214 protein-coding genes, 1 tRNA gene, 1 other RNA gene, 3 pseudogenes and 3 riboswitches (2 of these 222 cut by a window edge) are annotated in these 230,686 nt (G+C 47.2%); of the genes and pseudogenes, 175 read left to right on the forward strand and 44 right to left on the reverse strand.

Features of this window, described 5'->3' with window-relative positions:
- From MHI54_RS12415 to MHI54_RS12450, 8 genes are all read left to right on the forward strand, one after another.
- Positions 1-890 carry the 3' portion of an oligosaccharide flippase family protein gene (locus MHI54_RS12415; RefSeq protein ID WP_340081628.1) on the forward strand. It extends 514 nt beyond the left edge of the window, so the window shows 890 of its 1,404 coding nt (coding positions 515-1,404); the start codon falls outside the window, past its left edge; the stop codon is at positions 888-890.
- On the forward strand, positions 887-1,909 hold the full coding sequence (locus MHI54_RS12420) for an NAD-dependent epimerase (protein ID WP_340081630.1): 1,023 nt from the start codon (positions 887-889) through the stop codon (positions 1,907-1,909). Before MHI54_RS12415 ends, MHI54_RS12420 begins: the two co-directional genes overlap by 4 nt.
- Complete coding sequence (locus MHI54_RS12425; protein ID WP_340081632.1) at positions 1,906-3,288, forward strand: sugar phosphate nucleotidyltransferase; 1,383 nt, start codon at positions 1,906-1,908, stop codon at positions 3,286-3,288. Before MHI54_RS12420 ends, MHI54_RS12425 begins: the two co-directional genes overlap by 4 nt.
- An 820-nt stretch (positions 3,289-4,108) precedes the next feature.
- Positions 4,109-5,056, forward strand: a complete 948-nt coding sequence (locus tag MHI54_RS12430; RefSeq protein WP_340081634.1) for an LCP family protein — start codon at positions 4,109-4,111, stop codon at positions 5,054-5,056.
- 90 nt (positions 5,057-5,146) lie between these two features.
- Positions 5,147-6,076 carry an LCP family protein gene (locus MHI54_RS12435; protein WP_340081636.1) on the forward strand — a complete coding sequence of 310 codons (930 nt, stop codon included), beginning with the start codon at positions 5,147-5,149 and terminating at the stop codon, positions 6,074-6,076.
- Positions 6,077-6,313: 237 nt separating this feature from the next.
- Positions 6,314-7,132 carry a phosphodiester glycosidase family protein gene (locus MHI54_RS12440; RefSeq protein WP_340081638.1) on the forward strand — a complete coding sequence of 273 codons (819 nt, stop codon included), beginning with the start codon at positions 6,314-6,316 and terminating at the stop codon, positions 7,130-7,132.
- A gap of 120 nt (positions 7,133-7,252) precedes the next feature.
- Entirely contained in the window at positions 7,253-9,277 is a 2,025-nt protein-coding gene (locus tag MHI54_RS12445; protein ID WP_340081640.1) for a CDP-glycerol glycerophosphotransferase family protein, read from the forward strand.
- Entirely contained in the window at positions 9,195-10,913 is a 1,719-nt protein-coding gene (locus tag MHI54_RS12450; RefSeq protein ID WP_340081642.1) for a DUF6270 domain-containing protein, read from the forward strand. The genes MHI54_RS12445 and MHI54_RS12450 overlap by 83 nt, the downstream gene beginning before the upstream one ends.
- A gap of 42 nt (positions 10,914-10,955) precedes the next feature.
- On the opposite strand, the gene MHI54_RS12455 is transcribed toward MHI54_RS12450, so the two are convergent.
- A complete protein-coding gene (locus tag MHI54_RS12455) occupies positions 10,956-12,608 on the reverse strand; it encodes a Na/Pi cotransporter family protein (protein ID WP_340081644.1) in 1,653 nt (550 codons plus the stop codon).
- Between the two features lie 442 nt (positions 12,609-13,050).
- Here MHI54_RS12455 and MHI54_RS12460 point away from each other — a divergent pair, with 442 nt between their 5' ends.
- Positions 13,051-14,343 carry an amino acid permease gene (locus MHI54_RS12460; RefSeq protein WP_340082948.1) on the forward strand — a complete coding sequence of 431 codons (1,293 nt, stop codon included), beginning with the start codon at positions 13,051-13,053 and terminating at the stop codon, positions 14,341-14,343.
- Here MHI54_RS12460 and MHI54_RS12465 read toward each other — a convergent pair.
- Positions 14,320-14,940, reverse strand: a complete 621-nt coding sequence (locus MHI54_RS12465) for a LysE family transporter (protein ID WP_095214082.1) — start codon at positions 14,938-14,940, stop codon at positions 14,320-14,322. The two genes, MHI54_RS12460 and MHI54_RS12465, sit on opposite strands and share 24 nt — an antisense overlap.
- A 349-nt stretch (positions 14,941-15,289) precedes the next feature.
- On the opposite strand from MHI54_RS12465, the gene MHI54_RS12470 reads away from it, so the two are divergent.
- Positions 15,290-15,808 (forward strand): sigma-70 family RNA polymerase sigma factor, encoded by a 519-nt coding sequence (locus MHI54_RS12470; RefSeq protein WP_158221428.1) that lies wholly within the window; start codon positions 15,290-15,292, stop codon positions 15,806-15,808.
- 197 nt (positions 15,809-16,005) lie between these two features.
- Positions 16,006-17,349 (forward strand): UDP-glucose/GDP-mannose dehydrogenase family protein, encoded by a 1,344-nt coding sequence (locus MHI54_RS12475; RefSeq protein WP_095214080.1) that lies wholly within the window; start codon positions 16,006-16,008, stop codon positions 17,347-17,349.
- 170 nt (positions 17,350-17,519) lie between these two features.
- On the opposite strand, the gene MHI54_RS12480 is transcribed toward MHI54_RS12475, so the two are convergent.
- The 3 genes and pseudogenes from MHI54_RS12480 to MHI54_RS12490 form a co-directional block, all read right to left on the reverse strand.
- A complete protein-coding gene (locus tag MHI54_RS12480; RefSeq protein ID WP_255374682.1) occupies positions 17,520-17,651 on the reverse strand; it encodes a hypothetical protein in 132 nt (43 codons plus the stop codon).
- Positions 17,652-17,656: 5 nt separating this feature from the next.
- Complete coding sequence (gene murF / locus MHI54_RS12485; protein WP_095214079.1) at positions 17,657-19,840, reverse strand: UDP-N-acetylmuramoyl-tripeptide--D-alanyl-D-alanine ligase; 2,184 nt, start codon at positions 19,838-19,840, stop codon at positions 17,657-17,659.
- A 116-nt stretch (positions 19,841-19,956) separates the two neighbouring features.
- Positions 19,957-20,247: pseudogene (locus tag MHI54_RS12490) on the reverse strand (hypothetical protein); the annotation flags it as partial.
- Between the two features lie 25 nt (positions 20,248-20,272).
- Between MHI54_RS12490 and MHI54_RS12495 the strand changes: the two are divergent.
- The 8 genes and pseudogenes from MHI54_RS12495 to MHI54_RS12530 form a co-directional block, all read left to right on the forward strand.
- Positions 20,273-20,662: pseudogene (locus tag MHI54_RS12495) on the forward strand (hypothetical protein); the annotation flags it as partial.
- 44 nt (positions 20,663-20,706) lie between these two features.
- Positions 20,707-21,282, forward strand: a complete 576-nt coding sequence (locus tag MHI54_RS12500) for a class D sortase (RefSeq protein WP_095214078.1) — start codon at positions 20,707-20,709, stop codon at positions 21,280-21,282.
- A gap of 260 nt (positions 21,283-21,542) precedes the next feature.
- Positions 21,543-24,080: a LuxR C-terminal-related transcriptional regulator gene (locus MHI54_RS12505; RefSeq protein WP_095214077.1), complete on the forward strand. Its 2,538-nt coding sequence runs from the start codon at positions 21,543-21,545 to the stop codon at positions 24,078-24,080.
- 90 nt (positions 24,081-24,170) lie between these two features.
- Entirely contained in the window at positions 24,171-24,566 is a 396-nt protein-coding gene (locus MHI54_RS12510; RefSeq protein ID WP_198946011.1) for a VOC family protein, read from the forward strand.
- Positions 24,563-25,273 carry a hypothetical protein gene (locus tag MHI54_RS12515; RefSeq protein ID WP_095214076.1) on the forward strand — a complete coding sequence of 237 codons (711 nt, stop codon included), beginning with the start codon at positions 24,563-24,565 and terminating at the stop codon, positions 25,271-25,273. The genes MHI54_RS12510 and MHI54_RS12515 overlap by 4 nt, the downstream gene beginning before the upstream one ends.
- 106 nt (positions 25,274-25,379) lie before the next feature.
- Positions 25,380-26,927, forward strand: a complete 1,548-nt coding sequence (gene ppx / locus MHI54_RS12520; RefSeq protein WP_340081649.1) for an exopolyphosphatase — start codon at positions 25,380-25,382, stop codon at positions 26,925-26,927.
- 87 nt (positions 26,928-27,014) lie between these two features.
- Complete coding sequence (locus tag MHI54_RS12525; RefSeq protein ID WP_095214074.1) at positions 27,015-29,135, forward strand: RNA degradosome polyphosphate kinase; 2,121 nt, start codon at positions 27,015-27,017, stop codon at positions 29,133-29,135.
- A 113-nt stretch (positions 29,136-29,248) separates the two neighbouring features.
- Positions 29,249-29,896, forward strand: coding sequence for a hypothetical protein (locus MHI54_RS12530; RefSeq protein WP_340081650.1), 648 nt, complete (start codon positions 29,249-29,251; stop codon positions 29,894-29,896).
- A 14-nt stretch (positions 29,897-29,910) separates the two neighbouring features.
- On the opposite strand, the gene MHI54_RS12535 is transcribed toward MHI54_RS12530, so the two are convergent.
- Genes MHI54_RS12535 through MHI54_RS12545 form a run of 3 tightly spaced genes read right to left on the reverse strand, consistent with a single transcriptional unit; the run spans position 29,911 to position 32,794 of the window.
- Entirely contained in the window at positions 29,911-30,945 is a 1,035-nt protein-coding gene (locus MHI54_RS12535) for a hypothetical protein (RefSeq protein ID WP_340081651.1), read from the reverse strand.
- A complete protein-coding gene (locus MHI54_RS12540) occupies positions 30,942-32,171 on the reverse strand; it encodes a glycosyltransferase (protein WP_340081653.1) in 1,230 nt (409 codons plus the stop codon). The genes MHI54_RS12535 and MHI54_RS12540 overlap by 4 nt, the downstream gene beginning before the upstream one ends.
- A complete protein-coding gene (locus MHI54_RS12545; RefSeq protein ID WP_340081654.1) occupies positions 32,168-32,794 on the reverse strand; it encodes a hypothetical protein in 627 nt (208 codons plus the stop codon). Before MHI54_RS12545 ends, MHI54_RS12540 begins: the two co-directional genes overlap by 4 nt.
- A gap of 270 nt (positions 32,795-33,064) precedes the next feature.
- Between MHI54_RS12545 and MHI54_RS12550 the strand changes: the two genes are divergently transcribed.
- The 8 genes from MHI54_RS12550 to MHI54_RS12585 all read left to right on the forward strand — a co-directional run bounded on the left by MHI54_RS12550 (position 33,065) and on the right by MHI54_RS12585 (position 42,239).
- Positions 33,065-34,000, forward strand: coding sequence for an IS30 family transposase (locus MHI54_RS12550; protein WP_340081424.1), 936 nt, complete (start codon positions 33,065-33,067; stop codon positions 33,998-34,000).
- Between the two features lie 26 nt (positions 34,001-34,026).
- Positions 34,027-34,109, reverse strand: a riboswitch (cyclic di-GMP riboswitch).
- Positions 34,110-34,491: 382 nt separating this feature from the next.
- On the forward strand, positions 34,492-35,409 hold the full coding sequence (locus tag MHI54_RS12555) for a proline dehydrogenase family protein (protein ID WP_340081655.1): 918 nt from the start codon (positions 34,492-34,494) through the stop codon (positions 35,407-35,409).
- A 19-nt stretch (positions 35,410-35,428) separates the two neighbouring features.
- The gene (pruA, locus tag MHI54_RS12560; protein WP_340081656.1) at positions 35,429-36,976 is read left to right on the forward strand and encodes an L-glutamate gamma-semialdehyde dehydrogenase; all 1,548 of its coding nucleotides are present in this window, start codon (positions 35,429-35,431) and stop codon (positions 36,974-36,976) included.
- 498 nt (positions 36,977-37,474) lie between these two features.
- Positions 37,475-38,479: a GTP-binding protein gene (locus MHI54_RS12565; RefSeq protein ID WP_233135109.1), complete on the forward strand. Its 1,005-nt coding sequence runs from the start codon at positions 37,475-37,477 to the stop codon at positions 38,477-38,479.
- A 58-nt stretch (positions 38,480-38,537) separates the two neighbouring features.
- Positions 38,538-39,743, forward strand: a complete 1,206-nt coding sequence (locus MHI54_RS12570) for a GTP-binding protein (protein WP_095216662.1) — start codon at positions 38,538-38,540, stop codon at positions 39,741-39,743.
- A gap of 17 nt (positions 39,744-39,760) precedes the next feature.
- A complete protein-coding gene (gene rpsN / locus MHI54_RS12575) occupies positions 39,761-40,030 on the forward strand; it encodes a 30S ribosomal protein S14 (protein ID WP_095216663.1) in 270 nt (89 codons plus the stop codon).
- Positions 40,031-40,033: 3 nt separating this feature from the next.
- Positions 40,034-41,206, forward strand: a complete 1,173-nt coding sequence (locus tag MHI54_RS12580) for a GTP-binding protein (protein WP_095216664.1) — start codon at positions 40,034-40,036, stop codon at positions 41,204-41,206.
- Positions 41,207-41,333: 127 nt separating this feature from the next.
- Positions 41,334-42,239 carry a quinate/shikimate dehydrogenase gene (locus tag MHI54_RS12585; protein ID WP_340081657.1) on the forward strand — a complete coding sequence of 302 codons (906 nt, stop codon included), beginning with the start codon at positions 41,334-41,336 and terminating at the stop codon, positions 42,237-42,239.
- A gap of 50 nt (positions 42,240-42,289) precedes the next feature.
- Here the strand turns inward: MHI54_RS12585 and MHI54_RS12590 are convergent, their stop codons facing one another.
- Entirely contained in the window at positions 42,290-44,293 is a 2,004-nt protein-coding gene (locus MHI54_RS12590; protein ID WP_340081658.1) for a methyl-accepting chemotaxis protein, read from the reverse strand.
- A 207-nt stretch (positions 44,294-44,500) separates the two neighbouring features.
- Between MHI54_RS12590 and MHI54_RS12595 the strand changes: the two genes are divergently transcribed.
- Entirely contained in the window at positions 44,501-45,721 is a 1,221-nt protein-coding gene (locus MHI54_RS12595; protein WP_340081659.1) for a helix-turn-helix domain-containing protein, read from the forward strand.
- A 143-nt stretch (positions 45,722-45,864) separates the two neighbouring features.
- Here MHI54_RS12595 and MHI54_RS12600 read toward each other — a convergent pair whose 3' ends face one another.
- Positions 45,865-46,926: a tetratricopeptide repeat protein gene (locus MHI54_RS12600; protein ID WP_095216668.1), complete on the reverse strand. Its 1,062-nt coding sequence runs from the start codon at positions 46,924-46,926 to the stop codon at positions 45,865-45,867.
- Between the two features lie 289 nt (positions 46,927-47,215).
- On the opposite strand from MHI54_RS12600, the gene MHI54_RS12605 reads away from it, so the two are divergent.
- The 5 genes from MHI54_RS12605 to MHI54_RS12625 all read left to right on the forward strand — a co-directional run bounded on the left by MHI54_RS12605 (position 47,216) and on the right by MHI54_RS12625 (position 51,438).
- Positions 47,216-47,530, forward strand: coding sequence for a PTS sugar transporter subunit IIB (locus MHI54_RS12605; protein ID WP_095216669.1), 315 nt, complete (start codon positions 47,216-47,218; stop codon positions 47,528-47,530).
- Positions 47,527-47,859 carry a PTS lactose/cellobiose transporter subunit IIA gene (locus MHI54_RS12610; RefSeq protein WP_095216670.1) on the forward strand — a complete coding sequence of 111 codons (333 nt, stop codon included), beginning with the start codon at positions 47,527-47,529 and terminating at the stop codon, positions 47,857-47,859. Before MHI54_RS12605 ends, MHI54_RS12610 begins: the two co-directional genes overlap by 4 nt.
- Before the next feature lie 15 nt (positions 47,860-47,874).
- Entirely contained in the window at positions 47,875-49,203 is a 1,329-nt protein-coding gene (gene celB, locus MHI54_RS12615) for a PTS cellobiose transporter subunit IIC (RefSeq protein WP_095216671.1), read from the forward strand.
- Between the two features lies 1 nt (position 49,204).
- Positions 49,205-50,620 carry a glycoside hydrolase family 1 protein gene (locus tag MHI54_RS12620; protein ID WP_340081660.1) on the forward strand — a complete coding sequence of 472 codons (1,416 nt, stop codon included), beginning with the start codon at positions 49,205-49,207 and terminating at the stop codon, positions 50,618-50,620.
- Between the two features lie 104 nt (positions 50,621-50,724).
- Positions 50,725-51,438, forward strand: coding sequence for a GntR family transcriptional regulator (locus MHI54_RS12625; protein ID WP_095216673.1), 714 nt, complete (start codon positions 50,725-50,727; stop codon positions 51,436-51,438).
- A gap of 19 nt (positions 51,439-51,457) precedes the next feature.
- Here MHI54_RS12625 and MHI54_RS12630 read toward each other — a convergent pair whose 3' ends face one another.
- Positions 51,458-52,303 carry a MurR/RpiR family transcriptional regulator gene (locus MHI54_RS12630; protein WP_233135110.1) on the reverse strand — a complete coding sequence of 282 codons (846 nt, stop codon included), beginning with the start codon at positions 52,301-52,303 and terminating at the stop codon, positions 51,458-51,460.
- Positions 52,304-52,437: 134 nt separating this feature from the next.
- On the opposite strand from MHI54_RS12630, the gene gnd reads away from it, so the two are divergent.
- From gnd to MHI54_RS12655, 5 genes are all read left to right on the forward strand, one after another.
- Positions 52,438-53,334 (forward strand): phosphogluconate dehydrogenase (NAD(+)-dependent, decarboxylating), encoded by an 897-nt coding sequence (gnd, locus tag MHI54_RS12635; protein WP_340081661.1) that lies wholly within the window; start codon positions 52,438-52,440, stop codon positions 53,332-53,334.
- Positions 53,335-53,353: 19 nt separating this feature from the next.
- Complete coding sequence (gene gntK, locus MHI54_RS12640; RefSeq protein WP_340081662.1) at positions 53,354-54,898, forward strand: gluconokinase; 1,545 nt, start codon at positions 53,354-53,356, stop codon at positions 54,896-54,898.
- A gap of 63 nt (positions 54,899-54,961) precedes the next feature.
- Positions 54,962-56,284, forward strand: a complete 1,323-nt coding sequence (locus tag MHI54_RS12645) for a gluconate:H+ symporter (protein ID WP_340081664.1) — start codon at positions 54,962-54,964, stop codon at positions 56,282-56,284.
- Between the two features lie 158 nt (positions 56,285-56,442).
- On the forward strand, positions 56,443-56,643 hold the full coding sequence (locus MHI54_RS12650; RefSeq protein WP_095216678.1) for a DUF3311 domain-containing protein: 201 nt from the start codon (positions 56,443-56,445) through the stop codon (positions 56,641-56,643).
- The gene (locus MHI54_RS12655) at positions 56,640-58,097 is read left to right on the forward strand and encodes a sodium:solute symporter (RefSeq protein ID WP_095216679.1); all 1,458 of its coding nucleotides are present in this window, start codon (positions 56,640-56,642) and stop codon (positions 58,095-58,097) included. The genes MHI54_RS12650 and MHI54_RS12655 overlap by 4 nt, the downstream gene beginning before the upstream one ends.
- Before the next feature lie 41 nt (positions 58,098-58,138).
- On the opposite strand, the gene MHI54_RS12660 is transcribed toward MHI54_RS12655, so the two are convergent.
- Positions 58,139-58,297 carry a hypothetical protein gene (locus tag MHI54_RS12660; RefSeq protein WP_340081665.1) on the reverse strand — a complete coding sequence of 53 codons (159 nt, stop codon included), beginning with the start codon at positions 58,295-58,297 and terminating at the stop codon, positions 58,139-58,141.
- Positions 58,298-58,361: 64 nt separating this feature from the next.
- Positions 58,362-61,583 (reverse strand): efflux RND transporter permease subunit, encoded by a 3,222-nt coding sequence (locus MHI54_RS12665; RefSeq protein WP_095216680.1) that lies wholly within the window; start codon positions 61,581-61,583, stop codon positions 58,362-58,364.
- A 201-nt stretch (positions 61,584-61,784) separates the two neighbouring features.
- On the opposite strand from MHI54_RS12665, the gene MHI54_RS12670 reads away from it, so the two are divergent.
- The 5 genes from MHI54_RS12670 (at position 61,785) to MHI54_RS12690 (ending at position 66,785) form a co-directional block, all read left to right on the forward strand.
- Positions 61,785-62,663, forward strand: coding sequence for a TetR/AcrR family transcriptional regulator (locus MHI54_RS12670; protein WP_158221566.1), 879 nt, complete (start codon positions 61,785-61,787; stop codon positions 62,661-62,663).
- A gap of 138 nt (positions 62,664-62,801) precedes the next feature.
- The gene (locus MHI54_RS12675; protein WP_095216682.1) at positions 62,802-63,113 is read left to right on the forward strand and encodes a PTS sugar transporter subunit IIB; all 312 of its coding nucleotides are present in this window, start codon (positions 62,802-62,804) and stop codon (positions 63,111-63,113) included.
- Positions 63,114-63,118: 5 nt separating this feature from the next.
- A complete protein-coding gene (gene celB, locus MHI54_RS12680) occupies positions 63,119-64,468 on the forward strand; it encodes a PTS cellobiose transporter subunit IIC (RefSeq protein ID WP_095216683.1) in 1,350 nt (449 codons plus the stop codon).
- Positions 64,469-64,482: 14 nt separating this feature from the next.
- Complete coding sequence (locus tag MHI54_RS12685; protein WP_095216684.1) at positions 64,483-64,815, forward strand: PTS lactose/cellobiose transporter subunit IIA; 333 nt, start codon at positions 64,483-64,485, stop codon at positions 64,813-64,815.
- Between the two features lie 62 nt (positions 64,816-64,877).
- On the forward strand, positions 64,878-66,785 hold the full coding sequence (locus MHI54_RS12690) for a BglG family transcription antiterminator (protein ID WP_340081668.1): 1,908 nt from the start codon (positions 64,878-64,880) through the stop codon (positions 66,783-66,785).
- A gap of 30 nt (positions 66,786-66,815) precedes the next feature.
- On the opposite strand, the gene MHI54_RS12695 is transcribed toward MHI54_RS12690, so the two are convergent.
- A complete protein-coding gene (locus tag MHI54_RS12695; protein WP_095216686.1) occupies positions 66,816-67,082 on the reverse strand; it encodes a hypothetical protein in 267 nt (88 codons plus the stop codon).
- A 145-nt stretch (positions 67,083-67,227) separates the two neighbouring features.
- On the opposite strand from MHI54_RS12695, the gene MHI54_RS12700 reads away from it, so the two are divergent.
- Positions 67,228-67,584, forward strand: coding sequence for a DUF4440 domain-containing protein (locus MHI54_RS12700; protein WP_095216687.1), 357 nt, complete (start codon positions 67,228-67,230; stop codon positions 67,582-67,584).
- Between the two features lie 40 nt (positions 67,585-67,624).
- Here the strand turns inward: MHI54_RS12700 and MHI54_RS12705 are convergent.
- Together MHI54_RS12705 and MHI54_RS12710 are read right to left on the reverse strand one after the other, a co-directional pair.
- Positions 67,625-68,114: pseudogene (locus MHI54_RS12705) on the reverse strand (phenolic acid decarboxylase).
- Between the two features lie 12 nt (positions 68,115-68,126).
- Positions 68,127-68,588, reverse strand: a complete 462-nt coding sequence (locus MHI54_RS12710) for a DUF3237 domain-containing protein (protein WP_340081669.1) — start codon at positions 68,586-68,588, stop codon at positions 68,127-68,129.
- A gap of 94 nt (positions 68,589-68,682) precedes the next feature.
- Here MHI54_RS12710 and MHI54_RS12715 point away from each other — a divergent pair, with 94 nt between their 5' ends.
- From MHI54_RS12715 to MHI54_RS12810, 20 genes are all read left to right on the forward strand, one after another.
- Positions 68,683-69,228, forward strand: coding sequence for a PadR family transcriptional regulator (locus MHI54_RS12715; RefSeq protein ID WP_095216690.1), 546 nt, complete (start codon positions 68,683-68,685; stop codon positions 69,226-69,228).
- A gap of 681 nt (positions 69,229-69,909) precedes the next feature.
- Entirely contained in the window at positions 69,910-70,359 is a 450-nt protein-coding gene (locus MHI54_RS12720) for a MarR family transcriptional regulator (RefSeq protein ID WP_095216692.1), read from the forward strand.
- Positions 70,356-73,007, forward strand: coding sequence for an MMPL family transporter (locus MHI54_RS12725; protein WP_095216693.1), 2,652 nt, complete (start codon positions 70,356-70,358; stop codon positions 73,005-73,007). The genes MHI54_RS12720 and MHI54_RS12725 overlap by 4 nt, the downstream gene beginning before the upstream one ends.
- 98 nt (positions 73,008-73,105) lie before the next feature.
- Positions 73,106-73,519 (forward strand): hypothetical protein, encoded by a 414-nt coding sequence (locus tag MHI54_RS12730; protein ID WP_095216694.1) that lies wholly within the window; start codon positions 73,106-73,108, stop codon positions 73,517-73,519.
- Between the two features lie 88 nt (positions 73,520-73,607).
- Positions 73,608-73,814: a hypothetical protein gene (locus MHI54_RS12735; RefSeq protein ID WP_095216695.1), complete on the forward strand. Its 207-nt coding sequence runs from the start codon at positions 73,608-73,610 to the stop codon at positions 73,812-73,814.
- Positions 73,795-73,977, forward strand: coding sequence for a hypothetical protein (locus MHI54_RS12740; RefSeq protein ID WP_095216696.1), 183 nt, complete (start codon positions 73,795-73,797; stop codon positions 73,975-73,977). The genes MHI54_RS12735 and MHI54_RS12740 overlap by 20 nt, the downstream gene beginning before the upstream one ends.
- A gap of 123 nt (positions 73,978-74,100) precedes the next feature.
- A complete protein-coding gene (locus MHI54_RS12745; protein ID WP_340081670.1) occupies positions 74,101-75,009 on the forward strand; it encodes a hypothetical protein in 909 nt (302 codons plus the stop codon).
- 191 nt (positions 75,010-75,200) lie between these two features.
- The gene (locus MHI54_RS12750; RefSeq protein WP_340081672.1) at positions 75,201-75,893 is read left to right on the forward strand and encodes an HAD family hydrolase; all 693 of its coding nucleotides are present in this window, start codon (positions 75,201-75,203) and stop codon (positions 75,891-75,893) included.
- A 24-nt stretch (positions 75,894-75,917) separates the two neighbouring features.
- Positions 75,918-76,673 carry a Cof-type HAD-IIB family hydrolase gene (locus MHI54_RS12755; protein ID WP_095216699.1) on the forward strand — a complete coding sequence of 252 codons (756 nt, stop codon included), beginning with the start codon at positions 75,918-75,920 and terminating at the stop codon, positions 76,671-76,673.
- A gap of 40 nt (positions 76,674-76,713) precedes the next feature.
- Positions 76,714-78,324 (forward strand): gamma-glutamyltransferase family protein, encoded by a 1,611-nt coding sequence (locus tag MHI54_RS12760; protein WP_340081674.1) that lies wholly within the window; start codon positions 76,714-76,716, stop codon positions 78,322-78,324.
- A 14-nt stretch (positions 78,325-78,338) separates the two neighbouring features.
- Positions 78,339-78,893, forward strand: coding sequence for a chromate transporter (locus MHI54_RS12765; protein ID WP_340081675.1), 555 nt, complete (start codon positions 78,339-78,341; stop codon positions 78,891-78,893).
- Entirely contained in the window at positions 78,890-79,420 is a 531-nt protein-coding gene (locus tag MHI54_RS12770) for a chromate transporter (RefSeq protein WP_340081676.1), read from the forward strand. Before MHI54_RS12765 ends, MHI54_RS12770 begins: the two co-directional genes overlap by 4 nt.
- Before the next feature lie 158 nt (positions 79,421-79,578).
- Positions 79,579-80,307 carry a ThuA domain-containing protein gene (locus tag MHI54_RS12775; protein ID WP_095216703.1) on the forward strand — a complete coding sequence of 243 codons (729 nt, stop codon included), beginning with the start codon at positions 79,579-79,581 and terminating at the stop codon, positions 80,305-80,307.
- Between the two features lie 77 nt (positions 80,308-80,384).
- A complete protein-coding gene (locus tag MHI54_RS12780; RefSeq protein WP_340081679.1) occupies positions 80,385-81,395 on the forward strand; it encodes a zinc-binding alcohol dehydrogenase family protein in 1,011 nt (336 codons plus the stop codon).
- 90 nt (positions 81,396-81,485) lie between these two features.
- Positions 81,486-82,451: a 6-phosphofructokinase gene (pfkA, locus tag MHI54_RS12785; RefSeq protein WP_095216705.1), complete on the forward strand. Its 966-nt coding sequence runs from the start codon at positions 81,486-81,488 to the stop codon at positions 82,449-82,451.
- 213 nt (positions 82,452-82,664) lie between these two features.
- A complete protein-coding gene (locus MHI54_RS12790) occupies positions 82,665-83,939 on the forward strand; it encodes an ABC transporter substrate-binding protein (protein ID WP_095216706.1) in 1,275 nt (424 codons plus the stop codon).
- A gap of 13 nt (positions 83,940-83,952) precedes the next feature.
- On the forward strand, positions 83,953-85,281 hold the full coding sequence (locus tag MHI54_RS12795; protein ID WP_095216707.1) for a sugar ABC transporter permease: 1,329 nt from the start codon (positions 83,953-83,955) through the stop codon (positions 85,279-85,281).
- 18 nt (positions 85,282-85,299) lie between these two features.
- Positions 85,300-86,121: a carbohydrate ABC transporter permease gene (locus MHI54_RS12800; protein ID WP_095216708.1), complete on the forward strand. Its 822-nt coding sequence runs from the start codon at positions 85,300-85,302 to the stop codon at positions 86,119-86,121.
- Between the two features lie 24 nt (positions 86,122-86,145).
- Positions 86,146-87,207 (forward strand): Gfo/Idh/MocA family oxidoreductase, encoded by a 1,062-nt coding sequence (locus tag MHI54_RS12805; RefSeq protein WP_340081683.1) that lies wholly within the window; start codon positions 86,146-86,148, stop codon positions 87,205-87,207.
- Positions 87,204-88,172, forward strand: a complete 969-nt coding sequence (locus MHI54_RS12810) for a sugar phosphate isomerase/epimerase (protein ID WP_340081684.1) — start codon at positions 87,204-87,206, stop codon at positions 88,170-88,172. The genes MHI54_RS12805 and MHI54_RS12810 overlap by 4 nt, the downstream gene beginning before the upstream one ends.
- Positions 88,173-88,217: 45 nt before the next feature.
- Here the strand turns inward: MHI54_RS12810 and MHI54_RS12815 are convergent, their stop codons facing one another.
- The 6 genes from MHI54_RS12815 to MHI54_RS12840 are packed head-to-tail and all read right to left on the reverse strand — an operon-like array spanning position 88,218 to position 91,243.
- On the reverse strand, positions 88,218-88,613 hold the full coding sequence (locus MHI54_RS12815; protein ID WP_095216711.1) for a DUF4176 domain-containing protein: 396 nt from the start codon (positions 88,611-88,613) through the stop codon (positions 88,218-88,220).
- On the reverse strand, positions 88,603-88,899 hold the full coding sequence (locus MHI54_RS12820) for a DUF4176 domain-containing protein (protein WP_095216712.1): 297 nt from the start codon (positions 88,897-88,899) through the stop codon (positions 88,603-88,605). The genes MHI54_RS12815 and MHI54_RS12820 overlap by 11 nt, the downstream gene beginning before the upstream one ends.
- Positions 88,892-89,137 carry a hypothetical protein gene (locus MHI54_RS12825; protein ID WP_340081686.1) on the reverse strand — a complete coding sequence of 82 codons (246 nt, stop codon included), beginning with the start codon at positions 89,135-89,137 and terminating at the stop codon, positions 88,892-88,894. Before MHI54_RS12825 ends, MHI54_RS12820 begins: the two co-directional genes overlap by 8 nt.
- Before the next feature lie 21 nt (positions 89,138-89,158).
- Complete coding sequence (locus MHI54_RS12830; protein ID WP_340081688.1) at positions 89,159-90,598, reverse strand: LXG domain-containing protein; 1,440 nt, start codon at positions 90,596-90,598, stop codon at positions 89,159-89,161.
- Complete coding sequence (locus MHI54_RS12835) at positions 90,595-90,879, reverse strand: DUF5344 family protein (RefSeq protein WP_095216715.1); 285 nt, start codon at positions 90,877-90,879, stop codon at positions 90,595-90,597. The genes MHI54_RS12830 and MHI54_RS12835 overlap by 4 nt, the downstream gene beginning before the upstream one ends.
- A 16-nt stretch (positions 90,880-90,895) precedes the next feature.
- Positions 90,896-91,243: a DUF5082 family protein gene (locus MHI54_RS12840; RefSeq protein ID WP_340081690.1), complete on the reverse strand. Its 348-nt coding sequence runs from the start codon at positions 91,241-91,243 to the stop codon at positions 90,896-90,898.
- 314 nt (positions 91,244-91,557) lie between these two features.
- Between MHI54_RS12840 and MHI54_RS12845 the strand changes: the two genes are divergently transcribed.
- From MHI54_RS12845 to MHI54_RS12860, 4 genes are read left to right on the forward strand one after another with little or no spacing between them, the layout of a single operon-like run.
- Positions 91,558-92,418 carry a MurR/RpiR family transcriptional regulator gene (locus MHI54_RS12845; RefSeq protein WP_340081692.1) on the forward strand — a complete coding sequence of 287 codons (861 nt, stop codon included), beginning with the start codon at positions 91,558-91,560 and terminating at the stop codon, positions 92,416-92,418.
- Positions 92,419-92,427: 9 nt separating this feature from the next.
- Positions 92,428-93,318 carry an N-acetylmuramic acid 6-phosphate etherase gene (gene murQ, locus MHI54_RS12850; protein ID WP_340081694.1) on the forward strand — a complete coding sequence of 297 codons (891 nt, stop codon included), beginning with the start codon at positions 92,428-92,430 and terminating at the stop codon, positions 93,316-93,318.
- Between the two features lie 17 nt (positions 93,319-93,335).
- Positions 93,336-94,712, forward strand: a complete 1,377-nt coding sequence (locus tag MHI54_RS12855) for a PTS transporter subunit EIIC (protein ID WP_340081696.1) — start codon at positions 93,336-93,338, stop codon at positions 94,710-94,712.
- Between the two features lie 46 nt (positions 94,713-94,758).
- The gene (locus tag MHI54_RS12860) at positions 94,759-95,811 is read left to right on the forward strand and encodes a MupG family TIM beta-alpha barrel fold protein (RefSeq protein ID WP_095216720.1); all 1,053 of its coding nucleotides are present in this window, start codon (positions 94,759-94,761) and stop codon (positions 95,809-95,811) included.
- Between the two features lie 22 nt (positions 95,812-95,833).
- Here the strand turns inward: MHI54_RS12860 and MHI54_RS12865 are convergent, their stop codons facing one another.
- Together MHI54_RS12865 and MHI54_RS12870 are read right to left on the reverse strand one after the other, a co-directional pair.
- Positions 95,834-97,111, reverse strand: a complete 1,278-nt coding sequence (locus MHI54_RS12865) for a cation:dicarboxylase symporter family transporter (protein WP_095216721.1) — start codon at positions 97,109-97,111, stop codon at positions 95,834-95,836.
- A 119-nt stretch (positions 97,112-97,230) separates the two neighbouring features.
- Entirely contained in the window at positions 97,231-98,508 is a 1,278-nt protein-coding gene (locus MHI54_RS12870; protein WP_095216722.1) for an Nramp family divalent metal transporter, read from the reverse strand.
- Positions 98,509-98,741: 233 nt separating this feature from the next.
- On the opposite strand from MHI54_RS12870, the gene MHI54_RS12875 reads away from it, so the two are divergent.
- Complete coding sequence (locus tag MHI54_RS12875) at positions 98,742-99,431, forward strand: FadR/GntR family transcriptional regulator (protein WP_095216723.1); 690 nt, start codon at positions 98,742-98,744, stop codon at positions 99,429-99,431.
- Between the two features lie 16 nt (positions 99,432-99,447).
- Complete coding sequence (gene lhgO / locus MHI54_RS12880; RefSeq protein ID WP_340081700.1) at positions 99,448-100,629, forward strand: L-2-hydroxyglutarate oxidase; 1,182 nt, start codon at positions 99,448-99,450, stop codon at positions 100,627-100,629.
- Positions 100,630-100,642: 13 nt separating this feature from the next.
- Here lhgO and MHI54_RS12885 read toward each other — a convergent pair whose 3' ends face one another.
- Positions 100,643-101,254 carry a class D sortase gene (locus MHI54_RS12885; RefSeq protein ID WP_095217226.1) on the reverse strand — a complete coding sequence of 204 codons (612 nt, stop codon included), beginning with the start codon at positions 101,252-101,254 and terminating at the stop codon, positions 100,643-100,645.
- A gap of 178 nt (positions 101,255-101,432) precedes the next feature.
- Here MHI54_RS12885 and MHI54_RS12890 point away from each other — a divergent pair, with 178 nt between their 5' ends.
- The gene (locus tag MHI54_RS12890) at positions 101,433-101,936 is read left to right on the forward strand and encodes a VanZ family protein (protein ID WP_233135180.1); all 504 of its coding nucleotides are present in this window, start codon (positions 101,433-101,435) and stop codon (positions 101,934-101,936) included.
- Between the two features lie 314 nt (positions 101,937-102,250).
- Here MHI54_RS12890 and MHI54_RS12895 read toward each other — a convergent pair whose 3' ends face one another.
- Positions 102,251-102,973 carry a GntR family transcriptional regulator gene (locus MHI54_RS12895; protein WP_340081703.1) on the reverse strand — a complete coding sequence of 241 codons (723 nt, stop codon included), beginning with the start codon at positions 102,971-102,973 and terminating at the stop codon, positions 102,251-102,253.
- A gap of 139 nt (positions 102,974-103,112) precedes the next feature.
- Between MHI54_RS12895 and nagA the strand changes: the two genes are divergently transcribed.
- Positions 103,113-104,270 carry an N-acetylglucosamine-6-phosphate deacetylase gene (gene nagA, locus MHI54_RS12900; RefSeq protein ID WP_340081705.1) on the forward strand — a complete coding sequence of 386 codons (1,158 nt, stop codon included), beginning with the start codon at positions 103,113-103,115 and terminating at the stop codon, positions 104,268-104,270.
- 5 nt (positions 104,271-104,275) lie between these two features.
- Positions 104,276-105,028 (forward strand): glucosamine-6-phosphate deaminase, encoded by a 753-nt coding sequence (gene nagB, locus MHI54_RS12905; RefSeq protein WP_340082949.1) that lies wholly within the window; start codon positions 104,276-104,278, stop codon positions 105,026-105,028.
- Positions 105,029-105,082: 54 nt separating this feature from the next.
- On the opposite strand, the gene MHI54_RS12910 is transcribed toward nagB, so the two are convergent.
- Complete coding sequence (locus MHI54_RS12910) at positions 105,083-105,715, reverse strand: YigZ family protein (RefSeq protein WP_095217222.1); 633 nt, start codon at positions 105,713-105,715, stop codon at positions 105,083-105,085.
- A 138-nt stretch (positions 105,716-105,853) separates the two neighbouring features.
- Between MHI54_RS12910 and MHI54_RS12915 the strand changes: the two genes are divergently transcribed.
- From MHI54_RS12915 to MHI54_RS13070, 32 genes are all read left to right on the forward strand, one after another.
- A complete protein-coding gene (locus MHI54_RS12915) occupies positions 105,854-106,993 on the forward strand; it encodes a sensor histidine kinase (RefSeq protein WP_095217221.1) in 1,140 nt (379 codons plus the stop codon).
- A 157-nt stretch (positions 106,994-107,150) separates the two neighbouring features.
- Positions 107,151-107,831: a response regulator transcription factor gene (locus tag MHI54_RS12920; RefSeq protein ID WP_093725495.1), complete on the forward strand. Its 681-nt coding sequence runs from the start codon at positions 107,151-107,153 to the stop codon at positions 107,829-107,831.
- Between the two features lie 206 nt (positions 107,832-108,037).
- On the forward strand, positions 108,038-108,880 hold the full coding sequence (locus MHI54_RS12925) for a DegV family protein (protein ID WP_095217220.1): 843 nt from the start codon (positions 108,038-108,040) through the stop codon (positions 108,878-108,880).
- 285 nt (positions 108,881-109,165) lie between these two features.
- Complete coding sequence (locus tag MHI54_RS12930) at positions 109,166-110,323, forward strand: DEAD/DEAH box helicase (protein ID WP_340081712.1); 1,158 nt, start codon at positions 109,166-109,168, stop codon at positions 110,321-110,323.
- Between the two features lie 140 nt (positions 110,324-110,463).
- A complete protein-coding gene (locus MHI54_RS12935) occupies positions 110,464-110,997 on the forward strand; it encodes a ComF family protein (RefSeq protein WP_095217218.1) in 534 nt (177 codons plus the stop codon).
- A 117-nt stretch (positions 110,998-111,114) separates the two neighbouring features.
- The gene (locus MHI54_RS12940) at positions 111,115-111,531 is read left to right on the forward strand and encodes a TIGR03826 family flagellar region protein (protein ID WP_095217217.1); all 417 of its coding nucleotides are present in this window, start codon (positions 111,115-111,117) and stop codon (positions 111,529-111,531) included.
- Positions 111,532-111,615: 84 nt separating this feature from the next.
- The gene (gene flgM / locus MHI54_RS12945) at positions 111,616-111,873 is read left to right on the forward strand and encodes a flagellar biosynthesis anti-sigma factor FlgM (protein ID WP_095217216.1); all 258 of its coding nucleotides are present in this window, start codon (positions 111,616-111,618) and stop codon (positions 111,871-111,873) included.
- An 18-nt stretch (positions 111,874-111,891) separates the two neighbouring features.
- Positions 111,892-112,383 (forward strand): flagellar protein FlgN, encoded by a 492-nt coding sequence (locus MHI54_RS12950; RefSeq protein ID WP_340081719.1) that lies wholly within the window; start codon positions 111,892-111,894, stop codon positions 112,381-112,383.
- A gap of 40 nt (positions 112,384-112,423) precedes the next feature.
- The gene (gene flgK, locus MHI54_RS12955; RefSeq protein ID WP_095217214.1) at positions 112,424-113,941 is read left to right on the forward strand and encodes a flagellar hook-associated protein FlgK; all 1,518 of its coding nucleotides are present in this window, start codon (positions 112,424-112,426) and stop codon (positions 113,939-113,941) included.
- A gap of 7 nt (positions 113,942-113,948) precedes the next feature.
- Positions 113,949-114,833 (forward strand): flagellar hook-associated protein FlgL, encoded by an 885-nt coding sequence (flgL, locus tag MHI54_RS12960; protein ID WP_095217213.1) that lies wholly within the window; start codon positions 113,949-113,951, stop codon positions 114,831-114,833.
- Positions 114,834-114,889: 56 nt separating this feature from the next.
- Positions 114,890-115,483 (forward strand): DUF6470 family protein, encoded by a 594-nt coding sequence (locus MHI54_RS12965; RefSeq protein WP_340081722.1) that lies wholly within the window; start codon positions 114,890-114,892, stop codon positions 115,481-115,483.
- Positions 115,484-115,494: 11 nt separating this feature from the next.
- Complete coding sequence (fliW, locus tag MHI54_RS12970; protein ID WP_095217211.1) at positions 115,495-115,932, forward strand: flagellar assembly protein FliW; 438 nt, start codon at positions 115,495-115,497, stop codon at positions 115,930-115,932.
- Positions 115,932-116,162 carry a carbon storage regulator CsrA gene (gene csrA, locus MHI54_RS12975; RefSeq protein WP_095217210.1) on the forward strand — a complete coding sequence of 77 codons (231 nt, stop codon included), beginning with the start codon at positions 115,932-115,934 and terminating at the stop codon, positions 116,160-116,162. Before fliW ends, csrA begins: the two co-directional genes overlap by 1 nt.
- A gap of 125 nt (positions 116,163-116,287) precedes the next feature.
- Positions 116,288-117,109 (forward strand): flagellin, encoded by an 822-nt coding sequence (locus MHI54_RS12980; protein WP_095217209.1) that lies wholly within the window; start codon positions 116,288-116,290, stop codon positions 117,107-117,109.
- A gap of 92 nt (positions 117,110-117,201) precedes the next feature.
- On the forward strand, positions 117,202-119,112 hold the full coding sequence (locus tag MHI54_RS12985) for a glycosyltransferase (protein WP_340081725.1): 1,911 nt from the start codon (positions 117,202-117,204) through the stop codon (positions 119,110-119,112).
- Entirely contained in the window at positions 119,113-120,156 is a 1,044-nt protein-coding gene (locus tag MHI54_RS12990; RefSeq protein WP_340081728.1) for a glycosyltransferase family 2 protein, read from the forward strand.
- Between the two features lie 58 nt (positions 120,157-120,214).
- Complete coding sequence (locus MHI54_RS12995) at positions 120,215-122,719, forward strand: CDP-glycerol glycerophosphotransferase family protein (protein WP_340081731.1); 2,505 nt, start codon at positions 120,215-120,217, stop codon at positions 122,717-122,719.
- A gap of 211 nt (positions 122,720-122,930) precedes the next feature.
- Positions 122,931-123,776, forward strand: a complete 846-nt coding sequence (locus MHI54_RS13000; RefSeq protein WP_095216131.1) for an STAS domain-containing protein — start codon at positions 122,931-122,933, stop codon at positions 123,774-123,776.
- Positions 123,777-124,037: 261 nt separating this feature from the next.
- On the forward strand, positions 124,038-124,391 hold the full coding sequence (flaG, locus tag MHI54_RS13005) for a flagellar protein FlaG (RefSeq protein ID WP_095216130.1): 354 nt from the start codon (positions 124,038-124,040) through the stop codon (positions 124,389-124,391).
- Positions 124,392-124,406: 15 nt separating this feature from the next.
- Positions 124,407-125,948 carry a flagellar hook-associated protein 2 gene (locus MHI54_RS13010; RefSeq protein ID WP_340081742.1) on the forward strand — a complete coding sequence of 514 codons (1,542 nt, stop codon included), beginning with the start codon at positions 124,407-124,409 and terminating at the stop codon, positions 125,946-125,948.
- 16 nt (positions 125,949-125,964) lie between these two features.
- Positions 125,965-126,363 carry a flagellar export chaperone FliS gene (gene fliS / locus MHI54_RS13015; protein ID WP_095216128.1) on the forward strand — a complete coding sequence of 133 codons (399 nt, stop codon included), beginning with the start codon at positions 125,965-125,967 and terminating at the stop codon, positions 126,361-126,363.
- Positions 126,363-126,716, forward strand: coding sequence for a flagellar protein FliT (locus MHI54_RS13020; protein ID WP_095216127.1), 354 nt, complete (start codon positions 126,363-126,365; stop codon positions 126,714-126,716). Before fliS ends, MHI54_RS13020 begins: the two co-directional genes overlap by 1 nt.
- Positions 126,717-126,890: 174 nt before the next feature.
- On the forward strand, positions 126,891-127,466 hold the full coding sequence (gene raiA / locus MHI54_RS13025; protein WP_095216126.1) for a ribosome-associated translation inhibitor RaiA: 576 nt from the start codon (positions 126,891-126,893) through the stop codon (positions 127,464-127,466).
- A gap of 132 nt (positions 127,467-127,598) precedes the next feature.
- A complete protein-coding gene (locus MHI54_RS13030) occupies positions 127,599-127,904 on the forward strand; it encodes a hypothetical protein (protein ID WP_340081750.1) in 306 nt (101 codons plus the stop codon).
- 283 nt (positions 127,905-128,187) lie between these two features.
- Positions 128,188-130,704 carry a preprotein translocase subunit SecA gene (secA, locus tag MHI54_RS13035; protein ID WP_340082950.1) on the forward strand — a complete coding sequence of 839 codons (2,517 nt, stop codon included), beginning with the start codon at positions 128,188-128,190 and terminating at the stop codon, positions 130,702-130,704.
- A 70-nt stretch (positions 130,705-130,774) separates the two neighbouring features.
- Positions 130,775-131,873, forward strand: a protein-coding gene (prfB, locus tag MHI54_RS13040) for a peptide chain release factor 2 (protein ID WP_143594490.1) whose coding sequence is annotated in 2 segments (ribosomal slippage) — positions 130,775-130,837 and positions 130,839-131,873 — 1,098 coding nt in all. Because the reading frame shifts where the segments join, the coding sequence is not laid out codon by codon here.
- 83 nt (positions 131,874-131,956) lie between these two features.
- Positions 131,957-132,250, forward strand: coding sequence for a cytochrome c (locus MHI54_RS13045; protein ID WP_095216136.1), 294 nt, complete (start codon positions 131,957-131,959; stop codon positions 132,248-132,250).
- Positions 132,251-132,570: 320 nt separating this feature from the next.
- Complete coding sequence (gene ftsE / locus MHI54_RS13050) at positions 132,571-133,257, forward strand: cell division ATP-binding protein FtsE (protein ID WP_095216124.1); 687 nt, start codon at positions 132,571-132,573, stop codon at positions 133,255-133,257.
- A complete protein-coding gene (gene ftsX, locus MHI54_RS13055; protein ID WP_340081755.1) occupies positions 133,247-134,134 on the forward strand; it encodes a permease-like cell division protein FtsX in 888 nt (295 codons plus the stop codon). The genes ftsE and ftsX overlap by 11 nt, the downstream gene beginning before the upstream one ends.
- Positions 134,135-134,174: 40 nt before the next feature.
- Complete coding sequence (locus MHI54_RS13060) at positions 134,175-135,602, forward strand: peptidoglycan DD-metalloendopeptidase family protein (RefSeq protein WP_340081757.1); 1,428 nt, start codon at positions 134,175-134,177, stop codon at positions 135,600-135,602.
- Between the two features lie 146 nt (positions 135,603-135,748).
- Positions 135,749-137,176, forward strand: a complete 1,428-nt coding sequence (locus MHI54_RS13065; RefSeq protein WP_340082952.1) for a S41 family peptidase — start codon at positions 135,749-135,751, stop codon at positions 137,174-137,176.
- A gap of 111 nt (positions 137,177-137,287) precedes the next feature.
- Entirely contained in the window at positions 137,288-138,481 is a 1,194-nt protein-coding gene (locus MHI54_RS13070) for a PDZ domain-containing protein (RefSeq protein ID WP_340081759.1), read from the forward strand.
- A 93-nt stretch (positions 138,482-138,574) separates the two neighbouring features.
- On the opposite strand, the gene MHI54_RS13075 is transcribed toward MHI54_RS13070, so the two are convergent.
- The 3 genes from MHI54_RS13075 to MHI54_RS13085 form a co-directional block, all read right to left on the reverse strand.
- Positions 138,575-139,498 carry a lysozyme inhibitor LprI family protein gene (locus tag MHI54_RS13075; protein WP_340081761.1) on the reverse strand — a complete coding sequence of 308 codons (924 nt, stop codon included), beginning with the start codon at positions 139,496-139,498 and terminating at the stop codon, positions 138,575-138,577.
- 177 nt (positions 139,499-139,675) lie between these two features.
- Positions 139,676-142,879 (reverse strand): DEAD/DEAH box helicase, encoded by a 3,204-nt coding sequence (locus MHI54_RS13080; protein WP_340081764.1) that lies wholly within the window; start codon positions 142,877-142,879, stop codon positions 139,676-139,678.
- Between the two features lie 114 nt (positions 142,880-142,993).
- The gene (locus MHI54_RS13085) at positions 142,994-143,488 is read right to left on the reverse strand and encodes a PTS glucose transporter subunit IIA (RefSeq protein ID WP_095216119.1); all 495 of its coding nucleotides are present in this window, start codon (positions 143,486-143,488) and stop codon (positions 142,994-142,996) included.
- A gap of 251 nt (positions 143,489-143,739) precedes the next feature.
- On the opposite strand from MHI54_RS13085, the gene MHI54_RS13090 reads away from it, so the two are divergent.
- From MHI54_RS13090 to MHI54_RS13205, 24 genes are all read left to right on the forward strand, one after another.
- Positions 143,740-145,329 carry a peptide chain release factor 3 gene (locus MHI54_RS13090; protein ID WP_340081766.1) on the forward strand — a complete coding sequence of 530 codons (1,590 nt, stop codon included), beginning with the start codon at positions 143,740-143,742 and terminating at the stop codon, positions 145,327-145,329.
- A 169-nt stretch (positions 145,330-145,498) separates the two neighbouring features.
- Positions 145,499-147,487 carry an excinuclease ABC subunit UvrB gene (uvrB, locus tag MHI54_RS13095; RefSeq protein ID WP_095216117.1) on the forward strand — a complete coding sequence of 663 codons (1,989 nt, stop codon included), beginning with the start codon at positions 145,499-145,501 and terminating at the stop codon, positions 147,485-147,487.
- 5 nt (positions 147,488-147,492) lie between these two features.
- Positions 147,493-150,372, forward strand: coding sequence for an excinuclease ABC subunit UvrA (gene uvrA, locus MHI54_RS13100; RefSeq protein WP_340081771.1), 2,880 nt, complete (start codon positions 147,493-147,495; stop codon positions 150,370-150,372).
- A gap of 131 nt (positions 150,373-150,503) precedes the next feature.
- Complete coding sequence (locus MHI54_RS13105) at positions 150,504-150,851, forward strand: YojF family protein (RefSeq protein ID WP_095216115.1); 348 nt, start codon at positions 150,504-150,506, stop codon at positions 150,849-150,851.
- Between the two features lie 15 nt (positions 150,852-150,866).
- On the forward strand, positions 150,867-151,541 hold the full coding sequence (bshB2, locus tag MHI54_RS13110) for a bacillithiol biosynthesis deacetylase BshB2 (protein ID WP_340081777.1): 675 nt from the start codon (positions 150,867-150,869) through the stop codon (positions 151,539-151,541).
- Positions 151,542-151,568: 27 nt separating this feature from the next.
- On the forward strand, positions 151,569-152,672 hold the full coding sequence (locus MHI54_RS13115) for a DUF4097 family beta strand repeat-containing protein (RefSeq protein WP_095216113.1): 1,104 nt from the start codon (positions 151,569-151,571) through the stop codon (positions 152,670-152,672).
- A 1-nt stretch (position 152,673) separates the two neighbouring features.
- The gene (locus tag MHI54_RS13120; protein ID WP_095216112.1) at positions 152,674-153,030 is read left to right on the forward strand and encodes a phage holin family protein; all 357 of its coding nucleotides are present in this window, start codon (positions 152,674-152,676) and stop codon (positions 153,028-153,030) included.
- A 107-nt stretch (positions 153,031-153,137) separates the two neighbouring features.
- Entirely contained in the window at positions 153,138-154,094 is a 957-nt protein-coding gene (gene hprK / locus MHI54_RS13125) for an HPr(Ser) kinase/phosphatase (protein ID WP_095216111.1), read from the forward strand.
- A complete protein-coding gene (gene lgt, locus MHI54_RS13130; RefSeq protein WP_340081779.1) occupies positions 154,081-154,899 on the forward strand; it encodes a prolipoprotein diacylglyceryl transferase in 819 nt (272 codons plus the stop codon). The genes hprK and lgt overlap by 14 nt, the downstream gene beginning before the upstream one ends.
- A gap of 24 nt (positions 154,900-154,923) precedes the next feature.
- Positions 154,924-155,595 (forward strand): pyrophosphatase PpaX, encoded by a 672-nt coding sequence (gene ppaX / locus MHI54_RS13135; RefSeq protein WP_095216109.1) that lies wholly within the window; start codon positions 154,924-154,926, stop codon positions 155,593-155,595.
- Positions 155,567-156,076 (forward strand): acyltransferase, encoded by a 510-nt coding sequence (locus tag MHI54_RS13140; protein ID WP_095216108.1) that lies wholly within the window; start codon positions 155,567-155,569, stop codon positions 156,074-156,076. The genes ppaX and MHI54_RS13140 overlap by 29 nt, the downstream gene beginning before the upstream one ends.
- 31 nt (positions 156,077-156,107) lie before the next feature.
- Positions 156,108-156,650, forward strand: coding sequence for a glycerol-3-phosphate responsive antiterminator (locus MHI54_RS13145; protein ID WP_095216107.1), 543 nt, complete (start codon positions 156,108-156,110; stop codon positions 156,648-156,650).
- A 275-nt stretch (positions 156,651-156,925) separates the two neighbouring features.
- On the forward strand, positions 156,926-157,768 hold the full coding sequence (locus MHI54_RS13150) for an MIP/aquaporin family protein (protein WP_340081784.1): 843 nt from the start codon (positions 156,926-156,928) through the stop codon (positions 157,766-157,768).
- Positions 157,768-159,258, forward strand: coding sequence for a glycerol kinase GlpK (gene glpK, locus MHI54_RS13155; RefSeq protein ID WP_095216105.1), 1,491 nt, complete (start codon positions 157,768-157,770; stop codon positions 159,256-159,258). Before MHI54_RS13150 ends, glpK begins: the two co-directional genes overlap by 1 nt.
- Positions 159,259-159,456: 198 nt before the next feature.
- On the forward strand, positions 159,457-161,139 hold the full coding sequence (locus tag MHI54_RS13160; protein WP_095216104.1) for an FAD-dependent oxidoreductase: 1,683 nt from the start codon (positions 159,457-159,459) through the stop codon (positions 161,137-161,139).
- Positions 161,140-161,257: 118 nt separating this feature from the next.
- Entirely contained in the window at positions 161,258-162,265 is a 1,008-nt protein-coding gene (locus MHI54_RS13165; RefSeq protein WP_095216103.1) for a tetratricopeptide repeat protein, read from the forward strand.
- 93 nt (positions 162,266-162,358) lie between these two features.
- Complete coding sequence (gene trxB, locus MHI54_RS13170) at positions 162,359-163,312, forward strand: thioredoxin-disulfide reductase (protein ID WP_340081791.1); 954 nt, start codon at positions 162,359-162,361, stop codon at positions 163,310-163,312.
- A 289-nt stretch (positions 163,313-163,601) separates the two neighbouring features.
- A complete protein-coding gene (locus tag MHI54_RS13175) occupies positions 163,602-164,069 on the forward strand; it encodes an 8-oxo-dGTP diphosphatase (RefSeq protein ID WP_095216101.1) in 468 nt (155 codons plus the stop codon).
- A gap of 14 nt (positions 164,070-164,083) precedes the next feature.
- Entirely contained in the window at positions 164,084-164,965 is an 882-nt protein-coding gene (rapZ, locus tag MHI54_RS13180) for an RNase adapter RapZ (RefSeq protein WP_095216100.1), read from the forward strand.
- The gene (locus MHI54_RS13185; protein ID WP_095216099.1) at positions 164,965-165,909 is read left to right on the forward strand and encodes a YvcK family protein; all 945 of its coding nucleotides are present in this window, start codon (positions 164,965-164,967) and stop codon (positions 165,907-165,909) included. Before rapZ ends, MHI54_RS13185 begins: the two co-directional genes overlap by 1 nt.
- Before the next feature lie 34 nt (positions 165,910-165,943).
- Positions 165,944-166,894 carry a DNA-binding protein WhiA gene (whiA, locus tag MHI54_RS13190; protein WP_340081795.1) on the forward strand — a complete coding sequence of 317 codons (951 nt, stop codon included), beginning with the start codon at positions 165,944-165,946 and terminating at the stop codon, positions 166,892-166,894.
- Positions 166,895-167,003: 109 nt separating this feature from the next.
- The gene (locus tag MHI54_RS13195; RefSeq protein ID WP_095216097.1) at positions 167,004-167,270 is read left to right on the forward strand and encodes an HPr family phosphocarrier protein; all 267 of its coding nucleotides are present in this window, start codon (positions 167,004-167,006) and stop codon (positions 167,268-167,270) included.
- A gap of 122 nt (positions 167,271-167,392) precedes the next feature.
- On the forward strand, positions 167,393-168,400 hold the full coding sequence (gene sppA, locus MHI54_RS13200; protein WP_340081798.1) for a signal peptide peptidase SppA: 1,008 nt from the start codon (positions 167,393-167,395) through the stop codon (positions 168,398-168,400).
- 11 nt (positions 168,401-168,411) lie between these two features.
- A complete protein-coding gene (locus tag MHI54_RS13205; protein ID WP_233135036.1) occupies positions 168,412-169,026 on the forward strand; it encodes an RDD family protein in 615 nt (204 codons plus the stop codon).
- A 44-nt stretch (positions 169,027-169,070) separates the two neighbouring features.
- Here the strand turns inward: MHI54_RS13205 and clpP are convergent, their stop codons facing one another.
- On the reverse strand, positions 169,071-169,658 hold the full coding sequence (gene clpP / locus MHI54_RS13210) for an ATP-dependent Clp endopeptidase proteolytic subunit ClpP (RefSeq protein WP_095216095.1): 588 nt from the start codon (positions 169,656-169,658) through the stop codon (positions 169,071-169,073).
- Between the two features lie 300 nt (positions 169,659-169,958).
- On the opposite strand from clpP, the gene MHI54_RS13215 reads away from it, so the two are divergent.
- The 3 genes from MHI54_RS13215 (at position 169,959) to MHI54_RS13225 (ending at position 171,632) form a co-directional block, all read left to right on the forward strand.
- Complete coding sequence (locus MHI54_RS13215; RefSeq protein ID WP_340081802.1) at positions 169,959-170,765, forward strand: manganese catalase family protein; 807 nt, start codon at positions 169,959-169,961, stop codon at positions 170,763-170,765.
- Between the two features lie 134 nt (positions 170,766-170,899).
- Positions 170,900-170,975, forward strand: a tRNA-Arg gene (locus tag MHI54_RS13220).
- Positions 170,976-171,251: 276 nt separating this feature from the next.
- Positions 171,252-171,632 (forward strand): hypothetical protein, encoded by a 381-nt coding sequence (locus tag MHI54_RS13225; RefSeq protein ID WP_340081804.1) that lies wholly within the window; start codon positions 171,252-171,254, stop codon positions 171,630-171,632.
- A gap of 34 nt (positions 171,633-171,666) precedes the next feature.
- Here MHI54_RS13225 and MHI54_RS13230 read toward each other — a convergent pair whose 3' ends face one another.
- Complete coding sequence (locus MHI54_RS13230) at positions 171,667-171,987, reverse strand: hypothetical protein (protein WP_340081806.1); 321 nt, start codon at positions 171,985-171,987, stop codon at positions 171,667-171,669.
- 105 nt (positions 171,988-172,092) lie between these two features.
- Between MHI54_RS13230 and MHI54_RS13235 the strand changes: the two genes are divergently transcribed.
- From MHI54_RS13235 to MHI54_RS13300, 14 genes are all read left to right on the forward strand, one after another.
- Positions 172,093-172,797 carry a GntR family transcriptional regulator gene (locus MHI54_RS13235; RefSeq protein ID WP_340081809.1) on the forward strand — a complete coding sequence of 235 codons (705 nt, stop codon included), beginning with the start codon at positions 172,093-172,095 and terminating at the stop codon, positions 172,795-172,797.
- A 58-nt stretch (positions 172,798-172,855) separates the two neighbouring features.
- Complete coding sequence (locus tag MHI54_RS13240) at positions 172,856-173,902, forward strand: Gfo/Idh/MocA family oxidoreductase (RefSeq protein ID WP_158221534.1); 1,047 nt, start codon at positions 172,856-172,858, stop codon at positions 173,900-173,902.
- A gap of 36 nt (positions 173,903-173,938) precedes the next feature.
- On the forward strand, positions 173,939-174,940 hold the full coding sequence (locus MHI54_RS13245) for a TRAP transporter substrate-binding protein (RefSeq protein WP_095216021.1): 1,002 nt from the start codon (positions 173,939-173,941) through the stop codon (positions 174,938-174,940).
- 19 nt (positions 174,941-174,959) lie between these two features.
- On the forward strand, positions 174,960-175,475 hold the full coding sequence (locus tag MHI54_RS13250; protein ID WP_095216020.1) for a TRAP transporter small permease: 516 nt from the start codon (positions 174,960-174,962) through the stop codon (positions 175,473-175,475).
- A gap of 32 nt (positions 175,476-175,507) precedes the next feature.
- Positions 175,508-176,782: a TRAP transporter large permease gene (locus MHI54_RS13255; protein ID WP_340081817.1), complete on the forward strand. Its 1,275-nt coding sequence runs from the start codon at positions 175,508-175,510 to the stop codon at positions 176,780-176,782.
- A 64-nt stretch (positions 176,783-176,846) separates the two neighbouring features.
- The gene (locus tag MHI54_RS13260; protein ID WP_095216018.1) at positions 176,847-177,677 is read left to right on the forward strand and encodes a TIM barrel protein; all 831 of its coding nucleotides are present in this window, start codon (positions 176,847-176,849) and stop codon (positions 177,675-177,677) included.
- Positions 177,678-177,702: 25 nt separating this feature from the next.
- Positions 177,703-178,530 (forward strand): citryl-CoA lyase, encoded by an 828-nt coding sequence (locus MHI54_RS13265; RefSeq protein WP_095216017.1) that lies wholly within the window; start codon positions 177,703-177,705, stop codon positions 178,528-178,530.
- Positions 178,531-178,536: 6 nt separating this feature from the next.
- Complete coding sequence (locus MHI54_RS13270) at positions 178,537-179,964, forward strand: aldehyde dehydrogenase family protein (protein ID WP_095216016.1); 1,428 nt, start codon at positions 178,537-178,539, stop codon at positions 179,962-179,964.
- 33 nt (positions 179,965-179,997) lie between these two features.
- Complete coding sequence (locus MHI54_RS13275) at positions 179,998-181,761, forward strand: thiamine pyrophosphate-binding protein (protein WP_095216015.1); 1,764 nt, start codon at positions 179,998-180,000, stop codon at positions 181,759-181,761.
- Between the two features lie 17 nt (positions 181,762-181,778).
- Positions 181,779-182,972, forward strand: a complete 1,194-nt coding sequence (locus MHI54_RS13280) for a CaiB/BaiF CoA-transferase family protein (protein ID WP_095216014.1) — start codon at positions 181,779-181,781, stop codon at positions 182,970-182,972.
- A 247-nt stretch (positions 182,973-183,219) separates the two neighbouring features.
- On the forward strand, positions 183,220-184,425 hold the full coding sequence (locus tag MHI54_RS13285; protein WP_340081829.1) for an MFS transporter: 1,206 nt from the start codon (positions 183,220-183,222) through the stop codon (positions 184,423-184,425).
- A 90-nt stretch (positions 184,426-184,515) separates the two neighbouring features.
- Entirely contained in the window at positions 184,516-185,352 is an 837-nt protein-coding gene (locus MHI54_RS13290) for a manganese catalase family protein (protein WP_095216012.1), read from the forward strand.
- Between the two features lie 127 nt (positions 185,353-185,479).
- Positions 185,480-185,740 carry a holin gene (locus MHI54_RS13295; protein ID WP_095216087.1) on the forward strand — a complete coding sequence of 87 codons (261 nt, stop codon included), beginning with the start codon at positions 185,480-185,482 and terminating at the stop codon, positions 185,738-185,740.
- Positions 185,741-185,850: 110 nt separating this feature from the next.
- Positions 185,851-185,991: a hypothetical protein gene (locus MHI54_RS13300; protein WP_158221533.1), complete on the forward strand. Its 141-nt coding sequence runs from the start codon at positions 185,851-185,853 to the stop codon at positions 185,989-185,991.
- A 127-nt stretch (positions 185,992-186,118) separates the two neighbouring features.
- Here the strand turns inward: MHI54_RS13300 and MHI54_RS13305 are convergent, their stop codons facing one another.
- On the reverse strand, positions 186,119-186,679 hold the full coding sequence (locus MHI54_RS13305; protein WP_233135032.1) for a GNAT family N-acetyltransferase: 561 nt from the start codon (positions 186,677-186,679) through the stop codon (positions 186,119-186,121).
- Between the two features lie 124 nt (positions 186,680-186,803).
- Here MHI54_RS13305 and MHI54_RS13310 point away from each other — a divergent pair, with 124 nt between their 5' ends.
- Both MHI54_RS13310 and MHI54_RS13315 read left to right on the forward strand, forming a co-directional pair.
- On the forward strand, positions 186,804-187,106 hold the full coding sequence (locus tag MHI54_RS13310) for a hypothetical protein (RefSeq protein WP_095216010.1): 303 nt from the start codon (positions 186,804-186,806) through the stop codon (positions 187,104-187,106).
- A 25-nt stretch (positions 187,107-187,131) separates the two neighbouring features.
- Positions 187,132-187,434: a hypothetical protein gene (locus MHI54_RS13315; RefSeq protein ID WP_095216009.1), complete on the forward strand. Its 303-nt coding sequence runs from the start codon at positions 187,132-187,134 to the stop codon at positions 187,432-187,434.
- A gap of 186 nt (positions 187,435-187,620) precedes the next feature.
- On the opposite strand, the gene MHI54_RS13320 is transcribed toward MHI54_RS13315, so the two are convergent.
- Both MHI54_RS13320 and MHI54_RS13325 read right to left on the reverse strand, forming a co-directional pair.
- Positions 187,621-187,971, reverse strand: coding sequence for a P-II family nitrogen regulator (locus MHI54_RS13320; protein ID WP_095216008.1), 351 nt, complete (start codon positions 187,969-187,971; stop codon positions 187,621-187,623).
- A gap of 24 nt (positions 187,972-187,995) precedes the next feature.
- Entirely contained in the window at positions 187,996-189,213 is a 1,218-nt protein-coding gene (locus tag MHI54_RS13325) for an ammonium transporter (protein ID WP_095216007.1), read from the reverse strand.
- Positions 189,214-189,862: 649 nt separating this feature from the next.
- Positions 189,863-189,975: riboswitch (SAM riboswitch) on the forward strand.
- A gap of 75 nt (positions 189,976-190,050) precedes the next feature.
- Here MHI54_RS13325 and metX point away from each other — a divergent pair.
- The 6 genes from metX (at position 190,051) to acsA (ending at position 197,282) form a co-directional block, all read left to right on the forward strand.
- Positions 190,051-191,121, forward strand: coding sequence for a homoserine O-acetyltransferase (gene metX, locus MHI54_RS13330; RefSeq protein WP_095216006.1), 1,071 nt, complete (start codon positions 190,051-190,053; stop codon positions 191,119-191,121).
- Positions 191,120-191,228, forward strand: a riboswitch (SAM riboswitch). (Overlaps the previous gene by 2 nt.)
- A gap of 72 nt (positions 191,229-191,300) precedes the next feature.
- A complete protein-coding gene (locus tag MHI54_RS13335; protein ID WP_340081838.1) occupies positions 191,301-193,091 on the forward strand; it encodes a PLP-dependent aspartate aminotransferase family protein in 1,791 nt (596 codons plus the stop codon).
- The gene (locus MHI54_RS13340) at positions 193,084-194,085 is read left to right on the forward strand and encodes an aliphatic sulfonate ABC transporter substrate-binding protein (protein ID WP_233135024.1); all 1,002 of its coding nucleotides are present in this window, start codon (positions 193,084-193,086) and stop codon (positions 194,083-194,085) included. The genes MHI54_RS13335 and MHI54_RS13340 overlap by 8 nt, the downstream gene beginning before the upstream one ends.
- A 6-nt stretch (positions 194,086-194,091) precedes the next feature.
- Entirely contained in the window at positions 194,092-194,868 is a 777-nt protein-coding gene (locus MHI54_RS13345) for an ABC transporter permease (RefSeq protein ID WP_233135023.1), read from the forward strand.
- 16 nt (positions 194,869-194,884) lie between these two features.
- Positions 194,885-195,637: an ABC transporter ATP-binding protein gene (locus MHI54_RS13350; RefSeq protein ID WP_095216004.1), complete on the forward strand. Its 753-nt coding sequence runs from the start codon at positions 194,885-194,887 to the stop codon at positions 195,635-195,637.
- Positions 195,597-197,282, forward strand: coding sequence for an acetate--CoA ligase (gene acsA, locus MHI54_RS13355; RefSeq protein WP_095216003.1), 1,686 nt, complete (start codon positions 195,597-195,599; stop codon positions 197,280-197,282). Before MHI54_RS13350 ends, acsA begins: the two co-directional genes overlap by 41 nt.
- Positions 197,283-197,379: 97 nt before the next feature.
- Here acsA and MHI54_RS13360 read toward each other — a convergent pair whose 3' ends face one another.
- Both MHI54_RS13360 and MHI54_RS13365 read right to left on the reverse strand, forming a co-directional pair.
- Entirely contained in the window at positions 197,380-198,414 is a 1,035-nt protein-coding gene (locus MHI54_RS13360; RefSeq protein ID WP_095216002.1) for a 2-keto-3-deoxygluconate permease, read from the reverse strand.
- Positions 198,415-198,630: 216 nt separating this feature from the next.
- Positions 198,631-200,364: a PrpR N-terminal domain-containing protein gene (locus MHI54_RS13365; RefSeq protein ID WP_340081845.1), complete on the reverse strand. Its 1,734-nt coding sequence runs from the start codon at positions 200,362-200,364 to the stop codon at positions 198,631-198,633.
- Between the two features lie 332 nt (positions 200,365-200,696).
- Here MHI54_RS13365 and MHI54_RS13370 point away from each other — a divergent pair, with 332 nt between their 5' ends.
- From MHI54_RS13370 to MHI54_RS13420, 11 genes are all read left to right on the forward strand, one after another.
- Positions 200,697-201,995 (forward strand): four-carbon acid sugar kinase family protein, encoded by a 1,299-nt coding sequence (locus MHI54_RS13370; protein WP_095216000.1) that lies wholly within the window; start codon positions 200,697-200,699, stop codon positions 201,993-201,995.
- The gene (pdxA, locus tag MHI54_RS13375) at positions 201,992-203,005 is read left to right on the forward strand and encodes a 4-hydroxythreonine-4-phosphate dehydrogenase PdxA (protein ID WP_095215999.1); all 1,014 of its coding nucleotides are present in this window, start codon (positions 201,992-201,994) and stop codon (positions 203,003-203,005) included. The genes MHI54_RS13370 and pdxA overlap by 4 nt, the downstream gene beginning before the upstream one ends.
- A 281-nt stretch (positions 203,006-203,286) precedes the next feature.
- Positions 203,287-204,651 carry an MATE family efflux transporter gene (locus MHI54_RS13380; RefSeq protein ID WP_340081853.1) on the forward strand — a complete coding sequence of 455 codons (1,365 nt, stop codon included), beginning with the start codon at positions 203,287-203,289 and terminating at the stop codon, positions 204,649-204,651.
- 228 nt (positions 204,652-204,879) lie between these two features.
- Positions 204,880-205,911, forward strand: a complete 1,032-nt coding sequence (locus MHI54_RS13385; RefSeq protein ID WP_095215854.1) for a sugar-binding domain-containing protein — start codon at positions 204,880-204,882, stop codon at positions 205,909-205,911.
- 30 nt (positions 205,912-205,941) lie between these two features.
- Complete coding sequence (gene gap, locus MHI54_RS13390) at positions 205,942-206,949, forward strand: type I glyceraldehyde-3-phosphate dehydrogenase (RefSeq protein ID WP_095215855.1); 1,008 nt, start codon at positions 205,942-205,944, stop codon at positions 206,947-206,949.
- A 139-nt stretch (positions 206,950-207,088) separates the two neighbouring features.
- The gene (locus MHI54_RS13395; RefSeq protein ID WP_095215856.1) at positions 207,089-208,270 is read left to right on the forward strand and encodes a phosphoglycerate kinase; all 1,182 of its coding nucleotides are present in this window, start codon (positions 207,089-207,091) and stop codon (positions 208,268-208,270) included.
- A 21-nt stretch (positions 208,271-208,291) separates the two neighbouring features.
- Positions 208,292-209,050: a triose-phosphate isomerase gene (gene tpiA / locus MHI54_RS13400; protein WP_095215857.1), complete on the forward strand. Its 759-nt coding sequence runs from the start codon at positions 208,292-208,294 to the stop codon at positions 209,048-209,050.
- Positions 209,047-210,585 carry a 2,3-bisphosphoglycerate-independent phosphoglycerate mutase gene (gene gpmI, locus MHI54_RS13405; protein ID WP_095215858.1) on the forward strand — a complete coding sequence of 513 codons (1,539 nt, stop codon included), beginning with the start codon at positions 209,047-209,049 and terminating at the stop codon, positions 210,583-210,585. The genes tpiA and gpmI overlap by 4 nt, the downstream gene beginning before the upstream one ends.
- 16 nt (positions 210,586-210,601) lie before the next feature.
- On the forward strand, positions 210,602-211,888 hold the full coding sequence (gene eno, locus MHI54_RS13410; protein WP_095215859.1) for a phosphopyruvate hydratase: 1,287 nt from the start codon (positions 210,602-210,604) through the stop codon (positions 211,886-211,888).
- Between the two features lie 171 nt (positions 211,889-212,059).
- Positions 212,060-212,803, forward strand: a complete 744-nt coding sequence (locus tag MHI54_RS13415; protein ID WP_095215860.1) for an alpha/beta fold hydrolase — start codon at positions 212,060-212,062, stop codon at positions 212,801-212,803.
- A gap of 253 nt (positions 212,804-213,056) precedes the next feature.
- Positions 213,057-213,773 (forward strand): 3-ketoacyl-ACP reductase, encoded by a 717-nt coding sequence (locus tag MHI54_RS13420; RefSeq protein WP_095215861.1) that lies wholly within the window; start codon positions 213,057-213,059, stop codon positions 213,771-213,773.
- Positions 213,774-214,115: 342 nt separating this feature from the next.
- Here the strand turns inward: MHI54_RS13420 and bla are convergent, their stop codons facing one another.
- On the reverse strand, positions 214,116-215,018 hold the full coding sequence (gene bla, locus MHI54_RS13425; RefSeq protein ID WP_095215862.1) for a class A beta-lactamase: 903 nt from the start codon (positions 215,016-215,018) through the stop codon (positions 214,116-214,118).
- 76 nt (positions 215,019-215,094) lie between these two features.
- Here bla and MHI54_RS13430 point away from each other — a divergent pair, with 76 nt between their 5' ends.
- On the forward strand, positions 215,095-216,897 hold the full coding sequence (locus MHI54_RS13430) for a BlaR1 family beta-lactam sensor/signal transducer (RefSeq protein ID WP_095215863.1): 1,803 nt from the start codon (positions 215,095-215,097) through the stop codon (positions 216,895-216,897).
- Positions 216,898-216,910: 13 nt separating this feature from the next.
- Complete coding sequence (blaI, locus tag MHI54_RS13435; protein WP_095215864.1) at positions 216,911-217,285, forward strand: penicillinase repressor BlaI; 375 nt, start codon at positions 216,911-216,913, stop codon at positions 217,283-217,285.
- A gap of 47 nt (positions 217,286-217,332) precedes the next feature.
- Here blaI and ptsP read toward each other — a convergent pair whose 3' ends face one another.
- The 5 genes from ptsP to MHI54_RS13460 form a co-directional block, all read right to left on the reverse strand.
- The gene (gene ptsP, locus MHI54_RS13440; protein ID WP_095215865.1) at positions 217,333-219,048 is read right to left on the reverse strand and encodes a phosphoenolpyruvate--protein phosphotransferase; all 1,716 of its coding nucleotides are present in this window, start codon (positions 219,046-219,048) and stop codon (positions 217,333-217,335) included.
- Between the two features lie 5 nt (positions 219,049-219,053).
- On the reverse strand, positions 219,054-219,320 hold the full coding sequence (locus MHI54_RS13445; protein WP_038564763.1) for a phosphocarrier protein HPr: 267 nt from the start codon (positions 219,318-219,320) through the stop codon (positions 219,054-219,056).
- A 77-nt stretch (positions 219,321-219,397) separates the two neighbouring features.
- Positions 219,398-221,302 carry a fructose-specific PTS transporter subunit EIIC gene (locus MHI54_RS13450; RefSeq protein WP_095215866.1) on the reverse strand — a complete coding sequence of 635 codons (1,905 nt, stop codon included), beginning with the start codon at positions 221,300-221,302 and terminating at the stop codon, positions 219,398-219,400.
- Positions 221,303-221,316: 14 nt separating this feature from the next.
- Positions 221,317-222,228 carry a 1-phosphofructokinase gene (pfkB, locus tag MHI54_RS13455; protein ID WP_095215867.1) on the reverse strand — a complete coding sequence of 304 codons (912 nt, stop codon included), beginning with the start codon at positions 222,226-222,228 and terminating at the stop codon, positions 221,317-221,319.
- Positions 222,225-222,983, reverse strand: coding sequence for a DeoR/GlpR family DNA-binding transcription regulator (locus tag MHI54_RS13460; RefSeq protein WP_340081871.1), 759 nt, complete (start codon positions 222,981-222,983; stop codon positions 222,225-222,227). The genes pfkB and MHI54_RS13460 overlap by 4 nt, the downstream gene beginning before the upstream one ends.
- 207 nt (positions 222,984-223,190) lie before the next feature.
- On the opposite strand from MHI54_RS13460, the gene secG reads away from it, so the two are divergent.
- The 3 genes from secG to rnr all read left to right on the forward strand — a co-directional run bounded on the left by secG (position 223,191) and on the right by rnr (position 226,630).
- Positions 223,191-223,424: a preprotein translocase subunit SecG gene (gene secG / locus MHI54_RS13465; RefSeq protein WP_095215868.1), complete on the forward strand. Its 234-nt coding sequence runs from the start codon at positions 223,191-223,193 to the stop codon at positions 223,422-223,424.
- A gap of 119 nt (positions 223,425-223,543) precedes the next feature.
- A complete protein-coding gene (locus MHI54_RS13470; RefSeq protein ID WP_095215869.1) occupies positions 223,544-224,299 on the forward strand; it encodes an alpha/beta fold hydrolase in 756 nt (251 codons plus the stop codon).
- 42 nt (positions 224,300-224,341) lie between these two features.
- A complete protein-coding gene (gene rnr, locus MHI54_RS13475; protein ID WP_095215870.1) occupies positions 224,342-226,630 on the forward strand; it encodes a ribonuclease R in 2,289 nt (762 codons plus the stop codon).
- A 35-nt stretch (positions 226,631-226,665) separates the two neighbouring features.
- Here the strand turns inward: rnr and MHI54_RS13480 are convergent, their stop codons facing one another.
- Complete coding sequence (locus MHI54_RS13480; protein ID WP_095215871.1) at positions 226,666-227,526, reverse strand: GNAT family N-acetyltransferase; 861 nt, start codon at positions 227,524-227,526, stop codon at positions 226,666-226,668.
- A 117-nt stretch (positions 227,527-227,643) separates the two neighbouring features.
- On the opposite strand from MHI54_RS13480, the gene smpB reads away from it, so the two are divergent.
- From smpB to MHI54_RS13505, 5 genes are all read left to right on the forward strand, one after another.
- Positions 227,644-228,108, forward strand: a complete 465-nt coding sequence (gene smpB / locus MHI54_RS13485; RefSeq protein ID WP_093725697.1) for an SsrA-binding protein SmpB — start codon at positions 227,644-227,646, stop codon at positions 228,106-228,108.
- Between the two features lie 96 nt (positions 228,109-228,204).
- Positions 228,205-228,570, forward strand: a transfer-messenger RNA (tmRNA) gene (ssrA, locus tag MHI54_RS13490).
- Between the two features lie 342 nt (positions 228,571-228,912).
- The gene (locus tag MHI54_RS13495; protein ID WP_340081879.1) at positions 228,913-229,536 is read left to right on the forward strand and encodes a nuclear transport factor 2 family protein; all 624 of its coding nucleotides are present in this window, start codon (positions 228,913-228,915) and stop codon (positions 229,534-229,536) included.
- 148 nt (positions 229,537-229,684) lie between these two features.
- On the forward strand, positions 229,685-230,626 hold the full coding sequence (gene murB / locus MHI54_RS13500; protein ID WP_095215873.1) for a UDP-N-acetylmuramate dehydrogenase: 942 nt from the start codon (positions 229,685-229,687) through the stop codon (positions 230,624-230,626).
- 42 nt (positions 230,627-230,668) lie between these two features.
- Positions 230,669-230,686, forward strand: the start of a protein-coding gene (locus tag MHI54_RS13505; RefSeq protein WP_095215981.1) for a CPCC family cysteine-rich protein. Its footprint extends 243 nt past the window's final position; only the first 18 of its 261 coding nucleotides appear in the window; the start codon lies at positions 230,669-230,671; its stop codon lies off the right edge, out of view.

The raw sequence follows: 230,686 nt of genomic DNA on the forward strand, positions 1-230,686 counted from the left end.
TAGTAGCAATAATATACCTAATTAGTCAATTTCTTTCTGCTACTTTGTCGTTAGTGTTTACATTTAGTCATTGGAAACGAATAAAAATGAAAGACATTAATAAAAACGAAATATTAAAATTTCTAAAGTTTTCAATTCCTATGTATCCTTCCACTTTAATGGTATGGGGACTTAATTCTATAACTGTTGTTTTACTGAGATTTTTTTCGACTTACAATGAGGTAGGTATTTACTCTGCTGCAACCAGAGTGACTAACATTATCAATGTTCTACAAAGTGCAGTGATGAGTTTTTGGTTACCAATTGTTTATAGGTGGGAAGGAGAAAAAAAGCCACATAAAATATTTGAACTTAGTGCAAAAATAATAATTATTAGTACAAGTTTATGTTTTATATTTGTCTTGATGTTTCGAGATTACTTTATAATTCTACTCTCTTCTTCATACATTGAAGCAATCTCTTTATTGCCAATCTTATTATTTGTTCCTTTTATGAGTTTAAATTCAGAGATTGTAGGTATAGGAATAAATATCAAAAATAAGACGTATCTGAATACAATCTTTTCATTCATAACATTACTAATTTTGATGGGACTTGGTATATTTTTCATAAATGAACTTGGTGCTCTAGGGGCAGCTTTAATTAATGGAGTAGCTTATGTCTTGTTTTATTTAATGAAACTAATTGGGTCATCTATTGTCTGGCGAAACCTAGGTAGTAATTTCTTTATATCTAACTTGTTAATTTTAATTACTTTATCTACCTTGGAATACTTATTAAATAACCTCATATCAATTATTTTTATAAGTGCTGTAGGAGTTGTCTATTTGATAATTTGTTTTATCACATTATTGAGACTTAAAACTATATTAAAAGGGGAATTTAAATGAAAATACTTGTGACTGGATCAGCTGGTTTCATTGGAATGCATGTGTCAAAGAGATTACTTGAATCAGGTTATAATGTTGTTGGGATTGACAATTTAAATGATTATTATGAAGTAACTTTAAAAGAAGCAAGAAATAGTGAATTAATGAATTACAACAATTATTCATTCTACAATATTGATTTAAAAAACAGTAAAGATGTTATGAATTGTGTTAGTCAAGAGAATATAGAAGTTGTAATTAACTTGGCTGCGCAAGCAGGTGTACGCTATAGTCTAAAGAATCCATCGGTATATATTGAATCAAATATAATGGGCTTTTTGAGTATATTAGAAGCATGTAAAGAAAATAGTATTAAACACTTAATATACGCATCATCAAGTTCAGTTTATGGTGCTAATGTAAAAATACCATTTTCTACGGAGGATAATGTAGATCATCCTGTTAGTTTATATGCCGCTACTAAGAAATCCAATGAACTTATGGCTCATACATATAGCCACTTGTACAAGTTACCGACAACTGGATTGAGGTTCTTTACTGTTTATGGCCCTTATGGACGGCCTGATATGGCTTATTACTCTTTTACTAAAAAAATTATAAATAATGAGACAATCCAAATTTACAATAATGGGGAAATGATGAGAGATTTTACCTATATTGATGATATAGTAGAAGGAATTGTCGGTTTAATAGATAAGGCACCTGAAGAGACAAAGTATAATTTGGAAAGTAATCTTAAGCCAAATACAAGCTATGCACCATATAGAATATTTAATATTGGTAATAATAAGCCAACAAAATTAATGGATTTTATAGAAGAACTTGAATCAGTATTAGGAATAGAAGCTAAAAAAGAATTCCTACCTATGCAATTAGGAGATGTCAAAAGTACATTTGCTGATATAGATGATTTGAACGAGTTAACAGGTTTTAATCCAAGAACAGATTTAAAGGAAGGTTTAAGTAAATTTGCAGACTGGTATCGTGAATTTTATATGAAGAAGGGAAGAGACAAATGAATTTAGTATTATTATCTGGTGGTTCGGGAAAAAGATTATGGCCATTATCTAATGATGCAAGATCAAAGCAATTTCTCAAACTACTAAAAAACAATGAAGATGACCAGTCAGAATCTATGTTACAGAGAGTATGGAAGCAATTACATAAAAGTGGCCTATCACGAAATGCAATAATAGCTACTAGTAAATCCCAAGAAGAGATAATGTATAATCAACTTGGTTCAGAGATTACTTTAGTTACTGAGCCATATAGAAGAGACACTTTTCCAGCCATTGCTTTAGCAGCAAGTTATTTATATTCTGAAAAAAAAATTGCAATTGACGAATCAGTAACTGTCTTACCTGTAGATCCATACGTAGATGATTTGTTTTTTGAGAAAATTCGCTCTTTAGAAGATATACTAACCGAGAGTAGAGCGGACTTAGCGTTAGTCGGCGTTAAACCAATTTTTCCTTCTCAGAAGTACGGTTACATAGTACCTGAGACCAGTGGTTATCAAAATAATATGTATGTACCAGTAAAATCCTTTAAGGAAAAACCAGATCTTGCATTAGCAAAAGAACTAATCTCAGAAGAAGCATTATGGAATTGTGGAGTCTTTTCTTTTAGGTTGTCGTTCATTCTGGATTATCTTAAAGAACTTAATATACCGACTGATTACAAGGTACTGGTTAATAATTATGATATGTTACCTAAAATCAGTTTTGATTATGAAATTGTTGAGAGAGCTAAAAACATTGTTGTAGCACCTTACAATGGATATTGGAAGGATTTAGGTACGTGGAATACTCTCACAGAGGAAATGAGTAGTAACATAGTTGGTAAGGGAGTAATAAGTGATGAATTGAAGAATTCAAATATTATTAATGAACTTCAGATACCAATTGTATTGATGGGACTTGAAAATGCGATTGTGGCAGCTAGTCCAGATGGAATACTTGTTACAGACAAGGATAGAAGTCCAGATATAAAAAAATATGCTGAAATGTTCTCAGATAGACCAATGTTTGAAGAACGACGTTGGGGATGGTATAAAGTTTTAGAACATAATAAATATGAAGAAGGGAATCAAGTACTTACTAGACGCTTATGGGTAGAATCAGGTAAAAATATAAGCTACCAAATTCACTATCAAAGGACAGAAGTTTGGACACTAATTAAAGGTGAAGGGCTACTGATATTGGAAAATAGCATTGAGCATGTTAGAGCAGGAGATACTATAAAGATTCCTTTAGGTAAGAAACATGCTTTAAAGGCTATAACTAATATGGAGATAATTGAAGTACAGGTTGGCAATAATATAACAGAAGACGATGTGACAAGAATTGCTTATGATTGGAATGAGATAATAGATAAACTCTCTATTACTGTTAAATGATGGCATGACTATTGTACACCGTATTGTGTTGGCTATATAGATTAGAATCTTGTCAGGCAAAATTTTTGTGCGGAAATTCACGCAGGAAATGATTGTACCCGATGTGGTGCATTATATTCCTCGAATAGCCATTAGTCTGGAAAAGTTTTTGAATTGTTAAAACCCAACAAGAAGTAGCCAGGTTGTTTGGTAATCAAATGCTTTCCTCGATGATAAATAACAGTTTGAATACGGTAGAAGGATTAATTGCAAGGAAGAGCTTGATAGAATTGGTCGAAGAGGAATTAAGAAGATATTTACATAAAGATAGCGATACAGCAGCTTCTGTGTCGCTTTTTTTAAATAATAAGATATTGGTAAGCTTTTGGATCGTCTTTTTTAATAACAATAGTAAATGACACGGCTTATACTATTACAGGCAGATATCGAACGAAATTGTTTAACAAGACTTCTTTAGTTATCTAGCAAGCACGTCGATACTTTTAATCACCTTATGCTGTACTACGAGTCAGATTTTTGTAGTCATCAAAGAAGCGGCGATAGGGGCTTAGTTTACTTGGAATGTAGATGATTATAAGTATTTGCATTGTTTTAATCTTCGTCATATATTTTTCTTTTCTGATCTTCGGATGGCAGGTACATAATCTAATCAATGAAAAGTAATTAAAAGTGTATTCAGCATAAAGTTAAATTAAATGGAATAGCTAATGTAAGGATTATTTCTACTGGATATTCCTTGCAAAAATTATAAAAACTATATTCCGTATAGCCATTTCATGCTATTATCTTTAGTAGGTATTTTTTAGAAAGGCGGATCAATGTGACCTTACAACGTCAAAGGCGTAAGAAAAGGAAAGTGCGAAAATTCAGGTTATTTATGATGGTATTCCTGATCGCTTTCCTGGCTATCGGTAGCTATGCTGCGTATGAATATATTTCTGCTTCGCGGGCTGCGAATGCGGATAACAATTTGAGTGATGATGTGGTATTCAATGGCTCGGATGAAAATGTCGATAATGTAAATGTTCTCGTGCTTGGGAGTGATTCCCGCGGGGGAAGCAGTGCGCGGGCGGATACGATCATGATTGCCAATTATAGTTCGGATACGAAGCAGCCGAAGCTGATATCGATCATGCGTGACACGTATGTGGATATTCCGGGTTATGGCTTTAATAAAATCAATGCTGCTTATTCCATTGGCGGACCGGAGCTGATGCGAAAGACGATAACGGAAAATTTCGGGATCGATATCAATTACTATGCGGAGATCGATTTCAAGGGCTTTGAGAAGCTTGTCGATGCAGTGGCGCCTGATGGCATCGAAGTCACGGTGACGCCGGAGATGACGACGGATCAGAAGGCATTGGGTGTGCAGCTGACGGAAGGCACGCAGAAGCTCCACGGCAAGGAGCTGCTGGCCTACAGTCGATTCCGCCATGATGCGAATGGGGATTACGGCCGGGTGCAGCGTCAGCAGGAGGTCCTTGGCAAGCTGAAAGAAGAAGTGGCCAGTGTGACGACGGTTGCCAAGCTGCCGAAAATGATCGGGATTGCCAATGGCTATGTGAGTACGAATGTCCGTAATGGCTTGCTATTGTCAATGGGCACGGATGTGCTGCGTGGGAAGACCGAGGATATCGAAACGATGCGGATCCCGATGGATGACACGTACCATGATGCCCGCTATGGTGTAGGGGCCGTGCTGGAGTTCAATGTCGGCGGGTTGGAACAGAATGCCCAGGGAGCACAAACCTTCTTGAATCAGTAAGAAAGACCTCTTCTTTTACAAATATTTTGGAAAAAGAAGAGGTCTTTCGTGATATAATATAATTTCCAGTGGCAGCAGAATAAGGGGGAAATGGTTTTGGGTAGGAAAGAAAGGCGAAAGAAGAAAAGAACCTGGCTGAAAGTTACTTTGAGTATAATTGCGGTATTGATCATTGCTGTGGCAGCGACAGGAATCTATGCTGCCAATAAAGCGAAATCGACAGTGAATACCATGCAAAAAGACACAGTTGCGATTGATAAGAAACAATCGGAAACAAAAGTGAAGGATAAGGAAAAATTGAACATCCTGCTGCTTGGCGTCGATGAGCGGGAAGATGATGCCGGCCGTTCCGATGCGCTGATGGTGATGTCACTTGATCCAGCCAATGATTCGATGAAGCTGATCAGCATTCCGCGTGACACCCGTACAGAGATCGTCGGCCATGGCACGACGGATAAAATCAACCACGCCTATGCCTTCGGCGGAGTGGATATGACGATTGATACGGTCGAGAATTTCCTTGGTACCGATATGGATTACTTCGCGGAAATGAACATGGAAGGCCTATCTGACTTTGTCGATGCCGTTGGCGGCATCACAGTCAATAACCAGCTGGACTGGATCGATGAAGGCTATTACAAAAAAGGCTATCATTATGCGCAAGGCGAGATCCAGCTCGATGGACCGCAGGCGATGGGCTATGTCCGTATGCGCCACTTGGATCCGGATGGGGACTTCGGCCGTAATGCCCGTCAGCGTCAAGTCATCCAAGCCGTCATCGATAAGGGGGCAAGCATCAACTCGGTGAGCAAAATCGATGATATTTTAAGTGCCTTGGGTGATAATGTGCAGACCAATATGGATTTCTCCACCATGACGGATCTGTTCAAAAACTACCGCAATGTACGCCAGAACTCAGAGAATTATCAGATGCAAGGATCTGGTACGACGATCGATGGCATCTATTACTATGAAATAGCACAGGATGAAATCGATAAAGTGCATGATATGATTTCTTGAACACATAGGCATGGCCTTCCCTGAAAATAGGGAAGGCCATTTCTTTTGTCCTCCTTTCAGCTGGAGGATCGTTTTAAAATAATCACAAAGTCTTGTTCCCACCCATGCTTTCTGGCCTGTTTTTGGCTGCAGGTCCCTGTTGCCCAATAGCTGTATCTCACTATTTATCCCTTGAATTTTTCATGCTAACCTAGAAACTGCTTTTGTTTTTCTAGATAAAGGGAAGGAGCACGCAGCATGGAGCGGACATTGAAAATTGGTTTGATTGGTATTTCCCTATTGGCATCCCTCATCGTCCTTCCTATGAACCTTGCCCCGGCCACCTATGATAAAACAAAGGTGGTTTTTCATTCCTACGATTACCTTGATTCACGCTATTATGTGACAAAAATCTATTATCAGAACGAGCTTGGCAAAGTGTCCCCGATTAAGAAAGCATATGCGAATGATGGCTTCGGAAAAGGAGCGGAAGAGGTTGTATCCTTTGCGGGACGCCAAAAGCCGAGTGTAGCCATCAATGCCAGCATTTTCAACCCGGACACGGGCGAGCCCTACGGTATGCAGATGAAAGACGGGGAGTTCCAAAAGGAAAGCAGTGACTTAGGCAATACCTGGCTGCTTGGGAGTGATGCATCGGGGCGGCTGTATACGTTTCAGTCAAGGTTTGCCGGACGGGAGATAAAATCGAAGGATATCAGGAATACCTGGCAGGGTTTCTTTCCTTTGATCGTGGAGGGGGAGTGGAAGAACTACTACCGTTCCTATTCGATTGCAAATATAAGAACGGATAATCCGCGGCAGATCATCATGCAGGATTATTACAACAATACATATATCTATACATTCGACGGCAGGACCGAACAAAATAGCGGCATTACCTATTCAGACTTTTATCACATCATCAAAAATAAAATCAAATACATAAGATTGGCCTATGTGCTGGATGGCGGGGGAAGTACATCGCTCGTCCTAGATGGTGAGGCGAAAAACGACTTGATTGGAACTAGTAAGGAAAAATACGGGAGGAAAGTTGCTGATTTTATCTATTTTGACTGAAAAATATCCGTACTTTCGTCGTCTTTCGCCTGGAAAAGGTTATGCCTATAATTTTAACCGAGTGTAAATATAGTTTTGTTTTTGTTAATTATTTGTAAATGAATGAGGGAAGGAGACAGCATGTTGTCTGTTTACAGCGAATTATCGAATGGCGCTCTCGTTTTTAAGGATGGGTTCCTGGACTTCAATGGTTCCGTCCATTTGATTACGAGAAAGCGAAGTTCCAATAAGAAGTACTATGTGTATGATGCAGATGGCCAGGTCATTTCGGAAGGGAATGATGCGTCTCGTGGCATCATCATTAAAGATATTGTCTATCACAAAGGGAAACAAGTCATTTTTTATCTGGATAAGCGCAGCAGGTTATCGTTCATTGTGACAAGGAAACACAAAAGCCTCACAGAGGAGCAGATTATCGAAAAAGCTGAGCTGGCGCCTTCCCAGCGCGTCTGGAGTATCCCGCTTTTCCGTATGGTCCTATTCATCGGGGTCTTGCGGTTCAGGTATACGAATATCCAGGAATACGATGTCGTCCTTGGATATGACAAGAAATACAGATATCCAATTAAATACCTGTTTTCCAAAAAGATGCGGGAAAAGCATACATTCAACACCAAGAAATGGATGCTGCTGATCCATACATTCTTTTGCATCATCCCGGCCAAGGATCTGGAAAGGATTTATGTAGACACAAGTTCGATCAATTTGCCGGTGTTCTTGCGCATACATAATGAAACAGCGAATTATTATTATCCGTTCAAGAAGAATGGCTTTGACAAGTACAGCCGCAGACACTATCTATATAACACCTTCAATTACCGGTTAAGTAAGAGCTTATCCGTATTCATCAGAAAATCAGTAACAGGACAGCTGGTGTTCGTCTATTCTAACAAGCTGCGCAAGTCGATTGTAGGCAAGGAAATGATCGCGTATGCGATTGTGAAGTTATTTGCGAGGAAAAATAATCGCATCATCCTCTTTGAGAAGTTTTGTGAGGGGGCCAGCGAGTCGGCCTATGAAATCTTCAAGTTTGCCAGACAGCAGCATGATGAGAAGGTAAGGTTCATCATCGATGCCAAATCGGACTTATATCCTGCATTGATCAAACAATTTGGAGCCAGCTATATCATCAAAAAAAATACGCTGCGAAGCTTTTATAATATCTTCAAAGCGCATGCGCTGATTTCCTCAGACCTAGCTACGCATATTCAGCGGCGGCTTTATGATAACGACCGGCTGATCAAGAAAAAAATCCTGCAAACAAAAAATAAAATATTCCTGCAGCATGGTGTGGCTTTAGCCACAAATGTTTTTGAAAGAGGCTACTTCAATAAACGCGTGCCGATTGCGCCGGATTATATCGTAACCAGTTCCCGGAAAGAAAGTCTCAATTTTTTGAAATATGCAAATTATGCAGATGAAGACATCATTCCTACCGGACTGCCGAATCTGGATTTGTACGTCAAATCCAAGGGGTCCGTCGCAAAAGAAGAGATAACGTTCTTGCTGACCTGGAGACCATGGGATCTGACGGGCGGCAAAACAGAGGGATCCTATGTGGGGAGATATATACAATTCATTCGCATGATACAGGATGATCCTTATTACGAAGGGAAAAAAATCAATGTCGTGCTGCATCCGAAAGCGAAAGTGATCCTGAGAGATCAATTCCCGGAAGTATATGAGGAAATGAAGCCGACATTATATGATGGGGATATCAAGGATATCCTGCTTAAAACGAAAGTGCTCGTCTCTGATTATTCCTCCGTTACTTTTTATGCGTTTGCCGGAGGAAGCAATGTCATTTTCTATTGGGAGGATAAAGTGAAGGCGGAGAAGGAATATGGTGCCCGGAACATCCTGCAGAAGGAAAATGCATTTGGCGATATCATTTACGAGTTCAATCAATTGAACGCTGCGATCAAAACCAATTATGAACGGGAGCAGAAGGCTGCCTTCCAATCGAAGTACAGCATGATGGTGGAGAAGACAGACGGAAACAATACCGAGGAAACATACAGGTATATACGTAATATCCTTGATTCGGAAAGGGGACAGGCTGATGCTGCATATCGAGATAAAGGGTTCCTGCGTCACGAGGGAGTCGTTCAATTATCAGGACGGGAAAAGATACAGAGTAAATAAATATATCTTTCAAAAGCCTTTGAAGGTGCTCTCTTCTCCTCCCGCTGCCCTTGCAGACGAGGCTGCCATCATCAAAGAGATAAAGCTGCAGCTGACCAATAAGGAGAGTGTCAGTGATTTTGTGCTCAAGCAAGTGGGGGATAGCTTCACGAAACAGTTTATCAAGGGAGGAGCGGATTATTTCATTTTCGATTTGATCGACGAGCGGATGCCGACACTTAGGATCGGTGATTCCTATGTCGAACGCCGTCCGGAAATACAGGAGGTTTTGGAGAGCCATGGGGTGGATTTCCTGAATGAACCGGGTAACGCAGAAGATTTGTATGGATATATCGACACCTTCCTGCAGGATTTGCAGGAGTATTATCCATTGGACCGCGTCATCCTTCATAAAGCCTTTGCACAGTTCAAGGTTTCCGATGGCGAGCAGTTCGTGCCGCTCGCTTATACCTTCCCGGATGAAGGACATCGGAAATACAGCGCCAGGAGAGCGGTTGAGACCAATTTATTCCTGAGCTCCCTCTATGGATATATCGAAGCGAAGTACCCGCAGATACATATCATCGAACTGAAGCACATGGATTACCATACCACTCATGATCATGTGTACGGCCGAGGATATTATCATTACAACGATGATTATTATCGGGATTTTCTCCATGCCCTGGATGCCATCGTGAATGGGGAGCCCATGGATGAAGAAAGGCAAAACAGCCTTGCGAATGACAATAAGCATCTTTTTAAACTGCAGCAGAGCATCCTGGATATGACATCAGGATTTGAAACGGATGAAAGATTGATGCTTACGGAGATGCCGGATCATAAGCCAAAGGATATTTTGTTCTGCAATGCTTCCGGCATGAAAATGTACAAGCTGTATTATCCCAATGCCGCTAAAAGAGGATATATGTTTTATATCCGGAATAAGATAATGGCAAAAGTGATCATCAAGGAAGGACGCAATTATATCTACACGCCGGATGAAACGGGGAAATTCTCAGCAGCAGCAGCTTGGAATGGAACGGGTTATCGATTGCTGGAAGAAGCCAAACGCTTTATCGAAAAGAACAATGAGGTATCGATCATCATCAACAAGCTGCAACGTGTCAAACTCTTGTTCAGAAAAGAGGATTTCTCTGTCTTGCTGTACAACTACAACACGTTGGTCGCAAGGTATGAGTTCCAGCACAGCTTCCTTCATACAGCCAGGGTATTCAAACCAAATGGGCAGCTCCTCGAAGTGCTGCATGCCAAAGGATACAAGCGGGCCGGAAGGATGGCATCCTCCTATACATATAATGAAGAAGGGGATTTGGAGCAGAAAACAGATTTTTATTTAGATGGAAGTATGTATACAAAGCTGGAATACAACCCGGATGGGACATATTTCAGGAAAATATTCTATAAAAACGGCCGGCCGCATCGAGCTGTGGAGTTCCGTGATAATAAACAAATAAAGCGATTCGTCTATTATCCCGATGGCTCATCCTTGCAGCAGGAGGTCGATTTCTTCGAGGATGGTACCAGAAAGAAAATCACGATCTTCGATGAAGGCGGAAATATCAAGAGAGTATTGAGCCGTGATACTCCAGATGAAAATCTGACGGAGCTGCGTGCTTCACCGCAAATGGCCTGAATGAAACAAGAGCTCCTGCCCAGCTGGGCAGGAGCTCTTATTTTAGTTGTTTACGGTATGCATATGCTTCGATTCCCCGAGCACGGCTTCTGCGATGTTCACGGCGTGGTCCCCGATACGTTCCAGGTTGCTGATGATGTCTACAAAGACAATGCCGGACTGGCCGCTGCAGGAGCCCTCCGTCAAGCGCTGGATATGCTGCTTGCGGAGCTTGCGCTCAAGTGTGTCGATTTTATTTTCTTGTTCCACCACGACTTTTGCCTGCTCTTTATCATTGTTCCGTAAGGTGAGCATGGCATCCCTCACGGTATCCGTTGTAAGCAGGAACATGTTTGTCAGATCCTCCATTGCGGAAGTGGAGATTTTGACTTTGTTCGTCTGCTGATATTCGACGAGTTCGACGATATTCTCGAAGTGGTCGCCGATTCGCTCGATATCGCTGACCGCATCAATCAAGGCGCTGTGTTCTTCTGATTCCTGTGGCGAAAGGGATTCAGAAGAAATCTGGACGAGATAGTCCGTGATTTTGCGGTCGAAGTTATTGATGGCTTCCTCGATCTGATAAGCAGTATCAGCATGTTTCACTTGCTTGGTCTGCAAGTACTGGCTTGTTTCTTCCAATCCTTGTACAGCTATATCTCCCATGCGGACAACTTCCTGCTTGGCATTGCCCAAAGCAACGGAAGGTGACTGCTGAATGACAGCCGGATCCAAGGTTTTGGCATGGAAGTCAGCCATTTTTTCTTCACCCGGGATCAATTTAGTGACGATCCAGGCAAGTAACGCGACGAACGGAAGCTGAATCAATGTGTTCGTAATATTGAATGTTCCATGCGCGAATGCAATGGTCATGCTTGGATTCAAATCCCATGCTGTCTGCATCCAGCTGACCAGTGCGGTATATGGAATCAACAGGATCAAAAAGATCACTGTCCCGATGAGGTTGAATAATACATGGGTTGCCGCTGCTCGTCTCGCTGCAATCGAAGCACCGATGGAAGCAAGCACGGCAGTGATCGTCGTTCCGATATTATCCCCGAATAGGATTGGCAAAGCTGCCTGCAGATCGACAAGGCCCTCGGTATAAAGGCCTTGCAGAATGCCGATTGTTGCACTGGAGCTTTGTACGACGACCGTGAATAGCGTCCCGGCTACGACAGCCAGGATAGGATTGTCGCTTAGCTGAACCGTAAGATCATGGAAGGATTCCAGGCTGCGGAGCGGTTTCATCGCACCGCTCATCAGTTCAAGGCCGTAGAACAGTGCACCGAAGCCGAAGAAGATTTGGCCGACGTTGTTGATTTTTTTGTTTTTAAAGAAGAATAGCATCATGGCGCCGACAGCGAGGATCGGCAGTGCATAGGCACCGACATCCAATCCGATGATGAAAGCAGTGACTGTCGTTCCAATATTGGCCCCCATGATGACGCCGATTGCCTGGCGCAATGTCATGAATCCGGCACTTACCAAGCTGACGGTGATGACCGTCGTACCAGAGCTGCTCTGAATCAGGATGGTGACGAGCATCCCGGCAAGGACACCCATCAATGGGTTGGTCGTGAATTTATCCAGAATGTCACGCAATTTATCTCCGGCCGACTTCTGGAGACCGTCCCCCATCGATTTGATACCAAAAAGGAAAATACCCAATCCCCCGATAAAGGAGAAAATCAGTTCCTGTATATTTATATCCAAGTTTTCACCCCTAAGGTTATAATCTGTCGCAAACAGGACTATTATGTCTAATTGTTAAGTCGGTGTAAAGGTTAAAATGAAAGGATTTACAAAACCTTTACAAAGGGAAGGGTATTATTTTAAAAGGTTCCATATAAAGGGAAAAAGCTATTCCTTAAGGGAACAGCTTTTAAAATCCAAGCATTTCTTTATAGCCGGTAAATACGATATAAATCGTACCGATCATCATCACTGCAAGCAGCACGAGCATGGTGTAGAAGAAAGTCTTTTTTCCTTTGGATGGCATGGTGACGCTCCTTTTGCATAAGTCAATGGTATCATCATACCATGCCTGTCTTACATAATTCCAACGTTACTCCTCATACTAACAGGACGAGGAGGGAACGGATTGAAAAAGCATCCAGGTAATAAAGGGCAAGGCAAGACATCGAATACCGGGAATATGAAGTGGTGGCAGCTTTCGCTCATCGGCATCGGCTGCACGATCGGGACGGGATATTTCCTCGGTTCCGTGATCGGAATCCATCTGACTGGGGCTTCCATTGTCATTTCCTTTGTTGCTGCCGCCATTGGTACGCTGATTGTCTTCCTATCATTGGCGAAGATGACAGCGAGTGATCCGCAGGAAGGATCATTCTGTTATTATGCAGGCAAGGCATTCGGCGGCTGGGCCGCATTCAGCTGCGGCTGGAGCTATTGGTGTTCCAATATTTTGATCATGGGAAGCCAGCTGACTGCGATTTCGCTTTTGAGCCAGTTCTGGTTCGAAAAGGTGCCCTTATGGGTGTTTTCGGCAATCTATGCCGCATTGGCCATCATCGTCGTCCTGACCGGGGCGAAGGGATTCAATAAGATGGAGAATGTATTCGCGATCGTCAAAACGGCTGCAATCACCATGTTCATAGTGTTGGCTGCCCTTGTCTTATTTGATGTCATTTCGACTGAATCGACATATAAGCCCTTCCAGGAATCTTTCCTTCACGATGGATTCAAGGGATTATGGGCTTCGCTTATCTATGCGTTTTATGCTTTTGGCGGTATCGAGGTCATCGGGATGATGGCGATGCAGCTGAAGAAGAAGGAAGAGGCTGCCAAGGCGGGGACAATCATGCTGATCGGACTTGCCATTCTTTATGTCCTTTCCTTGCTGCTGGCCATCAGCCTGGTGAAGACACATGATTTCAAAATGAATGAAAGCCCATTCGTGACAGCGCTCAAGCAGACTCCGCTTGATTTCTTTCCGCATGTGTTCAATGCAGCCGTCATCATCGCCGGCTTCTCTACATTGTGTGCGGCGCTGTTTGCCGTGACCAATCTGCTCGTCATGCTGGCCAAAGACAAGGATGCGCCGCAGCTTTTTGCCAAAAAGCTGAAATTCAAGGACCTGCCTTTGGCGAGTCTGCTGCTCGCAGCTGTGGGGCTCCTTGCCAGTATCATCACGGCGCTATTATTGCCTGGGAAAATATATGAGTACATCACGACGGCGGCAGGTCTTTTGCTTTTGTACAATTGGCTGTTCATTTTGGCTTCTGCCTGGAAAAATGAAAAATTCAAGCTGGGCAGCAAGGTGGCTGCAATCATCGGGGCCATCCTGCTGCTTGCAGGCATCAGCGGGACGGCAGTCGAAGCGGAAGTGCGTCCCGGCCTTTATGTAAGCGGCGGCTTTGCCGTCCTGATCCTGCTTATCGGCATTTGGGTGAAGCTCAAGAAATCAGAAAACACGCAGCACGCCTAAATAGCCGAAATAAATACCAAAGCCGAGCAGGGAGAGCCCGGAAACGAAAGTGATCAGCCGCAGGAGCCGATCACTCAGGAAACGGCGCAGGCTGCTTGATAAAAGGGCGATGACATTATCCCATAAAAAGACACCGATAAAGATGCTCGTCGTGTAAAGCAGCAGGTGGTCAGCCTCGCCTTGCTCGACGATTTTGGCAAGGACGGACCCATAGACACCCACCCAGAACATGATGCTGATCGGATTGACGAGCGCAAGGAAGAATCCGTAGCGAAGACCCTGCAGCGGGGCAACCGTCGTCATGCCGGCGCGTGTCAATGTCCGCGTCTTCAGAACGCTTTCCATGCCAAGATAAAGGAAGACGAAGCTCCCGAAAAAATATAAAAAAGACTGGACGATCGGGATCATGATGACATGATAAAACCCAAGATATACGAGCAGCATATAGAGGATATCCGCCAGCATGGCCCCGAAGCCGACGGATAAGCTTTGCAGGAATCCGCCGCGGATTCCTTTTTCCATTTGGGCAGCATTCACTGGTCCGACTGGAGCGGATAAGCTGACTCCCAACAAAATATAGTGCAGGATATTTCCCATGCTTGGCCTCCTTTTGACTCACTTGTACAGCCTATTCAGAGGAGGGGGAGGGTAGTCCGATTTTTTATTTTACAAAATATTAATGCATCCTTGAAAACACGCGTTTCTTAATGGAAAATGCGTGTTTTCTTTGTGCTTCAGGTTTTTGCGACAAATCCTGCAGTTAAGCTTCTGTAAAAATGGGGGCTATCCGCTTCAAGATGTCGAAAGTGGTAAATCCCCCCTTTTCTTGCAAAAACTACGATTATAAGACAGAATGGCGATGGATGAACGAAAAGTCCTAAAAAATGTTAAGGAGGGTCGGTGTTCGTAAGCTGTTCTGCCTAAAAATCAAGAGGAGTGGATGATAATGAAGGATATTCGCAATACCGATTTTCAGTTGATTCTCGATCAGTACAAGAACATGATTCATTACCATATCCATCGGATGAAGATACGGGATCCGCATGACGAGTTCCTCCAGGAAGGCATCATGGCACTGTTCCTTGCCTGTAATGGGTATGACGAAACGAAAGGGGATTTTAATGCCTATGTCAGCAGAATGATCCGCTTCCGCCTGATCGACTACCTCAGAAAAATCATCCGCGAACAAGAAAAAGTCGACCTCCTCATCAATGAAACCCACACCCTTGCCGTTATCCAGGAAGAAGAAGATTTGATGGAGAAACAGGAATTCTGGGACAAAATCAAGCAGCTCCTGACGGATAAGCAATATAAATGGGTGTACTGGAAAATCAAGCATGACTTGACGATCAAGGAAATTGCCCATATCGAGGACACAACCGAAGATGCCGTCAAAAATTGGGGAAGGGAAGCGAAAAGGAAGCTGAAGGAACAGCCGTTCATTATGGAATGCCGAGGTAAATAAGGAATGACTAAGGGTGCATCTTCATGCACCCTTTACATATACATGAAAAATGTAAAATTAATGAAAAAGTTATGTAAATAATATCCGCAAATTGGATAATTTATAGTAAACTATTATCATTATCGCAGCAGTATTCAGTTTGATTTATAGCTTGACAGAAGTGTTTATACACCTCGAAATAAGAAGGGATCGTAAAAATGAAGAAAATTGCAATTGTTGGCACAGGATATGTAGGCTTAGTGACTGGAGTGGCACTATCGGATATCGGACATGATGTAACATGCGTGGATATCGATGAAGCGAAAGTCGCCAAAATGAACCAAGGCTTATCTCCAATTTATGAGCCGGGTCTGGCAGAATTGATGACCAAAAATATCGAAAAGGGCAATCTTCATTTCACGACTGACCACAGCGTCGCTTTTAAGGATGCGGATGCCATCTATATAGCAGTAGGTACACCGGAAAGGGCGGACGGTTCTGCCAATCTTGACTTCGTGCAGCAGGTGGCAAAAGACATCGCTGCCAATGTGTCGGATAAAGGAGCCGTTGTCGTTACGAAAAGTACGGTGCCGGTCGGTACGAATAAGCTTGTGAAGCATTGGATTACCGAAGCGCTTGATCGCGATGTGCAAATCGAGGTTGTATCCAATCCGGAATTCCTTCGGGAGGGCTCGGCTGTCTACGATACATACTATGGCGACCGGATCGTGATCGGAGCGGAAAGCCCGGCTGCAGCGGATTTGATCGAAGAAATCAATAAGCCGTTTGGCGTTCCTGTATTCCGTACGGATATCGAGAGTGCCGAAATGATCAAATATGCATCCAATGCCTTCCTGGCAGCGAAAATCAGCTTCATCAATGAAATCGGTACGATTTGCGGCAAGCTAGGGGCCAATATCGAGGATGTTGCCAAGGGAATGGGCATGGACAAACGGATCGGCGACAAATTCCTGAATGCCGGCATCGGCTATGGCGGTTCCTGCTTCCCGAAAGATACGAAGGCTCTTGTTCAGATCGCCGGTGACGTGAATCATAAATTCGATTTGCTGGAATCCGTCATCAATGTAAATAACCAGCAGCAGCAAATTCCGGTTGATATCGCCCAAATGGTCGTACGCGGCGGACTGGAAGGCAAGAAAGTCGCCATGCTCGGCCTGGCGTTCAAGCCAAACACCGATGATATGCGCGAATCAGCCAGCATCGTCTTGGCACGGAAATTGACGGAGCTTGGTGCGAACATCTCCGCATTCGACCCGATCGCGATGGAAAATGCGAAGCGTCTGCTTCCGGAGACTGTGCATTATGCAGCCAGCACGGAGGAAGCATTAAAGGATGCCGATGTCGCGATCATCGTGACAGAGTGGGATGAATTCAAAGACTTGCCATTGACTGTCTTTGAAAAGCAAATGAAGCAGCCGATCGTCATCGATGGCCGCAACTGCTATCCGTTAAGCTATGTGGAAACAGCGAATATCGATTATCACAGCATTGGACGACCTTCTGTCATCCGTGCGAAGAAATCAAATCAGCCAGCAAATTAATCACATAAGATAAACGAAAGGAGGCTGCTGTCCATTGTGGGACGGCTGCCTCTTTTTCATTTTGGCGGATCCATTCAAGGGTGCAGGAAGTATCTGCCGACGATCATGAATAGATTAAACATAATGAAAAGACATAAAGCGCTGATCATGATCATGTCAAATATACGTCTCTAGTGTGTACTCGGTTTATGGTCGGCGCTCTCCTCATCCTTGTTATATGTGAGCAATTCTTCTTCTATCTCTTCATTCAGTTTTTTTAAAGCTTCCGCTTCTTCGTTTTTATTACGCTCCTGTTCCGGCATTGCGTTCACCCTTTTAAGCCAGTCTTGATCAATGATTTCTTTTCGGCCTGCTCATATAGTTCCAGAATATTCTCCACTATCTGCTGGGAAGATACTGCCCCGATGATACAGAACATGAATCCGTTCAGGAAGGCGAGGCAGCTCTTTCTTTCTGAACCAAAGATGATGCCTCTCACATCAGCTGAAGCGGGGTTCATTATTGTTGGCAATTGCTGCTCCATGCCTTTCTTTCGCATCGAGGAACCGACTAAAAATAGGTCGTTTACATCATAGGATTGCTGCTCTTTGACACGATACCGGCCTGTGATATTCAAAGATGCTGCATCTGATAGGCGGAAAGACTGAGCCAATTTCAAAATTTGTTCCATGGCAGCCTTTCGACTATTGAAATATCTGTAAGCCAGTTCAAAAATCACACTTGGATGCTGCGTCATATATAGTTCCTCCAACAGCTCTTCGTAAAGGAAAGGCTCTCCTTTCCGGAATGGCTTGCCATGGATGCTGCTGCCATTGTTGGTAGGCCAGTCACTCAGGGTTAGTTCCCCTTTTTTCAATCCTTTCTCCAGGAGTGAATACAAGAGGAGCAAGGGACCCAAACCGTCAATTGTCTGGCTCTGTGTGTTTCCTTTTTCGTAAACATTTTTATCATCCTCATCGTAAAGCCTCGCAGCGAATGAACAATCGAGCAATTCTGCCAATTCGGATGGCTCATGACTGATGGCTTGTCTGCTGGATTGTTTTAGTTGTTCCGGAAGATAATGACTCGTTAAGCGAAAGTCACTTCCCGATACAGAACCTTTAAGCAAAATGAGGGAGTCATCAGAACAATATAACGGGATTCTTCTTGCTAGATCGTGTGCGTTATTAAACCAGCCGCCTACCTTGGAAGAAGGAATTTGCTTGATCACCTGTCTCATATATTTGCCATGCCCAAACACATAGTCAAATCCTGCATCCAAAATTTTTGGGAGGAGCTTATCGTGCAGCTGCTGACTGTTTTCACCCAAGTCTGCAACCTGCCCCAAGACCAATATCTTATTGCCCTTGTAAAACTTTTGTCTGGTACGAAAAGTGTCCAAGGCGTTCTCCATTGCTGGTATGGAAGCATTATGGGAATCATCGAGAATATCGACGGATCTTTGATCGGCGGTAGTGAGTGTTTTTAATTCCATGATTCGGTCCAGTGATTTGAAATGCAATAATTTCGGAATGAAGTGCTGCAGATCATAACCATTTTCACCCAAGTATAATAATACGGCCAGGGTGTTCTCGATGGTGCCTTTTCCGGCCAATTTCATCTGGAATTCGTACTCATCCCCCCGATAGCAGACAGTGGCGGATGTGACATATTTATCACTGGCGATATGCTTGAGATAAAGGTCTGCTTCGCTGCTTGTCATGCTGTATGTCCTGATTCGATCCGTTCTCTGCTTCGCTTTATCATAAAGAATATCAAATTCCTTGGCAGCGATATCCTGGTTGATGATTGCCAAGCCATCTTTTTTCAAGCCTTCAAAGATCCTCGCTTTGAACCGTGCTATGTTCGCTGTCGAGTGAAGGGTGGATAAATGCGCCTCCCCTATGGCAGTTACGATACAAGCGTCAGGCTCGATGTTCAAGGCTTGATTCCCTCTATTATTCAAAGCATTCAAGCTTATTTCCAATATCGCAAAATCGGGATTCGTGCATAATTTCGCACCATATAACGGAACGCCGGCTTGGGTATTATGATTGCCCCTGGTGGCTACAAGGGTATGTTCCTCTTTCAGCAAATGCTCGAATAAAAGCCGGGTGGTGCTTTTGCCGACGGATCCAGTAATCCCGATTACGGGATTCGTCATTTTCTTTCGGGAAGCTTTGGCTAACTGGGAAATAGCCCGGTAGCTGTCCTTGACGATCAATTGAGGGATCGAGTCCTTCAATGCTGGAATGGCTTTTTCCGTGATGATTAAACTGCATTTCTCAGAATGGCCCAATATTCTTTTGTTTCCATCCACCCATTGTGTTTGTTTGTTTTTGTGGGCAGCTTCCCATCTTTTTTTGGAAATGGAGATAAAGCAGTTCCCTTTTACGGGCTGAAAATGTCTTGGTTCGATTTCAAAGTTAGTAATCAAGCAATCCTTGCTGCTGTCATCATTCCAATAATATCCATCCAATATTTCCTGTATCTCACGTAAACTGTATCCCATCTCCAAAATCCTTTCTATCAGCGAACTTTTGAGGGAATACCCTCTGTGCCTCCTGCTATTCCTAATCTTACATAAAAAGTCTTTTGATGTAATGGATTTCCCTGTATAAAAATGGCATACGCTGTTAATTCATTCGTGCAATAGCTGAGCCAATGATCATGATTCTTCCAGTAATCTTTCTCGATAAAGTGATCAAATGCTTTTTCCACAGCATCGATCCATTTCTGCTGCTTATCCAGCCGGTACAGTCTCATCAGGGCAAATGCTGCTTCTCCATCGTAGTAAATGATACGGAATCTCTCTTTCACTTGAAGGGATGGATAGTGAAGCACATGCATGAATTCCCCATTTTCCAGCTGCAAATTCAAAATCCCTTGCGCAAGCTTTTGGGCATGGGGTAGATAGGAAAAGTCATCAAATACTTCCGCTAAACCAGAGCGGAGATATTTTGAATTCGGATTGAAGAATGTAAGCGATAAGCTGGATTTCATCTATCATCGGAATACCACCTTCCCTACATTTTTAGAGCTGACCCTGGCAACAAGCAAAATGATCGATCGCCTGAAGGAAACAGGACACAGCGATCTGTTGGACAGCTTCGATGAGGAAAAATTGGAAAATACGATTCATAAAAGAGCGGAATATCAGCGGAACGGTCACTTTTATCCGGAATTGGCCATGTACTGCAAGAACCCTGGCCGCATACTGGGCAGCTTCTTCATCAGACACCATTCTTTCCGCGCCCGTATAGATGACATCGAGCATTATTTGTCAGGCTACTGCGCCTACTATCAGCGATATGCAGGGGCAAAGCAGTCATGACGGCAATAAGCGGATGCCATTCATCTTGATCGGGAGGTAATATCGTGAAGATAATTGGAAATGGTCTTATCCTGGCAAGTGTCATATTGCTAGCGGTCTTCGGTTATCAATATTTTACGCAAAAGCAAGAACAAAACCATTCCTTCATTGAAGCGGAAGAAAAAATAAATGAAGAAGGGAAGGCCATCGACGAGCCCTCCATCGCAGATTTTAAAGCGGAAGAAAATGAAGCCTTTGCCATTTTGGAAGTCCCTAAATTAAAAAAATCCTTACCTATCATAGAAGGAACGGATCCAGATGATTTGAATAAAGGGGTCGGACATCTGACCGATTCCGTATATCCTGGACAAAAGGAACAAATTGTTTTGTCGGGGCATCGTGATACTGTTTTCCGGAGCTTCGGCGAGTTGGAGCTGGGAGATCGATTTATCGTGAAGATGCCTTATGGTACCTACACCTATGAAATCAAAAGCACCGACATCGTACCCGAGGATGATACAACAGTGATTCGCAAAATGGGGGAGGAAGTATTGGTAGTCACTACTTGCTATCCATTTCACTACGTGGGCAGCGCACCGGAAAGGTTCATCTTTTACGCTTATCCTGTCGCCGAATCATGATCAGTCATGACAAAATTCAGCCGGCAGCGGATACTGTCGGCGTTCCTTTGCTTGGAATCAGCGCGTGATGGAAACAAAATGTCAGGAACTTTGACGGGTGGACACCTTGCTGCACTGCAGGGTGCTTTTTTTCTGTGTGGAAATGAATCTATTATACTATTAAAAATTGTAAATGCAGTTACAAAAGTGCTAGATTTCACCACAAAATTCTGCGAGTTTTGTTATAATTGAAACAACAAAGCTGGAAAAGGTTGATAGTGATGCAGGAACAACAAGCTAGTCAGAATGAAGTGACAAAATCGGCTGTAACTGTCGGTCAAATGAGAATAGAACGGATTAAGCCCGGCAGTGTCTGGACGAGGATCGAGACATGTAAGCTGACGGCGGTGACGGCTCCCTCCGGCTATGGCAAGACGACCATGCTGCAGGAGTGGGCAGCACGGACGCATTTGGACGTGGGCTGGGTCAGCTTGGAGGAAGAAGATATCCAGCGAGTCCCTTTCTGGAAGAAGCTGATCCTGCATATGCCAGGTTTGCCGGAACAGGATCGGAAAAATTTATTGGATATCATACAGTCTGCTTCCTATTCGCCGACTCATTTCATTGCAACATGGTGTGCTTGCTTGCGTAATCATCAAGTCACCGGTGCATTGATCATCGATGATTTTCATTTGATGACAAATTCCAACGAATTATATGAAATGACAACATTATTGGAAGAGATGCCGGATACATTCCACATCATCGTTTCGGGGCAGTTCTTTCCCGGCCTGTCTTTAAAACGCCTATCGCGGCAGCGTCAGGTACTGCAAATAACAAAGTGCGATCTTATCTTTACAGAAGAAGAGATCGCATCGTACATCAGGAATCATCTGCAAAAGGAGCCGACCGAAGCGGCAGTCCGGGATATCATGCAGCAGACGCAGGGCTGGGCTGCCGGTATCCAGCTGATCCACATGTACGAGCAGTTCCAGGAGGATTATTCCGAGCTGATGTTTTCGAATGTCATGGTCGCAAGGCAGCTGATACAGGAAATTGTCTATAGTCTGCATGAAAATGAGCGGAATTACTTGCTGTCCACCTCCATCTTGAATGTGATGCATGTTCGCTTATGCGATTATATTGCCGGTACAAGGCGCGGCCGCGTGGTGATGAGAAGATTAAGGGATCAAGGCTTGCTGAATGAACTGCAGGATGAGCCGGGCTGGTTCACCTATAACAAGCATCTCCGTACATATTTGAAAGAAATGCTCGATATGCAGAATATCGATGTCAAGGAATTGTATAAACGGGCCAGTATCTGGCATGAAAATGAGCAGATGCTGCTTACGGCCATTCAATATGCTTGGAAGGCTGGTGATCACACACGTGTCAGACAGCTCCTGATCAAAGCAGCTCCCCGCCTTCTCCAGGAAGGGCGCATCGATCAGCTGCAGGAATGGATCAATAAGCTGCCGCGCAAATATATTTACCAGATGGAACTTGGTATCATCTATGGCTGGGTGGAGTGCCTCCGTTATCAGCCGAAGGTGGCCCAGCGGCATGCCCATATGATAGAGGAGCAGCTGCTTCGCCGCGAATTGCAGTTCAGTGAAGAGGAAGAGAAACGGCATTTTGCTGATTTGTATACATTGAAAAGCTTCATTTCCCTATTGGAGGATGATGTGAAAAGTACGATGGATTATGCCAGCAAGGCACTGGTATACAGTAAGGATTCCAGCAGATACTTTTCACATTCCTTCGATTATAATCGGCATGACGCCACCATCCTTCATTCCCCGCTTGGAGGAGGCGGTGATTTGCGGGCGGTCCAGCGTGTCTATGAAAGTTTGGCGCACACGATTTCAGGCGAATCCGTGTTCAGCGGCTATTATCATCTGAGTCTGGCCGAGCTTGCCTATGAATGGGGAATGTCGGCCAAAGCGAAAAGTCACTTGGGAAAAGCGTTGTCCATTGCGGATTTATTCGGATTGCCAGGTCTGCTCGTCCCTGCATACATATTGAAATCCCGTCATGAATTGGAGCAGCAAGGTGATGCACAATCGGCCAAGGTGACGCTGAACAGGCTGAAGGACATGCTGACAAGGAGCAATGCTTCGGCAGATTGGTTCAAGAAAGCAGAAGCGGCAAGGATTCATATAGCGATCGATCAAGGTGATACGAAAAGGATACATAATTGGCTGACGCTGTTTTTCATGCAGGAGCCTCCGATTGAACAAAAAACCTTGTTTGAATACATGACCCTCATATGGGCTTATACAGCACTCGGTGAAGTCGAAGCAACACAGAGATATATCAAGAAGCTGCTGCCGCTTGTCAAATTCAGCAATCGGATCAGTGCAGGGATCGAATTGCATATCATCCAAGCGATACTGCTGTATCCAGCTGATAAGCAGCAAGCCCTCCTTTCCTTGAAAGAAGCACTGCGTCTCAGCGCTGATCATAAATATCTGCGCACCTTCTGGCGGGCCGGCGAGACGGTGCGCGATATGCTGCATGAACTGCTGTCATCAGGCAGTGTGGCGAAAAGGCAGCAGAAGTATGTGGAACAGATCCTGTCGTATTGGTCCGAGGAAACCGATGATCAAAAGCTGCAAAGCAGGCTGACAACCAGGGAATTGCAGCTTGTCTATCACTTGCAGCTTGGCAAACGGAACAATGAGATAGCCCAGGAGCTTGATTTATCACTCGGTACCGTCAAGGTCTATTTCCACCGGATATATGAAAAGCTTGGTGTGAAAAATCGCAAGCAAGCGAAGGAAATTGCCGCTGGTCTTGATTTCTCCGCTATTTTGTAAAGAAGCAATGATATTTGCGGATTTATGCTGAATGGAGGATTTTTTTGTAGTAGAATGGAAGAAATGGAAAATGCGGAAGGAGGCGGCACCTTGCTGCAGGCTGTGCATCATATTGCAATCATTTGTTCGGATTATGCAGAATCCAAACGCTTTTATACCGAAATATTGGGGCTGCGGATCATTCGGGAAGTGTACCGTGAGGAGCGTGATTCATATAAACTGGATCTTGCCCTCGGAGATACCTACGTCATTGAACTATTTTCCTTCCCGAATCCTCCGGAGCGGCCGAGTTATCCGGAAGCAGCGGGATTGCGCCACCTTGCATTCTCCGTGGATGACGTCGAAAAAGAAGTGGCCCGTCTTCGGGACATGGGTGTGAAGACGGAGCCAGTCCGGGTCGATCCTTTTACAGAAAAAGCATTCACATTCTTCCAGGATCCGGATGGCTTGCCGATCGAGCTGTATGAAGAGGGGGCCTCGGTGTGAAAAAGGAGACAATGCTGATTGGGACATTCATCGTTTTCCTTGGTATCGCAGTTTCTGCTTTCTTCTATGTACAGAACAAATCGGTGACGAGCAATTCCCTGAAGGCGAATGAGCAGAAAGAGCAATCCTATGCTGCCAAGGCAAAGGTGACAGAGGAGCCTAAGGAACTGAAAGCCGAGCACATCGAAGGGGAATTTGCCCTTCAGAAAGAAATGATCACAGATGAAGAAAAGGAAGCTGCCGGACCAGAACCCGAGGTACAGGAAGAGGAAGTGCTGACGACCGAAGAACCAGTCATCGCAGAAGATGACACGGAAGAAGTCGATGGCTCTGATTCCACTTACCAAGCACCTGCCCCGAGCTATACTGCACCAGTGGGCGGATCATCAGGCAGTTCCCCGAGTTATAGCGGCAGCTCTGGCAGTTCCGGCAGCTATAGCGGCGGCGGAACTTCAGGCAGCAGGGGATCATCAGGCAGCAGTTCCGGCAGCAATGGATCTTCCAAAGAGCCGGAAGAGGAAAAATCGGCAGATCCAGCGACTGCCCCTCCTGAAGAAAAGGAAGGACCAGCAGCAAAACCTGATACAACCCCGAAGCCGGCTGAGGATGAGCCGGACGAGGAAACGGTACAGGAGCAAGAGCCTGCACCAGAGCCTGAGCCCGATGTCCCTGCCGGAGACGATGAAGAAATCCAGGCAGTTGGATGATGCCGTATAGTCGCACATTTGTGCGGCTTTTCTTTTAGCGACTATGTTATGTTGGCTGCTCTATGGGTAATATGGAGAGAAAGGCTTTCACATGAGGGGAGTAGTTATGAAAACAAGGTACTATGCCATCATTGATATTGGATCCAATACAATGCGTCTTGTCGTATATTTGCGTGACAAGAACGGAAGAATCAAAGAAAAAGAGAATGTAAAGGTCGTCGCGCGTCTGCGCAATTATTTGACAGCAGAAGGAATCCTTGATGGGCAAGGGATCCGGATATTGCTTAAGACATTGCACAGCTTCCAGGAAGTGACACGCTATTATGAATTGGAAGAGACGACCTGTGTGGCGACTGCTACGGTTCGGCATGCGAAGAATCAGCAGGATATATTGGATATGGTGGCAAAAGAGACGGACTTCACCATCCGGGTCCTTTCGGATTATGAAGAAGCGTATCTAGGCTACTTGGCAGTGACGAACAGCATGCCATTCCAGGATGGGATCACGATAGATATCGGCGGCGGCAGTACCGAGCTGACATATTTCAAGGATCGGCAGCTGCAGTTCTATCATAGCTTCCCATTCGGGGCCCTGTCGCTGAAGCGGCAGTTTGTCGCCGGGGATAAGCCGACAGCAGAGGAGCTGGATCAGATTCATACGTATGTATACGGGCAGCTGCAGACCTTGGAATGGCTGGCGGACAAACAGCTGCCTGTCATCGCCATCGGCGGAAGCGCACGGAATGTGGTCCAAATACACCAGGAAAAGGTGGGCTATCCTTTAGCAGGACTGCATCAATACAAGATGAAGAAGCAGGATATCGAGGATATGGAAGCAGAGCTTGCTCCGCTGGACTTTGCGGAACTGCAGAAGGTCGATGGCCTCTCGAAGGATAGGGCTGATATCATCCTCCCGGCGATGCAAGTATTCCGCTGCCTGCTTGATATCGTAGGTACGACGGATTTCGTCCTCAGCCGCAAAGGCTTGCGGGATGGTTTGCTCTATGAGGTGCTCAGGCGCCGGGATCAGATGACATTGTTCGCCGATGTGCTGGAACGCAGCTTCGAGGAATTGGCGAAGGATTTCGAGATTGACCGTGCGCATGCGCTGGAGCGGCAGGGGACAGCCTTGCAGCTGGCGGAGCTGGTGGAGGGCCTTGGCCTTGCGGAATGGAATGCAAACGATAAGTTCCTCGTCAGGTATGCAGCTTTTGTATATAATATCGGGGCTTATATCGATACGGAATCCGGAAACCAGCATACGTTTTACCTCCTTGCCAATCGGACGATCGATGGTTTGCTGCATAAGGATCGAATCATCCTGGCGCTGCTGGCGTCCTTTAAGAACAAGTCCTTCTATAATCGGAATGCAGAAGTGTTCCGATCCTGGTTCAAGGGGGAGGAGCTGGCCCATTATCGTTTGCTGGGAGCCATCATAAAGCTTGCCAACAGCCTGCATGCGACAAAGCGGAATATCGTCGCGGGCATCGAGCTGCAGGATGAAGGGGGGGATTTGGTGCTTATCGTGACATGCAATAAGGACTGGCAGGCAGAAAAGTACCAAGTCGAAAAACAGAAGAAGCATCTCGAAAAACAGCTGCGGCGAAATATCCAGCTTGTTTTCCGGGAAGATGCACATTCCAATATAAGCTAAAAAATTACAAAAACTTCATAAAATCTCATGATTAGCTGCTGATATACTAAAATTGATAGAATATTGTCGAAAAGTGGTGCATGGAAATTGAGAACAGAGGAACAGCTTCGGGTGGATTTGAATAACCCGAATAATTACAATAACCGAGAGTTGAGCTGGCTTGCATTTAATGAACGAGTGCTGGAGGAAGCGCTTGATGAGCGCAACCCTTTGTTGGAAAGGCTAAAGTTCCTATCGATTTTCAGTTCCAATCTGGATGAGTTTTTCATGGTTCGTGTAGCAGGTTTGAAAGACCAGGTGAAGGCCGGCTTCAACCGTCCGGAAAACAAAGCGGGCATGACACCGAAACAGCAGCTCCAGAAAATCGGAGCGAAAGCGCATCGTCTCGTCGAGATGCAGAATAGTTTGTTCCAGGATATCATCATACCCGAATTGAGGGAAGAGAAGGTGGAGCTATTGGGGATGGAGCAGCTGTCGAACGCGCAACTGCTGCGCCTGGAAACATACTTCGAGGAAGAGATATTCCCTGTCCTTACACCGATGGCAATCGATGCGTATCGTCCGTTCCCGATGCTGTTGAACAAGAGTCTGAATCTTGCGGTATCTTTGCTGGATGAGCATGAAGCCGATGAGGCATCCCAGCATAAAACGGCCATCGTACAAGTGCCGGCTGTCCTGGATCGTTTCATCCAGCTGGAGGACACGGAGGAAGATGCCCTTCACTTCGTCTTATTGGAAGACGTCATCAGTCATTATATGCATAAGTTATTCCGCGGTTATCATATCAAGTCCGTCACTGTCTTCCGGATCACACGGAATGCGGATATGACCATCCATGAAGAAGGTGCCCGCGACCTGCTGAAAGTGATCGAGAAAGAACTGAAGAAGCGCAAATGGGGAGCGGCTATCCGGCTGGAAATCCCGAAACGGGAGTATGACTATAAAATGGTCACCTACCTGACGGATATATTGGATATCCACCGTAAAGATGTCTATGAAATAGATGGACCAATCGATCTGACAAGCCTGATGCAATTTTACAAAATAGTGGCTGCCAGGCGGGAGCATCTGGTCTATGAAACACTCATCCCGCAGCCGCCAGCTGAAATCGGGACCGATGAGAATCTGTTTGATGCAATCAATGACCGGGATATTTTCCTGCATCATCCGTATGAATCATTCGAACCCGTCGTTGATTTCGTTTCGAAGGCGGCGGATGATCCCGATGTGCTGGCCATCAAGCAGACGCTCTATCGGGTGAGCGGGGATTCCCCCATCATAGACGCGTTGAAGCGTGCAGCCGAGAAAGGGAAGCAGGTCACCGTTTTGTTCGAGCTGAAGGCCCGCTTTGACGAGGAGAATAATGTGCAGTGGGCAAAGGAGCTGGAAAAGTCCGGCTGTCATGTAATCTATGGGATGACGCATTTGAAGACGCATAGCAAGATCACACTTGTCGTGCGGAAAAAGCATAACCGGATCGAGCGCTTTGTCCATCTTGGAACGGGGAACTATAATGATCAGACGGCCAAGCTGTATACGGATATGGGGCTGTTTACCTCCAAACGTAAATTCGGCATCGATGCGACGAATTTCTTCAATTACTTGAGCGGCTATACCGAGAAGCCCACCTTCCATCATCTTTCGGTGGCGCCATTTGACATTCGCTCGGATATGATCGGCATGATCGATGAAGAAATACGTTTACATAAAAAGCATGGTAATGGACGTATCATCATGAAAATGAACTCCATCACCGATAAACCGATCATTCAAAAATTATATGAAGCATCGATCGCCGGTGTGAAGATCGATTTGATCATCCGGGGCATTTGCTGCCTTCGTCCCGGCATCAAGGGTATCAGTGAGAATATCAAGGTGCGGAGTATCGTCGGAAGATACTTGGAGCATACACGAATCTATTACTTCCACCATAACGGGGAGGAAAAGATCCATCTGTCTTCGGCCGATATGATGACAAGGAATATGGAGAAGCGAGTGGAGATCCTTTTCCCTATATTCAACGGATCGATCAAGCGCAGGATCCGCGGTATCCTCGCTGTGATGCTGCAGGATAACTGCAAAGCAAGGGAACAGGATGAAAACGGCGTCTATCATTATGTGAAACGCGTTGATCAGGAGGAGTTGATCGATAGCCAGCTGATTTTGTTCAATGAAGCATATCACCATGTAATGGAAGACGAGGAATGAAAATGGGACGCAGCCAGCGTCCTATTTTTGCTTTTCGACAAAAACTGCTGGGAATCATTGCTATAATATAGACTGGCACTTTTCTAACACTTCCGGCAGAGGGGAGAAAAGCAGTGAAGGCATTTTACATTACGTTACTAAGTATTGGTTTACTTGCAATAGTCGGTACTGGTGTCTACTTCTTCCTAGCACAGGAAGAAGACAATTCGGCAAGCGGGAAAGAGAGCGTGCCGCCGGTGCAATCACAGCAGCCAGAGGGAGCAAAGGATAAAGATATAAAACGAGAAGGAGCTTCCCAGCTGGAGGAACTGACTGGTGGTACGAAGGATTTCCTCTCTACGTTCTCTTATGAGGAATATGATGAACCGATTGCTTATCAGGATGAAGAGCTTGTCAAACAGATCATCAGTGATCAGCATGCCTATTTGAATGATCTGACCGGCTGGGGGCATATCGACAATGTAGACACTGCTTATCTGGCCAAATCAGATGAATGGCAAAAGCTGCAGGATGATGTGGAACGTCTGCGCACGGAAGGATTCGCTCCATCGGAAGCAGTGAATGATATGTGGAACGCCGAGGCCTTCATGCGAATCGCTGCAGACAGCGCGGATTTGAACAGCCTGCGATATGTGCACCGGATCTTTCATGACATGGATGCCGAAATCAATGGTGCCGAGGTGGATAAAATCTGGGGGGCGACGCGTGCATTCGGTGCGGAGCTGGAGACGCAGGAGCTATATGCTTATATCAAAGGATAAAAACGGAGCAGTCCTCAATGACTGCTCCGTCCTGCTTCATAAAGCCGTGCTGCATAGGAGGCATACATGTAATCAAAAAAATGAATATCCGTATAGGATGGAGACGCCTGCATCGGTGCTTGCTTCTGCAGCTTGAGGAACCATTCATCAGCCATTTCCTGATCATGTACAGCCAAGCTGTAAAGTACAGCCAGCGCATACACCGAGCTGGATTCATAGCTGGATGCTGGTGCAGCAGTAGTCCGGTTGTAGCGTCCATGAAGAACGTTATCTGCTTTCGCTTGTTTTTGCAGCCAGTCATGGAATTTCGATGGTGTTTCATTTGTGCTTTTCACATACTGCATTGCAATCAGGAATTGATCGATCATGTTTACCGTTTCTGGATCAGCCGTATGATAGCTTTTGTCCCGGGGATGATAGATTTCGATAAAAAAAGGTGTGTCTGTCTGGCCACCCCTCAGTATCCGCTTGTATTCTTCCAAATTAGGCGCCCTCATATCTTCCAATACAGTGAAATTTATATAACTGAGATGCATTTCGGAAGATTGCTGTTTCCATGATCTATCATAGAAGTCCGTGATAAGGCCATCCGTGAGCTGCGTGCGGATCATGGTATCCCAAATCTGTTCTGCCAGGTCGGTATAGGCCGCATCATGGAATTTTTCCCCGCCGGCCATCAGCACCTCTATTATCCGGAAATCATCCACGGAAGCATTGGTGGAGATGTTTTCCCCGATCTGCCACTTCAGATGGATTTCTCCCGCTTGTTCCACTGCGAAATGCTCCTGCAGCAGCTGAAATTGCTCCTCGAATCCCTTTTGATCATCGGCCAATAACAAATACTCCATATATTGACCCATACTTTCAAGGAGGATGGGGCTGCTATCACGTCGTTCATCCCCATAGCTGCTGATCAGCCTGTCGCTGTTTTGGTAGTGGCGTCCGACAGTGCGGGTCACCGATTCCGTAACGGGCAAGGCGGAGAAGTTAAGAAACAATGCCATGCAGCAAATCAACAGTATGGTCCCTTTCACAGCATAGCTGTTCATGCAGCATCATCCTTGAATCTTTCCGTCTTATCCCATTGCATGGTTTTCCTGGTCACTCGGCTCCATAGATAGGCTACGCCACTCCGCAAAAGCAGGAGCAGGAAGATCTGCGCATATGTGAAATACATTATCAATCCAATAAGGACATTGAATGGCGTGATTGTTCCTTCGAGCACCATCGCGCTGATGATTTGGGCGGTATATACCACATAGCTCATGAACCAGAACAACAGCAGCGGCGACTCGAAATCAGGCAGATCGACCCCCAGCAAGCTGAGGACAAACCATATATTGGAGAACAGCAGCAGCAGTACGAATAAAAGATACGTCATGACATGCTGCAAGCTATGGACGAATGTCCGTCCCTTCCAGTATCGCCATTCATGAAATGATTTCTCCAACAAATAAATATTGCCTGTCAGCCATCTAGTGCGCTGTCTGATAAAAATGCCTATCTTTTCAGGCTCTTGTTCCCATGTCCTGGAATGATGGACGACAGGTAATTTCCATCCAAGGGATGTCAGTCTTACCGTCAGCTCCGCATCTTCCGCTAAAGCATACACATCATAGCCGCCAGCTTCCTGAAGGACACTTCTCCTGAGCAGCATGTTCGTCCCCGCCAGGGAACCAGTTTTGAACATTTTCCATCTGCCGCTTTGCATCAAGAGCTGGAATACTTGAAATTCGATGGAGATCATCCTGGTCAGGATGTTCCGATGCGCATTGATTGTCTTGACATAACCTACTGCGCCGCCGGCCTCGGGTGTGGATTCGGCAGCATGTACAAGCTCGATCACACTGTTTTCATCAGGCTGGTTATCTGCATCGAATACGATGAAGTAATCGGATTCCGTTACCGACAGACCATAGTTCAATACCCTGGATTTTCCCTTCGGTGATCCAGGAGGAACCTTCAGATAATGGATCCGTGAAAAGGTGCTGCTGAATTTCTGGATGATGTCGGCTGTATCGTCAGTGGAGGCATCATCCAGCACATAGACATCCAGCGTCCCGGGATATTTCAGGCGAAGCATGGCATCCAAGGTTTGTTTGATCACTATCCCTTCGTTATGTGCTGGAATCAAGACAGCCACCGAAGGATAAGCAGGTAAGGTGATGCCATTTTTCTTTTGTAATCGCTGAAGGACCCCGGCGATCGTAAGGATGGAGTAATAAATGAGCAGAATCCAGAAAAAGGCAATGACTGCTATCAGAATTATCTTCATCTCACAGCTCCTTCCAACGGACGGTCCATTTCCGTCCCCTCATCCATCTCTTCTTCTTTCATGATTTCACATAAGAGCGGAGGATCGATCAAGTTGAATTGATCACGAAGCTTATTCCTCAACCTTTCCACCACGATATGGCAGCCAGCTTCATTTGTATTCTGCAGGAAAACAAGAAACTGCTCGGGATTCCTTTGGGTGACCAAATCGAATTCAGCACGGATGGAGCTTAAGATACCCTCACTTATGGTGTGGGATAGGGACGCAAGCGTTTCGGGTTTTCCGGCAGGTGTCAAAATCGAGACAAGGAGATAATGATTGCTTTCATTCCTGCGTCTGGTGCCGGTGGTGATCAGCTTCACACGGCTTTGGAATTCGGACTCTGTCAGCAGATTGGTGGAACCGGCATATTTTTCAAGTGTTTGGATCCGTTCCTTTAATGCTATATTTTCAGATTGATAGCGGGAGGTGATTCCATAGATGAGCCAGATCAAGATGATCGCCGCCGTCACGAAAATATGACGAAGCATGAAATGAATCTGATCCTGGAGAGATACATGTGTAAATAACGCATCGAACAGTAAGTAGAAGCCAAAGGCAAGACTTAGCGATAGCAGCGTCACGAACTGTCTGGTAAAGCTTCCGGCATGGAAAAGATGGCCAAAACCAAAATCAAGCCATCAACAGCAGGTATCGTGGAGGAGGTTGTATACGATAAGGCTATCAAACTCAAAAACAGACATGTCAGCAAGATACGTAGTTGCATGCAATACCTACTTTCTTTTGTATATGATGAATTGTAATATTAAGTGCGACACCTTTTGAAAATAGAAAAGCCCATGTTTCCTCGTGTAAGATGAAGTTACCATACCTAATCTTAAACGGAGGAAAACATGAGCTATTCCCATCTTACTACAATTGAACGAGGAAAACTAGAAACACTATACAAGCTTGGCTGGTCTGCACGTCGTATCGCAAAGGAGTTAGGGAGACACCATTCGACTATTTCCAGAGAATTGGAGCGTAACAGTGAGGGCAGCTATAAAGCTGACTCTGCTGACAGAATGTATCAAAAACGACGGGAATTTTGTATTCCTAAAGGTAAATGGAAAGAAGAGCTTAGAGTGGTTATTGAGGAGAAATTAAAGCTCACTTGGTCACCTGAACAAATTCAAGGAAGGCTGGGTATCATCAGCTTCAAAACCATCTATCGTTGGATGAATCAAAGACGATTCTCTGTCGATCATCAGGTCTTCCGTCAAAAAGGAAAAAGGCAAAAACCCCGGGAAACGAGAGGTCGATTCAATATTGGTACGTCGATAAAGGAGCGTCCAAAAGATGTGAAGGACCGAAAATCGGCAGGCCATTGGGAACTAGATACAGTAGTATCAAGCCGTGGAAAAAGTAAAGGATGCTTCGGAACGTTTGCCGAACGCAAAACGCGTTTCTTTCTCGCAGTTAAAATGAACGATCGAAGTGCACGCTCTATGAAGGAAGCTATCTCACAAGTGGCAGCTTCTATGCCTAAGGAAATATTTAAGACAGCGACCACAGATCGAGGGAAAGAATTTGCTTGTTATCAAGAAATCGAAAATGAAATGGATATCTCGGTTTACTTTGCCGATCCGTATGCCCCATGGCAGCGAGGAACCAATGAAAACAGTAACGGGCTGCTTCGGGAGTTCTTCCCAAAGAAAACAGACTTAGCCTCTGTTTCAGAAGATGAAATCCACCAAGCACTATACCTAATTAATCATCGCCCGCGAAAAATATTAGGATGGAAAACTCCTTACGAGGCTTTCCAGGAGGAACTGTCGCATTTAGATTGACAAACTATCATATATAAAAAAAACGCCATCAGAATGGCGGTTGCACTACTAGCTCCTCATTATCCAAGTGCCCACATGCAGATAATGAATCACAGCTTCATTTCTACTGACATAATATATCAATTTTTGTTGAAATGTCCATTGTTATATTCTGCCGTATGCCAAATTGTATAGACTTGTCCAGAATAAGCAGATCATTCCCCTGCGTTTCTGCCCGGCTGCCATCCCATCACACGGCAATTTTGAATTTCGCTCCGCCGTACTCCATTATGCTTCTTCACAAGCAACCCTTCCATATTATAGTGGAGAATGCAGATAATTATGTGCCTTATTTTCCAAGGTGCAGTCTGCTGAACTGGCCGGTGCATCATTTTGTGTATTTTACACAAAAACAACTGAATTGTTTGTTTTTTCAGCATATTGAAAGCCCTTCAATTCGATTCTACAATATTGGTATAGCACATGTGCAAGTGAATTGGGAGGTGTCACAGTTGGAAGCTTTATCTCGCAATTTTTTCTTGTATTTATCAAAGAATCAGCCATTGAACAAGCTGGCTAATTTATATGGCATACGGATGGTCAAGGGCAAGATCGTCGGAGGTATATCCTTCGATCAGGCCATCCCATTCATCAGGAAACTGAATGAGGACGGAATGAGTGTGACCGTCGATCATCTTGGTGAATATGTGGCCGATCCGCTGATTGCCGTGGAGCGGGCAGGTGAGGCTGTCGCGGCCCTTGAGATGATCAAAGAAGTGGGCCTGGATGCACAGGTTTCCCTGAAACTGACATCACTCGGACTCGATATCAGTGAAGAGCTTGTCCGATTGAATTTGCGCCGGATATTGACAGCGGCTGATCGTCTCGGTGTCATGGTGACGATCGATATGGAAGATTCCGAACGCTGTCAAAGGACATTGGATTTATTCCAGGAGCTGAAAGCGGAGTATCAAAATGTGAGTACCGTCATACAGGCTTATCTTTACCGCAGCAATGATGATTTGGATATGATGGCGCATCTGCAGCCCTTCATCCGCTTGGTCAAAGGGGCATATAAAGAGCCGAAATCCGTTGCATTCCAGGAAAAACGGGATGTGGACGGCAACTACCGTAAGCTGATTGCCAAGCAGCTCGATGCTGGCAGCTATACGGCTATCGCGACCCATGATGACCGGATGGTGTCCTTTGCCAAACATTATGCCTTGGAAAAAGGGATCGGGAAGGATAAATTCGAGTTCCAAATACTTTACGGCATGCGGCAGCAGCTGCAGCAGGAGCTCGTCAGACAGGGTTATAAGGTCCGCATTTATTTGCCTTATGGCGATGATTGGTATGGTTACTTCATGCGCAGGCTGGCAGAGCGCCCGGCGAATATCGCATTTGCCTTCAAAGGGATGACCAAAAAATAAATCAAAGGAGCGATTGATCATGACGACACCTTATACACATGAACCATTCACGGATTTCACGCAGGAGAAGGAGCGCCAGGCTTTCAGTAAAGCGCTGGAGCAGGTACAAGGGGTGATGGGGGAATCCTACCCGCTTGTGATTGACGGTGAAAGAGTGACGACCGATGGGAAAATCGTCTCCATCAACCCAGCAAATAAAGAAGAAGTGGTCGGCGAGGTATCCAAAGCATCCCGTCAGCATGCCGAACGTGCAATCGAAGCTGCAGCAGCTGCATTTGAAACATGGCGTTACACAAAGCCGGAGGAACGGGCGCATATATTGATGCGCGCGGCTGCGATTGTCCGACGCAAGAAGCATTATTTCTCGGCATTGCTTGTCAAGGAAGCCGGCAAGCCGTGGAAGGAAGCTGACGCGGATACAGCAGAAGCGATTGATTTCATGGAATATTACGCACGCCAGATGATGGAGCTTGTTCCAGGTAAGGCAGTCCAATCACGTGAAGGGGAAGCGAACCGTTATATCTACACCCCGACAGGCGTCACAGTCGTCATTTCGCCGTGGAATTTCTTGTTCGCCATCATGGCTGGGACGACTGTTGCCCCGCTGGTGACAGGGAACACCGTTGTATTGAAGCCGGCAAGTGCCACTCCTGTCATCGCCGCCCAGTTCGTGGAGGTGCTGGAGGAAGCGGGCGTTCCGAAAGGTGTCATCAACTTTGTACCGGGAAGCGGCTCGGAAGTGGGCGACTATCTCGTCGAACACCCGAAAACAAGCATCATTACATTCACAGGCTCGCGCGATGTCGGTACGCGTATTTTTGAAAAAGCTGCCAAAGTACAGCCTGGGCAGCAGCATTTGAAACGTGTCATTGCAGAAATGGGCGGGAAGGATACAGTCGTCGTCGATGAAGATGCCGATATCGAGCTGGCAGCAGATGCAATCGCCGTTTCTGCCTTTGGCTTCGCTGGTCAGAAATGTTCCGCCGGGTCCCGTGCTGTCGTCCACGAGAAGGTATACGATGCTGTATTGCAGCGCGTCATCGAAATCACGGAATCCCGGATCACAGCAGCGCCGGAAAGTGCGGATGTCTATATGGGTCCTGTCATCGATCAAGCTTCTTTTGATAAAATCACGGAGTATATCGAAGTGGGCAAACAGGAAGGCAAGCTTGTAAGCGGCGGCTCCAGCGATGACAGCAAAGGCTTCTTCATCCAGCCGACCATATTCTCCGAGCTGTCGCCGACCTCCCGCTTGATGCAGGAGGAAATCTTCGGGCCAGTCCTTGGCTTTTCGAAGGTATCCAGCTTCGAGGAAGCAATCGATGTTGCCAACAATACGGAATATGGCCTGACTGGCGCAGTCATCACCAAAAACAGGGCCCATATCGAATACGCCAAAGAACGATTCCACGTCGGCAATTTGTACTTCAATCGCAACTGCACAGGCGCCATCGTCGGCTACCACCCATTCGGCGGCTTCAAAATGTCCGGCACCGACTCCAAAGCCGGAGGACCAGACTATCTCCAGCTTCACATGCTGGCGAAGACGGTTAGTGAGATGTATTAAGAAAAGTGGAAGAAATCGATTAGAAACGGAGCGTTAAGCAAGGGCGCCCGAAGCGGGTGTATTCCCCACGCAGATTCAAACTGTGAAACCCGTCCCAAAAACGAGGAAAGCGTGCCATCGAGGCACGCTTTTTTATATGTGGAAATAAAAAAGAAGGAAGATAGAGGGAGAAGCATATCAGCTATCCGTCTCTTCTTCATTCTCTGGCTCACTCAATTTTGTCAGCCAGTCCCTGAATTCAGCATCATCTTTGCAATGGATTACCTCTGGTGTCTCGTCTAGTTTGTTGTTCATGTATAATCTCTCCTTTTCGATGATTCAACCAGATTATACCCGACCAAGGATATAATGAAACCTATTTTACAGACTCTTCATCAATCTAACAAAGACTTTGTAAACTTATCTTCCGGACAATTTTTAGGGAAGGGACTTTACAACTGGTGGAGCATCCTGTATGATTTAAATCGTAATAATTACGAATTGAATCGAGGTGTCTATATGTCCGAAGGAATGAATAAGATTCCGGTGACTATCCTGACGGGGTTTCTAGGAGCTGGGAAGACAACGCTATTGAACCGGATGCTTCGCGATGTGCGAAGCAGCAATATGGCAGTCATCATCAATGAATTCGGGGAAACAGGAATCGATGGCAAGTTTGTGGAGCAAACAAAGGAAGAAATCATCGAAATCAATAATGGCTGTATATGCTGCAATGTACGCGGGGATTTAATCAGGATACTCAAAGATATGCTCGTACGGGTCCATAAGGAAGGAACGGAACTGAAACGGGTGATCATAGAGACGACAGGATTGGCCAATCCTGCTCCTGTCATCCAGACATTCCTGATGGATGATGTGATGCGCTACTGGTTTACACTTGATTGTGTTTGTACCGTAACCGACGCTTTGCATCTGGATCGGCAATTACATGAGCATGCCGTTGCCAGGGAGCAGATTGCTTTTGCGGATAAAATCATCATCAATAAACAGGATCTTGTTTCAGAAGGGGATCTTGATCATCTGCAGGACCGCATTCAAAAGATGAATCCGGAAGCAGAGCTGTTTTTCGCTCAGGACAGTAAGGTGCCGCTGTTCAAGCTATTGGATGTATTCAGTTTCTCCCTGGATCAAAAGCTGAGTGTCCGTCCGGATATGCTTGAACATCATCATCACCATCATGACGATGTACAAGCAGTCGTACTGAAAGATGAGCGTCCGATCGATCCGGAGCGGCTGGATAGGTGGTTCTCTTATTTAGTCCAAATAAAGGGGGAGAGCTTATTCCGTTATAAAGGCATCCTTCATGTCAAAGGGCAGGATCGCCGGCTTTTATTCCAAGGTGTACATATGCTATTTGCCAGTACCGCCGACAGGAGATGGAAGCAAGACGAAAGGAAACAGAATGAACTTGTTTTCATAGGCCGGGACTTGGATGAAGAGGAATTGCGGGCTGGATTTGCCTTTTGTCTTGGCGATGAAGATGCGTTTCCTGCTGGGGCCTGAAGCGGGAAAAAAATTTAGCTTCCTTTAAATCGTAACGATTACAAATAGAGGTGAGGAAATGAAGAAGAAGAAAATACCAGTTACTGTTCTGAGTGGTTATTTGGGCGCTGGCAAGACAACGCTGCTCAATCATATTTTGCATAACAGAGAGGGCTTGAAGGTGGCAGTCATTGTCAACGACATGAGCGAAATCAATATCGATGCTGGTCTGGTGGAGAACGAGGGGACATTATCCCGGGTCGATGAGCAGCTCGTGGAGATGTCCAACGGCTGCATTTGCTGCACGCTGCGGGATGATTTATTGGTGGAAGTGGAGAAGCTCGCCAGGAATGGCAGCTTTGATTACATCTTGATCGAATCGAGCGGGATCAGTGAGCCGGTGCCTGTTGCGCAGACATTTACGTATATCGATGAGCAGCTGAATATCAACCTATCCGATTTTACAGCTTTGGATACGATGGTGACGGTGGTGGATGCCAACCGTTTCTGGCATGACTTCGGTTCCGGTGAAAGCCTGCTGGATCGGCAGCAGGAAGTGGCTGCGGATGATGAAAGGGAAATTGCGGATTTGCTGCTTGATCAAATCGAGTTTTGTAATGTGCTCATCCTGAACAAATGTGATTTGGTAGAGGAATCGGCCCTGCGCGAATTAAAGCATGTGCTGCGGCTATTGCAGCTGGAAGCGAAAATAATCGAGACAACCCATGGAAAAGTCGATCCCAAGGAGATATTATTCACGGAATCCTTCGACTTTGACAAAGTCAGCTCTTCTGCTGGCTGGCTGAAAGAGCTGGAGAATGGACCGGAAAACCATACACCGGAGACGGAGGAGTATGGGATTGGATCGTTCACCTATGTCCGGCAGCATCCATTCCATTCAGAGCGATTCATGCAATTTGTCGAGACAATGCCTGAGAATATCGTGAGATCCAAAGGCATCGCTTGGTGTGCAACGCGTAATCAATTTGCTTTACTGCTCTCCCAGGCAGGTCCGGCAGCCAATATCGAACCGGTATCTTATTGGGTGGCTGCTTTGGAGGAGGAACGACAGAAGTTCATTCGCAGGGAAAACCCGTCCATAAACAAGGAGTGGCATCCCGAATATGGAGACAGGAAGACACAGCTGGTATTCATCGGAACGGATTTGGATCAGCAAGCAATTGTAAAGGAACTGGACAGCTGTCTCCTGACAGAATCGGAACTGGCAGGCGACTGGTCACGACTGACTGATCCATTCCGCTGGAATATCCAAACAGCACAATGAATAAGGAGGAATAAAGGATGGCAAAGAAATCAAAAATCGCAAAAGAGAGAAAAAGACAGGAAATGGTGATGAAGTACGCAGAACTGCGAAGGGAATTGAAGGAAAAAGGAGATTACGAAGCGCTGCGGAAACTGCCGCGTGATTCTTCTCCGACACGATTGAAGAATCGCTGTGAAATCACGGGAAGACCCCGGGGCTATATGCGGCAGTTCGGCATGAGCCGGATTAAATTCCGTGAATATGCCCATAAGGGACAAGTGCCAGGTGTGCGGAAAGCGAGCTGGTGACTTGTGGCAGAAATACCAGTTACCGTCTTGAGCGGTTATCTCGGAGCAGGCAAGACGACACTGCTTAACCACCTGCTCCGGAATGAACAAAATATGAAAATAGGTGTTCTCGTCAATGACATGAGCGAAATAAACATTGATGCGCATTTGCTGGAGCAAGGCGGGCTCAAGCGCTCGGACGAGAAGCTGATACAGCTGGAAAATGGGTGCATCTGCTGTACACTTCGAGAAGATTTAATCATCGAAATCGACAAGCTGGCAGATTTGGATCTCGACTATATCATTGTGGAATCCACTGGTATATCCGAACCGATTCCGGTAGCACAAAGCTTTACGTATCAAGAGGAAGTGCTTGGAATCGATTTGTCTGCCAAATGCCGGCTGGATACGATGGTGACAGTGGTGGACGCCGGGAGGTTTTGGCATGACTACCAATCAGGGGAATCCCTGCTCGATCGAAAGCAGGAGGCAGTGGAAGAAGATGAGCGGGAAATTTCCGATTTGCTGCTGGATCAAATCGAATTTGCAGATGTCATCCTTCTGAATAAGACCGACCAGTTGGAAGGAGAGGCGCTGCAGCAGCTGTGCGCCTTGCTGCAAACGCTGAATCCGGAAGCGGACATCCATCAAACGGAATATGGGAAAATCGATCCGAGCCTGGTTTTGGATACAAAGAAATTTTCCTTCGACAAAGCCAGTCAATCTGCCGGCTGGATAAAAGAGCTGAACAATGAACATATCCCAGAAACAGAGGAGTATGGAATTGCATCTTTTGTCTATCGGAAAAGACAGCCATTCCATCCTGAACGATGGATGAGCTGGCTGGAGGAATGGCCCAAGGAAGTCGTGCGAGCCAAAGGTTTCTTCTGGCTCGCATCCCGCCCCGACACCAGCGGCTTATTGTCACAAGCTGGCCAGTCGCTGACTATGGAAGCAGCCGGTCCCTGGATTGCGACCTATCCACCGGATGAACAGGCAGCTCTAAGGGCGGAGGATGAAGAACTGGAGGCAAGATGGCATCCAGTATACGGCGACAGGATGACCGAATTGGTTTTCATCGGGATTGGCATGCACAAGGAAGAGATGATCAAAAGCTTGGATGCCTGTGTGCTTACAGAGGAAGAAATGAGACAGGACAGCAAAGTATTTATTGATCCGCTCCCGGCGTTTATATAGGAAACACCCGCCTTCCATATGGAGAGCGGGTGTTTTTCGATTATGGAAAGTCATCAGGAACCTCCTCCTGTAATAGGCATTAGATAGGGCTGTGTTCGTGACATTTTCAGTAAAAGGGGTTTTGACTATGTTGAGGGATAATAGAAACCTTGCCCGTAACGATGCCAAAACAAGATTGGTAGGTCTGCTAGCAACACCGATCAGGCATAGTATCACGCCTGCCATGCACAACTTGGGCTATACAATCAGCGATTTGAATTATGCCTATTTGGCATTTGACGTTGGGACAGACAAGCTGAGGGAAACGGTCGAAGGTCTGAAGGCCATGGGAGCAGCAGGATTCAATGTCTCCATGCCGAATAAAATCGATGTGATGCAGTATCTGGATGAATTGGATGACAGCGCCCGTCTGGCGGGTGCCAGTAATACGGTCGTCCATGAAGACGGGAAGCTGATTGGCTATAACACCGATGGATTGGGCTATGTGAAGAGCTTGGAGGAGCATGGCATCCAGCTTGAAGGGATGAAGGTGACTCTCGTGGGCTCGGGAGGCGTCGCAGCCCCGATAGCGATTCAGCTGGTGCAGTCCGGTATCAAGGAACTCAGTATATTCGCCAGGAATGATATTTTTTTCTCCAAGGCAGCAGCCAATGTGTCCTTCATCAATAACGAATTGAAAGGCTTTGGTGTCGGTGCCAGGATTTTTCCATTGGAGGATAAAGCAGCGTTCCGGAACGAAATTTCGGAAAGTGCCATTTTGGCGAATGCCACAAGCCTGGGGATGAAGCCATTGGATGAATGGAGTATTCTGGATGGCCTGACGGATGCCCTGCGGCCAGATCTGATTGTGACAGATGTGGTCTATAATCCGCAGAAGACGAAATTACTGGCGCAAGCGGAAGCTGCCGGTGCCAAGGCGATCAATGGATTAGGCATGGTGCTATGGCAGGGAGCATTGTCATACAAGCTATTCACAGGGGAAGAGATGCCTAGGAAGGAAATAAAGGATATCATGTTCGGGAAAGGATATTAAAACAGGAGAAGCACTGTCACCAGTGCTTCTCCTGTTAAGAATGCGAATCATCATAATTTGAATTGCTGCAGCTGCTCCTGCAGGGTGCTGGCGTCTTGTTCCAGCTTCTCGGCAAGTTCTTTCAATTGTTCCATGGAATGTGTCTGGTCTGCTACCGATGCCGTGATTTCTTCCGTTCCGGCAGCTGTCTGCTGGCTGATCGCGGCTATCTCGCCAGTATTGGTTGCCAGCGTAGCTTCCTTCTCCATCATGGACTTCATTTCTTCCTTCGTCCGAGCGGTCAATTCCATATTATGCGCAATGGCTTCGTTGATTTGGTTGAAGATGTCTTTCGTATGATTGACCGCTGTTTCCTGTCCCCGGACTGCGCTGCCGGTTTTCGAAGCGAAGGCTGCTGTATCGGCTGTTTCGGACTGGATTTCCTGGACAATGGATCCGATGTCCTGAAGCGCATGTTCTGTCTGTTCTGCCAGTTTGCGAACCTCATCCGCTACGACAGCGAAGCCTTTTCCGCTCTCGCCGGCACGTGCAGCTTCAATGGCAGCATTCAGGGCGAGCAAGTTAGTCTGTCCGGCAATATCGGTGATCGTATCAACGATACTGCTGATATTAGCTGATTTTTGCTGAAGGCTGTCCACAGCCGCTTCTATTTTGCCGGCAGCCTCGATGGCATCCCGGGATTGCTCGATCAATTGCTGCATCTGGGAACTGCCGACCTTGGCCGCTTCGGTCATTTGCAAGGCTTCTTCATATACCTGCTGGTTATGCGCATCCACCAGTTTGATATTCTCGGATAGTGCTTCTGTCGCGACAGCATTGCGTTCCATGATTTCAGCCAGGCTCGTCGTACCGGCAGAAATTTCTTCCATGGTCGCCGCTACTTCCGTCGTGGAAGCGGCATTCTCTTCTGCATTGGCGGCAAGTGTCTGGGAAGCAGACTGTACATTGGCAGAGATGGAAGTATTAGCCTGCATCATGCCATGAATGTTACCGATCATATTGTTGAAGCTGTTGGATAGCTCGCCGATTTCATCAGCAGACTTGCTATTCATCTGTACAGTCAAATCGCCATCTTCGACTTGCTTCATCTTGTCCCGCAAAGTCTTGATTGGCCGCACAACCGAGTTCACGACAAAGAAGGCGACGATAAGTGCAATCGCCAGAACGATCAATACAGTGATGGTCAGCGGTAAAATAATACCTTTTGCTTCGTCACTGAATTCCTTGGTGGGTACAACAGCAGAAATTATCCAGCCTGTGCGATCATTTGTGGTGAATGCCAAGGCACGGTTTTCATTTTGGAATTCATATTCTATTACACCTGTCGATCCTTCCTGCTGGATTTTTTTCCAATAGGTTTCCTTGGAAGCATCCGTCGCTAGAAGCTCTTTATCTGGATGTGATAGGTAATGGCCATTTTTATCAAAGACTGCAGCATACCCGGTCTTGCCGACTTTGATGTCTTGTGTCAATTCTGTAAGTCTGGAAAGGTTGAATTCAACCACAACCAAACCTTTTAATTTATTTTCCGTGTCAAAAACGGGCTTTACAGCATCAACTACAAGTTCATTGGAATCCTTGGATACATAAGGATCCGTGTATCCAGGTCTCTCTTCCAGCTCTAATCCAAGCTTATACCATGGGCGGGTGGTAGGATCAAAATCATCCCCTAAGTCCGCTTGCGGATATTGCACGATTTCCCCGCCGATTGGCTGGTAGAAGATTTTCTCTACATTCGGATTTTCTTTGGTGCTGCTTTCCAATGTGCGGGCAAGGCGCTCTGGATCATAATTCCGGATTGATTCCATCGAACTTACACTATTTACAGTCGATTGGATATTATCCAGGAATAGATTGTAAATACTGTCAAGCTGAAGGATCGTCTGATTGCGCATTGTATCGGTCTGGCTTTCCAGCATTGTCTCCCGGCTGAATTCAAAGCTGAGATATGCTGTCGCCACCCCGGATAGAATGAACATGGCGATGATGGGATAAAGAATCTTACGAAGAATCTTGCGCGTGAAGAAATTACCTCTTTTTTTAGTTTCAACCATTTACGTGTTACTCCTCTGTTCTTTTTCTCTGCCTTGCTTTTATCGGTAACAATCATGGATTATGAAGCATGATCGGAATAAATATCAGTGATAGCGTTTACTTGATTTGTTTATCAAGATGGCAGCCATAAAAAGAATCGGTAAATCACGGCTAGGAAATGTGTCTCCGCTGGAGTATGATGAAAGAAAAGCTTAGGGGAGTGGGCTATGGAGTTATTCGATCGTGTGTTATCCATCAACGATTTGGACGCTGTCATCGATTTGCTTAGCTTCGAGCTGGAACGACCTGTGATTGTGGAGGATGCCGATTATACATTGCTGGCGTATAACTCGCATTATATCCAGCATTTTGATGAAGCGAACCAGCAGACGATTTTCACGAAAAAATGGACGCTGCCAATCTATGAAACGTTCATTGAAGCAGGTGTAGTCAATAAGCTGAAGACGTATGAGCGTCCGTTCATTGTGGAGGCGATGCCGGAGATCGGCTTGAATACAAGGATTGTCGTAAGCGCAAGGCATGAGGGACGCATCATGGGATACATATGGATCCAGCAGATGGAAGAACCGCTTACGGCAGAAGGTCTCGATTTGCTTTATGATATCTCTTTCCATATCGGCAGGCTTATTTATGATATTCAGAAATCAAAGCTGAAGCAAGAGGAGAAAGAGGAACGATTTTATCAGAATATTTTTAACGGTATATACAAAACAGCACTGGATCTGGACTGGGGTGCCAAGGAATTCGGCGTACAGCTGCCAGAGCATTTTGCTGTTGCAGCTGTCGAGCTCGTGGAGAAGGATGATAAGATTTTATTCAATCTGCAGCAGGTTGCCCAGACATCCCTGCAGCTGGAGGATAAGCTCCATCATGTCCTTATCCAAGGCGATATTCTCTTCATCGTGCTTGGCGGGAAGCGGGCTGATGCACCGATCGAGGCGTTGGCCAGGGAAGTCATCCAGCGGATTCGGGACTATGCGAAAGACAAAGAAGCTGCAGTCAGGAGCGGTGTCGGCAGTATATATTCTGATCCGTTCGAGCTGCTGAAAAGCGCGAATCAGGCAAAAGAAGTCATACAGGCTGCCAAGCTGACACATCGTCCGCTCTCCCTTTATTATAAGGATTTGCATATTTGCCGCTACTTACAAGTGATCCATGATAAAAATAAAGAAATAGGCTATGAAAGCGAAGCTGTCCGAAAGATCCGCGAGCTAGATCCCAATGGCAAAAAGGAATTATTGAAAACCCTTGAAATGTATCTGCTCCATAACTGCAAGATCAAGCCGACTGCCGCAGCCCTTTTCGTCCATCCGAATACAGTCAATTATCGGATTAATCAGATCAATGAAGCGGTCGAGCTTGACTTGAACGATGTCATGCAAAAATTCCAGCTGCTGCTGGATTTGATGACAAGGGGCAAGGCATAGGGGGAGAAGGGACAGGTATGTTTTTGGCGCATATGCAGATCAACTACTTTTCCCATTGGGCGTCCTGAAGGTCCAGTAAGAAGATGAAAAGCTAGTTGAATAAGCAACCAAATGAAAAAGGCTCATCAGCTGATGAGCCTTTTTCATTGGAAGTCATTCGATAATGCCAGTCTATGATAGTAATGGAACTTTTCTATTTTCTGTGCTTTCCATAGGTATTGGGAATAGTCCTGGGAATAGTGGCGCATCAAGTAGAACAAGCCATTCTCTTTGAAATACGTGATGGCTGAGTCGTATACATAATCCATCGTTTCGGGTTCCATATATTTTGCCCATAGAATAGCGAACTGCCACCGATATTCGAGATTGTCCCGTTCTTCACAGACCTGCATACCCGTTCTGTAATATGCTTGGGCTTGTTCCGTTTTCCCAAGGATGTAGAGGGAGCGTGTCAGTGTGAACAAGGCCTGTATATATAAAGGGTGGTCGGGATGGGTGATTGCCTGGAGCAGGAATGGAATGCCTTTGTCATCTGCATTTTGCTTGTGGTACATGAGACCGATGTTGAATTCACAGGCAACGACCAGATCCTCTTGTCCAAGCTTTTGGGCTATGGAAAGGGCTTCAAGCAGGTTTGCTTCCGCCTTGCCGAATTCGCGCTGATCGATTTGGTTCAACCCTTGCAGTGATTTGCAATTCGCCACTTTCAATTCATATTGCGGATATTTGGAATAAATGGATATCGCCTTTTCCAAATGGAAACTGGATAAAGCATTGATATCCAAATAATAAAATTGCATGGCTTTATTATAATGTAAGCCGGCATGCTCTTCTTCATCATCGACCGCATGCATATGCTGCTCCGCTTTTTCCAATAGCTCAATCGCCGCAAAATACTCCTTGCGACTGTATTTCACGATTGCCAGGAAACTATAGTAGAAGAAAGACTGAAAATCATCCAAATCATCCGGATTCAATCGCTTCAGCTTTTCCTCGCAAAGCTCGACATCCCCCATCAAAAAATCAAATCGTGCATCCAGAAGCAAAAAACGATCCCATAAATCATCTGGGAATTCCCCTGCATGCAATGCATCATAAGCCTCCTTGCGCAGTTCAACGGACTGCGCCCGATCCCGCATTTTAATTGTTTTATGCCATGTATGCAGATGCGTGATGAAGTGTTCTGTGCTTTTAATGACAGCCATATACCAATACTCCTAATCAGTCAGAATAAACCGGACGGTTGTGTGGTTGGAATACCAAAGGACTGCAAAACGAAGAAAGCTGCTTTCATCAAAAGCAGCTGCACCGTCTCTTTAAAGAACAAAGCTAGTTTACCATATTTCAAGGCAGTAAGCCTATCAAAATTCCATAAAACGGTGGATTTATGATAAAAGTATAAACATTTATAATTAAATGTCTAGACAAATAAGAAATTAACTATATAATAACAAATGAAAGCGCTTTTAATAATTATCCAAGGAGTGTCATCCGATGAATAAAATTCTATTAGCGTGCAGTTCAGGTATGTCTACCAGTTTGCTTGTCACTAAAATGCAAGCGTTTGCAGAATCAGTGGGAGATGAAGCGAAGATTTGGGCGGTCGGTCAGGATCAGGCGAAGAAAGAAATGGCGGATGCCGATGTAGTGTTGATCGGTCCGCAAATGAGCTTCCTCAAAGGAGAACTCGCTGCCGAAGCGCAGAAATATGGTATCCAAGTCGAAGTGATCGACATGATGGCATATGGCATGGCCGATGGAGAGAAAGCGTACAAACAGGCACTGGGCCTGATCGGGGCAACATCATGAACGAGCTGAAATTGGAAGAACTGACAGAAGAACAGGTTTGTTTTCAGATGATCCTTCACAGCGGCAATGCCAGAAGCAAGATCCTGCAGGCGCTTCGGCTTTATCGGGAGGGGGATATGGAGAAAGTGAATGACATGCTGGCAGATGCAGAGGAAGATTTGTCACTTGTGCATAAAGTCCATTTTGAGCTGGTACAGCAGGAGGCAGCTGGCCGGCAGCAGGGACTTTCCCTTTTGTTCCTGCACGCCGAGGACCATTTCATGTCCACGTTGACAATGAAGGAAATGGTCAAAGAAATGATCCCAATTTTCCAAGGGCTGAAGAGCTAAAGGAGGAAGCAGGCAATGTTCGATAAGTTTAGCAAGTATTTGATTCCGATTGCCGGCAAGCTGAATAACAATCGTTATCTCGGTGTGCTGCGGGATGCCTTCATGCTGGCATTCCCATTGACCATTTTCGGTTCGATCATGGTGGTACTGGCCAATTTGCCATTCCTGGATAATGTGATGAGCGAATCGCTGCTTGCTGGTATCCAGGAATCGCTTGGACCAGCGCCGAATGCCACGATGAATATTGCATCTGTTTTCGTTGTCTTCGGTATTGGCTATTATCTGGCGAAAAGCTACGGAGTGGAAGCGATTTTCGGCGGAGCGGTAGCCTTGACGGCCTTCCTCCTGCTGACACCATATGTCGTTTCGACGGAAAGCGGCGAAGTGGTGAGCAATGTACTGGCTGTTGACCGCCTAGGTGCGAAGGGGATGTTCCTCGGCATGATTGTCGCGTTCCTTTCCGGGGAGATCTATCGTTATATCACGCAGAAGAAAATCGTCATCAAGATGCCGGCAGGTGTGCCGCCAGCTGTATCGCAATCATTCGCTGCCCTCATCCCGGCGGTCGTGACCCTGACGGTATTCTTGGTGATTAATATCATTGTGACACAAGGATTCGACACGAATCTGCATGATGTCATCTTCAATACAGTGCAGGCACCGCTTGTCGGATTGGGAGGAGGGCTTCCGGCTACCTTGATCGCCGTGTTCTTCATCCAGGTCCTTTGGTTCTTCGGCTTGCATGGACAGATCATCATCAACTCTGTCATGGATCCAATCTGGAATACATTGTCCCTGGAAAACCTGCAAGCTTATACAACGACGGGGGAATTACCGCATATCATCAATAAGCAGTTCATCGAGGTCTACCTTGTCGGTGCTGGGGGGACAGGGATGACACTGGCGGTCTTGGCGGCAATCCTTTTATTCATGCGAAGCAAGCAAATGAAGCAGGTGGGCAAGCTCGGAATCGGGCCGGGTATCTTCAATGTAAATGAGCCTGTGATTTTCGGACTGCCGATCGTCATGAATCCGCTGATTCTCTTGCCGTGGATCATTGCACCGATGGTCGTGACAGTCGTCAGCTATGTAGCGATGGCCATCGGGCTGGTGCCGCCGCCGACTGGGGTGACGATTCCATGGACTGTGCCGATATTCATCAGCGGATTCCTGGCAACCAACTCGATTGCTGGCTCGCTGCTGCAGCTCGTGAACGTGCTGATCGTATTCGCAATTTGGTTCCCATTCCTCAAGTTCATCGACAGGATGAATATCAAGCAGGAAAAGGATGCGGCACAGAAGGATGCAGCAGCCGACATGCAAGTACCAAAGGAGAAGATTTGATATGGAAGTGACAGAGCAAAAAAAAAAGCAAGTAAACTATCTATTCCCGAAGGATTTCTGGTGGGGGTCCTCCTCTTCGGCAACTCAGATGGAGGGTGCTGCCAATGTGGATGGGAAAGGGCAGAATATTTGGGATTACTGGTATGAGCAGGAACCGAACCGTTTCCATAACGGTATCGGTCCTGCCGATACCTCGGGTTTCTACTACCGTTACAAGGAAGACATTGCCCTGATGAAAGAAGTGGGCCATAATTCATTCCGATTTTCGATTTCCTGGTCCAGGCTGATCCCGGGAGGCACAGGAGATGTCAATGAAAAAGCGGCAGCATTTTATCAGGATGTGATCGATGAATTATTGGATAAGGATATCGAGCCATTTGTGAACCTTTTCCATTTCGATATGCCGATGGCGCTGCAGGAAAAAGGCGGCTGGGAAAGCAGGGAAGTAGTCGAGGCGTATACGGATTATGCGGCAGTATGCTTCCGGCTGTTCGGCGATAAGGTGAAAAGGTGGTTTACGCATAATGAGCCGATCGTGCCGGTGGAAGGCGGTTATCTATATGATTTTCACTATCCGAATGTCGTGGATTTCCGCCGGGCGGTGCAAGTGGCCTATCATACGCAGCTATCAAGCGCACTTGCCATCCAGAAGTACCGGGAACAAGGGCAGGACGGAGAAATCGGGATCATCCTGAACCTGACGCCTTCCTATCCAAGGAGCAGCAATCCAGCTGATCTGAAAGCTTCCCGGTTAGCGGATGCTTTCTTCAATCGCTCCTTCCTGGATCCATCTGTCAGGGGAGAGTTTCCGCAGGAGCTGGTGGATATACTTCGTGAGGAAGGGTATCTGCCGGTCTATACGGAGGCGGATTTGGAAGCGATCAGGGAAAATACAGTCGATTTGCTCGGTGTGAACTACTATCAGCCGCGGCGTGTGAAAGCGAAAGAGTATGCGGTCCATCCGGATGCCCCGTTCATGCCGGACAGATTCTTCGACTCGTATGAGATGCCGGGCCGGAAGATGAATGTGCATCGCGGCTGGGAAATCTATGAAAAGGGAATCTATGATATCCTGATCAACTTGCGTGATAACTATGGTAATATACCATGTTTCATTTCGGAAAATGGCATGGGTGTAGAAGGAGAAGAGAAGTTCCGGGATGCAGATGGCATCATCCAGGACGATTACCGGATCGACTTCATCAAAGGTCATCTGCGCTGGGTGCATCAAGCCCTGAATGAGGGTGCACAGGTGAAGGGGTATCATTTATGGACGTTCATGGATAATTGGTCGTGGACGAATGCTTATAAGAATCGGTATGGATTCGTCTCGGTCAATCTGGATAAGGACGGGGAGCGTTCCATCAAGAAAAGCGGCAAATGGATGAAGCAAGTCGCGGAGCAAAACGGATTCTAAGATTGCGGCGGCCTATATGGCCGTCCTTTTCATTGGGCGATTGCCGCATTTCCAGTATTTTGATAAGCTAACAGCAAGCAGATCGGCAGCAGAGGAGGAGCACTATGAAATATCAAGTGATATCAGAAGAAATCAGACATCGTATCGAATCAGGATTCTATCCTCTGGATCAGCCGTTACCGGATGAGCACAGCCTTGTAGAAGAGTTTTCCTGCAGCAGGATGACAATCAAACGCGCACTTGATGTACTTGCATCGGAAGGAATCATTTTCCGAAAGCGCGGGCACGGCACCTTCATCGTGCAATCTTCCTTCCAATCGGACTATATTCATGTCGGGACGAATGAAACGCTTGGTTTCACTAGCTTGATGAAGGATAAGCAAGTCACTTCGAAGCTGATCTTATTCGACATGATTGCCCCTGCACCCGAAGTGGCATCGTATTTGGCCATTTCGGAGGATACCCCTGTGTACCATCATATCCGCGTACGCTGTGTCGATGAAAATCCGCATGTCATCGAGGAAACCTTTATGCCGACCCCCCTGATTCCGGGTATCACGCCGGCAGTCCTGCATGGCTCGGTATATGCTTATATGCAGAATGAGCTTGGATTGAAAATAGCAGGTTCGCGCCGGCGGATCAGAGCGGAGCAGGCAACGGCAAGGGACCGGGAAGAGCTGGGCCTGGCCGAGAATGAACCTGTGCTTGTGATCGAGCAGGTTGCTTATCTCAATACCGGCATCGCCTTCGAATACTCTTTTGCAAGACACCGGTTCGACAAGTTCGAAATCACCACTGTGAATATCAACGGCAAGTGACCCGTCAGCTTCTGGCGGGTCATATTTTTGTTGCGGCGATGGCGTTTCTTACCTTTTCCACGGAGGCCTGTGCTTTGTCTTTCTGACGCATGATCACTGTCACGTAAAGGGCATCGATGATACTAAGCTGGGCAATCCGTGATGCGAGCGCTTCGGAGCGGTATTCGGTCTCCTCCGAGCTGGTATGCAGGGCAACATCTACTTGCTGGCCGATCGGGGATTTTGGGAAACCGGTGATGGCGATCGTCCGGGCCCCTGTTTTCTTGATGGTCTGAAGCAGCTGATAAGCATCCTTGCTTGCACCGGAGTGGGAGAAGATGAAAGCGACATCCTGTCCGGTCAGCTGGGAAGCAGACATGAGCTGCAAATGGGCATCAGGGAACGCGAATGCAGGCACGCCGGATCGGACAAACTTATGATACGCATCCATTGCGACCATATTGGATCCCCCGAAGCCATAGAATTCCGCCCTTCTTGCGCCAAGCAGCAAAGCAGCTGCCCGTTCAAGCTCGGTATCGTCAAGTACCTGCAAAGTATTCTCCAATGTACGGATATTTGACTGAAAAATTTTTTCGGCAACGATCTTCGCCGTGTCCTGCTCACTGACGTCCTCATGCAGCATTTTGTTCGGGGCGATGATTTCTGGTGCCAATGCAATCTTCAGTGCCTGGAAACCCTTGTAGCCGATCCGCTTGCAAAAGCGGGAAACGGTGGCATCTGCTACATCCAGCTGGTCGGCAACCTGACTGATTGTCTGATGGACAATCTTTTCCGGATGCTCCAATATGAAATCGGCAATTTTTTTCTCTTTATCACTCAGTCTTGGATAGTGGGATCGAATCCCCGCCAAACCTTGCTTTACCAAGAAAATCAGCTCGCTTTCGTCCTTAATGTCATCAAAAGTATAGCATAAATTCATTGAAAGCGATTGCTATATGAAAATTATTTTCGTATTATGGTATCATAAATTGAAAATTATTTTGAAGGAGTTCATTTATCATGCATATTGGATTAATCGGTCTTGGCAAAATGGGTTTCAATCTTGGTCTGAATCTATTGGATAATAACTTTGATGTCGTTGCTTTCGATGTAAATGAAGAGGCACGAGCTAAATTTGCAGAAACAAAAGGATCGGCTGCCGGTTCTTTGAAAGAATTGGTTGAGCAGCTTCCAAGCCCTAAAATCATTTGGTCGATGGTACCGGCTGGTGAGGTCACGGATAAAGTCCTGGAAGAATTGAAGGGGTATCTATCTGCAGGGGATATCTTGATGGACGGCGGTAACTCCAATTACAAGCAATCTGTCGAACGGGCAAAAGCCTTTGCAGAAACAGGCGTTCATTTCTTCGATGTCGGTACGAGCGGCGGAACGGATGGAGCACGTCATGGTGTCTGCACGATGATCGGCGGCGATGCAGAAGTGTTCAAGACCATCGAACCGATTTTCCAGGCAATCAGTGTCGAAAATGGCTATCATTATGCTGGTAAAAGCGGCAGCGGCCATTTCCTGAAAATGGTCCATAACGGTATCGAGTACGGCATGATGCAGGCGATTGCGGAAGGCTTCGAAGTCTTGGAGAAAAGTGATTATGACTTTGATTATGAGCAAGTGGCGAAAATGTGGAACAATGGCTCCGTTGTCCGTTCCTGGCTGATGGAACTGGTGGAATCCGCATTCAGCAAGGATCCGAAGCTTGATGCCATCCGCGGTGTCATGCACTCCTCCGGTGAAGGCAAATGGACAGTCGAGACTGCATTGGAGCTGCAAGCAGCTACACCAGTCATCGCCATGTCGCTGATGATGCGCTACCGTTCCTTGGACGAAGATACTTTCTCTGGAAAAGTGGTCGCAGCTTTGCGAAATGAATTCGGCGGACATGCAGTAGTGAAACGCTAACGACAAAAGGGAGGGGAAGATGTTGGCAGCTTCCTATATGATCGGTGTGGACATGGGCACGACCAGTACAAAGGCCGTGCTGTTCACGACAACAGGCGAGGTGATTGCAAAGGAAGGGATCGAATATCCTTTGCATTCACCGACAGCAGAAACAGCAGAACAAGATCCGGAAGTGATTTTCCAAGCTGTCATCGCGACAATCCGGGATACGATCCGGGTCAGCAGAGTGGATCCAGCGGCGATTCGCTGTATTTCATTCAGCTCTGCGATGCATAGTGTGATTGCAGTGGATGCGGCTGATGAACCATTGACCGCGTGCATCACCTGGGCGGATAATCGAGCGACGAAGTGGACGGAGAAAATCAAGGAAGAAACGGACAGCCATAGCATTTACTTACGTACTGGCACACCGATTCATCCGATGGCTCCATTATCCAAATTGCGCTGGCTCAAGGAAGAGCATCCAGCCATTTTCGAAAAAGCGGCCAAATTCATCTCCATTAAAGAATACGTTTTCTTCAAATTGTTCGGCAGCTATAAGGTTGATTATTCCATTGCATCGGCGACTGGGATGTTCAATCTGGAGGAGCTTGCTTGGGATAAAGAAGCACTTCAAGTTGCAGGGGTTACGGAGGATAAATTATCCGAGCCTGTTTCGACAACCTATCAATTCGTCGGTTTGACAGAGCAGATGGCGGATAAGCTGGGGGTGCTGCAGCAGACGCCGTTCATCATCGGTGCTAGCGACGGTGTCCTTTCGAATCTTGGAGTCGGTGCAGTGGATGAAGGAGTCGTTGCTGTCACAATCGGGACAAGCGGCGCCATCCGTGCGGTGACGGATCGCCCGACAACTGATCCGAAGGGCCGTATTTTCTGTTACGCATTGACGGAGGATCATTGGGTGATCGGCGGGCCGGTGAATAATGGCGGTGTCATCCTCCGCTGGGTCCGTGATGAGCTGGGCGCGGCCGAAACGGAAACTGCAGCAAGGCTTGGCATCGATCCATACGAAGTGCTCACCAAGATCGCTTCCCAAGTGAAACCGGGATCGGATGGGTTATTATTCCATCCATACTTGGCAGGGGAGAGGGCGCCCCTTTGGGATGCCAATGCACGGGGATCCTTCTTCGGCCTGGGCTTGCATCATAAGAAGGAGCATATGATCCGGGCTGCGCTGGAGGGTGTGCTGTTCAATCTGTATTCCGTCCTGCTTGCTCTGACGGAATTAACAGGTAAGCCGAAGCGAATCCAGGCTACCGGCGGATTTGCCCGTTCTGCAGTATGGAGGCAGATGATGGCCGATATTTTCGATCAGGAGGTCCATATCCCGGAAAGCTATGAAAGCTCCTGCCTCGGGGCGGCTGTCCTTGGTTTATACAGTTTAGGGGATATCGATTCCTTTGATGTGGTCAATGATATGATCGGCAGGACGCATCACCATACTCCGGACCCGGAATGTGTCGAAGTATATCAGGAACTGATGAGCATCTATATCCAGCTATCCAGAAGCTTCCAAACGGAATATGAACGAATTGCTGATTTTCAGCGGAGGATGCTGCACTAAAGCAGCTTTCCTCACCTACAGGTTTGAAAGCGCTTAAAAAGAGAGAAGGGGAGAAATCGAGAGATGGAAATCTATCTTTTACTCATGACATTGTTATCCATCGTGATCGTGGTCATCGGCGTGACATTGTTCAAATGGCATGCTTTTATCAGCTTGACGGTTGCTAGTCTTTTCCTGGCCATCACGGCAGGTCTGTCGTTCGATGAGATTGTAGGAGCCTATGAAACCGGGGTCGGCAGAGTGCTCGGCCATCTGGTTGGTATCCTGGCACTCGGGACCATCCTTGGGAAGATGATGGCGGATTCCGGTGCCGGCAATCAGGTGGCGGACTTCTTCGTAGATAAGTTCGGACCGAAAAGATTGCCTTGGGCCATGTTCATATCTGGTTTTATCATCGGGATTCCTGTCTTTTTCGAGGTCGGTATCCTGATCGTGCTTCCGCTGGTGATCAGTATCTATAAAACTACGAAGCAGAACATTTTGTTGATCGCACTGCCGGTGATCGCTGGCCTTTCCATCGTACACGGCCTCGTGCCGCCGCATCCGGGTGCACTTGCAGCGATCAGCATCTTCGGGGCGGATATGGGTACGGTATTATTATACTCCCTCATCATTGCCATTCCAGCAGGTATTCTCGGCGGCCCGGTATTTGCCAAATGGGTGCAGAAGCGTGTCGTGCCGGAAGGAGAACCGAATTTGATCAAAGTCAGCCAGCCCGAAAGCAAGCCGGGCACTGGCGTCAGCTTTTTTGTCATCCTGCTGCCGGTCTTATTGATGATCCTGTCAGCAGTAGGACCGTACTTGCCGCTTCCTGGCCTGGCTGAAAAACTGCTGATGTTCATCGGCAGCCCATTGGTGGCGTTATTGATCGCCGTTTTTGCGGCGTATTACTTCCTTGGTTTCAGGGAAGGCATGGACCGGGAGCGCTTGAAGAAAATGACGGAGGAATGCATCCTGCCTGTCGGTTCCATCATCCTGATCATCGGAGCAGGCGGAGGATTCAAGCAGGTGCTCATCGACAGCGGTGTCGGGGACACAATCGCGCATATGTCCGAGCATTTATCCCTTTCTCCGATCGTGCTGGCATTCCTTGTTGCCGGCCTGATCCGAATTGCGACAGGCTCCGCAACGGTCGCGCTGACTACTGCAGCCGGGATTGTTTCTCCCATCATCGAGCACGTGTCAGGTGTGAATCTGGAGCTGCTTGTCATTGCAACCGGCGCGGGATCGCTCATGTTCTCCCATGTCAATGACGCGGGATTCTGGATGGTCAAGGAATATCTTGGTCTGACAGTCAAGGAAACATTCCGTACTTGGACAGTGCTGGAGACGATACTTTCCTTCGTCGCGTTCGCAGGCGTATTGGTCATGGATATATTTGTTTAAATGATGAAGCAGGGAAAGCCAAAACATGGTTTTTCCTTCTTTTTCCATACTGTGATTAAATTTTTGCTTATCGAGGCTGGAAGCATTATGATAGCATCATGTGTGTTTTCCAAACCGGAAAACCTTGTGCAACTTCAGTGTGGATGGTGAAATAGGCAATGAAACGTTTATATTTTCTCACAGCCATTCCCTTCATCGGGATGCTGGGATTCCTCCCGTTCGCAAACAGAGTGGAACCATTTGTACTTTCCATGCCATTTGTCATGTTTTGGGTGGTCCTGTGGACTGTGCTATCATCAGTCATTTTGGTCATCATGTATAAACTGGATCCGCGGAATGAAGAGGATGGGGAAAAATGAATATCGCACTTATCATTATTTTGGGATTTTTACTTTTAGCAGTCTTTTTAGGAATCAGGGCAACAAGAGGAAAAGATATGAATCTCGAGCAATGGACAGTAGGCGGTCGCGGCTTCAGCGGCATTTTCGTTTTCCTCCTGATGGCCGGTGAAATCTACACGACATTTTCCTTCCTGGGCGGAAGCGGCTGGGCTTATGGCAAAGGCGCGCCTGCCTTGTATGTGCTTATGTATATAGGTTTGTCATACGTCATGTCTTATTGGCTTTTGCCGGTCATCTGGCGATATGCGAAAGAAAAAAGACTTGTGTCACAATCCGATTTCTTCGTCAGCAAGTTCGACAGTCCTTATTTAGGTGTGCTGGTGGCCTTGGTGGGAGTGATCGGAATGATACCTGTCATCATCGTGCAGCTCAAAGGCTTGGGCATCATTGTTTCGGAGGCGTCATACGGCGCCATCTCCATGCAGGCAGCCGTATGGATAGGCGCAATCAGTCTGACGATCTATGTGATGCTTTCCGGAGTGCATGGATCGGCATGGACAGCAGCAATCAAGGATATTGTCATGGTGGTTGTCATCTGTTTCCTTGGTATATATCTGCCTTTGCATTATTATGGGGGCTATCAGCCGATGTTTGAGGCGGTTCATGCTGCGGACCCTGACTTTTTGAAGTTCCCGGATGAAGGCTACAGTATGACATGGGTCATCTCCACGGTCTTGCTGCTCGTCCTCGGCTTCTATATGTGGCCGCAAGTGTTCAGTTCCACATATACGGCGAAAAGCGAAAAGGTTTTTCGGAAGAATGCCATCATCAGCCCGCTTTATACGCTGATGTTATTATTCGTATTCTTTGTCGGAACAGCAGCAATTTTGACAGTGCCGGGACTAGAAGGGGAAGATGTGGACCTTGCCTTGCTGCGGCTCTCCTTGGAGACATTCGATCCTTGGGTGATAGGCATCATCGGCGGTGCCGGTCTACTGACAGCATTGGTACCGGGTTCTTTGCTGATGATGAATACGGCAACCTTGCTTGCCAAGAATATTTACCATGTGGCTGCTCCTCGAACGACGGATAGGGCAATCGGGAGACTGGCGAGACTGCTGGTGCCAGTCGTTGCCTTGGTGGCTGTCTATTTTACGCTGCACGGAGGAGAAACCTTATCGAATATCATTTTGATGGGCTATAGCTTGATGACACAGCTGGCCCCATCATTATTCTGCAGCTTGTCCAAACGGAATTTCATCAACAAGTATGGAGCGGCAGCGGGCATCCTTGCCGGTTTGGCCACCGTCGCTTATATCACAACGAGCCAAAAGACATTGCTTGACCTGATTCCATCCTTGCCGCATGAATGGAATGACCTGAATACAGGCATCATTGCTTTGGCAGTGAACTGTGTGGTGATGGTCATCATGAGCTTGGTGACACGGAGATACAAACAAGGCACGGTGTAATTAAATCACTAGGGCTATCCTGGTTATCATGATAGAACTACCTAATAGTAAAAGAGAAAACGAAGCTCCGGCTGCCAGATGCCGGAGCTTCGTTTCTGTATTTCTGCCAAGCTGCGATGATGTACTATATCAAAGCGGCTGCTTCGTTTAATAGAATCCGATGCTTCCGATATCAGTGTCCGATCTTTTTTTATAGTCATTTCGCTTCCTCCTTTATGGTAAGAAAAAGCCTGCAGTCACAACTGCAGGCTTTTCTGTGTTCATTTATTTCTTGGCTGCTTTTTTCGCCTGTTTCCTTTCCTTGCGGCGCTGACGTTCAGCTTTATGATGCTCTTGCAGGCTGAAGCGTGTCGTTGCTTCGTACACGATCGGTACGACAACGAGTGTCAGCAAGGTGGAACTGATGAGACCGCCCATTACGGTGATTCCGAGTCCTTTGGAAATCAAGAGCGATCCGCCGCCTTCGAAGCCGAAGGCAAGTGGTGCAAGGGCACCGATTGTGGCAATTGCTGTCATCAAGATCGGACGAAGTCGGGTCGTACCGGCTTCAAGAATCGCTTCCCGGGTCGGGATGCCTTCTTTTTCCTTATGGATGATGCGGTCAACCAGAACGATTGCATTCGTCACAACGATACCGATCAGCATCAGCACCCCGATCAGGGAAGAAACGCTGATTGTCTCGCCGCCTATGAATAACCCTACCAGCGCACCGATGACTGTGAACGGCAAGGAGAAGAGGATGGCGAATGGTGCCAAGGCCCCGCCGAATGTCAAGACCAGTACGAAGTAAACGATCGCGATTGCTGCAATGATGGCAAGGCCAAGCTGGCTGAACGATTCATTGATCTGTTCGGATACCCCGCCTTGATCGATGCTGACACCGTCAGGCAGATCAAGCTTATCGATTTCCTCTTGCAAGCCGGCAGTGGCAGTTGCGATATCATCGCTTGTAATATCGGCGGATACCGAACCATAAAGCTTTTCATCACGGCGCTGCAATGTATTCGGGGACTGGCCGTCTTCGATCTCGGCAATCTCATTCAATGGCACTTCTGTTCCGAGTGCTGTCTGGATCGTCGTGTTTTCCAGATCCTCTTTATCCTCGAAGGATTCGTCCGCTACTTGTACGTAGACATCCAATGCTTTGCCATCATCATTCTGAATGGTGGCAATGGATGGCTGGCTGCCTATGTTGGAAAGCTGGGCTGTCACTTGGGCTGCTGTCAGGCCGAGTGCTGCCAGTTCTTCCTGATTGGCTACGATTGTATATTTATCATATTGCTCAGAAACATCGGAATCCACATTGGTGAAGTTGCCATCTTTTTCGATCAGATCCATGACCTGCTGAGATGCAGTTTGGATATCCTCCACATTATCACCGTAGATGTAATATTGCGCTGTATTGCTGCTTGTGCCGGTCATATCGATCGATCCCCACTCGCCTTGGTCCGTCATGGCTTGCAGGTCATCTACGACTGCTTCTGTTTCGCTTTGGATATCCTCGAAATCATCGGCATAGCCCAAGTAGAAGAGGGCGGAATCACCGGATGTTCCCGAGAGCGGATTACCGCCGCTGCTGATCGTGTATTGCAAGGTTTCGACGCCTTTGCGGTCAAGTAGCATATCCTCGGCTTCAGAGGCGATTTCCTGAATGTCCTCGCGTGTCTGGCCAGGTTCAGGAGAATAAGAAGCGACTACCATATTCTCGCCGGTGCTAGGAATGAAGCTGACACCGATCGAAGGAACAAGGAACAAGCTTCCGATGAGCAGGACAACGGCAATGACGAATGTGATGATCTTATGCGACAAGCTCCAATTCAGGATGCGCTTGTAGAAATTCGCCAATCTGCTCGGTTTTTCTTCTTTGTGTACATAATTTTTGGCTTCCTCTTCGCTCGTGCCGCGATCCAATCGTTTGCGGAAGAGCGTGTGTGCCACCATCGGCACTACGGTGACTGCAACCAGCAAGGATGCCAGCAGGGCGAATACTACTGCCAATGCGAATGGCAGGAACAATTCCCCGATTTGGCCCTCGACCAATCCGAGCGGCAGGAATACTGCCACTGTCACGACAGTGGAGGATAGGATCGGGATGAACATCTCACGCGTTGCATCGATGATCAATTCTTTTCCGCGCAGTTTCTCATCTGCCAGGGACATACGGCGGTAAATATTTTCCACGACGACAATCGAGTCATCGATCACCCGGCCGATGGCAACAGTGATGGCACCCAATGTCATGATGTTCAAGCTGATATCCATTTCGTAAAGGAAAATCAAGCCAATCAAAATCGATAATGGAATCGAGATGATGGAAATGATCGTAGAACGGATATTTCGCAGGAACAAGAGGATGATGATCACGGCGAAAATAGCACCGAAGAGCGCTTTGTTCACCATTGTATGGACAGAATCCTCGATCGGCTGACCTTGGTCCATCGTCGAAGTGATGGTCATACCATCGTGATCTTCTTCAAATTGCTTGATCTCATCTTTGACTGCATTGACGACTTCCACGGTGTTGGCACTTGGATCCTTCGTGATGTCTATCCCGATGGAATCCTGGCCATTCGTACGGGAAATCGACTCTACTTCACCGACTACTTCCACTTCAGCCACATCCTGCAGCTGGATGGTCGGAAGTTCAGTCGGAGCCTGTGCTGCTTGTGCCGCTTGAGCTGCAGCATCAGCTTGAGCACCTGCAGCGGCCTCCTGGCTTTGTGCCTGCTGTGCACCGGCACCGCCGGTGAGCGGGATTTCCAAGTTGCGCAGATCATCGATGGTTACAATGTTGCCATCCACTGCAACGTTTTTCTCGCTGTTGCCGAATTGGTATAAGCCGAGCGGATAAGCATCGCTGCTATTCTGAATGACTTGACTTACAGTATCCTGTGTCAGACCGTTCTCGGCCAGTGCATCTTCATCATAGGTGATCTGTACTTCCTGCATTTGCTGCCCGGAGACACCGACATTAGCGACACCTTCTATTCCTTCCAATGCTGGCTGGAGGTCGTTTTCGACAGTCTGTGTCAATTCTTCGATCGACTGCTCGCTGTTAGAAGCACTCAATGTGATGACCGGGAAAGAATTCAAATTAATCTGTGATGCTTCCGGTTCTTCTGCATCATCCGGAAGCTGAACATTTTCAAGGGCTTCCTTTACTTCTGTTTCTGCTTCGTCCAAATCCTTGGAATAGGCGTATTCCAATTGGATCGTAGAAGCATTCTGCATGGATGTCGAGCTTACATTCTCCACGCCATCCAAGCTCTGTACCGCCTGTTCGAGCGGTTCTGTAACATTCTCCATTACTTCCTCTGGCGGTGCGCCAGGATATGTAGTCGTTACGGTAAGCACTGGTACGCTGATATCAGGAAGTGTTTCCAGCTTCATATTCGTACCGGCATATATGCCGGTTGCGACAACCATGATGGTCAGCAACCATACGGCAACCTTATTTTTTAACGAAAAGTTGATAAACTTTCTCACGGTCCAGCTCCTTTATCCTTCATTTGACCAACTGGTCATTATTCCTCTATACTATAGGGAAGCCCATCGTAATGCAACAATTATATCAGGGGTATAAGGAAGTTTGATAGGGTAAATACGGCGTTTATAAAAGAATTCATAAATTATTCACAGTCTCTTAACACATCCATGACCGACCGGTCAGTCGAAAGGGAAGGCAATATGCAGGAGAAAAAAATCACCATCATTGAACGGGCAACCGAGATCATTGCCAAAAAAGGCTACCATGCTGCCAGCATCCAGGAAATTGCAGAAGCAAGCAAACTCTCCAAAGGAGCATTCTATCTTTATTTCAAATCGAAGGATGAACTGATGGAGGAAATCCTCCGCTATCATATCCGTCTGATAACGGAGGAGATCGAAAAAGTCGACCAGCTGGAATTGGACAGCCGGGAGAAAGCGAAGCTGCGTCTGGCAACCATGATGCGCGAGCTCGTCAAACGCAGGAATTTCATCCTCATGAGGCGCCATGATATTGATTCCGATATTGGAAAAGAGGTGGAACTGTTCTTCCTGGAGGAGATGGAGAGGCGAAGGCGTAAAACGGAGCTTGACTTGCTGGAGGTATATGGACAGGGGAGCAAGCCTTACTTAAAGGATCTGCGAATGCTGCAGGAGGGGATCCTTTTCCAGATCATCGGTGACATGCTTATTCATGGACTGATCCTTGATCTGGATAAAACAGCAGCCTATATTCTCGATCGAATGGATGATATGGTGGAGGGCCTCTTGAAGCGGAAGTCCGAGCCGCTTGTCACAGAAACGACTCCGGTCTCAGGTTCCATTTTCGAGAAGGAGTTGAAGGAGAGGGAAGTCAAACAAGTCCTGGAGCGGATGCAAGTCGTCATCCTTACGCTGGATGCTCGTGAGCAGGATGTGGAAGAGCTGCAAGGTGCCATCGAATTGATCCAGGAAGAGATACAGAAAAAAGAGCCCAAAAAACTGCTCATCCAAGGATTGGCTGCCAATCTGAAAGGCATACCGGAGCTGGATGACTTGCGCCGGGAACTGGCGGGGCTCTTGGATATAAAAGTCCTGTAAAGGAGGGCTGGCTGCAGGAATGCATGCCGGCTTTTTGTATGCTTAAATAAGTTTCCGTTAAGATGCGGAAAAATAATAGCAGGAAATGAAAACGTTTTCATAGTATATTGAAAGCAAGAACCGAAGGGGGTAGAAAAAATGAATATCTTACTTGTATGTGCTGCTGGAATGTCTACTAGTCTGCTTGTCTCCAAAATGCAGAAGGAAGCAGAAGCCGAATCCAAGAACTATCGCATCCAAGCGGTATCAGCCGATCAGGCGAAAAAACATATAGAACAAGCAGATGTATTATTGCTTGGTCCGCAAGTGCGCTACATGCTGCCGCAAATGAAGAAACTGGGTGAGGAGCGCGGTATACCGGTGGATGTGATAAATACTGTCGATTATGGTACAGGGAATGGCAAGAATGTGCTTCATCATGCTGAATCGCTATTTGCGAAGAAGGGGTGAGGCGTATGGGGCGATTCAATGATTTTCTGGAGATGAAGGTGATGCCGTTTGCTGGGAAGGTTGCAGCACAGCGGCATTTAGTGGCACTGCGAGATGGTATCATCCTGACGATGCCTTTGATCATTGTCGGATCATTATTCCTCATCCTCGCCAATCTGCCGATTCCGGGCTACGCTGATTTCATGGCTGGTATTTTCGGAGAGTCGTGGAGTGTGAAGCTGCAGTACCCCGTCAACGTGACGTTCGATGTCATGGCCATCTTCGCTTGCTTCGGTATCGCGTACCGGCTGGCGCAAGCTTATGAAGCAGATGGCGTGGACCCGCTGTCCTCTGGTGCGATTGCACTTGCGGCATTCTTGCTTGCGACACCATACAGCCCCTTCGAAGTCGATGGCACAGCTGCGAATTTCGTGCCTGTATCCTTGCTTGGGAGCGGCGGCTTATTCGTCGGAATGATCGTGGCGATGTTTGCAACCGAAGTGTATCGGTTCATTGTCAAACGGAATATCGTCATCCGTATGCCGGATGGAGTCCCGCCTGCTGTAGCGAAGTCTTTCATTGCACTTATTCCGGGTTTTGCTGTCATCATCCTTGTCTGGCTCATCCGTTTGCTGGTCGAAGCGACACCTTTCGGGGATATCCATAATTTGATCTCGACTATCATCGGATCACCTCTGACACTTGTCGGCTCTTCCTTCATCGGCAGTTTCCTAGCGGAGCTGATGATTGTCCTGCTGTGGGTCTGCGGCCTGCATGGTGCGAATATCGTAGGGGGTATCATGACTCCGATCTGGCTGAAAGCAACCGGGGAGAACGCTGCTGCGTTCGCGGCCGGTCAGGAGCTGCCGCATATTTTTACACAGCAGTTTTTCGAAGTATTCATCCATGTCGGCGGATCAGGTGCTACGCTGGGGCTTGTTCTCATCATGATATGGCGGGCAAAGCTGAAGCAGAATAAGCAGCTGAGCAGGCTGGCGACAGGTCCGGCGATTTTCAATATCAACGAACCGATCGTCTTTGGTCTGCCGATTGTATTGAATCCCTTGATGATCATCCCATTCATCACTGTCCCGCTTGTCATGGTCATCACGACTTATATCGGGATGAGTACAGGATTGGTGGCAAAACCTGCTGGGATCGTCGTTCCGTGGACGATGCCTCCGATCATTTCAGGATACTTGGCAACTGGAGGGAAAATCTCCGGTGCTGTGATGCAGCTGATCAACTTGGTGATTGCCATGGTGATCTATTATCCATTTTTTCGTATCCTGGAAAAGAACCAGCTGAAGGAAGAGGAAGCAAGGCAGCGTGAATTGGCAGCATCCGAGGATGGAACAGATCCGATCAGCAGCTGATAAGGAGGAACGTGATGAATATAGAAGAGAAAGCATTTCAGTTGATACTGCACGGCGGTGATGGCCGCAGCCATGCAATGGAAGCGATGGCGCTTGCCAGGCAGCATGCATTCGAGGAAGCAAAGGCGAAGATACAGGCCAGCAAGGCCGCGATCAATCAGGCACATCATATCCAGACGGAACTGATCACAGCCGAGGCGGGCGGCGAACAATCGACTGTGAGCCTGTTGATGGTGCATGCGCAGGATCATTTAATGAATGCCATGACGGTGCGGGAATTAGCAGAAGAAATCATTTATTTGCAGGAGGAGCTGGCGAAACAATCAGCAGCCCGGGGGTCAGCTTAAAGCACAGGCGGTCATTTGATCGCCTTTTTGGCATAGGTATGTAGGATAAGGGGTGGAACTGTATGCTGCAACCGAGGCTCTTGGAATTATTGACTTTCCTATCATCTGAACCACATACGGTGACGGCGGAAGAGCTGGCAAGGAGACTGGCTGTATCGGAGCGGACGATTCGGTCGGACATGAAGCTTTTGCAGCAGGAATTGCCGGGGGAATATGCAAAGATCGAATCGATCAGGGGACAGGGGTATCGGCTGATCGTCGCGGAAGAAAAGCTTTTTCAGTCGTATTTGCAAGAAGCTATCAGAGCGAAGCAGGAACGGCTGTATACGAGGGTGGAGACACCTGAAGAAAGAGTGAACCATCTTCTGCAGCTGCTGCTCTTATCCAATGGGTTCCTTAAAATGGAAGACTTGGCGCGGGCTTGTTTTGTCAGCTTTCCGACAGTGCAGAATGATCTGAAGCAAGTGAGGCAGCTTCTGCAGCAATCGGGGCTGGACCTGGAGAAAAGACCGAAGCATGGCATTCGGATTGCGGGAACGGAGACGGAGAAACGGTATTTTCTGTCGGCATTCTTTTCGAAGCAGACGGGTTGGCAGAAAGCGTATGGTTTGCCAGAAGCCATCATCTCCGAAGCCGAGATACATCAAGTGCATGATATTGTACATCGGTTTGTGACGGAGAATCAGATGGTGCTCTCGGATGTGGCAGTACAGAACCTGGTTACCCATATTGCGATTGCCTGCAGGCGGATCAAGGATGGTCAATATGTCGAGCTCGCTCCTGATGCGATGCAGGAAATCATCCAGCAGCAAGCATTCCGGGGGGCAGCCCAGCTGACCGCCATGCTGGAAGCGGAGCTCCATCTGTTTTTCCCGCAAGTGGAGGTGGCTTATATGACCATTCATCTGATGGGGACCGAGTATGCTGCAGCGGGAAAATTGGAAGGGCAGCTTGGAATGCCGGATTTGGCAGAGGCAATCGTGGCGGAGATTTACGAAAAGACAGGGATGGACTTACGGGAAGATCAGGAATTGCTGAAAGGATTGAGCATCCATCTGAAGCCGGCCGTCCATCGGCATTTGTATGGCATGAATGTACGAAATCCGCTGCTTGAGGACATCAAAAGGCATTATCCGCTTGCATTCGAAGCTGCTATCATCGGCTCTTGCGCAGTGGAAAAGGAAATCGGCATTCAGCTTGCAGAAGAGGAAATCGGTTATCTGGCTCTGCATATCGGGGCAGCCCTGGAAAGAAGCAGACAAAAAGGAAAGAAAATCAGATGTCTGCTGGTCTGTGCCTCCGGGATAGGCAGTGCTCAATTGCTCCGTTATAAACTGCAATCCCTTTTTTCGGATAAGCTCGACATCATCGATACAATCGAATATTACCGCCTGCTTAGGAAAAAGGAATGGGAAGCCGATTTGATCATCAGTACGATACCGATCGAAGCGGAGACCATATCCATTCCTGTGATACATGTCCCGGTCATCTTGGATAAGGAGGCGATTGCAAAGCTGGAGGCGTTCCTGCATTTCGGTAAGGAGATTCGTTACATCAGGCCAGCCTATGTGTTCCTGCAGCAGGAATTGGAGAGTAAAGAAGAGGTGCTGACCTTTTTGACCGATGTGCTGAAATCTGAGGGGAAGGTGGGGGAGGAGTTCCTCAAGGCGGTGTATGAAAGGGAATCCATGGCGCCGACCTGCTTTGGGAATTTGGTGGCTGTGCCTCATCCGCTGGAAGCGAGCGTGGAAGAAACGCTATGGGTCATCTGTACCTTGAAAAAACCTATCGATTGGTCTGGTAAGCAAGTCAGATTCATTTGCCTATTATGTATGGAAAAAGAGAGTGACGAGGATTTTACCGATATGTATCAGCAGCTTGTCCGCATCATCGAACACCCGGCACATGTCCAAAAGCTATTAGAGGCGCATTCCTATGATGAATTCCATAAAGCGCTGATCTCGATATGAAAAACAGCTGCCTCGGGTTGGCAGCTGTTTTTAGTTCGTGGAAGGCTCGATTTGTCCGCTCTGACGGGCCAGCTTCATATTCGCGCGTTTTGCCATTTTATAGGCATCGTAAATATTATAGATCCAAAAAATGAAATATGTGAACAGACCGACTACGAACCACATCAGGAACAAATTGATCAAGTTGACCAGGATAAAGAGCGTCCCCTTCAGATTCTGCCGATTATAGAACTGACCCAAGCCAGTGAATAGAAAGCTCAATAGTGCCGCAACCAGCGGTGTTCTCTTGAATTCCATTTTGTCACCTCATCTGTTTCATACTGTACCAGTTTTCGCCATTGTATACAAATCAGAGAAGTGATTCTTTTTTGTTGTATAATGAAACCCTTTTCATAGAATGGACGTAAGGATATAATTATAAGAAAAAGCGAGGCGAGTCGAGATGGATGAACAGCTGCAAGTGAAAGAGACGATCCTGCAATTGGAGAAATCGTTGCTTGAGGATGAGACAAGATCTTCGATGGACACTGTCGGCAATCTGCTTACAGAGGACTTCCTGGAACATGGAACATCCGGGCGATCATTCAGCAAAGCTGATATCATTGCGAATGGATTGGAGACAGTCGATTTGGATATCAGGGACTTCGATGTACGAATTCTGTCGGAGGACACGGTCCTGGCTACCTTTAGGACATGTGATGAAGCATCAGGCCAACAACAGCTGCGAAGCTCCATCTGGCGCTATCAGCCAGGCGGCTGGCGGCTGCTTTTCCATCAAGGCACTCCGGTTGAAAGATAAAAAAGGCGGCTGCATCAAGCAGACCGCCTTTTTGTATGGATCATTTTAGCTTTCCGGCCCGGATGTCATCTGTCATGCCTGGATAAGGCGCTTCTGACACAATGCGCTCATTATTCGCACCAGCATTATGCAGGTAGGTGATATCCGCAAATTCCGGAACTACATATTTCGGATACGTTTCATATTTCTCGCGGGATTCATGCATCAAATCAATATGATCATTTTGATAGCAGACTGTGATTTCCGGATGTTCGTGCACCCATTTCGGGAAGAAAATGATTCCATGCATCCTTTTTTTCCTTCGGCATGAAATTCAAGGATACATCTGTTCCTGTAGGCTCTGTCCAAGAAACCTTGTATACACCTTCCGTAAGTTTGACCAGGTCGACTTTTTGATCTTTTACCCAGCGTCCGCCTACCATCCCGCTGTGGATGCGATAATCGATCGTATCCTCGTTTTTGATATACATTTCATATTCCCAGCCATTTTCATACGTATAAATCATATGACTTCCAATGAATTCTTCCATTTTTATTCCTCCTCAATTGACCTGATAAATGTCCAGCAATACTTGATCTTTCAAGCGTGTCGCTGCGCCGATGAAAATCTTATCCATGAGCCAGCGGTATTGTTCGCTGCCGGTTTCAAAGGTGGGTACTGTGCGGAAATAAACATGTTCCGGCGCAATGATTTCGCCTTGGGCAGCGCGGTCGCGATAGGCGGCATCCACTTGTCTTATACCGTTATTTTCCAAGTATATGATCTCGCCGCCAGATGTCTCGATGACATAACGAGCAGACAAATCGGTGCGCCCATCCGGTCGGATGATCTGAGAGTCAGCACCGCCGGGCAGGATGCTGCCTTCGATTTTTCCGGTGATCGTACCCGATTCAATCGGGATCAGGCGCCGCAGCCCTGATCCTGTTTGTCCCGCACTAAGCGGTTTGGCTACATCGATTGTAAGGGCAGCCACTTTTTCCAAAGAAGGAGTCATTTTGTCCATCTCCTGATTAAGTAAAATGTAACATGTAACTATTTACATGTTTAGTTTAACGCTATGATATACTGATGTCAAACGAACAGATAAGGAGAACACTATGCGTGTATTGAAATATGCAATATTAGGACTGCTTGAACAGGAAAAGCGGACTGGATATGATATTGCGGCGGCCTTCAAAGGAGCACTCGGTCAATTTTGGAGTGCAAAGCACAGTCAAATCTATCCGGAACTGAAAAAATTGGTCGCAGAAGAATTGATAGAATTCGAAACGGTGATCCAAGGGGAAAAGCTGGAGAAAAAGCTATATCGCCTGACGGTTAAGGGGGCCGAGGAATTAAAAGAATGGATGCAGCGTCTGGAGGCAGTCGGCGTTTCCAATAAAGATGAATTCATGCTGAAGACTTTTTTCATCTCGAGTATGAAGGAAGCAGAAGCCAGGGAGCTATTCACGAATCAGCTGGCCAGCCGCAAGCATAAATTGGACGGGCTTGTGAAAACATTAGCGGAAATGGAAGCAGAGCTGGATGGGGATATGCATTTTTCTTCCCCTGAATTCGGGCATTATTTGGTGCTGACCAGGGCGATTGAAAGGGAAAAAGGATATATTCAATGGTTGGAGCAGAGTCTGCGATTCATGAAATGAAAAAAAGAGGCTGGGACATAACTAATTTTCCAGTGCTTAAAACCGAACCTTATTCTTGAGCGCCGCTTCGGCAGGACACGCCGCTTTCCACGGGCACGGCCTCAGCCTCCTCGTGGAAAGGTCACCACTGCTGCGGGGTCTTCAGCTCGCGCTGTTCCCGTAGGAGTCTCCGTATTCTTCCTACGCTGGGATAGATAACTAATCAAAAAACCGAACTTATGCAAATTTTCGTATGAAGATTTGCAATATAGTTCGGTTTTTTATTTGGCTAAAACACTTTTGTCCCATCCTCTTTCCAGGTAAAGGTGATGGCAGATTGGGGAGGGAGTGTATACGGTGAAAATCGATTTCCGACAGCCAGCTGGAAGGTCTGTCCGCTTTTTCCCGTATTTGCGGCTAATAGACGAAACTGTTTGTTTCTCCACGGATCTTTTTCGCGCCTAATAAACTAAGAAAAGGGTATAACTAGGAAAAGTACAGTGCCAAAAACGGACTTTTGCAATCTTGCCGTAATGGGAATAAATTCTTTAGGGTTCGAGTACCTATATTTTGGGTAAATATGGGGTGGATTCGCTCACTGTCTATATTTGCCTGATCATATTGTCATGATTTCCGGGAAGAAGAGGTTTGACTATTTTTGGTTTAGGGTATAAACTGAATCGGTATAGGGGGTAAACTATATTGGATAAATTGAAAGAGGCCATCGATCTTTTCAATGAGGTATCCTTCATGGCAACCGAAATATTCCATAAAAAGGGTGCGGCTTATGAAGTATTCAACCAGATTTCACCGCAGCAAGTCAGCTTGATTAAAATATTGAGCTTGTCGGGTGCATCCTCACCCGGACATTTGGCGATTGTACAGCAAGTACATAAGAGTGCGATTTCCAATCGGCTGAAAAAGCTGCTTGAGAAAGGCTGGGTGGAATGGGTCGATTCAGAAGGGGATAAGCGGACGAAGCTTGTGCAAATTACCGAAGAAGGGGAAAAGATCCTGAGACAAGCCGAGGAAGCCATTTATGATCGATTCTGCGGGGTCTTTGAGCATATTGCGGATGAGGATGTGGAAACCTTCATCAGGATATTCACGAATGTAAAAGAACAGCTTAAAAAAGGAGAGAAGGAAAATTGAGGACAATCATTCGTTTCAAATGGGTCATAGCGATTGCGGTCATCTTGATCGCGGTTGGATTGACTATTTTTTCACCGAATTTGACCCAGTTGGCCTCCGATAAGGGGCAGACGCAGCTGCCGGAGGATGCCGTATCCATCCGTGCGAGCGACATTTTGGAGGATGCAGGGGAAAATAGCAATTCCATCAGCGTCGTTTTCGAGCTTGATGAAGCACTGAATCAAGATAGTGAGGACATGATCCAGGGCGTCATCGACAAAGTGGAACAGATTGATGGTGTCGATGAAATCACGACGCCGCTGACGGATAATCAGGAAATCCGGGAACAGATGATGTCCGAAGACAAGAAGACAGTCATGATGCCTGTTACAGTGGATGGCTCCGATGCTGAAGTGGAAAGGATTGCAGATGAGATTTATGATGCTGTACCAGAGGATACGACTGCATACGTGACAGGTGCTTCCTTGATCAACCAGGATTTTGCCAATACATCGGAAGAAGGCTTGAAGAAAACCGAGCTGATCACGGTATTCATCATCGTGGCACTTCTCTTGATTGTATTCCGGTCCATCGTGACACCATTCGTTCCATTGATCACAGTGGGGATTACATACCTGATCAGTCAGGGCATACTGGCCATTTTGGTGGACACATTGGACTTCCCGATATCGACATTCACCCAGACATTCCTGGTGGCGATTTTATTCGGTATCGGTACCGACTATTGTATCCTGCTGCTCAGCCGATTCCGGGAGGAGCTGGCTAACGGTCATGATAAAGTGGAAGCTACCATCACAGCATACCGGACAGCAGGACGGACTTTATTCATCAGTGCGATTGCCGTATTTGTCGGCTTTGCATCGATTTTCTTCGCAAAGTTCGCCATCTTCCAATCGGCAGTCGGCGTCGCAGTGGGGGTTGCCGTACTGTTGATTGTCCTTGTGACAGTACTGCCGCTGTTCATGGTGACACTCGGGGAGAAACTGTTCTGGCCGTCCAAAAAAGCTGCCTCTCATGGCGATAATAAGCTATGGCATTTCCTTGGACGACATTCCGTGGCACGGCCTGTGCTGTTCCTGGCAATCACTGCCGTCATTACAGTACCATTCGTGCTTATGTACGATGAACAGGTTTCCTTCAATTCCACCGAGGAAATCAGCAGTGATTATAACAGCATCAAAGGTCTGAATGCTATTGGTGATGCGATCGGGAAAGGCGAAGCAATGCCGATCCAGATCGTGATCAATGATGATGAAAACCTGACGACGGCAGATACACTGCCGTATCTCGATAATCTGAGTGATGCAATCAGCAAGATAGATGGCGTGGAGAAAGTCCGGACAGCGACACAGCCAACGGGTGAAAAAATCGATGATTTGTATGTGGATTCCCAAACTGGTCAAATCGCCGATGGAATCAATGATGCCGTCGATGGAATAGGTGAAGTGCAGGACGGTCTGACACAAGTGCAGGACGGTCTGAATCAAATATCCGGTCAGGCTGGCAATGCTGGTTCATCCAGCGGCGGTGGGCTATCCGATGCCACGGAAGGTCTTGGTCAAGTCAATGCAGCATTGCAGCAAGTGACAGGGCAATTACAGCAAACCGGCAATGTCCAGCAGGCATCGGCCCAGCTGACGGGTATCAGCGAGCAGCTTACGCAGATCCAATCAGGTCTGGAACAGGCTGATGCACAATTGCAAGGTCAGCAAGAGCAAGCAGGCACATTGACAGAAACGCTGCAGCAGCTTGCCGATGGTGTAGGATCGGCTAACGAAGGACTGACACAAGTTTCCGACGGATTGCAGACCGCATCGGATACCCTTCGTGATATCAGCGATAGCGAAACTGTCAGGGATACTGGTATGTATATACCGGAAGATGCCCTTGAGGGGGATTTCCAGGAGAGCATCGATACGTATTCCTTCCGCGATGGGGAAGGTGTCACACTTGATGTTGTATTGGATTCCGATCCATATTCCGAGGAAGCGATCCAGACACTTGCTACAATCAAAGATCGTGTGGATGCAGAAGTGAAGGGCACGCCATATGAAAATGCAGAAATCGTCTATGGCGGAATAACAAGCACCAACGCTGACCTGGAAGATCTATCTACAACCGATCTTTCCCGGACCATGGTCATCATGATGGTCGGATTATTCATCATCCTGACGCTGCTATTCCGTTCCATGGTGATTCCGGCATACATGATCGGCTCCTTGCTGCTTACCTACTATACTGCAATTTCCATTACCGAATTGATTTTCGTCAATGGTTTGGATTATGCGGGCGTAAGCTGGGCAGTACCATTCTTCAGTTTCGTGATCCTTATTTCGCTTGGTGTGGATTATTCGATCTTCCTGCTTGATCGATTCACCGAAGAAGCACGTGATGATTTGCAGGCAGGCATGGTTCATTCGATGAAGAAAATGGGCGGGGTCATCATCACCGCTGCAATCATCCTTGCTGGTACGTTCGCTGCCATGATGCCTTCCGGTGTCTTGACGCTGCTGGAAGTTGCGACAGTCATCATCATTGGTCTTTTGCTGTATGGTCTGGTGATTCTGCCGCTGCTCATCCCGGCGATAGCCACGACACTTGGCGAGCTGAACTGGTGGCCATTCAAACGGAGACGAAAAGAAGAATAAGTAAAGGAAGGGAGTACGCTCTTGGCGCGTGCTCCTTCTTTCTATGGACAAGTTTTACCTCCGAACTGCATATAGTAGCAGGGAATGGAGGTTTGCCGATGAAACGAAGCCTTGGATTGCGACTCGTCTTAGCTGGGACGATGGTGATAGCCGGATTGCTTTTCTTTTTCACCGATCGGTCCACCCATCCCGTTCCCTACAATGAAGTCCATGAAGAGATGATCCGCCATGCTTTGGAAGAAGTGAACGATACAGCTGTCGAGGAACTGGCTGTTTATGATACGTATGAAGTAGTGGGCGTGGTTTTTGAGCCAGAAGGCATCATGACCTTGCGCATCCGGAATGAAACGGCTGCCGAAGTCGATCACCGCATGCTTCCGGTCTGGGAGGAAGTGAAGGGAGAGGCAGCGGATGTCGTGGAAGCACATGCATTGGAGGACGATATCAATCGGGAGATAGAACTGGAAATCAGTTTGCTCGGGCCGGACGGAACGATTGTGCACACACACTGAGCATGCAAAAAGCATGCTCTTTCCTTTTGCTTAAAGCAAGCAGCTGACGGGTATATAAAAGCAAGACCAATTGGAAGGAGTGAGGCGTATGAAGGTAGCGGGCTATTTTGGATGCTTTATCCTGGGGCTTGTCTTCCTGATGATCTATGTATTCACTACCAATACGCTGTTTCTTCTGCTGGCTATTCTTTCTGGTGCGGCAGGGGCGTTTTTCTTATTCCGTGAATTAAGGACAAGGGAAAAGAAGGAACCCAGGGAAAGAGATGATGACCGCTATGGGGGATACAATACATGATTTGCTGGCGGCTGCAGCTCCTGTGTACACACAGCAGGGTGCTTATCCGTCTGGCATGAAAAAAGGAGAAGTGGATGATATGATAAAGCATATACAAGCAAATTGTCCGAAGGTGCAGCAGGATGCCTGTCCATTTGAATGTCGACTCGACAGCCATTCCTAAGGGCAAGGTCTCTTGTCCGATGAAAAAAGTAATCAAGAACTGTTGCGTGTATTGCAAAGTTAATGGGAACAAATAAAGCTGATGGAATGTCAGCTTTATTTGTTCTATGCAGGAGGAGAACAGATGGATGGTATGGTAACGGTCATCGGGATAGCAGTTGTCTTTATTCTTGTTGGGGTTGCTGTTTTTTACAACACAGGAGCACGAAAACGTCCGATGCAGAATCCCGATCGCCATCGGGAGCAGCTTCAGCTGCAATGGGATACGCTGAAAGTCAGACCGACGGCATTGGTGGATGAAGAGCATTTCGAAAGAATGAGAAATGCAATGGACTTCGATTATTTGGAAAGGGTCAATGATGCTTTCCGTCAGGAATATTATGAATGGAGCCAGAAAAAGATCAATATGCATTTCCGGGCTTTATTCCGCTTCTTCATACTTGCTTCTATATTCCGCAAAAAGGAATTATTCGATAAGGAGATCCATCGTTTATGGGAAGTGATGAGGAATTTCGAAGAGGATTACAAGGCGTTCTGTTTACGTTTTTTTGATGGGGAGATCACGGAAGATGCCACTGAGCGCGGGGAACGAGAAGATGAAGAGAGAGTTCGCTTTGAGATTAAATATTTAATGCTGTTCCAGTTAGGGGAGAGCACGCCGGAGATTTGGGGGGAATTTTTCCTCTATGGGAATGGAAAAGATTTTATCGAATATATTCGGATGCATGATATCGACGAAGTGAAACGGGAGTACATGGCAGAGAGTATCACGCCGGATGCAGAAAGGACATTCGAAAATCTGTATCATCACATCAAATGGGGCATGGAGGCTGATGCGGAAGAGCTCCGGCATCACCATGCCGGTTCAGGGAGCAGCGGAGGAGATGCGGAAATGGATGTAAGCATTCTCTATTTCCTTTGTATCAGAGGGGAAGCGACCAAGGAGGAGGAAGAAGAGCTGGCACGGTATACGGGCAAAGGCAGCGGGTTTTATGCGTCAAACGAATCTTTTGGAAAGCTGCAAAAAAGGTAAGCATGCCGATAGTGGCGTGCTTTTTCTGTTTTTATACTAAACTGACAGCGTGAGGAATACGCTAGTCCTGAAAGGGGGAACGGCTTTATGCATCAACACCATTTCTCCACCTCCATCATTTAGTATACTGCAGTGCTGACAATCTTTCCTGAAAGTCGTATGATGGAGGAAAAGAGAAACGGAGCGACAAAATGAAAGCAATTCTTTTTGATTTGGATGGAACGATCCATGACAGGCATACTACATTACAGCGATTCCTCGCCGATCAATTCCAGCGATTTCAATCTGGATTTCAAGGCATCGGTGCATCGGATTTTACAGAAACATTTCTTGAATTGGATCAAGGCGGATATGCGGAAAAGCCGGCTGTCTATCGTGAGTTATTAATCCGATTTTCATTGGATACCAGCTTGGAACCGGTCTTGACTGCTGATTATTTCGAGAGGATGGCACAGTTTGCCGTTGCATATCCGGATGCGCTGGAGACGCTGCAGGAATTGAGTATGTCATACACATTGGGCATTGTCACAAACGGACCAGCGCTGCTTCAGCAGCAAGTGATCGAGCAGCTTGGCTTGTATTGGCATTGCCAAAGCTTGATCATTTCCGAAGCGGTCGGCTTGCGAAAACCGGACCCTGCCATATTCGAGCTGGCACTGTCAGAGGTGGAGGCTGCTGCTGCAGAGACAATCTTTGTCGGCGATCATGTGGAGAATGACATTATGGGAAGCAGAAATGCTGGATTGCAGCCGGTCCTATTCGGCGGGAAGCTGGAAGGGGTGCCGGGTTTCTCGGATTGGCGAGTATTGCCGGCGCTGATTGCCAACTGGAATCGGTCTGAAAGGAAAAATGACAACGGCTATACTATAATGGATATGGATTAAGCTTTTACATAAAGGGGAGATTGGATGGCTGGGAACATACGACAGCAGGAATATAAAATGATCGCATTGGATATGGACGGTACAATGCTCAATCCGCGGGAAGAAGTGACGGAGGCGAATCGCAAAGCGATACAACGGGCACAGGAGGAAGGTGTCCATGTCATCCTGAGTACAGGCCGGGGTATCAGGACTTGTAAGCCTTATGCCGATGATCTTGGGCTGCAGTCTTTTCTCGTGACGGTGAATGGGAGTGAAATCTGGACTGCTGGCGGCGAGCTGCTGGAGCGTGTGCTGATAGAGGATGATTTGATCAAGAAAATGAAACAGCTGGCCGATGAGTACGACACGCATTATTGGGCTGTCAGCACGGAGCACGTGTTCCGCGGTAATTTCCCTGCCAATATGGAGGAATACGACTGGCTGAAATTCGGCTTTGATACATTTGATGATGCAAAACGGGAAGCCATCGTCAAAGCGCTGTCCGATAAGGACGAGCTGGAGCTTTCGAATTCCAGTCCGACGAATATCGAAGTCAACGCAGTCGGCATCAATAAAGCCGAAGCGGTACAAAAGGTTTGTGACCGGATCGGCATCAAGATGGAGCAGGTCATCGCCATGGGTGACAGCTTGAATGATATCAAGATGATCGAAGCTGTCGGCTGCGGTGTAGCGATGGGCAATGCCCAGGATGCAGTCAAGGAAGTCGCAGACTATCAAACGGATACAAATGAAAATGATGGGGTGGCAAAGGCCATCCACCATCTGCTAGGATGGTCATAAGCCCGGAATTCCCGGGCTTCTTACATAAGGGGGAGACAGAATGAAGACAGATCATTTGTATTACCCGTATCATTCGCAGCGAATGACGACCATTGCCAGGCAGGGGATGGTGGCAACTTCGCAGCCGCTTGCCGCTCAGGCCGGGCTGGATATGCTGAAAAAAGGCGGCAACGCAGTCGATGCAGCAATAGCGACGGCCGCGATGCTGACAGTAGTCGAGCCGACATCCAATGGAATCGGCGGCGATGCTTTCGCACTTGTTTGGATCAAGGATAGGCTTTATGGGCTGAATGCCAGCGGTCCGGCTCCAAACTCGATCAGTATTGATAAAGTAAGGGAACTGGGTCATGAAGAGATGCCGCTCTATGGTTTTTTGCCGGTCACGGTACCAGGTGCACCTGGCGGATGGGCTGCCCTCAGCAGGCGATTCGGGAAACTGCCGTTGGTGGAAGTACTGCAGCCAGCAATTCATTATGCTGAAAATGGCTTTGCAGTGACACCGACAGTTGCCAAGCTATGGGAACGTGCATATAGGAAGTTCCGTACATCCTGTACCGATGCCATGTACAATGGCTGGTTCGATACCTTTGCCCCGAATGGAGAGTATCCGAAAATCGGGGATATATGGAGATCGCCCGATCACGCAGAAACACTGCGGCAAATAGCACGGACAGATGCGGATGTCTTTTATAAGGGAGAACTGGCTGATAAAATGGCGGAATTTTCTGCCGATAATGGCGGCTTCCTGACGAAGGAGGACTTGGCGGCTTATGAACCGGACTGGGTGGAGCCGATTTCGGTGAATTACCGTGGCTATGATGTCTGGGAGATTCCGCCGAATGGTCAAGGCTTGGTCGCTCTTTCGGCGCTGAATATATTGAAAGGTTTCTCTTTCCATGAAAAAGAAGCAATCGATACCTATCATAAGCAGATGGAGGCAATGAAACTGGCATTTGCAGATGGGCATGCTTACATAACCGAGGAGCGGCATATGCCGGTTTCAGCGGAGGATTTGCTGTCGGATAGCTACGCAGCGGCAAGAAGGGCACTAATCGGGGAAACGGCACAAGAACCGGAAGCCGGGGAACCAAAGAGCGGCGGAACGGTTTATTTGGCAACAGCCGATAGCGATGGGAATATGGTTTCCTTCATCCAGAGCAACTACCATGGCTTTGGCTCGGGACTGGTCGTACCAGGGACAGGTATCGCCCTGCAAAACCGCGGGCATAACTTCAGTCTTGATCCGGGGCATGCCAATAGTCTGCAAGGCGGGAAGAAAACATTCCATACCATCATCCCGGGATTTCTGACAAAGGATGGACAGGGTATCGGTCCGTTCGGTGTCATGGGCGGGTTCATGCAGCCGCAAGGGCATACCCAGGTTGTCATGAATATGCTGGATTTCGGACTCAATCCCCAGACGGCCCTGGATGCGCCGCGCTGGCAATGGATCAAAGGAAAGACATTCCATGTGGAAGCGGATTTCCCCAAACATATTGCGGAGGCACTGATCCGCAAAGGACACGATATTGAAGTGAAAGCAGACAGATCCACTTTCGGGCGCGGCCAAATCATATGGCGTGATCCTGAAAACGGAACGTTATATGGAGGAACCGAAGCACGCGCCGATGGCAGCATCGCTTCGTATTAGAAAGGTTGGACAACATGGTTTACTGGCAATTATTCATGGCATTTTTCCGTGTCGGCATCCTGGGCTATGGCGGAGGGCCATCGTCGATCCCGCTTGTGGAAAAGGAAGTCGTCAAACAATATAAATGGATGGATGACGAGGAGTTCGGCAATACCCTGGCATTGGGCAATAGTCTACCCGGTCCGATCGCCACGAAACTGGCTGGCTATATCGGCTATCGCGTCGGCGGCTGGCTCGGCATGATCAGTGCATTGATTGCGAATGTCATCCCGACAGTGGTTTTACTCATCATTCTGTTTTATTTCGTCGATGCATTGAGCGATCAGCCATGGCTCAGCGGGATGACGACGGCTGTCATACCGGTAGTGGGGGTCATGCTGGCCGTGATGACGATCGATTTCCTCAAAAAATCGCGGAATGGATTGAAGGGATGGCAGATCATCGCGCTATTGGCTGTTTCTGTCCTGTTGATCGAGCTGCTGCATATTCATCCTGCTTTCCTGATCTTGGTGCTTCTCCTGTTTGCGCTGTTGAAGCCGGAGAAACGGAAGGAGGAAGAAGGGGCATGATTTATTGGCATATTTTCCTGGCCTTCTTCATTCCCGGTATCGTAGGTTATGGCGGCGGGCCTGCCACCATTCCGCTCATCGAGAATGAAGTGGTCGATCGATATAGCTGGATGTCTACGGCAGATTACAGCCAGCTGCTGGCATTGGCAAATGCACTGCCCGGACCGATCGCGACCAAGCTGGCAGGCGTCATCGGATTTCAGCAAGCGGGTGTATTGGGAGCGGCAATCGGCTTATTTGCTACCGTGGCACCATCGCTGATCTTGATGATCGGGCTGCTTAGTCTGCTGGCGAAATTCAAGGATTCTCCCCGGGTGAAAAGAATGACTGCTTATATCCGGCCGACGATTGCGGTCTTGCTTGCCGGAATGGCAATCAGCTTTTTTCATACATCATATGAGAGTGCCGGATGGCTGCATACCATCATCCTGGTTGCGGCAAGCTACCTGCTCCTGGAGAGGTGGAAGGTGCATCCAGCCTTCGTGATATCAGGGGCCTTGGTTTACGGTGCTGTACTCCTGGGATGAGATCCTGCAAAAAATCGCAGGATCTCTTTCGCTGGGCAGGAGATGGAAAGAAAAGGGCTAATGTAATTAGTAAAATGAAAATCACTGCATAATCTAGTAGGGAACCGGGTAGCTACTTAACATGGGGAATAGGATAAAAAAGGAAGAAGGAGCATCTAATGCGCGTTACCATTTGGAACGAATACCGTCATGAGAAGGAAAACGACCAGGTGAGAAGCATTTATCCCCAAGGCATCCATGGAGCGATTGCCGAATTTTTGAAGCAGGCTGGATTTGTGGTAAGGACCAGGACACTTGATGATCCGGAACAGGGTTTGGATCAAGGGACATTGGAACAGACGGATGTCCTGATCTGGTGGGCGCATAAAGCCCATGAAGAAGTGAATGACCATGCCATCGAGCGAGTGAAGCAGCGCGTCCTGGCAGGGATGGGGCTGATTGTCCTCCATTCCGGCCACTTCTCCAAGATATTCCGTAATTTGATGGGGACGACATGTGACCTGAAATGGCGTCAGGACGGAGAGAAAGAAAGAATTTGGGTAGTCCAGCCGAGTCATCCAATCACAAGGGGGCTTGGTGAGTATTTCGAGCTTCCGGAAGAAGAAATGTACGGCGAGCATTTCGACATACCCGAACCAGACCATACCTTATTCATCAGCTGGTTCGAGGGCGGTGAAGTTTTCCGCAGCGGCTGCACGTATAATCGGGGAAAAGGGAAAATCTTCTATTTCCGGCCCGGTCATGAAACGTACCCGACTTACTATGATAAGAATGTGCAGACTGTCATCCGGAATGCTTGCGAGTGGGCAGCGGCACCATCGGCTGTCGTTCCGCACTACGGAAAATCCGAAGCCTTGGAGCCGATCCTGCGCCTGGCGAAGAAATGAGCGTATAAAGCCGTCTTGTTGCACTGGCGGCTTTTACATAAAATAAAAGAGACTAATCAAAAGGAGGAGAACAAGTGATGCGTGCCATTGGAATTTATCAATACAAATCAGTGGAACAAGCAGATAGTTTTGCAGAAGAACAGGTGGACAAGCCAAAAGCAGAAGCTGGGGATGTACTGGTCCGGGTGAAGGCAGTCAGTGTCAATCCAGTGGATACAAAGCAGCGCAAGCTGAAGGAGGATGATGGGGAATTCCGCATCCTGGGCTTCGATGCAGCTGGCATCATCGAGGAAGTCGGCGAGGAAGTGGAAGGGTTTCAGCCAGGGGATGAGGTCTATTATGCCGGATCGGTTGCCCGCCAAGGCTCCAACAGTGAATTCCAGCTCGTCGACCATAAGGTTATCGCCAAGAAGCCTGCCAGCCTCACTTTCGCAGAAGCAGCCGCATTGCCTTTGACAGCGCTGACTGCATGGGAGGCGATGTTCGAGAAAATGCATATACCGCTTGATGCAAAAGCCAATCAAGATAAGACGATCCTATTGATCAATGCTGCTGGCGGCGTCGGATCGATTGCATCCCAGTTCGCCAAACTGTATGGATTGCGTGTAGTCGGGACTGCTTCCAGGGAAGAGACCATCACATGGGCGAAGCAGCATGGAACCGAGCTGGTGATCAATCACCATGAACCGCTGCATCCGCAGCTTGAGGAATTAGGGATCGATAGTGTCGATTATGTCTTTTGCATGCATCAGCTGGACAAGGCTTGGGATGACATCATGGAAGTCGTGAAACCGGAAGGCATCGTCTGTGCCATTACTGGTCCGGTCGAAGGAATCAAATTGACGGATATGACATCCAAGAGCCTGACATTGGTCTGGGAGTATATGTTCACGCGCACACTTCATCAGACACCGAGCAGATATAAGCAGGGTGAAATCCTGGCCAAGGTGGCTGAGCTCGTCGAAGAAGGGCGAATCCGCACGACAAAATCAGAAGAATTACAGGGCCTCACTGTCGGGAATCTGCAGGCAGCCCATAAGCGATTGGAAGAAGGCAGCATGATCGGGAAACTAGTCATCACCGTATGACAAAGGCAGTGATCATGCTGTCTTTGTTCTTTTTCCTGGCAATCTTGTTGTATAATGAATGCAAGACATATGGTGGAGAGGTGAACTGATATGATACATAAAGTAGCTGTCATAACAAGCGGAGGAGATTCACCAGGGATGAATGCGGCCATACGTGCAATCGTCAAGGCGGCAAACTATCATGATATCGAAGTGTATGGCGTCGAAGGCGGATATCAGGGCCTGATCGAAGATAAGTTATCCATTTTGCGCACCCCGGATGTGGAAACGATTGCAAACAAAGGCGGGACGATCCTGAAAACATCACGGTCGCTTGCTTTCATGGACGAATCCGGCAGGAAGCAAGCGGTGGATGTGCTCCGTAACTATGGTATCGCTGATGTCATCGTCATTGGCGGCGAAGGATCCCTTCAGGGAGCACAAAAGCTGCATGAACTTGGTATCCGGGTCATCGGTATCCCGGGAACGATCGACAATGATCTGGATTATACCGACTATAGCATCGGCTTCGATACAACCTTGAACACGGTGCTCAGTTCCATCGGACGCATCAAGGATACCGGTTTGTCCCATAACAAGACGACCATCGTCGAAGTGATGGGCCGGCATTGCGGCGACCTGGCTTTATTCACTGCTGTCGCCGGTGAAGGAGACATCATTTCGACACCGGAGCATAAACTTAGTTTTGAACAGATTTGTGAGAAATTGCAAGACAAGATTTCCAAAGGGCGAAATGATAACATCATTGTCGTTACAGAACGGATGTATGATTTGGATGAGCTGCAGCAATATATCGAGGAACAGATGAACATAGAAGTACGTACAACCGTGCTGGGATTTATACAGCGCGGCGGCGAGCCGTCCGCATTCGACCGTATCCTGGCCAACAAAATGGGAGTCAAAGCGGTGAAGATGCTGATGGAGGGTCAGTCGGGTTATGCAATTGGCATCAAAGCCAATCAGCTGATCGCAAAGGATTTGGAAACGATGCTCGATGAGAAGACGGATAAGCAAGCGAATTATGATTTGCTGGATATGCTGCTGTATACCACATGATTCATCCAAAATGGAACACGCCTGGGACAAGGCGTGTTTTTTCTTTGGCGAAACATGTATATACAATTATATTGAAAGCGCTTGCAAATATATGATAAACTTTTTATACACTGCAACAGGAAAAAATCTGGGATATGCTTAGAGAAGTCCACGGGAGGGAATGAGATTACCGCACTTGGAAAGCGTTTACTTAACATGCGAGGAGGAACTGTGATGAAGCGAAGCTTTTTGATGGTTGCCTTACTTGCCAGCGTGGGGCTGGCAGGCTGCTCGGCTGTGACGGGCGGAGATGGTGCGAGTGATGACAGAGTGCAAATTACATATGCGAGGGGGACGGATACGACTGGTGCCACAGATATACTAGTCGAAGAATTCGAAAAGGAGCATCCGGAAATCGATGTGGTGGTCCGGGAAATGCCTTCTGATACGGGGGAATCGCATAATCAGTATGTCACGATGTTCAGCGGGAAAAGTCCGGAAGTGGATGTATTCGATGCAGACATCGTCTGGGCGGCGGAGTTCGGTCAGGCAAACTATGTGCTGCCGCTCGATCGGCTGATTGAGCGGGATAAGGTGGATATGGACGCTTACTTCCCGGCTACAGTCGAAGCAGGCCGATACAACGGGAGGCAATATGCCATGCCGGGCTATGCGGATGCGGGATTGCTCTATTACCGGACGGATATAACCGATCAGGTTCCCGAAACATGGGATGAGCTGGAACGATTAGCCGAAGAGAATATGGGCAAGGAGGGCACCAAATTCGGCTATCTCATGCAGGCAGCCCAATATGAAGGTATTGTGACGAATGCGATCGAGTATATTTATTCCTATGGCGGCCAGGTGCTGGATGCCAATGGGAATGTCGTCATCAATAGTCCGGAAGCAATTGAAGGCTTACAGAAGATGATCGACATAGCAAATAGCGATTTTGTTCCGAATAATATCCTTAACTTCCAGGAAATCGACACAGAATCTTCCTTCAATGAAGGCAATGCCGTGTATGCCAGGAACTGGCCGTATTTAAATGACACGGCGAACGATCCCGAGATATCAAAGGTAGCCGGTAATGTGGGGATCGCTACGCTTCCGGCCGGAAGTGAAGGAGCAGCCTCATCATTGGGAGGATGGATGCGGATGATCAACCGCTATTCCGATGAAGTGGAGGCATCCTGGACTTTTGTCAAATGGATGAGCGGAGAAGAAGGACAGAAGATCAGTGCCATCGAAGGCGGGAAAGCCCCGACGATAGAAGCGTTGTATGAGGATGAAGAGATTACCGATGTCAGCGCTGTACTGGCCAGCGAAGATTTCTACGATTCCCTGCAGAACGCGATACCACGTCCGATCACTCCTATTTATCCGGAGATTTCCGATATCATGCAAATCGAGATTTCCCGTGCGCTGGCTGGGGAAATCACTGCTGAAGAAGCGGTTGAGCGAATGGAAACAAAAATGAAAGCTGCGTTGGAATCCGTAACCAATTAAAGGAGCTGAGCGTATGAAGCACCCGAAAAAGAGACGGTTCCAGCTGAGTGAACGACAGCTTGGTTACGCGATGGTCGCACCGTCTATCATTCTCATTGCAGTCATCATCATTTGGCCGATTTTGCTATCAGCCTGGAACAGCTTGTTTGATTACCGTTTGAATGACCCGGCGAAAGCAGAACGGATCTCGGCCTTGAGCATCAATCTCGAAACCTATGCGGATAACCGATACCTCGTCCATGACACAATGGAAGAAATCAGGTCCGTGATGCCTGATGCAGGCAGGACGCTGGATGACATTGCGTCTGCCTTGGATGAACAGCATGAAACATTGTTGGCTAGTGATGAAGGACTTGCAGACCGTTATGAAGAAGTCAATACCATGCTGGAAAACTATCAGCCTGTCAATGATGATGATCTCCGTCTATCGGAGGTATCGGAGGAATGGGCAGATGGGTTTGCCAATACACTGGATGAGCAGACAGCAGCTGTCCGGGCATTGCAGGAAGACGCTCCCGAAGAAGCAGTCCAGCCTCTGACGGACCTGGAATCCCAGCTGTCGAATACGAAGGGTTCCATCCTGGAGCCGAACTTTGTCGGTATCAAGAATTATACAGCCTATCTCGGTGATGGCCGGACCTGGACCGCGATGCTGAATACGCTGCTGTTCACTGTCGTCACTGTAGGGATAGAGCTGATCATCGGGATGGCCGTTGCCTTGCTCATCAACCGGATGTTCGTCGGACGCGGGCTTGTCCGGGCAGCAGTTCTCGTACCGTGGGCAATACCGACAGCAGTGGCAGCAATGATGTGGACATTCCTGTTTGACGGGCAATCCGGTATCATGGCCCATTATATGGCTCAAATCGGTCTCATCGATGACCCAGGCGCGCTGCTTTCCACTGGCGCAGGCGGCATGTTCTCTGTCATGTTTGCAGATATCTGGAAAACGACACCATACATGGCACTTTTGCTGCTGGCAGGTTTGCAGACGATTCCGCGTTCGATGTACGAAGCAGCGGAAGTCGATGGTGCGAACAAAATCCAGCAATTTTTCTCCATCACCTTGCCGATGATCCGTTCGGCAATCCTGGTTGCGGTCCTATTCCGCGCACTGGACGCATTCCGTGTGTTCGACCTCATCTATGTCCTCACTGGCGGAGGTCCGGCAAACTCGACGGAATCGATCAGTGTCTATGCTTACAAACTCTTGTTTGAACAGCAGAATTTCGGTGCCGGCTCGGCTTTGAGTGTCATCGTATTCCTGAGCGTCGCCTTGCTCAGTGCGATTTTCATCAAGCTGATCGGGTCGGATTTGTTCAGCGGAAGACTAAAACGATAGGACGGGGAGGAAAATTCCATGAGAAAACGTGCTGGAGTCGGGTTTTACATTTTTTTGATCATCTTTGTATTCCTGGTCATGTTCCCGTTCATCTGGGTGCTCCTGACCTCGATCAAACCGCAGGGAGAAATTTTTTCTTCTTTTCAGTGGTTTTCAAGCAATATGACACTGGAAAACTATGCATCGGCGCTTGAGACAAGACCGTTGCTTCTGTACATGCTGAATAGCTTTGTTGTTGCAACACTCACTACAATCATCTCCATCATCGTCGCATCTTTCACAGCCTATGCGGTCACACGGCTGCCGATCCGATTCAAAGGTCTGATTCTTGGATTGGTGCTGGCGGCATCCATGTTTCCGCAAATCGCAGTCCTTTCACCGATCTTCAATTTTGTCACCGATGCAGGCTTGCGCAACAGCTATCTCGGTCTGGTAATCCCGTACATTACCATCAGTTTGCCGCTGGCAATCTGGATTCTATCGACATTTTTCATCAAAATCCCGCTGGCTTTGGAAGAATCGGCGAAGCTGGATGGAGCAACACCTTTCCAGACATTCCGTAAAATCATCTTCCCGCTGGCCGCACCAGGCGTATTCACGACAGCCATCCTCGTGTTCATCGCAGCCTGGAATGAGTATCTGTTCGCCTTGACTATCAATACCGATGATCGCTGGCGCACGATACCAGTCGGCATCTCCTTCTATCAAAGCCAATACACGATTCCGTGGGGGGATATCACTGCCGCTACCGTCATCGTGACGATTCCGATCGTCGTCCTTGTCCTCTTGTTCCAGCGCCGCATCGTCGCGGGCCTGACAAGCGGATCTGTCAAAGAATAATAAACTTGGAGGTACTGCTGCCTTATGAAAACCTTACGTGTAGGAGTAGTCGGACTAGGAAGTATCGCGCGCAATCGCCATTTGCCGGAGCTTGAGCAAAATCCGCAAACCGAAATCACCGCTGTCTGTGATGTGGTGCCGAGCAGGTCGGAGGAAATCGCCAAAGCGTACCAAGCGACAGCATACACCGAATACGAAGAGCTGATCGAGGATCCGCGTATCGATGCGGTCATCGTCTGTGCGGCCAACCATCTGCATGCGCCGGTGTCTATCGCTGCTTTGCAGGCAGGAAAGCATGTCCTCTGCGAAAAGCCGATGGCAACGACACTGGAGGAGGCAGATCAGATGATAGCAGCGCAAAAAGCAAGCGGCAAGCTCCTGCTCATCGCTCATAATCAATGCTTTGTCCCATCCCATCAGAAGGCGCGGAAGATGATTCAGGCTGGCGAGCTCGGGAAGATTTACAGCTTCCGGACGACATTCGGTCATGGAGGCCCGGAGCAATGGAGCATCGATGGGAAAAATAGCTGGTTCTTCGACAAAGACAAAGCGTACATCGGCGCACTTGGGGATCTTGGCGTGCATAAATCCCATCTGATCGAATTCCTGCTCGATGAGCCGATCCAGGAAGTGGCGGCATTTGTCGATACATTGGCAAAACCATACGCAGATGTGGATGATAATGCAGTGGCTGTCCTGCGTACAAAATCAGGGATCATCGGCACGCTGGCTGCCAGCTGGTCGTATGTAGCCGAAGAGGATAACTCGACAATCATATATGGCGAAAAAGGTGTCATCCGACTGGAGGATAGTCCGGACTACAGTCTGGTTGTCGAGTACCATAATGGTGATAGGAGCAATCATTCCCTTGGCGCCATTCAGACGAATGATGCCCAGACACAATCGAATTCCGGCGTCGTGGACGCGTTTGCCAGCTGCGTGCTGAATAATGCTTCCGATTGTCCGATCACAGCGGAAAGAGGCCGCTCGGCGCTGGCTGTCATCTTGGCAGCGTTGGATTCCAATAGCGATAAAAAAGTGATTTCACTTGTACCAGAGCTGGCAGAGAAGGGGGAACAAGCATGAAATTAGGCGTTTTTACTGTATTGTTCCAGGAGCTGTCCCTGGAAGATATGCTTGTACGTGTCAAACAAGCTGGATTGGATACTGTCGAAATCGGGACCGGCGGCTATCCAGGCAATGCCCATTGCCCGATTGATGAACTGCTGGAAAGTGAAGGAGCATTGAAGAAATATCAGGAAACGTTCGAGAAATATGGCGTTACAATCGGAGCTTTCAGCTGTCACGGCAATCCGATTTCGCCTGACAAGGCATTCGCGGAAGAATCGGATTGGCTTCTGCGTAAGACGATAAAGCTTGCTGCCAAAATGGGAGTACCGGTTGTAAACTGTTTTTCAGGAGTGGCTGGTTCCGAAGAGAGCGCTACGAAGCCGAACTGGCCGGTCACTGCCTGGCCGCCTGAATATGGGGATGTGTTGAACTGGCAGTGGGATAAGAAACTCGTTCCTTATTGGAAGGAGCTGGGTTCTTTTGCCGAAGAGCACCAGGTAAAGATTGCACTGGAATTGCACGGCGGCTTTCTCGTCCATACACCCTATACCATGCTGAAGCTGCGTGAGCTGACAAGTGATGCTATCGGTGCGAACTTCGATCCGAGTCATATGTGGTGGCAGGGGATCGATCCGACGGCTGCCATCAAGATACTCGGAAAAGCTGGCGCCATCCATCACTTCCATGCCAAGGATACGTACATCGACCCTGAAAATGTCAATATGTACGGCCTGACCGATATGCAGCCGTACAGCAATATCAAAGAGCGGGCTTGGAACTTCCGGACAGTCGGACTCGGTCATGGACTGGAAGAGTGGAATAAAATGATCAGTGCGCTGCGCACTTACGACTACGATTACGTCATCAGCATCGAGCATGAAGATTCATTGATGTCGATTGAAGAAGGCTTCCAGCGTGCAGTCGATAATCTGAAAAATGTCGTGATCAATGAACCTGCCACGACGATGTGGTGGACATAAGATTTAAGGGCATCTGTCATGAAGACAGATGCCCTTTTTAAGCATTCAATTTTCTTTCAATCTGCTATCAGCTTCTTCTCGAAGTTTTTCATCTTCTGATGTTGCATAACCAACATGCAAAACTTCTTCAATATCTTCCCTGTTAAAAAAGATACTGTAATCAGGTCTGATATGCCCTTCCGGATACGGAACGGATATATAATCATAGAGCTTCTCAGAGCCGTACTCCTGCTGTTCATAACCATGAATCATAACCGGCTTTTCCGCTCCCTTTAACTTTACAACAGATCCTAACGGTATCAGTTTTTCTGTATCGACATTTTCTACAGTCGGTTGCTGTTCGGTAGATTCATCATCACCAGATGAAGTGGTGAATCCGACACTGCAGGCTGTGAGAAATATAGTGAAGATTATACAAACAATTAATGGTTTAATCTTCATTTTTCATTCTGCTTTCAGTAAGGTCGTGTTCGATTTTTTCTTTTAACATTAATTCTGCTGGAGATTCAAAACCTTTAAACAGAACTTCCTTAATCTGTTCACGATTAAAGAAAACATTAAAATCATCTGTCAAATTCCCCTCTGGATAGGGAACTGCTATGTAATCAAATATCATTTTTGACTTAGTCTGAATCTGATGTCTCCCATATATCATTAGTGGTTTTTTAACAGAATTAAGTCTGAGGACTGTGCCAATGGGTAGTAAGTCTTTATATGAATTACTCATTATTAATCTTCTCCTTAGAAAAAGCTGTTCTTCGTATATATATTGCAGCTATACAAGTCCCGTAGAGAAAGATTGCAGCTATAGATAACGGTTCAATAATTCTAGGTAAATCTTCTTTTGGTACAACCCAGAAAATAAACGAGGCAAACATTGCGGTACCTAATATTCCTATTACAAGGGCGTAAATTAACAAAGCAGCACGAGTAGCCTTCATTAATTTTTTTTTATCTGATTTCATAAATGATAACTCCTTAGTTTTTTAATCCTCATCTTGTTCAACACCAATCTTTCCTCCAAAACCAATTCCACCTGCAATGAAGAAACCGGTTTCTGTTCCTACTGAGCCACCAATACCTGCTCCGCCAATTATTAAATCAAAACCTAAATATGGATCCTCTTCAACTCCAAACCATTCTTCTAAAGCGTCATATCCAAATAAATTAAAAGGTTCGAGTTTAAATTCAAATTTTAATACTGAAGCACTAGCACCTGCAGAGATAGTGTAATTTTCGATGTTTGTTTTTGCATCAGCATGAGGTAATTTGATAGTTGCTCCAAGCGGTGATTTTTCGTGAGAGATATCGATTTGGCCAATTCCGACTTCTCCTTTTATACCTTGGTTTTTACCGAGAAGTAAATATTCCAATTGACTCGTGTTACCATAAGGTACATCAAGATTTAAATCACTATAGAGTACTTTGGTTTTTAATGCATCTTTTCCCATTTCCATTTTGGTTGTATCGACTATTGATGCAGACAAACTACCACTGAATATATTCCTCTTGTCATTGAATTCCAGTTTAGACTTTACATTGCCAACCCCATCATCGATTCCGTCTTCGATTTCAGTTTCATAAAGAAGTGGGCTTTCTTCTTTTTCTATCTCGCAAAAACCGAAAGAAGTACCTGCCAGTCCCTTCTCACCAGTATAAATATTATGACTTGTCAATTCTGTGCGCTTCATATATAGCTGCAATAATTCTTCCAATTGAGCTTCAGCAGAGAAACTTTTATTTGTTACTGATCTCGATTCCAACGATTTTATAATAACTGAATGTGCCAGTGATAAATTTGACTGAAGCGGCGTATAATTCTCCACACTCAACGTACCGTCCTTAACCATACTCTCCATTTCAGCTACATACTGCTCCATCAACTGAATGTCGTCTCCGACAGTTTCCAAACCTTCACTGTTTTTGGAATCAAAGTCGAAAAGATCCTCTATTGTGTCATCAGTTGCCTTTTGTGCTTCATCCATGCTGCTTGTAAAGTCGTCCGCGTTCAAATTACTAATGTGGACTATATCACTTATGGAACTAAAAGTACTATTAGCTTCATCAACTAAATCAATTGCTTTTCTTTTTGTTCTGTCCAGACTATCTGTCAATTCTCCTTCTAAAAATTTCTGCATTATTACACCATTTTTATCTTCTTCCAAGTCTAAAGAAGTTTCCCGGAGTTTCCGAAGGCTGGACTTATAGTTTTCAAGCGAGACACAATAAAAAGAGATGAAAGGAAGGTGGATATTTTGATAATAGATTCTGATGGAATTTCCTGTTGCCCCAGTGAAGGACTCTTGGTTACTTACAAGTTCAACTATAGCATTTCTCAGCTGGTCCATTTGATCTAATTTTGTGTCTAACTGGTTCAGCAGTTTATTAATGTCAGTATGTAGAGAGTGGTTATGTAATTGTTTCACTTGGCCACTCCCTTTATCGAATTAGATAGAGAGTCATCCATCGTACGGAAAGATTCAATTGCTTTTAGAGCTGTTCCGTTATTTTGTGTCAGTAGCCGTTTATAAGCCTCAGTTACTTTTATCAATGCTTCATTATATTCCCTTACTTTCTTTACTGCGTTCAATTCATTCTTATCAGCAAATAATTGTAGGAAATCTGATTCAAGGCTGTCAGCACTGCTTTGAATGTTACTTATTAGTTTGTTTGCCTCCTCATAGGCGACTTTTATTTCTTCACTCATTTGATAATAATCACCTTCACTTTTCTTTCTGGATACGCTGCTTTTCTTTTTCTATTCTAAGATCAGTAGTATGAATACTGGTTTGAATCGTACCGATTTTGTTATCGATCAACCTAATTGCCTCGTCTATTTCATTTTGAGAGATTTTCTTAAAAGAACGTAAGGCTTTATCACGTTTCTCGTCAAAATTATCTGCTGTACTTCCTTTCCATGCATTGGAGGGAAGTGCAGGTTCAGTAATGGTTCTGCTATGCTGAACCATGTCAATTTGAAGGGATTCTATAGAGGATTTAACGTAACGAAGACGTGACAGCTGCTCTAACTTATCAGCACGGCCAGCCATTAAAGATGCCAGTAAGGACATGAAAACACCTACTATCGGTAATTTTTAATATTACTATAAGTATAATAACAAATGGAAAATGCTGTTATAAACAAGAAAAAGATACTCATTTTTAGTGATATAAAGCCTGTTTATGAATCTATATGCCCATGATGATGGAATTCAATAAATCCATTTAATGTAAATAGCATTCCATACCCATGTTTGTTTCTTACCAAACTGCTCCCAGGAAAAAATATGTAAATTATTCTTACGAAACACTTCATGAAATTTTATTTTAATAATATAATCTAAATATGAATTAAAATTTTATATCGAAAGCAGGTGATCTGGCAGTGAATGGCGGTTTGACACTGCTTCGGGAAAGCTTGCCCTCGATCAAGCCTTCTGAAAAAAACGCAGCAAGCTACATACTTGCCCATCCAGCTGAGGTGGTGACGCTTTCGGTGCAGGAGCTGGCAGTGAAAAGCGGGTCGAGTGAGGCAGCCGTTATCCGTCTTTGTAAATCGATAGGTGTGACCGGGTATCGGGAATTGAAGCTGAAGATTGCAGGAGATTTACAAAATGAAAACGTTAACAAAGGGGCGTTTGATGAAATTGAGCCGAACGATACGGTTGAACATTTAATCGAAGCGATGGCAGAAAAGCATATCCAGTCGATCGATCAGACGATGCAAGTGAATGATGCCAAGGCGCTTGAAAGGGCAGTGACTATGATATCGAGAGCGCGAAAGATCGATTTTTATGGAGTCGGAGCCTCTTATCTCGTGGCTCAGGATGGCGAGCAGAAATTCGGGCGGATCGGTAAATGGTGTACGGCCTACAGTGATGCGCATCAGCAATTGGCGTCGGCTGCGAATCTCACATTCGGGGATGTGGCTTTTGCAATCAGCTATTCCGGGGAAACCGGCCAATTGCTGCAGGTTTTGCAGCGAGCCAGAGATGCAGGGGCAACTACCATCGTGATGACGAAGCTGGGGCCGAATCGGCTGCAGCAGCTGGCTGATATCCAGCTGTTTACAGTGGCGAAAGAGGCGCGCATCCGCAGTGCAGCCACAAGCTCCCGGATTGTCCAAATGTACTTGATGGATATCATCTATACGGCAGTGGCGGGACGCGACTATGAGCATACGATCGAGGCTTTGGAAAAATCACGGCAGGCGATTCAGCAAGCATTTCAAACAGAGCAAAAGTGAGGGAAAAAAATGCTGGAGAAATTAACGACAGAAAAGCGGAACGAAAGCACGATGCAGCTGGATCAGCTTTCTACGAGGGAAGTCCTTCAGCTGATGAACAAGGAAGATCGGACAGTGCCCGAAGCGGTGGAAGCAGCCCTGCCGGCAATCGAAGCTGCGGTGCAGCAGGTGATTGCGACTTTCCAGGCTGGCGGCAGACTTATCTATACGGGCGCAGGGACCAGCGGCAGACTCGGGATTTTGGATGCGGTCGAATGTCCGCCCACATTCAGCACACCGGAAGAGATGGTGCAAGGTTTGCTGGCAGGCGGTATGTCTGCATTCCGAAAGGCGAAGGAGGGAGCGGAGGATAATCCGGAGCTTGGGGCGAGAGAGCTGGAGGAAATCGGATTATCGGCAAAAGATACCATAATTGGCATTGCTGCAAGCGGCAGGACGCCATATGTGATTGGGGCGCTGGATTATGCGGCGGCTGTGGGTGCGGCAACAGTCAGCATTGCTTGCAATAAAGGAGCGGCTATATCTAAGCATGCGAAGATCAGCATTGAGGTAGAAACCGGTCCGGAAATACTGACAGGATCGACAAGACTGAAAGCCGGAACAGCGCAGAAGCTTGTGCTCAATATGATTTCCACTGCCAGCATGGTAGGTGTCGGTAAAGTATATAAGAACCTAATGGTAGATGTGAAGCCGACGAATGACAAGCTCCGGGAGCGTGCCAAACGCATCATCATGGAAGCGACCGGTGCGGATTATGCGTCAGCTGAAAAAGTCCTGGAGCAAGCAGATGGTCAAGTCAAAACAGCGATTATCATGTTATTGCTCGATGTCCCGAAAGAGGAGGCCGAGGTGAAGCTGCATGATGCAGGAGGATTTGTCCGTACAGCGATAAAAGCGTAAAAGGGAGGAATCTAAAGATGGCGAAGATGAACCAAATGGCAGAAGCCATTCTCCGCGAAGTGGGCGGAGAACAGAACATCATTTCTTTGACACACTGCATGACACGGGTCCGTTTGCATGTGAAGGATGAGACACAGGTCGATTTTGATGGGCTGAAACGAATTGATGGTGTCATGGGTGTGGTAGCGGATGATACGATCCAGATTGTGGTCGGTCCTGGTACTGTCAATAAAGTCTCTGATGAAATCAGTCGCATCACCGGGCTCGGGGTAGGGGAAGAAGCAGCGGAAATCGATGATCTTACATTCGAGGAGAAAGCGCAAATCAAGTTGGAGAACATGAAGGAAAAGAATAAGACACCCATCAAGTTCCTGCTGCGACGTATCGGCAACATCTTCATCCCATTAATCCCTGGCTTGATTGCTTCTGGCATCATCAATGGCGGTGTCAGCTTTGCCGTCAATGCCGGCGCAGATCCTACACTCGCTATCGTCCAGATCCTGCAGCTGATCGGCGGCAGTCTGTTCAGCTTCCTGGCGATACTTGTGGGCTGGAATACGGCGAAGGAATTCGGCGGTTCCCCGGTGCTGGGGGCCATCGCGGGTATGATTCTTTTCAATCCGGCATTGGCGAATATCACGTTATTCGGGGAAGCGCTTGTTCCGGGGCGGGGCGGACTGTTCGGCGTCATCTTTGCGGCGTGGCTGATGAGTTTCATCGAGAAGCGCGTACGAAAAATCATGCCCGGCAGCATTGATATCATTTTTACTCCTATCTTGACTGTTTTGTTTGTCGGTATTGCATCTCTGCTCGTCATCATGCCTGTTGCCGGGGTACTGTCAGAGGGAATTACAACCGGAATCAACGCTGTCCTGGATATCGGCGGTGTCGTTGCGGGGGCGATACTTGCCGGATTCTTCCTCCCGCTTGTCATGGTCGGGCTGCATCACGGTTTGACGCCGATTCATGTGGAGCTCATCCAGACATTCACATTCACTGCTTTGCTTCCCATCCTCGCGATGGCAGGAGGCGGTCAGGTCGGGGCTTCCATTGCCATTTTTGTCAAAACTCGCAATAAACGTCTGCGGAATATCATCAAGGGTGCTTTGCCGGCAGGCTTCCTCGGAATCGGGGAACCGCTTTTATACGGTGTCACCCTGCCGCTTGGACGTCCATTTGTAACGGCTTGTCTCGGTGCTGCCATAGGGGGAGCGACGCAGGCATTGTTTGCCACAGGAGCCACTGCCATCGGTGTGTCCGGGCTTTCCTTGACACCGCTCATTGCAGAAGGGAAATATCTGCAGTACTTGATTGGTATCTTTGTCGCTTATATTGCTGGATTCCTGTTTACTTATTTCTTCGGGTTCAAGGAAGAGATGGCAAAGGATATATAAAACCAAGGGGCGTCCCTGACGCCTTTTTGTACATAGGAGGGGCAAGATGTTAGGTGTTTCTGTGTATTTACGGGATCGGATCAAGGAAGAGGAAATCAGGAGATTCCACGAAGCTGGCTTCTGCAGCATCTTTACATCCCTTCACATCCCGGAGGAAGATGCCGCTGCTTATCGGACGAATCTGCAGCTCTTGGGTTCGATTGCTGCCGGTTTGAAGATGGAATTGATAGCGGATATTTCGACTGCTTCCATGGAAAAGCTGGGTTTGGATTGGAATGAAGCCGAGACGGTATTGGACTGGGGAGTGACGGGTCTGCGGATCGATTATGGTATCGAGGATGCTGTCATCATCCGGCTGTCGCAAAAGATGAAGGTTGCACTGAATGCCAGTACGCTTACCGAGGATCATTTGGGGAAATTGCTTTCTGGAGGCCTTCACACCGCCAATACCGAGGTGTGGCATAACTTCTATCCCCGGCCTGAAACAGGGCTTGCGCACAGTGACTTTCTGGCAAAGAATATGCTTTTCCAATCGTATGGCTTAAAAGTGCAGGCGTTCATACCTGGAGACCGCAACCTGCGGGGACCGCTTTATCAAGGATTGCCGACGCTGGAGCGGCATCGGGCCTATGGCACATTTGCTGCGTTTACCGAACTGAAAGCTTATCACGTGGACAAAATCCTCATCGGGGATCCCGATGTGACAGATGAAACATTGGAACAGCTGAAGGAAGCAGGCACTATCATCACCCTGCGTGCCAAAGCGTTTGGCGACAGGACGGAGGCACATGAGCTGCTGGAAAAGGGGACACATAACCGTCCGGATCTGGCACGGGATGTCATTCGTTCGGAGGAATCCAGGATGAGCGGGATGTTCGAAGAGGCATCCATTCCACCTTTCAACTGTATCGATCGAAACAAAGGGGCCATTACGATCGATAACGACCTGTATATGCGTTACAAAGGTGAAATCCAAATCACCAGGAGAACATTGCCGCAAGACGATAAAGTCAATGTCATCGGGCAAGTCATACCGGAAGATGTGCCGCTTTTGAATTATATCGAAGGCGGCAGTCCTTTCAGGATCATATGGATATAAAAAAAGTAGGCGAGGAATAACCTCAGCCTACTTTCACTTCTTCTGAACCGCCATTGTTCAGATAGTCTTCATTAAGATTGAATTTGCCTTCCCATTTGGAAACGACGATGACAGCCAAGCTGTTACCTACAACGTTTACGACAGTACGTCCCATATCAAGGATACGATCGATACCGGCGATGAAAGCAAGGCCTTCAACTGGCAATCCCACGGAGCTCAATGTCGCAAGCAATACAACAAAGCTTGTTCCAGGTACTGCTGCGATACCTTTGGATGTAACAATCAGCAAGGCCATGATTCCAAGCTGCTGCCAGATGGACAGATCGATACCATACATCTGCGCGATGAATAGGGAAGCAAGAGCCTGGTACATCGTTGATCCATCCAGGTTGAATGTATAACCGGTAGGCAAGACGAACGAAACAATGGATTTCGGAGCACCCATGCGCTCCATTTTATACATTACCCGGGGCAGTACCGTTTCACCACTGGAAGTGGAGAAAGCGAGCAATAGTTCATCTTTCAGTACTTTCAGCATCTTGAACAAATTGATGCCGACAATCTTGGCAATGATGGCGAAGATGACCAGGATGAAGAACGCCATCGCACCATAGGTGACCAGTGCTAGTTTGCCTAATGGGATCAAAGATGAAATACCGAATTTTGAAACTGTTACACCGATAAGTCCGAATACACCGATTGGAGCTAGTTTCATGACAAGGTTCGTCACCCAGAACATCGTCTGGCTGACACCCTCGAAGAAGTTCAGGACAGGCTGTCCTTTTTGTCCGATCGCTGCTACTCCGAGCCCGAATAGAGCGGAGAAGAATACGATGGCAAGCATGTCACCCTCGCCGATCGCCTGGAAGACATTCGTCGGAATGATTTCGAGGAGTGTGTCCACGATGGTTCTATCTTCTTGTGTCTCAGCAGTTTCTTCATATTGTGAAATACTTGTTGTTTCCAGCTCGGAACGGTTGATACCTTCCCCGGGCTGAAAGACGTTGGCGAAGGCAAGACCGATAACCAATGCAATGACAGTGACGATCTCGAAGTAGATAAGGGTTTTAAAACCAAGTCTCCCAACTGATTTACCATCGCCTGTTCCGGCAACACCGACAATGATGGATGCGATGACAATCGGGATGACGATCATTTTAATCGCACGTAAGAATAAATCGCCTAAAGGCTGAAGAATAGTAACGGCAGTTTCGCTGCCATAGAAGATTGCACCAACAATGACACCCAGCACTAAACCAATTAAAATCTGGTAGGCTAGTCCAATTTTAAAACGCTTCATGTTGTACCCCCACGTTGTAAGATTATGAATACATTAGAGTAATAATAGCATAGAATGATAGAATCATGTCAACTTTCCTCACAAAGAAAGGGAGGCATGTGGTCGCCCTCCCCGGTAGATCAGAATAAATTGATTAATTCGTTGACCATCAATGCACCGAATAACAAAATACTGATTCCCAAAACGCCATTTGTGATCCAGCCATTCCTGTAATCCGGTTCGACGCGCTTCGAGTTGAGCAGCCATATGAGTGTTATGGCGAGGAACGGCATGAGCAACGCACCCAGCGCTCCTTGAAGCAGGACGAGTCCTACTGGTTTGCCGAAAAACAATAAAAGCATCGGCGGGAAGGTAAGCCAAAAAAGATAAAAACGATAGGCAGGATCCTTCTCGGAAACAGGTTTGACATCTGCCTGCCCTTTTTTTCGGATGGTACGGATGAAATCTGCAAACAAATACGGAACACCATTCCACACGCCAAGCAGAGAAGAAAAAGCAGCCGACCATGCACCAAGCATGAACATCCAGGAAACGATTCCATTGAACTCTTCCCCGAGCATGCCAGACAGTGTGATCAAGCCTTCTTCCCCCTCGATCTGGATATTGGAGCTGTGCAGGAACTCGGCACCGATGACCATCAAGGATAAGGTGAAGATGGCGGTCATGATATAGGCGACGCTGTTATCGACGCGCATCATCGCGATCCAAGCCTTCCCTTTCCATTTCTTCTCCTGCAGCCAGTAGCCGTAGGAAGCCATCGTGATTGTACCCCCGACTCCGCCTATCAGACCCATGACGAGCAAGAAGCTCCCGGGATCCATCTTCGGTATGACGATGCCCTGAATGATGTTTCCGATATCAGGAAGCAAAATGACTGCGGTTCCTACCACAGTGACGAACATGATGCCGATGAAGACGAGCATCACTCTCTCGAACAGCATGTATTTACCTGTCCAGATCAAGGCAAATCCTGCGAGAAGATGAATGATAGCCCATGCCCAAAGCGGCATGATCGGAAACATCGACCGCATCATCAATGCGCTCGTGGATCCTGCTGCCGCACCATAGAGGATGCCCCAGATGATTGCGTAGGCGCCGAAATAACCGGTTGCCCATTTACCCAAGGAATGCCAGCCTTGCAGGATGGTCTTGCCAGTAGCGAGATGCCATCTGCCGACTCCCTCGGTGAGGAAATATTTGATGATGGAACCTAATATGATTGCCCAGCCGAGCATCATGCCAAATCCTGATCCGGCTACCAGGGCGGCGATGAGATCGCCTGTTCCGACGCCCGTTGCTGCGGTGACGAAGCCAGGTCCGACATTACGGAGTTTCTGGCCGAAGGTTTTCGGAGGAGTAGGACTGGCGGGCGCCAACGATTTGTTTTCGTTTTCCATACACGTACCCCCTTCGCTAATGTGATTGTAAACGCAAAAGACGGGAGTTGGCAAGATAAATTTGTAAGGCAAAAAAACCTTGCCGAATGAAATTGGAATGATAAAATAATGAGAGACTCATAAAAAGCTAGTTATATCAACGTTCAATGAATTAACTCCCATCCAGAAGAATTGCCTTTTGTAATTTTTATAGGTTGGTACTTGTCAGACAAAAAGGAGAAGAAGAATAAGTCGTGAAAAAGGAGAAAGTGGCGCATCGGATTGCTGCCGAGATATTGGAACAAATCGTAGAGGGGGATATCAAACCAGGACAGAAGCTACCGACGGAGAAGAAGCTATGTGAAAAGTATGGCGTCAGCCGTGCTTCGATCCGGGAAGCGTTGAGCGAATTGAAGGCGCAGGGGGCCGTCACATCGAAACAAGGCGGCGGCACATACGTGGAGCAGGCGTTTCATGGTGAATTCTTTCACCAAGTGATGGTGGATGAATCGAACCTTGCCAGTTTCCGTTATCTTTTTGAAATGAGGAAGATCCTGGAGCCGGAAGCAGCCATGCTGGCAGCAGAGCGCAAGACGGAAAAAGAATTGGATGAGATGCGTTCGGCGCTTGATTTATTGAAGGATGCCGATGATGCTGGGTCCCATAAAGGGCGGGATGCGGATTTTGCTTTCCATCTTGCAGTCATGAAAGCGACGCATAATCCGGTCATGATCCAAACCTTTGCCAATTTGGACACGGTTTATAAGAAAGCATTGGCTTTGTCTTTTGAAGAGAAACAGGATCTTATCCGAAATAGGCGGATCATCTATGAGGAACATGAGAAAATCTTTGAAGCCATCCAAGCAGGGGAAGCAGAGCTCGCGCGTCTGCAGTGTTTGATTCATCTGCGGAATGTCGAGAAGAAGCTGACCCCTGACAGCTGAAAAAGGGGCGATACAGATGTATGACATAGTTATTGTTGGCGGCGGCATCGTTGGTTTGGCCACCGCATACGCCATTTTGCAAGACGCATCCGATAAAAGGATAATCATTCTGGAGAAAGAGCCGGAGCTGGCCTTGCATCAGACAGGTCACAACAGCGGCGTCATTCATTCCGGTATCTATTATAAACCTGGCAGCTTCAAGGCTGCATTTGCAAAGCAAGGGAACGAAAGCATGCTTGCCTTCTGCCGGGAAGCAGGCATAGACGTGGAGCAATGCGGAAAAGTGATTGTCGCAACCAAAGAAGAAGAGCTGAAGCAATTGGATCAGCTTTATCGCAGAGGGATGGCAAATGGTCTGGCAATCGAGAAAATCGATGCAAGGCAGCTGCAGCAAATCGAACCCTATGCGAACGGACTGGCTGCCATCCGTGTTCCTCAGGCCGGTATCGTCAATTATAAGCAAGTATGCCGGGTACTGGCAGAAAGGATACGATCAAAGGGCGGTATAATCAAGCTTGGGTGTGAAGTGGTAAAGATAGAGGAGAGGCTGAACAAAGCAGTCATCGATACAAACACAGATCCGATTCAAGCGGGATATGTGATTAACTGTGCCGGCCTTCATAGTGATCGAATCGCAAAGGCTGCGGGTCTGTTGACCGATACGAAGATTGTTCCGTTCCGCGGGGAGTATTATGAGCTTAAACCGCAAGCGAGACACTATGTCAAACACCTGATTTATCCGGTTCCGGATCCAGCCTTCCCTTTCCTTGGCGTCCATTTCACGCGGATGATCGGCGGGGGAGTGGAGGCAGGGCCCAATGCTGTCCTTGGCTTCAAGCGGGAAGCGTACCGGAAGACGGATGTCGGATTGAGAGATGCAGCTGACACGATGCGCTTTCCTGGATTTTGGAAGCTTGCCGGCAAATATTATCGCCAAGGAGCGGCGGAATACTTACGGTCATTCTTCAAGAGCCGATTTGTCAAAAGCCTTCAAGAGCTCATCCCGGATATCGAGGCAGATGATCTGGAAGCAGCCCCGGCAGGTGTCCGGGCACAGGCCTTGCAGCGTGATGGGAGTCTGGTGGATGATTTCCAGCTGATCCGCGGCAAACGTTCCTTGCATGTGTGCAATGCCCCATCCCCGGCAGCCACAGCTTCGCTGGTGATCGGTAAATCGATTTGGGAGCGAGCTCAGTGAAAAAACCGAGCAGTCAAGGCTGCCCGGTTTTTTCTGTATCGACAGGTACAGCTGTCCAGACAAAGCGCTCGGGAGCATCTCCGATATAGGAGAACGGATAGCATGTCGTCACGGTCAGCACTTCATCAGGAGCGGTAGGGACAATGACCGTCAAATCGTCCTTATCGACGATTTTCGTATTTTCTACTTTATAAGTGAAGGAACCATATGGCATTTCCACGACGAAAGTATCGCCTACCTTCACTTCCCCCATATTTCGAAAGACAGTATCGCGGTGACCCGATAAGACAATCTGATCATTTTGAAGTGGATAGGCGGTTCCTTTATAATGACCGACACCTTTTTCCAAGTCATCTGCATCCGTCCCTTCCACGATCGGGAGATCAGCATCCAGCTTTGGTACATGCAGGACACCGACTACATCGCCTTGTCCAGGCTCGAAGCTGCTGGCTTCCTCTTCTGCTTCCTCAGGTGTGAGCTTTTCTGCTGCATGTGCTTCGTGAAGCATCGTTTTGGCATCGGAAAGGGAATCTTTCTGCGCTTTGGAAGAAGCGTACCATTCGAAACCTCCGTAACCTACCAGCAAAAGTCCGGCAATGACGAATATGACAGCGAATTGTTTCATATATTCTCCTTTATGTACGGGCGGGTTGGATTATAGTCAGCATTATTATATATAAAATTTATCCAGCGGGAAAGCCGTTTCATGTAAAGGTTTAGTAAAGCAAAGCAGCGGATACACTGCCTTTATAACTGCGTCTATGGTATAATCGTGACTTATCCAGAAAAAGGGAGGGGAGGAGATGAGCTTGAAAAAATGGGTTTATGGTATGCTGCCATTGGCTTGTATCCTCATCATTTTCCTGTTTTCTGCCACTCCTTATCAGGAACAGGATATCAAGCCGATGCTTGCTTCCCATGTCGATTTAAGTCCGCTTGAACCGTTCCTATCACCGATACACTTTACCTATCATGGGCAGGAAGTCAGTGTCCAGGCAGTAGGAATTTATTCCGTTGTGGAATTTTTCATAAGGAAAGCAGCCCATTTCAGTGTTTATTTCTGTCTGGCGATTCTCGCATTCGCGGCGCTTTATAAAGGATTCGGTCTGAAATATCGCATGTCGCTGCGGATTTCCTTGGTGATTTCGATCCTATACGCGTGTTTTGATGAATTCCATCAAAGCCTTACTCCTGGCAGGACTCCTTATGTGGGTGATGTCATGATCGATACAATCGGGGCATGTGTGGGACTATTAGTGGTGATTATCGGCAAAAATCTATACCGCATTTATTGGAAACGATCATAGATGCGTCTAAATTCTTATTTTTGGCAAAAATGGACATCGTTTTGCAATGGATGTGGTATAGTTCACTATGTGTCACGTGATTCAGCTTGCGTACATAATGTATTGTATCGATTTACCAAACGAGGTGACATAGTGAGAGAGCAGGATATTTATAAACACATCTTAGCGAAACTGATCTCCCAGACGGAAAACAAACAAATCAACGATACGGATGCCATGATGAGAAAGCTAATTCAAGAATTGCAATCATATCGAATGACAAGTCAAAACTAAGAGCAGTGTACCGGGAACCGGCGCTGCTCTTTTTGTCTGTCTTAGCGGTAAAAACTGCTTGTGAACGTGTATTTATCTGCTCTATACGTGCTTGTTACATATTCGAACGGACGTTCATCCTTCAGATAGGACAAGCGATGAATCCGCAAAACTGCATCACCTGGCGATATGTTCAGTAAGCTGGCTGTTTCTTCATCAGCCAATAAAGCTTCTATTTCCTGTTCCGCGCGATGGAGCGTGAGCTGCATGTCCTCTTCCAAATATTTATAGAAGCTCTCCTTTAATTTAGTCTCCGTCAAGTGCTTGGTCATTTCCAGCGGGGAAGTGATCGTCTCCACTGCAATCGGCTCTTCATCCGCCAAACGCAGCCGTTTGATCCGGATAGCTTTCGTGCCGATTTCCTTTTGCAGCTTATCGGCAGCCAAACTGCTCAAATTGATTTCTTTCCATTCCAATATCTTGTTCGATGGTGTGAGACCGCGCGCCAGCATATCCTCGCGGAAGCTTGTCAATTTCGCCAAGGATTGGTGAAATGGCTGCTCTTTCACAAAAAGACCTTTATTCCGTCTTCTTTCCAGCAGGCCATCCTCAATCAGGGCCTGCATGGCATGTCTTACTGTCATTCGGCTGATGCCCAATGACTCGGTATAATGCCGTTCGGGCGGCAGCATTTCGCCGGGTGTTAAAGTGCCTGTCTCGATGTGTTCGCGGATCGCCTGCTCCAGCTGGTAATAAAGCGGAATCGGCGAGTTTTTGTCGATCATACTGGTTCTCCTCCATCGTTTCATTTCGCTTAGTATACCATGCTGAAAAATGATTGTATATAAATTGTCTATATGATTAGACAATGATCATACCTTGTGCTACGCTAACGGTATAATCTACGAAAGAAGGAATCTTGTCATGGGAGAAGTTTTGCTTCGCAATGTCCGGATCTGCCTGCCGGAAAAGATGATGACTGGTCATATCGGCATAGCGAATGGGAAAATAGCCGAAATAGGGGAAGGGGAACCATCCCGGCAGTATATGAAAGAAGTGGATGGGAAAAATCATTATGCGCTACCGGGGTTTATCGATGGGCATATCCATGGTGCTGCTGGTGCAGATACGATGGATGCGACACAGGAAAGCCTGCATACAATCGCTGCTTGGCTGCCGAATGAAGGAACAACCGCTTTCCTGGCGACAACGATCACACAGGGTCAGGGCGCGATTGAAGCGGCTTTGGAGCAAGTTGACTTGTTTTCGGCTCAAACAGGCGAAGCTGAACTTATCGGTGTCCACCTGGAAGGTCCTTTCGTCAATCCGAAAAAAGCCGGAGCGCAGCCGCTGTCGCATATTCAAAAGCCTGATGTCGAGCTTTTCCGGAAATGGAGGCAGTTATCGGGCGGCAATATCAGGGTGGTGACCCTGGCTCCGGAATGTGATGAAGACTACCGATTGACGGAGCTGCTTGCTTCGGAACGAATCGTGGCATCGGCCGGTCATACAGATGCGTCCTTTGAACAGATGAAGGAGGCTGCAAGACATGGCATCGGGCAGCTGACCCATTTATGCAATCAGATGAATGGCATACACCATCGAGACGTGGGTGCTGTCGGAGCCGGGTTCTTGTTATCCACGCTTTCATCTGAGCTGATAGCGGATGGCATCCATGTCGCACCCGAAATGCTTCGGTTGATTTATCAAAACGTTGGTCCGGAACGGCTGATTCTCATTACGGATTCCTTACGCGGAAAAGGGTTGGAAGATGGTACGTATGATCTGGGCGGCCAAGCTGTGACGGTCAAGGAAGGCAAGGCTCTGCTTCCTGATGGGACGCTGGCCGGCAGTATGCTTCAGATGAAAGATGCTGTATGCAACATGGCTGCATTTGCAGATGCATCTGTTTTGGATATCGCCAAAATGACGGCCGAGAATCCCGCCAAACAGTATAAGATATATGATCGGAAAGGATCACTGACAAAAGGGAAGGATGCAGATATCGTCCTGCTTGATGACCAGCTGACATTGCAAGCTACTTATTGCAGGGGAAATCTTGCTTACCAGAAGGAGGAATGATCATGCTGACAATGGAAAAAGCAAAGGATTACACCGAGCTCAGTGAAATGGCAGCCGAGCGCATCATCACCAAGCTCTCCGCCAAGCCTGATGCTGTACTTGGACTTGCGACCGGATCCACTCCGGAAGGCATGTATGACGCGCTTATCAAAGCTTATAAACAAAAACGCATCTCTTTTGCCGAAGCTACCACCTTTAATTTGGATGAATATGTGAATCTAGATCCAAAGGATGAAAACAGCTATGCTTATTATATGGATCAGCATCTATTCCAGCATATCGATTTATCTCCTGGGAATGCGCATCTTCCGAATGGCAAATCGGCTGATTTGGATGCCGCATGCTCTGCTTATGAGCGGCTGATAGAGAGAGCGGGCGGGATTGACCTGCAAGTGATCGGTATCGGGCTGAATGGACATATTGGTTTCAATGAACCATATACGCCATTCGAGCGCCGGACGCATGTAGTGGAACTGGATGAAACGACCAGGAAAGCGAATGCCCGTTTCTTTCCGGATTTGGATGCTGTCCCGACACATGCCATCACGATGGGGATCCGGAACATCATGGAAAGCAAGGAACTGCTTCTGCTTGTATCCGGCGAACAAAAAGCGGCTGTATTGGAACGTCTGGTATATGGGGATAAAACAGAAGCATTCCCTGCCTCCATCATCAAGGATCACCCGAATGTGACCATCATTGCCGATCAAGGTGCATTAAGCGGTTTGAAGGCAGCGGATCATCGAACTGGAGATTGATTTCCCGGGTAATAATTTGTCGAAAAAAAAGATGTGCAGAAGTCGGAATGACTTTTACACATCTTCTTCTATATATTCTTGACCGCCAAAGGTGATTTCAGCTTGTGCATTGGTCATATCCGTCACATAGGTCCGGAATTCTTCTTCTTTTCCCGATTCCATGGCCACATGGAGCACGACATGATCAGCATAATCAATCGTACGCAGTGTATAGGCGGATTGTCGCAGTTCATTTTCGACTTTTCCGAGCAATGTATAATCGATATGGATTTCCGCCAGCTGCATCAGCTGTCGTTTTACGACACCGATTTCATCGATCGACTGAGAGGCTGATCCGGAATACGCGCGAATCAGGCCGCCTGCACCGAGCTTGATGCCGCCGAAATACCTAGTAACGACAACAGCCGTATCCTTTAAGCCCTTTTTTTTCAGCACTTCCAGGATTGGCACTCCGGCAGTTCCGCTAGGTTCTCCATCATCACTTGCCTTTTGGATCAAGTCATGTTCACCGATCATATAGGCGGAGCAATTGTGGGTGGCGTCTTTATGCTCTTTCTTGATTTTCTGGATGAAGGCGATTGCTTCTTCCTCCGTTTCGACGCGTTTCACATGACCGATAAAACGGGATTTCTGAATGACAATTTCGTGTGAACCTTCCGTTTTTACGGTAAAATAAGTTGTAAGCATCTTGCATTTTACCTCCTTGAGCACTCATTATATAAAGATAGCAGAAATATGAAGGATTACATAGAAAAGTATCCCCGTAAACCCCATAAAGCAGTTGGGTAATTCGAATGATATAGCATACAAGATTGGAGTAATGAAATGGGCAGGAAAATCGAAGACAAAGCGCTCGACCGGATCATCAACGAGATGGTGGAAGCTGTCGAGAACAGCAAGGATGAGATTTTTTACATAGGGGAAGAGTCGCGGATGGAATACGAGCAGCTCCTTACCGACCTGCAGCTCACGAAGGAGAAAGTGGCTGATATGATCAAGGAGGGCGATCAGCTTGAACAGAAAGTCCGTTATTCCAAGATGCGCTTGTCCGATGTAAGCCGTGATTTCGATCGCTATTCAGAAGAAGAGATCAGGGAAGTGTACGAGCAAACGCATAAGCTGCAGATCGAGCTTCGTATGTCCCGTGAAAAGGAGAAGCTTCTGCGGGAACGCCGTGATGAGATCCAGCGTCGTTTGCAAGGATTGGAACTCAAGATGAAGCGTGCGGAAGGTCTTGTCGGGAAAATCAGTGTTGTCCTGAATTATTTGAATGATGATTTCAAACAAGTTTCCCAGCTGATTCATGATGCCAAAGAAAAACAGGAATTCGGCTTGAAAATCATCGAAGCGCAAGAGGAAGAACGACGCAGGCTCTCCAGGGAGATGCATGATGGTCCAGCTCAAATGCTGGCGAATATCCTGCTGAGATCCGAATTGGTCGATCGCACTTTCCGCGAAAGAAGCACGGAGGAAGCGCTGCTGGAAATCCAAAATATGCGCAAGATGGTCCGCAGCTCGCTGTATGAAGTTCGCCGCATCATCTACGATCTTCGTCCGATGGCCTTGGATGATCTGGGCTTGCTGCCTACCATCAAGAAGTACTTGGCCAATATCGAGGAATTCAATAATATCCATATCGACTTTACGGCACTGAAAGCCGAAAAGCGGCTGGATCCCAAATATGAAGTGGCATTATTCCGCCTTACCCAGGAAGCGGTCCAGAATGCAGTCAAGCATGCAGAACCGACCTCGATAAAGGTCCGCCTGGAAGTGATGCAGGAGTTGGTGGTGATCAGCATTGTCGACGATGGCAAGGGCTTCGACGTCACAGTGAAAAAAGAAAATTCCTTTGGGATCATTGGAATGCGGGAACGTGTCGAGATGCTGGATGGATCCATTTCTTTCCATTCCGAAATCGGGAAAGGCACCCGGGTCCTGATCAAGGTACCGCTTACAGAAGGATAAGACTGGCGGTATTCAGGTAATTATGCTTATAATTAGAAGCATGTAAAATGTTATTAATTTAGTCGGGATTTGTTAACGCACTTATAATTGCCTATTACAAAGAGATAATGCAGCAACAGATGAAAAACGACAAGAACTTGTAGGAGGAGCGAACCATATGAGTACTGGAATATTATTGATTGACGACCATAAGCTTTTTCGAGAGGGCGTCAAACGCATCCTGGAATTCGAACCTGCTTTCCAGGTTGTAGCGGAAGGCGATGATGGATCGGAAGCACTTGATCTGGTTGAAAAGTATAATCCCGATGTCGTGCTTATGGACATCAATATGCCGACCACGAACGGTGTACAAGCAACAGCGGACTTAATCAAGCATCGTCCCGATATCAACGTCATCATCCTCTCCATCCATGATGATGAGAACTACGTGACACATGCTTTGAAAACAGGTGCCCAAGGCTACTTGCTGAAAGAAATGGATGCAGATTCTTTGATCGATGCCATCAAGGTTGTCAGTGAAGGCGGATCTTATCTGCATCCGAAAGTCACGCACAATCTTGTGAAGGAATACCGTCGCCTTGCAGAGGAAAGCAACTCCTCCATTTCCAGCAAAATCGGTGAGCACCGCCGTCCATTGCACTTGCTTACACGCCGGGAATGTGAAGTGCTGCAGCTGCTTGCCGATGGCAAGAGCAACCGCGGTGTGGCAGAGGCACTGTATATCAGTGAAAAGACAGTCAAAAACCATGTCAGCAATATTTTACAGAAAATGAATGTAAACGACCGTACACAAGCAGTCGTGACAGCAATCCGCAACGGCTGGGTCGAAGTATTATAAGAGTTGAAAGTCCGGGTATGAAGCCCGGACTTTTTTGTTTTTAACGAAGAAGAGGAAGTATAAAGCTGTTTCGTCTGATCATCTGGCAATTGCTCCTGGCTTGATCTGAATTGAAATTCCTATTTGACGGATGCAAAAAGAACAAGCATAGGGTAAGATAGAAAGCAGAAAATAGAAGGCAGAAAATTGTAAGGGAGACCGATAGCATGAATATTGCTGTGATGACAGATAGTACAGCATATCTTACGCCGGAACAGCGAGAAGCATTTAACATACATATGATTCCATTGCAGGTCGTTTTCGACGATGCAACGTATGAAGAGGAAGTGGATATCACTGCTGCGGAATTTTACGCCAAAGTCAAGCAGCAGAAAACTTTGCCGAAAACATCGCAGCCAGTGGTCGGGAAAGTGATCGGACTTCTGGAGGAATTGAGCAAAAGCTATGACGCTGTGATCAGTGTCCATCTGTCCAGCGGAATCAGCGGGACTTACCAATCCATGATCGCTGCAGATGATATGGTCGATGGAATCGATGTCCATGCATACGATTCCGAGCTGAGCTGCATGGCGCAAGGGTTCTATGCACTGGAAGCAGCCCGCATGGCAAAGCAAGGTGCTTCCGTGGAAGACATCTTAAAGCGGCTGGATGAAATGAAGGAAACGATGGATGCTTATTTCATCGTGGATGATCTTTCCAACCTGCAGCGAGGCGGACGCCTGAACGGGGCGCAAGCCCTCATCGGCAGTTTGCTCCAGGTGAAACCGGTTCTCCATTTCGAGAATAAAGTCATCGTTCCTTTCGAAAAGATCCGTACAAAGAAGAAAGCCATCAGCCGCATCAAAGCACTATTCGCCGAACAGGCATCCAGCGGGGCAAAAATGAAAGCCTGCTTCATCCATGCCAATAGACCGGAAGAAGCTGAAAGTCTTCGTCAGGAATTGGCGGCCGAATACCCGAATGCAGAAGTGGAAGTCTCTTATTTCGGTCCGGTTATCGGCACCCATCTGGGAGAGGGTGCAATCGGCCTGACGTGGTACAAAGAGTGACAGGGGAGGAACTTTTTCTCCCCCTTTTTTATAGAAAGGAGCAAATATATGGAGCTTGACCCAAAACGGTATGCCGGCAAGCGGCTATTACGGCGTGAAATCCCCTTATCAAGTACAACCCTCCGAAAAGCTCTTCAGAACGAACACTTCAAACAAATTCCAGCTATCCGCAAAGAAAAAAGCGGTTCATACTGCAATCGCTGCAATGCCGCGCAGTCTCTCCTGCAAATGATTTCCTGCCAGATTTGCGGCAGTATACATCTCTATTGCCGGAATTGCATTCAGATGGGAAGAGTGAGCGCATGTGAATATTTTTATGAATGGGCAGGGACAGCGCCTGAATGGCCGCGGCATACAAAGCCATGCGCTTGGGAGGGAGAGCTTACCCTCCACCAGCAGGCTGCCGCAGATGCAATCGAGCAAGCGATGAAACAGAGCGGGAAGCTGCTGGTCCATGCTGTCTGCGGGGCGGGAAAGACCGAGATGCTGTTCCAGGGCATAGCCTCTGCGCTCGAAAATGGAAAACGGATTTGCCTTGCGACACCGCGGGCGGATGTCGTTCGGGAATTGCTGCCGCGATTCCAGCAGGCTTTTCCGCAAGTGGCCGTACAGGCCCTTCATGGCGGCAGTCCGGACAAGACAGGCGATGGTCAGCTTATCCTTGCGACCACGCATCAGCTGCTCCGGTTTTATCATGCTTTTGATGTGCTTATCATCGATGAAATAGACGCTTTTCCTTATCATGCGGACCCGATGCTCCATATCGCCTCAGAAAAAGCCAAGAAACCAAGATGCGCTTCCATTTTCCTCACCGCAACTCCACGGCTGAAAGAAAGGCGGCAGATTGCTGCCAATACGCTCCCGCATGTGTTTGTTCCCTTACGTTTCCATGGACAGCCGCTCCCTGTACCAATAGTGAAGATGTGCTTTGGTTTGCGTAAGCAACTGAAAAAAGGTGATTTTCCAAAAGGATTCATAAAGTGGCTCCATAAGCGGAGGAATCCGTCGAGGCAGCTGCTTGTCTTTTTGCCGACGGTTGTGCTGGCTGATACATTGCAGGCAGAAGCGCAGCGGACACTGCACCCCTTTGCACAAAAAATCCTGTCCCAAAAACAAGCTGAAACACTTATCAGCACCGCACATGCTGCCGATAAAGACAGAGAGGAGAAGATACAGGCATTCCGCAATCGGGAAACAGCAATTATATTGACGACGACCATCCTGGAACGTGGTGTTACATTTCCTTCTGTTGATGTTGCCATCCTGGATGCCGGCCATGATGTCTTCGATGAGGCAGCGCTGGTGCAGATTGCTGGCCGTGCAGGCCGCAGCCCTGCCGATCCGACTGGAGAGGTCGTCTTTTTTCATGAGGGCAGAAGTGATGCAATGGACAAGGCGATACAAGCCATCCAAGGCATGAATCGACGGGCAAAGCGTTTATGACGATTTGCTTTGGCTGCGGTGAAACATATACTTTCAGACCGAGCTGGTCGACTTTTTTATGGCCTGAGCGTTTATCTCTGCTTTGCCCCGTCTGCGCCGGGTCCTTTCACCAGCTCAAGGAATCAGGATGCCCCATCTGTATGAAGCAGACAGGTTCCGCTACTTGTGCAGATTGCCGGTATTGGGAAAAATCCAGCTATCGATCTGTACTTGAGAAGAATGTATCGTTGTATGGGTATGAGTCATTTATGCAGGATTATATAGCAAGATGGAAGTATCGCGGGGATTATGTACTGGGGAAAGTTTTCGAAGCAGACTTCAAGAAACTCTATCAGCAGTATTTCCATGATTCCAAGTATGTCGCAGTGCCCATACCATTGAGCGCGGAACGAATGGCCGAGAGAGGCTTCAATCAAGCTTTGGAACTGGCGGATTTTACAGGAGCGAAAAAGAAAGAAGTGCTGGGCAGGAGGCATGGGGAGAAGCAATCCAAGCGCAGCCGCTTGCACAGGCTGACTGCTGATAATCCTTTTTATCTATTGGCAGAGCCGCCGGAATACGCCGTATTGATCGATGATATTTATACAACGGGCACTACGCTGCGGCATGCTGCTCGAATGATGAAGGAAAATGGCAGCGTTTATGTGGCTGCCTGTACGCTTATCAGGGGGTAACTTTCCCATATGACAAATGTCGTGTAAACAGCGGCTTTATCACTTTATCATGCTATAATCATACTAAGCGGGACACAAATCAGTGTACCTATTATACTAGGAGGAGGGCGTTAGCCTATGTTAGAACTAGCAAATTGCGTCCGCTGCGGAAGCGTATTCGCACGAGATTACCGAGATATTTGTCCGAATTGCCATCGAGAGGAAGAACGTTCCTTCCAGATGGTCCATCAATATCTGCGCAAACGTGAGAATCGCCAAGCAACCATCCAGCAAATCACGGAAGCAACAACGGTACCGGAATCATTGATCATCAAATTCGTCCGTGAAAAACGGCTGCTGCCAAGCCAATTCCCGATGCTGTCCTATTCCTGCCGCAATTGTTCCAATCAGATCACAGAAGGTGAAATCTGCGCGGATTGCAAAGATCAAATGCGCAAAGAACTGGACATCGCCCGTGAATTGGACGAAAAACGCACTGTTGCCGGCGTACAAGAGCAGCGCGTGTATTATAATGCAGATCGCTCTGTGAAATAATTAGTCAAATCGCTAAACATTTCCCCGATGTTGACCGATACTATCTGTAAGAGTGTTAAGAAGTTGGAAAGGGGTGCAGATCTTATGAAGATTCAAGGTCCGAACCAATCCGGTTTCAATCCGTACACAAAACAGCTGAAGCAGCAGGCTGATTTGCAGAAAGCAAGTCAGCGCCAGGATAAACTGGAGATCTCCTCGGAGGCGAAGCGCCTCCAGGAAGGCGACAAAATCCAGGCCAGCCGCAAAAGCCATGTGGAACAGATAAAAGCCGCAGTACAAAATGGCGAATATAAAGTCGATGCAGAGAAAACCGCTAAGAAAATGATGGATTTTTGGTCATAAGACCAAGGAGGAGCAACCATGGCTTTACAGGATTTATACGAAACGATCGAGAAATTGCATAGATTGCACCGGAGTCTGGTGGAAATCAGCCGTCTCAAAACGGATTATTTGAAATCAAATGATATGGACAGCCTCCAAAAGCAGCTGCTTGCCGAGAAGAAGCATGTGCAGGCTGTATCCCAGCTCGAAAAGCTTCGGATCAAACAAACGGAATCATGGGCAGTTTCTGCCGGCCTTCCAGTGCCGTCCACTGTTACCGAGCTTTTGGAACAGATTACGGATCAGCAGATGGTGCGTCAGCTTGAAAAAGAGCTGATCGGATTGACAGAGGCAGTGACGGAGCTAAAAAAGCAGGAAGCACTCAATCAGCAGCTGCTGGAGCAGTCGATGCAATTTTTGCAGATTTCACTGGATATGCTTGCTCCCTCCATCCAATCATTGAATTACGGCACTCCCGACCAGGATCAGCAGCGGCCGCAGAATCGCGCTCTATTCGACTCCAAAGCATAACACTATTACGGAAAGCCATCGGTAAAAGGGGAATGAATAAATGGGATCGACATTTGCAGGATTAGAAATCGCCCGCTCTGCGCTATTTGCACAGCAGACGGCACTATACACGACAAGCAATAACATAGCCAATGCCAACACAGAAGGCTACACAAGACAACGTGTCAACTTCGAACAAATCTCCCCATATCCAGCCGCAGGACGCAATCGTCCGCAAGTGGTCGGCCAGCAGGGAACAGGCGTCGAGGCAGGATCGATCGAACGGATCCGCAACAGTTATCTGGATGCGCAATATCGTTCGCAAACTGGTACAGCCAGCTTTTGGAATACAAAATCAGAAGCATTGAGCCGTATGGAAGGCATCATGAACGAGCCTTCTGATTCAGGCTTGTCAGCTGTCATGGATGATTTCTGGAGCGCACTCCAGGATTTATCGGCAACCCCGGAGGAGTCCGGTGCTCGTTCTGTCGCCTTGCAAAAAGGACAAGCTGTTGCAGATACGTTCAACTATATCTCCAGCAGCCTCAGCAATGTCCGAGGCGACTTGCAAGATCAGATTGACAATGTGTCCGTCAAAAGCATCAATTCCTATTTGAATCAAATCAATGAATTGAACAAACAGATCGCTAAGATGGAACCGCATGGCATGGTGACGAATGATCTGTATGATAAACGGGATGTGCTCATCGATGAGCTGTCTTCGATGGTCAACATCAAAGTGGAATACCAGGAATCCGGCGGCATGGCGCCGACAGCCGCCCAAGGTATCGCCAAGATTACTTTGGTTGATGAGGAAGGTGCGCCCCAAGCGGTTTTGGTCGACCCGGATACAAAGACCTATCAGGAAATGTCCGTGCAATATGGACAAGATGAAAACGGCATGGAAGGCGTTCAAAGCATCACTTTTGGAGATACAGAGATTCCTGTAGAGGAATTCACATCCAAGGGTGAACTTAAAGGTCTGATAGATTCCTATGGTTATTTGGAAGATGGAGCTATTAAAGGTACATACCCGGAAATGATGCAGAATCTTGATAAAATGGCATTCAACTTTGCAAAGGCCCTTAATGCTGTCCAGCAGACAGGCTATACGAAAGATGGCAGCTTATCCGGCATCGATTTCTTTGACGCAGGTGATTCTGTATACGGCGCTGCCGCTAACATCAGCCTATCGGCTGAAATCGAGGGGAACCCGGATCTGATTGCAGCAAGTGCGGACGGTACTTCCGGAAATGGTGACAACGCGAAGAAACTGGCCGAAGCAATGCGATCTCCTTTGGAAGAATTAGGCGATACCTCCATCAGCAGCTTTTATGAAGGCATGATCGGAACATTAGGGGTGAACGCGCAGGAAGCAAACAGACAAGCAGCCAACTCCACTTCATTGGTGGATCAAGCTGACCTGCAGCGTCAATCCGTCTCCAGTGTGTCACTCGATGAAGAGATGACGAACATGATCAAGTTCCAGCACGCCTATAATGCTGCAGCCCGCAGCATGACAGCGGTTGACGAGATGCTTGATACGATCATCAACAACATGGGATTAGTAGGGAGGTAAGTAAAGGATGCGCATAACACAAAGTATGATGTCCGACCGTATGCTGCGTAACTTGAGCAATAGCTACAGCGACCTGAATAAATATTCCGAACAGCTGTCTTCAGGTAAGAAAATCACCAAGCCTTCTGACGACCCGGTTGTTGCCACAAAAGGTATGGGCTATCGGACCGAGGTACGTGAAGTCGAGCAGTATAAGCGGAATTTATCTGAAGCACAGACTTGGATCGATAACTCTGATTCTGCCTTGAACAATGCGACGAGTGCCCTGCAGCGTATCCGGGAGCTTGCTGTCCAAGCCAGCAATGGTACATATGAAGAAGGGCAGCGGGAGAATATTGCAGAAGAAGTGGATCAGCTCAAAGAGCAGCTGGCGACGATAGCCAATACACAAGTAAATGGTAAGTATATTTTTAACGGAACCAACACCGATGCAGCGCCCGTGACGATCAATGAAGATGGAAGTGTGACGGTGGATAATAATTCGAATGCAGTCAGCCTTACTTTATCCAAGGGCGTCGATGTAAAAGTGAATGTGGATGGAGATGCTGTATTCGGAGAGAAATTGTTCAGTGATTTGGAAAGCTTCTCTGCTGCGCTCCGTTCTGATACCCCAGATGAAGATTTGGATGCTTATATCGGTACGATCGATGAAAATATCAATAGCCTTATCAATGAGCGAGCCGATTTAGGTGCAAGGATGAACCGGCTGGACCTTGTATCGTCGCGTTTGGATGATCAGGAATTATCAGCGACAGAATTAATGTCCAATAATGAAGATGCCGAAATGGAAGAAGTCATCATGAATCTCGTGTCCCAGGAAGCAGTCCACCGAGCTGCTATGTCAGCGGGTGCACGAATCATCCAGCCGACCTTGATGGACTTCTTACGATAAAAATAGATAAAGCTCTGCCAATCGGCGGAGCTTTTTGTATAGGAAGGAGCCTATCCATGCAGATGCCGCAAGTAAAGCTGCAATCGCAGCAAGCTAAAATCAGCCTTCATACAACAGATGCAGCAGTCAACATCCAACAGCCAAGAGCCGAGCAAACCATCCACCAGCCAAAAGCTGAAATAACCATGCACACAACACCATCCAAGCTGACCATCGACCAGACCCAGGCTTGGAATGATATGGATTTGAAATCGGTTTTTAAACGGACGGAGGATTTCGCTGAGCTTGGCAGGAAATCCTTGCTTGAAGGCATAAGCCGCCGGGTCCAGGAGGGCAAGGAAATGATGGAGATCGAAAAAGGCGGCGATCCGATCGTTGCGCAGGCAAAACGAATCGCAGAACGAAATTTGAAGGAGTTTGCGATTGGATGGATACCATCGCATTTTGCTGTGAAGATCGATTATCAGCCATCTGAGCTGGAGATTGATGTGAAAGTCAACCGGCCGCTGATACGAAACACTCCACAGCATCCGCGATTCGATTATCAGCCAGGTCAAGTGGATACTGGTATTGCACAATATCAATCTCTGAAAGTAGACTTTGAGAATTTGAAATTCCATGGAGTCAATGGATTCGAGATGAATATATGAGGGATTCAAGCATGAATATCGAAACGAAATATTTTGGCAGCATGATAGTAGAGGAAGAGAAAGTTATCCGTTTTGAAAAGGGTTTGCCAGGATTCCAGGATGAAACCGGCTTTGTATTGATCGATTTTCCGGAGAATCCTGTATTCCGGATTTTGCAAAGTATAAAAACGCCTCCCGTGGCTTTTGTGGTGGCTAGTCCTTACCATTTCCATAAAGATTATGCGTTTGATTTGGATGAACCAATCAAAGAAGCATTAGCGATCACCAAAGCGGAACAGGTGAATGTATTAGCCATTTTGACGCTGCGGGATCCTTTTGCCAATAGCACGATCAACCTGCAGGCACCGATCATCATCAATGGAGAGTCACTGAAGGGACAGCAAGTCATCCTATCTGATGCATTTTCTTCCCGTACACCCTTGCAAGCTGAGAAAGCGAGGATGGAATAATGCTGGTTTTGACAAGAAAGGTCGGCGAATCGCTTAAAATCGGTGATGATGTAGAATTGAAAATCCTAAGTATCGATGGTGAACAAATCAAACTTGGCATCGAGGCCCCAAGGCATATTGCCATACATAGAAAGGAAGTCTATTTGGCCATTGAGCAGGAAAACAGCGCTGCAGCAGACACATCCGTCGATTTACTCGATTTCTTGAAAAATAATGGAGAAAAAAGCTAAACATGTTGCCATATCCTCCGATATAAATAGTACAGCACAGGAAAGCAGCGGGCGGCCGACCGCTTGCGGACCGTGAAAACCACAAGGATGTGGGCTGTACTTAAACTCAAGGAGGAATTTTTAAAATGAGAATCAACCATAATATCTCTGCACTTAACACGTACAACAAACTAAGTGCTAACAACTCTGCTACACAAGGCGCACTAGAAAAACTTTCTTCTGGTCTTCGCATCAACCGTGCTGGTGACGATGCTGCTGGATTGGCTATCTCCGAAAAAATGCGTGGTCAGATCCGCGGTCTAGACATGGCTGCGAAAAACGCACAGGATGGCGTTTCCCTAATCCAGACTGCTGAGGGTGCTTTGAACGAAACTCACTCTATCCTACAGCGCATGCGTGAGCTTGCAGTTCAGTCTTCCAACGACACGAACACTGCTTCAGAAGACCGTGTAGCTTTGCAAGATGAGTTCAACGAATTGGCAAAAGAAATCGACCGTATCTCTTCTGATACAGAGTTCAACACGAAAAAACTTCTTAACGGTACTACATCAGAAGTTACATTCCAAATCGGTGCAAACAGCGGCCAGCTTCTAACAGTTTCACTTCAAGCTATGGACGCTACAACTCTTGGTGTAAAAGATCTGGATATCAGCACTGCAACTGCATCTGAAATCTCTGGTGTGATCTCTACAATCGATGAAGCGATCAACAGCGTGTCCAGCTTCCGTTCTAACCTTGGTGCGAACCAAAACCGCCTGGAACACACAATCAACAACTTGAACACGTCTTCCGAGAACTTGACTGCTGCTGAATCCCGTGTAAGAGACGTAGACATGGCGAAAGAAATGATGGAATTCACTAAGAACAACATCCTTTCCCAAGCTGCACAGTCCATGCTTGCACAGGCTAACCAACAGCCACAAGGCGTTCTTCAGTTGCTACAATAATCAATCTATAAAGGAGCATTCTTTGCTCCTTTATAAAAATATCGTATCAAGTTACTTGATACGATATTTTTATTTCATATAGGGGGATTACCATGAAACCTTTCATTTCTCTGTGCATGATTGCAAAAGATGAAGAAACTGTTTTAAATAGATGTCTGGACTCCGTTAAGGGACTGGTGGACGAAATCATCATCATCGATACCGGTTCTGCAGACCGGACAAAAGAAATTGCAGCAGCATATACAGAGCATGTATATGATTTTGAATGGGTGAACGACTTTTCGGCTGCTCGGAACTTCGCTCAATCAAAAGCTTCCGGGAAATGGATTATTTATCTGGATGCCGATGAGTATGTGGATGAAGAGAATTTCAAAGATGTCATAACTGAGTTGAAAAATTTTGATGACGATCAAGCAGATGCTTTCATGGTGACGCAAGTAAACTTCTTGGGAGAATTAGGAGAAGGTGTTACACACACTCCGACGATACGAATCTATAAAAATACTCCTTCCATAAGTTTTTATCGAAAAGTGCATGAGCAACTGAAAATTGCAAATGGGACATTAAAAATAGCTTCATTGAATCTGTCCATTTACCACTCCGGTTATTTAGAGCGTACGCTCAAGAAAAAAGATAAAAACTCCCGAAACACTCCTTTGATCAACACAGAACTAAAAGGGAAAAATACTGGATTTGATTATTTCAACTTAGGAAATGAAGTGCTTTCACAGCAAAAATTTGCAGAAGCTGCCGATTTATATAAAAAAGCATTCCAAAAGAAAGATTCCATCCAATACCTTTGGGTACCTCTTGCGGTGGAAAGACTGATCTATTGTTTAGGGAATCTCAAGAGATACCAAGAGGCTTTGAAGATCGTGGAAGAAGCGATAGAGCTATGGTCTGGAGCGATTGATTTTCGGGTCCAGAAAGCATTGATTCTCTATTCGCAAGGAAGGTACAGGGAAACAAAACAGGAATTGGCTTACCTTGACTGGGGCAAACAGTGGGGAGTAGTTAACAGTGTCAATTATTTAGAGTACCTGCCATTCTATACATTGGGCAAAATCCATGAGGAAGAGGGAGACCTCACCAAAGCTGTAAAGAATTATAGCAAAGCGCTTAATTTCAACAAGAATGACGGGGAAACGATAACACGTCTATTTCGGTTATTGCTATCCTCCCATACAGATACCGAAGTTGCCCAATTCATTGAAAATAATAATTTGATGAATAGCCGCACCTCCGAGCGTGTATATATAAAGGCATTATTGGAAATAGGGGCGATTTCTCTGGTTGAGCTGCTTTTAGAAAGAAAACGAATACCAAGAACAAGCGGCCTGGAATTGAAACTGCAGATCGGGAAAGGCGACTTTGATGCAATTAAAACAAAAATAGCTGATTACTCCATTCTGCAGCTGTTCGCTGACAGCTATTTTGATTTGTTTGATCTAGTCATTATATCTATCGAATTGGATGACAAGACTTTCCTGGATAATTTGAAGCCTTCCCTTACTCAGGAAGATCATCGTTTGTTGAAGTCACTTATAACCTTGACGAACTTGGATAATAATTTGGGTGAGCTGGAGCGATTACTGTCCAGGACGGTCAGAATGCAATCATTTGATTGCTTCGAAAAAATCGTGGATACAATTCAGTCGGGAAGTTTGAATAATATAATTGCCCGCGTATTGTACGCACATGGATATAAAGAATTAAGTGCTGAATTCTATGCAGCTTCGGATTCTGCCAGCTTGAATGATAAGGACTTCGTCAATGTAATGGAACTTGCGATTTCCAACAACGATATTGATCTTGCCTTGACATTTGGGTTCCAAGCCATCAAACAGGACGTCAGCCATTTCAAGGTATATGAAATGGTAATGGAATGTTTGCAAAGCAAGGGAGAAGAAAAAGATATTGCTTCCTTCCGTAAAATTACGAATAAGATGTTTCCGGGTAACTACTTATCCCGGCAAGAAAGACAGCAGGCAGAGGCGAAATAAATGAAGGATTACCAAATAACCGTCATTGTACCCATGTATAATGTGGAGCTTTATATAGAAGAGACGATTGATTCCATCATCGCACAAACGATGTTCGATGAGGTGGAGTTACTGATTGTTGATGATTGCTCGACTGACGCTTCATGGGAGCTTGCCGAGCGAAAAAGAAAAAGGTTCCCATCCAATATCAGGCTGATACGTCAGCCTGAAAATGCAGGGGTTTCGGCTTCTCGTAATTTGGGCCTGAGACATGCGAACGGGGAGTATGTATTTTTTGCCGATTCGGATGATGTGCTGCCGCATGATGCATTGGAGAATCTATACAATGCTGCAAGTAAGGCAGAGGCGGATTTAGTCACGGCTCCTTTTGACCACTTGGTTGATGGAGCATTTAAAGAAGCAGGACTGACAAGGGTTTTTCCTGAGTTAAAGAGGGAAGGGTACATAAACATCCAGGAAAATCCTTCTATCATGTATAGCATTTTTTGCTGGGGGAAGTTATATAGAAAGTCTTTGATAAAAGAAATGTCCTTCCATGAAGATATCAGTTTTGGAGAAGACCAAATCTTTACGATTTCAGCCATGCTCCGTGCCGAGAATATTTTTAATCTATCTGACATCACATACCATTACAGGGGGCGGCTAGGTTCGATAACTAAATCAGCATCCAGCATCGAAGCGCTGGAAAGCTCCATACGTGTAGGAAGATTGGTAGAGGAGTGTATAGATGCGACTTCTCTGATACAAAAGGAGATGCTGAAGGGCTATTATTTTAGATCTTGTTTACTCAGGGATATCTGGGGACCTATACGTGTTGCGCTGAATAAAGCGGATATGGCGGAAAGGCATCAAACATTGTCTTTACTGAATGGGTGGATCACGGATCTATCAAGCCGATATATACGGGAGTATATAAGCGATTTCAATGAAATACTGAAGAACATCGGTGAATTGTTCCCAGTCATGGACACCAAGACACAGCAATTGTTAATTTCGATCCTTAAGGCAATAAAGACTAAATATGGACAACAAGCTGTAAACTAGTTAAAGTAAACGTATTCTACGTTTACTTTTTTTATTTGTCTGAAAAGGGGATGCTCGCATGATCATCGATTTCACCCTCATCTATGCCGATGGGAACGGGACCTTGGAAACAAGATTGAAAAAGACTATCGAACTGCTGGTTGATCGGGGTCATCAGGTAAGGGTGTTTCAATCATACAGATCCGAGGATGCAAAGTGGGAGACGGCTTTGCCTGAGGTTCACTATTACGGAGAGAAGAGCGGACTGGAGTATGAGAACCCAGATTCCTTGATCGAAGGCTATACGAATAGCCTGCGGCACCATGGCAAGCCGGATGTGATTGTGGCGGTCCGGGCGCCGCTGATGAATTATGTATGCCGTACGGCGGTGGCGCAGCTGCATGGACCGATGCCCCGGATTTATTCCTGGCTGCAAGAAGCTCCTGAAGAATATGGTTACGAAGAGGCGCTGAAATTCAGTGATCGTCATTTGGTGATGAACGAACAGTTGGAGGAAGCAGTGCGCCGTTATGCATTTCAGGAGCAGTGGCTCCATATGATCGGGGAACCGATTTTGCTGGGAAAGCAGGATGTCATTCCCCGGCCAGAAAAGAAGGCGTGCTTCGTCTCTGTCGGGGAGCTATCCTTATTTGATCATCATTATGAGAAATTATTTGCGGCTTTTCAGGCTATCCAGGATAAGGCTGATCTCATGATGATCGGAGATGGACCTGATAAGGCAGCCATCAAGGCCATGGCGCAAGACATGGGAATCGGACAATCGATCCTATGGCAGGATGAGGCGGCGGACTTTTGGCCGCATGTAAAATCAGCGACAGCATTGATCATCAAAGGAAACGATGAAGCATCGCATCGTTTGACGATCGAGGCACTGGCCAGAGGAATCGTGCCGGTTAAGGAAGGGTACGGCGAGCCGCTGCCGACATTGGCTGATTTGCGGGGGATTGCGGAAGGCGTGTACGAACTCCCTCCAGCAGAGGCATGTCAGGAACTGGCCGAGCCATATCATATGGAATCGGTAGTTGATCGCTTGGAAACAGCATTGCTGGAGGAAAGCTATTCCGAAATCCCGCAGCAAGCCATACATGATCCGCAATATCTTTATTATAAAGTGCTGGATGATATTTTGACTTGCGCCATCGATGGATCTGAATCGATCGCTCAAACAGAAGAGGAAGTCGATTATTTAGCAAGCTTCTTTACACAGCGGTATATTAATGAAGAATTTCATCCTGTGGAGGCTGATGTGACCAGGCAAGCCGCATATCCCAAAGTGGAATCGGTAGACTACCATTATACAAGGGCATCGGTGCGTCTGCTGTTGATTCAGACTTGGAAGGAGCAAGATCGATCCGAGAAAGTATATTGCCGGCTGGAGTTGGTCAATAAAGCTGGCACATGGAAAATCGATCAGCTGCAGCGGGAGGCGCCTTACCGTCCAGAAGAGCAGTCCGTATCCGCGGCAGGCCGCAAAAAGCTAGTCATGGTAGCGCGCAATAGCAGCGGTTCGAACACATATGCATTGGCAAAAAGTATACCAGAAGCCATACGTGAATCCTTCGATGCAGAACTGCTTCAGCAGCAGGAAACGCAAGAGTTCCAGGAAAAAGTAAAAGCAGCCGATGTGCTGATCATTACCGAAGCGAATATCAAGCACAACAAAAAGCTGTACAATCCAAACCAGCTGATCATCGATACTTGGCATGGCTTTCCGCTGAAAGCGATGGGGTTTGCGGATAAGAATGAACAGAATAAGCATGTGCTGGCAGACCGTTGGGGCAGCATCAATTATGTATGTTCTTATTCGGATTTCTTCAGTGATTTGATGATCCGCTGCTTTAAATTGAACCCCGAACATATCCAATTGACGGGAGCACCGCGGAATGATTTGCTGCTTCAGCGGCCGGATACACATTTCCTGAAAGAAGAATTCGATATCGATCCAAGTGAAAGCAGGATGATTTTCTTTATGCCGACGTATCGGCAAGTAGCACATAATGACCGTGCGGATACGAATTTGAATCGGGATAATTTGTTTGGCATGGAGAGCTTCGATAATGATCAGTTTCATGATTTCCTGGAGAGAGAAAACCTGGAGCTGATAGTGAAGCTGCATCCAGCGGAGGAGAAGCTGTTCCTGAATCATTTCGAAAGGCAGACACGTGTCCATCTCCTTACTGATGAAATGCTGACACGCTATGGTATGGATCTGTATGAAATCATGCCTCTGGCCGACATGCTCATAACGGACTATTCCTCGATATATTTTGATTATTTGCTTCTGGATAAGCCTATCATCTATACGCCTGTCGATCTTCATTCGTATCAGCAGAATCGTGGGTTCATCCTTGATTCGTACACGAACTGGACACCTGGTCCGAAAGTGACGACCCAGGAGGGACTGCAGGATGCTTTGGCAACTTTTATAGAAAATCCTAATTGGTTCAGTGCTGAACGCAAACAAATACGGGACCAAGTCCATCATTTCCAGGATGATCAGTCATCAGCAAGGGTGTGGGATTTTATCCAGGAGAAAATCGCTGCTTACACCCAGCCCGTGTGAACCGCCTTTATAGGGCGGTTTTTTATTACTTTCGATTATTTTTTCCGGAATAGGTTTTGAATGAATAGGTTATGGGTAGATAGAAGAGGACAATCCTCCTGATTCGGGAGGAATGAATATTTTCCAAATTATTACTTGTAAATTTACAAGAATGGCAAAATTACATATATTTAAACAGAGAAGTTAAATGAACCTCAGGAGGAACAGGAGTATGCATAGGAATAAAGACTTGTATTTGTTTTTGGAACAAAAAGCGAAGGACCTTACGGAAGATTGGTATCGGCAGCTTGATAAGCATAACAGCTCTGGCGTTTACGCAACCCGTGATCCAGAAACGATAGAAAACCTCAAAAAGCAAAACTACGATTTTCATCTTCACTTCTTTCGTATCTTCATTGAAGACAAAGAAACTTTCAGCAAAAATTTCGAAGAGTGGATTATTTCCATTGCGCGGGATGAAAAACATCTGAATACGCCCACGCATCAAATCATCCGTGAATTTGTTGTCACTCGGAAGCAGTACCTTGATTTGATCAATGAATTTTATCATTTACATAAAGACACGATCGAACGGGAAATGCTTGAACTTTGGAACCGCGAAATAATCACAGCCGTTGATCAGGTGATCCTGAAAGTGACGGAGGAAATGCATCATTATTCGAATCGGAAGCTGCAGGCACAGCAGGAGATGATCAATGAACTCAGCTCTCCAGTCATCCTGTTGAATGATACGACAGCCCTGCTGCCATTGGTAGGTGACATTGACACGAACAGAGCGAAACTGATATTGGAGAATACACTTCGCGCATGTACCGAACAGGATGTCGATTTGCTGTTCATCGATCTCTCCGGCGTCATCATCATCGACACGATGGTTGCCCAGCAAATCTTTTATCTTGTCGACGCGCTGAAATTAGTCGGGGTGGAAACGGTGATTTCCGGAATGCGCCCTGAAATTGCCCAGACGGCAGTCCAGCTGGGAGTCAGCTTCAATGTCAAAACAACCGCAACATTGACACAGGCAATCCGTACTAGCAGCCGTATCTCCATTAACTGATTTGAAAATGCTTACATGATGTGTTTCGCCCTTTTCCATCAGCAGAAAGATAGCTGATCGATCTTGACAAGGCAGCACATGAACTGCAGCAGCCTATCTTGCCAGTGAGGCTTCGGATCACAAGTTAGTCCATAATTGATGACAAGCAGGCGGGTACAGAAAGAAGTGCCCGTTTTTTTCTGCGTTTTTTTGTTTTGCTTCTTCACATCCCTGTCATTCTGCCGATATAAAAAGAAACGCATGTGCAAGGAGATGGCTTTGATGATTGATAAATTGTCTACCGCTTCACAGCATGTTACACACCAGTCGGGAGAAAGTCGTCCCGCAGCGAGCGAAACAATACGTAAACAGGAGACCGCTTCGGATGGCTCCAACCCATATATCGATTTTGACAAATCAGATTTCGAACAAGTGATTGAAACAATGAATCAATTTTTGGAACCGACCCATACAAATTTGAAATTCGAGTTGCATGAAGAACTGGAACGTTATTATGTGACTGTGGTCGATTCCGATACGAAGCAAGTCGTCAGGGAAATCCCGCCGAAGAAATTATTGGATGCCTATGCCAAGATGGCGGAATTCATGGGTTTGCTCGTAGATGAAAAAATATAAGGAGCAGGTGATCATATGGTAGATAGTGTTTCTTCCAGCAGCAGCAATTCCATGCGTGTAGGGGGACTTGCTTCCGGAATCGATACGGATTCCCTCGTGGAACAATTGATGAATGCAGAGCGCCAGAAATTATACAAACTTCAGCAGCAGCAAACGACGCTGACCTGGCAGCAGGATGCATATCGGGAAGTGAATACTTCATTAAATAGTTTTTATGAAAAAGTCAAAGACATGAGATTATCGACAAACTTCAATACAAAGTCGACTAGTTCAACAAGCAGTGCCTTGACAGTTACGGCTGGGTCAGCCGCTCCGGATGGCAACTTTACGATCAATGTGAAGCAAATCGCAAAGGCCTCTATCAATACAAGTGGTTCAAGCATTGCAGAAGCTGGTTTCGATCCTGACGCTGCAATAGGAGAGCAAACGTTTGCGGGAGGAAAAAAAGTCACAGAAGCCGATTTATCTTTCTCCATCACGACATATGATCAAGATGGCAACGAACAGGTGCATGATTTTTCTTATGAAACAACCGACAGCTTGAATGATATCCTTTCAGATATTACAAATTCTGACGCGGGTGTCCGCGCTTTCTATGACGAACAGACAAGAAAAGTTGTCATCGAGAAGAAAGATACCGGGCAGTTCAATAAAGATGGCGGACCGGAGATCAGTTTCGATGCCAGCACCAATAACTTCTTCACGAGTTTCTTGAATCTGGATGAAAATGAAGAATCAAAGGGCCAGAATGCGGTGCTTGTTTATAACGACAAGCTGGAGATTACGACCACCGAAAACAGCTATAATTTAAATGGCATGACGCTGAACTTCACGGCTCCGACAAATGGTGCAGCAACAGTGACAGTCAGCAATGATGTGGATGCGGCCGTCGAGAAAATCACGGCACTCGTCGATGAATACAACAAGCTGATCGAAGAAGTGAACGGAAAGCTGACGGAGCAGAAATACCGCGATTATCCTCCTCTCACAGAAGCTCAAAAGGAAGAAATGTCCGAGGATGAAATCAAGTTGTGGGAAGAGAAGGCGAAGAGCGGTCTGTTGAGAAGTGACTCTACATTGACCTCTGGTCTTTCGGGACTTCGTTCGACCTGGTACAGCTCGGTAGAGAACGGCGGGACATTTACGCACTTGACCCAAATCGGCATCACAACTTCCAAAGAGTGGCGCGATAATGGGAAACTGGTCATAGATGAAACAAAACTAAGGGAAGCCTTGACGGAGGATCCCGATGCGGTCCACAAGCTCTTTTATAATAATACAGAAGATGAATCAAGGGGATTGCTCAATCGTTTGGAAGATTCCCTTAAAAAGACAATGGACAATATCTATAACAAGGCTGGTAAATCGACTTATACAAATGATCAATTCACGATTGGCAAGAGCTTAAATGAAGTCAATGATAGAATCGAGTCTTATCAGGATTATCTAAAAGATGTAGAAGATCGATACTGGCGCCAATTCTCAGCCATGGAACAAGCCATAAGCCAATTGAATCAACAATCCGCTTATCTGATGTCTAACTTCGGAACGGCGTAAAAGGAGTATGACAATCATGTCGGTAAAAAATTACCAGGCGTATCAGCAAAATTCCGTCCAGACCGCTTCACCAGGTGAACTGACACTCATGCTGTATAACGGCTGTATCAAATTCATCAAATTTGCTCAGCAGGCATTGGAAACAAAGGATATCGAGGCGAAGAATACCAATATCCAAAAAGCGCAGAATATCGTGCGTGAGTTAATGATTACTTTGGATCCTGACATTCCAATCTCCAAAGAAATCATGCCTTTATATGACTTTATCAATCAGCAGCTGATTCAGGCAAATACACATAATGATCCGCAAGCGCTCAGTGCTGCATTGGAACTGATCACGGATTTCCGTGACACTTGGAAGGAAGTCGTCAAACAGGCGCGCAAGCAGCAATTCGGTACAGGAGCGTCTGTCTGATGAATCGGGTGCAGGCATTGTATGACACGACTTCTGAATTGGATGTACTCGTCAGTCAGCCTGTGACAGCCGAGAATCGGGAAGAAGTCGTCCATTCCCTTACAGAGCTGCTGGGTATCCGTTCTGAACAGATGGACGAGCTGAAGCCTCCTTTCACAAATGAAGAAAAGCAGCTGGGCAAGGCGCTATTGCCGATGAATGAACGGATCAGCAAGCATGTGCAGCAGATTTTCGAGCAATTGAAAATGGATATACGGATGATCAATAAGCAAAAGCAGTCCGGTAAAAAATATATCAACCCATATGCCAGCATGCATACGTTTGATGGCAGGTTTTTGGATAAACGGAAATGAAGAACGCCCGAACCTATAATGGTCCGGGCGTTTTATCGTTTGTTATTTTATTCGTGTCCATTTCGTGACAGGTTCCGACCATTTTTTTATTTTTCTGATTTATTTTTTGTTTATAAAGGGTTTGTAAAGGGAATGTAGAAAGTACCTCGTAAGGATGAAAGGAGGACACTTGTTATGAAGTACAATATTCGTGGCGAGAATGTCGAGGCTACAGAAGCGATCAAGAACTACGTTGAGAAGAAGGTAGGCAAATTGGAGAGATATTTCGATTCTCCGGTGAATTCCGAGGTTCACGTAAACTTGAGTGTCCATAACAATGAGTCGAAGATCGAAGTGACAATCCCGATGAAGAACCTGCTGCTGCGGGCAGAGGAAAGTCATACCGATCTATATGCCGCGATCGATCTGGTCGTAACGAAACTGGAACGGCAGATCAAGAAGCATAAGACGAAAGTGAATCGGCGCTCCCGCCAGAGCGGGGATGCACCGAAGCATGCATTCGCTGCTCTGGAGAATGAAAGTGCAGCCGGAGCAGTCGTCGCAGCTGCTGAAGATGAAGAAGACCTTAGTTCGTTCGAAATTGTACGGAACAAGCGTTTTGACCTGAAACCGATGGATTCCGACGAAGCAATCCTGCAGATGGATATGCTGGGGCATAGCTTCTTCGTTTATACGAACTCCGTTACAGGAGATACGAATGTAGTCTACAAACGTAAAGATGGAAGATATGGGCTCATTGAGCCTAACTGATAAAAGAAATACAAGGCAGGCACTTTCGTGTCTGCCTTTTTACATTTAAGCCGTTTTGCAAAAACGATGGGGAGATTATCTCGTAATCACTTAAAAAAAGAGATGAAAACTGTCGGATGGTGAGGAAATCTTGTGCTTTATGAGGAAAGTCCCTGGCCGTTTTACGAAAACGGTCATTTTCCCTTTCGAAAGTCCTGTGTTATAAATAAGTCAGCTACAACAAAGGGGGTACTGACCATCAGACATTCAGATAATGCTGTCCAAAGAGTCTCCCATTCCCAACTCACACAGCATGAGCATACGATCACACAGCTTCTCGAGATCATTGCGGCGACCAATCGAAGGCTGGCAGAACTTCAATGGAAGCAGGAGCAGCTCGAGCGCTGGTGCATCGAACAAATGCAGCGTGATCTGTCCTCCGGATCACGTGTCTTCTGAGGGGCAGACTTCCTTTTCCCCGCAAGACTCCCACCAGGATGCCGCAGTCTCCCCTCTGGAGGCTGCGCATTCCATTGACGGTGGTATTCAAGCGGCTGGAGTAGCGATTACGATACTGCGAATATCCGACATGGCACACTCCTTCCATGTTAAGCGGCGTCTGTTGGCGTCGCTGTTTTTTGCTTTTTTGGATGGGCTGATTACCCTTTCTTGTAAACCGTCAAGCCTAGTGTTATTATTATTTTTGGACTATACTTTTTTGATTTAAAAGAGGAGCGTTATGATGCGTGGACTACTAAAACGGGTGTTTGGAGACGGTACGCAGAAGCAAGTAAGCCGTGCCCAGAAAACAGCCGAACAAATAGAAAGTTTAGCAGACGAATATCGTGGATATACAGATGAACAATTAAAAGAAAAGACGACGCAATTTAAAAAACGTTATCAGGATGGCGAGTCCTTGGATGATTTGCTGCCGGAAGCCTTTGCAACCGTGCGGGAAGCGGCTGACCGAGTGCTCGGCATGCGACCTTTCCATGTACAGCTGCTTGGCGGTATCGCCATCCATGGCGGCAATATTGCCGAAATGAAAACAGGGGAAGGTAAAACACTGGCAAGTACAATGCCTGCTTACTTGAATGCTTTAGCCGGCAAGGGCGTGCATATCGTCACAGTCAATGATTATCTCGCCGGCCGTGATATGGAAAATAACCGTCCGCTATTCGAATTCCTCGGCTTGACCGTCGGGCTCAATAGTGTGGGCATGACACGGGAGCAGAAGCAGGAAGCATATGCTGCAGACATCACTTACAGTACGAACAATGAGCTTGGATTCGATTATTTGCGGGATAATATGGTGCTGTATAAGGAGCAGATGGTACAGCGTCCGCTTCATTTTGCCATCATCGATGAGGTCGATTCCATCTTGATCGATGAAGCACGGACACCGCTGATCATCTCCGGTTCAGCTGCGAAATCGGCAAGTCTGTATACGCAGGCCAACTCGTTTGTTCGTATGCTGAAGAAGGAAGAAGATTATACAAATGATATCAAGACGAAATCTGTTTTGCTGACGGAGGAAGGCATCAACAAGGCAGAGAAGTTCTTCGGTCTGGAAAACTTGTTCGATTTGAAGAATGTGTCCATTACGCATCATATCAATCAAGCGCTGAAAGCACATGTGACGATGCAGCGCGATACGGATTATGTAGTCGAAGAAGGCGAGGTCATCATCGTCGACAGCTTCACCGGACGTCTCATGAAGGGACGCCGCTACAGCGACGGTCTTCACCAGGCTATCGAAGCGAAGGAAGGCCTGCAGATCCAGAATGAAAGTATGACGCTTGCCAGCATCACTTTCCAGAACTATTTCCGGATGTACAAAAAGCTTGCCGGTATGACCGGTACAGCGAAGACAGAGGAAGAAGAGTTCCGCAATATCTATAACATGGATGTGCTTGTCATCCCTACCAACAGGGAAATCACGCGTGAGGATAAATCCGACTTCATTTTCAAATCCATGGAAGGCAAGTTCCGTGCCGTTGTCGAAGAAATCAAGGCCCGCCATGCAACTGGCCAGCCAGTGCTTGTCGGTACAGTAGCCGTCGAGACTTCCGAACTGATCAGCAAGATGCTGAAGCGCGCCGGTGTGCCGCATAATGTATTGAATGCGAAGAATCACCATCGTGAAGCAGAGATCATCGAGGACGCGGGTCAAAAAGGCGCTGTGACGATTGCCACGAATATGGCTGGACGCGGTACGGATATCAAGCTTGGTGAAGGTGTGCGGGAACTGGGCGGTCTTGCTGTCATCGGTACAGAGCGTCATGAATCCCGTCGTATCGACAACCAGCTGCGCGGTCGTGCCGGCCGTCAGGGAGACCCGGGTGTGACCCAGTTCTATCTGTCCATGGAAGATGAATTGATGCGCCGGTTCGGTTCCGACAATATGCGCAATATGATGGATCGTCTAGGCATGGATGACAGCACACCGATCGAGAGCAAAATGGTATCACGTGCTGTCGAATCCGCTCAAAAACGAGTGGAAGGCAACAACTTCGATTCTCGTAAAACGGTGCTTTCCTATGATGATGTGCTTCGTGAACAGCGGGAAATCATCTATAAACAGCGCTTCGAGGTAATCGACAGCGACGATTTGAACCCGATCATCGAAGAAATGATCAAGGATACCGTCCATATGGTCGTTCAAGCACATACAGCAAATGATTCAGATGAAGCATGGGAGCTTGATGCATTGGTTGAATACGCTCATGCCAACTTACTGCCGCAGGATAAGCTGACAGTCGATGAGCTGAAGAATAAAGATGAAGAAGAAATCGAAGAATTGCTGCTTGAAAAGATTCGCAGGCATCTGAAACAGAAGGAAGAAGAAATGACACCTGATCAGATGCGCGAATTCGAAAAGGTCATCCTGCTTCGCACGGTTGATACGAAATGGATGGATCATATCGATCAGATGGATCAGCTTCGCCAAGGTATCCACTTGCGTGCTTATGGACAAAACGATCCGCTCCGGGAATATCAGCTGGAAGGCTTCAATATGTTTGAAGCGATGATCACTTCCATCAAGGAAGAAGTGACACGCTATGTACTGAAAGCGGAAATCCGTGATAACCTGCAGCGCGAACAGGTTGCTAAAGGTGTCCAAGCTGTCAGCGGCGATGATACCCAAGCAGATAAGAAAAAGAAAAAATCCCCGATCGTCAAAGGCGAAACGGTAGGACGAAATGACCCATGCCCATGCGGAAGCGGCAAAAAATACAAGAACTGCCACGGACAATGATGCCGGAAGTCCCGTGCAAGCCGTTGCGCGGGTTCTGTCCCGGTCATAGACTTATATGAGGTGAGAGAAAATGGAATTTGCAGAAATCAGAAATGAACTGGATCGTATGGATAAACAATTAGCTGACTTTAGGGGGTCTCTTTGACTTAGATCAAAAGAAAGCCCGTATCGCTGAGCTGGAGGATCAGATGCTGGAACCGACGTTCTGGGATGATCAGCAGGGAGCTCAGAAAGTCATCAATGAATCCAATGGCTTGAAGGAATCAGTGGAAGGCTATGAAAAACTGGTTTCCCGCCATGAAGATTTGGAGGTTTCCTTCGAATTGGTGAAGGAAGAAGAAGACGAGGATCTTCGCAGCGAGCTGGAAGAAGAGATAGTATCGATGCGCGAAGCACTCGATGAATTCGAGCTGCTCATGCTGCTGAGTGAACCGTATGATAAGAACAATGCCATCCTTGAACTGCACCCAGGTGCCGGCGGGACGGAATCGCAGGACTGGGCGAGCATGCTGCTGCGTATGTACACGCGCTGGGCAGAACAGCATAACTTCAAAGTGGAAACACTTGATTATCTTCCTGGAGAGGAAGCTGGTGTGAAAAGTGTGACCCTTTTGATCAAAGGCTTGAATGCGTATGGCTATTTGAAAGCAGAAAAAGGCGTGCACCGTCTTGTGCGTATCTCGCCATTCGATAGTTCCGGACGCCGCCATACATCATTTGTATCCTGTGATGTGATGCCGGAATTCGATGATGACATCGATGTGGACATACGGACAGAGGATCTGAAAATCGATACGTACCGTTCGAGCGGTGCCGGCGGTCAGCACGTCAATACGACCGATTCGGCGGTAAGGATCACGCATATCCCCACCAATACGGTCGTTACATGTCAATCCGAACGTTCGCAGATCAAAAACCGCGAACATGCAATGAAGATGCTGAAAGCGAAGCTGTATCAGCTTGAAATCGAGAAGCAGCAGCAAGAGCTGAACGAAATCCGCGGGGAACAAAAAGAAATCGGCTGGGGAAGCCAAATCCGATCCTATGTGTTCCATCCATATTCCATGGTAAAAGATCATCGGACGAATGAAGAATCGGGAAATACACAGGCTGTGATGGATGGACAGCTTGATCCGTTCATCAACGCGTATTTGCGTTCCACATTATAAGGGCTTTCTGTAAAGCTTCTGTAACATAACAAGCTGAACCGTCATTCCACTCACAAGAAAAGGATGCGATTCTCTTGAAAAAAATGGCGATAGCAAGCACCATTCTTGCATTCCTGTTTATCCTGGCAGCTTGCGGCAGCAAGGATGAAACAGCCGAAACACCGCAAGAAGCCTATGAAAACAACTGTGCCATGTGTCACGGACAGGATTTGAGCGGCGGCAATGGAGGCCCTCCCCTGGATACCCTGGGCTCCAAGTATACACAAGAAGAACTTGTGGAAATCATGGAAAACGGCAAGGGCGGTATGCCAGCCGGCCAAGCGGAGGGAGAAGAGGCGGAGAAAATCGCCGAATGGCTTCGGAATCAGCAGGAATAGCGTGATTGTGACAAATACCCATACACGAGCTGTATGGGTATTTTGTTGTGTTTTTGGACCCTGTCAGCACGGAAAAACGACAGCATACAGCATAAAATATTTCAAAAAACATGTCTTTTGTCATATTTTGAAATATAAATGTAATATTAATTCATCTAAAAAAATACAAATAAGATGTTATAATGATTTCAGGTTCGAGAGCTTTTTCGATTGCTTTCGCCAATGTTCGACATACTTAAGTTAATAGATTAGCAGATTAGTTCGACATAATTTAGTTCGTAAATTAGCAGATTAGAATAAAAACAAAGGTGAGTTAAAACATGATAGAAATGAAGGGTGTGCATAAGACATATGCCAATGGCGTTACGGCGCTGAATGGCGTCAATGTGCATATCGACAGCGGGGAATTCGTGTATTTGGTAGGACCGAGCGGAGCTGGTAAATCCACATTCGTAAAAATGATCTTCCGTGGAGAAAAACCGAGCACTGGAATCGTAAAAGTCGATAACAAAGATTTAAGCACATATAAGGAACGCCATATTCCGAGGGTCAGAAGGAAAATAGGTGTTGTGTACCAGGATTTCAAATTGCTTCCGAAGCTGACAGTCTATGAAAATGTCGCTTTTGCCTTGGAAGTAATCGAAGAATCTCCTAAAATCATCCGGGATCGTGTCATGGAAGTGCTGGATCTTGTCGGGATAAAGGATAAAGCCAGATCATTACCTGATGAATTGTCAGGAGGGGAACAGCAGCGTGTCGCCATTGCCCGGGCAATAGCGAATAATCCGAAGGTCGTCATCGCCGATGAGCCAACCGGGAACCTTGATCCGGAGACATCCTGGGGCATCATGAAGGTGCTGGAGGATATCAACCAAAAAGGTACGACAATCATCATGGCAACGCACAGCAAAGAAATCGTGAATACAATCAAGAAACGCGTCATCGCCATTGAAAATGGCAGAATTGTCCGTGACGAAGCAGGAGGTGATTACGGGTATGAAGTTTAATACCGCGAAACGCCATCTGCGCGAAGGATCCAAGAATATTTTCCGTAACGGCTGGATGACCATCGCCTCGATCGGGGCGGTAACTGTGACCCTGATCTTAGTCGGTGTCTTCCTGGCTGTCGTGTTCAACTTGAACAAGTTTGCAACCAATATCGAGTCGGATGTCGAAATGAGCGTCTATCTCGATCCCACACTTGGTCAGGACCAAGTGAAGTCCATCCAAAGTGAGATTGAATCGATTGATAAGGTTGGTTCCGTAAAGTATTCCTCGAAGGACGAGCAGTTGAACCAGCTGATGGAGGATATGGGGCAGACCGATTGGGAGTTATTCGAACAAGACAATCCATTGAGTGATACCTACATCGTCAAGACGTCCGATCCGCATGATACGGCTGCCGTTGCTGACGAAGTTGCGAAACTGGACGGAGTGGACAAGGTGGATTATGGGAAAGCGACAGTAGAGAATCTCTTTACTGTGAGTAAGTACGCCCGCATAATCGGTGCAGTTCTTATCCTTGGGCTGGTATTCACCGCCATCTTCCTGATTTCAAACACAATCAAAATCACGATCATTGCCAGAAGCAGGGAAATCGGCATCATGAAATTGGTGGGTGCGACCAACTCCTTCATCCGCTGGCCGTTCTTCATCGAAGGGCTGCTGCTTGGAGTATTGGGAGCCATCATCCCAATTGCACTGGTACTCGTCGGATACTATTATCTGTCAGGGAACATGACAGATAATATCAGCATCGGTTTCGTCGAGATCCTCCCTTACTCACCATTCGCATTCCAGCTTGCAGGGATATTACTTGCAATCGGTGCAATCATCGGTGTCTGGGGCAGTGTCATGAGTGTCCGTAAATTTCTTAAAGTCTAACTAACCTAACAATATATAAGCTTGTAAAGGAAGAAAGGGAATGAGAGAAGAAATGAAGAAGATGATCAAGCCCGTTCTTGTAGCTGCATTAGCTGCAGGAACAATCCTACATACTCCGATTCAAACATCCGCGAAATCTTCCTCTGACGTTCAGAGCGAAATTGACGAACTGCAGAAGAAGCAGCAGGAAAACAACAGTAAGCAAAGCGAACTCGAAGGTGAAATCAATGACGCCAAGTCTGAGCAGTCGGATAACCTGGCTGAGCAGGAAAATCTGATGGCGAAGCTGGATGATTTGAACAACGAGATCGACAAGAATGAAAATGCTTTAAGTGATAAAGAAAATGAAATCTCGGAAACGAACAAGAAAATCGAGAAGATTTCCAATGATATCGTCGAAACCGAAAAAGATATCGAAAAACGTGAAGATAAACTATCCGACCGTCTTGTCAGCATTCAGCAAAACGGCGGGGATGTCCAGTACTTGCAAGTATTGATGGGCTCCAAAAACTTCAGCGATATGGTGAACCGCCTGAATGCCGTTACAACGATCATGGATTCCGATAAGGAGCTTTTGAACGGTTATATCCAAGCGAAGCAGAAGCTTGAGGATCAAAAGCAGCAGCGTGAAGATGAAAAGAAAAACCTGGAAGATCAAAAAGCGAAGCTTGAAGATATCAAAGCAGACCTGAAGTCCCAGGCAAGCGAGCAGGAAGAATTGAAACAGCAGCTGGAAGAGGAATATGAAAAACTAGGGAACAAAATCCTTTCTGCCGAAGAAGAGAAGGAGCTTGCAGCCAACCAAGCTGAAGCACTTCGATTGGCACAGGAAAATGCTGAATCCGAGAAAGCTGATTTAGCAGCACAGGAAAAAGCGGCAGCAGAAGCGAAGGCAGCAGCAGAGGCGGCGAAGAAAGCAGCAGCAAGCAAGTCCTCTTCCTCCAGCTCTGCATCTGAATCAAGCAGCTCTTCCAAGAGCAGCAATTCGAGCAGTTCCAGCAATTCGTCCAGTTCAAGCAGTTCCTCCAGCTCCTCCAGTGCCAAATCAGCACAAGCTGGTATCTTCTCTTGGCCGGCACAAGGTCGCCTGAGCTCTGGATTTGGTGTCCGGAATGATCCATTCGGAAGCGGCTCGTCCAGCAATCACTATGGACAGGATATCGCCAATGCTACTGGAACACCGATTCATGCAGCGGCAAGCGGTGTTGTTTCCTACAGTGGCACGATGAATGGATATGGCAATGTTATCATCATTACGCATTCCATCAATGGACGTACGTACGAAACACTTTATGGTCACCTAAGCAGCCGTGGGGTTTCCGTTGGGGAAAAAGTCTCCAGAGGACAAGAAATTGCGAAAATGGGTAACACTGGTGCATCCACCGGTTCCCACCTTCACTTTGAAATTCATGAAGGCAAATGGAATGGTGCGAAGAGTAACGCAGTCGACCCAATGAAATATTTCTAAGATCAGAATCGAAAAAGGCATTCTCCGATGATGGAGGTGCCTTTTTCACATCATCTGCCTATTTTAGTGATAAGATAGAGGGAGTCTGGCATAATAGTAGGATTAACGGAGCGGACAAGTGAGAAAGGATGAGAGCGAACGTGCAGATCAAAAAAGTGACATTCGTGATAGCTATCATTTTGGCATTGGTTGTCGGGGCTGGCGGCAGCTATGCGTTTACATCATATGCCGGAAAGGATGAATCTGGTTTCCGATCTGCTTCAGATGATGCAGGCAATCTCTCTGAGGTAGAGGACGCGTATGAGCTCATCAGGGATAATGCATTGGCCAAGCCGGATGCGCAGCAGCTGCAGGAAGGTGCAATACAGGGGATGCTGCAAACCCTGGATGATCCATACAGTTCCTTCCTGGACGAGGAGTCTTCCTCGCAATTGAATCAGCAGCTGGAATCTTCATTCGAGGGTATCGGAGCTGAGGTGAGCATGGTGGACAAACAGGTGACGATTGTGGCGCCGATCAAGGATTCCCCGGCAGAGGAAGCAGGTTTGCGACCGAACGATCAAGTGCTGGAGGTTGATGGCGATTCCTTGCAAGGCTTGGACCTGCAGCAAGCAGTCAATAAGATCCGAGGAGAAAAAGGGACGACGGTGACTTTGTCAGTGAAGCGTCCAGGCGTGTCAGAGGAATTGAAAATAGACGTCACCCGGGATGAGATTCCTGTTGAAACTGTCTATGCCGATACGAAAGAAGTGGATGGAAAGACAGCTGGTGTCCTGGAAATCACATCATTTTCCGAGAGCACGGCCAAGGAATTCAAAACGGCTTTGGATAAGCTGGAGAAAGACGGTATCGATGGTTTGATCATCGACGTCCGCGGAAATCCAGGCGGTATCCTGACGACAGTGGAGGATATCCTGAAGAATTTTGTCCCTAGTGATAAACCGTATTTGCAGATCGAAGATAAAAATGGCGAAAAACAAGAATTTTATACGGAGCTGAATGAGAAGAAGGAATACCCGATCAATGTCCTGATTGATGAGGGCAGTGCTTCTGCATCCGAAATTCTTGCTGGCGCCATGAATCAGGCTGGCGGTTATGAACTGATCGGAAAGACGACATTCGGAAAAGGGACGGTACAGCAAACCGTTCCATTGCAGAATGATTCCATGCTCAAGCTGACGCTGTACAAGTGGCTGACGCCCAATGGGGACTGGATCCATGAAAAAGGCATCAAGCCGACCGTCGAAGTGGACCAGCCGGAGTACTTCTACAGTTCTCCGATTCAATTGGACGAGAAGGAAACACTGAAGTTTAACGATAATAATGACAAAATCAAAAACCTGCAAATCATGCTGGAAGGCCTGGGATATGAACCAAGCCGTAAAGATGGTTTTTTCAATGAAAAGACTGAAACAGCAGTAAAACAGTTCCAGCTGGATAATGATTTGCAAGCAACAGGAGAAGTGGATCAGGAAACAGCAGATTTGCTGCAAACCAAGATCATCGAGCAAGTACGCGATGGCAAGCATGATAATCAAATGGACAAAGCGCTGCAGGAGCTTTTCCGCCAATGATCCGAAGCCTCCCTAAAAAGGGAGGCTTTTTCTATTGGCATAGGAAAACGAGGCCTATCATGTTAGAATAGACAGTATACATAAGAGTTGGTTTATAGGGAGAGACACACAATGCTGAATGATTGGTTGACCGAACTGCTATATGGGATCGGAAACTTCTTTTTGAATCCGCTGCTGTATTGGGGATTGCTGCTGACTCTATTCGTTTCCAGCAGCAGGATCAGGAAAGAGCGGAATAACTTCGGTACGAAGGTATTCGATTTTGGGAAAGAGTGGACAGGCACTTGGATGCTATCGCTTATTTTCGCACTTTTGCTTACTGCAGTAAGCATCGGCGCCGGGATCGTCATGGCACCGGTCGTCGTTTTATTGATAAGTGCCGTGACGATTGTCCTTACGCTCTTGTTCCGTTTCACTTGGCTGTCATCAGCTTATATTTTTGGATTCAGCTTTTTGCTTGCCGTAGGTGCAGCTCCATATGCTGCTGACTATCTGCCAGCTGGCTGGGCTGATGATTTGGAAGGTCTTAACTGGATCAGCTTTGCACTCATCATGAGCATCCTTATGCTTGCAGAAGCTGTCCTTCTGCTTAAGACCAAAAGGGAAGATACCTTGCCGGAGCTGGTAAAGGGTCCTCGCGGACGCTGGATTGGCCAGCATCGGTTTCGCAAGCTGTTATTCATTCCATTCGTCCTGTTAGTGCCGGCGGGTGCCATCGAGCCTTTCGCCCCATGGTGGCCATTCTTCCATTTGAATGGAACGAATTACGGCCTGCTGCTGGTGCCATTGCTTACTGGTATCGATGGTTTTGCCAAGGGCCGTCCCGCATTCATCGAAGCGCGTAAGCAAGGGAAGGCTGTCTTGATCTTGGCATTCTTGACCCTTGCGGTGAGCTTGGCAAGTATGTACTCCTATTATTTCGCCATTGCGGCTTTTGTGATCGCACTTATCGGCAGGGAGGCGATCACGCTATACTTCCGCAGTAAAGATCGCAAGCGTAAGATGTACTACACGGAAAGCAGCAAGGGATTGTTCGTTCTTGCTGTCATTCCCCAAAGCCCGGCTGACAGACTGGGAATATTGGCTGGTGAGCGGATCGAGAAAGTAAACGGTATCCGTGTGACAACGGAACGGGCATTCTATGAAGCCATCCAGACGAACAGCCAGTATTGCAAGATGGAAATCCGTGATGACCAAGGGGAAATCCGGATCAAGCAGCGTGCGATGTATGAAGGGGAACCGCATGAGCTTGGCATCATCTTTGTGCAGGAACAGTGGAGATATGCTTCACGGGAAAGCAGCTGAATATAAATGATCAAAAGCAGCAGTTATCTCATTGGAAATAAGCCCACTCGTCTGAAGCTAAGATGTGTGGGCTTTTGTTTTAGGGGATTCCAGTCATTTCATATAGGACGCTACTAACTCATAACATCTTTCCTTTGTAATAGTTGCTTTTGTAGCTATAGCTTCCAAGGGCTGCAAAGTACCGCCTTCGTATTTTAGCGAAGCTTCTTCTGCTTGTGTATCTCTGTTTCTGATCCAATTTCGCTGTCCTTCCCTTAATTTGTCCATTTCATCAGCAGGAAGTTGTTCTTGCAGGGCATTATAAATTTCATTTAATACTGCATCCCATTTTTTATATCTTTCATCTTCTTGATCTATCATATCTTGTGTGGTCGATTTAACCTCTGCATTTCTATCTGCTTCTTCCATTCCGTTCAATCTCTTAAGATATTCTTCTTTTCCCGGAGTGTTTATATTGTTTGTATCGACAGAAGGATGGAACTCTTCATAAGTGCCGTTCTGATATACTTGATAGTAGCCTAAGTTGCCAGTTTTTACTGATCCGCGCAAAGGAACATCCACTACTTGCACCATATAAAAAGATCCAGTATTATCAGTCAATAGCTTTCCATCAGTCCCAAAAGAAATGTCCTCATTTTTTCCTTCTTCCAGATGTTGTTTCAGAAATTGTACGGCTTCCTCACCATTTGAGATTTTTATGTTTTCTTGGACTGGTGTTTCTGATTTTTTCTCATCATTGTTGATATTGGTATCAGGATCTTTTTCTTCGGCAGCCGCTCCTGTGTTCTTCTCCTCCTTGCTGTTCCCTGTAACAGGATTTTTTTCTTCGCTCTTGTCTTCTTCGTATGTATCACCATCTGCTCCTGTTTGCTCTCTTGATTTGTCTTTTACAGATATATCGTTTGGTTCTGTCTCCTTATTGTCAGAAGCGTTTTGTTCGTTTGCTGCATTACAAGCAGCCAGTGTAAATAAAGCTAAGAGAGATAGCGTCATGATGAGCGTTGTTTTTATCTTCATCTTCATTCCTCCTTATTTGAAATTTTACCATATTTTACTATTATGTTCGGGGCTTTTTGTTTATTTTACACAAGGAATAGACAGGGGCATCCAATTCATTCACCATACAAAGAACAGCTGTGGCAGGAATCATTCCATATATATAGCAAATGAGCAAGCCTTCGCGGCTTGCTCATTCTAGTCGTCCTGCATCGATAACAGGCTGCGTATTTCTTCTTCGGTAAGTGTATGGAGCATCGTTTCCCCGGGTTGGATGATCTGATCGACGAGGGCGCGCTTGCGCTGCTGCAATTCGAAGATTCGTTCCTCGATCGTTCCGCGTGTAAGCAGACGGATCACTTGGACGACATTTTTCTGTCCGATTCTGTGGGCACGACCGGCGGCTTGCTCTTCAACAGCCGGATTCCACCATAGGTCGAATAGGATGACGGTATCTGCACCTGTAAGATTCAGTCCTGTACCCCCTGCTTTCAAGCTGATCAGGAAGCCGTCCCTTTCTCCTTCATTGAATGCTTCTGCCATCTGCATTCTTTCCTTGGCAGGCGTACTGCCATCGAGATAGAATACGTCGGTATCATCCAATGCATGCCGGATGATTTCCAGCATGCTGGAAAACTGGGAGAAAATCAAGAAACGTTTGTTATTTTGTTTCAGCTCCCGGACAACCTCGAGCAGCTGCTCCAATTTACCGGATTGCCCGGTGTAATTCTCGATGAATAGAGAAGGATGGCAGCAAATCTGGCGCAGTCGTGTCAGCCCGGCCAGAATCTCGAGCTTTCCGCGATCGAAGCCTTTTTCGGCAATCGTTTTGTCGATCTTTCTCCGGATCCGCTCCAGATAGCCGACATAAACTTCTTTTTGTTCCTGGGTAAGATCCGAATAGTTCGTGGTCTCGATTTTTTCGGGAAGTTCATGCAGCACATCCGTCTTGACTCGTCTCAGGATGAATGGACGAGTCAGCCGGGCAATCTTCTCCGGTTCCATTTCGGTGAATGATTTCCTGCTCCGGAACAGTCCGGGTGATATCGTGTGGAAGATGGACCATAGTTCCTCCAGCCTGTTTTCAATCGGGGTGCCGCTGAGTGCGAATCGCTTACCAGCTTGAATCAGTCCGACGGATTTGGCGGTCTGGGTCGTATGGTTTTTGATCGCTTGTGCTTCATCCAGGATCAGACTGTCGAATAGATGTCCTGCATACACATGATGATCGATTCTTAATAACGGGTAGGAGGTGATGATGATATCATGCTCCTCCAGCCGGGAAAGCTGCTCCTGCCGTTCGGTCACCGAGCCGGAAATGACCAGTGTCCGCATATCGGGTGCAAATTTTTCGAATTCCTTCTGCCAGTTATAGAGCAGCGAGGAAGGTACTACAATCAGCGATGGATTAGCTGATGGATTAGCCTCCCTTTCAGAAGTGAGATAGGAAATTGTCTGCAATGTTTTCCCGAGCCCCATATCATCGGCAAGTATGCCGCCGAGACCATAGTGGGCCAGTGTCTTCATCCATTTGAATCCGGTCAGCTGATAATCCCGCAATTCTGCCTGGAGTCCGGATGGCAGCGCGAACTCGATTTGTTCCGGGTGGCGCAGCCGCTCGATCAAAGTGCGGAAAGCAGCTTCCGTTTCTGCGCCGCGGAGAGACTCTTCCACTTGCATGCTTTGGGCGATCGGTACGAAGATATGCTGATTTTCCAGCTGGCTTTTCTTGATTTGGAGCTGTTCCAGGAAGTCTTGGAAATTCTCCATGGATTCCTGCCCGAGATCAAGCAATGCGCCGTCAGGGATACGATAATAGCGTTTCTTTTCGATCATCGCCTGCAATACATCATTGATATGTGCTTCGGATAAGCCCGAAACATCGAAGCTGATTTCCAGCATTCCTTTTTCCTGCTGCAGCCGGATCGAGGAAGAAACTTCATGCTGATCACCCGCCTGCATCGCCTGCACTCTATCGGAAATATATACCTCGGCGATTTCCTGTAAAGCGGGCAGATGCTCATGGAGGAAGAGATACATATACTCTGTATTAAGCAAATGGAACCGGCCTTTCGAAAAGCGGAATCCAGCAGCATGCAGTTGCTGAAGGACAGCATCTTCCTTGGCTGGTTGACGCTTGATCACCGGCATGTCTGTCTGCGGCTGACCTGGCTGGATGACGTGATTCCCATAATGGAAAGAAACACTGGCATGCAGTACATCATCCGTTTCATCCAGATATACTTTGGCAGCAAGAGGAGACATTTCGATTTTGCTGCGGACTGTTTCGGCGATATGCACGTGTCCGATTTGTTCCAGTTTGCCGACGACTTGCGACACGAATTTGTCGACGTTTTTAGTCGAAACGGTTTGCGGTGCATCATGCCGATAAGGAAGGATGGAGAACAGCTCCTTGATCAATTCCCGCTGTTCGGCAGGAACTGGATACAACGTGTCATCCTTGAATAAATAATGATAGGTTTTGATATATTCATATGCCGCGATTTCCTGTACCCCAAGCTGGAGCATTTCGTCTTCATCCGTTGACAGATAAAAGTCCAATCGTGCAGGCTTGTCACTCACATGGAATGTGTCCAGCGGTTCCGTATGCAGCAATTGGAGTGAGGCACCAGCTTCTGCAAGCTGCGGCAGCAAAACTTTGGCTATCGCAGGCGTCAGTTTGATCGCACGCTTTTCTGATTGGAGGGTGGAAGCTGCGAAATCATGGATCATACTGTTCTCACAGGCTTCCAGCAATCGTTCCAGGATAGCTTTGTCTTCTGGTGTGACAATATGTACACGCGGGTCGAAGGCGAAGCTCGGCGTCAGCTGATAGCGGGTCTGATGCAGCACACTTTTGAGAAAGTCCTCGGCAAGCCGCACGATATAGGTGCGGCTGGTCCCTGCCTTCAATTCGACCTCAAACACAGTATTGCCGTTCGTCTGCATGAAGCGCTGTTCGACCTTATATTCCAGTTTCAACGTTTCCGGGGGCTTCGATGGCAGGCGCTCGGCAGGGGATACGAAGGCTTGCACGAGCCGATCGGTAAAGTCAGTCTGACGGTCAGCAGCCGGGACCGCTGTATCTTCGGTGACGGTGTATCCGTTACTATCGAAACGGTTCCGGCTGATCGCGATCAAGACTGCCGCAATGTGCTTGCATGTATAATGGGTGTGATAGGCTGGACAGCTGCAGACCCCATCCAGATCATCGTCCTCAAAGAAAAAAATCCGGACAGGATAGTTTTCGGTTCCGCGGACGACAGCTTTCCATTGGTTGATGGATGGCGTGAAGCTCAGTCCCTGGACGCGCCCTTTATTGACGTAGTCCAGCCCCCTCCGATAGAATCGATCGCCTGTCACTTTGATGATATCTTGTTTATCGAGAAAATAAGATTGCATGAAAGCCCAGTCTCCAGTCTAAAAAATTCATTATCCTATCATTATAACAGATATGACAATAGGCTTCCCAAATAGGTCAAAATAAAAAACGGCAGCGTGCAGCTGCCATTTCGATTATTTCTTTTTCACTTGGAAGATCTGGGTTTCCCCTGCAATGGCTTGTTCGGGGAATAGTGTTTCCAAGGTATATGCACTTGCTTCATAGTTGGTGATGATCACTGGTGTGACACTGCTTTTTGCATTCGCTTCGATGAACGCTTTGTCGAAGGTGACGAGCTTATCGCCGGCGGAGACTTTATCTCCGGTTTTGACAAAGGTTTCGAAGCCTTCGCCTTTGAGGTTCACGGTATCCAGACCGATATGGAGCAGCACTTCCAGACCCATTTCTGTTTTTAAGCCGATGGCATGCTTGGTTTCGAACACCTGGACGACCTGGGCATCGATCGGACTGACGATGGTCTGATCCGACGGTTCGATGGCGAGACCCTCACCCATCATTTTTTCTGCAAATACTGGATCAGGCACCTCCTCGAGCGGCACTGCTTTCCCGTTGACAGGGCTTACAAAACGCTCTTCTGTAATACTTTTACCGAATAGTTTCTTTAGCATATCTTGTCTCTCCTCGGAATGAATCGGATTTTGATGAAAATCTTATTATTATCATAGTAAAGCGTTTTCTCAGTGCGGGTCAATGAAAAACCATCTTCGGAAGGATATTGCCTAAAAGCGCTAACATTATGTATAGTAGAGAAAGACTGATTTTAGAGCGGAAAAGAGGTTTGACGCAGTGTGAGATAATCAATCGATCACAATGACAATCAGGCTATACGAATGCTAATGGAACGGTAGGTAAAGAACCGATGCAAATAAAAGAAGAAGTGCAAAAACGCAAGACTTTCGCTATCATCTCCCACCCGGATGCCGGGAAGACGACACTTACGGAAAAACTGCTCGTCTTCGGTAATCTGATTCGTACCGCGGGTACGGTAAAAGGGAAGAAATCAGGTAAATTCGCTACTTCCGACTGGATGGAGATCGAGAAGCAGCGCGGGATTTCCGTCACATCATCCGTGATGAATTTCCCTTATAAAGATTATCAGGTGAATATCCTGGATACACCAGGTCACGAAGACTTCAGTGAAGATACGTATCGGACACTGACGGCAGTGGATAGTGTCGTCATGATCATAGATGCGACAAAAGGGATCGAAGCCCAGACCTTGAAATTATTCAAAGTCTGCCGTATGAGAGGCATCCCGATCTTCACCTTCATCAACAAGCTTGACCGGGAAGGCCGTGAGCCGCTGGAGCTATTGGAGGAAATCGAAACTGTATTGGATATCGAAACGTATCCGATGAACTGGCCGGCAGGAATGGGCAAGCGTTTCCTGGGTATTTTCGATAGATATAACAAGCAGTTCGTGCGTTTCAATGGAAATGAAGAAGAAACGTATATTCCTTATGACCAGCTCGATGATCCGGCTTATGCCGACTTGACTGGCGACTCCACTTTCGAAGATACAAAAGGAGAGCTGGAATTATTGGAGGAAGCCGGCGATCAATTCTCGCTGGATCGTGTCCTGGCCGGCAAACAGACACCGGTCTTCTTCGGCAGCGCCCTTGCGCCTTTCGGAGTCCAAACATTCTTCGATACGTTCGTGAGCATGGCGCCTGCACCAGGAAGCCGCCGTACGACGGAAGGTGTCGTATCCCCTGAGAAAGAAGAATTCTCCGGATTCATTTTCAAGATCCAGGCGAATATGAACCCGGCCCACCGCGACCGGATTGCATTCCTGCGTGTCTGCTCAGGGAAACTCGAGCGTGGTATGAGCGTGCAGCTGGCCCGCTCGGCGAAGCCGATCAAGTTATCCCAATCGCAGCAATTCGTGGCATCGTCCCGTGATACAGTCGAAGAGGCGTATGCGGGGGATATCATCGGAATATATGATCCGAACATTTATCGGATCGGGGATACACTGGTCGAAGGGAAAGCGAACTTCGAGTTCGATGAGCTGCCGCAGTTCCCGCCGGAAGTATTCAAGAAGGTCACGGCAAAGAACGTCATGAAAGCGAAGCAGTTCAAGAAGGGCATCGAGCAGCTCGTCCAGGAAGGAGCGATCCAGCTGTTCCGCGGCAAACGCGATGACAGCTATATCCTCGGCGCAGTCGGGGAGCTCCAGTACGAAGTATTCGAATATCGGATGAAAAATGAGTATAATGTAGAAGTGGTATTGGAATCGATGGGAGAGCGCATCCCTCGCTGGCTGAAGGCTGAGCAAGTGGATGAGCGGCTATTCGATGAGCGCAGTCTGCTCGCCCAGGATCGGGAAGGGGAATACTTGGCATTGTTCAAGAATGATTTCGCCCTCCGCTGGTTCACGGACAAAAATCCGAAAATCGATTTGATCGACCTATTTGAAGTCAACCAATACGACCAAGCAGCCAACTAAGATAAAGCCGTCATTTTTGACGGCTTTTTGCTATCTGCTAGTTTATGTTTTATATATTGGGCAATCATCCATACTAGGATGTATATGGAATTTTGGACGAATGTTTGTTCGTGTTTTTATATATTTTATGCTATGATGAAAATAGCAAACAGAACGGAGGAATTTGGCGTTGAAGGAAAAGGAAACGTTTGAGTTAGTATCCAAATATAAGCCGCAGGGTGATCAGCCGAAAGCGATTGAACGGCTTGTCGATGGCGTCCGCCAGAATAAGCGGCATCAGACACTGCTCGGAGCGACAGGTACCGGTAAGACGTTCACCATCTCCAATATGGTGAAGGAAATCAACAAACCGACGCTTGTCATTGCCCATAACAAAACACTGGCCGGCCAGCTGTACAGCGAGTTCAAGGAATTCTTCCCGAACAATGCAGTGGAATACTTCGTCAGCTATTATGATTATTATCAGCCGGAAGCATATGTACCGCAGACGGATACATTCATCGAGAAGGATGCAAGCATCAATGATGAGATCGATAAACTGCGCCACTCGGCGACATCCGCCCTTTTCGAGCGCAATGATGTACTGATCGTGGCAAGTGTGTCCTGTATCTATGGTTTGGGTTCCCCGGAAGAATATAAGAGCCAGGTGCTGTCCGTCCGTGTCGGGATGGAGAAGGATAGGGATGAATTGCTCCGCAACTTGGTGGACATCCAATACGCACGGAATGATATCGACTTCCAGCGCGGTACATTCCGTGTCCGCGGTGACTCGGTCGAAGTCATCCCTGCTTCAAAAGAAGAGCACTGCATCCGTTTTGAATTCTTTGGTGATGAGATCGATCGAATCCGTGAAGTGGACGCACTGACAGGCGAGATCATCGGGGATCGCGAGCACGTGGCCATCTTCCCTGCTTCCCACTTCGTTACGCGTGAAGAGAATCTCAAGAAGGCCATCGTCAATATTGAAAAAGAGCTCCAGGAACAGCTCAAAGTGTTCAGGGACCAAGGCAAGCTGCTGGAAGCCCAGCGACTGGAGCAGCGGACGAATTATGACTTGGAAATGATGCGGGAAATGGGCTTTTGCTCTGGTATCGAAAACTATTCGGCCCAGCTTACCTTCCGTGAACGGGGAGCAACCCCTTATACGCTACTGGACTTCTTCCCGGACGATTTCGTTGTCGTCGTCGATGAGTCCCATGTTACGCTGCCTCAGATCAGGGGGATGTTCAATGGGGACCAGGCACGTAAGAAAGTGCTGGTCGACCATGGCTTCCGCCTGCCGTCCGCGATGGACAACAGGCCGCTGACATTTGAGGAATTCGAGAAGAAGACCAGCCAGCTCGTGTATGTCTCTGCGACACCGGGTCCTTATGAAATCGAGCATACGCCGGAAATGATCGAGCAGATCATCAGGCCGACAGGGCTGCTTGATCCGGAAATCGATATTCGTCCGATAGATGGACAAATAGATGACTTGATCAGTGAGATTTACAAACGGACAGAGAAGAATGAACGTGTCCTGATCACGACATTGACCAAGAAAATGTCCGAAGACTTGACCGACTACCTCAAGGAGATCGGCATCAAGGTCGCTTATCTGCATTCGGAAATCAAGACGCTCGAACGGATCGAGGTCATCCGCGATTTGCGGATCGGCAAATATGATGTACTTGTCGGAATCAACCTGCTTCGGGAAGGCTTGGATATTCCGGAGGTTTCCCTCGTGGCCATACTTGATGCGGACAAGGAAGGGTTCTTGCGTTCCGAGCGTTCCTTGATCCAGACGATGGGCCGGGCGGCGCGTAACGAAAACGGGCATGTCATCATGTATGCAGATAAAATTACCGACAGCATGCAAAAAGCGATGGATGAAACACTGCGGCGCCGTGAAATCCAAATCGCTTACAATGAAGAGCATGGCATCACACCGCGGACGATCCAGAAGGAAGTGCGGGATGTCATCAAGGCGACGATTAGTTCTGAAGAATCCGGTACCAATAAGAAAGATACACCGGATTTGACGAAGATGACGAAGAAGGAAAAAGAAAAAGTGATTGCCGAGATGGAGAAAGAAATGAAACAGGCTGCACGCGATCTCAATTTCGAACGTGCTGCCGAGCTTCGTGATCTTGTCTTGGAACTAAAAGTGGAAGGGTGAAGAAAGTGGCGAAGAAGAGCATTTCAGTCAGAGGCGCCCGTGCCAATAACTTAAAAAATATAGATGTCGATATTCCGAAGGATAGCCTGGTCGTGCTGACCGGCCTATCCGGTTCGGGGAAATCCTCACTCGCTTTTGATACCATCTATGCAGAAGGACAGCGGCGCTATGTAGAATCCCTATCTGCCTATGCCCGCCAGTTCCTCGGCCAGATGGACAAGCCCGACGTCGATTCGATTGAAGGCTTGTCGCCGGCTATCAGTATCGACCAGAAGACGACAAGCAAGAACCCGCGTTCCACAGTCGGGACGGTAACGGAAATCTACGATTATTTACGGCTGTTATATGCCAGGGTGGGCAGACCGACTTGTCCGCGTCATGGAATCGAAATAAGCTCCCAGACTGTGGAACAAATGGCCGATCGGATCTTGGAATTTCCGGAACGCTCCCGCCTGCAGGTCCTTGCCCCGGTCATTTCAGGGAAAAAAGGGGAGCATGTCAAAGTGCTCGAAAAGCTGAAATCGGAAGGCTATATTCGTCTGCGTGTGGACGGCGAGATGGTGGAAATCACCGATGATATCAAGCTGGAGAAAACAAAGAAACATTCAATCGAAGTGGTAGTCGACCGGATCGTCATCAAGGAAGGTATCACTGGACGATTGACGGATTCCCTGGAAACGGCACTGTCGCTTGGAGACGGCCGTGTCATCGTTGATGTGATGGGCGTCGAGGACCTGCTTTTCAGTGAGCATCACGCCTGCCCGATTTGCGGATTCTCGATCGGTGAATTGGAACCGCGCATGTTCTCCTTCAATAATCCATTCGGAGCCTGCCCGACTTGTGATGGGCTGGGGACGAAACTGGAAGTCGATCCCGACCTGGTTATCCCTGACAAAGAGCTTACCTTGCGCGATGGTGCAATCGCAGCTTGGGAACCGACCAGCTCGCAATATTACCCGAAGCTGCTGGAAGCTGCCTGCAGTCATTTTGGCATCGATATGGATGTACCCGTCAGCGAACTGCCGGAGGGACAGCTGGATATCCTGATGAATGGGAAGAAAAAGGAGAAAATCCATTTTCGTTATGAAAATGACTTCGGCCGTGTCCGTGAAAGCAATATCGAGTTCGAAGGCGTGTTGACGAATATTGCTCGCCGTTATCGGGAAACGACATCGGATTTCATCCGTGAACAAATGGAAAAGTATATGAATAACCGGCCATGTCCGAAGTGTAAAGGGCATCGTCTCCGTGAGGAATCGCTCGCAGTCCTGATCAATGGCCATCATATAAGCAATGTAACCGAGAAATCCGTCCTGGAAGTAAAACACTTCATGGAAGAGCTGGAACTGAACGAAAAGGAAAGGCAGATTGCGTTCATGATCACCAAGGAGATCATCGACAGGATAACCTTCCTGAATAACGTCGGTCTGGATTACCTGACCCTTTCACGTTCAGCCGGTACGCTGTCGGGCGGGGAAGCCCAGCGTATCCGTCTTGCCACACAGATCGGCTCTGCTTTGACTGGTGTCTTGTATGTATTGGATGAACCATCCATCGGCCTGCATCAGCGGGATAATGACAGGCTGATCGAAACGATGAAAAGGATGCGCGATCTTGGCAATACGCTTATCGTGGTCGAGCATGATGAAGATACGATGATGGAAGCGGACTGGCTCATCGATGTCGGCCCCGGTGCCGGTGAGCATGGCGGGCAGATCACGAGTCAGGGAACACCTGAAAAGGTGATGAAAGATAAAAAATCACTTACGGGTCAGTACTTATCCGGTAAGAAATTCATTCCGCTGCCATTCGAACGCCGCAAACCGGATAAGGACCGCACCATCGAAGTCATCGGAGCGGAAGAGAATAATCTGAAGAAAGCTTCTGCTGAGATACCGCTGGGTCTTTTCACTGCGGTGACCGGTGTGTCCGGCTCCGGTAAAAGTACATTCGTCAATGAGATCCTGCATAAGGCATTGGCGCAGAAACTGAACCGGAGCAAAGTGAAGCCAGGTAAGCATAAGCAGATCAAAGGATTGGAGCACTTGGACAAAGTCATCGATATTGACCAATCGCCTATCGGGCGCACTCCTCGTTCCAACCCTGCTACGTATACCGGCGCCTTCGATGACATTCGGGATGTATACGCAAGTACGAATGCTGCAAAGGTCCGCGGATATAAGAAAGGCCGCTTCAGCTTTAATGTGAAAGGCGGCCGCTGCGAAGCTTGCCGCGGGGATGGCATCATCAAGATCGAGATGCATTTCCTGCCGGATGTGTATGTGCCGTGCGAGGTTTGTCACGGGAAACGGTACAATCGGGAAACACTTGAGGTTAAATATAAAGGAAAAAGCATCGCTGATGTATTGGATATGACAATCGAGGAAGGATTGGAGTTCTTCTCCAATATTCCAAAAATCAAGCGAAAGCTGCAGACGATTTCAGATGTAGGGCTAGGTTATGTGAAGCTGGGTCAGCCGGCTACCACGCTATCCGGAGGGGAAGCGCAGCGAGTGAAACTGGCGAGTGAATTGCATAAACGCAGCAACGGTAAAACATTCTATATCCTGGATGAGCCGACGACCGGTTTGCATGTGGATGATATTGCAAGATTGCTGAAAGTATTGAACCGTATCGTCGAAAACGGCGACACTGTCCTTGTCATCGAGCATAATCTAGATGTCATCAAAACAGCCGACTATCTCATCGATCTTGGTCCGGAAGGCGGGGATAGAGGCGGACAGATAGTAGCGACCGGTACACCGGAGGAAGTGGCAGAAGTACCTGGTTCGTACACCGGGAAATACTTGAAGCCGATCCTTGAGCGCGATCGGGAACGGACAGCGAGTCAATTGGAATATGCAACGCATGTTGCGGAGCGATGAATGGGATACAGCGGGCTGAAGCTCGCTGTATTTTTGCTGTCCATCAGCATGCAAATCATCAAATCGAGCATTACAGCGGAATTTGTAGTAAAATGTTTGTCTAGATATAGCTTTGGAAGGAGCGACTTACGGTGAAGCCGATTGATTTGAAAGAAGTGCAAGACCACATAGATGCATTTGCAGGAAAAAAAGTGTTTATACATCTTGAAACGACAAATGGAGCATATGCTAATCATGTAGATGAAAAAGCGTATAATGTTGGTGCCTTTATCCGAAATGCACAGGTTATTTATGAGCATGGAAAGATCAAAGGTTCCGGGACGGCCTATCGAGTTGGTTTGAAAACGGAAAACGGATGGGTATACGCAGAAGGGCTGAATGCCTGGGAAGTGGATGGACAAAATCGCCTGCTCATGGCTGGTCATGATCGGGAAGGCCGGTTGATGGTTTCATTGGAAATAAGCGAGACAGCGTTTTAAGGAGGAGCAATAATCATGGAAAAACACGTAGTAGTCATCTTCCCGCATCCGGACGACGAGGCTTTCGGAGCAGCTGGTACAATCGCCAAGTTCAGGGAAGAAGGAGTGCCTGTCACTTATCTATGCGGTACGTTAGGTGAAATGGGCCGAAATATGGGGAATCCGACTTTTGCGACGCGGGAATCCTTACCGGAAATCCGTAAAAAAGAATTGCAGGATGCTTGCGAAGTTATGGATGTCGAGCTGAAAATGCTTGGTTACCGGGATAAGGTCCTGGAATTCGAGGATTTATCCAAAGTCAGTGATCACTTGAAGGGACTGCTGGAACAGATCAAGCCAACACTCGTGATCACCCATTATCCTGAATATGCAGTCCATCCGGACCACAATGCATTGGGGGCGGCGGCAATCGATGCGGTGTCGCGGATGGATGAAAGCACACGTCCGACGGTCTGGGCGCAAGCGTTCATGCGCGGATATCAGGAGATTCTAGGCAAGCCTGACGTTGTCCAGGATATTCGTCCATTCGTCAAAACAAAGGTGAAAACCATCCTTTGCCATAAATCCCAGGCACAAGGCGTACTTGGCAATGTCACTGGAGCGGAGCTTACGGAAGAGAACATGGAGTCCATAGCGCTGGAACATTTCAAAGAGGAGACATTCTATACTTGGAACTTCGATAACATATGATTCGTATATGTGTAAAGGAGGCTTTGTATGAGAACAGAAAGAAAGAGGATCCTGAAACAGCTCGAGGAAGGAAAGCTCACTGCCGAAGAAGCAGAGCTGGAGCTTGCAGCTCTTGATGAGCGTGCTTTCGGTGCTGTACAGCATACGGATGAAGAGAAGGAGCCGGTGGTGCAGGAGCTTGTCACGGCGGGCGAAGAGCCAAAATCCCAGCGTGTCGGTAAAGCAGCCAAGAAAAAGTCTGTTGGTCCGAAAGTACTGCAATATGTCCAGCAGGCTTTCACCAAGATCAAGAATGCCGACCTGGATTTGAACTTCGGCGATCATCATGTAGTCGAGCATATATTTCAGGCAGATGAGACATTCTCGAAAATGGACCTGAAAATCTATAATGGCTCTGTTACGATCAAAAGCTGGACCGAGCCTCTTGCCCGTCTGGAAACAAAGGCGAAAGTCTATCAGGAAGAGGATGAGCAGGCTGCCAGAAGGCGGTTCACGGATAAAGCCTATTTTGCCGTCGCGGATGGAAAATTGCAGTTCTCGCTGCAGGATAAACGGATCAAACCGGAAATCACCTTGTATGTCCCGGAAGCAGTATATGATGAATGTGTCGTGAAAACCTTCAATGGAACGATCCGGACCGATTCGGTGAGCAGTGTGAATATCTATTGCAAGACGACAAATGGAAGCATCGATCTCCATGGGGGAGGCGGCTCGATAGTCAGCGCCGAGACATCGAACGGCAGCATCAAGCTGAAGCAGGTGACAGCAAAAGATCTGCTTTGTGAATCCGTCAATGGCTCACTTAGGCTGGAGGGAAGTTTCCGTAAGCTTGATGCCCAAACGTTCAATGGCAGTATCCATTGCGAGTGGCATAATTCCGATCCGGACAGTGCATTTTTCAAGGCAACCAATGGCAGTATCCGGTTGAAGTCCCTGGCCGCGATTCCTTTGAACGGACGGATTACGACGAATATCGGATCTCTGCATTGCGACTTGGACGAATATATCGTCATAGATGAATCGAAGGAAGTCGTCAAGAAAGCACTGAAATTCGAGACTTACCCAGCAGCGCAGGAAAAGCTTCATTTGGAAGCGAACACGAAAACGGGTTCTGTCTGGGTCCTTCCATGATATGCTGAGATGGATTTTGACACTATTGCTGAATAGCGTGTCATTGATCATTGTGAGCCGTATCTTCGACTCCTTTTATGTAGAGGGCTTCGGGACTGCCATCCTGGCCAGCTTCATCCTGTCGATTCTGAATATCCTTGTCCGGCCTGTGCTGATTGTCCTGACACTGCCGCTGACCGCTTTGACGCTAGGATTGTTTTTGTTTGTGATCAACGCAATCACCTTGATGATCACACAAGGCTTGATCGGGGATAATTTCATAATCGATGGATTCGGGACAGCAATCATTGCGGCAATCATACTTGCCTTGCTGAATCTCTTGCTGAACTGGCTCATCCGGGATCGGATCACGAGCTGAAACCAAGCCTTGCAGCGGCATGCTGCAGGGCCTTTTTTATGCCCAGGTATCTATCTTTTCGGGAAGTATGCTAGAATAAACAAGAATTGTTAGGATGGAGGGTTTTTATGGCAAAAGTAGTCATTCAGGATTTATTGGATCGTTTCAATCTGGAATTGCTGACTGGGAATACAGGCGTACAACGTGAAATTTTCATGAGTGATATTTCCCGTCCTGGTATAGAGTTGACAGGTTATTTTAAATATTATCCGAAAGATCGGCTGCAATTGTTCGGTAAGACGGAGCTTTCCTTTTTGGAGGAGCTGACAAGCGAACAGAAGAAGGATCGGTTTGAGAAGATTTGCTCTGATATCACACCTGGTTTGATCATTACGAGAGGCCAGGAAGTGCCGCCGGAGATGATGGAAGCGGCAGAGGCTGCCGGTGTCCCGATTTTACGGTCGCCGCATAAGACGACACGTGTCATCAGCCGGATAACGAATTTCCTGGAGGCCAGGTTTGCACCATTCACAGCAGTCCATGGAGTGTTGGTGGATATCTATGGAATCGGCATCCTGATCACCGGCCAGAGCGGTGTCGGAAAAAGTGAAACAGCGTTGGAGCTCGTCAAGCGCGGGCATCGTCTTGTTGCTGACGACAGCGTCGAAATCCGGCAGGAGGATTACGATACCCTTATCGGAAATTCGCCTTCCTTGATCGAGCATTTATTGGAGATCAGGGGTTTGGGCATCATCAATGTCATGACATTGTTTGGCGCAGGGGCAGTGCGCAGCCATAAGAAAATATCGATCGTCATCAATTTGGAAACCTGGGATCAATCAAAACAATATGATCGGGTCGGATTGGATGAAGATACGATGAAAATCATGGATGTCAATGTACCGAAGATGACGGTCCCTGTACGTCCGGGGCGTAACTTGGCTGTCATCATCGAGGTGGCTGCGATGAACTTCCGCCTGAAACGGATGGGTGTGAATGCAGCGGAGGAATTCTCGCAGCGTCTGACGAAAATGATAGAAACAGGAAAAGATAATGGGGGAGACATGACGGATGGAAATGTGTGAAGCACAACCATTGAACCGGGTGTTTTTGGAGATCGGTTCACTGACGATTTACTGGTATGGCGTCATCATTGCAGTCGGTGCAGCCCTCGGTCTATGGCTGGCCATCCGCGAATCGAAAAGGCGCGGATTACATAAAGATACGTTTGTGGACTTTCTGGTATTTGCCATTCCGGCAGCTATCATCTGTGCCCGTATTTATTACGTTGTTTTCGAATGGGAAAACTATGCAGACGGTCCGTTTTGGAAGGTGTTTGCCATTTGGGAAGGCGGCATTGCCATCCATGGAGCATTGATCGGATCCATCATCACGGCAATCATTTTCTGCCGTGTGAAAAAGATACCGTTTTGGAAGCTGGCGGATATTACTGCGCCGAGTTTGATTCTTGGGCAGGCTATCGGCCGCTGGGGTAATTTCATGAACCAGGAAGCCCATGGAGGTCCAGTTTCGGAAGAGGCATATCAGAACTTCATCCAGTACTTACCGGATTTCATCAATAACCAAATGTGTATCGATGGTGTTCTCTATCATCCGACTTTCCTTTATGAATCACTATGGAATATCCTTGGTTTCGTCATCTTGCTTGTTTTACGCAGGGTGAATTTGAAGCGCGGGGAAATGTTCTTGTTCTATCTTGCTTGGTATAGCCTTGGACGCTACTTCATCGAGGGTATGCGGACGGATAGCCTTGTTGCCGATGGCCTGCGGGCGGCGCAAGTTGTTTCCATCGCAGCGATCGTCCTTGCGGTGGTCATCGTGATCATCCGGCGCCGTCCAGGAGCGAAGACACCTCGTTATAAAGACTAGGAATAGAGAGAGGCGAATGCGATTATGGCAATCACGACATTGTTATTTGATTTGGATGGAACACTGATCGATTCGAATAGCCTGATTCTGGCATCCTACACGGCAACATTGGAGCAGTATATGGGCCGGACATATGAGCGCGAGGAATTGCTCCCGTTCATCGGTCCGCCGCTGAAGGATGTTTTCGAGAACATCGACGCCGAGAGGGCGGAAGAAATGATCGCAGCATATCGGAAGCATAATCTGGAGCATCATGATGCATATGTAGAGGCTTATCCATATGTCGCTGAAACTTTGCAGGAACTGAAGCAGGCAGGTTTTAAACTGGGGATTGTCACAACAAAGGTCCGGGAAACTGCAGAGCGCGGTCTTCGGGTATGCGGTCTTGGAGGATTGTTCGATGTCGTGATCGGGTATGATGATATCGAACATGCAAAGCCGCATCCGGAACCTGTGCTGAAAGGGCTGGAGGCGCTTGGCAGTGTCCCGGGGGAAGCCATCATGATCGGTGATAATCATCATGATATTGAGTCCGGGAAGAATGCGGGTGCAAAAACTGCCGGTGTGGCTTGGTCGATCAAGGGCAAAGAAACCTTGCTGACATATGGGCCGGATTATATGCTGGAGGATATCCGTGATTTATTCGACATCGTAAAGGAAGACGCGCATGCGGAAAACGGAAAGCTATCCCGTTAAAGGACCGAATTCGCTGTGGCAGTTATATAAAACAATCCCTTTTTGGAAAGTAGCCAGGAATTTCGCCGTGGTCCAGATTGGACGATATACGCCATTCCTTGGTTTGAAGAACAGGCTTTACCGATCCTTTCTCAAAATGAAAATCGGTGAAGAAACAGCATTGGCTGTTATGGTCGTGCCGGATTTCCTGTATCCGGAGCGGATCACGATAGGAAAGAACAGCATCATCGGTTATAATACGACCATCCTGGCCCATGAATATTTGACGGATGAATACCGCCTTGGGGATGTCATCATCGGGGATAATGTGATGGTGGGAGCCAATACGACGATCCTGCCCGGCGTCACCATCGGAGACGGAGCGGTCATTTCGGCTGCCACGCTTGTCCACCGGGATGTCCCTCCTGGTGCCATGGTGGGCGGAAATCCGATGCAAATGATTTATACAGCAGAACAACGACAGGACAAGCAGACAACCTAAGTGTCTGCTTGTTTCATGAAGGAGGAAAAGAATGGATTTAGGACAACGGATATTACCTGCAGCCCGTAATGAGCGGGATTTCGATGAATTGCTCCAGCGGGAAGATATGCAGATGATGGTGCTGCTTGAGACAAGGATCGCCCAGCTTCCTTCCCAGATCAAATATGCCAAAAAAGCAGGGAAGAAAGTGTTTCTTCATGTTGACTTGATACAGGGACTGAAGACAGATGATGCCGGGATGGACTTTGTCTGTCAGCGTCTGAAGCCGGATGGTGTCATATCGACAAGGACGAATGTTATCAGTGCAGCCAAAAAATATAAGATAACCGCTGTGCAGCGTTTGTTTTTGATTGATGGACACGCGCTTGATCATAATCTTTCACTGGTCAAGAAGGCGCAGCCTGATTACATCGAAGTATTGCCGGGGTTAATTCCTCATATGATAAAAGAAGTATCCGAAAAAATCGGCGTGCCGGTCATAGCTGGAGGGCTCATACGCACCCAGGAAGATGTGGATGCCGCTCTGGAAGCGGGGGCAACAGCCGTTTCCACATCAAAAAAAAGTTTATGGTAAGTCCTTGACACCGCTTTCAATTAGGTGTAAAGTCTATCTATAAGTTAATAATAATGATCGGAGATACGGAGAATCCATTACCTTTTTAGTACACGTCAGGTGTTTACTATGTTATATTAGGTGATGGATTTTTCTAATCCAAAAGACAGCGCTTCCTTAATAATATTTTTAGGTTGAATGTAGCTATTTTTTTATGATTCTGCAAAGTGCGGTTATTTTGGACGCTGAATGAAAGCGCTCTCCGAAAAATTCTATCAATAAAGGGGACAATCACAATGAGTATCTTCGCAGCCGAAACGATCGGCACAATGGTACTAATACTCTTCGGTGGAGGAGTTGTAGCAGTCAGCAATTTAAGCAAGTCCAAAGGGGAAGGCACAGGCTGGATCACGATTACCATTGCATGGGGTCTTGCAGTGGCGATGGGTGCTTATGCAGTAGGCAGTTTTTCAGGAGCGCATTTGAATCCTGCCGTGACATTAGGGCTGGCAATCAAAGGGGATATCGGCTGGAATGTCGTGCCGGAATATCTTGCCGGTGAAATGCTCGGTGCATTCCTGGGTGCTGTACTGGTGTTCTTGGTTTATTTGCCGCACTGGGCAAAAACATCCGATCCTATGGCAAAACTATCCGTTTTCTCTACTGATCCGGCGATTGATAGTCCATTTTCGAACTTATTGGCAGAAATCATTGGCACTTTCATCCTGATGCTTGGTATTCTATTCATTGGAGGCAACTCTTTAGCAGATGGATTCAATCCATTATTGGTAGGTTTGCTCGTTGCAGTCATCGGGATGGCGCTTGGCGGTCCGACAGGATATGCGATCAACCCAGCCCGTGACTTAGGTCCGCGTATCGCTCATGCATTGCTGCCGATCCCTGGTAAAGGTTCTTCCAACTGGAAGTATGCGTGGGTTCCGGTTGTAGGTCCATTGCTTGGGGGAGCATACGGTGCATATTTCTATATCGGATTTTTCATGGAAGACTTGCAAGTAGGTTTCTGGATTTTATCTGCTGTATTATTAATAATCATTATCGCTGCAGTTCGAGGGGAACTTGTAAAAGCTAGCGCAGAGGCAGCTGCGAATAATGGTGTGAAAACGAGGGGGATTAAGTAATGGAAAAATTTATCATGGCACTTGACCAGGGAACAACAAGTTCACGCGCGATTCTTTTCAATCACAATGGCGACATCGTGGAAACTGCACAAATGGAGTTCGAACAGTTCTTCCCGCAATCCGGCTGGGTAGAGCATGATGCGAACGAAATCTGGACGTCCATTTCTGCTTGTATGGCGGAAGTGCTCCGCAAAGCGGACATCGATGCGAAACAGGTTGCGGCGATCGGTATTACGAACCAGCGGGAAACGACAGTCGTATGGGATAAAAACACTGGCCGTCCGATCCATAAAGCGATCGTTTGGCAATCCCGTCAAACAGCTGATATCGTCAATGACTTGATCGAAAAAGGTCATAATGATCTGTTCCGCGAAAAAACAGGCTTGCTATTGGATGCCTACTTCTCCGGTACAAAAGTCAAATGGATCTTGGATAACGTGGAAGGAGCACGTGAAAAAGCAGAGAACGGTGATTTGCTATTCGGTACAATCGACACTTGGCTTGTTTATAAGCTATCTGGCGGTAAAGCGCATGTTACTGATTATTCCAACGCAGCCCGTACATTGATGTACAACATCCATGAGCTTAAATGGGATGATGAACTGCTTGAGATCCTTGATGTGCCGAAGAGCATGCTTCCAGAAGTAAAAGCCTCTTCTGAAGTATACGCCCAGACAATCGACTATCATTTCTTCGGTGAAGAAGTGCCGATCGCTGGTATCGCTGGTGACCAGCACGCTGCCCTATTCGGTCAAGCCTGCTTTGAGCCGGGTATGGTGAAAAATACTTACGGAACGGGCTGCTTCGTCCTTATGCATACAGGTGAGGAAGCTGTTAAATCCGAGCATGGCCTGCTGACAACGATCGCTTGGGGCCTTGATGGGAAAGTGGAATACGCACTCGAGGGAAGCATCTTCGTTGCAGGTTCCGCTGTCCAATGGCTTCGTGATGGTTTGAAGATCATCGAATCTTCTCCTGAAAGCGAGCGCCTTGCGACAAGCGTTTCAGACAATGGCGGTGTTTATGTAGTCCCTGCCTTCGTAGGACTGGGTACACCATACTGGGATAGTGATGCACGCGGTGCGATGTTCGGTATCACGCGTGGTACAACAAGTGCGCATATCACACGCGCAACATTGGAATCACTTGCCTTCCAATCCAAGGATGTCGTCGATGCGATGATCGAGGATTCCGGTATCGATGTGAAACAGCTTCGCGTCGATGGCGGCGTCGTGAAAAACGATTTCCTTATGCAGTTCCAAAGCGATATGCTTGATGTAGACGTAGAACGTCCAGTCATCCAGGAGACAACAGCATTAGGTGCTGCCTACTTGGCTGGTTTAGCGGTCGGCTATTGGGAAAGCCGCGAACAGATCGCCAACAAATGGCAAATCGACCGTACGTTCAAGCCAAACCGCTCCAAAGAAGAAAAAGATCAGCTCTACGCAGGCTGGAAAAAAGCTGTGGAAGCTACACGTACTTTCAAGTAATATACCTTTTCAAATCGGGCTGGGCATGTTATACTGAAGTCACAAGTTAATGATTCGGCCCGAGACATTGGAGAGACCGCGAATATCTATACATTGTATGGATTATTTGTGGTCTCTTTCTGCTTTCTATACATGACTTCTACTATAATGGGGTATAGAAATAGAAGAGCCGCTGAATCTAAAAAGGAGTGTTCAAGCATGACTGTTTTCTCTAGTAAGAAACGTAACGAAATTTATGCGAACTTAACTGATAAACCTTTGGATCTTCTTGTCATTGGTGGTGGGATCACTGGTTCCGGTATCTCACTTGATGCAAGAATGCGCGGAATGAATGTAGGTCTTGTAGAAATGCAGGACTTCGCAGCAGGTACTTCCTCCCGCTCAACTAAATTGGTTCACGGTGGTTTGCGCTATTTGAAACAATTCGAAGTCAAAATGGTTGCAGAAGTTGGTAAAGAACGTGAAATCGTATACGAAAATGGTCCTCACGTAACAACTCCTGAATGGATGCTGCTTCCGTTCCACAAAGGCGGTACATTCGGTCCGTTCACTACCAACATCGGTTTGCGTGTATATGACTATCTTGCTGGTGTGAAAAAAGCGGAACGCCGCACAATGCTGAAACGTGAAGAAGTATTGGAAAGAGAGCCGCTTGTAAAATCTGAAGGCTTGCTTGGCGGCGGCCGTTATGTGGAATACAAAACGGACGATGCCCGCTTGACATTGGAAGTTCTGAAAAAAGCGGTTGAAAAAGGCGTTAACGCAATCAACTATACAAAAGTAATCGAATTCATCTATGATGCTGGCGGTAAAGTTACCGGTGTCGTAGCAGAAGATGTAACAACTGGTGACAAGCACCGTATCTTCGCTAAGAAAATCGTCAATGCCGGCGGTCCTTGGGTGGATACGATCCGTGAAAAAGATGGATCCAAAAAAGGCAAAACACTGCATCTTACAAAAGGTGTCCACTTGGTATTCGACGGACAGCGCTTCCCGTTGCGCCAAGCCGTATACTTCGATACTCCGGATGGCCGGATGGTATTCGCGATTCCGCGTGAAGGCAAGACATATGTCGGTACAACAGATACAACATACAAAGGTGACATCCAGCATCCAGTCATGACTGTCGAGGATCGTGATTATATCATCGATTCCATCAACTACATGTTCCCGACTGTGGAAATCACAAAAGATGATGTGGAATCCAGCTGGGCTGGCCTTCGTCCGCTTATCCAAGAGGAAGGCAAGAAACCGGGCGAGATTTCCCGTAAAGATGAAATCTTCGTTTCCGACAGCGGCTTGATTTCCATGGCCGGCGGTAAGCTGACTGGTTACCGCAAAATGGCAATCGAAGCAGTCAATCTTGTGGCTAAACAGTTCAAGGAAGAAGAAGGCATCCTTTATTCCGAATCCGATACGAAGAACCTGCCTATTTCTGGTGGGGAAGTCGGCGGATCCAAAGGATTCGAACGCTTCAAAGAACGTAAAGTGGATGAAGGGAAAGCAATCGGACTTTCTGCTGAAGACGCATTGAAAATGGTAAGCCGCTACGGAGCGAATGTCGATAAAGTCTTCAGCCGCTTCGAAACATTGAAGGATGAAGCGAAAGCTGCCAATATCGATGCTCTTGTATTCGCACAGCTGCGTTATGCGATTGAAGAAGAACTGGCATACAAACCAGTCGATTTCTTCGTTCGACGCACAGGCGCGCTGCTATTCAACATCGACTTTGTTCATGCTAACAAAGATGCGGTTATTGATTACATGGCTGAAACATTGGGTTATACTGCTGAGCAGAAAGCAGAATATACACGTGAACTGGAAGTCTTGGCAAAAGAAGCAGTTGTACCAGTTAAAGAAGACGACTTGCAAACTGTTTGATCATTCATCCAGGAGACTGTTTCCCTTAGGGGGGACAGTCTTTTTTTCTTAAGGTGTAGGACCGGGTGTGGAAATATGATATACTTCATGGGATATCTAATGCAGTAGGAGGAAACACATGCAAACGCTGGAACCAGCAGAGCAGCAGGCACGACCGACTAACATCATCCCCTTCATACCGGAAGGAGATTTCTATTATACAAAGGGCATCGAGGCCTATCGGAACGGTAAGCTGGACAAAGCCATGAAATGGCTTGAAAAAGCGATCGAGAAGGAACCGACGGAAGTGATCTATCACTGCCAGAAGTCGGTTATTTTTACGGAAATGGGAGCATTCCATAAAGCGATTTATATCCTGGATGACATCATCAAAGAGCATGGGGAGAGCTATGCCGAATGCTTCTACATGCTTGCCTATAATTATTCGAAGCTTGGTTATATGCATGATGCGGAGAAGTTCGCCAACTTGTATCTGGAGATGGATCCGGAAGGGGATTTCCGGCATCAGGCCGAGGAGCTGCTGACCTATGTGGAAGCCGAGGAAGAAGACGATGAGCTTTGGACGACAGAGGAAGAGGATGAGCTCATCATGTTCCAGGAGTCGGCTTTTTATTATTTGGAACGGGAAGAATGGCAGTTCGCTTTACCTATTTTGGAAGAAATGATGAGCATGTTCCCGGAGCATATGCTGGCAAAACATGAGTATGCCAAGGCGCTTTTCTATACTGGCAACCAGAAAGAAGCTGTGCGGATGGAAGAAGAGCATCTGGAGAGCGAGCAAGTCTCTGTCTACACCCATGTCAATCTTGCCGTGTTTTATCACGAAATGCGTTGCTTCGACCAACGGGATGAGCATCTTCGCCTGCTTCGTAATATTTTCCCGATTCATGAAGAGCAGCATCTGCGCATCGCATGCGCTTTTTCCATGACCGGCCATTATGAAGATGCGGTTGACCGCTTTCTCCATTTGGATAAAAGACGCGTGAAAGGACATGCTTCCTATTATAAGTGGTTCAGCTTGGCGGCAAAGAAGGCCGGTAATGAAGAATATGCCGAAAAGCTGTGGCAGGAAGGCAGCCGCAGATTCAGCCATTTGAACAAAGAGGATTTTCATTGGCTTTCCTGAAGCAGCAGGCAGAAAAATGGACGTTGCAGAAAGAATCTTATATGCTAACGAGTAGAGAGAACGACTGATATATAGACGGAAGGGGTCCTATAAATGACTGAAGACAGAATTTATGACGTAATCATTGCAGGAGCTGGACCGGCTGGCATGACGGCAGCGGTTTATGCTTCCCGTGCAAATCTAGATACACTTATGATAGAAAGAGGTATTCCGGGCGGTCAGATGGCAAACACAGAGGATGTGGAGAACTATCCAGGCTATGATTCCATCCTGGGACCGGATCTTTCCAATAAAATGTTCGAGCATGCGAAAAAATTCGGTGCGGAATATGCTTACGGCGATATCAAAGAAGTGAAAGACGGCAAGGAATACAAAACGATCATTGCCGGCAATAAAGAATATAAAACACGATCCCTTATCATTACGACAGGAGCGAAGTGGAAAAAGCTCGGTGTGCCTGGAGAAGACGAATTCAGCGGACGCGGTGTATCTTATTGTGCCGTTTGTGATGGAGCTTTCTTCAAGAACCGTGAATTGATCATAGTCGGCGGCGGGGATTCAGCTGTCGAGGAGGGTGTCTACCTGACCCGTTTCGCTGACAAAGTGACGATTGTCCACCGCCGGGATAAATTGCGTGCGCAGCCTATCCTGCAGCAGCGTGCCATCGCGAATGAAAAAGTCGATTTCATCTGGGACACAACTGTCGAGGAAATCAATGGCGAAGGCAATAAAGTTTCCAGCGTCACGCTTTTGAATCAGCGTACTGGAGAGAAATACGAAAAATCAGCAGACGGGGTATTCATTTACATCGGAATGGTTCCGCTCAGTGAGCCTTTCCAATCCCTCGGCATCACAAATGAACTTGGCTATATCCACACGAATGAACGTATGGAAACAGCTGTACCTGGTATTTTTGCGGCTGGGGATATTCGGGACAAAGAGCTTCGACAAATCGTGACAGCAACTGGGGATGGCAGTATCGCAGCCCAAGCGGCACAAGCTTACGTGGAAAGCTTGAAAGAAGAGCTGGACGCAATCGGCAAATAAGCGGGCCAGGCTTCCTTGTAAATGATTCTTAATGCTGCTGTAACATGGGCGACATAATCATTTGCTATACTGGTTTTAACTAATTGACCCCCTTTTAATAGATAAATTAGTTATTGGCATAGGTGCCTCGGCACCTATGCATTTTTTTTATTTTTTGGGGAATGACGGCGATTATTGGCAAAGATTAAGGAAACATATTACTGTTTGAAGCGAAACAGAAATAGTATAATATAGAGTGATGTGTAAAACGAATCGACATGTCCACTTACACAGAGAAAGAGGTGGAAGCATGCAACGAGTTGCAAACTGCATTTTGGCAGTTGATGATAAAGTTCTTTTATTGAAAAAACCGAGTAAAGGCTGGTACTCAGCTCCCGGCGGTAAAATGGAGCTGGGGGAGTCGGTCAAGGAAACCGCGGTCCGGGAATTTTGGGAAGAAACAGGCCTGACTGTACATGAACCGGAGCTTCGCGGTACATTTACTTTTGTTATAAAAAAAGACGAAAAAGTCATCCATGAATGGATGATGTTCACCTTTTTCGCCGAAGAATATACAGGTGAATTGCTTGAAGAAAGCCAGGAAGGCAAGCTGGAATGGATAGATATCAAGAATATCAAGGATTTGCCGATGGCAGAGGGAGATCGGGATATATTCGCCCATATGTTCAGCACTGATGAGCCATTGTTCGGCACATTCGTTTACACGGAGGATCGGCAGCTGCTGCAGTCGAAGCTGGATCCGACGACACCAGAATAAAACGGGGGATACGTATGGAGAAACAGTTGAATGAAACGAAGCTCGTCATCATAACCGGTATGTCTGGAGCAGGCAAGACGGTTGCTGTCCAAAGTTTCGAGGATTTGGGCTACTATTGCGTGGATAATCTGCCTCCGGCGCTCCTGCCGACTTTCCTTGACTTGATGCGCGATGCGGCCAATGATATCAAAAAAGTCGCGCTGGTCATGGATTTACGGGGAAGGGAATTCTTTGACTCCTTGTTCGAAGCACTGGACAAGCTCACGATGGAGGATTGGCTGGAGCCGCAAGTACTTTTCCTCGATGCTAAGAATGAAGTTCTCGTAACCAGATATAAAGAAACGCGCAGGACACATCCGCTTGCACCGGAAGGACTTCCGCTCGAAGGCATACAGCAGGAGCGGGCATTGCTCGATCAGATGCGGGGAAGAGCCCAGTTCATCGTGGATACATCGACGCTGAAGCCGAAGCAGCTCCGTGAGAAGATCATGAAGCGCTTCAAGGATTCCGATTACGAAGAATTCACTGTCCAGATGCTGAGCTTCGGCTTTAAGTATGGTCTGCCGATCGATGCAGACCTTGTCTTTGATGTTCGCTTTCTCCCGAACCCGTTTTATGTGGAGAACCTCAGACCGCAGACAGGATTGGATGAGCCGGTGTCTTCCTATGTGTTTAAATGGTCCGATACGCATACCTTCCTGCAGAAGCTGGAGGATATGCTCACCTTCATGCTGCCCCAGTACAGGAAGGAAGGAAAAAGCCAGCTCGTCATCGCCATTGGCTGTACAGGCGGACAGCATCGCTCGGTGGCCATTGCCGAGCATTTGGCGAAACGTTACAGCGACAGCTATGCGACGCATGTGACGCACCGTGATGTAGAAAGGAAAAGCCACTGATGAAAAGAAAAAAAATAGTTGCAATCGGGGGCGGGACAGGCATGCCTGTTTTGCTGCGAGGACTGAAGCAGCTTCCTGTGGATCTTTCGGCAATCGTCACGGTAGCTGATGATGGCGGCAGTTCGGGGAAATTGCGCACAGAGCTTGCGATGCCGGCCCCGGGGGATATCCGGAATGTCATCGCCGCATTGGCCGATGCAGAACCGATGCTGATCGATTTGTTCCAGCACCGGTTTAAAAATGGCAATGGGTTATCCGGTCATTCCATGGGGAATCTGCTGCTGGCGGCAATGACTTCGATCGCCGGTGATTTTTATAACGGTATCAAGGAGATTTCACGGGTCCTGAAAGTGAAGGGGAATATATACCCGATTGCCAATCAGAACGTCGTGCTGCATGCGGAAATGACCGACGGCGAGATTGTGACCGGGGAATCCAATATCCCGCTGGCGAATAAACGGATTAAACGGGTATTTGTCAGTCCGCTGCCCGTCAAGCCGCTTCCGGAAGCAATCGAGGCCATCAAGCAGGCTGATTTGATTGTTATCAGTCCGGGAAGCCTATATACAAGTGTCATGCCGAATCTGATCGTTCCGGAGATTGAGCATGCTTTAAGGGAAGCGCCAGGCAAAGTTGTCTATGTATGCAATGTGATGACACAATACGGGGAAACGACAGGTTATACAGCAGGTGATCATATCCAAGCCATCCATGATCACATTGGAGCCGATATTGTCTCGGCGATTGTCGTGAATAACAGCGCAATCGAGCAGGATATTCGGGAAAATTATGCAGAGGAGAACGCAGAGCCGGTCGTGTATGATATCAGCCGCCTGAAGTCTTTGGGACTTGAAGTGATCGAAGCTGATATCATTGACCATCAACAGCGGAAGCTCCGTCATGATACACACAAAATCGCCAAGCTGCTTTACGCGATGCTGTAAGCGCGCGGCGTGATAAAAAGGGGGGAAGAGCATCGTGAGCTTTGCATCAGAAATAAAAAAGGAATTGACGACCATTCCAATCGAAATGACGGACGTGAAAAGCGAGCTTGCGGCCTTGATCAGGATGAATGGCTCCGTCTCTTATTCGAGACAGGAATATACCCTGGATGTCCAGACGGAGAATGCGGCCATCGCAAGACGTATATATACGCTGCTGAAGGCTATCTATCATCATCCAATCGAGCTGCTCGTCCGGAAGAAGATGAAATTGAAGAAGAACAATGTCTACATTGTACGATTGAACAAGCAAGTGGATGACTTGCTGCGTCGTTTGGAAATACTCGAGGATCAATTCACTTTTGTCCGTACAATAGGCAACTCTTTTACCGACACATCCGAAAAGCGCAGAGCTTACCTGCGCGGTGCCTTTCTGGCAGGCGGATCGGTAAATAATCCGGAGACTTCTTCTTACCACCTGGAAATATTCAATACACATAAAGAACATAGTGATGCACTTTGTGAGCTGATGAATACATTCGACCTGCATGCTCGTAGTACAGAGCGGCGCAAGGGATTCATTACCTACTTAAAAGAAGCGGAGAAGATCACCGAGTTCCTTAATATCGCAGGCGCCCACAGTGCATTGCTGAAATTCGAGGATGTCCGGATTGTCCGTGATATGCGCAATTCGGTCAACCGCCTTGTCAATTGTGAAACAGCCAACCTCAATAAGACAATCGGTGCGGCCTTCCGTCAAGTGGAGAATATCAACTTCATCAAAAACACGGTCGGAATCGAAGCGCTGCCTGAGAAACTCCAGGAAATCGCTGAACTTAGGGTCCAGCATCAGGATGTATCTTTGAAGGAGCTTGGGGAATTGGTTTCCACGGGGAAGATCAGTAAATCGGGAATCAATCACCGCCTCCGCAAAATAGATGAATTCGCTGACAGACTTCGAAATGGGACATTCATTAAAAAGGCATAAGCAGGTATGAAGCATATATAGCATGTGGTATACTAAGAAGACACTCATATGGGTGTTTTCTTTTTCATGAATTTGATAGCGCTTACTTGGAAAATGGGAGGAATCACATGTGATCCAAAAAACGTTGCGTGTCACCCTGGATACTGGTTTGCAAGCCAGACCAGCGGCAAGCTTTGTCCAGCAAGCCAATCGTTATAGTGCCTCTGTCTATGTGGAAAAAGGGAACAAATCGGTCAATGCAAAAAGCATCATGGGGGTGATGAGTCTGGCCATTGCCCAGGAAGAATTGATCACTTTGAAAATTGATGGTCCAGATGAGGAGGAAGCCATGGAGGAGCTAGCTGCCTTCATTACCGCCCCGTCACAAGCCAGCTGATCCACCTGAAAAGTCCTGAAATTATTCAGGACTTTTTTTCTGCTAAATTGTGGTAAGGGAAGCTTACCTAGTGTAGGCTATGTATTGTAAGATTTTTATGGAGAGAGAAAGGAGATCATATTTTGAACGCAAAACGTTGGATCGCGATCGGGATCGCTGCTTTCCTGCTGTTCGTGTCTGTCGGTTTCCAGACCTTGATTTCAGTCATCAATAGTAACTTTACAGAAGCGATTGATTCGGCAACGGGGAGCTCTTTCCTCAGTGAGGAAATCATCGAGGATGGAGATGCGATGAATCGGATAGCAGTGCTGAAAGTGGAAGGCACGATTCAGGATACAGGAGAAGAAGCATCATTATTGGGAAGCGGTACATACAATCATGCAGCCTTTCTGGAGCAATTGGAGCAGGCTGGCCAGGACGATACAGTCGGCGGTGTCATCATAGAAGTGAATAGCCCCGGAGGAGGCGTTGTCGAGAGTGCGGAAATTCACGATAAAGTCGTGGAGGTCCAGGAGGAATACGGAAAGCCTGTTTATGTGTCGATGGGTAACACGGCTGCTTCCGGCGGCTATTATCTGTCAGCCAGTGCCAACAAAATCGTGGCGCATCCAGCGACACTGACTGGTTCGATCGGTGTCATCATGTCCACACTCAATTATTCTGAGCTTGCCGATAAAATCGGCATCAAAGAAGAAGTCATCAAGAGTGCCGAGCACAAGGATATCATGTCCGGTGCAAGGGAAATGACCGATGAAGAAAGGGATATCCTGCAGTCCATCATCGATGATATGTATGCGGACTTCGTACAGGTCATCGTCGATGGACGGGGCATGCCGGAAGAAAAAGTACGTGAATTGGGTGATGGACGCGTATATTCCGGTAAACAGGCCTTGGAAAATGGTTTGGTCGATGACTTGGGGGATCTGGAAGATACGATTGCCATGATGAAGAAAGACCAAGGACTCGAGGATGCGGAAGTGTTTGAATATACGGGAAGCGGCTTCGGTATGGGCTCCTTCTGGGCCACAGCTGCGAAGGATTGGTTTGTATCTGATTCCGATCTGCTTGGCATCAAGGAATTGATGGGCAAAACGAATTCACCGGAAGCTATGTATCTCTATACGGAATAGGAGGCGTTAGCATGGATAAAGAAAAACGTGAGCATCCAGAAGAACTGACGTCACCCGATCAGGATATCTCCAGTACAGGGATACCGGAAGCTGCGGAATCTGACAGACAGACAGAGTCAGATGCCCTATCCGATATGTATCAAGGGAAGGAAAAACTTGATGAGGAAGCGATGGAGCAGCCTGGGGCGGCATCTCCGGCGGCTGTGGCTGATAAACGCTATGCTGGATTTTGGATGCGTTTCTGGGCATATCTTGTCGATCTCATCGTTGTTTTCAGCCTGACGGGTTTGCTCGTCCAGCCTTTTACGATGATAGACGCTTTTTATGAAGCGACGCTTTGGATATGGAGTGTCAGCGCTTTGCTTGGCGGAGTGATTTTCTTTGCTTATTTCCTGTTCATGACCAAATGGCGCGGTCAGACTTTAGGAAAGATGATCTTCGGCTTACGCGTCATCCGGAAGGACGGAGGAGGCCTGTCCTGGTCGGATACGCTGATTCGGGAAGTGGTAGGCCGTTTCATCCACCGCTTGTTATTTTTGACCATCCTTTATGTGGTCGTGGCATTTACACCAAGGAAACAAGGTGTGCATGATTTCTTTGCAGATACACTTGTCATCCATGAATGAAAAAAGCCATCCAGCAATGCATGCTGGATGGCTTTTCCTATGTCTTATGAAGGGCGTTTCTCCATTACTTTATCGATCAAGCCATAGTTAACCGCTTGTTCTGCTGTAAGGAAGTTATCACGGTCTGTATCGCGCTCGATTACTTCAAGCGGCTGACCGCTGCGCTCCGCCATGATTTCATTCAATTTTTTGCGCATTTCGATGATGCGGCGAGCGTGGATTTCGATATCGCTTGCCTGACCTTGTGTACCGCCTAGAGGCTGGTGAATCATCACTTCACTGTTCGGAAGTGCATAGCGCATGCCTTTTTCACCGGCAGTCAATAGGAATGCACCCATGGAAGCCGCCATACCGATGCAGATAGTCGATACTTTCGGCTGAATGAACTGCATTGTATCATAGATAGCCATACCTGCGGTGATGGATCCTCCTGGTGAGTTGATGTATAGGGAAATATCTTTTTCTGGATCTTCCGCAGCCAAGAATAATAGCTGGGAAACGATGCTGTTGGCAACATTATCATCGATTGCGCTGCCAAGCATGATGATCCGGTCTTTCAGCAGACGGGAGTAGATATCGTAAGCACGTTCTCCTCTGTTTGTCTGTTCGATAACTGTAGGAATTAGATTCATGATAGATCCTCCTTTGGATATGAGCTCATTATGCTAAGTAATGACTAACCTTATCTTACCTAAAAGGTCAATAAAGGTCAAACAAAATACTTACTTTCTATCGCCTATTCCATGCTTCCCTAGTTGGAATGCAAATAAACGCCAGAAATACAGTATCCCGTTAACTTTGACTTTCAATCGATATTCTCCTGCAAATAAGTTTACTTTTCAATTTAATTACAGCTCCAGCAGATAGTTTAAATCATTTGCCATGGTGGAACGTTATCAGCGGAAAGCAAATAAACCGAAGGAGGCAACAACATGTTCAACCATTCGAAAGTACTACAATATCCCGCAAAACCGGATAAGCCAGACGCATTGTTTGCGAAGAAAATGCAGGAAATCCTGGGTGGACAGTTCGGTGAGATCACGGTAGCCCTCCAATACTTATTCCAAGGATGGAGTGCCCGCGGAGAAGAAAAATACAAGGATTTGATCATGGATACAGCTACCGAAGAGATCGGTCATGTCGAAATGATCGCAACGATGATTGCCCGCCTGCTTGATGGTGCACCTGTCAAAGAGCAGGAAGAGGCAGCGAAGGATCCTGTCATCGGGGCCATTCTGGGCGGCATGAACCCGCAGCACGCGATCGTTTCCGGTCTGGGGCCTCGCCCGACAGACAGCAACGGCGTCCCTTGGAACGCTGGCTATATCATCGCAAGCGGTAACCTCCTGGCAGACATCCGTGCCAACATCAATGCCGAGTCCCAGGGCCGGCTGCAGGTCGCCCGGTTATATGAAATGACGGAAGACCGAGGTGTACGCGATATGCTGTCCTTCCTCTTGGCACGTGATTCCATGCATCAAAATCAATGGATCGCCGCTGCCCGTGAATTGGAAGAGAAAAACGGTGTCATCGTACCAGGATCATTCCCAAAAGAGCTTGAAGCAGATGGATTCTCCCATAGCCTGATCAACTTCTCTGAAGGAGAAGACTCCAAAGAAGGCAGCTGGGCAAACGGGACAGCTCCGGACGGCGGTCAGTTCAACTATGAACAGACACCGACAGCTCACGGCGAGAAACAAGAGCTGCAGCCGGCACCGGACTATATGTATCCGAAATAAGCAATCCCATAGTAAACAAGTAAAAGGAACGGCCACGCGGCAGTTCCTTTTTTTGCTGCGGTCTATCAATAAAGTACTTGCATAAAAGAGTAAACTCCCGTATAATAATCGTTGTCACATTATTAATTACATATGCGCTCGTAGCTCAGTTGGATAGAGCGGTGGTTTCCGGTACCACGTCTGCCGGGGGTTCGAATCCCTCCGAGCGCGCTGCTTAATATAGAGATAGCAAGGGACTGGCAGTTTGCCGCCCCTTGCTATTTTTTGTATCTAAATTTGATTGAGAGCTAGCTTATCAGTTTCGACAAGCAATGATCCAGCAAATCCAAAGACAAAATCATGGTTTATATTCTTTAGGCAATAACGGATTTGAGCTGGGCTATTGAAATAATCTATTGGTACAGAATGAAACATTTCAATAAGAGCTGCGTACAACATTAAAGTGCATCTCATTTTCTGGTAAATATAGAAATAAGGAGAATTCTCATGTTAAAAAGAGTGTCTTTGGTGTTTGTACTTTTCGTTTTAGCAATTGCTGCTTTATTCTTGGCTGCTGCAAATCCTACAGGTCCGAATACGGTTTCGTTTGAGGAACCGATGATTATTTGGCTGAATGTTGGAATCATCGCTTCGCTGTTTTTGCCGCCTTTCATCTTATCGTTCTTCAGTCATCTCGCGGTGAAGATTGTTTCTGCTATTTACCAAGTTTTTATCGTCTTTGCTTTCTCTAGTCTTATTTTGGCAGGTTTATTGATTCCTAGTAATGCCGTCATCATTGTCGGAGCTCTTGGTGTCATTCTTGGTATCTGCAGTATCCTGGTCACTATTTTAACGGGGTTGAAAAAGGGGGATGCAGTCACGGAGTGAACTTAAATGCACTAAAAATGCCCAGCATTTCTCTTTAGCGCTGGGTATTTTTTTGATTGTCCTTTGCTCTTTTCACTGCCATGTAAATGACGATGATGAATAATAAGGCCGATAGCAGCCAAAGGAGAGCGGATAAGTCATCCAAGGTGCGAGGTAAGTTTGCAGCCATTAAAGGTAAGATGCCAGCCAGAAGTATCAGTGGAACCAAATGCTTGATTGTAACCGCCTCCTTTTTCCATAAAAATCCTTTCCTTTTATTGATGGTAGCATATCGTTCTGGAGTCTGACAAATATCCTTGAGCTGGAATTCCCGCAAAATATTTTGCGGGAATTTTTTTAAGATCTTGCTTGTCATCAGGAATTAATCCCAGATGCATGCATACAGTGGAAGCATGAAGCGTATTCCATTACATGTATACTAGTATCGTTTTCCACAATCCATGATGAAGAGATGATCAAAATGAACAAGCTGCCTGTACAGCGCAAGACATTAGCTTATGAAGTGTATGAATATCTATACGACAAAATCATCACCTTACAATACAAACCGGGGCAGATGATTTATGAGAGTGCAATAGCCGAGGAACTGGGACTGAGCAGAACGCCTGTCAGGGAAGCGATTCAAATGCTTGCTTCAGAAGGGTTCCTGCAGATCATTCCGCAAAAGGGGAACCGGGTGAAGCATATATCGAAGAAAAAGGTGCAGGAAGCGCTCCAAGTCAGAAAGAGTCTGGAAGCTGTCGCTTTTATGGATGCTGCTGTCAAATGGAATGAAGCTGATGCAAGGATCAGTGCTTATAAGGCGGAATTAAGGCATATCATGGACCAGCAAAGGGATGCGGCAGAACGGGTGGATGTTGTTGGCTTTTACCGCTATGATGAGGTTTTCCATGATAAAATCCTTGAAATATGCGGCAATCAGACCTTGGGAGAAATCGTACGTCAGGTGCGGGGACATGTGAATCGAATCCGTTATTTGGAATTTTTTGAGACAAGGGAAATGGACCGTGTCATTCGTGATCATGAAGAGTTGATTGCGCTGATCCAAAATAATGATGCAGAAGGAGCTGTGCGGAGGCTTCATCAGCATCTCGACACAGCGGCCAGTCACTATGGCAGCATAATGGATAAGTATGCCGCATATTTTGAAGCTCACACTCCATAGTGGAGCATAGTGTCATCCAATGACTTGTATACTAGTATGCGAAAAGGAGAAGGACAGGATGCAGATTGCTGTATTGGGGTTGAACCACGGATTCACATTGGCACAGCAGGCAAAAAAAATGGCTGGTCTTACATTGGCGGCAGTAGCTGGGAACAACGCTGATGCAAAAGAGCGGGCAAAGGAGCTGGATGTACCTTTATATGAAGATTATAAGGAACTGATCGATACATGCTCGCTGGATGGAGTCATTATTACATTGCCGAATCACTTGCACAAGGAAGCTGTGGAATACTGTGCAGATAAAGGCTTGCATTGTCTGGTTGAAAAACCGATTGCCGATACAACGGCTGCAGCCCGGGAGATGATCGATCATTGCCGGGAGAAACGGGTGCAGCTTTTAGTTGGTCATCATCGTCGTTACTCTGCTAAGATCAATCATTTGAAGCAGCTGCTGGAAACCAAGGTCATCGGAGATTTAATCGGGGTGAATATGGTGTGGGCCCTTGCCAAGGATCATGACTATTATAAAGAAGCTTGGCGGGTGAAGGCAGGAGGCGGTCCGCTGTTGATCAATGGCATACATGATTTGGATAACTTACTCTATGTTACCGGCCTTAAAATTGAAAGCGTTTACGCTGCCGGGCGGAATAAGATACGGTCGGCAGAAGTGGAGGATGCGGTCACGGCAATTCTGGAGGCGGAAGATGGGACGGTCATCCATTATTTCCTGACTGACGGCGTGCCATCTCCTTGGTCTTATGAATTCAATCTAAAGGAAAATCCAATCTATCATTTTTATGAAGAGGATTGCTATCACTTTTTCGGGACAAAAGGGAGCTTGGCTTTTCCAAGCTTTCGCTGCTACCAATACAGGGAGGGAGCGTATGGCTGGAAGCATCCTTTGATGGAAACGCAATACTTGCCGGTGGGGACTGTGGATCCAATCGCGGCAGAATTAGCCCACTTTGAAGATGTATTGAAAGGGGAAGCAGTTCCGCGCGTACCAGGAGAAGCGGGATTGAGGACCCTGGAGGTGCTGGAGGCCATCAACCTGTCCATTCGGGAGAAGAGAAGTGTGCCGCTTCGGGAGATTATAAGTTGTTAAACACAATCGTTCCATTCAGGAGAAGGCGGGGATTGGATGAAGCAATTGTTTCTATTTTTGTCGTTGATTAGCATGGGACTTATTGTAAGCGCTTGCAATATTGGGACTTCAGCAGAAAAAGAAGTGAAAGTCATGCGCCTTGCAAATGCCACTCCGGATGACCGTTCTTTGAGTAAGGCGCTCTATTTGTTTGAAGAGAAACTGGAGCAGGAAACGAATGGCTCCATTGATGTCGAAGTGTATACGAATAGCGTTATCGGGGGAGACAGGGAGGTATTTGAGGGGATGCAGCTGAACACGATCCAGGGGGCATCGATGTCGACAGGACCGATTGCACAATTTGCCGATGAGTTCAACGTTTTCGAGCTGCCATTTTTGTTTGCTGACGAGGAAGAAGCTTACCGTGTCTTGGATGGGGAAGTGGGGGAACGTCTGTTGGAGGAATTGGAGAGCCAAAACGTAGTCGGTTTGAATTATTGGGAAAATGGCTTCCGGATGCTGAGCAATGATGTACGTGAAATCGACACGGTGGACGATGTCAAAGGAATCGATATCCGGACGTTGGAAAATGAGTGGCATATGGAGCTTTGGCGTGAACTGGGCGCCAACCCGACGCCGATGAACTACGGCGAATTGTATATTGGGCTGGAGCAAGGTACCGTCGATGCCCAGGAGAACCCAGTGGGTAATGTGGTAAACAGTCATTTCTACGAGGTGCAGGACCATCTGACAATCACCAATCATATTTACAATGCGAGTCCTTTCATGGTGAGTAAGCCTTTTTGGGAGTCACTGACGAAGGAAGAACAGGCGGCAGTGGAACGCGTGGCGGACGAAGTGCAAAAGGAGCAGCGGAAAATGAATCGGCAGGAAGTCGAGGATAGCTTTGCCATTGTCGAAGAGATGGGGATGAAGGTAACGGAACTGAGTGAAGAGGAACTGGAGCGTTTCCGGGAAGAAACCATGCCGGTTCGTGAAAGCTATATAGAAAAGTATGGAGATGAGTGGTTAAGGCAAATAGAGGCAGAAACCGATTGATAGATAGAAGGAGGCTCTTATGAAATCTATCCGATGGTGGAATCGATATACGGAGGAATGCATGATGGTCATTTTGCTGTCTGTCATGGTCGTCGTCATCACTGCACAAATCATGATGCGTTTTATCCTGGGATCATCTATTGGCTGGTCGGAAGAATTGGCTCGATACTGTTTTATCTGGCTTGTCTTTATCGGCATAAGCTATGGGGTGAAAAAACAGCGGCATATAAGAATCGATGCCATTTACCGATTGTTGAAAGGGAAGCAGCGAGTCATCCTCCAAATCATAGTAAATGTGCTGTTTCTGTCATTTGCTGTAATCCTATTGATTTATGGCGGCAAAATCAGTGCCCAGATTTTTCTGTGGGGACAGAGTTCACCGGCCTTGCAAATAAATATGGGGTTGGTTTATCTGGCAGCGCCTGTCGGCATGCTGCTTACATCCTGGCGGATCATACAGCAGCTGCTGCAGCAAATCCATATACTCCGCGGCAGGGAAGGGCTGTCCGATGCAGAGCAAACATCTGCATTATAATGCTCGGAAATATGATATTGGGAGGGTGAGAAATGTCTGCGATCATCATGTTTGGCAGCTTTGGCCTCTTGCTGGTGTTAAGCGTCCCGATTGGCATTGCACTGGCTTTGTCATCCATCGCTACGTTGCTATACGCACAGGATACGCCGTTGGAATTTTTAGCTCAAGGATTGGTCACCTCTATCGACTCCTTTCCGATCATGGCAGTGCCATTCTTTATTTTGGCTGGGGAGATCATGGGAAGGGGTGGGCTTTCCAAACGGTTGATCAAGGTAGCTGAATCAGTTGTCGGGAATATAAAAGGCGGATTTGCAATGACGACGATCATAACGTGTTTTTTCTTTGCGGCCATATCAGGATCTGGACCAGCAACTGTTGCAGCCGTGGGGGGAATCATGATTCCTGCAATGGTTCAGATGGGCTATGGCAAGCAGTTTGCAGCTGGCATCGTCGCGGCAGCGGGAACATTGGGAGTTATCGTGCCTCCAAGTATCCCGATGATTGTATACGGTGTCGCAAGCGGGACCTCGGTTGGTGATCTATTTATTGCTGGCATACTGCCAGGTCTTCTGATTGCTGTCCTGATGCTGCTATATGTCTATTTCTATGCCAGGAAGAATGGATACAGCGGAACCGGGGAAGCTTTTTCCTTTAAACGATTGATACGGGCTGTCTGGGATGCAAAATGGGCGCTGATCGTACCTGTGATCATTTTAGGCGGGATATATGGCGGTTTCTTCACACCCACGGAAGCAGCTGTTGTCGCAGTTGTGTACGGCTTGATCGCCGGCATGCTGATCTATAAAGAATTGCGCCTGAAGGACTTGTATGATGTATTTCGGAATGCGGCGCTGATGACAGTGACCATCATGGTCATTATCGGAGCGGCCACTGCATTCGGGAAAATCATGATCATTGAACAGATGCCTGCCAAGATTGCCGGCGGAATGCTGTCGATTTCCGACAATCCTGTCATCCTGATTTCCTTGATTGTGATCTTGCTGCTTTTCATCGGGATGGTAATGGATACAACGGCAGCGATCATCATTTTCACCCCGCTATTGATGCCAGTCGGAATCGAGCTGGGATTCGATCCGGTACATTATGGATTGATCATCATCTTGGCGCTGATCATCGGCTTCATCTCACCTCCTATCGGCGTCAATCTATTTGTTGCCAGCGAAATATCCGGCTTATCGATCATGAAAATATCGAAAGCCATCGTCCCTTATATCGCAGTCATGCTGCTTGCGTTGATTCTCATCATTCTCATTCCGGAAATAGCGCTGCTTCTATTGGGTGGATAGTATCAAACGGTCAAATGGCGGATCTTGCTTAAGAAGAATGAACAAACAGAAAGGTTGATTTCCTGTGAAGGATCAATTTTCATTGGCGCATCTGACAGCATTGGCATGTCCCCCTCCAACCCTCACTTATATCGCAGCCAAGGCGGGTTTTGATTTTGTAAGCATCAGACCGATTTCTATGGGATTGAGGAATGAACCAGAGTATGACTTGGCCAATGACCGAAGGATGCTGAGACAAACAAAGACAGCATTGCGGGAAACTGGGCTGCAGGTACTGGATATCGAGCTTGCCAGAATAGTGGATGGCATGGATCCGAAACAGTATGAACCGGCCTTTGAAGTCGGGGCGGAGCTGGGTGCCCGGCATGTGCTATGCAGTGTTTGGACGGATGATGCCGTCTTTGCAACGGAACGTTTTATTGAGCTATGTGAACTGGCAAAGGCGTATCATCTGTCGATAGAACTGGAATTCGTCCCTGTTGCCTCCATTGCCACATTGAATCAGGCTGTCGGCATGCTGCAAGCAGCCTCCCAGGAGAACGCAGGACTGATGATCGATGCTCATCATTTCCATCGGTCGAAGGAAAATATAAACGATCTCAAAGGTATACCTGCTGATTGGTTTCATATGTTTCATTTATGTGATGCAGAGAAGGAAATCCCAGCGTCAAAAGAGCGGATGATCCAGATCATGAGGGAGGAGCGCCTTTACGTCGGGGAGGGCGGGATCCCGATCAAAGAGATATTACAGGAGATCCCGAAAGTGCCGTATTCTTTAGAAATACCCCATTCAAGGCGGTCTGGGAATTTAGGCTTCGAAGAATATGCAAGAAGGTGCTTACAGTCGGCAAAGGAATATATCAGTCTGAACCTTGATGACGTGAACATATACTAGCATACAAGAATACGAGGTGAAATATATGGGCAGACGAAGTGCTTTGGAGCATTACAAGAATGGCGGAGCGTGGTGGGAAACGGAAATCAGTGACATCAAGAAAAATCAAATCATCCTCCGCGGAAAAAGGATTGAAGATTTGATCGGAAATGTCAGCTATAGCCAGATGCTGTACTTTCTGCTGATAGGTAAGGAATTAACCGACCAGCAAGCTCGATTGTTTGAAAGTGTGCTCGTAGCCGGAGCCGACCATGGACCGCGAGCCCCATCGATAGCAGCAGCCAGGATGGCGGCAACATGCGGTGTGAGTTTTAACTCGGCGGTTGCCAGCGGCATCAATATGCTAGGGGATATTCATGGCGGAGCTGTGGAAGGAGCAATGGATCTCTTATATGAAACGAAGGAGGAGCTGTCTTCCAATACAAATGCTGTAGCGGACAAATTGCAGCAGTTCCTGTCAGCGGGGGAGAAGCTGCCTGGTTTTGGCCACCAGCTGCATGATCGGGATCCGCGTGTCGGGAGGCTGTACGATTTGGCGCAAAAGGTGATCGACAGCGGCGAGATCAGCGGAGAATATCTGGCAATTCTCGAAGACTATCGGCAAAGCATGTCGGCGGTGAAAAAACGAGAGTTCACGGTCAATGTCGATGGTATCTCGGCGGCCATCCAATGTGAACTGGGCATTCCGGCAGAAGCGGCAAAAGGTATCTTCTCCCTCTCGCGAGGAATGGGGATTGTCGCACATGCATATGAGGAATTGATGCAAGGCACCTTGATCAAGGGGCCTTGCCCCAATGATGAGAAGCTTGTCAGATATACAGGTGATATACCGAAAGACGCGCAAAAGGAGTGAGAGTGAATGCGAAAGGCCAGACCATTCGTGAATGGGGTTTGGGTAGAGGATGAACGGGAGCCGATTCCGGTCATAGGTCCCTATCAGGGTGAAAAAATCGGTGTCCAATTAACAGCGGACAAAAACGAAGTCGATCAGGCACTGGAGGCAGCGTATCTCCAGAAGAAGAAGGTGGCAAATCTTTCACCTGCATTCCGTGCAAAGGTGCTGTATCGCGCGGCAGACCTGCTGGAGGAACGGAAGGAAATATTTGCGAATCTGATTGCAAAGGAAGTGGGAAAAGCACTGAAAAGCACACGCGATGAAGTTGCTCGTTCCATCGAAACATTGCAGCTGTCAGCGGAGGAAGCGAAACGGCTTTTCGGGGAGACGCTGCCGGGAGGGGCATCTGAACGAGGGCTATCTTCCATGGCTTTGACTTTCCGCGTCCCAACAGGAGTAGTGGCTGCGATCACTCCTTTTAATGCACCGCTGAATTTGATTTGTCATAAGATCGGCCCGAGCTTTGCCGCTGGCAATGTCACCATCCTGAAACCTGCACCTCAAGCCCCCTTGATTGCAACGGCACTAGTGGAATTGCTGCTGGAAGCCGGCATGCCCGCGCAGGCAATTCATATGGTCTTGGGCGGAAAAGAGATAGGGGAACAGATCGTACAGGATGCGCGCGTGAATCTCGTTTCATTCACGGGAGGCGTTCCGGGGGGCAGGCAAATCAGCCGGGATGCCGGGATGAAAAAGGTGCTGCTGGAGCTTGGCGGCAATGCAGGTACCATTGTTCATCAGGATGCCGATGTCGGGCGGGCAGCAGTCATTTGTGCGAAGACGGCATTCAGCAATTCCGGCCAAAGCTGTATTTCCGTCCAGCGTATCTATGTCCATGAACGAATCTTCCAATCGTTTGTCGAAAAGCTGAAGCATGCTGCGGAAGGGCTTGTTGTCGGTGATCCGGAAGATGAGCGTACAGATGTCGGCTGTGTCGTAAATAGACAGACAGCTGAGCGGGTGAGGGGATGGATAGAGGAAGCAGTGGCAGAAGGAGCAGAGCTGATCTGCGGCGGGAGAGCAAACGGTGCCTCCATCGAACCAGCAATATTGCTCAATCCAAAAAAACAAAGCAAGGTCGTGTGCCAGGAAGTATTTGGTCCTGTTGTCAGTGTGCTGCCGTATGGGGAGCTTGATGAAGCCATCCAAGAGGTGAACGATTCGGTATTTGGTCTGCAAGCCGGCATTTTTTCAAATTCATTGGATGTCATCCGCAGGGCGGCAAAAGAGCTGGATGTCGGCGGTGTTGTCATTAATGGATCGTCGAACTTCCGCCTGGATCACTGGCCGTATGGCGGGATAAAAGACAGCGGCATCGGCAGGGAAGGCCCGCGCTTTGCTGCAGAAGAGATGACAGAGCTGAAGATGATCGTACTGCAGGATTTGCTGTAGGCAGAACAAGAAGAGCCAGGAGGGTATTCAATTATGAAAAAACTGATTTCGGAGCAGCTGGTCAAATACTTGGAATCCCGTGGTGTAAAGCATATTTTCGGACTATGCGGCCATACCAATATCGCAGTGCTGGCTGAATTGGAAAAAAGCTCGATCAAGTTCATCAATGTACGCCATGAGCAAATTGCCGCACATGCAGCAGATGGGTACGCCCGGGTGACAAAAAAGGCAGCAGTAGTACTGAGTCATCTAGGACCTGGTTTGACGAATGCTGCCACGGGTGTTGCCAATGCAGCCTTGGATTCCACGCCGATGGTTGTCATTGCAGGCGATGTACCGAGCTATTACTACGGGAAACATCCGCATCAGGAAGTGAATATGCACGCTGACGGCGCTCAATATGAAATTTATCGTCCGTTCGTCAAACGAGCATGGCGCGTCGATCAGGCAGAGCTTTTTCCGGAAATCCTTCAAAAAGCATTCCAGCTGGCAGAAAGCGGCCGCCCTGGTCCTGTCCTTATTTCTGTACCGATGGATATTTTCTCGACGAAAATCGAAGAAGGCCGTTTCGAGCGCTTGCACCATCATACCCAAGTGGTGGAAAGGCCTGGCTTGGATGAAGAGACAGCAGTGCGGATTGTGGAGAAATTGGCAAAGGCAGAGCGCCCGGTACTGTACGCCGGAGGCGGAATCATTCTGGCTGATGCCGCTTCCGAGCTGCAGGAATTCGTCGAGCATATGAATATACCGGTCGCCCATTCCTTGATGGGCAAGGGTGCCCTGCCTGATGATCATGAGCTGACCCTGGGCATGACTGGTTTTTGGGGAACAAAATTCATCAATGAGCAAACGAAGAATGCCGATTGCCTATTTGGGGCTGGCACCCGTTTTTCAGAAGCCGATTCAAGCTCCTGGTATGATGACGTAACCTTCCATTTTCCGAATACAAAATTGATTCATATCGATATCGATCCAAATGAAATCGGCCGCAATTATCCAGCGGAAATTGGTGCGGTGGCTGACTTGAAAAAGGCTTTCCTTGCATTGAATCGCGTGGCTAAGCGTTTATATCCGAACGGCATCAACCGAAATAAACACTTAAAAGAGATGATTTCCATTTATAGGAAATCATTGCGGGAGAGCATCTCAAAAAATGTGAGCAGCACATCCTTCCCGATGAAGCCCGAGCGCATCCTGGCCGAGGTTCGTGATGTTCTGCCGCGGGATGCATATCTCACGACGGATGTAGGCTGGAATAAAAATGGTGTCGGGCAGCAGTTCCCTATTTATACGCCAGGCTCCATTTTGACGCCAGGCGGTTTTGCCACGATGGGCTTTGGCAGTTCGGCTGCAATCGGGGCAAAAATAGCTGCACCTGAAAAAATAGTTGTTTCGCTGATAGGCGATGGCGGATTCGGACAAAATCCGTCTGTGCTCGCCACAGCAAAGGAAGAGAATATCCCGGTTGTTTGGGTTGTCATGAATAATAGTGCCTTTGGTACAATAGCCGGTTTGGAAATGGCACATTATGACACAACTTACGGAACACGATTCCAAGCGGATGGTAATAGCTATACACCGGACTTTGCCGCCATCGCGGAAGGATATGGCATAAAGGGGATCAAGATTGAAACCGCTGCGCAATTCAAAGTTGCGCTGAAGGAGGCAATTGCCGCCAACGAACCAGTGGTGATCGATGTAGCGATGAAAAATGAGCCAGTCCCGACAGATGGGAAATGGAATATCAATGATATATATTCACCTGATGATGAGAGATCACATGTAAGCATTCCATGAGGAAGGAGGAAAAGACCATGCCGACACCTTTGGCAGGTGTGAAAGTGCTTGATGTTTCCACAATGATTGCAGCACCATTCGGAACGGCTCTACTGGGGGACTTCGGAGCGGAAATTACCAAGGTGGAAATTCCGGGAAGAGGAGATACGTCAAGAAGTGTTGGTCCATTCAAGGATGATGAACCGCTGCGCTGGCCCGGCTTGTCCCGTAACAAAAAATCACTGACGCTGGATTTGCATAAAGCAGCTGGTGTGGAAATCATGAAAAAGCTGGCCGCGACCCATGATATCCTGGTGGAAAATTTTCGACCGGGGACACTGGAAAAATGGGGCGTCGGCTATGATGTCCTGAAAAAAATCAATCCGGATTTGATCATGATACGTGTTTCGGGCTACGGCCAGACTGGACCATACCGTGAAAAGGCAGGCTTCGGGACACCCGCGACAGCATTCAGCGGCTATACGTATTTACAAGGGTTCACAGACCGGCACCCGGTCAGTCCGCCTTTTTCCTTGACGGATTATATATGCGGAATCTATGTCGCCTTTGCTGCTGTCACTGCGCTGTATCACCGTGAAACGGATGTATCCGGCACCGGACAGATGATAGATATAGCACTCTATGAATCTGTTTTTCGCATGATGGAATTTCTCGTGGCCGAATATGATCAGCTCGGGAAGATCCGGGAACGTTCCCCTGGTTTGGCAGGGCATTCTTCTCCTTCGGGAACCTTCAAGACGCAGGATGGCCATTGGGTCGTGCTGGTTACGAGCACGGATACAACCTTCAATCGTCTGGCGGCTGCAATGGACCGTCCTGATTTATTGACAGACCGGCGCTATCATACCAATGCCAGCCGGCTGGAAAATAATGAAGCAATCAATCAAATCGTTGCCGATTGGATCAGCGGTCTGCCGCGGGAGGCTTTATTGAAAAAGCTGGATGAATTCGGGGTGCCGATCAGTCCGGTACTCAGCATAGCTGATATATTTGAAAATGAGCACTATCAGGCACGTGAAAATATCGTAGAAGTGAAGCATCCTCGACTTGGTGCCATCAAAGTACCTGGTATTGTGCCAAAATTTGAAAAGACACCGGGAAGCATCCGTTCGATTGCACCGGACTTGGGAGAAAATAACGAGGAAATCCTGAAGGAATTGGGTTATTCTCTTAAAGAGATAGAAGCGTTTAAACAAAACGGAGTTATATGAACCATAAGAAAAGGGAATGAAGAGGTACATCTTTCCTTTCGTATAACAATCAGCAAGGGTGAGGCAATCTGCCATCCTTGCTGATTTTTCTTTCTTCTTGCATCATTGAGTCCTTCTGACTGCTTTACAAAGTAATGGAAACGACTATAATGAAAAATATATTAATTAACTAAACTTAACTTTTTGGAGAATGATGCTATACGCAAAAGCGTGGAGTATGCTCTAGCTGCAGAAGGGGAAATGATCTGTGAAGAAGCCAATAAAAGAGCAAAAGTCGGTATTGATTATTTTATTGAGTAATTTGTTCATCGCATTTTTAGGGATGGGGCTTATCATACCGGTCATGCCGTCCTTTATGGATATCATGCATCTATCGGGCAAGACGATGGGGTATCTTGTCGCTGCCTTTGCTGGTGCGCAATTAATTATGTCTCCGTTCGCCGGCCGTTGGGTGGACCGATACGGAAGGAAGAAACTCATCACCGCGGGTTTGTTCCTTTTCGCTGTTTCCGAGCTGCTTTTCGGGCTGGCGACGCATGTTTGGCTGCTGTATTTATCCAGGATTCTGGGAGGGATCAGTGCTTCTTTCATCATGCCTGGTGTCACAGCGTATGTAGCCGATATCACCACGAATAAAGAACGCCCGAAAGCAATGGGGTATATTTCCGCGGCCATCAGCATGGGTTTTATCATCGGACCCGGCCTTGGCGGGTATATCGCTGAATATGGTATTCGCATGCCTTTTTATGTTGCTGCCGGCATTGCATTCCTGGCCTGCTTCCTCTCTGTTTTCATACTGAAGGAGCCTCTGTCCAAGGAACAGCTGGCTGAAATTGCGGCAAGTAAAAAAGGGACCAGCTTTGTCTTGGATTTGAAAAAATCATTGAATCCTATTTATTTCATTGCCTTTTTCATTGTATTTGTCCTGGCTTTCGGATTATCAACGTATGAAACGGTGTTCAGTTTGTTTTCCGATCACAAGTTCGGCTTTACGCCAAAGGACATAGCCGCGATCATCACGATCAGTTCGATTTTCGGTGTGATTGTGCAGGTCCTGTTATTCGGCAAAATGGTCGATCTTATGGGAGAGAAGCTGCTGATACAAGCATGCTTGATAATCGGCGGCATTCTGGCAATTGCATCAACCTTGATATCCAGCTTTATCATAGTGCTGGCGGTAACCTGCTTCATCTTTCTGGCATTCGATTTATTGCGCCCTGCACTTACGACATTCCTCTCCAGGACTGCCGGGAAGGAGCAAGGCTTTGTTGCCGGCATGAATTCGACTTATACAAGCTTGGGAAATATCATCGGCCCGGCACTGGGAGGAATCCTTTTCGATATCGATATTCATTTTCCTTATTTGTTTTCTGCGGTTATTTTGCTTTTTGGTCTCGTGATAACCTTCAGATGGAAAGGGAATGAGCAGCAAGAATCAGTGCTGGAAAATTGACCGCCTCCGATTACGGTCGATATTGGCATACTTTCGCTCCGCTGCTCATATAATCCTGCGTTGGATAAAATCAAAAGAGGTGGGGAAAGCATGTTCTATCACATCAAAGAACTGCAATACCAAGCTAAGCCATCTAAGCCGGATCCGGTTTTTGCGAGACAGCTGCAGGAAGTATTGGGCGGACAGTATGGTGAGATCACAGTTGCGATGCAGTATCTTACCCAAGGGTGGAATTCAAGAGCTGACGATAAGTACCGGGATTTGTTATTGGATACAGGAACAGAGGAACTCGCTCATATCGAAATGCTGGCAACCATGATAGCACGATTGCTGGATGACGCTCCTTTCGAGGATCAAAAGAATGCCTATGAAACAGATCCGGCATTGAATGCCATTTTGGGCGGAACGAATCCGCAGCATGGAATTGTGGCGGGTCTTGGAGCCATGGCGGCAGACGCAGCGGGTTATCCATGGAATGCTAAATATATCATCTCCAGCGGAAACCTGCTTGCCGATTTCCGGGCCAACTTGAATGCGGAATCCCAGGGGCGCCTGCAAGTGACACGCCTGTATGGTATGACGGATGATCCGGGTGTGCGTGATATGCTGTCCTTCCTGATTGCACGGGATACCATGCATCAGAACCAGTGGGCTGCGGCGATCAAGGAATTGGAGGAAAGAGAAGGAGACATCGTCGTACCGACGACGTTCCCAAGAAGATTGGAAAAAGGGGAAGTGGCATATACGTTATTCAACTTCTCCCGCGGCGATGCCAGCTCGAAAGGACGCTGGGCAAGCGGACCGAGTATGGACAGCAGGGGTCAATTCCATTATGTAGCGGAGCCGGAACCATTTGCCGGAGCACCGAAGCTCAAACCAGCTCCCTTCCTCTATCATAATACAATGCCGCCGAAATCGATGATGTAAGATACTGGACGTACAGCTTGTACGTCTTTTTTTAATGGGTCGTTATCAAATGCACAACCATTCTTGTCCGCATAGTATGCAGTACAAGAAGGAGGTGTGACTCATGGATCCGATTCAAAATGAGACAATGTATCAAGTGCTTGTATTTGCGACGATCCTTGCTCCGATCGTGACTGCAGTCATGGAGCTGGTGAAACGGACCTTTCCTCGTTTTGCACCCTACCATGCCATCCTTAGCGTTGTTGTCGGTGCGCTGCTTGGTGCGGCTGCTTATCCGTTTACGGACTTCGAGCTTGCTGCCAGGTTATGGGCAGGCGGAATTGCCGGCCTGGCCAGTACAGGTCTGTATAATACGCTCTTTACCAGAAAGCCTCCGCAGGATAGATAGTTTCAATGAGCCGGGAAAAGGAATAGTGAATAGTTGTGGGGGAGCCCTATTCATGAAAAACTATTACTGGGAAACCTTTTATTTCTATTCCTGCCTGGCTGCGGATCGACTTGGAAAGCGAGCATCTGTCTGACGAGGGACAAGATGTAAGCCTGACCCGGGATGATACGGATATCCATGCATGTGCAGATGGCGGTTATGTGGAAGTTCGTTATGATGATGCAGGTGGTGGAGAACAGCAAGCTGTATAGGAAGAATTGGATGGCGGCAGTTAGGAGCGTCATGACAGGATGCAGGAAGAAAAGGAAAATCTGACAAAAGGGAATATGAAGAAGAGAATGGAGGATGAATGCGGCGGGCTTCAGCAGAAGCCCGTCATTATTTTTGCATATAGATAAAAACAAGATGGTCTGTCCACTGACCGTTTTCAAAAATGAACCCCTTACGAATACATTCAAAACGCATGCCGACGCTTTTGGCTAATGCTATTGACTGCGGGTTATCCAAATTGATATGTGCTTCGACACGCTGATAGCGAAGCTCCGTCATGGCAGCTTCAAGCGCCAATCGCACTGCAGCCTTGCCGTAACCATTTCCCCAATATTGATTATGGATAGTGTAGCCGATCCTTCCCCATTGAAAATCATCCCGCGCCAATGTTGAAAAATCAATCATGCCAAGATGAGCACCGTCGGCTTGTCTGAACACGGCAAAGACATATGCCTTGTCATCAGCAGCGAGCTGCTGATGCTTGTCCACTAAAGCAGAAAACCATGTAGCTGTACATCCTGTCATATCGGGCAGCCCAGGATCATGGGGATGCTGGGAAAATTTACGCCGGCTGAAGCCGCTGAACCATTTGGAGTAGTCCGCCTTGGAGAGCGGCCGTATCAGGATCCCATCTGCATTTGCACGGAAATCAAAAGTCACTTCGTCCACCTCCCCCTTTACTATACCAGCAAATTCCATGTTTGCCCTCGGACAGTTTGACCATACACTCTTCCATGCAGCTGCATAGCTTATAACTGTAAGACGATAACAATTCAAAAAGGAGGAATCACCCATGGGAGAAAAATGGGAGAAAAAACATAAATTCGAAGGGGGAAATCAAACGATGAGCTACGACAAACATCGCCGTGATGATGATGATCAATTTGAAAGCGTAGAGGACACTGTCGAATCTGAAAGCAAATCCAAAAATAAGAACGAAAATTACAATTACAACTATGCAAAAGTTATCAAAAGCGGTAACGCATATGTAAATGTAAAAGCAAAATCCGATGCGGATGTAGAAGACGTGGCAGATATTGAAGATGACGAAGATAACGGCCATCGTGATCGCCACAGCCGCAAAAAGTGTAAATAATATCAATTAAAAAAGGAGAAGGACGATGAGCAATCTTAGAAAATACGAAAATAAGAATCCCTTCAGCAGAGAAGAAAACAAGAATCCTTTCAGCAGAAATGAAAATAGTTCCAACGTTGCATATAGCGGCAACTCGGATGTAGACGTAATTGTAGAAGTGAATACGATGCCGATCGCATATGCCATGCTATGTTCCTTGCGTGCAACGAAACAGATATCCGAGTTCGAATTCGAAGATGCTGTCAGGAAATTGAAGAAACTTGTAGATGAGGATCGCAGCTATAATCATAATGATCCAAAAACAGCTAAAATCTATCATTTAGAATAGTCGTATAGAGACAGCACCCCCGCTAGGCTGCGCCGCCAATGGCGGGAATGCTGATAGCAGCTTTCTGCTTCATCTTATGTGAACAATCGTCCTAATGTTACTTGTCTGCTCATTTTCTTCTCCATGCCAGCCTGTTCGGGCTGGCTTTTTACATAGAAGAAGCGCCCCCTTTAAGGAGCGCTTCCGTTACAAGGCTGCAGGACCTTGTTTTCCTGTATTGATATCGATCGTTTGCTGGATCGGATAGACGAATATTTTTCCGTCACCTGCTTTACCAGTATGAAGCGCACTTTTTGCTGCTTCGATGACATCATCCACTGGAACTGCGCTGACGACGATTTCGACTTTCAGCCGATCAAATACATTCTGCACTTTCTTGACGCCGCGGTATAACTCCGTATAGCCTTCTTCCAGGCCGCAGCCTTGCACGTGGGAGAACGTCATGCCGGATACCCCGATTTCAGCCATTTTCATTTTGAAAACTTCAAGATCTGCTGAGTTCCTTGTGATGATCTCAACCTTGAACATGTCACTCATATACCGTTCCTCCTTTTAGATTGATCAATCCTGGTAGGCACGTTCGCCGTGCATCGTCAGATCAAGACCTTTTGCTTCTTCTTCTTCTGTGGCACGTGCTTTGAAGATGAGGTTGACGATGGAGATCAAGATGAATGTCACAACCCCGACAAAGGCGAATGTTGCAATGATGGCAACTACCTGTCTCCATAATAGATCAATACCGCCGCCATAGAAAAGGCCATTGTGCTCGACGATTGCATTGATGGAGTCGCTTGCGAACAAGCCAGTCGCGATGCCGCCCCATGTACCGCCCACTGCATGCAATCCAAAGGCATCGAGTGCGTCATCATAACCAAGCTTCTGCTTCAGCCAGCCGACGCCCCAGAAGCAGACGATGCCGCCGATCAAGCCGATTGGAATGCTGGCAAGCGGGGAGACGAATCCAGCGGCAGGGGTGATGGCAACCAGCCCGGCGATCGCACCGGATACAGCTCCAAGCAGTGTCGGCTTTTTATTGATGATCCATTCAATGATCATCCATCCAAGTACACCAGCTGCTGCAGCAGTATTCGTATTGATAAAGGCGTACATTGCTACATCATCGAAAGCAAGTTCGCTGCCGACGTTGAATCCAAACCATCCGAACCAAAGCAATGCGCCGCCGATCAATGTGAAAATCAAGTTATGCGGTGCAGTGGAGCCGGCATTTTTACGTTTGCCGATGACGATTGCAACAACCAACCCAGCAAGACCGGAGGAGATATGGACAACGTTTCCGCCTGCGAAATCAAGCGCGCCCATTTCTGCGATCCAGCCGCCGCCCCAAACCCAGTGTGCCAGCGGGGAATAAACGATGAGGACCCAAAGAACTGTGAATAGAATGAATGCTGGAAAACGAATGCGTTCTGCATATGCGCCGGACACGATGGCTGTTGTCAGAATCGCAAATGTCATTTGGAACATCATGAATAAGTTGAATGGAATTGTATGTCCGGAGTCTGCGTTTGGATCGAAACCAACGTTATTCAGCCCGAAATAATCCAATCCCCCAATAATTCCGTTACCTGGTGAGAATGCCAGGGAAAAGCCGACAATGATCCAAATGATCGAAACGATTGCCATTGTCGTAAAGCTGTGCATCGTTGTGCTCAGCACATTCTTGCTTCTTACCAACCCGCCGTAGAAGAGTGCGAGTGCCGGTGTCATCAACCATACGAGGACGGTTGCGACGAACATGAATACCGTATTGGCCATATCCATTTTCTCTACCCCCTGAATGCCTTCTTTATTATTTGAAAATTTAAATCTTTTTTCATTATAAGTGCCCTGCAAAAAAATGTAACAAACTTGTCAGGATATCTTACGTGAATATTTCTGACCAAGTTGTGTAAGTGTTTACAGATTATTTGTCATAAAGCGTCACCAAAATAAGGTCTCCTATAGAAAGATGGGAAATGCGGGGCGATTTGTCCTCTTTGATTAACGGGAATGGAAGAGGGAGGGGAGTACATCTGCATCGGTGGTTTGACAGTAATTGTAAAGCATGATAGAATAATTAACGTCTTCAATATTTGAGTAACTTTATTGAAGATCTCTGGCATTCTGCTATAGTTTTAATCAGAAGTACTTATTCAGACTGGAGCGGCCAAGGAGCCGTAAGGATGCAATAGAGGTAGGGATTGCATCGTTTAAGTGAAAACTACCATGTGGAACAAGTACCGCGGCAGGAGAATGTATTAGGCATTCTCGCATAACAATAGAAAAAGTTACATTTTAAGCCCCGCATCGGCAATTGCCGATGCGGGGCGTCCAAATTTCCGGGAAGAATATCCTGATGGAAATTTCAGAATTTATAGTTGACTCCTATAAGAACCCCATGCTACAATCCTGTTAACAAATCAATAGCAAGCTCTTATCAAGAGAGGCGGAGGGACTGGCCCGATGATGCCCGGCAACCTGCAAGCAGAAATGCTTTTAAGGTGCTAATTCCTGAAAGTGCGCAGAGCACTTTAGAGATGAGAGAGACATGTCGGTACATATTGCCACCCTGTCCTCTCAGGGTGGCTTTTTTAGTTGGGGGGAGGAAGCATGCGGAGAATGGATTTACAACAGTCATACCAAACCGGCAAACTTCTCATCGGGGATATTGTGCTTGAATCAGGCAATATCCTGCCAAACGTCGAGGTGGCTTTTGAAAAAAGCGGACCCGCTTCGGGAGAAACGGTGCTTGTCTGTCATGCGTTGACGGGAGATCAGTTTGCAATCGGAACTGATGCAGCAACTGGATGGTGGAATGGATTGCTGCAGCCGGGCGGATACATCGATACCCGCCGATACCAAGTGATTACATTCAATGTATTGGGCGGGTGCAATGGGACAACGAGTGCATTGTCGGTAAACCCGGATTCGGGAAGCAGGTATGCGGCAGCCTTTCCGGCAATAACGATCAGGGACATGGTTTTGGTGCAGCGTCTTGCCTTGGAGAAACTGGGAATTGCTCATCTAAAGGCAGTAATCGGCGGATCATTGGGAGGGATGCAAGTACTGGAATGGGGCGTCATGTACCCTGATTTCATGGATGTGCTGATTCCGCTCGCAGCAACCCCCTTTGTGAGTGATTATGCGATTGCGTATAACCATTTGGCTAAGACAGCCATCACCTCCGATCCCGATTGGAACGATGGATACTATACACCGGACAGATTACCTGCGGCCGGTCTCGGACTTGCGCGGATGGTGGGGATGCTTACTTACCGTTCCGACCATCAATATAATGAACGTTTCCGCCGTGCTGCCTCCCGGAGGGATGATGCAGCTTACGAGGTGGAATCGTATTTGAACTATCAAGGAGAGAAGCTGGTCAATCGCTTTGATGCCAACTGCTATATGACTTTATTGGAAGCGATGAACAGTCATGATATCGGCAGGGGAAGAGGAGGATGGCAAGCAGCCGCCCGGAGAATAGACGCAATTGTGCTGACATTCGGATTTTCAAGAGATCTGCTATTTCCTCCAGAGGAGATAAGCCGCTTTGCTGCGGCAGTTCCAAGGGGAAGGCATGTGGATGTGGATACAATCTATGGGCATGATGGTTTTCTGCTGGAGTTCGAGAAGTGGGGACACCATATCAGGGAGGTACTCGAGCAGCCGATGAAAATTTCATATTGACTTATCAAGAGAGGTGGAGGGACTGGCCCGATGAAACCCGGCAACCTGTAAGCGGAAATGGCTTTTAAGGTGCTACATCCAGCAAACGGAAGTTTGGGAGATAAGGAGTTTCGTGCATAAGCAGCAGCTTCTTACCGGGAGCTGCTTTTTTCATCTATATAAACTGGAGGAATGACAAAATGACAGATCAAGTATATAAAGCAGAAACACTAGCATTGCATGGCGGGCAAGCGCCGGATCCGACGACAGGCTCAAGAGCGGTGCCGCTTTACCAGACCACTTCTTACTTGTTCCATGATACAGATCATGCAGAGCGTCTATTCGCACTGGATGAGCCGGGAAATATCTATTCCCGAATCGGCAACCCTACCGTCGATGTTCTGGAAAAACGAATTGCTTTGCTGGAAGATGGCGTCGCAGCAGTCGGTGTTGCATCCGGAATGGCAGCCATCAGCTACAGCATCCTCAATCTGGCAAGCGCCGGGGATGAAATCGTAGCAGCAACGAATTTATACGGAGGGACGTATAACCTATTCCAGACTACGCTCCCTCGCTACGGAATCACTGTCAAATTCGTCGATCCGACCGATCCGGAGGCATTCCGCGCGGCGATCACAGACAAAACAAAAGCTGTATTTGCAGAAATCATCGGAAATCCCAGCCTGCATGTGCTGGATGTGGAAGCAGTCGCGGAAGTGGCACATGATGCCGGGATCCCCCTCATTGTCGACAGTACGTTTGCCACACCTATCCTTAGCAAACCGATAACGCTTGGTGCGGATATCGTCGTGCACAGTGCAACGAAATGGATCGGCGGTCATGGTACTTCCATCGGGGGATTGATCGTCGATGGGGGCCGATTTGATTGGAATTCACCGAAGTTTCCGACATTCACCGAGCCGGATCCGAGTTACAATGGCATCCGCTATGCATTTGACTTCGGTACGCTTGCTTTCAGTACAAAATTGCGTGTCCAATTGCTGCGCGATCTTGGGGCTGCCCTTAGTCCGTTCAATGCATGGCAGCTGATCCAAGGCTTGGAGACATTGCATTTACGAGTGGAACGCCATGTACAAAATGCAGAAAAGCTGGCAGATTACCTTGAACGGCATCCGGCAGTCGATTGGGTCGCTTATCCGGGGCTCAGCAGCCATCCATCCCATGAAATCGCCAAAAGAGTGCTTCCATCCGGTGCTGGTTCCATTGTCAACTTTGGCATCAAGGGAGGCAGGGAAGCTGGTGCTGCTTTGATCAATAATGTCGCCCTTTGGTCCCATGTTGCCAATGTGGGCGATGCCAAATCATTGATCATCCACCCTGCCTCCACGACACATCTGCAGCTGGATGCCGAGGGATTGGCAGCTACGGGGGTAAAAGAGGAATTGGTGCGGCTGTCCGTCGGGATTGAAGCAGTGGATGATCTTATCCATGATTTGGATCGTGCATTGGAGAAGGCTACTGGAATCCGTTCGGAATCCCGGAAAATCGTGATCAATGATGAAGCTGTCATCCGGGAAGCGCTCGGCAGTGCAACGGATGCCCAAGGGCGCCAAAAAACGATTGCAGTAGTAGGGCTGAGCAGCAAGGAGCAGCGTCCAAGCAATCGTTTGGCTCGGAAGATGCAGCGCCTCGGTTACAAAATCATCCCGGTAAATCCTGCCGAAACAACTGTCCTGGGAGAGAAAGCTTACCCGGATTTGAAAAGTGTACCAGGGAAAATCGATATAGCCCAAATCTTCCGCAGTCCGGAAGCGGCTGTGGAGCTGGCAAAGGAAGCAGCCGAGGTCCGTCCGGAAATATTCTGGCTGCAGGAAGGTGTCGTCTCCCCGGAAGCAGCCGCGATTGCGCGTGAAGCGGGATTGGAAGTGGTCCACAACCGCTGCACCTATAAAGAAGCGCAGCGCTTGCGCGGAACGATCAGCACCTATGCATGCGAACTGGATGATAAAGGAGTAGCAATCGATGAATAAGATTCCCCTCATAGATAAAAGAAGTTTACTAGCTTTACTCAGCGTTTTAGCGGTTGTCTTCCTGGCAGCCTGCGGTAATTCAAGCTCAGCATCAGGAGACCTTAAACAGATTCGTTTGGATTACGCCTATTATTCCCCGGCCAGCTTGGTGATCAAAAATAAAGGCTGGGCAGAAGAAGCGTTCAAGGATCAAGGCATCGAGGTGACTTGGACACTAAGTCAAGGGAGCAACAAGGCACTGGAATTCCTGAACAGCAACAGTGTGGATTTTGGTTCCACAGCAGGCAGTGCGGCCTTGCTCGCCAAGGCGAATGGCAATCCGATAAAAGGTATATACCTGGCATCGAAGCCGGAGTGGACAGCATTGGTCACAACAAAGGATAGCGACATCAAGGAGCCGGCCGATCTCAAGGGGAAAAAGGTAGCCGCAACTGTCGGTACCGATCCATATATCTTCCTGCAGCGTTCCTTGCAGGAAGCAGGTCTGGATGAACAAGATGTCCAAATCGTCAATTTGCAGCATGCCGATGGAGCGAGTGCGCTGCTTTCCGGTGATGTGGATGTATGGGCAGGCCTTGATCCCCATATGGCAAAGCTGGAATTGGAAAGTGATACGCAATTATTCTATCGAAACGAAGATTTCAACACTTATAATTTCCTGAATGTCCGCGAAGAATTCGCTGAGAATCATCCCGAAGAAGTGAAGGAAGTCTTGAAGCTTTATGACAAAGCAAGGGCCTGGATCGAAGAAAATCCGGAAGAGACAGCTGAAATTGTTGCCAAAGAGGCAAATATCAGCCAGGAAGTAGCAGCAAAGCAGCTGGAACGTAATGATTTCTCGGAATCCGTCCCGGGTGATACCCAGCGGGAGATCCTGAATCAATCAGGTGCTGTCCTGGAAAAAGCGAATCTATGGAAAGGCAGCAAAGATGTAGCGGAAACGGTGGATAGTTATATCGAACCGAAATACGCAGAAGATCTTGGGGAGGAATGATGATTTATGTGGAAGAAATTAAGGACGCATCCTGCACTGCTTGGTTCCTTGCTGCCGATTGTCCTGCTGGCAGCGTGGGAAGTATTGAGCAGGGCAGGAGTCATTCCTGCCTATCAGCTTCCTGCCCCGAGTAAGATCCTGTCAACGATCATCGCTTATTTGCAGGATGGCACTCTGCAGGATCATGTATTGCTTACCGTTTACCGTTTATTCATCGGTTTCATCATCGGAACCGCAGCAGCTATCCTTTTGGGAACCCTTGTAGGTTATTCGGAGCTTGCCGAAAAGTTTTTTGATCCGCTGATTCAAGCGTTCCGTTCGATACCTTCACTGGCGTGGGTGCCTTTATTCATCCTCTGGATGGGGATCGGCGAACCGTCGAAGGTGACATTGATCGCGGTCGGCGTATTCTTCCCGGTCTATTTGAACATCGTCGATGGGATTCGCGGCGTTGATCGTAAGCTGATCGAAGTAGGAAGGATGTATGGGCTGGATGGGATGGCTCTCGTAAGAAGGATCATCCTTCCTGCATCATTGCCTTCTTTCCTTACCGGATTGCGCAGTGGTCTTGGCCTGGGGTGGATGTTCGTCGTTGCTGCGGAAATCATGGGTGCCAGCCAAGGGCTTGGCTATCTTCTTATTTTAGGGCAGAACACATACGCTCCCGATGTGATCATTGCCAGCATTTTCTTGTTTGCCCTGCTTGGGAAATTGACGGATTGGGTGTTGAAGCTCATCCAGAAACGATCACTTCATTGGCAGGATACCGTATTAGCGAAATGACAAGGGAGGATTCAGCATGACATTGCAAGTGGATAAGCTGGGAAGGCGTTTTGGGGAAAAGCAGGTTATACAGCAAGTGAATTTCACAGTCGGAAAAGGAGAAATCGTCAGCCTTCTCGGTACAAGCGGCTGCGGTAAAAGTACAGTCCTGCGGGCCCTGGCCGGACTGGATCCGGATTATGAAGGGAACATCACCATCCCATCCGACCAGCGTGTCGGGTTTATCTTTCAGGAGCCGCGGCTCTTGCCGTGGAAAACGGTATTGGCCAATGCCGCTTTCGGCTTGAATGGCGACCGGAAAAACAATGAAGAAAAAGCTCGCCGGTATTTGGAGCTGGTAGGGCTGAAGGAAGCAGAAAAACTATATCCGCGTGAGCTTTCGGGAGGGATGGCACAGCGGGCTGCCATTGCCCGCGCCCTTGTCACGGAACCGGATATCCTGCTGCTGGATGAGCCATTCAGTGCATTGGATGCATTCACAAAGATGCAGCTGCAAGAGCTCCTCTTGAAGATTTGGGAGGAATTCGGCACGACGATCATCCTCGTCACGCATGATATCGACGAAGCCCTGTATTTGAGCGATCGTGTCTTGCTTTTACAAGGCAGGCCATCCACGTTGGCAAAGGATCTGAAAATAGCATTATCAAGGCCGCGCTCCCGCGGCAGTGCGGCACTCGGAAAATGGAAGGAAGACATACTGGATTTACTGGAAGGGAAGGAACAGATTTATGACTATAACCTTGTCACCGAAATCGGACAGAAAGCATAATCTGCCAAGCTATCAAGAGGCAGTGAGCAGTCACGACTGGAAAGCGCTTGAAGAAGAACTGCTCAGCAGAAAAAACGGAAAATGCAACGCTTCCTATGAAGCTGTCGACCGCCATGTAGCAGAAGGCTATGGCGCAAAGACTGCATTGCATTATGTGAAGGACGGAGTGCTGGAATCCAGTCTGACATTTGCGGAACTGCAGCAAAAAATCGAACACTATGCAAAAGTCCTCCGCTCGCATGGTGTAGCCAAAGGAGACCGTGTTTTCATCTTTCTTCCGAAAAATCCCGAATGCTATGTTGCCATCTTGGCAACGATCCGGATCGGTGCCATTGCGGGACCGCTGTTCGAGGCATTCATGGAAGATGCTGTACGGGATCGTATCAATGATTGCGGCGGTACCCTGCTCATTACAGATCAGGATTTGATCAAGCGGGTACCTGCAGAGGATATCCCTTCCTTGAAGGAAATCCTATTAATAGAAGACATGAATGCCGCTCAGCCCGATTCGTCCATTTCCGGAGACGTGGAGTGGGTTGACAAAGAAGACGGTCTGCTGATTCATTACACAAGCGGTTCGACCGGGAAGCCGAAGGGCGTGCTGCATGTACATCGTTCTTTGATCCATCATGCTATTTCGGGGAAATGGGTACTGGATATACAGGATGATGATGTCTATTGGTGCACCTCCCATCCAGGCTGGGTCACGGGTAGCGTTTATGGGCTCTTCGCCCCTTGGCTGAACAGGGCGACAATCGTCATTCAAGGAGGGAGATTCAAGGCGGAATCTTGGTATAAAATCATTGAAGACCTGAAAGTGACGACACTTTACAGCGCCCCGACTGCTTTTCGTCTGCTGAAAGCAAAAGGTGATTTGTATAAGGATTATGATCTTTCCAGCTTGCGTCACATCCTCAGTGTCGGAGAGCCGCTCAATCCGGAAGTCATCACATGGGCTTGGGAAAACTTGCAGCTGCGAATCCATGATACGTGGTGGATGACGGAAACGGGTGGGCATATCATCGTCAACCTGCCCTCGGAACCTATTAAGCCTGGTTCGATGGGACGTGCATTCCCAGGTATCCAGGTCGGCATCCTGGATGAAGAAGGGAACGAATTGCCGCCCAATACGATTGGCCAGCTGGCCGTCAAGACTCCATGGCCAGGACTGATGCATGATATCTGGGGCGACAGGGGCAAGTATGATAGTTACTTTGTCTATCCAGGCTGGTATATTTCCGGGGATTTGGCTTTGAAGGATGAAGACGGTTATATCTTTTTCCAAGGACGGAATGACGATATGATCAATTCCTCCGGGGAGCGAATCGGACCATTCGAAGTGGAAAGCAAGCTGATTGAACATCCCGCTGTGGCAGAAGCGGGTGTGATCGGGAAACCCGATCCTGTCCGCGGGGAGATCGTCAAAGCATTCATCACATTGCGTGATGGCTATGAGGAGACACCGGAGCTGCTCGAATCACTGCGTTTGTTCGTCCGCAAAAACCTGGCCGCCCATGCTGCGCCGAGAGAGATCGAAGTGATGGAAGAGCTGCCTAAAACACAAATCAGCGGAAAGATTTTGCGCCGGCAATTGAAGCAGTGGGAATTGGAAAAAGAATTAGCTTTAAAAACGCCTTCCGAATGAGGAGGGCGTTTTTAAAAGCACTTGTTCTTATATTTCCCGCTCACTAGGGCCGTTGATGTCATTTCCGAAACGAACCTTCTGTATATTACGTAAGCCCTTAAGCTTGATTTCCCACCTGGTTGGTCATTGTTCCAGAATGACCATTTCCTGACTCTGTTTGGGCGTCTTGTTCGAATTTATAGCCTTTTTTCTCCAAACGTTTCACCAAGAAACCGACATAGAGCGGAAGCAGGACTGCTGTGGTCACAACTGAGGCGGCAACCTGTACTGTAGCTATGTCCACTACGGATGCAAAGCTTGCATTAGCTGCTGCGATCGCTGCTGGTGTCGCTACTGCATTACCAGCAGTTGAACCTTCTGCTGCACCAACAATCGGATTCCATTTGAGAGCCTTGAACACGAAGTAGCCGGCAGTACCTGTTACGAATACAGTCAACAGCCCAAGGATGATACCGCTTAAACCACCTTCGATAATGGATCGGAAATCGATGCTCATTCCGAGTGCAAAAGCAAAGAATGGTATCAGCATGGAGCTTCCTCGTTCAAGGAACTGACGCATATTTTCATCTAAATTACCAAGAACCATACCGACAACGATGGGAAGAAGTACGGCGATGAAGGAAGTGATCGAGAATAAACCGTTTACAAAACCCATCGCGCCGAAGACGGACAAGGCAACCATTGTAAGGAAAGGGCCATCATTGAGTGCCAATAAAGAATAAGCCGCTCTGTCTTCTTTGCTGCCGTATTGACCGACAAGTGCAACGAACATTCCGCCGTTACTGTTAGTCATTGCTGCAATCATGGCGATAGGCGCAATACCCAGCCACAATCCGTCTTCTCCTGCAAACAGGATGGCAAGCAATCCGAATAATGCTCCGACTGCCCATTTAGTGAATAGTAATGTAGCTCCTTTTCCTAAAGAACGACCAAATGATTTCAAATTGATTTGTGCCCCGGTGCATAAAAGGAACAATGCAATCAGTGTGGAAGCACCATCGACAAACAATGCTTGCGTAAAGTTTCCTATACGAAGCAAATCAGGAGCAAATGTGTTTAAAACTGCGGCGAGCAATAAGGGAACAACCATCATTCCGCCGGGGATTCTTTCTAACGTAGCCTTGATTTTCATACAGACACCCTTTTCTATAGTTTCATTTTGAAACGTTTTTGGATATTAACCGCTTTCAAATATTTATTGTAAATGCTTACACCAATTAATACAAGATATATTTATAAAATAGTTGCAAAAATAAACAAAAATGAATTCGGGTTAGAAAGGATGTTTTGTGTGGTGAATAATGCAATAAGAGGCAGCTCAGATACGAGCTGCCTCTTATTGTATTGGTTAGGATTGCAGCTTACGCCATAAGGTAGAGCGATTGATACCCAATCGCGCAGCTGTTTTGGATTTATTGTAATTTTCTTCTTTCAGAACTGCCTTTATCACTTTTTTTTCTATTTCCTCAAGCGTTCCTGTTAAGGAGAGAGGAGTGTCTGTATGTGTTTCTGCGCTTATGGCTTGAAGCAGTGTTTCTACGGAGGCTGTTTCGATATAAAACCCGTCTGCCTCTGCTACAAGCTGTTTGATGGCTGTTGTCAGCTGCCTGATGTTCCCTGGCCATTCGAATTCGCGCAATAAAGCTGATGCACCTTCCCTGAAGCCTACTATTTGTCTTCCGTGTTCCGTATTGAAATAGGAGATAAGGTAATGCGCCCATGATTCGATATCCTCCTTCCGCTCCCTGAGTGGGGGGATTTCAATCATTGCTCGGCTGAATACAGATTGAAAAGTGTCATCATCCTGAAACATGAATCTGTATTTCTCTTGTTCCATACCAGCTATAAGCCGAGGGCCCGTTACCCTTTCCTTGAGGGTGTCCGCCAAAGCATGAATTCTGTCATTGCTTACATTTTCGAGATTGATCAGATAGCATGTACCAAAGTGCTCGTTTGTCAATACAGAATGGATAGTCGTTTTCCAAGAACCTGCAGGGATTTCATCGCATACGACAGTGGCAAATGGATGGTGTGAATTGCTGCTTCTCCGGTGTATTTCCTTGGCTGCCGTGCTTTTTCCGACTCCATTTTCGCCGATCAACAAGACAGGCAGGCTGTGATCCGATGCTGCTTGTATTTTTTTATGAACTGTTTGGATCTCTTTACTCGAACCGATCCTGTCCATGCCTGCGGTCACTTCTTCAATATAAATTCCTTGATTCCCGTCTGTTCGAATCGGTGTATCTGTTATTTTGATCCAGCACAATCCCTCTTTAAACGGCAAGAAGAGAATGTCGAATGTACTTTCGTTCGTTGTAACCATTTTCCTGTTTTTGGTGTTTGTATCCATGCAAGCCAATGCTGCGTTGCGAATTTGTCTGAACGCTGTTCCCATTTTCCGGATAAACTGGTCGGCGGCATGATTTTGCTCTGCGATATTTCCATTGGCATCAAGCAGGATATAAGCATTTTGTTCGTTTCTCAGCAATTCCTTATATCGCTGTATCTCTTTCTGCATGCCGTTCGCCAGTTCGTATATTTGTATGGCTTCTTCAAAAGAATCGTGTACTGCTTCCGTCCCTGAAGTGATCAGTATGCCGTGAAGACCGATTTTTTTTGCTGTTTCGACAGTGATGGTATCCCCGATGATCGATGTAATGCCCGCTTCCTGTAAGTCAGTCAAAGTAGCGTGGACTTCTGTGCCGCTGTCGATTTCGACTGTTTTGATATCCATGTCCAGGAGGCTGGCGATTGTCCTTGCTCCTTGTGCTACATTGGAGAAGCCGACGATGGCGCTTTTGCCCGGATAGCCATCCGCAAGGGTCAAGACCTTCAATACATCATAACCCGAGACTTTCACTTCAATTACCGGTATGGGGACGCTTTTCTTTATGTATCGAGCAGTTCCTCCTCTGCTGATGATCAAATCATATTGCTGGTATGTTTCTTTCGCATAACGCACTCCTTCTTCCAGATCGCCGACCAATACATCTATATCTAAATCAGGGAAATCATCCTTCATGGTGTTGACCAATTCTTTTAATCCGTTATAAGGGGCGATAAACAATATTTTTATGCTCATGTTTTCTCCTTTGTTCAGCAACTTATCTACAAATCATTCTAACCTTAGCATAATACACGGAACGAAATAATTCACTTCCCATGAAGGGTTATAGATTTACTTTGCGAGAGTAGAAAGCTTTGTCTTGAAATGAAATTCGTTTTATAATGCAACGTTACTTTTGTGTTTAGATGCAATTATTATCTCGATGTATTCTTTTTAGCAGGTTTTATATAAATATAACCAAAAAATGTTGCATAATAAATCACTAACTATTACAATGGCATTAGATTCAAACATTAAATAATTTTTATGGTTTTTGAAAACGGTAACAAAATAGGGGTGACTTCAATTTGAAATTAGCAATCATTGCCGACGATCTGACTGGGGCAAATGACAGCGGAGTCCAGCTGGCAAAAGAAGGACTGAATACGGCAGTATTTCTTGAACGGGATTATGCAGCTGCGAAAGATGCAGAGGCTGTAGTATTCGATACGGACAGCCGTTCCATAGAACCAGGAACAGCTTTTGATAAAATAAAATCGATTACTGAGTTTTTGATCGATGCAGGATTTGATTTTATTTACAAAAAGATAGACTCCACTATGAGAGGAAATGTCGGAAAGGAAATCAAGGCATTCGGGGATGCAATCCAAACCGATTTCATCATCATTGCACCAGGCTACCCAAGGAATGGGAGGACGGTGGTGAGAGGTAATCACTATCTCCATGGTGTTTTGCTGCATGAAACAGAAATAGCCAATGACCCGAAAACACCTGTGGCTGAGGCGCATATACCCACGCTCATAAAGAAAGACATAGGAGAAGAGATCGGATTGATCACCCTGGATGTTCTCCGATCGGAAAAAGAGCAGCTGAAGGACTTACTGGATGCGTACAAACAGCGAGGCATCAAATATATAGTGGCGGATTCTGAGCAGGAGAAAGACCTGGAACTGCTGCTGGAGCATACGAAGAGCCTGTCTCATTCCATTTCATGGGCAGGGTCTGCCGGTTTGGCGAGTTATCTGCCATCCTTCTATGATTTGAAAAGTGAAAAGAAACGGGAACTTATCATTCCTCTGCATAATAAGCAGGTGCTGACTGTCGTAGGAAGCGTGAATAAAAATTCCAGAAGACAGCTTGAGATTTTACTGGCGGATACAACGACAAAAGGAATCTGTCTGGATTCTGCCAAAGCAGTTTCTTCTATAGAAGAAAGAGAAAGGGAAATAAGGCGAGTGATCTCCTTGGCAAAGGAAGCGGCTGATGAAGGGCTGGATCCTGCGATTTATACGGCGGGAAGCGAAAATGATATCGCGAAGGCCAGGGAATTAGGCGGAAAGCTCGGTTTGGATAGGACGCAAGTCAGCAACGAGATTGTAAAAATGCTTGGTGAAGTGATAGCGGCACTTGTAGAAAAGGGAACTTTTCAAGGTCTTGTCATGACAGGAGGCGATACAGCAAAACAGGTTTGTGATTTGCTGGATACGAACGGATTCGTTTTATATGACGAATTGGAAACTGGTGTGCCGATATCCTCCTTCATCGGCAGGGAAGACATGTTCGTGATCACGAAAGCGGGCGGATTCGGTAAAGAAACCGTATTTAAGGATGCAATCAAAAAACTAAGAGGGGTTGTGCATGTATGAATACAAAACCGGTAATTGGTATTACGATGGGCGATGCAGCTGGAATCGGTCCGGAAATCATTGTGAAAGCATTGATGGATGAGGAAATATACGGGGAAAGTCAGCCGATTGTCATCGGGGATGCAAAGATATTGAAGCGCGCTTTGGGGATTGTGGGATCAAATGCAGAAATCAATAGTATAGAAGAAGTCAGTCAAGCGAAAAATGAATTCAATGTCATAGATGTAGTTGACCTTGACGTGCTTCCGGAGGATTTGGCATTCGGGGAGGTTTCTGCACTGGCGGGTGATGCTGCATACAAATATTTGGAGAAGGCAGTCGCTTTAGCCAAAGCAAAAGAGATTGATTCTATATGTACAGCTCCGCTGAATAAAGAAGCGCTTCATAAAGGCGGGCATCTTTACCCTGGGCATACAGAAATCCTGGCGGCGCTTACCGATACAGAGGATTTTTCCATGATGCTGACGACACCGAATCTCAAGGTGATTCACTTGACGACCCACGTCGGTTTAATAGAAGCGATTAATCGGATAAATCCTGACAGGACTTATAAAGTGCTGAAGCTAGCACATGATACCCTGACAGCGGCAGGGAAGGAACGGCCGAAAATTGCTGTCTGCGGTATTAACCCGCATGCGGGAGAGAATGGTCTGTTTGGTAATGGGGAAGAAGAGGAGAAGCTTGTGCCTGGTATACAGAAAGCTCGCGAAGAGGGCATCGATGCCTCGGGACCTTATCCTGCCGATACTTTGTTCTTCCGGGCTGGCCGGGGTGATTTTGATATCGTTGTCGCTTGTTACCATGATCAGGGACATGCCCCGATAAAAGTGATGGGTATCGAAGACGGCGTCAATATCACCGTTGGACTCAAGGGCGGGATCATTCGCACCTCGGTGGATCACGGAACAGCATTTGATATTGCAGGTAAGAATATTGCGGATTCGAAAAGCATGAAGGCTGCAATTACTGCAGCTGTCGAATTAGCGCCTAAACGTGATATGCAGACCTGAAAAATGTAGTGCCGACAAAAAAGAATCTTCTTTTGGAAGATTCTTTTTTGTGTCTGAAAGTATTTGCAGGATGTCAATAACAGAAGTTTTTTATCGAAATCATTGGAAGCGATTGCAAAAATACCTGATGGAATGATGATTTTTTTAGTAAAAAGCGTTTGTTTACTGCTGGCCGGGGTATATAAAATAATTTTTGGCTTTTTTAAACAAAGCCCTTTACATTCTCAAAAAAAGGATTAATATAGAGTGAGTTTGATTTTAAACGAAAAGGAGAATGTCTGTTGGGTAATCCAACTTCTACATCTGAGCAAACGTTGTTTCGTATCTCTTGGCCACTGTTTATTGAATTGGCCCTTCATATGGGAATGGGTATCGTTGCTACACTGATGCTGAGTCATTACTCAGATTTAGCTGCTGCCGGAGTCGGCGTAGCCAATCAGCTGATTAGCATTTTTATTTTGGTTTTTAACGTCACGTCTATTGCCTCCATGATCATCATCGGCCAGAAGCTCGGTGCGGAAGATTTGGCGCATGCCCGGCAGACAGCCCGGACAGCATTCGGCATGAACTTCTGGTTCGGTTTGATCGTTTCTGCTGTCGTCGTATTGTTCGGTTCAGTATTTCTTGGTTTCTTCGATTTGAAAGGTGATACGCTTGCATATGCGACTACCTTTGTGAAAATAAGCGGGGCATCTTTGTTTTTGGAATCTTTGTCCTTGACGCTGAGTGCGATCCTGCGTGCCAATGGCCGTACAAAAGTATCCATGGTCGTGGCGGTCTTGATGAATGTATTGAGTGTGATAGGTTATATAGTAGCGATTTTTGGGTTGTTCGGTATGCCGGTGACGGGAGTTATCGGAGTATCTTGGACAATCGTCATTGCCCGTATTTTTGCGGTGGTTGTATTGTTCTACTTTGTTTCTCGTTTCTTGGCGATTCGCTTCACCGGAACGAATCTGATCAAGATGCATGTGAAAGATATCAAGGATATCCTTGTCATCGGTGTGCCATCAGCGGCGGAAAATCTTTCTTACCAGTATTCCCAAATTGTCATCACGGCAATCGTGGCGAATTTCGGGGATGCTTCCCTGGCAGCGCGTGTGTATATCAATAATATTTCCATGCTCTGCTATTTGTTCACCATGTCCATTGCCGAAGGTACGCAGCTGCTTGTGTCCCGCTATATCGGAGGCGGGCAGTTCGATAGGGCGCTGAAGCGCGGATTGCGCACTTTGAAGATTGCCATGATTGCATCTTTCATTGTTTCCATGGCCTTCGCTTTGACAGGTGCGCCCATCCTGCAAATGTTCACCGAAGATCCCGCTATTTTAGCGGTAGGGATCCCGATTCTTTGGGCGGTCGCGTTCACCGAACCTGGCCGCGCGATGAATATTGTGTTAATGAGCTCCCTTAAATCGGCAGGTGATGCAAAATTCCCTGCTGTCATCGGTGTCATCAGCATGTGGGGGGGTGCTGTACTCTTCAGCTATATACTGGGCGTATCCTTCGGTCTCGGATTGCTTGGAGTCTGGATTGCAATGGGGATCGATGAATGGTTCCGCGGGATATTTGCTTATCGCAGATGGCGTTCCCGTCCTTGGGAAAAGAAAGCACAAGCAGCAGTCCCGGAAACTGCTCTAACATGATTATAGAAGAAAGGCATCGACTTCAGGTCGGTGCCTTTTTGTTATGAAAATGTTAAGTTAAATAAATATATGAATAAATTGTTTTTTTCGGTTGATTTAAGTTGAATGTAGAGGGTCTTACTGTTATGATAATCCTGCAAGAGGAATTTTTTTTATAGCAAGTGGGACAATATATGACATACCGGGACATTTTTGACCCATTTGGCTTTAGTAAAGAAGGGGTATGTTATGCGATCAATAATTGATCTACAAAAAAAGCTTTTCCCTGATGTCCTGACAATTATGCAGCGAAGATACGGCATCCTGCAATTCGTTAAGACAATGGGACCGCTGGGACGTCGCACCCTTGCTGAAAACATGAATCTTGCAGAACGGGTAGTCAGAGGTGAAATCGAGTTCCTGCAGAACCAAGGATTGATCTACACGACGACAAAAGGAGTGCAGATCACCGAGGATGGACTTGAAGTTCACGAGCAATTGAAAGCTTTTATGCTTGAAGCCTCTGAAATAAGTGTTTTGGAACAGCGTGTCCGGGAAACACTAGGAATAGATAATTGTATTGTCGTCCCCGGTAATAGTGATACCCAGGATTGGGTAAAACAAGAGATGGGAAAACGGTGTGCCCAGCTTCTGGAAGGGATGCTGCATCCGAACTACACGGTTGCAGTGACGGGAGGCACCACGATGGCAGCGCTGGCAGCAGCGATGCCGCCGATACATACAGCTGAGAATGTCATGTTCGTGCCTGCACGCGGAGGTATCGGCGAGCAGGTGGAAAACGAAGCGAATACGATTTGTGCGGCCATGGCAAAACGTGCCAGAAGTCAGTACAGACTGCTGTATGTTCCTGATCCGATCGGGGAAGAATCTTATCAGACAATTATCGAAGAGCCTTCCGTCAAGGAAGTCCTGTCCATCATCAACCGTTCGAATGTGGTCATCCACGGTATCGGTGACGCCATGACGATGGCGAAACGGAGACGGACGCCTGCACCGCTTGTTGCGAAAATCCAAAGTGGTGTCGCAGTAAGTGAGGCATTTGGTTATTACTTCGATGCTGAGGGGAATGTGGTCCATCGTGTACGGACGGTCGGATTGCAGCTTGAGGACTTGGATAAAGCAGAACATGTAATAGCTATTGCAGGCGGTGCCTCGAAAGCTCGTGCAATCGCCTCATATTTCAAACTGGGACAGAACAATATCCTGGTGACCGATGAGGCGGCAGCGAACCAGTTAATAAAGGATCATCAGACCCTTTAATCATTCAGTTATTACAAGGAGGAAATTTTCATGACAGTAAAAATTGGTATTAACGGTTTTGGACGTATTGGACGTAACGTATTCCGTCAAGCGCTTGCTAACAGCGAAGCAGAGGTAGTTGCAATCAACGACCTTACAGATGCGAATATGCTTGCCCATTTGTTAAAGTATGATTCTGTACACGGTATCCTTGATGCAGAAGTATCTGTCAACGGCTCTAACCTGGTTGTTGATGGTAAAGAGATCAAAGTTCTTTCCGAGCGCGATCCTGCTAACCTTGGCTGGGGAGACCTTGGTGTGGAAGTAGTAGTTGAATCTACTGGTATTTTCACAAATGGTGAAGATGCGAAGAAACACGTTGAAGCTGGAGCGAAAAAAGTCATCATCTCTGCACCAGCAAAAGGTGAAGACCTTACTGTCGTTATGGGTGTCAACGAAAACAGCTATGACCCAACTGAGCATACTGTACTTTCAAACGCTTCTTGTACTACTAACTGCTTGGCTCCGGTTGCAAAAGTACTTCATGATGCATTCGGAATCAATCGCGGTCTAGTGACAACAGTTCACGCGTACACTAACGACCAGCAAATCCTTGACCTGCCGCACAAAGACTACCGTCGTGCACGTGCTGCAGCTCAAAACATCATCCCGACGACTACAGGTGCTGCGAAAGCTGTATCCCTAGTATTGCCTGAATTGAAAGGTAAATTGAACGGTATGGCTATGCGTGTGCCAGTAGCTGATGCTTCCATCGTCGACTTGGTTGCCGAACTGGACAAAAACGTGACTGCCGAGGAAGTTAACGCTGCTTTGAAAGAAGCTGCCGAAGGCGAACTTAGCCACGTTCTTGGCTACAGCGAAGAGCCGCTTGTATCTTCCGATTACATCGGAAACCAAAACTCTTCCACAGTAGATGCACTTTCCACTATGGTATTGGAAGATAACATGGTGAAAGTTGTTTCTTGGTACGATAACGAAATGGGTTACTCCACTCGCTGCGTAGACTTGGCTGTATTCTTGAAAAGCAAAGGCATCTGATTGTAAATAAGCAATGGTAGAAAGGGAGGGAGGAGCACCTCCCTCCCTTTTGGCCTATGCCTGTTCTTCTTATCTGCCAATCGCGAATGCATATAAGGGTACAGATACATAGGTAACAAGTATTCGAGGAGGCGTAGATATGAACAAGAAATCAATCCGCGATATCGATGTGGCTGGCAAGAAGGTTTTCTGCCGTGTGGATTTCAACGTTCCAATGGAAAATGGCACCGTGACCGATGATACACGGATCAAGGCTGCCCTTCCGACAATCAAGCATCTTGTCGAGCAAGGTGCAAAAGTGATCCTGGCAAGCCACCTTGGCCGCCCGAAAGGCGAAGTGAAGGAAGACTTGCGTTTGGATCCCGTGGCACAGCGTCTGAGCGACTTGCTGGATAAGGAAGTCGCAAAAGTGGATCAAGTGCATGGTGAAGAAGTGAACCAAGCCGTAGCAAGCCTTGCTGATGGCGATGTACTTCTTATCGAGAACGTCCGCTTCGAGCCGGGTGAAGAAAAGAATGATCCGGAATTGGCAAAAGCATTTGCTTCCTTGGCTGATGTTTATGTGAATGATGCTTTCGGCGCTGCACACCGTGCGCATGCTTCCACTGCAGGCATTGCGGAGCATCTCCCGGCAGTAGCTGGTCTTTTGCTTGAACGTGAATTGGAAGTGCTGGGTAAAGCGCTATCTGATCCGGAACGTCCATTTACCGCAATCATCGGCGGGGCGAAAGTCAAAGACAAAATCGGTGTCATCGATAACTTGCTCGACAAAGTCGACAACTTGATCATCGGCGGCGGCCTTTCTTATACTTTCGTGAAAGCACGCGGTTTCGAAATCGGAAAATCCTTGCTGGAAGAAGATAAAATCGAGTTGGCGAAGGAATTCATGCAGAAGGCAAAAGACAAAGGCGTCAACATGGTGATGCCTGTCGATGTCATCGTAGCAGATGACTTCTCCGAGGATGCAAACAAGCGTGAAGTAAGTATCGAAGAAATCCCTGCAGATTGGGAAGCACTTGATATCGGACCGAAAACACGCGAAAAATACAAACAAATCGTCCAAGATTCCAAATTGATCATCTGGAACGGACCAATGGGCGTATTCGAGCTTAACGCGTTCTCCGGCGGTACGAAAGCAGTCGGTGAAGCACTGGCCGAAGGGGAAGGATTCTCCATCATCGGCGGCGGTGACTCAGCTGCAGCTGTAGAGAAATTCGGCCTGGCGGACAAAATGGATCATATCTCCACAGGCGGCGGAGCCAGCCTTGAATTCATGGAAGGTAAAGAACTTCCTGGCGTAGCTGCACTGGACGATAAATAATAGACGAAGGGATGGGAAACAATGCGTAAAAACGTAATCGCAGGAAACTGGAAAATGAACAAAACAATTTCCGAAGCAAAGGAATTCATCGAAGCGACAAAAGCGAAGATTCCATCCAGTGACAAAGTGGAAGCAATCGTTTGTTCACCAGCATTGTACTTGACTGAATTGGTGAAGCAAACAGAAGGCACAGACCTTAAGATTGCTGCTCAAACGATGCACTACGAAGAAAGCGGCGCCTTCACTGGTGAAATCAGCCCGGCAGCACTAAAAAGCATCGGCGTTGAATATGCGGTGATCGGTCACTCCGAGCGTCGTGAGTATTACAACGAAACGGATGAATCTGTAAACAAAAAGACACATGCAGCATTGCAGCATGGCATCACTCCGATCGTCTGCATCGGTGAAACGCTTGAAGAGCGCGAAGGCGATAAAACGAATGAAGTAGTCGGCGGCCAAGTAGAAAAAGCATTGGAAGGCCTTTCTGCTGAACAAGTAGCAAAAGTCATCCTTGCTTACGAGCCTGTATGGGCTATCGGTACCGGCAAAACTGCAACAGCACAGCAAGCGAATGAAGTCTGCACCTTCATCCGTAATGTTGTGAGTGAGAAAGTTTCCGCTGAAGCAGCTGACGCTGTACGCATCCAATACGGGGGAAGCGTAAAGCCGGCAAATGTGGATGAACTTCTTGCAGAATCAGATATCGACGGCGCTTTGGTCGGCGGTGCAAGCCTGGAAGCAGATTCCTTCCTAGCGCTTGTGGAGGCTGGTGCAAAATGAGTCAGGACAAACTAGCTGCCCTTATCATCCTTGATGGATTCGGTATCCGCGATGAGGAAAAGGGTAATGCAGTGAAGCATGCCAAAAAGCCGAACTTCGACCGTTATTGGAACAAGTATCCGCATAACCAGCTTACGGCAAGCGGAGAGGCGGTTGGCTTGCCTGATGGCCAGATGGGGAATTCCGAGGTAGGTCACTTGAATATCGGTGCCGGACGCATCGTATACCAAAGCCTTACCCGTGTGAATAAATCCATCAAAGAAGGAGACTTCTATGAAAATGAAGTGCTGGTGAATGCAGTCGAGCATGCGAAAAAGAACGATAAGAGTCTGCACCTCTTCGGTCTTTTATCCAACGGCGGCGTACACAGTCACATTGATCATATGTTCGCTCTCCTTGAGCTTGCCCAAAAGCATGGATTGGAAAAAGTATACATCCACGGCTTCCTCGACGGTCGTGATGTCGGTCAGCGCAGTGCAAAGGAATTCATCGACCAGACAGAAGCGAAAATCAAGGAAATCGGGGTCGGGAAGATTGCAACGCTTACCGGACGCTATTATTCCATGGACCGCGACAAACGCTGGGATCGTGTAAAAAAAGCGTACGATGCAATGGTTTATGGGGAAGGCCCTGCATACAAGAGCCCGTACGATGTCATCGAAGATTCCTATAAAAATGAAATCTATGATGAATTCGTGCTTCCATCTGTCATTACAGAGGAAAACGGCGAACCGGTAGCGAAAATACAGGATGATGATTCCATCATCTTCTATAACTTCCGTCCGGACCGTGCCATCCAGATTTCACGGACATTCGCAAACAAAGACTTCCGTGACTTTGATAGAGGCGAACATCCGCCTGTTATCAACCAGTTTGTCTGCATGACGAATTTCAGTGAGACAGTGGACGGCGATGTAGCGTACAAGCCGGTCAACTTGGATAACACAATCGGTGAAGTGCTTTCCCAGAACAATATCAAACAGCTGCGTATTGCCGAAACAGAGAAGTTCCCGCATGTGACGTTCTTCATGAGCGGCGGACGCGAAGAGAAGTTCCCTGGTGAAGATCGTATCCTGATCGACAGCCCGAAAGTTGCGACATACGACCTGAAGCCTGAAATGAGTGCATATGAAGTGACGGACGCGTTACTCGATGACTTGGATCAGGACAAGCACCAAGCGATCATCCTGAACTTCGCCAATCCGGACATGGTTGGACACTCCGGCATGCTGGAGCCGACTGTGAAAGCAATCGAAGCAGTTGACGAATGCCTAGGCAAAATCGTCGACAAAATCATTGAAAAAGGCGGTCATGCCATCATCACGGCTGACCACGGCAACTCGGATGAAGTAGTCACATTGGAAGATAAACCAATGACTGCCCATACAACGAATCCGGTTCCGGTAATCGTGACGAAAGAAGGCGTCGAGCTCCGCAGCGGCGGTATCCTTGCCGACTTGTCACCAACCCTGTTGGATCTATTGGATGTCGAGAAACCAGAAGAAATGACAGGCTCAAGCCTAATCAAAAAATAAGAGGAGAGAATGAATAATGCCATACATTACTGACGTATATGCACGCGAAGTCCTTGACTCCCGCGGTAACCCTACAGTAGAAGTAGAAGTCCTAACAGAATCCGGTGCTTTCGGTTCTGCAATCGTACCAAGCGGTGCATCCACCGGTGAATACGAAGCAGTCGAGCTTCGTGACGGTGATAAAGATCGTTACCTGGGCAAAGGCGTACAAACAGCAGTTGCCAACGTAAACGAAAAAATCGCTCCGGAATTGATCGGTATCGATGTTACACGCCAAGTGATCATCGACCAGCTTTTGATCGATCTTGATGGTACAGAAAACAAAGGTAAATTCGGTGCCAACGCAATCCTTGGTGTTTCCATGGCAGTTGCCCACGCAGCAGCAGATCACCTTGGTGTACCGCTTTACACTTACCTTGGCGGATTCAACTCCAAAACACTTCCAACACCGATGATGAACATCCTGAACGGTGGGGAGCATGCGGATAACAACGTTGATATCCAGGAATTCATGATCATGCCTGTAGGAGCTCCTACATTCAAAGAAGCACTTCGCATGGGGGCGGAAATCTTCCACAGCCTGAAGAAAGTCCTTCAGTCCAAAGGCTTGAACACTGGGGTTGGTGATGAAGGTGGTTTCGCACCAAACCTTTCTTCCAATGAAGAAGCACTTGAAACAATCGTAGAAGCAATCAAAGCTGCTGGTTACAAACCAGGCGAAGAAGTGAAACTTGCAATGGACGTTGCATCTTCCGAGTTCTACGAAGATGGCAAGTACAACCTGAAAGGGGAAGGCGTTGTCCGCACTTCCGAAGAAATGGTTGCTTGGTATGAAGAAATGACTAGCAAATACCCAATCATCTCTATCGAAGATGGTTTGGACGAGAACGACTGGGAAGGCCACAAGCTATTGACTGACCGTCTTGGCGGTAAAGTGCAGCTTGTTGGTGATGATTTGTTCGTTACAAACACAAAACGTTTGAAACAAGGTATCGAGCAAGGCGTTGGCAACTCCATCCTTGTTAAAGTTAACCAAATCGGTACACTTACAGAAACATTCGATGCAATCGAAATGGCAAAACGCGCTGGCTACACTGCTGTCATCTCTCACCGCTCCGGTGAATCCGAAGATGCAACGATCGCTGACATCGCGGTAGCGACTAACGCTGGCCAAATCAAGACTGGTGCACCATCCCGTACGGACCGCGTTGCGAAATACAACCAGCTTCTTCGTATCGAAGACGAGTTGAAAGCATCCGGCATCTACGGCGGCCTTGCATCTTTCTACAACCTGAATAAATAATTCATCAAGAGGATGAGCGAATTTGAGCTCATCCTCTTTTTATATGCAAATACATTTCCGTTGCTTTAGTAAACAAGGGGCGGTATCATGAAAATGGAAAGCGTTTTCAAACATAAATGGAAGGATCATTGTAAGCATATCCAAAAGCTTATTGAGTTAAGGAGGAATCGCATGTCAAATCAGTTTCCGGTATTGAAGGGTGCGGAGGCATTTTACTATGAGGGAAATGAAATAGGGATTCTCCTATCCCATGGTTTTACAGGATCCACCCAGAGTATGCGCCCATTGGGAGAGGCGTATGCCAAAGCAGGCTACACTGTCTGCGGTCCGCGGCTTTACGGGCATGGGACGCATTATGAAGATATGGAACAAACCTCTCATGAGGACTGGATAGCATCCGTTGAAGAGGGCTATCATTGGCTGAAGGAGCGATGTGACACAATCTTTGTTACCGGGCTGTCAATGGGAGGCACGCTGTCTTTATATATGGCAGAGAATCATCCTGATATCCGTGCCATCATTCCAATCAATGCAGCTGTATCGGTGCCATCGATGGAGAGTGTGCACGAGCTGCAAGATGTAAGATTTCTGGATGCAATCGGTTCTGACATCAAAAAAACCGGAATAAAAGAGCTAGCTTATGAAAAGACTCCTGTGCGATCTGTTAAGGAAATACTGCAGTTAATGGAAGCGGTTAAAAGGGATCTTTCCAAGGTGACATGTCCAGCGCTCATCTTTGTTTCCGATGAAGATCATGTAGTCCCTCCAGTCAATGCCAAACTCATTCACGATGCAATCGGGTCTGAGAGAAAAGCAATATATCCTTTGCATGATAGCTATCATGTTGCCACCCTTGATCATGATCAGCAAATCATTATAGATAAAACCCTTGCATTCATTGAGGGGAATTTATGATTTTATTTTCCATGCGTTTTTTATAAGCAGGGGCCGAAAGCAATTATTTCGAGGATGAGCAGAGCTGCTCATTCTTTTTTGTGTGATAAAAGCTATGCAATTCTAAAAGATATTCTTTTCGTTCCGTATCCAATAATAGAAAAGAGGCTTTTACAGTGTTTTCGATTCTTTATGAAGCAAAACACTTGTTGACCTGACAGACAGGCTGATAATATAGAGCGAATGGGTTCATATAAGGAGGAATACATATAACATGGCACAATCATTACAAGGAAAACGAGCTATCATTACAGGCGGCGGACGTGGTATCGGACGCGCCTTGGCAGAGGCATTGGCAGCTGAGGGTGCCCATATCGGCTTGATCGGCCGTACGGAAGAACATGTAAAAGCAGTAGCGGAAGGACTTGAAAACAAGGTCAAGACAGCTTATGCAGCAGCGGATGTTTCCAGCCTGGACGAGGTCACTGCAGCAATCGATAAGCTGAAAGGAGAGCTTGGCGGAGTTGATATCCTCATCAATAATGCCGGCATCGCGAAGTTTGGCGGATTCCTGGACCTTGATCCAGAGGAATGGAAACAAATCATCGATGTGAACCTGATGGGTGTTTACAATGTCACTCGCGCGGTACTTCCGGATTTGATCGAACAGCAATCCGGTGACATCATCAATATTTCATCCACTGCCGGCCAGAAAGGAGCACCAGCTACCAGTGCGTATAGTGCATCGAAGTTCGGTGTCCTTGGTTTGACTGAATCCCTGGCAATGGAAGTACGCAAGCATAATATCCGTGTAACTGCCCTGACACCAAGTACAGTGGCAACTGATTTGGCATATGAAAATAAACTGACTGACGGAAACCCCGAAAAAGTCATGCAGCCAGAGGATATTGCCGAATTTGTTGTGGCACAGCTGAAATTGAATAGTCGTACATTCATTAAATCCGCCGGCTTGTGGTCCACTAATCCATAATAGCTTGCAACGGGACATTCGATCATTTGATCATCGAATGTCCCGTTTTTATTTTGGGAAGGTGGCTGTATCATCCGTTTGGACTCAAACATCAGTGACTCTATTCAAATAGCCGGCATTCGAATGTATAAGACATTCAGAATATACCATCCATACGTTTGAGCAAGTTTATGAAATCAGCGACTGATTTCCGATGTTTTCATTCTAGTCCTTGTCTTCGGAATCCTTGAGAGGGCGTTCAATCTTTTCTTTCTTCATATGATCGTACAGAAGTTTTGTCGATGGGCAATCCCCCTGATCTACAGGTATTTCTAAAGCACGGTTTACGCTCTAATATCCCTTTCATTCCTCAGCAGATAGGATGGAGACAGCTTCTTCGGCAGCCTTTGCAATCAAAGCATCATCATATTTTGCGTCGGCTTCATCACGGCTAGACATGACAGCCATTATAATTGGGTCGCTATCAGGCGGCCAAAGGACGGCAATATCGTTTCTTGTCCCATAAGCCCCGGCACCGGTTTTGTCGCCGACTTCCCACTCCTCGGGGACACCAGCCTTAATCAGGGCGTCTCCTGTTGTATTGCCTTTTAACCAATCAATAAGAAGCTGGCGTTTTTCAGCAGGAAGGCTGTCTCCTAAGGTAAAGGCTCGGAGGCTTTCTGCCAAGGCTTTTGGTGTGCTGGTATCTTGTGTTTCACCTGGTTTTACATTATTTAATTCCGGCTCGATCCTGGAAGGTTCTGTCACTTGATCGCCGATATCCCGCAATGCTTGTTTAAGACCATCCGGACCGCCGATTTCCTCAAATATCAAATTGGCAGCAGTGTTATCGCTGTAACTGACAGAGGCCTCGCCCAGCTCTTTTAATGTCATACCAGAATCGATATGTTTTTCGGTGATTGGATTGTAGTTTACCAGATCATCGCGGGTATACATGATTTTTTTATCAAGGTCTTTAAGCGAGTTCTGCTGCAATAGAACGGCTGCGGACAAAGCTTTATGCGTTGAAGCAAAGCCAAATCGTTCATTTTCCCGGTAAGCAGCTGTTTTCCCGGAACCAGTATCAATGGCATAGACGCCCAAGTGCGCATCGTAAGCCTTTTCTAAGTCGGCAAACGGCTCCTGGGCATCTTCTGCAGCTTGAACGGAGGAACTTGTATCAGAACCCTCATTGGTGCTGCTGGAGCAGCCAGCCAGCAAACAAAAAGCGAATAGTGCACTAAATAAGCAGGTTGAAATTTTCATTTTTCTTCTCCTTTCCGTATTTGGATTACAACTGTAGTCAATATTACATTTGTAATCTAGAGCTGTCAACTGTAAAATGGAAGTTATAAACGATGGACGAGAGGAGGAAAGGAAAGTGACATTGGTTCGATTGCTGCTGGTATTGACATTATCTTCTGCTACGATAGGGATCATTTTCTTCATTCGACGGTTTCTTGCTGCGCACCTCGCCCCAGCGTGGCGATATTATTTATGGTTTTTCGTGCTGGGAGCTTTATTTCTTCCTTTCTTGCCATTTAAGCGTTTCGGTATGGCAGAACCAATATCCATGCACAAAATGACTGGACACAATGCTGTAAATCATTCCATTTTATCTGGTCCATCCAATACTGGCTGGATGAATGACTTTGGAAGTTCTGTCACGCGTATGGATGTTTCCCTATTGGATCGGCTGATCAATGGTATCTGGATATCCGGTTTGGTTATAGGCATTTTAGCCGTTTCCTTCACGCTGTGGAAACTGATGAAGCTAGTGAGGAGTGCACATCCCATACGTGATGAGGGAATAAACGAGCTGTTTGGGCATTGCAAAGTACAGCTATCCATACGGAAAAAAATCAAGCTGAAACAGTCTTCTTCGGTTACGTCCCCATTCATTTTCGGGCTGTTCCAAACATATCTGATTCTGCCGGCCACAGTTGAAAAAGAAGGTGTGACAAGGGAATTAAAGCATGTCCTGCTTCATGAATTGCATCATTATAAAAGCAGACATGTGCATTGGAATTATCTCTTTTTGCTGGCTCGAATCCTACACTGGTTCAACCCGCTCGTGTGGCATGCATGGAAGGAAATGCGGCTGGACCGTGAAATAGCCTGTGATGCTGCAGTGATGAAATCCTTGAATGATGTTGAAGAGAATTTGGATTATGGAAGGACGATCTTGTATTATGCTGAAAAATCGAAACAGCTAAGGCTCGATCAGTTTATCCATCCAATCATCAGTTCCAAGAGTCATCTGAAGCAGCGGATTCTGTATATAGCAGCCGGAGGCTTTCCTGCGAAGAAGCGTATCAGGAAGAGCGTGGCTATATTGATTATACTGGGGCTCGTTGTGACGATACAGGTGCCGGCGTTCCGTGCGGCAGCTTTCCCGGATGATCAATATCATATCCAGGGCAAAGATGTGGAGGAAGAGGACTTAAGCGACTTCCTCAAGGGAGATAGCAGCAGCTTCGTTTTATACAGCATGCAAAAAGACAAGTATTATGTCCATAATATAGAGCAGAGCGCCCAAAGAGTTTCCCCTAATTCCACTTATAAGATATATAGTGCTTTAACAGCTTTGGAAGAAGGTATCATCCGTCCAGGAGCTACAAATAGGAATTGGGATGGAAACAATTATGAATATGGGACCTGGAACCAAAATCAAGACTTGCAATCTGCCATGCGTAATTCGGTTACGTGGTACTTCCAAGATCTTGATCAGCAGGTAGGGAAGCAGCAGATACAAAAGTTGTTAGCTGAATATCATTATGGGAATGAGGATATATCCGGAGGAATGAGAGACTTTTGGCTGGAGTCATCCTTAAGGATATCTCCATTCGAACAAGTGGAGCTGCTGCGGAATTTTTATCGGAATGAATTCGGCGCTGCTCCCGAAAACATCAAGGAAGTCAAAGCATCATTGATGCTGGCGCAAAAACATGGAGCTGTGCTTTACGGGAAAACCGGAACTGGCATTGTGAACGGTAAAGCCGCGAATGGCTGGTTCATCGGCTTTGTAGAAACAAATTCGGATACTTATTTTTTCGCAACGAATTTAAGGGACGGAAATGCAACGGGAAGCAAAGCAGCAGAAATCACACTAAGGATATTAAAAGAGAAGCAGATTTATCAATAGGAGAGTGGGGAAAATGTCGAAACAGTTTCCGAATATATCCGAATCAGAGTGGGAAATAATGAAAGTGCTTTGGAAGAATTCGCCTCTGACAGCAAATGAGGTGGTGGAAGCTATCGATAAGGCGGACTGGAAGCCCAAAACGATACGTACACTGCTGGATCGCCTTACAAAAAAGAAAGTTGTAGGTGTAAATAAAGAACATAGAGTATATACCTTTTATCCGCTGTATGCAGAGAGTGAATATCAGCGTGCCGAGGCTAAAACCTTTATCGATCGTATTTACGGAGGGACGATGAAGTCCATGCTGGCTCAGTTTATTGAAGAGGATGCATTATCGGAGGAGGAAATGAAGGAGCTCCGCCAGATGCTGGAGAAAAAAAGTGAGTGATGTTCACTATAAAGAAAACAGCTCCCCCGTTGCTGGGAGAGCTGTTTTTATTGTGCAGTTCTTTGACGGACAAGCTGTTCCACTTCATCTGCAGTGCTGAGAGCCAATGCTTCTTGACTCAGTTCCTGCATCTCGGCTTTGGATAGCTTCGTGATTTGTGTTCTTGCCGGCAGGATGCTGGTTGCGCTCATGCTGAACTCATCAAGGCCAAGGCCGAGAAGAAGCGGGATTGCAATTGCATCGCCTGCCATTTCCCCGCACATGCCAGCCCATTTTCCTTCAGCATGTGCTGCCTCGATGACATTATGCACAAGGTTCAGGATAGCTGGGTGGTATGGCTGGTACAAGTAGCTTACGCGTTCATTCATGCGGTCAGCTGCCATGGTGTACTGGATCAAGTCGTTTGTGCCGACGCTGAAGAAATCTACTTCCTTCGCAAATTGCTTCGCAGCAACCGCAGTGGAAGGGATCTCGACCATGATACCGATTTCGATGGAATCGGAGACTTCCGCGCCTTCAGCAGTAAGCTTATCTTTTTCTTCGAGAAGGATGGCTTTTGCTTGGCGGAATTCCTCCAAAGTAGCGATCATCGGGAACATGATTTTAAGGTTTCCGTATACGCTTGCACGCAAGAGGGCACGAAGCTGCACACGGAAGATATCATCGCGTTCCAGGCAAAGGCGGATGGCGCGGTAGCCAAGGAAAGGGTTCATTTCCTTCGGAAGCTGCAGGTAGCTAAGCTCTTTATCGCCGCCGATGTCCAATGTACGAACAACAACAGGCTTGTCTCCCATTTGCTCAAGTACGGCTTTATAGGATTCGAACTGCTCCTCTTCACTAGGAAGCTCACTTTTGCCCATGTAAAGGAATTCAGTACGGTAAAGGCCGACACCTTCGCCTCCATTGTTTTGAACGCCAGTGACGTCTTCTGGCGTACCGATATTGGCAACAAGCTCTACATGGACGCCATCTGTTGTAACGGTAGGTTCATTTTTCAGTTTCGCCCATTCTTGTTTTTGCTGTTCGAAAGCTGCTTGTTTCGCTTTGTAAGTCGCTAGTTCATCTTCTGTCGGATCGACAATGACAGTGCCTTCGATGCCGTCAACGATGATCATGGCGTCACTTGCAGCGGAAGTCGTGATCGACTTCGTACCGACGACAGCAGGAATCTCAAGGGAGCGGGCCATGATGGCGGAATGGGAAGTACGTCCGCCGATGTCGGTTGTAAACCCTTTCACAAACTGCTTGTTGAGCTGTGCTGTATCCGATGGAGTCAGGTCCTCTGCAATAATGATAACTTCTTCATCTATAAGTGCAGGATCAGGGAAGGAAACCTGAAGCAAGTGCGCCATGACGCGTTTTGTGACATCCTGGATGTCAGCTGCTCGTTCTTTCATATATTCATTGTCCATGCTGCGGAACATGTCGATGAACATCGTAGCTGTCTCATCAAGGGCAGCTTCTGCATTGATGCTGTTATTGCGGATATTGTCTTTGACAGGGTTGATCAGTTCGGGATCTGCCAAGACAAGCAAATGAGCCGAGAAAATCTCGGCATGCTCGTCGCCAAGTGACACACGGGCATTCTCACGGATTTTCTCCAGCTCTTGTTTGCTGATCTCGAGGGCAGCATCCAAACGGCTGATCTCTTCTTCCGCATTTGCAACAGTCGTCTTATCGAAAGAGAGGTCTGGCACAGCCAAATGGTATGCTTTTGCAATCGCAATACCATTTGAAGCTGCGATTCCGTTTATCATGCTCATACGGATTATTCTCCCAGGCCTTCGCTTTTGATAGTTTCCGCAATTGTATTGACTGCTTCTTCAGCGTCGTCGCCTTCAGCAGAGATTGTGATTTCAGCACCCTGTGGAATACCAAGGCTCATAACACCCATGATAGATTTAAGGTTGACGCTCTTGCCGTTGTATGCAAGCTGGATATCGGATTTGAAGCCGCCTGCTTTATTCACTAAGATTGTAGCCGGACGAGCGTGTACGCCAGTCTCATCTGTAATTGTCATTGTTTTTTCTGCCATGGTAAATACCTCCAAAGATTAAGTTTTATGTGAATGCTTTCATTCTTGTTATGTGAATGCTTTCATTCTATCTTATTTTATACTTTTCTTAGGTCTTTTTTCAATAGTCCTACAATAATAGCTGTGACAAAAGCACCGATTATGATGGAAAGGAAGTAGAGCAATGGATTTCCATCGACCAAACTTGCTGAGATTATGCCGCCGTGCGGTGCGTTCAACCCGATTTCGAAGAAGGCAGACAGACCGCCGGCTACTGCGGCACCGATTGCTGTTGCCGGAATGACACGAAGCGGGTCGGCAGCTGCGAATGGAATGACACCCTCCGAGATGAAGAACGCGCCAAGCACGTATGCTGTTTTACCTGTTTCTCTTTCCTGCTTCGTGAACTTGTTGCGGAATAGGCTTGTCGCAAGTGCGAGTCCCAGTGGCGGTACCATACCGCCGGCCATGACGGCTGCCATGAATTCCAGGTTGCCTGCATCCAGCATCGCAATGCCGAAAGTGTATGCCGCTTTGTTGATCGGTCCGCCCATATCGATAGCCATCATCGCACCAAGCACGAGTCCTACCAATACCAGGTTAGTGCCGCCAAGCCCCTCCAGGAAATCGGAAAGCGCTACATATACTTGAGTCAATGTCGGGTTGATCAACAGCATGATCATACCGGTGATGAAAATGCTCAATACCGGGAAGAAGAGAATCGTTTTCAAGCCTTCCAATACGGCTGGGAGACCGGAAAGTGCCTTCTTGATGCCAAGTGTCACATAACCTGCCAGGAAACCGGCGATCAGACCGCCAAGGAATCCGGAGCTGGTTGCATCTCCATGGCCATAGGTCACAGCAATCAAACCGCCGATTGCACCTGGAGCGAAACCAGGTTTATCAGCAATGCTGCTGGAAATGAAACCTGCCAGTACGGGAACGATCAGGAAGAACGCCTGATTGCTTCCGATTTCATTCAGCATCTCTGCAAAACGGCTGTCAGGGAACAACTCTCCGAAAAGGATGCTGAGAGCAATCAGGATACCGCCGCCGACAACGAATGGAAGCATGTTGGAAACACCATTCATGATGTGCTTGTAGAATCCGGAACGCTGTTCTTTCTGACCGCCTTCTGCAGCAGCTTCTGAGCTGCGTCCGCTGTTATGGTGGACTGGTGCATCCTGGGCCAGTGCTTTTTCAATCAATTCTTTCGGTATTTTCAAGGCGCGCCCTACTGGAACCTGCAAGACGTGCTTCCCTTCGAATGGGCTGAGATCGACATTGACATCGGCTGCAACGATGATTGCTGTTGCTTCTTTGATGTCTTCGTCAGTCAGGCGGTTCTTGATTCCGCCAGCTCCATTTGTCTGGACTTTGATCGGGACATTCATTTCTGCTGCTGTCTGTTTCAGCTTATCGGCTGCCATGAACGTATGGGCGATACCGGTAGGGCATGCAGTGATGGCAAGTACTTTGCCTTTTGAGCCTGATGCATCCTGTGCCTGTTCTGCTGCTGGGCTTTCTTGTTCTTCTTCGCCAAGCTCTTCTTTTTCCTTGGCATCGATGATGGTCATGATCTCTTCTTCCGTCTTTGCATTTTCAATGCTTGAACGGAATGTGCTGTCCATCAAGAAAGAAGAAAGCCGGGATAATGTTTCCAGATGTGTCTGGTTTGCCCCCTCAGAAGCCGCGATCATGAAGAATAGATGGGATGGCTGGCCATCCAGTGCTTCATAGTCCAGTCCTTCTTCTGAACGGCCAAAAGCAATTGCCGGAATTTTGACGGCAGCTGATTTACCGTGCGGAATGGCAATACCTTCGCCGATTCCTGTCGTGGACTGTGCTTCACGCGCAAGGATTGCTTCCCTGAATCCTGCTTTATCGTTCAGTTTGCCAGCTTCGTCCAGCTTGGAAACAAGCTCTTCGATGACATCCGCTTTGGATTGGGACTTTAGCTGCAAAATGATAGTATCTTTGGTTAAAAGTTCTGTAATTCGCATAGGTAACACCCCTCTTAGATAGATGTGAGCTTGACTTGGCTTACTAATTCTTCTATATATTGTCTTTCGCCAAGATCGTCACTGAAAGCTGTAGCACTTCCTGCTGCCACCGCATAGGTGAATGCTTGCTCGTAATTGCCCGATTTTTCAAATGCGGCCAAAAACCCTGCGACCATGCTGTCGCCAGCGCCGACGGAGTTTTTCACTGTGCCTTTTGGAGTCTCGGCTTTCCAGGCATGATCTTTATTCACGAAGATCGCACCTTCACCGCCCATTGACACAATGACATTATCGATGCCGGTATCATGCAGTTTCCGTGCGTAGCTGACGATTTCTTCAATGGAAGAGATCGTCGTGTCGAATAGCTCCCCCAGTTCATGATGGTTCGGCTTGACAAGGAACATACGCTTGCCGATTAAATCCCGAAGCGCAGCACTTGAAGTATCCGCAATGAACCTGGTGCCATTTCCTTCACAGATATCCGCCATCCGAGCATAAATATCTGCCGGTACGGAGCCGGGTGCATTGCCTGCAGCTACGAGAGCATCATTTTTACCGAGGCCTCTGATCTGTTCGAAAAGCAAGTCTAGCTGCTCTGTCGCAATGGATGGTCCTGGTCCGTTGATTTCTGTTTCGGCGCCGGATTTCAGTTTTACATTGACGCGTGTCGGTTCATTTATTTCAATGAATTGATGCGCAATGCCGGCGCTTTCCAGTGTTTCCTTGATGAAGGCGCCTGTAAAGCCGCCGATATATCCTAATGCCGTCGTTTCCACATCCAAACGCTTCAGCAAACGGGAAACATTGATCCCTTTCCCGCCGGCGAAATAGGCTGTTTGTGTGGCGCGATTCAGATCTCCTGCCTCAAAACCGTCCACGTGCATGATGTAATCGATGGATGGGTTCAGCGTGCATGTGTAATTCATGAGTCCACAACCTTTATTGATGTAAGTTTCTTGTAAGCAGTCAGTTGTTTCGAGCTGGCATGGTCGACGATAAGCTTTGTTTCTGTCAAATCAGCTATATGTGCAAAGGCAGTCTTATCCAGCTTGCTCCTGTCAGCCAAAACGAATGTTTCATTCGATCGAAGCAAGGCCTGCCGCTTGATGGCAGCTTCTTCTGGATCTGGCGTAGTGCAGCCATTGTCTGGATGGACGCCGTTTGTACCGAGGAAACATTTATCGAAACTGTATTGGGTGAGTGCGGTCATCGCACCCCTGCCGATTAAAGTTCTCGTTTTATCCTTTACTAAACCGCCTGTCACATACACAGTGATGTCCTTTTCATAAAGTGCCTCCAAATGAGTCAAACCATTTGTGACGACGGTTACATTTCTGCCTGTCAAGAAGGGGATCATCTGATATGTCGTCGTACCGGCGTCGAGGAAGATGCATTCATCTTGTCCGACGAGACTGGCAGCGTATGCTGCGATTAGGTGCTTTCCGGTCCGGTTTTGCGTCTCTTTCTCGGTATAGCTCATTTCATATCTTAAAGAAGATACTGTCGTCGCGCCGCCATGGACCCGCTGAAGCAGCTTCTGCTTTTCTAGTTCGATCAAATCCCGGCGTATTGTCGAGACGGAAGCGCCTGTTGATTCCACGAACTCTGGAATCGTGACAACGCGCTGTTCTTGCAGCATCTGCAGGATCATTTCCTGCCGCTCAGGTGTAAGCATTTCCATTACCTCCTCCTGAACTTAAGTCCACTATAAAGGAAACGGTTTCACCTTGCAACCAAAAAAATTCAAAAAACGCCATAAAAATTCAAATTTCTTAAAAACTGTTCAAGATTTTGTCAGAACTTGCAGGGCGGACAAGAACATCTTGCCAATTATCTGACACGTATGCTACAGTTGACATAGGTATTTGCCGTTATAGGAGGTGCTGGGATGCAGACAACTTTAGTAGTTCTATTAATAATCGATGCCATCGCGCTGATTGCGTTAGTCCTTTTACAATCTGGTAAGAGTGCAGGTCTGTCCGGAGCTATTTCCGGAGGAGCTGAGCAATTATTTGGAAAGCAGAAGGCCCGTGGTTTGGACTTGTTCCTCCATCGTGCAACAATCGTTACAGGAGTCATTCTTTTTGTATTGACGTTCCTTTTGGCGTATGTCCTGCAGTAATCGAATAGCCAATTCCATCCCTCGTCACAACTTCTGTGGTGGGGGATTATTTATTCCCGGGGAAGGGAAAACTAGTTCGGAAATCTACAATATAAATAGTCATAACAGGGGAGATACATATGGTCACAATGAAACAGCCAGAGCCGTTCACATTCGAGGGGAAAGGAGATCGCGCTGTGCTGCTGCTGCATGGTTTCACCGGCCATTCAGCGGATGTCCGGATGATGGGGCGTTTTCTTGCAGGCAAAGGGTATACCGCTCACGCGCCTATCTATCGCGGACATGGGAAAACACCGGATGATATCGTCGCTTCCAATTCTGATGAATGGTGGGAGGATGTACAGAATGCTTATCGGTATCTGAAGGATAAGGGATATGAAAAGATTGCTGTAGCTGGTTTGTCACTGGGCGGGGTACTCAGCTTGAAGCTGGCCTACTCCTATCCGGTGAAGGGCGTCATCACGATGTGTTCGCCGATGTTTTTCGATAATGAAGCCCAACTGAACAAAGGCTTCAAGCTATATGCGAAACAGCATAAACAGCTGCAGGGAAAAGATGAGCAGACCATCGAACAGGAATTGGCAGAATTGATGGAGGCGCCCGCGACTGCAGATATGTTTCAGCGCCTGGGGGCCTTCATCACGGATGTAAGCAAGCATGTCGACGAAATCTACGCACCTCTTTTCGTGGTACAAGCTACAGAAGATCAAATGATCAATACGGATAGTGCCAACTATATTTATGAAAACGCGGAATCCGATTGGAAGGAGATCAAGTGGTACGAGAATTCTTCCCACGTGATTACGATGGGAAAAGAAAAAGAGCAGCTGCATGAGGATGTATATCAGTTTCTCGAATCGCTTGATTGGGAATAGTTCATACTAGATGAAAAAAGCCGAAAAGAAGGTGAAGCAATAATGGACGAAATAAAGCAGAAGATATTGGCTTATTTCAAAGAAAACGCGGCTAAGCCGTTGACAGTCGAAGAAATCGAACAGCAATTGGAGCTTGATGAAGCAAATGAATTCACCGTCCTTGTCAAAGGACTTAATGAATTGGAAACAGAAGGACAGCTTGTCCGGACAAGAAGCAACCGCTTCGGACTGCCTGAAAAACTGAACCTTGTGCGCGGCAGGATTCAAATGCACGCAAAGGGCTTCGCTTTCCTCATACCAGATGAAGAAGGCGTGGATGATGTTTATATCCACTATAGCGATCTGCAGTCTGCCATGAATAATGATACAGTGCTTGTACGGATCGAGAATAAAGCAGAGGACGGACAGCGCCGCGAAGGACAGGTGGTCCGGATCCTGGAGCGGGCGATAGCGGAAGTTGTCGGTACATATGAAGATAACGGCCGTTTCGGATTCCTCATTGCCGATGACAAACGGATACCGAATGATATCTTCATACCGAGAGGGGCTTCCGGCGGCGCGACAGACGGTCACAAAGTCATTGCCAGGATCACGAAGTACCCGGAAGGACGTATGAGTGCCGAAGGGGAAATCATCCAGATACTTGGTCATAAGAATGACCCGGGCATCGATATATTGTCCATCATCTATAAGCACGGTATTTCGACGGAGTTCCCGCCGGAAGTGCTGCAGCAGGCGGCAGAGACACCCGATACCATCGACCCTTCCGAGATAGAGAATCGCCGGGATCTCAGGGAGATGATGACGGTGACGATCGATGGAGCGGACGCGAAGGACTTGGATGACGCCGTAGCTGTCAGCCGTCTGGAAAACGGGAATTACCGCCTGGTCGTTTCCATTGCGGATGTATCCTACTATGTCGAAGAGGGCTCTCCGATAGACGAAGAGGCTCTGGAGAGGGCAACCAGCGTTTATTTGGTCGACAGGGTGATCCCGATGATCCCGCACCGCCTCTCCAATGGAATCTGTTCCCTGAATCCTCAAGTGGATCGCCTTACTTTGACTTGTGATATGCAGATCACCCCACAAGGGGAAGTGGTGGAGCATGAGATTTACCAGAGTGTCATCAAGACGAATGAACGGATGACATATGGGGATGTGAACCGGATTTTGCTGGAGGATGATCAAGAGCTGAAAGCCCGTTATGCCGATCTTGTCCCTATGTTTCAGCAAATGGAGGATTTGGCTGCGATCCTGCGGAAAAAGCGCATGGACAGGGGGGCGATCGATTTTGACTTCCCTGAAGCAAGGGTTGCTGTCGATGAAGAAGGAAAGGCAGTGGATGTCGTCCTTCGGGAACGTTCTGTTGCAGAGAAGCTGATCGAGGAGTTCATGTTGGCTGCCAATGAAACAGTCGCGGAGCATTTTCACTGGATGGATGTGCCTTTCATTCACCGGATCCATACTGATCCCGATCCGGATAAGCTGCAGCATTTCTTCGAATTCATTACCAGTTTGGGATATACCGTCAGAGGATCATCCTCGGATATCCATCCGCAAACATTGCAAAAAATCGTCGAGCGGGTGAGAGGCACGCAGGAAGAGATGATCATCAACCGCCTCATGCTGCGCTCGATGCAGCAAGCAAAATATGATCCGCAAGGCCTGGGGCACTTCGGGCTGGCGACGAAATTCTATACACATTTCACCTCGCCGATCCGCCGTTATCCGGATTTGATCGTGCATCGATTGATCCGCACCTATATCGTCAATAATCAGCTGGATAAAAAGACACAGGACCATTGGAAAGAGCGTATGCCTGAAATCGCGAGACAGTCTTCGGAACGGGAACGTGCTGCTGTCGATGCAGAAAGGGAAACGGATGACCTGAAGAAAGCCGAGTATATGCAAGATAAAATCGGCGAGGAATTCGATGGCGTCATCAGTTCCGTCACCGGTTTTGGATTGTTTGTCGAGCTGCCTAATACCATCGAGGGCCTTGTTCATGTCAGTTACCTGACCGATGATTTCTATCACTTCGATGATAAGCGTTATGCGATGGTGGGGGAACGAACTGGCAACCAATTCCGTATCGGTGATGAAATCACGGTCCGTGTGGTGAAGGTGAATATCGAGGAACGCGTCATCGATTTTGAAGTGGTTGGCATGAAACCGAGGAAACCACGCGAAAATCGCGACCGGCCAACGATCATCAAAGCAGATAAGAAGAAAAAGCCTGGTGATCACCGCCCGCCGAAGAACAAGGGCAAACGGAAACCACCGGCAAGAGGTAAGAAGAGCAAGAAACGCAATACAAGGAAAAGACCATAAAATGAACGCCCCGACTACATGAGCCGGGGCGTTTATCATCTGATGTATTTACCATAGATTAGCCAGGGATCATCATCCTCCGCGAAGCTCTCCTTAAAGACTGCGGGTATGCAGGAAGCATTCCCCGGTGAAACATCCAGCTGGGGGACGAGCTGTCTATCGGATTGCTGCAAATAGTCGAACACAGCAGCCCACAGGCCATCCTGCTCAAACACATCCGGCCAGAAATATTGGATCTGGGCTAAGTCCCTGCCTTTAAAGTCTTCTTGGATCGCCATGATGCGACTGGCATCCGTATTGCGGAATACGGAGAGTTTCTCTATGTACTCATCCTCCAGTATGGCGGCAGCATAAGGAATAGGAAAATAGGCTTCATATGGATAAAAAGCCAATTTTGTATCCTTGGCTGCTTGTTCGATTGCATCGCGCTTCGCTTCGGTTCCTTCGATTGGCTGCCATGGTGCAGCGGCAGGAAACTCGGCCTCCCCTGGATTTTCCATCAGCAGACTGATGAATTGACTGTTATACCGCATATTGAGCTTGTCCAGTACCCGCTGTGCAGGTAGGTTGGACTTGCGGGTGATGGCGCCAAGCCAATTCATCCTAGGGTCTTGTTCACAATAGGCAATGATATGCTTCAGTAAAGCTGTGGCATTCCCTTTGGATTGATAGCGGATATCACTGCGTAATCTGCCTAATATACCGTTTCCATTCGGCAAACGGTATACCCCTGCCACTGCAGCAAGCCCTTCCTCTGTCATCAGGCCGAACAGGGATTGAGCAGGGTTTTCGATCAGCTGCGGGAAAGACCCGATCACATAATCATCCTCGATGCCGGTTTGCATATCGAGCACTGACCGGTAATCATCGATAGTCAATTGCCTTATCGTCGTCATCTTCTATTACACTCCAATCAATCAGGTTCTTATCCATTCCCGATTCAGTATATGAATCGTTAGGATAATCATACAGTTTCTGATAAAATAAAGCTCGTAGTTAGGAGGAAGAAGTCTATGGCTAAGGGACAAGGTAAAGTACTCGCACAGAATAAGAAGGCCAATTTCGATTATGCAATCGAAGAGACGATCGAAGCTGGCATCGTTCTGCAAGGTACCGAGATCAAATCGATCCGTGCCGGCCGAGTCAATTTAAAAGATAGTTTTGCCAGGATCGACCGCGGGGAAGTCCGCATCATCAATATGCATATTTCGCCGTATGAACAAGGAAACCGATTCAACCATGATCCGACACGGACAAGGAAGCTGCTATTGCACCGCAAGCAGATCGATAAACTGATCGGTCAGACGCAGCAGCAGGGTTATTCCTTGGTGCCGATCAAGCTGTACATCAAAGACGGCTTTGCAAAAATCCTGCTTGGTGTCGGGAAAGGGAAAAAGAAATACGATAAACGTGAAGATCTCAAACAAAAGCAAATGAAACGCGATGTAGATCGTGCGATGCGCGACCGCGATTATTAAACTTGCATTTCCTGATAAAGATGATATAATGGAATTTGTCTGGGATTTGAATTTATCCTAAGTGAACGGGTTACTTCCTGTAGCCCCCATTATCATGGGGACGTTACGGATTCGACAGGGGTAGATCGAGCTCAGGCTGCGTGTCGAGGTTACGGCTCGTAAAACGTTACGCCTAAATATAACTGGCAAAACTAACAACAACTACTCTCTAGCAGCTGCGTAAGCACTCCTGGAGGATCCTTGCTGCCATCGCCCATGTGGCAGATTCGAGGGTCTCAAACTGAAGTGGGCTACGCCATCATCCTCCGCTTGCGGATGATCGGAAGAAGACAATCAAGCTAGCCTCGCTGAAAGCCTGTCGTTAGGCCGAAGCGTGTGCGAATTATAATATGACGACTACACACGTAGATGCCTGAGTGCCGATATCTCTGGACGTGGGTTCGACTCCCACCGTCTCCATCCTTACATACGGATGGAAAAGAAAGCTTCGGAATACTGATTTCAGTATTCCGAAGCTTTTTTATTTTTCCCGCACGTCTGGAATGACTGATGGGTGAATATTGCAGGACGAGAAATGCCCATGCATTGTGATGCTTTTTCAAATAGTGGCATAAAACCTGTAATCGGCCGGGAGTATCTGCAGCATGATATACAAGAAGCCTTTGGAGTACATGTGAGCCTTAACTTATATTGTTGCTTACTCTGAATGGTTTCGGACAAACCATATGTCTTTCTTAAAGGTCGGTAACGGGATACAATTAGGTTGGCTAGAAAGAATATTCGAGTAGAATGGAGTTACGACAAGTGGCAGAAACACAAATTACATTATCGACCGGAGAAAAGATCGCTACACAAGCATCAGAACGACAAATCCTGCAGCATATAACGAATAATCAAGGCATGATCAATAAAGCCTTTATCGTGATTGGCGACGTACATATCGCTACTGCTCATATAGTCAAGGTGGAATCGCTGGAACAGCCGGATACGATGGGAGAGCTGTATCAGGATCAACAAGCTGTTGAGACAGAGAGTGCTTATCCGAGCGACCAAGCAGGTGAAACCGGGGGCCAAGAGCAATTCGAACTTCTGGAGCAGGAGCTTCGGGAGGCCATGCAGACACGTGATATCTTCCTGCTGGATACGCTTTTGCATGATGAGCTGGTTTCCATCAACCATGAAGGCAGTCAAATCACGAAAGAAATGCATTTGGAAGCACATCGGACACTGGCTGTCCGTTTCACGGAAGTATCCTGCAAGGACCTGCAGATCAAACCGACAAAGGATGGAGCGGTGACGATTTCACAAATCCACTTAAAGGGTGAGGCAGGAGATGAAAAGATCGATGGGGACTATATCCACACACGTGTATGGCAGCTGATCGGTGATCAATACCAGGTCATCGCCGGACATTGTTCGAGGCTGTAAAGCAGGCGCATCGTTCCTTTTATTGCATAGACTATAGGTGTCTGGCCTAACAGGAAAATAAGAGCATTGTCACGTGTGTGATATGTGGTATACAATACAGGTTGGGGTACGCTCATTTGCAGCGGCTAATACAGTAATGAGGGATTAAATGATGAATGTGAACACGCTTGAAAAGGATTTAAAGCAGTTTGTAGATGCCAATGATGTACTGATAGAAGCACCGCTTGCGGATTACACATATACAAAGGTGGGCGGAAAAGCGGATGTACTCATTTTTCCGAGGAATTATGCGGAAATCGAACAGATTGTTGCCTACACAAAAGAAAATGATGTACCGCTGACAATACTCGGTAATGCATCGAATGTGATCATCCGTGATGGCGGCTTGCGCGGAGTGGTGGTCATCCTTACCAAAATGGATGAAGTGAAAGTGGAAGGGAACCGAATCACAGCCCAGTCTGGTGCTGCGATCATCGATGTTTCCAGAAGGGCATTGGATGCAAGCTTGACAGGTTTGGAATTTGCCTGCGGCATTCCGGGATCGATCGGCGGAGCCTTATATATGAATGCTGGTGCGTACGGCGGGGAAGTGAAGGATATCCTGGAAGAAGTAGTCGTCATCACTGATACAGGTGAGCGTAAAGTGATGTCGAGCGATGAATTGGAGCTCGGCTATCGCACGAGCATTTTGCAGAAGAATAACTACATCGCTGTCGAGGCAACATTCGTATTGGAAAAAGGTGAACAGACGGCTATCAAAGCGAAGATGGATGAACTGACGCATCTTCGTGAATCGAAGCAGCCTTTGGAATATCCATCTTGCGGAAGTGTTTTCCAGCGCCCTCCGGGTCATTTTGCTGGAAAGCTGATCATGGATGCCGGACTGCAGCTGACACGAATCGGCGGTGTCGAGGTGTCGGGGAAGCATGCTGGCTTCATGGTGAACGTGGCAAATGGTACAGCATCGGATTATATCAATCTGATCAAACACGTACAGAAGACAGTCAAAGAGAAGTTCGGCGTCAGTTTGCACCGGGAAGTGCGGATCATAGGGGATTCACCCGATGAAGAGATAAGTACATCACTTTGATAAGTGATGTATTTTTTTATAGGAAAGAGAGGGAAGGATTTGCTGGCATATACCTGTCCT

Source organism: Terribacillus sp. FSL K6-0262, from assembly GCF_037977385.1.
Taxonomy (GTDB): Bacteria; Bacillota; Bacilli; order Bacillales; family Amphibacillaceae; genus Terribacillus.

Excerpts from the sequence above, each read along its gene's own strand:
- MHI54_RS13205 (WP_233135036.1), top strand. The coding sequence starts at position 168,412 with ATGGATAAAGAAAAACGTGAGCATCCAGAAGAACTGACGTCACCCGAT.
- MHI54_RS12770 (WP_340081676.1), top strand. The coding sequence starts at position 78,890 with ATGATTTATTGGCATATTTTCCTGGCCTTCTTCATTCCCGGTATCGTA.
- MHI54_RS12835 (WP_095216715.1), bottom strand. The coding sequence starts at position 90,879 with ATGAGTGAAGAAATAAAAGTCGCCTATGAGGAGGCAAACAAACTAATA.
- MHI54_RS12605 (WP_095216669.1), top strand. The coding sequence starts at position 47,216 with ATGAATAAAATTCTATTAGCGTGCAGTTCAGGTATGTCTACCAGTTTG.
- MHI54_RS12435 (WP_340081636.1), top strand. The coding sequence starts at position 5,147 with ATGGTTTTGGGTAGGAAAGAAAGGCGAAAGAAGAAAAGAACCTGGCTG.
- MHI54_RS13235 (WP_340081809.1), top strand. The coding sequence starts at position 172,093 with ATGAACAAGCTGCCTGTACAGCGCAAGACATTAGCTTATGAAGTGTAT.
- MHI54_RS13365 (WP_340081845.1), bottom strand. The coding sequence starts at position 200,364 with ATGAGCATAAAAATATTGTTTATCGCCCCTTATAACGGATTAAAAGAA.
- MHI54_RS13345 (WP_233135023.1), top strand. The coding sequence starts at position 194,092 with ATGTGGAAGAAATTAAGGACGCATCCTGCACTGCTTGGTTCCTTGCTG.
- MHI54_RS13215 (WP_340081802.1), top strand. The coding sequence starts at position 169,959 with ATGTTCAACCATTCGAAAGTACTACAATATCCCGCAAAACCGGATAAG.
- MHI54_RS12855 (WP_340081696.1), top strand. The coding sequence starts at position 93,336 with ATGGCGAAGATGAACCAAATGGCAGAAGCCATTCTCCGCGAAGTGGGC.
- MHI54_RS12565 (WP_233135109.1), top strand. The coding sequence starts at position 37,475 with ATGTCCGAAGGAATGAATAAGATTCCGGTGACTATCCTGACGGGGTTT.
- MHI54_RS13295 (WP_095216087.1), top strand. The coding sequence starts at position 185,480 with ATGTATCAAGTGCTTGTATTTGCGACGATCCTTGCTCCGATCGTGACT.
- gap (WP_095215855.1), top strand. The coding sequence starts at position 205,942 with ATGACAGTAAAAATTGGTATTAACGGTTTTGGACGTATTGGACGTAAC.
- MHI54_RS12425 (WP_340081632.1), top strand. The coding sequence starts at position 1,906 with ATGAATTTAGTATTATTATCTGGTGGTTCGGGAAAAAGATTATGGCCA.
- MHI54_RS12820 (WP_095216712.1), bottom strand. The coding sequence starts at position 88,899 with ATGAGTAATTCATATAAAGACTTACTACCCATTGGCACAGTCCTCAGA.
- MHI54_RS12670 (WP_158221566.1), top strand. The coding sequence starts at position 61,785 with ATGCAGGAGAAAAAAATCACCATCATTGAACGGGCAACCGAGATCATT.
- MHI54_RS12810 (WP_340081684.1), top strand. The coding sequence starts at position 87,204 with ATGAAATTAGGCGTTTTTACTGTATTGTTCCAGGAGCTGTCCCTGGAA.
- MHI54_RS13280 (WP_095216014.1), top strand. The coding sequence starts at position 181,779 with ATGCCGACACCTTTGGCAGGTGTGAAAGTGCTTGATGTTTCCACAATG.
- MHI54_RS13395 (WP_095215856.1), top strand. The coding sequence starts at position 207,089 with ATGAACAAGAAATCAATCCGCGATATCGATGTGGCTGGCAAGAAGGTT.
- MHI54_RS12805 (WP_340081683.1), top strand. The coding sequence starts at position 86,146 with ATGAAAACCTTACGTGTAGGAGTAGTCGGACTAGGAAGTATCGCGCGC.
- MHI54_RS12465 (WP_095214082.1), bottom strand. The coding sequence starts at position 14,940 with ATGGGAAATATCCTGCACTATATTTTGTTGGGAGTCAGCTTATCCGCT.
- MHI54_RS12730 (WP_095216694.1), top strand. The coding sequence starts at position 73,106 with ATGAAACGAAGCCTTGGATTGCGACTCGTCTTAGCTGGGACGATGGTG.
- MHI54_RS12840 (WP_340081690.1), bottom strand. The coding sequence starts at position 91,243 with ATGTCCTTACTGGCATCTTTAATGGCTGGCCGTGCTGATAAGTTAGAG.
- MHI54_RS12920 (WP_093725495.1), top strand. The coding sequence starts at position 107,151 with ATGAGTACTGGAATATTATTGATTGACGACCATAAGCTTTTTCGAGAG.
- MHI54_RS13020 (WP_095216127.1), top strand. The coding sequence starts at position 126,363 with ATGAATCGGGTGCAGGCATTGTATGACACGACTTCTGAATTGGATGTA.
- MHI54_RS12470 (WP_158221428.1), top strand. The coding sequence starts at position 15,290 with ATGAAGGATATTCGCAATACCGATTTTCAGTTGATTCTCGATCAGTAC.
- MHI54_RS12655 (WP_095216679.1), top strand. The coding sequence starts at position 56,640 with ATGAATATCGCACTTATCATTATTTTGGGATTTTTACTTTTAGCAGTC.
- MHI54_RS13010 (WP_340081742.1), top strand. The coding sequence starts at position 124,407 with ATGGTAGATAGTGTTTCTTCCAGCAGCAGCAATTCCATGCGTGTAGGG.
- pruA (WP_340081656.1), top strand. The coding sequence starts at position 35,429 with ATGACGACACCTTATACACATGAACCATTCACGGATTTCACGCAGGAG.
- MHI54_RS12715 (WP_095216690.1), top strand. The coding sequence starts at position 68,683 with ATGCGTGTATTGAAATATGCAATATTAGGACTGCTTGAACAGGAAAAG.
- MHI54_RS13450 (WP_095215866.1), bottom strand. The coding sequence starts at position 221,302 with ATGCGAATTACAGAACTTTTAACCAAAGATACTATCATTTTGCAGCTA.
- MHI54_RS13165 (WP_095216103.1), top strand. The coding sequence starts at position 161,258 with ATGCAAACGCTGGAACCAGCAGAGCAGCAGGCACGACCGACTAACATC.
- MHI54_RS12780 (WP_340081679.1), top strand. The coding sequence starts at position 80,385 with ATGCGTGCCATTGGAATTTATCAATACAAATCAGTGGAACAAGCAGAT.
- MHI54_RS13000 (WP_095216131.1), top strand. The coding sequence starts at position 122,931 with ATGCATAGGAATAAAGACTTGTATTTGTTTTTGGAACAAAAAGCGAAG.
- MHI54_RS13045 (WP_095216136.1), top strand. The coding sequence starts at position 131,957 with ATGGCGATAGCAAGCACCATTCTTGCATTCCTGTTTATCCTGGCAGCT.
- MHI54_RS13470 (WP_095215869.1), top strand. The coding sequence starts at position 223,544 with ATGGTCACAATGAAACAGCCAGAGCCGTTCACATTCGAGGGGAAAGGA.
- MHI54_RS12825 (WP_340081686.1), bottom strand. The coding sequence starts at position 89,137 with ATGAAATCAGATAAAAAAAAATTAATGAAGGCTACTCGTGCTGCTTTG.
- MHI54_RS12685 (WP_095216684.1), top strand. The coding sequence starts at position 64,483 with ATGAATATAGAAGAGAAAGCATTTCAGTTGATACTGCACGGCGGTGAT.
- MHI54_RS12980 (WP_095217209.1), top strand. The coding sequence starts at position 116,288 with ATGAGAATCAACCATAATATCTCTGCACTTAACACGTACAACAAACTA.
- lgt (WP_340081779.1), top strand. The coding sequence starts at position 154,081 with ATGGAAATGTGTGAAGCACAACCATTGAACCGGGTGTTTTTGGAGATC.
- csrA (WP_095217210.1), top strand. The coding sequence starts at position 115,932 with ATGCTGGTTTTGACAAGAAAGGTCGGCGAATCGCTTAAAATCGGTGAT.
- MHI54_RS13340 (WP_233135024.1), top strand. The coding sequence starts at position 193,084 with ATGAATAAGATTCCCCTCATAGATAAAAGAAGTTTACTAGCTTTACTC.
- bla (WP_095215862.1), bottom strand. The coding sequence starts at position 215,018 with ATGAAAATTTCAACCTGCTTATTTAGTGCACTATTCGCTTTTTGTTTG.
- MHI54_RS12660 (WP_340081665.1), bottom strand. The coding sequence starts at position 58,297 with ATGACTATAAAAAAAGATCGGACACTGATATCGGAAGCATCGGATTCT.
- MHI54_RS13430 (WP_095215863.1), top strand. The coding sequence starts at position 215,095 with ATGGAAGTTATAAACGATGGACGAGAGGAGGAAAGGAAAGTGACATTG.
- MHI54_RS12480 (WP_255374682.1), bottom strand. The coding sequence starts at position 17,651 with ATGCCGGAACAGGAGCGTAATAAAAACGAAGAAGCGGAAGCTTTAAAA.
- MHI54_RS12910 (WP_095217222.1), bottom strand. The coding sequence starts at position 105,715 with ATGCTTACAACTTATTTTACCGTAAAAACGGAAGGTTCACACGAAATT.
- murQ (WP_340081694.1), top strand. The coding sequence starts at position 92,428 with ATGCTGGAGAAATTAACGACAGAAAAGCGGAACGAAAGCACGATGCAG.
- raiA (WP_095216126.1), top strand. The coding sequence starts at position 126,891 with ATGAAGTACAATATTCGTGGCGAGAATGTCGAGGCTACAGAAGCGATC.
- MHI54_RS12965 (WP_340081722.1), top strand. The coding sequence starts at position 114,890 with ATGCAGATGCCGCAAGTAAAGCTGCAATCGCAGCAAGCTAAAATCAGC.
- metX (WP_095216006.1), top strand. The coding sequence starts at position 190,051 with ATGGATTTACAACAGTCATACCAAACCGGCAAACTTCTCATCGGGGAT.
- MHI54_RS12915 (WP_095217221.1), top strand. The coding sequence starts at position 105,854 with ATGGGCAGGAAAATCGAAGACAAAGCGCTCGACCGGATCATCAACGAG.
- MHI54_RS12445 (WP_340081640.1), top strand. The coding sequence starts at position 7,253 with ATGTTGTCTGTTTACAGCGAATTATCGAATGGCGCTCTCGTTTTTAAG.
- MHI54_RS13255 (WP_340081817.1), top strand. The coding sequence starts at position 175,508 with ATGTCTGCGATCATCATGTTTGGCAGCTTTGGCCTCTTGCTGGTGTTA.
- MHI54_RS12600 (WP_095216668.1), bottom strand. The coding sequence starts at position 46,926 with ATGGCTGTCATTAAAAGCACAGAACACTTCATCACGCATCTGCATACA.
- MHI54_RS12475 (WP_095214080.1), top strand. The coding sequence starts at position 16,006 with ATGAAGAAAATTGCAATTGTTGGCACAGGATATGTAGGCTTAGTGACT.
- MHI54_RS12800 (WP_095216708.1), top strand. The coding sequence starts at position 85,300 with ATGAGAAAACGTGCTGGAGTCGGGTTTTACATTTTTTTGATCATCTTT.
- MHI54_RS12590 (WP_340081658.1), bottom strand. The coding sequence starts at position 44,293 with ATGGTTGAAACTAAAAAAAGAGGTAATTTCTTCACGCGCAAGATTCTT.
- flgL (WP_095217213.1), top strand. The coding sequence starts at position 113,949 with ATGCGCATAACACAAAGTATGATGTCCGACCGTATGCTGCGTAACTTG.
- MHI54_RS12620 (WP_340081660.1), top strand. The coding sequence starts at position 49,205 with ATGGAAGTGACAGAGCAAAAAAAAAAGCAAGTAAACTATCTATTCCCG.
- pfkB (WP_095215867.1), bottom strand. The coding sequence starts at position 222,228 with ATGAATTACACATGCACGCTGAACCCATCCATCGATTACATCATGCAC.
- MHI54_RS12595 (WP_340081659.1), top strand. The coding sequence starts at position 44,501 with ATGGAGTTATTCGATCGTGTGTTATCCATCAACGATTTGGACGCTGTC.
- MHI54_RS13070 (WP_340081759.1), top strand. The coding sequence starts at position 137,288 with ATGCTGAATGATTGGTTGACCGAACTGCTATATGGGATCGGAAACTTC.
- MHI54_RS12540 (WP_340081653.1), bottom strand. The coding sequence starts at position 32,171 with ATGAAGATAATTCTGATAGCAGTCATTGCCTTTTTCTGGATTCTGCTC.
- MHI54_RS13335 (WP_340081838.1), top strand. The coding sequence starts at position 191,301 with ATGACAGATCAAGTATATAAAGCAGAAACACTAGCATTGCATGGCGGG.
- MHI54_RS12505 (WP_095214077.1), top strand. The coding sequence starts at position 21,543 with ATGCAGGAACAACAAGCTAGTCAGAATGAAGTGACAAAATCGGCTGTA.
- MHI54_RS12610 (WP_095216670.1), top strand. The coding sequence starts at position 47,527 with ATGAACGAGCTGAAATTGGAAGAACTGACAGAAGAACAGGTTTGTTTT.
- MHI54_RS13175 (WP_095216101.1), top strand. The coding sequence starts at position 163,602 with ATGCAACGAGTTGCAAACTGCATTTTGGCAGTTGATGATAAAGTTCTT.
- nagA (WP_340081705.1), top strand. The coding sequence starts at position 103,113 with ATGGGAGAAGTTTTGCTTCGCAATGTCCGGATCTGCCTGCCGGAAAAG.
- MHI54_RS12930 (WP_340081712.1), top strand. The coding sequence starts at position 109,166 with ATGGGAAGAGTGAGCGCATGTGAATATTTTTATGAATGGGCAGGGACA.
- MHI54_RS12775 (WP_095216703.1), top strand. The coding sequence starts at position 79,579 with ATGCGCGTTACCATTTGGAACGAATACCGTCATGAGAAGGAAAACGAC.
- MHI54_RS12625 (WP_095216673.1), top strand. The coding sequence starts at position 50,725 with ATGAAATATCAAGTGATATCAGAAGAAATCAGACATCGTATCGAATCA.
- MHI54_RS13290 (WP_095216012.1), top strand. The coding sequence starts at position 184,516 with ATGTTCTATCACATCAAAGAACTGCAATACCAAGCTAAGCCATCTAAG.
- MHI54_RS13270 (WP_095216016.1), top strand. The coding sequence starts at position 178,537 with ATGCGAAAGGCCAGACCATTCGTGAATGGGGTTTGGGTAGAGGATGAA.
- gntK (WP_340081662.1), top strand. The coding sequence starts at position 53,354 with ATGTTGGCAGCTTCCTATATGATCGGTGTGGACATGGGCACGACCAGT.
- MHI54_RS13320 (WP_095216008.1), bottom strand. The coding sequence starts at position 187,971 with ATGAGTGACATGTTCAAGGTTGAGATCATCACAAGGAACTCAGCAGAT.
- ptsP (WP_095215865.1), bottom strand. The coding sequence starts at position 219,048 with ATGAGCATGATAAACGGAATCGCAGCTTCAAATGGTATTGCGATTGCA.
- flgM (WP_095217216.1), top strand. The coding sequence starts at position 111,616 with ATGAAGATTCAAGGTCCGAACCAATCCGGTTTCAATCCGTACACAAAA.
- MHI54_RS12790 (WP_095216706.1), top strand. The coding sequence starts at position 82,665 with ATGAAGCGAAGCTTTTTGATGGTTGCCTTACTTGCCAGCGTGGGGCTG.
- MHI54_RS13460 (WP_340081871.1), bottom strand. The coding sequence starts at position 222,983 with ATGGAAATGCTTACACCTGAGCGGCAGGAAATGATCCTGCAGATGCTG.
- murF (WP_095214079.1), bottom strand. The coding sequence starts at position 19,840 with ATGGGATACAGTTTACGTGAGATACAGGAAATATTGGATGGATATTAT.
- secG (WP_095215868.1), top strand. The coding sequence starts at position 223,191 with ATGCAGACAACTTTAGTAGTTCTATTAATAATCGATGCCATCGCGCTG.
- gpmI (WP_095215858.1), top strand. The coding sequence starts at position 209,047 with ATGAGTCAGGACAAACTAGCTGCCCTTATCATCCTTGATGGATTCGGT.
- MHI54_RS13115 (WP_095216113.1), top strand. The coding sequence starts at position 151,569 with ATGAGAACAGAAAGAAAGAGGATCCTGAAACAGCTCGAGGAAGGAAAG.
- flaG (WP_095216130.1), top strand. The coding sequence starts at position 124,038 with ATGATTGATAAATTGTCTACCGCTTCACAGCATGTTACACACCAGTCG.
- MHI54_RS12985 (WP_340081725.1), top strand. The coding sequence starts at position 117,202 with ATGAAACCTTTCATTTCTCTGTGCATGATTGCAAAAGATGAAGAAACT.
- MHI54_RS13325 (WP_095216007.1), bottom strand. The coding sequence starts at position 189,213 with ATGGATATGGCCAATACGGTATTCATGTTCGTCGCAACCGTCCTCGTA.
- MHI54_RS13145 (WP_095216107.1), top strand. The coding sequence starts at position 156,108 with ATGGATTTAGGACAACGGATATTACCTGCAGCCCGTAATGAGCGGGAT.
- MHI54_RS12890 (WP_233135180.1), top strand. The coding sequence starts at position 101,433 with ATGAGCTTGAAAAAATGGGTTTATGGTATGCTGCCATTGGCTTGTATC.
- MHI54_RS13275 (WP_095216015.1), top strand. The coding sequence starts at position 179,998 with ATGAAAAAACTGATTTCGGAGCAGCTGGTCAAATACTTGGAATCCCGT.
- MHI54_RS12895 (WP_340081703.1), bottom strand. The coding sequence starts at position 102,973 with ATGATCGACAAAAACTCGCCGATTCCGCTTTATTACCAGCTGGAGCAG.
- MHI54_RS13185 (WP_095216099.1), top strand. The coding sequence starts at position 164,965 with ATGAAAAGAAAAAAAATAGTTGCAATCGGGGGCGGGACAGGCATGCCT.
- MHI54_RS12645 (WP_340081664.1), top strand. The coding sequence starts at position 54,962 with ATGGAAATCTATCTTTTACTCATGACATTGTTATCCATCGTGATCGTG.
- pfkA (WP_095216705.1), top strand. The coding sequence starts at position 81,486 with ATGATACATAAAGTAGCTGTCATAACAAGCGGAGGAGATTCACCAGGG.
- MHI54_RS13150 (WP_340081784.1), top strand. The coding sequence starts at position 156,926 with ATGAGTATCTTCGCAGCCGAAACGATCGGCACAATGGTACTAATACTC.
- MHI54_RS12860 (WP_095216720.1), top strand. The coding sequence starts at position 94,759 with ATGTTAGGTGTTTCTGTGTATTTACGGGATCGGATCAAGGAAGAGGAA.
- MHI54_RS13415 (WP_095215860.1), top strand. The coding sequence starts at position 212,060 with ATGTCAAATCAGTTTCCGGTATTGAAGGGTGCGGAGGCATTTTACTAT.
- MHI54_RS13445 (WP_038564763.1), bottom strand. The coding sequence starts at position 219,320 with ATGGCAGAAAAAACAATGACAATTACAGATGAGACTGGCGTACACGCT.
- MHI54_RS12695 (WP_095216686.1), bottom strand. The coding sequence starts at position 67,082 with ATGGAATTCAAGAGAACACCGCTGGTTGCGGCACTATTGAGCTTTCTA.
- MHI54_RS12675 (WP_095216682.1), top strand. The coding sequence starts at position 62,802 with ATGAATATCTTACTTGTATGTGCTGCTGGAATGTCTACTAGTCTGCTT.
- flgK (WP_095217214.1), top strand. The coding sequence starts at position 112,424 with ATGGGATCGACATTTGCAGGATTAGAAATCGCCCGCTCTGCGCTATTT.
- fliW (WP_095217211.1), top strand. The coding sequence starts at position 115,495 with ATGAATATCGAAACGAAATATTTTGGCAGCATGATAGTAGAGGAAGAG.
- lhgO (WP_340081700.1), top strand. The coding sequence starts at position 99,448 with ATGTATGACATAGTTATTGTTGGCGGCGGCATCGTTGGTTTGGCCACC.
- MHI54_RS13080 (WP_340081764.1), bottom strand. The coding sequence starts at position 142,879 with ATGCAATCTTATTTTCTCGATAAACAAGATATCATCAAAGTGACAGGC.
- rnr (WP_095215870.1), top strand. The coding sequence starts at position 224,342 with ATGGACGAAATAAAGCAGAAGATATTGGCTTATTTCAAAGAAAACGCG.
- ftsE (WP_095216124.1), top strand. The coding sequence starts at position 132,571 with ATGATAGAAATGAAGGGTGTGCATAAGACATATGCCAATGGCGTTACG.
- MHI54_RS12570 (WP_095216662.1), top strand. The coding sequence starts at position 38,538 with ATGAAGAAGAAGAAAATACCAGTTACTGTTCTGAGTGGTTATTTGGGC.
- MHI54_RS12750 (WP_340081672.1), top strand. The coding sequence starts at position 75,201 with ATGAAAGCAATTCTTTTTGATTTGGATGGAACGATCCATGACAGGCAT.
- MHI54_RS13120 (WP_095216112.1), top strand. The coding sequence starts at position 152,674 with ATGCTGAGATGGATTTTGACACTATTGCTGAATAGCGTGTCATTGATC.
- MHI54_RS12710 (WP_340081669.1), bottom strand. The coding sequence starts at position 68,588 with ATGGACAAAATGACTCCTTCTTTGGAAAAAGTGGCTGCCCTTACAATC.
- gnd (WP_340081661.1), top strand. The coding sequence starts at position 52,438 with ATGCATATTGGATTAATCGGTCTTGGCAAAATGGGTTTCAATCTTGGT.
- MHI54_RS13480 (WP_095215871.1), bottom strand. The coding sequence starts at position 227,526 with ATGACGACGATAAGGCAATTGACTATCGATGATTACCGGTCAGTGCTC.
- MHI54_RS13265 (WP_095216017.1), top strand. The coding sequence starts at position 177,703 with ATGGGCAGACGAAGTGCTTTGGAGCATTACAAGAATGGCGGAGCGTGG.
- MHI54_RS13240 (WP_158221534.1), top strand. The coding sequence starts at position 172,856 with ATGCAGATTGCTGTATTGGGGTTGAACCACGGATTCACATTGGCACAG.
- MHI54_RS12870 (WP_095216722.1), bottom strand. The coding sequence starts at position 98,508 with ATGGAAAACGAAAACAAATCGTTGGCGCCCGCCAGTCCTACTCCTCCG.
- celB (WP_095216671.1), top strand. The coding sequence starts at position 47,875 with ATGTTCGATAAGTTTAGCAAGTATTTGATTCCGATTGCCGGCAAGCTG.
- MHI54_RS13230 (WP_340081806.1), bottom strand. The coding sequence starts at position 171,987 with ATGACAAGCAAGATCTTAAAAAAATTCCCGCAAAATATTTTGCGGGAA.
- MHI54_RS12795 (WP_095216707.1), top strand. The coding sequence starts at position 83,953 with ATGAAGCACCCGAAAAAGAGACGGTTCCAGCTGAGTGAACGACAGCTT.
- rapZ (WP_095216100.1), top strand. The coding sequence starts at position 164,084 with ATGGAGAAACAGTTGAATGAAACGAAGCTCGTCATCATAACCGGTATG.
- MHI54_RS13075 (WP_340081761.1), bottom strand. The coding sequence starts at position 139,498 with ATGAAGATAAAAACAACGCTCATCATGACGCTATCTCTCTTAGCTTTA.
- MHI54_RS12700 (WP_095216687.1), top strand. The coding sequence starts at position 67,228 with ATGGATGAACAGCTGCAAGTGAAAGAGACGATCCTGCAATTGGAGAAA.
- MHI54_RS12745 (WP_340081670.1), top strand. The coding sequence starts at position 74,101 with ATGGATGGTATGGTAACGGTCATCGGGATAGCAGTTGTCTTTATTCTT.
- bshB2 (WP_340081777.1), top strand. The coding sequence starts at position 150,867 with ATGGAAAAACACGTAGTAGTCATCTTCCCGCATCCGGACGACGAGGCT.
- MHI54_RS12940 (WP_095217217.1), top strand. The coding sequence starts at position 111,115 with ATGTTAGAACTAGCAAATTGCGTCCGCTGCGGAAGCGTATTCGCACGA.
- acsA (WP_095216003.1), top strand. The coding sequence starts at position 195,597 with ATGACTATAACCTTGTCACCGAAATCGGACAGAAAGCATAATCTGCCA.
- MHI54_RS12690 (WP_340081668.1), top strand. The coding sequence starts at position 64,878 with ATGCTGCAACCGAGGCTCTTGGAATTATTGACTTTCCTATCATCTGAA.
- smpB (WP_093725697.1), top strand. The coding sequence starts at position 227,644 with ATGGCTAAGGGACAAGGTAAAGTACTCGCACAGAATAAGAAGGCCAAT.
- MHI54_RS12650 (WP_095216678.1), top strand. The coding sequence starts at position 56,443 with ATGAAACGTTTATATTTTCTCACAGCCATTCCCTTCATCGGGATGCTG.
- MHI54_RS13060 (WP_340081757.1), top strand. The coding sequence starts at position 134,175 with ATGAGAGAAGAAATGAAGAAGATGATCAAGCCCGTTCTTGTAGCTGCA.
- ppaX (WP_095216109.1), top strand. The coding sequence starts at position 154,924 with ATGGCAATCACGACATTGTTATTTGATTTGGATGGAACACTGATCGAT.
- MHI54_RS12735 (WP_095216695.1), top strand. The coding sequence starts at position 73,608 with ATGAAGGTAGCGGGCTATTTTGGATGCTTTATCCTGGGGCTTGTCTTC.
- MHI54_RS12765 (WP_340081675.1), top strand. The coding sequence starts at position 78,339 with ATGGTTTACTGGCAATTATTCATGGCATTTTTCCGTGTCGGCATCCTG.
- MHI54_RS12995 (WP_340081731.1), top strand. The coding sequence starts at position 120,215 with ATGATCATCGATTTCACCCTCATCTATGCCGATGGGAACGGGACCTTG.
- glpK (WP_095216105.1), top strand. The coding sequence starts at position 157,768 with ATGGAAAAATTTATCATGGCACTTGACCAGGGAACAACAAGTTCACGC.
- MHI54_RS12740 (WP_095216696.1), top strand. The coding sequence starts at position 73,795 with ATGGGGGATACAATACATGATTTGCTGGCGGCTGCAGCTCCTGTGTAC.
- MHI54_RS13315 (WP_095216009.1), top strand. The coding sequence starts at position 187,132 with ATGAGCAATCTTAGAAAATACGAAAATAAGAATCCCTTCAGCAGAGAA.
- MHI54_RS12815 (WP_095216711.1), bottom strand. The coding sequence starts at position 88,613 with ATGAAGATTAAACCATTAATTGTTTGTATAATCTTCACTATATTTCTC.
- MHI54_RS13420 (WP_095215861.1), top strand. The coding sequence starts at position 213,057 with ATGGCACAATCATTACAAGGAAAACGAGCTATCATTACAGGCGGCGGA.
- MHI54_RS12460 (WP_340082948.1), top strand. The coding sequence starts at position 13,051 with ATGAAGTGGTGGCAGCTTTCGCTCATCGGCATCGGCTGCACGATCGGG.
- MHI54_RS13140 (WP_095216108.1), top strand. The coding sequence starts at position 155,567 with ATGCGGAAAACGGAAAGCTATCCCGTTAAAGGACCGAATTCGCTGTGG.
- MHI54_RS12585 (WP_340081657.1), top strand. The coding sequence starts at position 41,334 with ATGTTGAGGGATAATAGAAACCTTGCCCGTAACGATGCCAAAACAAGA.
- celB (WP_095216683.1), top strand. The coding sequence starts at position 63,119 with ATGGGGCGATTCAATGATTTTCTGGAGATGAAGGTGATGCCGTTTGCT.
- MHI54_RS13245 (WP_095216021.1), top strand. The coding sequence starts at position 173,939 with ATGAAGCAATTGTTTCTATTTTTGTCGTTGATTAGCATGGGACTTATT.
- MHI54_RS13360 (WP_095216002.1), bottom strand. The coding sequence starts at position 198,414 with ATGAAAATCAAGGCTACGTTAGAAAGAATCCCCGGCGGAATGATGGTT.
- clpP (WP_095216095.1), bottom strand. The coding sequence starts at position 169,658 with ATGAATCTAATTCCTACAGTTATCGAACAGACAAACAGAGGAGAACGT.
- murB (WP_095215873.1), top strand. The coding sequence starts at position 229,685 with ATGATGAATGTGAACACGCTTGAAAAGGATTTAAAGCAGTTTGTAGAT.
- blaI (WP_095215864.1), top strand. The coding sequence starts at position 216,911 with ATGTCGAAACAGTTTCCGAATATATCCGAATCAGAGTGGGAAATAATG.
- MHI54_RS13225 (WP_340081804.1), top strand. The coding sequence starts at position 171,252 with ATGTTAAAAAGAGTGTCTTTGGTGTTTGTACTTTTCGTTTTAGCAATT.
- MHI54_RS12550 (WP_340081424.1), top strand. The coding sequence starts at position 33,065 with ATGAGCTATTCCCATCTTACTACAATTGAACGAGGAAAACTAGAAACA.
- MHI54_RS12450 (WP_340081642.1), top strand. The coding sequence starts at position 9,195 with ATGCTGCATATCGAGATAAAGGGTTCCTGCGTCACGAGGGAGTCGTTC.
- MHI54_RS12950 (WP_340081719.1), top strand. The coding sequence starts at position 111,892 with ATGGCTTTACAGGATTTATACGAAACGATCGAGAAATTGCATAGATTG.
- MHI54_RS12990 (WP_340081728.1), top strand. The coding sequence starts at position 119,113 with ATGAAGGATTACCAAATAACCGTCATTGTACCCATGTATAATGTGGAG.
- ppx (WP_340081649.1), top strand. The coding sequence starts at position 25,380 with ATGAAAACAAGGTACTATGCCATCATTGATATTGGATCCAATACAATG.
- MHI54_RS12935 (WP_095217218.1), top strand. The coding sequence starts at position 110,464 with ATGAAGCAGACAGGTTCCGCTACTTGTGCAGATTGCCGGTATTGGGAA.
- MHI54_RS12885 (WP_095217226.1), bottom strand. The coding sequence starts at position 101,254 with ATGAAACAATTCGCTGTCATATTCGTCATTGCCGGACTTTTGCTGGTA.
- MHI54_RS12865 (WP_095216721.1), bottom strand. The coding sequence starts at position 97,111 with ATGAAGCGTTTTAAAATTGGACTAGCCTACCAGATTTTAATTGGTTTA.
- MHI54_RS12925 (WP_095217220.1), top strand. The coding sequence starts at position 108,038 with ATGAATATTGCTGTGATGACAGATAGTACAGCATATCTTACGCCGGAA.
- MHI54_RS12755 (WP_095216699.1), top strand. The coding sequence starts at position 75,918 with ATGGCTGGGAACATACGACAGCAGGAATATAAAATGATCGCATTGGAT.
- secA (WP_340082950.1), top strand. The coding sequence starts at position 128,188 with ATGCGTGGACTACTAAAACGGGTGTTTGGAGACGGTACGCAGAAGCAA.
- rpsN (WP_095216663.1), top strand. The coding sequence starts at position 39,761 with ATGGCAAAGAAATCAAAAATCGCAAAAGAGAGAAAAAGACAGGAAATG.
- tpiA (WP_095215857.1), top strand. The coding sequence starts at position 208,292 with ATGCGTAAAAACGTAATCGCAGGAAACTGGAAAATGAACAAAACAATT.
- MHI54_RS13085 (WP_095216119.1), bottom strand. The coding sequence starts at position 143,488 with ATGCTAAAGAAACTATTCGGTAAAAGTATTACAGAAGAGCGTTTTGTA.
- MHI54_RS13250 (WP_095216020.1), top strand. The coding sequence starts at position 174,960 with ATGAAATCTATCCGATGGTGGAATCGATATACGGAGGAATGCATGATG.
- ftsX (WP_340081755.1), top strand. The coding sequence starts at position 133,247 with ATGAAGTTTAATACCGCGAAACGCCATCTGCGCGAAGGATCCAAGAAT.
- trxB (WP_340081791.1), top strand. The coding sequence starts at position 162,359 with ATGACTGAAGACAGAATTTATGACGTAATCATTGCAGGAGCTGGACCG.
- MHI54_RS12420 (WP_340081630.1), top strand. The coding sequence starts at position 887 with ATGAAAATACTTGTGACTGGATCAGCTGGTTTCATTGGAATGCATGTG.
- MHI54_RS13385 (WP_095215854.1), top strand. The coding sequence starts at position 204,880 with ATGCGATCAATAATTGATCTACAAAAAAAGCTTTTCCCTGATGTCCTG.
- hprK (WP_095216111.1), top strand. The coding sequence starts at position 153,138 with ATGGCAAAAGTAGTCATTCAGGATTTATTGGATCGTTTCAATCTGGAA.
- MHI54_RS12535 (WP_340081651.1), bottom strand. The coding sequence starts at position 30,945 with ATGAACAGCTATGCTGTGAAAGGGACCATACTGTTGATTTGCTGCATG.
- MHI54_RS12760 (WP_340081674.1), top strand. The coding sequence starts at position 76,714 with ATGAAGACAGATCATTTGTATTACCCGTATCATTCGCAGCGAATGACG.
- pdxA (WP_095215999.1), top strand. The coding sequence starts at position 201,992 with ATGAATACAAAACCGGTAATTGGTATTACGATGGGCGATGCAGCTGGA.
- MHI54_RS12440 (WP_340081638.1), top strand. The coding sequence starts at position 6,314 with ATGGAGCGGACATTGAAAATTGGTTTGATTGGTATTTCCCTATTGGCA.
- eno (WP_095215859.1), top strand. The coding sequence starts at position 210,602 with ATGCCATACATTACTGACGTATATGCACGCGAAGTCCTTGACTCCCGC.
- fliS (WP_095216128.1), top strand. The coding sequence starts at position 125,965 with ATGTCGGTAAAAAATTACCAGGCGTATCAGCAAAATTCCGTCCAGACC.
- MHI54_RS13090 (WP_340081766.1), top strand. The coding sequence starts at position 143,740 with ATGCAAATAAAAGAAGAAGTGCAAAAACGCAAGACTTTCGCTATCATC.
- MHI54_RS13160 (WP_095216104.1), top strand. The coding sequence starts at position 159,457 with ATGACTGTTTTCTCTAGTAAGAAACGTAACGAAATTTATGCGAACTTA.
- MHI54_RS13350 (WP_095216004.1), top strand. The coding sequence starts at position 194,885 with ATGACATTGCAAGTGGATAAGCTGGGAAGGCGTTTTGGGGAAAAGCAG.
- MHI54_RS13310 (WP_095216010.1), top strand. The coding sequence starts at position 186,804 with ATGGGAGAAAAATGGGAGAAAAAACATAAATTCGAAGGGGGAAATCAA.